Annotated in this window: 176 protein-coding genes, 1 tRNA gene and 1 pseudogene; 66 read left to right on the top strand and 112 right to left on the bottom strand. The window is 64.4% G+C overall.

Annotation, left to right across the window (positions count from 1 at the left end):
• Positions 1-273 precede the first annotated feature (273 nt).
• Both NN5_RS00005 and NN5_RS00010 read left to right on the top strand, forming a co-directional pair.
• Positions 274-789, top strand: coding sequence for a GNAT family N-acetyltransferase (locus NN5_RS00005; protein WP_067731817.1), 516 nt, complete (start codon positions 274-276; stop codon positions 787-789).
• A 158-nt stretch (positions 790-947) separates the two neighbouring features.
• Positions 948-1,271 (top strand): PilZ domain-containing protein, encoded by a 324-nt coding sequence (locus NN5_RS00010; protein ID WP_281190386.1) that lies wholly within the window; start codon positions 948-950, stop codon positions 1,269-1,271.
• Between the two features lie 67 nt (positions 1,272-1,338).
• Here NN5_RS00010 and lpdA read toward each other — a convergent pair whose 3' ends face one another.
• Genes lpdA through NN5_RS00030 form a run of 4 tightly spaced genes read right to left on the bottom strand, consistent with a single transcriptional unit; the run spans position 1,339 to position 4,852 of the window.
• Positions 1,339-2,754: a dihydrolipoyl dehydrogenase gene (gene lpdA, locus NN5_RS00015; protein WP_067731819.1), complete on the bottom strand. Its 1,416-nt coding sequence runs from the start codon at positions 2,752-2,754 to the stop codon at positions 1,339-1,341.
• Positions 2,755-2,758: 4 nt separating this feature from the next.
• A complete protein-coding gene (locus tag NN5_RS00020; protein WP_067731821.1) occupies positions 2,759-3,151 on the bottom strand; it encodes an acyl-CoA thioesterase in 393 nt (130 codons plus the stop codon).
• Entirely contained in the window at positions 3,148-3,543 is a 396-nt protein-coding gene (locus tag NN5_RS00025) for an acyl-CoA thioesterase (RefSeq protein WP_067731823.1), read from the bottom strand. The genes NN5_RS00020 and NN5_RS00025 overlap by 4 nt, the downstream gene beginning before the upstream one ends.
• A 1-nt stretch (position 3,544) precedes the next feature.
• Positions 3,545-4,852, bottom strand: coding sequence for a pyruvate dehydrogenase complex dihydrolipoamide acetyltransferase (locus NN5_RS00030; RefSeq protein WP_067731825.1), 1,308 nt, complete (start codon positions 4,850-4,852; stop codon positions 3,545-3,547).
• 166 nt (positions 4,853-5,018) lie between these two features.
• On the opposite strand from NN5_RS00030, the gene NN5_RS00035 reads away from it, so the two are divergent.
• Positions 5,019-5,474 (top strand): universal stress protein, encoded by a 456-nt coding sequence (locus tag NN5_RS00035; RefSeq protein ID WP_067731827.1) that lies wholly within the window; start codon positions 5,019-5,021, stop codon positions 5,472-5,474.
• Between the two features lie 124 nt (positions 5,475-5,598).
• On the opposite strand, the gene rnr is transcribed toward NN5_RS00035, so the two are convergent.
• The 10 genes from rnr to radA form a co-directional block, all read right to left on the bottom strand.
• The gene (rnr, locus tag NN5_RS00040; RefSeq protein ID WP_084384643.1) at positions 5,599-7,854 is read right to left on the bottom strand and encodes a ribonuclease R; all 2,256 of its coding nucleotides are present in this window, start codon (positions 7,852-7,854) and stop codon (positions 5,599-5,601) included.
• A 59-nt stretch (positions 7,855-7,913) separates the two neighbouring features.
• Positions 7,914-9,278 carry a M28 family peptidase gene (locus tag NN5_RS00045; protein ID WP_067731831.1) on the bottom strand — a complete coding sequence of 455 codons (1,365 nt, stop codon included), beginning with the start codon at positions 9,276-9,278 and terminating at the stop codon, positions 7,914-7,916.
• 63 nt (positions 9,279-9,341) lie between these two features.
• Positions 9,342-9,938 (bottom strand): DUF805 domain-containing protein, encoded by a 597-nt coding sequence (locus tag NN5_RS00050; protein ID WP_067731833.1) that lies wholly within the window; start codon positions 9,936-9,938, stop codon positions 9,342-9,344.
• Positions 9,939-9,974: 36 nt separating this feature from the next.
• Positions 9,975-11,513: a proline--tRNA ligase gene (gene proS / locus NN5_RS00055; protein WP_067731835.1), complete on the bottom strand. Its 1,539-nt coding sequence runs from the start codon at positions 11,511-11,513 to the stop codon at positions 9,975-9,977.
• 65 nt (positions 11,514-11,578) lie between these two features.
• On the bottom strand, positions 11,579-12,139 hold the full coding sequence (gene phaR / locus NN5_RS00060; protein WP_067731837.1) for a polyhydroxyalkanoate synthesis repressor PhaR: 561 nt from the start codon (positions 12,137-12,139) through the stop codon (positions 11,579-11,581).
• 97 nt (positions 12,140-12,236) lie between these two features.
• Positions 12,237-13,280 (bottom strand): alanine racemase, encoded by a 1,044-nt coding sequence (alr, locus tag NN5_RS00065; protein ID WP_067732112.1) that lies wholly within the window; start codon positions 13,278-13,280, stop codon positions 12,237-12,239.
• A complete protein-coding gene (locus tag NN5_RS00070) occupies positions 13,270-14,934 on the bottom strand; it encodes an MFS transporter (protein ID WP_067731840.1) in 1,665 nt (554 codons plus the stop codon). The genes alr and NN5_RS00070 overlap by 11 nt, the downstream gene beginning before the upstream one ends.
• Positions 14,935-14,971: 37 nt before the next feature.
• A complete protein-coding gene (locus NN5_RS00075; protein WP_067731843.1) occupies positions 14,972-15,403 on the bottom strand; it encodes a Fe-S cluster protein in 432 nt (143 codons plus the stop codon).
• 3 nt (positions 15,404-15,406) lie between these two features.
• Entirely contained in the window at positions 15,407-15,925 is a 519-nt protein-coding gene (locus tag NN5_RS00080) for a CvpA family protein (RefSeq protein ID WP_067731845.1), read from the bottom strand.
• A gap of 12 nt (positions 15,926-15,937) precedes the next feature.
• Positions 15,938-17,317: a DNA repair protein RadA gene (gene radA / locus NN5_RS00085; protein WP_067731847.1), complete on the bottom strand. Its 1,380-nt coding sequence runs from the start codon at positions 17,315-17,317 to the stop codon at positions 15,938-15,940.
• Between the two features lie 70 nt (positions 17,318-17,387).
• Between radA and NN5_RS00090 the strand changes: the two genes are divergently transcribed.
• The gene (locus tag NN5_RS00090) at positions 17,388-19,706 is read left to right on the top strand and encodes a patatin-like protein (RefSeq protein WP_067731849.1); all 2,319 of its coding nucleotides are present in this window, start codon (positions 17,388-17,390) and stop codon (positions 19,704-19,706) included.
• Positions 19,707-19,831: 125 nt separating this feature from the next.
• Here the strand turns inward: NN5_RS00090 and NN5_RS25560 are convergent, their stop codons facing one another.
• Complete coding sequence (locus NN5_RS25560) at positions 19,832-20,182, bottom strand: hypothetical protein (protein ID WP_157080945.1); 351 nt, start codon at positions 20,180-20,182, stop codon at positions 19,832-19,834.
• 267 nt (positions 20,183-20,449) lie between these two features.
• Between NN5_RS25560 and NN5_RS00095 the strand changes: the two genes are divergently transcribed.
• Complete coding sequence (locus NN5_RS00095) at positions 20,450-20,968, top strand: cytochrome b/b6 domain-containing protein (protein ID WP_067731851.1); 519 nt, start codon at positions 20,450-20,452, stop codon at positions 20,966-20,968.
• 38 nt (positions 20,969-21,006) lie between these two features.
• On the opposite strand, the gene dnaJ is transcribed toward NN5_RS00095, so the two are convergent.
• Both dnaJ and dnaK read right to left on the bottom strand, forming a co-directional pair.
• On the bottom strand, positions 21,007-22,146 hold the full coding sequence (gene dnaJ, locus NN5_RS00100; protein WP_067731853.1) for a molecular chaperone DnaJ: 1,140 nt from the start codon (positions 22,144-22,146) through the stop codon (positions 21,007-21,009).
• Between the two features lie 77 nt (positions 22,147-22,223).
• A complete protein-coding gene (dnaK, locus tag NN5_RS00105) occupies positions 22,224-24,134 on the bottom strand; it encodes a molecular chaperone DnaK (protein WP_067731855.1) in 1,911 nt (636 codons plus the stop codon).
• A gap of 193 nt (positions 24,135-24,327) precedes the next feature.
• Here dnaK and NN5_RS00110 point away from each other — a divergent pair, with 193 nt between their 5' ends.
• From NN5_RS00110 to NN5_RS00120, 3 genes are all read left to right on the top strand, one after another.
• Positions 24,328-24,858, top strand: coding sequence for a copper chaperone PCu(A)C (locus NN5_RS00110; RefSeq protein ID WP_157080946.1), 531 nt, complete (start codon positions 24,328-24,330; stop codon positions 24,856-24,858).
• Between the two features lie 5 nt (positions 24,859-24,863).
• Entirely contained in the window at positions 24,864-25,355 is a 492-nt protein-coding gene (locus NN5_RS00115; protein ID WP_067731857.1) for a vgr related protein, read from the top strand.
• 336 nt (positions 25,356-25,691) lie between these two features.
• Positions 25,692-27,323, top strand: coding sequence for a methyl-accepting chemotaxis protein (locus NN5_RS00120; RefSeq protein ID WP_084384644.1), 1,632 nt, complete (start codon positions 25,692-25,694; stop codon positions 27,321-27,323).
• A gap of 30 nt (positions 27,324-27,353) precedes the next feature.
• On the opposite strand, the gene grpE is transcribed toward NN5_RS00120, so the two are convergent.
• Both grpE and hrcA read right to left on the bottom strand, forming a co-directional pair.
• Positions 27,354-27,917, bottom strand: a complete 564-nt coding sequence (gene grpE, locus NN5_RS00125; RefSeq protein WP_067731861.1) for a nucleotide exchange factor GrpE — start codon at positions 27,915-27,917, stop codon at positions 27,354-27,356.
• Positions 27,918-27,933: 16 nt separating this feature from the next.
• The gene (hrcA, locus tag NN5_RS00130) at positions 27,934-28,977 is read right to left on the bottom strand and encodes a heat-inducible transcriptional repressor HrcA (protein ID WP_067731863.1); all 1,044 of its coding nucleotides are present in this window, start codon (positions 28,975-28,977) and stop codon (positions 27,934-27,936) included.
• An 85-nt stretch (positions 28,978-29,062) separates the two neighbouring features.
• Here hrcA and rph point away from each other — a divergent pair, with 85 nt between their 5' ends.
• The 4 genes from rph (at position 29,063) to NN5_RS00150 (ending at position 32,593) form a co-directional block, all read left to right on the top strand.
• Entirely contained in the window at positions 29,063-29,788 is a 726-nt protein-coding gene (rph, locus tag NN5_RS00135) for a ribonuclease PH (RefSeq protein ID WP_067731865.1), read from the top strand.
• Positions 29,789-29,897: 109 nt separating this feature from the next.
• Positions 29,898-30,527 (top strand): RdgB/HAM1 family non-canonical purine NTP pyrophosphatase, encoded by a 630-nt coding sequence (gene rdgB, locus NN5_RS00140; RefSeq protein WP_067731869.1) that lies wholly within the window; start codon positions 29,898-29,900, stop codon positions 30,525-30,527.
• A 9-nt stretch (positions 30,528-30,536) separates the two neighbouring features.
• Positions 30,537-31,688: a radical SAM family heme chaperone HemW gene (gene hemW / locus NN5_RS00145; RefSeq protein ID WP_067731871.1), complete on the top strand. Its 1,152-nt coding sequence runs from the start codon at positions 30,537-30,539 to the stop codon at positions 31,686-31,688.
• The gene (locus tag NN5_RS00150; protein ID WP_067731873.1) at positions 31,685-32,593 is read left to right on the top strand and encodes a tyrosine recombinase XerC; all 909 of its coding nucleotides are present in this window, start codon (positions 31,685-31,687) and stop codon (positions 32,591-32,593) included. The genes hemW and NN5_RS00150 overlap by 4 nt, the downstream gene beginning before the upstream one ends.
• Before the next feature lie 6 nt (positions 32,594-32,599).
• Here the strand turns inward: NN5_RS00150 and aqpZ are convergent, their stop codons facing one another.
• The 4 genes from aqpZ to rsmI form a co-directional block, all read right to left on the bottom strand.
• Complete coding sequence (aqpZ, locus tag NN5_RS00155; protein WP_067731875.1) at positions 32,600-33,298, bottom strand: aquaporin Z; 699 nt, start codon at positions 33,296-33,298, stop codon at positions 32,600-32,602.
• A gap of 99 nt (positions 33,299-33,397) precedes the next feature.
• Positions 33,398-34,384, bottom strand: coding sequence for a glutathione synthase (gene gshB / locus NN5_RS00160; RefSeq protein ID WP_067731877.1), 987 nt, complete (start codon positions 34,382-34,384; stop codon positions 33,398-33,400).
• A gap of 69 nt (positions 34,385-34,453) precedes the next feature.
• A complete protein-coding gene (locus NN5_RS00165; protein ID WP_067731879.1) occupies positions 34,454-34,816 on the bottom strand; it encodes a YraN family protein in 363 nt (120 codons plus the stop codon).
• The gene (rsmI, locus tag NN5_RS00170; protein ID WP_067731881.1) at positions 34,813-35,640 is read right to left on the bottom strand and encodes a 16S rRNA (cytidine(1402)-2'-O)-methyltransferase; all 828 of its coding nucleotides are present in this window, start codon (positions 35,638-35,640) and stop codon (positions 34,813-34,815) included. Before rsmI ends, NN5_RS00165 begins: the two co-directional genes overlap by 4 nt.
• Positions 35,641-35,679: 39 nt before the next feature.
• On the opposite strand from rsmI, the gene NN5_RS00175 reads away from it, so the two are divergent.
• The 3 genes from NN5_RS00175 to mazG all read left to right on the top strand — a co-directional run bounded on the left by NN5_RS00175 (position 35,680) and on the right by mazG (position 39,967).
• Positions 35,680-36,864, top strand: coding sequence for a penicillin-binding protein activator (locus NN5_RS00175; protein WP_084384645.1), 1,185 nt, complete (start codon positions 35,680-35,682; stop codon positions 36,862-36,864).
• Between the two features lie 92 nt (positions 36,865-36,956).
• Positions 36,957-38,963, top strand: a complete 2,007-nt coding sequence (parE, locus tag NN5_RS00180) for a DNA topoisomerase IV subunit B (RefSeq protein WP_067731883.1) — start codon at positions 36,957-36,959, stop codon at positions 38,961-38,963.
• A gap of 215 nt (positions 38,964-39,178) precedes the next feature.
• A complete protein-coding gene (gene mazG, locus NN5_RS00190) occupies positions 39,179-39,967 on the top strand; it encodes a nucleoside triphosphate pyrophosphohydrolase (protein WP_067731888.1) in 789 nt (262 codons plus the stop codon).
• On the opposite strand, the gene hflX is transcribed toward mazG, so the two are convergent.
• From hflX to dusB, 7 genes are all read right to left on the bottom strand, one after another.
• Complete coding sequence (gene hflX, locus NN5_RS00195) at positions 39,944-41,275, bottom strand: GTPase HflX (RefSeq protein ID WP_067731890.1); 1,332 nt, start codon at positions 41,273-41,275, stop codon at positions 39,944-39,946. The two genes, mazG and hflX, sit on opposite strands and share 24 nt — an antisense overlap.
• Positions 41,276-41,395: 120 nt before the next feature.
• Complete coding sequence (gene hfq / locus NN5_RS00200) at positions 41,396-41,965, bottom strand: RNA chaperone Hfq (protein ID WP_067731892.1); 570 nt, start codon at positions 41,963-41,965, stop codon at positions 41,396-41,398.
• Positions 41,966-42,177: 212 nt separating this feature from the next.
• A complete protein-coding gene (gene ntrX / locus NN5_RS00205) occupies positions 42,178-43,563 on the bottom strand; it encodes a nitrogen assimilation response regulator NtrX (RefSeq protein WP_067731894.1) in 1,386 nt (461 codons plus the stop codon).
• 60 nt (positions 43,564-43,623) lie between these two features.
• The gene (locus tag NN5_RS00210) at positions 43,624-45,795 is read right to left on the bottom strand and encodes a sensor histidine kinase (protein WP_067732118.1); all 2,172 of its coding nucleotides are present in this window, start codon (positions 45,793-45,795) and stop codon (positions 43,624-43,626) included.
• Between the two features lie 111 nt (positions 45,796-45,906).
• Positions 45,907-47,325 carry a sigma-54-dependent transcriptional regulator gene (locus NN5_RS00215; protein ID WP_067731896.1) on the bottom strand — a complete coding sequence of 473 codons (1,419 nt, stop codon included), beginning with the start codon at positions 47,323-47,325 and terminating at the stop codon, positions 45,907-45,909.
• Positions 47,322-48,464 (bottom strand): two-component system sensor histidine kinase NtrB, encoded by a 1,143-nt coding sequence (locus NN5_RS00220; RefSeq protein ID WP_067731898.1) that lies wholly within the window; start codon positions 48,462-48,464, stop codon positions 47,322-47,324. Before NN5_RS00220 ends, NN5_RS00215 begins: the two co-directional genes overlap by 4 nt.
• On the bottom strand, positions 48,461-49,489 hold the full coding sequence (gene dusB, locus NN5_RS00225) for a tRNA dihydrouridine synthase DusB (protein ID WP_067731900.1): 1,029 nt from the start codon (positions 49,487-49,489) through the stop codon (positions 48,461-48,463). Before dusB ends, NN5_RS00220 begins: the two co-directional genes overlap by 4 nt.
• A gap of 80 nt (positions 49,490-49,569) precedes the next feature.
• On the opposite strand from dusB, the gene NN5_RS00230 reads away from it, so the two are divergent.
• The 3 genes from NN5_RS00230 to NN5_RS00240 are packed head-to-tail and all read left to right on the top strand — an operon-like array spanning position 49,570 to position 51,833.
• A complete protein-coding gene (locus NN5_RS00230; RefSeq protein ID WP_084384646.1) occupies positions 49,570-50,766 on the top strand; it encodes a bifunctional 2-C-methyl-D-erythritol 4-phosphate cytidylyltransferase/2-C-methyl-D-erythritol 2,4-cyclodiphosphate synthase in 1,197 nt (398 codons plus the stop codon).
• A gap of 43 nt (positions 50,767-50,809) precedes the next feature.
• Entirely contained in the window at positions 50,810-51,307 is a 498-nt protein-coding gene (locus NN5_RS00235; protein WP_245656115.1) for a hypothetical protein, read from the top strand.
• A 16-nt stretch (positions 51,308-51,323) separates the two neighbouring features.
• A complete protein-coding gene (locus tag NN5_RS00240; protein ID WP_067731903.1) occupies positions 51,324-51,833 on the top strand; it encodes a CinA family protein in 510 nt (169 codons plus the stop codon).
• Between the two features lie 150 nt (positions 51,834-51,983).
• On the opposite strand, the gene NN5_RS00245 is transcribed toward NN5_RS00240, so the two are convergent.
• Entirely contained in the window at positions 51,984-52,430 is a 447-nt protein-coding gene (locus NN5_RS00245) for a type II toxin-antitoxin system RatA family toxin (protein ID WP_067731904.1), read from the bottom strand.
• A gap of 52 nt (positions 52,431-52,482) precedes the next feature.
• Positions 52,483-53,421, bottom strand: coding sequence for a lipoyl synthase (gene lipA, locus NN5_RS00250; RefSeq protein WP_067731905.1), 939 nt, complete (start codon positions 53,419-53,421; stop codon positions 52,483-52,485).
• 109 nt (positions 53,422-53,530) lie between these two features.
• Here lipA and NN5_RS00255 point away from each other — a divergent pair, with 109 nt between their 5' ends.
• A complete protein-coding gene (locus NN5_RS00255) occupies positions 53,531-54,184 on the top strand; it encodes a carbonic anhydrase (protein WP_067731909.1) in 654 nt (217 codons plus the stop codon).
• 110 nt (positions 54,185-54,294) lie between these two features.
• On the opposite strand, the gene NN5_RS00260 is transcribed toward NN5_RS00255, so the two are convergent.
• Positions 54,295-55,623, bottom strand: coding sequence for a hypothetical protein (locus tag NN5_RS00260; RefSeq protein ID WP_067731911.1), 1,329 nt, complete (start codon positions 55,621-55,623; stop codon positions 54,295-54,297).
• Positions 55,624-56,012: 389 nt separating this feature from the next.
• Here NN5_RS00260 and gyrA point away from each other — a divergent pair, with 389 nt between their 5' ends.
• Positions 56,013-58,697 (top strand): DNA gyrase subunit A, encoded by a 2,685-nt coding sequence (gene gyrA / locus NN5_RS00265; RefSeq protein ID WP_373280314.1) that lies wholly within the window; start codon positions 56,013-56,015, stop codon positions 58,695-58,697.
• Positions 58,694-59,047: a DUF952 domain-containing protein gene (locus tag NN5_RS00270; protein WP_067731918.1), complete on the top strand. Its 354-nt coding sequence runs from the start codon at positions 58,694-58,696 to the stop codon at positions 59,045-59,047. The genes gyrA and NN5_RS00270 overlap by 4 nt, the downstream gene beginning before the upstream one ends.
• On the opposite strand, the gene NN5_RS00275 is transcribed toward NN5_RS00270, so the two are convergent.
• Positions 59,044-59,706: a hypothetical protein gene (locus NN5_RS00275; protein ID WP_067731920.1), complete on the bottom strand. Its 663-nt coding sequence runs from the start codon at positions 59,704-59,706 to the stop codon at positions 59,044-59,046. The two genes, NN5_RS00270 and NN5_RS00275, sit on opposite strands and share 4 nt — an antisense overlap.
• 107 nt (positions 59,707-59,813) lie before the next feature.
• Between NN5_RS00275 and trmFO the strand changes: the two genes are divergently transcribed.
• Positions 59,814-61,163 carry a methylenetetrahydrofolate--tRNA-(uracil(54)-C(5))-methyltransferase (FADH(2)-oxidizing) TrmFO gene (trmFO, locus tag NN5_RS00280; protein WP_067731922.1) on the top strand — a complete coding sequence of 450 codons (1,350 nt, stop codon included), beginning with the start codon at positions 59,814-59,816 and terminating at the stop codon, positions 61,161-61,163.
• Here the strand turns inward: trmFO and NN5_RS00285 are convergent, their stop codons facing one another.
• From NN5_RS00285 to NN5_RS00330, 10 genes are all read right to left on the bottom strand, one after another.
• Entirely contained in the window at positions 61,164-61,619 is a 456-nt protein-coding gene (locus NN5_RS00285) for an EF-hand domain-containing protein (protein ID WP_067731924.1), read from the bottom strand.
• 79 nt (positions 61,620-61,698) lie between these two features.
• On the bottom strand, positions 61,699-62,403 hold the full coding sequence (locus NN5_RS00290) for a hypothetical protein (protein ID WP_245656109.1): 705 nt from the start codon (positions 62,401-62,403) through the stop codon (positions 61,699-61,701).
• A gap of 163 nt (positions 62,404-62,566) precedes the next feature.
• Positions 62,567-63,931, bottom strand: a complete 1,365-nt coding sequence (locus tag NN5_RS00295; RefSeq protein ID WP_067731927.1) for a pyruvate dehydrogenase complex E1 component subunit beta — start codon at positions 63,929-63,931, stop codon at positions 62,567-62,569.
• The gene (gene pdhA / locus NN5_RS00300; RefSeq protein WP_067732120.1) at positions 63,931-65,016 is read right to left on the bottom strand and encodes a pyruvate dehydrogenase (acetyl-transferring) E1 component subunit alpha; all 1,086 of its coding nucleotides are present in this window, start codon (positions 65,014-65,016) and stop codon (positions 63,931-63,933) included. The genes NN5_RS00295 and pdhA overlap by 1 nt, the downstream gene beginning before the upstream one ends.
• 123 nt (positions 65,017-65,139) lie before the next feature.
• Positions 65,140-65,421 (bottom strand): FtsB family cell division protein, encoded by a 282-nt coding sequence (locus NN5_RS00305; protein ID WP_306305094.1) that lies wholly within the window; start codon positions 65,419-65,421, stop codon positions 65,140-65,142.
• A gap of 164 nt (positions 65,422-65,585) precedes the next feature.
• Positions 65,586-67,070, bottom strand: a complete 1,485-nt coding sequence (locus NN5_RS00310; protein ID WP_067731930.1) for an efflux transporter outer membrane subunit — start codon at positions 67,068-67,070, stop codon at positions 65,586-65,588.
• Positions 67,071-67,089: 19 nt separating this feature from the next.
• The gene (locus NN5_RS00315) at positions 67,090-68,202 is read right to left on the bottom strand and encodes an ABC transporter permease (RefSeq protein ID WP_067731932.1); all 1,113 of its coding nucleotides are present in this window, start codon (positions 68,200-68,202) and stop codon (positions 67,090-67,092) included.
• A gap of 4 nt (positions 68,203-68,206) precedes the next feature.
• The gene (locus NN5_RS00320; protein WP_067731934.1) at positions 68,207-69,337 is read right to left on the bottom strand and encodes an ABC transporter permease; all 1,131 of its coding nucleotides are present in this window, start codon (positions 69,335-69,337) and stop codon (positions 68,207-68,209) included.
• Entirely contained in the window at positions 69,334-71,109 is a 1,776-nt protein-coding gene (locus tag NN5_RS00325; protein ID WP_067731936.1) for an ATP-binding cassette domain-containing protein, read from the bottom strand. The genes NN5_RS00320 and NN5_RS00325 overlap by 4 nt, the downstream gene beginning before the upstream one ends.
• Positions 71,106-72,107: an HlyD family secretion protein gene (locus NN5_RS00330; protein ID WP_067731937.1), complete on the bottom strand. Its 1,002-nt coding sequence runs from the start codon at positions 72,105-72,107 to the stop codon at positions 71,106-71,108. The genes NN5_RS00325 and NN5_RS00330 overlap by 4 nt, the downstream gene beginning before the upstream one ends.
• Before the next feature lie 116 nt (positions 72,108-72,223).
• On the opposite strand from NN5_RS00330, the gene NN5_RS00335 reads away from it, so the two are divergent.
• From NN5_RS00335 to NN5_RS00365, 7 genes are all read left to right on the top strand, one after another.
• A complete protein-coding gene (locus NN5_RS00335) occupies positions 72,224-72,904 on the top strand; it encodes a TetR/AcrR family transcriptional regulator (RefSeq protein ID WP_067731938.1) in 681 nt (226 codons plus the stop codon).
• Positions 72,905-72,994: 90 nt separating this feature from the next.
• A complete protein-coding gene (locus tag NN5_RS00340; protein WP_067731943.1) occupies positions 72,995-74,872 on the top strand; it encodes an ABC-F family ATP-binding cassette domain-containing protein in 1,878 nt (625 codons plus the stop codon).
• A gap of 82 nt (positions 74,873-74,954) precedes the next feature.
• Complete coding sequence (locus tag NN5_RS00345) at positions 74,955-75,713, top strand: DUF2334 domain-containing protein (protein ID WP_067731945.1); 759 nt, start codon at positions 74,955-74,957, stop codon at positions 75,711-75,713.
• Positions 75,714-75,865: 152 nt separating this feature from the next.
• On the top strand, positions 75,866-77,056 hold the full coding sequence (locus tag NN5_RS00350) for a glycosyltransferase (protein WP_067731947.1): 1,191 nt from the start codon (positions 75,866-75,868) through the stop codon (positions 77,054-77,056).
• Between the two features lie 25 nt (positions 77,057-77,081).
• On the top strand, positions 77,082-78,026 hold the full coding sequence (locus tag NN5_RS00355; RefSeq protein WP_067731949.1) for a hypothetical protein: 945 nt from the start codon (positions 77,082-77,084) through the stop codon (positions 78,024-78,026).
• On the top strand, positions 78,023-78,559 hold the full coding sequence (locus NN5_RS00360; RefSeq protein ID WP_067731951.1) for a DUF2141 domain-containing protein: 537 nt from the start codon (positions 78,023-78,025) through the stop codon (positions 78,557-78,559). The genes NN5_RS00355 and NN5_RS00360 overlap by 4 nt, the downstream gene beginning before the upstream one ends.
• Before the next feature lie 4 nt (positions 78,560-78,563).
• Positions 78,564-79,715 (top strand): glycosyltransferase, encoded by a 1,152-nt coding sequence (locus NN5_RS00365; RefSeq protein WP_067731952.1) that lies wholly within the window; start codon positions 78,564-78,566, stop codon positions 79,713-79,715.
• A gap of 25 nt (positions 79,716-79,740) precedes the next feature.
• Here NN5_RS00365 and NN5_RS00370 read toward each other — a convergent pair whose 3' ends face one another.
• Both NN5_RS00370 and NN5_RS00375 read right to left on the bottom strand, forming a co-directional pair.
• Complete coding sequence (locus NN5_RS00370; protein ID WP_067731954.1) at positions 79,741-79,941, bottom strand: hypothetical protein; 201 nt, start codon at positions 79,939-79,941, stop codon at positions 79,741-79,743.
• 145 nt (positions 79,942-80,086) lie between these two features.
• Positions 80,087-81,682, bottom strand: a complete 1,596-nt coding sequence (locus NN5_RS00375; RefSeq protein ID WP_067731956.1) for a nitroreductase family protein — start codon at positions 81,680-81,682, stop codon at positions 80,087-80,089.
• A gap of 128 nt (positions 81,683-81,810) precedes the next feature.
• Here NN5_RS00375 and NN5_RS00380 point away from each other — a divergent pair, with 128 nt between their 5' ends.
• From NN5_RS00380 to NN5_RS00390, 3 genes are read left to right on the top strand one after another with little or no spacing between them, the layout of a single operon-like run.
• Positions 81,811-83,394 (top strand): flavin monoamine oxidase family protein, encoded by a 1,584-nt coding sequence (locus NN5_RS00380; protein WP_067731958.1) that lies wholly within the window; start codon positions 81,811-81,813, stop codon positions 83,392-83,394.
• Positions 83,394-84,062 carry a glutathione S-transferase family protein gene (locus NN5_RS00385; protein WP_217998547.1) on the top strand — a complete coding sequence of 223 codons (669 nt, stop codon included), beginning with the start codon at positions 83,394-83,396 and terminating at the stop codon, positions 84,060-84,062. The genes NN5_RS00380 and NN5_RS00385 overlap by 1 nt, the downstream gene beginning before the upstream one ends.
• Before the next feature lie 32 nt (positions 84,063-84,094).
• A complete protein-coding gene (locus NN5_RS00390) occupies positions 84,095-84,520 on the top strand; it encodes a Rieske (2Fe-2S) protein (RefSeq protein ID WP_067731960.1) in 426 nt (141 codons plus the stop codon).
• Between the two features lie 186 nt (positions 84,521-84,706).
• Here the strand turns inward: NN5_RS00390 and NN5_RS00395 are convergent, their stop codons facing one another.
• The 4 genes from NN5_RS00395 to NN5_RS00410 all read right to left on the bottom strand — a co-directional run bounded on the left by NN5_RS00395 (position 84,707) and on the right by NN5_RS00410 (position 86,077).
• Positions 84,707-85,111 carry a group II truncated hemoglobin gene (locus NN5_RS00395; protein WP_067731962.1) on the bottom strand — a complete coding sequence of 135 codons (405 nt, stop codon included), beginning with the start codon at positions 85,109-85,111 and terminating at the stop codon, positions 84,707-84,709.
• Positions 85,108-85,419, bottom strand: coding sequence for a DUF6156 family protein (locus NN5_RS00400; RefSeq protein WP_067731964.1), 312 nt, complete (start codon positions 85,417-85,419; stop codon positions 85,108-85,110). The genes NN5_RS00395 and NN5_RS00400 overlap by 4 nt, the downstream gene beginning before the upstream one ends.
• A gap of 9 nt (positions 85,420-85,428) precedes the next feature.
• The gene (gene hmuQ, locus NN5_RS00405) at positions 85,429-85,758 is read right to left on the bottom strand and encodes a heme-degrading protein HmuQ (protein ID WP_067731966.1); all 330 of its coding nucleotides are present in this window, start codon (positions 85,756-85,758) and stop codon (positions 85,429-85,431) included.
• Positions 85,759-85,840: 82 nt separating this feature from the next.
• Complete coding sequence (locus NN5_RS00410) at positions 85,841-86,077, bottom strand: hypothetical protein (RefSeq protein WP_067731968.1); 237 nt, start codon at positions 86,075-86,077, stop codon at positions 85,841-85,843.
• Between the two features lie 148 nt (positions 86,078-86,225).
• Here NN5_RS00410 and NN5_RS00415 point away from each other — a divergent pair, with 148 nt between their 5' ends.
• A complete protein-coding gene (locus NN5_RS00415) occupies positions 86,226-86,960 on the top strand; it encodes a hypothetical protein (protein ID WP_157080948.1) in 735 nt (244 codons plus the stop codon).
• Between the two features lie 33 nt (positions 86,961-86,993).
• On the opposite strand, the gene NN5_RS00420 is transcribed toward NN5_RS00415, so the two are convergent.
• The 15 genes from NN5_RS00420 to NN5_RS00485 all read right to left on the bottom strand — a co-directional run bounded on the left by NN5_RS00420 (position 86,994) and on the right by NN5_RS00485 (position 99,936).
• Positions 86,994-87,308, bottom strand: coding sequence for a hypothetical protein (locus tag NN5_RS00420; RefSeq protein WP_067731970.1), 315 nt, complete (start codon positions 87,306-87,308; stop codon positions 86,994-86,996).
• A gap of 108 nt (positions 87,309-87,416) precedes the next feature.
• Positions 87,417-87,569, bottom strand: coding sequence for a hypothetical protein (locus NN5_RS25565; RefSeq protein ID WP_157080949.1), 153 nt, complete (start codon positions 87,567-87,569; stop codon positions 87,417-87,419).
• 62 nt (positions 87,570-87,631) lie between these two features.
• A complete protein-coding gene (locus NN5_RS00425) occupies positions 87,632-89,341 on the bottom strand; it encodes an AAA family ATPase (protein ID WP_067732123.1) in 1,710 nt (569 codons plus the stop codon).
• Complete coding sequence (locus tag NN5_RS00430; RefSeq protein WP_067731972.1) at positions 89,338-89,826, bottom strand: hypothetical protein; 489 nt, start codon at positions 89,824-89,826, stop codon at positions 89,338-89,340. Before NN5_RS00430 ends, NN5_RS00425 begins: the two co-directional genes overlap by 4 nt.
• A gap of 147 nt (positions 89,827-89,973) precedes the next feature.
• Entirely contained in the window at positions 89,974-91,023 is a 1,050-nt protein-coding gene (gene hypE, locus NN5_RS00435) for a hydrogenase expression/formation protein HypE (RefSeq protein WP_067731974.1), read from the bottom strand.
• Entirely contained in the window at positions 91,020-92,123 is a 1,104-nt protein-coding gene (gene hypD, locus NN5_RS00440; RefSeq protein WP_067731976.1) for a hydrogenase formation protein HypD, read from the bottom strand. Before hypD ends, hypE begins: the two co-directional genes overlap by 4 nt.
• Positions 92,120-92,359 carry a HypC/HybG/HupF family hydrogenase formation chaperone gene (locus NN5_RS00445; protein ID WP_067731978.1) on the bottom strand — a complete coding sequence of 80 codons (240 nt, stop codon included), beginning with the start codon at positions 92,357-92,359 and terminating at the stop codon, positions 92,120-92,122. Before NN5_RS00445 ends, hypD begins: the two co-directional genes overlap by 4 nt.
• Complete coding sequence (gene hypF, locus NN5_RS00450) at positions 92,359-94,674, bottom strand: carbamoyltransferase HypF (protein ID WP_067731980.1); 2,316 nt, start codon at positions 94,672-94,674, stop codon at positions 92,359-92,361. Before hypF ends, NN5_RS00445 begins: the two co-directional genes overlap by 1 nt.
• Positions 94,675-94,680: 6 nt before the next feature.
• Entirely contained in the window at positions 94,681-94,959 is a 279-nt protein-coding gene (locus NN5_RS00455; RefSeq protein WP_067731982.1) for a hydrogenase maturation nickel metallochaperone HypA, read from the bottom strand.
• Positions 94,952-95,440: a hydrogenase maturation protease gene (locus tag NN5_RS00460; RefSeq protein ID WP_067731984.1), complete on the bottom strand. Its 489-nt coding sequence runs from the start codon at positions 95,438-95,440 to the stop codon at positions 94,952-94,954. Before NN5_RS00460 ends, NN5_RS00455 begins: the two co-directional genes overlap by 8 nt.
• Positions 95,437-96,726 (bottom strand): Ni/Fe hydrogenase subunit alpha, encoded by a 1,290-nt coding sequence (locus NN5_RS00465; RefSeq protein WP_067731986.1) that lies wholly within the window; start codon positions 96,724-96,726, stop codon positions 95,437-95,439. The genes NN5_RS00460 and NN5_RS00465 overlap by 4 nt, the downstream gene beginning before the upstream one ends.
• On the bottom strand, positions 96,716-97,486 hold the full coding sequence (locus tag NN5_RS00470; RefSeq protein ID WP_067731987.1) for an NADH-quinone oxidoreductase subunit B family protein: 771 nt from the start codon (positions 97,484-97,486) through the stop codon (positions 96,716-96,718). The genes NN5_RS00465 and NN5_RS00470 overlap by 11 nt, the downstream gene beginning before the upstream one ends.
• Position 97,487: 1 nt before the next feature.
• A complete protein-coding gene (locus tag NN5_RS00475) occupies positions 97,488-98,327 on the bottom strand; it encodes an FAD/NAD(P)-binding protein (protein ID WP_067731989.1) in 840 nt (279 codons plus the stop codon).
• Positions 98,327-98,791 (bottom strand): cyclic nucleotide-binding domain-containing protein, encoded by a 465-nt coding sequence (locus NN5_RS00480; RefSeq protein WP_217998549.1) that lies wholly within the window; start codon positions 98,789-98,791, stop codon positions 98,327-98,329. Before NN5_RS00480 ends, NN5_RS00475 begins: the two co-directional genes overlap by 1 nt.
• Positions 98,788-99,936 (bottom strand): 4Fe-4S dicluster domain-containing protein, encoded by a 1,149-nt coding sequence (locus tag NN5_RS00485; RefSeq protein ID WP_067731993.1) that lies wholly within the window; start codon positions 99,934-99,936, stop codon positions 98,788-98,790. The genes NN5_RS00480 and NN5_RS00485 overlap by 4 nt, the downstream gene beginning before the upstream one ends.
• A 394-nt stretch (positions 99,937-100,330) precedes the next feature.
• Here NN5_RS00485 and NN5_RS00490 point away from each other — a divergent pair, with 394 nt between their 5' ends.
• From NN5_RS00490 to ppsA, 3 genes are all read left to right on the top strand, one after another.
• Positions 100,331-101,575, top strand: coding sequence for a glycosyltransferase (locus tag NN5_RS00490; protein ID WP_067731995.1), 1,245 nt, complete (start codon positions 100,331-100,333; stop codon positions 101,573-101,575).
• 23 nt (positions 101,576-101,598) lie between these two features.
• Positions 101,599-102,741: a site-2 protease family protein gene (locus NN5_RS00495; RefSeq protein WP_217998551.1), complete on the top strand. Its 1,143-nt coding sequence runs from the start codon at positions 101,599-101,601 to the stop codon at positions 102,739-102,741.
• A gap of 72 nt (positions 102,742-102,813) precedes the next feature.
• The gene (gene ppsA / locus NN5_RS00500; protein ID WP_067731997.1) at positions 102,814-105,207 is read left to right on the top strand and encodes a phosphoenolpyruvate synthase; all 2,394 of its coding nucleotides are present in this window, start codon (positions 102,814-102,816) and stop codon (positions 105,205-105,207) included.
• Between the two features lie 29 nt (positions 105,208-105,236).
• On the opposite strand, the gene NN5_RS26725 is transcribed toward ppsA, so the two are convergent.
• Entirely contained in the window at positions 105,237-105,479 is a 243-nt protein-coding gene (locus tag NN5_RS26725) for a UTRA domain-containing protein (protein ID WP_245656111.1), read from the bottom strand.
• A gap of 19 nt (positions 105,480-105,498) precedes the next feature.
• Between NN5_RS26725 and NN5_RS00505 the strand changes: the two genes are divergently transcribed.
• A tRNA-Arg gene (locus NN5_RS00505) sits at positions 105,499-105,575 on the top strand.
• Between the two features lie 167 nt (positions 105,576-105,742).
• On the opposite strand, the gene NN5_RS00510 is transcribed toward NN5_RS00505, so the two are convergent.
• From NN5_RS00510 to grxC, 3 genes are read right to left on the bottom strand one after another with little or no spacing between them, the layout of a single operon-like run.
• A complete protein-coding gene (locus NN5_RS00510) occupies positions 105,743-106,267 on the bottom strand; it encodes a DUF1178 family protein (RefSeq protein WP_067731999.1) in 525 nt (174 codons plus the stop codon).
• A gap of 7 nt (positions 106,268-106,274) precedes the next feature.
• On the bottom strand, positions 106,275-107,090 hold the full coding sequence (locus NN5_RS00515) for a carbon-nitrogen hydrolase family protein (protein WP_067732002.1): 816 nt from the start codon (positions 107,088-107,090) through the stop codon (positions 106,275-106,277).
• A 4-nt stretch (positions 107,091-107,094) separates the two neighbouring features.
• Positions 107,095-107,358 carry a glutaredoxin 3 gene (grxC, locus tag NN5_RS00520; RefSeq protein WP_067732004.1) on the bottom strand — a complete coding sequence of 88 codons (264 nt, stop codon included), beginning with the start codon at positions 107,356-107,358 and terminating at the stop codon, positions 107,095-107,097.
• 161 nt (positions 107,359-107,519) lie between these two features.
• Between grxC and NN5_RS00525 the strand changes: the two genes are divergently transcribed.
• From NN5_RS00525 to NN5_RS00535, 3 genes are all read left to right on the top strand, one after another.
• A complete protein-coding gene (locus tag NN5_RS00525; protein WP_067732006.1) occupies positions 107,520-107,990 on the top strand; it encodes an Hsp20 family protein in 471 nt (156 codons plus the stop codon).
• Between the two features lie 240 nt (positions 107,991-108,230).
• The gene (locus tag NN5_RS00530) at positions 108,231-110,117 is read left to right on the top strand and encodes a methyl-accepting chemotaxis protein (protein WP_067732008.1); all 1,887 of its coding nucleotides are present in this window, start codon (positions 108,231-108,233) and stop codon (positions 110,115-110,117) included.
• 70 nt (positions 110,118-110,187) lie between these two features.
• The gene (locus tag NN5_RS00535; RefSeq protein ID WP_067732010.1) at positions 110,188-110,526 is read left to right on the top strand and encodes an energy transducer TonB family protein; all 339 of its coding nucleotides are present in this window, start codon (positions 110,188-110,190) and stop codon (positions 110,524-110,526) included.
• A 119-nt stretch (positions 110,527-110,645) separates the two neighbouring features.
• On the opposite strand, the gene pyrG is transcribed toward NN5_RS00535, so the two are convergent.
• From pyrG to tpiA, 3 genes are all read right to left on the bottom strand, one after another.
• Positions 110,646-112,274, bottom strand: a complete 1,629-nt coding sequence (gene pyrG / locus NN5_RS00540) for a CTP synthase (RefSeq protein ID WP_067732012.1) — start codon at positions 112,272-112,274, stop codon at positions 110,646-110,648.
• A gap of 130 nt (positions 112,275-112,404) precedes the next feature.
• Positions 112,405-112,794: a preprotein translocase subunit SecG gene (gene secG, locus NN5_RS00545; RefSeq protein ID WP_067732014.1), complete on the bottom strand. Its 390-nt coding sequence runs from the start codon at positions 112,792-112,794 to the stop codon at positions 112,405-112,407.
• Between the two features lie 131 nt (positions 112,795-112,925).
• Positions 112,926-113,684: a triose-phosphate isomerase gene (gene tpiA / locus NN5_RS00550; RefSeq protein ID WP_067732016.1), complete on the bottom strand. Its 759-nt coding sequence runs from the start codon at positions 113,682-113,684 to the stop codon at positions 112,926-112,928.
• A 365-nt stretch (positions 113,685-114,049) separates the two neighbouring features.
• Here tpiA and NN5_RS00555 point away from each other — a divergent pair, with 365 nt between their 5' ends.
• From NN5_RS00555 to lexA, 9 genes are all read left to right on the top strand, one after another.
• Complete coding sequence (locus NN5_RS00555) at positions 114,050-115,999, top strand: SurA N-terminal domain-containing protein (protein ID WP_067732018.1); 1,950 nt, start codon at positions 114,050-114,052, stop codon at positions 115,997-115,999.
• 19 nt (positions 116,000-116,018) lie between these two features.
• The gene (locus tag NN5_RS00560) at positions 116,019-117,530 is read left to right on the top strand and encodes an anthranilate synthase component I family protein (protein ID WP_067732020.1); all 1,512 of its coding nucleotides are present in this window, start codon (positions 116,019-116,021) and stop codon (positions 117,528-117,530) included.
• A 157-nt stretch (positions 117,531-117,687) separates the two neighbouring features.
• Positions 117,688-118,446: a phosphodiester glycosidase family protein gene (locus NN5_RS00565; RefSeq protein ID WP_067732021.1), complete on the top strand. Its 759-nt coding sequence runs from the start codon at positions 117,688-117,690 to the stop codon at positions 118,444-118,446.
• Complete coding sequence (locus NN5_RS00570; protein ID WP_067732023.1) at positions 118,443-119,039, top strand: anthranilate synthase component II; 597 nt, start codon at positions 118,443-118,445, stop codon at positions 119,037-119,039. The genes NN5_RS00565 and NN5_RS00570 overlap by 4 nt, the downstream gene beginning before the upstream one ends.
• Positions 119,040-119,064: 25 nt before the next feature.
• Positions 119,065-120,057: an anthranilate phosphoribosyltransferase gene (trpD, locus tag NN5_RS00575; RefSeq protein ID WP_067732025.1), complete on the top strand. Its 993-nt coding sequence runs from the start codon at positions 119,065-119,067 to the stop codon at positions 120,055-120,057.
• A gap of 120 nt (positions 120,058-120,177) precedes the next feature.
• Positions 120,178-120,966 carry an indole-3-glycerol phosphate synthase TrpC gene (gene trpC, locus NN5_RS00580; RefSeq protein WP_067732027.1) on the top strand — a complete coding sequence of 263 codons (789 nt, stop codon included), beginning with the start codon at positions 120,178-120,180 and terminating at the stop codon, positions 120,964-120,966.
• Between the two features lies 1 nt (position 120,967).
• A complete protein-coding gene (moaC, locus tag NN5_RS00585; RefSeq protein WP_067732029.1) occupies positions 120,968-121,459 on the top strand; it encodes a cyclic pyranopterin monophosphate synthase MoaC in 492 nt (163 codons plus the stop codon).
• Positions 121,459-122,679 (top strand): molybdopterin molybdotransferase MoeA, encoded by a 1,221-nt coding sequence (locus tag NN5_RS00590; protein WP_067732031.1) that lies wholly within the window; start codon positions 121,459-121,461, stop codon positions 122,677-122,679. Before moaC ends, NN5_RS00590 begins: the two co-directional genes overlap by 1 nt.
• A gap of 97 nt (positions 122,680-122,776) precedes the next feature.
• Complete coding sequence (gene lexA, locus NN5_RS00595; protein ID WP_067732033.1) at positions 122,777-123,463, top strand: transcriptional repressor LexA; 687 nt, start codon at positions 122,777-122,779, stop codon at positions 123,461-123,463.
• 15 nt (positions 123,464-123,478) lie between these two features.
• On the opposite strand, the gene NN5_RS00600 is transcribed toward lexA, so the two are convergent.
• Positions 123,479-125,671: a ComEC/Rec2 family competence protein gene (locus NN5_RS00600; RefSeq protein WP_067732125.1), complete on the bottom strand. Its 2,193-nt coding sequence runs from the start codon at positions 125,669-125,671 to the stop codon at positions 123,479-123,481.
• Positions 125,672-125,700: 29 nt separating this feature from the next.
• On the opposite strand from NN5_RS00600, the gene gltX reads away from it, so the two are divergent.
• Both gltX and NN5_RS00610 read left to right on the top strand, forming a co-directional pair.
• Positions 125,701-127,143 (top strand): glutamate--tRNA ligase, encoded by a 1,443-nt coding sequence (gltX, locus tag NN5_RS00605; protein ID WP_067732034.1) that lies wholly within the window; start codon positions 125,701-125,703, stop codon positions 127,141-127,143.
• Positions 127,144-127,155: 12 nt separating this feature from the next.
• Complete coding sequence (locus NN5_RS00610; protein WP_067732035.1) at positions 127,156-128,439, top strand: citrate synthase; 1,284 nt, start codon at positions 127,156-127,158, stop codon at positions 128,437-128,439.
• A gap of 111 nt (positions 128,440-128,550) precedes the next feature.
• On the opposite strand, the gene NN5_RS00615 is transcribed toward NN5_RS00610, so the two are convergent.
• Positions 128,551-129,153, bottom strand: coding sequence for a c-type cytochrome (locus NN5_RS00615; protein ID WP_157080950.1), 603 nt, complete (start codon positions 129,151-129,153; stop codon positions 128,551-128,553).
• A gap of 240 nt (positions 129,154-129,393) precedes the next feature.
• On the bottom strand, positions 129,394-131,508 hold the full coding sequence (locus NN5_RS00620) for a transglycosylase domain-containing protein (RefSeq protein WP_084384649.1): 2,115 nt from the start codon (positions 131,506-131,508) through the stop codon (positions 129,394-129,396).
• Between the two features lie 174 nt (positions 131,509-131,682).
• On the opposite strand from NN5_RS00620, the gene NN5_RS00625 reads away from it, so the two are divergent.
• Positions 131,683-131,892, top strand: coding sequence for a hypothetical protein (locus NN5_RS00625; RefSeq protein WP_067732038.1), 210 nt, complete (start codon positions 131,683-131,685; stop codon positions 131,890-131,892).
• Position 131,893: 1 nt separating this feature from the next.
• Here the strand turns inward: NN5_RS00625 and NN5_RS00630 are convergent, their stop codons facing one another.
• From NN5_RS00630 to NN5_RS00645, 4 genes are all read right to left on the bottom strand, one after another.
• Positions 131,894-133,291, bottom strand: a complete 1,398-nt coding sequence (locus NN5_RS00630) for a sensor histidine kinase (RefSeq protein WP_067732127.1) — start codon at positions 133,289-133,291, stop codon at positions 131,894-131,896.
• A complete protein-coding gene (locus NN5_RS00635) occupies positions 133,291-134,241 on the bottom strand; it encodes a hypothetical protein (protein WP_067732039.1) in 951 nt (316 codons plus the stop codon). The genes NN5_RS00630 and NN5_RS00635 overlap by 1 nt, the downstream gene beginning before the upstream one ends.
• Before the next feature lie 50 nt (positions 134,242-134,291).
• Positions 134,292-135,470: a hypothetical protein gene (locus tag NN5_RS00640; RefSeq protein ID WP_067732129.1), complete on the bottom strand. Its 1,179-nt coding sequence runs from the start codon at positions 135,468-135,470 to the stop codon at positions 134,292-134,294.
• 88 nt (positions 135,471-135,558) lie between these two features.
• Positions 135,559-135,861, bottom strand: a complete 303-nt coding sequence (locus NN5_RS00645) for a hypothetical protein (protein ID WP_067732041.1) — start codon at positions 135,859-135,861, stop codon at positions 135,559-135,561.
• 69 nt (positions 135,862-135,930) lie between these two features.
• Here NN5_RS00645 and NN5_RS00650 point away from each other — a divergent pair, with 69 nt between their 5' ends.
• Positions 135,931-138,927, top strand: coding sequence for a coiled-coil domain-containing protein (locus NN5_RS00650; protein WP_067732043.1), 2,997 nt, complete (start codon positions 135,931-135,933; stop codon positions 138,925-138,927).
• A gap of 31 nt (positions 138,928-138,958) precedes the next feature.
• Here NN5_RS00650 and NN5_RS00655 read toward each other — a convergent pair whose 3' ends face one another.
• The 21 genes and pseudogenes from NN5_RS00655 to NN5_RS00755 form a co-directional block, all read right to left on the bottom strand.
• Positions 138,959-139,891: a DUF2268 domain-containing putative Zn-dependent protease gene (locus NN5_RS00655; RefSeq protein WP_084384650.1), complete on the bottom strand. Its 933-nt coding sequence runs from the start codon at positions 139,889-139,891 to the stop codon at positions 138,959-138,961.
• Between the two features lie 49 nt (positions 139,892-139,940).
• Positions 139,941-140,228: a DUF1467 family protein gene (locus NN5_RS00660; protein WP_067732131.1), complete on the bottom strand. Its 288-nt coding sequence runs from the start codon at positions 140,226-140,228 to the stop codon at positions 139,941-139,943.
• An 11-nt stretch (positions 140,229-140,239) separates the two neighbouring features.
• Positions 140,240-141,865: a ribonuclease J gene (locus NN5_RS00665; RefSeq protein WP_067732047.1), complete on the bottom strand. Its 1,626-nt coding sequence runs from the start codon at positions 141,863-141,865 to the stop codon at positions 140,240-140,242.
• Complete coding sequence (locus NN5_RS00670; protein ID WP_067732049.1) at positions 141,862-142,641, bottom strand: type III pantothenate kinase; 780 nt, start codon at positions 142,639-142,641, stop codon at positions 141,862-141,864. Before NN5_RS00670 ends, NN5_RS00665 begins: the two co-directional genes overlap by 4 nt.
• A gap of 15 nt (positions 142,642-142,656) precedes the next feature.
• Positions 142,657-143,379, bottom strand: a complete 723-nt coding sequence (locus tag NN5_RS00675; protein ID WP_067732050.1) for a biotin--[acetyl-CoA-carboxylase] ligase — start codon at positions 143,377-143,379, stop codon at positions 142,657-142,659.
• Between the two features lie 15 nt (positions 143,380-143,394).
• Positions 143,395-144,858, bottom strand: coding sequence for an NADH-quinone oxidoreductase subunit NuoN (nuoN, locus tag NN5_RS00680; RefSeq protein WP_067732052.1), 1,464 nt, complete (start codon positions 144,856-144,858; stop codon positions 143,395-143,397).
• A complete protein-coding gene (locus tag NN5_RS00685) occupies positions 144,858-146,390 on the bottom strand; it encodes an NADH-quinone oxidoreductase subunit M (RefSeq protein WP_067732133.1) in 1,533 nt (510 codons plus the stop codon). The genes nuoN and NN5_RS00685 overlap by 1 nt, the downstream gene beginning before the upstream one ends.
• A gap of 4 nt (positions 146,391-146,394) precedes the next feature.
• Entirely contained in the window at positions 146,395-148,443 is a 2,049-nt protein-coding gene (gene nuoL / locus NN5_RS00690) for an NADH-quinone oxidoreductase subunit L (RefSeq protein WP_067732054.1), read from the bottom strand.
• A gap of 4 nt (positions 148,444-148,447) precedes the next feature.
• Positions 148,448-148,753 (bottom strand): NADH-quinone oxidoreductase subunit NuoK, encoded by a 306-nt coding sequence (nuoK, locus tag NN5_RS00695; RefSeq protein WP_067732056.1) that lies wholly within the window; start codon positions 148,751-148,753, stop codon positions 148,448-148,450.
• Entirely contained in the window at positions 148,750-149,367 is a 618-nt protein-coding gene (locus NN5_RS00700) for an NADH-quinone oxidoreductase subunit J (protein ID WP_067732058.1), read from the bottom strand. The genes nuoK and NN5_RS00700 overlap by 4 nt, the downstream gene beginning before the upstream one ends.
• A 15-nt stretch (positions 149,368-149,382) precedes the next feature.
• Positions 149,383-149,868: an NADH-quinone oxidoreductase subunit NuoI gene (gene nuoI, locus NN5_RS00705; protein WP_067732060.1), complete on the bottom strand. Its 486-nt coding sequence runs from the start codon at positions 149,866-149,868 to the stop codon at positions 149,383-149,385.
• Positions 149,865-150,911, bottom strand: a complete 1,047-nt coding sequence (gene nuoH / locus NN5_RS00710; protein ID WP_067732062.1) for an NADH-quinone oxidoreductase subunit NuoH — start codon at positions 150,909-150,911, stop codon at positions 149,865-149,867. Before nuoH ends, nuoI begins: the two co-directional genes overlap by 4 nt.
• A complete protein-coding gene (gene nuoG, locus NN5_RS00715; RefSeq protein WP_067732063.1) occupies positions 150,908-152,926 on the bottom strand; it encodes an NADH-quinone oxidoreductase subunit NuoG in 2,019 nt (672 codons plus the stop codon). Before nuoG ends, nuoH begins: the two co-directional genes overlap by 4 nt.
• Positions 152,926-154,233, bottom strand: coding sequence for an NADH-quinone oxidoreductase subunit NuoF (nuoF, locus tag NN5_RS00720; protein WP_067732065.1), 1,308 nt, complete (start codon positions 154,231-154,233; stop codon positions 152,926-152,928). Before nuoF ends, nuoG begins: the two co-directional genes overlap by 1 nt.
• A gap of 3 nt (positions 154,234-154,236) precedes the next feature.
• Complete coding sequence (locus tag NN5_RS00725; RefSeq protein WP_067732067.1) at positions 154,237-154,905, bottom strand: complex I 24 kDa subunit family protein; 669 nt, start codon at positions 154,903-154,905, stop codon at positions 154,237-154,239.
• A complete protein-coding gene (locus NN5_RS00730) occupies positions 154,898-155,077 on the bottom strand; it encodes a hypothetical protein (RefSeq protein WP_067732135.1) in 180 nt (59 codons plus the stop codon). The genes NN5_RS00725 and NN5_RS00730 overlap by 8 nt, the downstream gene beginning before the upstream one ends.
• 17 nt (positions 155,078-155,094) lie before the next feature.
• Positions 155,095-155,445, bottom strand: a complete 351-nt coding sequence (locus NN5_RS00735) for a nuclear transport factor 2 family protein (RefSeq protein WP_067732069.1) — start codon at positions 155,443-155,445, stop codon at positions 155,095-155,097.
• On the bottom strand, positions 155,442-156,653 hold the full coding sequence (locus NN5_RS00740; protein ID WP_067732071.1) for an NADH-quinone oxidoreductase subunit D: 1,212 nt from the start codon (positions 156,651-156,653) through the stop codon (positions 155,442-155,444). The genes NN5_RS00735 and NN5_RS00740 overlap by 4 nt, the downstream gene beginning before the upstream one ends.
• A gap of 14 nt (positions 156,654-156,667) precedes the next feature.
• Positions 156,668-157,279, bottom strand: a pseudogene (locus tag NN5_RS00745) (NADH-quinone oxidoreductase subunit C); the annotation flags it as partial.
• Between the two features lie 6 nt (positions 157,280-157,285).
• Positions 157,286-157,855 (bottom strand): NuoB/complex I 20 kDa subunit family protein, encoded by a 570-nt coding sequence (locus NN5_RS00750; protein WP_067732074.1) that lies wholly within the window; start codon positions 157,853-157,855, stop codon positions 157,286-157,288.
• The gene (locus NN5_RS00755; protein WP_067732076.1) at positions 157,852-158,226 is read right to left on the bottom strand and encodes an NADH-quinone oxidoreductase subunit A; all 375 of its coding nucleotides are present in this window, start codon (positions 158,224-158,226) and stop codon (positions 157,852-157,854) included. The genes NN5_RS00750 and NN5_RS00755 overlap by 4 nt, the downstream gene beginning before the upstream one ends.
• A gap of 471 nt (positions 158,227-158,697) precedes the next feature.
• Between NN5_RS00755 and NN5_RS00760 the strand changes: the two genes are divergently transcribed.
• Entirely contained in the window at positions 158,698-159,891 is a 1,194-nt protein-coding gene (locus tag NN5_RS00760; protein ID WP_067732078.1) for an acetyl-CoA C-acyltransferase, read from the top strand.
• Positions 159,892-160,013: 122 nt separating this feature from the next.
• Here the strand turns inward: NN5_RS00760 and NN5_RS00765 are convergent, their stop codons facing one another.
• On the bottom strand, positions 160,014-160,502 hold the full coding sequence (locus tag NN5_RS00765) for an SH3 domain-containing protein (protein WP_067732080.1): 489 nt from the start codon (positions 160,500-160,502) through the stop codon (positions 160,014-160,016).
• 80 nt (positions 160,503-160,582) lie between these two features.
• Between NN5_RS00765 and NN5_RS00770 the strand changes: the two genes are divergently transcribed.
• The 3 genes from NN5_RS00770 to NN5_RS00780 all read left to right on the top strand — a co-directional run bounded on the left by NN5_RS00770 (position 160,583) and on the right by NN5_RS00780 (position 163,611).
• Positions 160,583-161,602 (top strand): 2-hydroxyacid dehydrogenase, encoded by a 1,020-nt coding sequence (locus NN5_RS00770; RefSeq protein ID WP_067732082.1) that lies wholly within the window; start codon positions 160,583-160,585, stop codon positions 161,600-161,602.
• 136 nt (positions 161,603-161,738) lie between these two features.
• The gene (locus tag NN5_RS00775) at positions 161,739-163,058 is read left to right on the top strand and encodes an ammonium transporter (RefSeq protein ID WP_067732084.1); all 1,320 of its coding nucleotides are present in this window, start codon (positions 161,739-161,741) and stop codon (positions 163,056-163,058) included.
• A gap of 31 nt (positions 163,059-163,089) precedes the next feature.
• Positions 163,090-163,611, top strand: a complete 522-nt coding sequence (locus NN5_RS00780) for a DUF805 domain-containing protein (protein WP_067732085.1) — start codon at positions 163,090-163,092, stop codon at positions 163,609-163,611.
• A gap of 22 nt (positions 163,612-163,633) precedes the next feature.
• Here the strand turns inward: NN5_RS00780 and NN5_RS00785 are convergent, their stop codons facing one another.
• The 4 genes from NN5_RS00785 to NN5_RS00800 form a co-directional block, all read right to left on the bottom strand.
• Entirely contained in the window at positions 163,634-165,040 is a 1,407-nt protein-coding gene (locus NN5_RS00785) for an NAD(P)H-dependent flavin oxidoreductase (protein ID WP_067732087.1), read from the bottom strand.
• A 51-nt stretch (positions 165,041-165,091) separates the two neighbouring features.
• Positions 165,092-165,829 (bottom strand): class I SAM-dependent methyltransferase, encoded by a 738-nt coding sequence (locus NN5_RS00790; protein WP_067732089.1) that lies wholly within the window; start codon positions 165,827-165,829, stop codon positions 165,092-165,094.
• 82 nt (positions 165,830-165,911) lie between these two features.
• Positions 165,912-167,039: a peptide chain release factor 2 gene (gene prfB / locus NN5_RS00795; RefSeq protein ID WP_067732091.1), complete on the bottom strand. Its 1,128-nt coding sequence runs from the start codon at positions 167,037-167,039 to the stop codon at positions 165,912-165,914.
• A 153-nt stretch (positions 167,040-167,192) separates the two neighbouring features.
• Complete coding sequence (locus NN5_RS00800; protein ID WP_067732092.1) at positions 167,193-167,738, bottom strand: peroxiredoxin; 546 nt, start codon at positions 167,736-167,738, stop codon at positions 167,193-167,195.
• Between the two features lie 250 nt (positions 167,739-167,988).
• Between NN5_RS00800 and NN5_RS00805 the strand changes: the two genes are divergently transcribed.
• The gene (locus NN5_RS00805) at positions 167,989-168,903 is read left to right on the top strand and encodes an SDR family NAD(P)-dependent oxidoreductase (protein ID WP_084384652.1); all 915 of its coding nucleotides are present in this window, start codon (positions 167,989-167,991) and stop codon (positions 168,901-168,903) included.
• Positions 168,904-169,262: 359 nt separating this feature from the next.
• On the top strand, positions 169,263-170,138 hold the full coding sequence (locus tag NN5_RS00810) for an HpcH/HpaI aldolase/citrate lyase family protein (RefSeq protein WP_067732093.1): 876 nt from the start codon (positions 169,263-169,265) through the stop codon (positions 170,136-170,138).
• A 96-nt stretch (positions 170,139-170,234) separates the two neighbouring features.
• On the opposite strand, the gene NN5_RS00815 is transcribed toward NN5_RS00810, so the two are convergent.
• Positions 170,235-171,626, bottom strand: coding sequence for a M28 family peptidase (locus tag NN5_RS00815; protein ID WP_067732094.1), 1,392 nt, complete (start codon positions 171,624-171,626; stop codon positions 170,235-170,237).
• Positions 171,627-171,765: 139 nt separating this feature from the next.
• Between NN5_RS00815 and NN5_RS00820 the strand changes: the two genes are divergently transcribed.
• Positions 171,766-173,283, top strand: coding sequence for a tetratricopeptide repeat protein (locus tag NN5_RS00820; RefSeq protein WP_157080951.1), 1,518 nt, complete (start codon positions 171,766-171,768; stop codon positions 173,281-173,283).
• Positions 173,284-173,364: 81 nt separating this feature from the next.
• Here NN5_RS00820 and NN5_RS00825 read toward each other — a convergent pair whose 3' ends face one another.
• Positions 173,365-174,081 (bottom strand): cistern family PEP-CTERM protein, encoded by a 717-nt coding sequence (locus tag NN5_RS00825; protein ID WP_067732097.1) that lies wholly within the window; start codon positions 174,079-174,081, stop codon positions 173,365-173,367.
• A 406-nt stretch (positions 174,082-174,487) separates the two neighbouring features.
• Between NN5_RS00825 and ettA the strand changes: the two genes are divergently transcribed.
• Complete coding sequence (gene ettA, locus NN5_RS00830) at positions 174,488-176,167, top strand: energy-dependent translational throttle protein EttA (protein ID WP_067732098.1); 1,680 nt, start codon at positions 174,488-174,490, stop codon at positions 176,165-176,167.
• A 365-nt stretch (positions 176,168-176,532) separates the two neighbouring features.
• Entirely contained in the window at positions 176,533-177,372 is an 840-nt protein-coding gene (locus NN5_RS24900) for an RcnB family protein (RefSeq protein WP_245656113.1), read from the top strand.
• An 81-nt stretch (positions 177,373-177,453) separates the two neighbouring features.
• Here the strand turns inward: NN5_RS24900 and NN5_RS00840 are convergent, their stop codons facing one another.
• Positions 177,454-177,996: a cytochrome b gene (locus tag NN5_RS00840; RefSeq protein WP_067732100.1), complete on the bottom strand. Its 543-nt coding sequence runs from the start codon at positions 177,994-177,996 to the stop codon at positions 177,454-177,456.
• Positions 177,997-178,106: 110 nt separating this feature from the next.
• Between NN5_RS00840 and NN5_RS00845 the strand changes: the two genes are divergently transcribed.
• Positions 178,107-178,772 carry a prolyl hydroxylase family protein gene (locus NN5_RS00845; protein ID WP_067732101.1) on the top strand — a complete coding sequence of 222 codons (666 nt, stop codon included), beginning with the start codon at positions 178,107-178,109 and terminating at the stop codon, positions 178,770-178,772.
• 7 nt (positions 178,773-178,779) lie between these two features.
• Here NN5_RS00845 and NN5_RS00850 read toward each other — a convergent pair whose 3' ends face one another.
• Positions 178,780-179,310: a DUF1003 domain-containing protein gene (locus NN5_RS00850; RefSeq protein ID WP_067732102.1), complete on the bottom strand. Its 531-nt coding sequence runs from the start codon at positions 179,308-179,310 to the stop codon at positions 178,780-178,782.
• A 20-nt stretch (positions 179,311-179,330) separates the two neighbouring features.
• On the bottom strand, positions 179,331-180,929 hold the full coding sequence (locus tag NN5_RS00855) for a lysine--tRNA ligase (RefSeq protein ID WP_067732139.1): 1,599 nt from the start codon (positions 180,927-180,929) through the stop codon (positions 179,331-179,333).
• Between the two features lie 110 nt (positions 180,930-181,039).
• Here NN5_RS00855 and NN5_RS00860 point away from each other — a divergent pair, with 110 nt between their 5' ends.
• Entirely contained in the window at positions 181,040-181,921 is an 882-nt protein-coding gene (locus NN5_RS00860) for a mechanosensitive ion channel family protein (RefSeq protein WP_067732103.1), read from the top strand.
• Positions 181,922-181,950: 29 nt separating this feature from the next.
• On the opposite strand, the gene NN5_RS00865 is transcribed toward NN5_RS00860, so the two are convergent.
• Both NN5_RS00865 and NN5_RS00870 read right to left on the bottom strand, forming a co-directional pair.
• Entirely contained in the window at positions 181,951-182,274 is a 324-nt protein-coding gene (locus NN5_RS00865) for a DUF2218 domain-containing protein (RefSeq protein WP_067732104.1), read from the bottom strand.
• The gene (locus NN5_RS00870; protein ID WP_084384653.1) at positions 182,271-182,978 is read right to left on the bottom strand and encodes a PadR family transcriptional regulator; all 708 of its coding nucleotides are present in this window, start codon (positions 182,976-182,978) and stop codon (positions 182,271-182,273) included. The genes NN5_RS00865 and NN5_RS00870 overlap by 4 nt, the downstream gene beginning before the upstream one ends.
• A gap of 155 nt (positions 182,979-183,133) precedes the next feature.
• Between NN5_RS00870 and NN5_RS00875 the strand changes: the two genes are divergently transcribed.
• Together NN5_RS00875 and NN5_RS00880 are read left to right on the top strand one after the other, a co-directional pair.
• Positions 183,134-185,848, top strand: a complete 2,715-nt coding sequence (locus NN5_RS00875; RefSeq protein ID WP_067732106.1) for an ATP-dependent DNA helicase — start codon at positions 183,134-183,136, stop codon at positions 185,846-185,848.
• 43 nt (positions 185,849-185,891) lie between these two features.
• The gene (locus tag NN5_RS00880) at positions 185,892-186,437 is read left to right on the top strand and encodes a SixA phosphatase family protein (protein WP_067732108.1); all 546 of its coding nucleotides are present in this window, start codon (positions 185,892-185,894) and stop codon (positions 186,435-186,437) included.
• Positions 186,438-186,445 lie beyond the last annotated feature (8 nt).

Genomic DNA, 186,445 nt, shown 5'->3' on the forward strand with positions numbered 1-186,445 from the left:
CCCTGTCTAACGGGCAAACGCGCTTTCGCGCCAGATCTTATCGCACGCTTTAGACCAATACCATGTGCCGAAGCCATGGCGCTTTCCGTTCCCTGGGGCATCGCAGTCTGGTATCGTCCCGAAATCGAGACGACATCCCGTGCCGCGCCGCCAGATTCGTTCTGGCAACCGGACCGATGACCACATTGACATGGCGAGGTCTGATCTCGATCAAGGTGCAAGACACGGCGGCAAACTAGGGAGCGGCCACCCTCTCATCGGAGTTCTTCTTCCATGTCCCTTTCCGACACTATCACGCTTGCCACGCGTTCCGGAATCGAACTCGACGTTCGTCCCGTCACCGAAGCCGACGAACCGGAGCTGGTTGCTTTCTTCGACCGCGTGTCGGACGAGGACCGCCGTTTCCGCTTCCTGGCGGCAGCAGAACACGTGACGCACGAGCAGATCGCACCGTTGGTGCACACCGATCACTTCCGCACCGATTCGTGGCTCGCCTTCAACAAGGCAAGCGGCCAAATCGTCGCATCCGGGCTGCTGGCCTGTGACGGCCCGCTCGACACATGCGAAGTCGCGATTTCCGTCTGCGGTAATCATCGCGGCAAGGGCGTGGGCTGGAGTATGCTCGATTTCCTGGCCAAGCAGGCCCAGGCACGCGGTTGCCGCCGGGTGATCTCGATCGAGAGCCGTGACAACCATGCCGCGATCGAACTGGAACGGGAAAAGGGCTTCACCCCGGAACCGTTCGAGGGTGATCCGACACTGGTCGTGCTGTCCAAGACCTTCCGGTAAACGGTGGCAGGAGAAGTGCGGCGCCCGGCACCGCAGGCTCGCTGCACTTCTTTTTAAAACGCAGACTTTTCCGTGATTTGGCATCCTTAGAGCGGCCATCGCTAACGCTATGGTAACGCTCCAGCGGCAAAGCTGGCTCCGCAACCACGGAGAGAGCTTTGCACCACCAACGGATTTCCAAAGGCGGAGGCGCGCGCGCACACGATTCGAAGCGAATCGACGTCGCGATCCTGTGCGAAGTCCGTCAGGGAACCCGCCCATGGAAAATGGCGCGGCTCGAAGATCTCTCGCCCGGCGGATTCCGGATCGCCTGGTTGCCCGATGCCCGCGCGGAACTGCCGCTGCGCATCCGCATTCCCGGCATACACCTGCTGACTGCGCGAATTTGCTGGGCCCGCGGGAATGCAGTCGGCTGCGAGTTTGCCGAGCCCCTGCATATCGCGGTGTTCGAGCACATCGCCCACTCAGCGGCTACCGGCTGACCCCCAAAGAGAAAGGGCGCGCCATATCGGCACGCCCTTCTTTCCCAGCTTCGCGAAATCGTGCGTCTCAGATGTGCAGCGCGCGTCCGTAAGCGGCAAGCGTGGCTTCGTGCATCGTTTCCGAGATGGTCGGGTGCGGGAAGACCGTGTTCATCAGTTCGGCTTCCGTGGTTTCCAGCGTCCGGCCCACGACATAGCCCTGGATCATCTCGGTCACTTCCGCGCCGATCATGTGGGCACCGAGCAGTTCGCCGGTCTTGGCGTCGAACACCGTCTTCACGAAGCCTTCCGGTTCGCCCAGCGCGATCGCCTTGCCGTTGCCGATGAAGGGGAACATGCCGACCTTCAGTTCGTAACCGGCTTCCTTGGCCTTGGCCTCGGTCATACCGACAGAGGCGATCTGCGGGTGGCAATAAGTGCAGCCCGGAATGTTCGCGCGGTCGAGCGGGTGCGGATGAACGTCCTTGTTGCCCAGTTCCTTGGCGATCGCCTCGGCCGTGGTGACGCCTTCGTGGCTCGCCTTGTGCGCCAGCCAGGGACCGGGCGTGCAGTCGCCGATGGCCCAGACGCCGGGCACGCCGGTCCGGCCATAGCCGTCGATCTGGATGAAGCCGCGATCGGTCTTGATGCCCTGCGCTTCAAGGCCGATGTCCTCGGTGTTGGGCACGATGCCGACGGCGGAGATCACATGGCTGAAGTCATGCTCGGCAACCTTGCCGTCCTTGCCCTTGATTTTGGCCTTCACGCCCTTGTCCGAAACCGTGATCGCCTCGACGCCGGCGCCGGTCATGATCGTCATGCCCTGCTTGGTCAGCGCCTTTTCCAGGAAAACGGAAACGTCCTTGTCCTCCACCGGCACGATCCGGTCGAGCATTTCGACGACCGTAACGTCCACGCCCATGTCATTGTAGAAGCTAGCGAATTCGATACCGATCGCGCCCGATCCCATGACCAGCAGCTTGGTCGGCATCTCCGCCGGCGTCATCGCATGGCGATAAGTCCAGACGTGCTTGCCGTCGGCCTTGGCAAACGGCAGTTCGCGCGCGCGAGCACCCGTGGCGACAATGATGTGCTTCGCGGAAATCTCGGTGGCCTTGCCATCCTCTCCGGTCACCGACAGCTTGCCCTTGCCGGTGAGCTTGCCCGTGCCGGTGTGCACGGTGATCTTGTTCTTCTTCATCAAGTGCGTGACGCCCTGATTGAGCTGCTTGGCAACACCACGCGAACGCTTGACGATGGCATCGAGGTCGGCCGTGATGTTGTCGGCGGCGAGGCCATAGGCCTTGGCGTGTTTCATCTGGTGGAACACTTCGGCCGAACGCAGCAGAGCCTTGGTCGGGATGCAGCCCCAATTGAGGCAGATGCCGCCCAGCAGCTCGCGCTCCACGATGGCGGTCTTCAGGCCAAGCTGCGCGCAGCGGATCGCCGAAACGTATCCGCCGGGGCCGGAACCGAGAACGATGACGTCGTAGGAATCTGCCACTGCTTCAAATCTCCTGATCGGTAGTGCCCTGCTCTATGGCCCGGGGCTTGCCACTGTCGTCCACCGCAACGAAGGTGAACTGGGCTTCTGTCACTTTGACTGCTTCTTCCTCATGGCGATGCCGCCGCCAGGCTTCGATGGCGATGGTCATAGAAGTCCGGCCGACCCGGCGCAGCTCGCCATAGACCGAGACCTCGTCGCCCACCTTGACCGGAAGATGGAACTGCACGCCGTCCATGGCCACGGTCACGGCCCGGCCGTGCGAGTGGCGCGCGGCGATCAGGCCGGCGCCCATGTCCATCAGGCTCATCAGCCAGCCGCCGAAAATGTCGCCATAGGCATTGGCATCGGCAGGCATGGCGGTGACGCGGATAACGGGTTCGCGGTAGTGTGTCATGCCACGCTCGCATTCAATGCGTCGGCGATCGCACAAGGACGATCGTCCCCGTCGAGCACCACGAAGGTGAACTGTCCGCTGGCCACATCGGTGTGCGCTTCGCTCGCCCGGGCCCGGCCGATACCGCGGGTCGCAATCGTCATCGACGTGCGGCCCACGCGTTCGATCCGGGCATAGACATTAAGCTCGTCGCCAACGGCCATCGTGCCTGGAAAGGCAAAGTCGGTCGCCCCGACGACGACCGCCTTGAGGCCGGTCCGCCGGGTGACGAACGAAGCGGCGCCGAGCGCGAGCTGGCACATGAGCCAGCCCCCGAACACGCCGCCATAAGGATTGAGGTCGGTAGGCATCGCCGTCACGCGGATGACCAGTTCGCCGTCCTCCGCCTGCATATCAGGCAACCATCCCGAGCGGGCTTTCGACGTAGTCCTTGAACGCGGCCATCAGGCGCGCGCCATCGGCGCCATCCACGGCACGGTGATCGAAGCTTCCGGTTGCAGTCATGACAGTGGCGACTCCCAGAGTGCCGTCTGGCATAACCCACGGGCGCTTTTCACCTGCCCCAATGGCGAGGATGCAAGCCTGCGGCGGATTGATCACGGCGGTGAAGTGCTTGATGCCCATCATGCCCATGTTGGAGATCGAGGCCGTACCGCCCTGATATTCGGCGGGCTGCAGCTTGCCTTCCTTGGCGCGCTTGCCGAGATCCTTGGTGGCCTTGGCAATCTCGGAGAAGGACTTGCCGTTGGCATCCTGCACGATCGGGGTGATGAGACCGCCCGGGATCGAGACCGCGACCGAGACATCGGCACGCTGGTAGCGAATCAGTTCGGCACCGGCGAAAGTGACATTGCACTCAGGCACGTCCATCAGCGCTTTGCCCAGCGCCTTCACCAGCATATCGTTGACCGAGACCTTCACGCCCTGCTTCTCCAGCGCGGCGTTGAGTTCGGCGCGCATGGCCATCAGCTTGTCGAGACGCACGTCGACCGTGAGGTAGATATGCGGCGCTTCCTGCATCGACTGGGTGAGGCGGCGGGCGATCGTCTTGCGCATACCCGAGAGCTGTTCGACGGTGTGCGGAATGCGGTCGTCGAGCAGCGCGCGAGTCTCGGCAGCCATTTCCACCGTGGCCGGCTTGGCCGCCGCGGTATCGCTGGCGGGAGCCGCAGCCTTGGGCCTTGCCGCCCCGGGCTGCGCGGCCTCGATGTCTGCCTTGACGATGCGGCCATGGGGACCGGAGCCGGTGACACTGCCGAGATCGACGCCCTTGGCCGACGCAATGCGCTTGGCAAGCGGCGACGCGACTACACGATCGTCTTTCGAACCGGACGTTTTCGGCATGGCCGGAACCGTAGCTGCTGGCGCGGCGGCTTTGGCTTCAGCCTTTGCGGGCTCGGCCTTGGGTGCTTCGGCTTTGGCGGCTGCTGCAGGTTTCGCGGCGGAGGAGGCATCTTCGTCCTCTCCGTCCAGGAGCGCGATCACGGTACCGACTTTCACGCCTTCAGTACCTTCGGCCACCATGATCTTGCCGATCGTGCCTTCGTCGACGGCTTCGAATTCCATGGTCGCCTTGTCCGTCTCAATCTCGGCCATGATGTCGCCGGAACTGACGGTATCGCCTTCCTTCACCAGCCATTTCGCCAGTTTCCCTTCTTCCATGGTGGGGGAAAGGGCGGGCATCTTGATCTCGATAGGCATGGATGCAGTATCGTCCCTTGTAGTCCTGGGGGAGGTTGTGGGCTCGATTTCTCCTTGGACAAGTTGGAGCCCGCGCACAAGCGCCTTCCCATTCCTTTTTTCGCATTCGTGATGGCTTGCACCGTAACCTGAATGGCCTGATAAGCTCGCCCGGAGAGGAACAGCGATGCGCGTCTATCTGGTCATTGTCGACGAAACCGAGGAAGCGCTGGTCGCGTTGCAGTTCGCTGCGCGCCGTGCTGCGAAGACCGACGGCGTGCTGCACCTGCTGGCGCTGGTCCCTCCGCAAGAGTTCAACGCCTTTGCCGGTGTCCAGGCGACGATCGAGGAAGAGGCCCGCGCGCGCGCCGAAACCATGGTGACGGCTGCGGCAGGCAACCTGCTTTCGCAGGGCGCGAAAATGCCGGTGATCTCCGTGCGCGTGGGTGAGGATATCAAGGTCGTGCGGCAGTATCTGAAGGAACACCCGGAAGTCTCGGCCCTCGTTCTGGGCGCGGCCAAGGAAGGCGGTCCCGGACCGTTGGTGTCGCACTTCACCGGGGCAGGCATGGCGCACATGACGTGCCCGGTGTTCGTGGTGCCGGGCGGTCTCGATCCGGCGGCGATCGAAAAGCTGAGCTGAGCGGGGACCGGGCTCTTCGTTCCCATCACCCTTCGACAGGCTCAGGGTAAGCGGCTTTTATTCACCTTACACGCCAACACTCCGCTCATGCTGAGCTTGTCGAAGCATGATGGGCAAGCGCGATCTATTTCTTCTTGCGCCCCTGATGCCGGATGTTGGCAGGCCGCCCGCGCTTGCCGGCCAGATGGTTGCCCCGCTTCTTGAGAGCCATCGGCCTTCCGCGCGGCTCGATCCGGCCGCCACCCTGCTCCAGTTCGAACTTCAGCGCGCCGGTCAGCGGATTGGCTTCGGCAAGGCGCAGACGCAGGATCTGGCCGACCGCGTAACTGGTGCCGCTCTGCTCACCGGAAAGGACCTGGGCCTTTTCGTCGTAACCGAAGCGCTCGTCGCCCAGGGTCGAGACCGGCACCAGGCCGTCACCGCCGAGTCCAATGATCGTCGCGAAGAATCCGAACTTCTGCACGCCCGTGATGCGGGTATCGAAAACCTCGCCAACCCTCGACGAAAGCCACGCGGCGACATAGCGGTCGATCGTCTCTCGCTCGGCTTCCATGGCCCGGCGCTCGGCCTGGCTGATAGCCTCGCTGACCTTGCCAAGGTCTTCGCGGTCTCGGTCCGACAGACCGGAGGTGGCGGGAATATCGCCCTGCGGCCGGGGCTGCTCCAGATGATAGGCATCGACCAGCGCGCGGTGCACCAGCAAGTCGGCATAGCGGCGGATCGGCGAGGTGAAGTGGGCGTAGGACCCCAGCGCGAGCCCGAAGTGCCCTTCGTTGCGCGGGCCGTAATAGGCCTGCGTCTGGCTGCGCAGCACGGCTTCCATGATGAGCGCCTTTTCGCTCTCGTCGGCAATGTCCTTGATCATGCGGTTGAACAGGCCGGGGGTGATGACCTGCCCCATCGCCAGCTTCTTGCCGAACGTCGCCAGATAGTCCTTGAGCGCGACCAGCTTTTCCCGGCTTGGCGTTTCGTGGACGCGATAGACTACCGGCGCCACTTTGGCTTCCAGCGCCTTGGCCGCAGCCACGTTGGCCGCGATCATGAAATCCTCGACCACGCGGTGCGCATCGAGCCGTTCGCGAATGGCGATCTCTGTAATCCGCCCCTTCTCGTCCAGCTTCACCCGGCGTTCGGGCAGTTCCAGTTCCAGCGGATCGCGCTGATGGCGTGCGTGCGCAAGCGCTTTCCAGCAGGACCAGAGATCCTGAAGGAACGGCTCCGCCTTGCCCTCGTCGATACGCGCCTGGGCATCCTCATAGGCAATCACTTCGTGGATACGCACGATGGCCCGCGTGAAGCGCCACGCCTTCACCCTGCCCTCGCCATCGATCCGCAAGTGGCAGGCCATTGCTGCGCGGTCCTCGCCCGAACGCAGCGAGCAGACATCGGCCGAAAGCACTTCGGGCAGCATGGGCACCACGCGATCGGGGAAATAGACCGAGTTGCCGCGCCGCCTCGCCTCGCGGTCGATATCGCCGCCGGGGCGCACGTAGAACGAGACGTCGGCAATCGCGATCAGGGCGTTGAAGCCCCCTTCCCCGTCCGGCTCGGCCCAGATCGCGTCGTCATGATCGCGCGCGTCGCTGGGATCGATGGCGACGATCGGCAAGTGCCGCAGGTCTTCGCGCTTGTCCGCGCTGAGCGGCATCTTCGCGACGCGCTGGGCTTCCTCCAGCGTCTCCTCGGTGAAGAGGTTGGGAATGCCGTGTTTGTGGATGGCGATCAGGCTGAAGGCCTTGGGCGCCAGCGGCTCGCCCAGCACTTCGGTGACTTTCACCGAGGCGCGCGCCGAACGGCCCACGGGCTCGGCCAGAACCAGTTCGCCGGGTTCGGCCCCGCCGAGATCCGAAATCGGCGACGAATTGCGGATGCGCTTGTCGACCGGGGCCAGCCAGGGCTTGCCGCCGCCATCGATCTCGACAACGCCCAGCAACTGCTCGGAGCGGAGCGCCAGCTTCTTCATCGGAAAGGCGCGCCAGCCCGTCCCCGTCTCCTCGGTGCGCGACAGCACCCGGTCGCCCTTCTTGAGCGCCGAGCCACGGCCCTTTTCGACAAGACGGATGCGCGGCGGCGGCGTCGCGTCCTCCGGCTGCCAGGTATCGGGCACGGCGATAGCCTCGCCTTCCTCGATATCGATCACGCGCAGCACCGTGACTTTCGGCAGCCCGCCCATCTTGTGGAAGGCGGTCCGCTTGCCGTCGATCAGGCCTTCCTCGGCCATGTCCTTCAGCAGGGCCTTGAGCTGGATTTTCTCCTGCCCTTTCAGCCCGAATTCGCGTGCGATCTCACGCTTGCCGGCGGGGACCGGCGAGTTCTGGATGAAGTCGAGGATCTGCTTGCGCGTCGGCAGGCCAGGCGCGGGCCGTTTTGTAGGAGCCATGCCGCTGCAATGGGGCTTGCTGCGCCCGATTGCAATGGCGCCGGGCTAACCGCGCACAGTCACGGCTGCGATGCGAGCGGTTCGAAGGCGCCGCCGGGAACGGCCGCGGCCACCGGGCTTTCACTGCCGTCCGCCGCGATCGCGCTGACGCCGAGAATCCAGTCATCGCCGCGCAGACCGTCAAGCTTCGCACTGGTCTTGGCGGTGCCGGCCACGACAGGTTTGGCTTCCCATTCGGCCGCATCCGTCGCGCGGCGCCAGACATTATAGGCCACCGCGCCGGGGACCGGCTTCCATGTCACATCGGTCCAGGTCTTCACGGCCGCATCGGCGACGGGGGCCGGAGGCATGGGCGACTTGGCCAAGGCAGCAAGCGCTGCGACATTGAGGCGCGTGACTTTGGCGAGATAGGGGAAATCCATGGTGTCCACGGTGTCGCCATATTTCACGCCATCCTGCGTGCGCAGATCCTGATGCTGGTGATCGTAGTCTTCGACCGCCACTGTGAAGCGGACGGCCGGATAGCCCTGTTCGAGGAACGGCAGCTGATCCCCGCCGCGCCCCATGCGATCGGCCCGCCAGATCTGGCGCACGGAGAGATCGTCCTGCACGCCGCCTGCCAGCGCCGCGACGTAGCGCGAGATATTTCTGCCGGGGCTGTCGTTCTCGCCGCCGAAGCGCCGCGCGGCAGCGCGGGTCTTGTCACTTGCATCGGCGCGCGGCCCTTCGGAGAACACGCGCACATGGGTGTCGTCGCAATAGCCGTCCGAGCCGCAGGAGCCGCCGACGATATCGTTGTTGAGCACGGCCTTGACCGTCCAGCCCTGCTGCTTCGCATAGTCGGCCAGCAGCTTTCCGCCAAAGAGCCCCTGCTCCTCACCGGAAAGCACGGCATAGACGATCGTCGCGGGAAACTTGCGCTGCGAAAGCACGCGCGCCGCTTCGAGCACCAGCGCGGTGCCCGAGCCATCGTCATTGGCGCCGGGGGCATCGCTCGTCGCATCCATCACATCGGTCACGCGGCTGTCGATATGGCCTTGCACGATGACGACTTCGTTCGGCCGCTCCGTGCCGCGCTGGATCGCCACGACATCGACCAGACGCACCGGCTCGGGAATGCGGGCGCCGCTCACCATGGTTTCCGGCGTGACGACCTCCAGACAATGGCCGCAGGCTTTCGAGCTGGCGCGGAACTGCGCCTCGGCCCAGCGCCGGGCCGCGCCGATGCCGCGCTTGGGATCGGCCTGCGAAGACAATGTGTGGCGCGTGCCGAACCCCACCAGCGCTTCCACATCGGCCTTGAGCCGCTCTTGCGATACGCCTCCCTTTTCAGGCCCCTTTTCCGGGGCATCTGCAGCGACGGGAGCGGCGGCGGCGAGCGAGGCACAAAGGCCCCATGCGATCAGGCGGGTCGGTTTGGTCATGGTCCGCCTTGTCCAGATTGAACCGGTGCTTGGCAAGAGCCGAGTTGCCCAGCCGGGAGGCCTTCATAGATGGTCGGGTTCCGGGCCGTAGCGGTTGTCGCCATCGCTCGACGGCCAGACGCCGAAGACGATCACCATCAGGAACGGCACCCAGCCCAGCAGCCCCTGCAGCGCGTACTTGCTGCGCTGCATCTGAGCCGCCGCCTGGATGGCGGCCGGATCGTTCAGCTTCATCGAGGTGATGAAGGATACCATTTCGCCGATCATGCCGATGGTCAGCACGATCGAGAGAAGCTGCAGTGTGACCGCAAAGGCCGCGATCCAGCCGCTCTTGTTCGAATCATGCAACCTGCGGGTGAATGACGCCGCGAGCAGCAGCGTCATCAAGAACGACAGGGAGACGGACATCCACATTGTCAGCCGCATCATCCCGGCCATCCGGCCGATCATCTGCTGCTGGATGGCCGCCTGATCGGCACCCCCGCGCGCAGACTGGAAGACATCGACCGCCATCGCCCCTCCGGCCGCGATCGAAACCCCGAAAGTGATCACCAGTTGGATGATCACGAGAAACAGAATGTAGAACCAGAAAGTGGAACGCGAATCCCGTCCGGAAAAATTCGTCAGGTTCGACAAATTGTGCCGGATTGCCTCGATCATCGCGTTCCCCTTTTGCGCCCGCTTACTGCATGTGCGTCAGTAAGACCTTGCGATGTATATTCTTTCGACGGCGGGGCGTCCCGTGAAAATGCATTCACCGGCCACCGGCTCCGCCTCAAGCGGGGTGTTGCGAATTGTCAGCTTGAGCGCCTTGAGCTTCTGGACGACAGTTTCCAGTTCATCCCCGGTCGGGCGGGCCCATTCGGCTTCGACCCAGCCCGGATAGCGCTTGTCTTCCGCGAAGAAGGCCTCGACTTCGGCGAAGCTGGACACCCGCGTCAGCTGGGCGTCGCGCTTGCCCTTGGCCTCGACGAAGAGCGCCGACTGGATGTTTTCGAGTTCGGCTCCCGCCATGCCAACGAATTCATCCTTGGGCATACCGATGAAGTTGGCCTTTGCCGCTTCGTTCCACAGCTTGTCGCGGCGCAGCATCGAAACCTGGCCGCCCGCGGCATCGCGCCCGCCGATTTCGAGGATGAGCGGGACGCCCTTCTTGACCCAGGCCCAGCGCTTCTGCGTGGCCTTGCCGGGCCGCTTGTCGAGCAGCACGCGCACGCGTTCGCCGAGAGCCGACAGGCCCGCCAGCTCCTTGCGCAGATCTTCGCAGTAGGCGAGCAGCTCTTCGTCCTCGGGCTTGTCGCGCAGCATCGGCAGGATCACGATCTGGTGCGGCGCCACGGCAGGCGGCACGCGCAGGCCATCGTCGTCGCCGTGCGTCATGATCATGCCGCCGACCATGCGGGTCGAAGTGCCCCACGAGGTCGTATGGCAATATTGCTGCGTGCCTTCCGCATCCTGATACTGGATGCCCGCGGCATGAGCGAAGCCGGTGCCAAGGTAGTGCGAGGTGCCGGCCTGCAGCGCCTTGCCGTCCTGCATCATCGCTTCGATCGAATAGGTCGCGACAGCGCCCGGGAAGCGTTCGTTCTCCGGCTTCTCACCCGTGATGACCGGCATCGCCAGTTCGGATTCGACAAAGTCGCGGTACATTTCGAGCGCGCGCAGCGTCTCTTCCAGCGCGTCCTCGCGATTGGCGTGGGCGGTGTGCCCTTCCTGCCAGAGGAACTCGCTGGTGCGCAGGAACATGCGCGTGCGCATTTCCCAGCGCACGACGTTGGCCCACTGGTTGGTCAGCAGCGGCAAGTCACGCCAGGACTGGATCCAGCGCGACATGGCGGCGCCGATCACCGTCTCCGAGGTCGGGCGAACGATCAGCGGCTCTTCCAGCTTCGCTTCGGGATCGGGCACGAGACCGCCCTGCCCGTCACCGATCAGGCGATGGTGGGTAACGACCGCCATTTCCTTGGCAAAGCCTTCGACGTGTTCGGCTTCCTTGGCGAAATAGGACAGCGGGATGAACAGCGGGAAGTAGCAGTTCTGGACGCCGGCTTCCTTGATCCGGTCATCCATCAGGCGCTGGATGCGCTCCCAGATACCGTAGCCCCACGGCTTGATGACCATGCACCCGCGCACGCCGGATTCCTCGGCCATCTCGGCCTCGGAAATGACTTCCTGATACCACTGGGCGAAGTCGTCCTCGCGCTTGATCGTGAGGGCGTGACGAATGGCAGACACGGGGCTTCTTCCTGACTTGGTGTTACGGGCCGGAGGATCGTCCCCCGGCGCGCACCCGCTGGCCTTTATTTGCCCAGCGCGTCAAGCTTCTTCTGCATTGCGGCCATCTGTTCCTTGAGCGAAGCCAGATCGCCGGTGTCTTCCGACGGCGCGGCAGGCTTTGCCTCGGGCTTTTCGGCGCCGGGCATGAAAGCCGCCGAGGCGGCGCGGAACATCGCCATGTTCTGCTCGGCCAGCTTGGCGAGCGGATTGTTGCCCAGGCTGTCCTCGAACGCCTTGGCAAGCTTGCTCTGGTTGGCGCGGAAATTTTCCATCGAGGCTTCGAGATAATGCGGGATCAGCGACTGCATCGAATTGCCGTACATCCCGATCAGTTCGCGCAGGAAATTCACGGGCAGCATCTGCTCGCCGTTGGTTTCCTCTTCCATGATGATCTGGGTCAGGATGGTGTGCGTGATATCGGCACCGGACTTGGCATCGAGAACCTTGTAGTCGACGCCTTCACGGGTCATCTTCGCAAGGTGATCGAGCGTGATGTAGCTTGACGAGCGCGTGTTGTAGAGCCGCCGGTTCGCGTACTTCTTAATGATTACCGTATTGTCGTCGCTCGAAGCTGTTTCAGCCATTGCCAATCCCCATTTTCCTTGTGCGGCCACGTTATCATTCCGGGATGTCGCGATGCAACAAAAATTGCTGCGCAGCAAAAGGCAGAATTAAAGCAATTTAACGCGCAAAACGGTGCCCCAGCACGGTCAGCAGTTCATATTGGGACAGACCCGTCGTTGCCGAGGCTTCAGGCAAGGCATAGTCCGCCGTCACCCAGTCGCCTTCGCGCAGCGCGGGCGCGTGGCTGAGGTCGATTACCGTCAGGTCCATGCTCACCCGGCCGAGCACCGGCAGCACCTGCCCGTTCGCCCGGAATCGGCCCTTGCCGGACCAGCAGCGCAAGTAACCATCGGCATAACCCAGCGCGATCGTGCCGACGCGCATCGGACCTGCCGCCGTGAACGTGGCGTTGTAGCCGATGGTTTCCCCGGCCGCAACATTTCGCACTTGCAGAATAGCCGCCTGCGGGCGGACCACCTGCCGGATTTCCCCGGCCATCTCTGCACGCGGAACACCGCCATAAAGGGCAATTCCCGGACGGGTCAGGTCGCCGTGATAATCGCTGCCCAGCGCAATGCCGGCGCTGTTGGCCAGGCTGCCGCGCTGATGCCGCACTGCCGCGCGGGCCTGCTGCCAGCGGTCGCGCTGGATGGCGTTGAACCCGGTATCCTCCTCCGCCGAAACGAGGTGCGACAGCAACACGTCCACATCGAGCGCCGCCACGCTCTCGTCGCCGAGATCGGCCATCGCCACGCCAAGGCGGTTCATTCCGGTATCGACCATCAGATGGCACCGGCCGCCGCCGCCGGCACGCCAGCGCCGGGCCTGCTCCAGCGAATTGATGACCGGCGCCGTGCCGCTCGCCACGGCGAAGGCCACATCGGCATCGGTCAGCGGTCCATGGAGGACCGAGACCGAGCCCGGCGCCGCAACGTCCAGCAGCGCATGTGCTTCCGACCAATGGGCCACGAAGAAATCGTGGCATCCGGCCGCGTGCAGGATCGGAACCACTTCGCGGGCGCCGAGACCATAGCCATCCGCCTTGACGGCCGCCCCGGCCCGCGCCTGTCCGGAAAGCCGGTCAAGCGCCTGCCAGTTCGATCGCAGTGCATCAGGGTCGAAGCCAAGTCTCAGAGCCGGTTGGGGCAGGTCAGGAAACATCATCACCATAATCACGAGGCGGCCCGCCATGCAGGCCCCAGATTGCGACGACCAGACCGAACGCCACCACACCCCAAGTGTACCACAGGCCCGCGTAGGCATCGCCGGTCCGGGCATTGATGTAGCTGGCGATCAGCGGAAGGAAGCCGCCCAGATAGCCTGCGCCGATGTGATAGGGAATGGACATCGAGCTGTAGCGGATGGGCGCCGGAAACATTTCGCAAAGCTGCGCGGCCACGCCGCCGTAAGTCAGCGCGGAAAGTGCGCCCAGCACGAGCAGGATACCCGCAATTCCGAGAAGCGCAGGCAGGCCCGGCCGCTGCACGCTGAAATCGAAACCATGCGCGGCCAGCGCCGCTTCGATCCCGGCCTTGCGGGCCTTGTCCGCGTCCTTTTTGTGCGCAGCATCGCCGGCGAGCCATTCGGGCGCGATTGCCACGGCATCGCTGCCGACAGTCAGCGAAAGGTGGTCCGCATCGCGGACCGAATAGGGCACGCCGCTTGCCGTCAGTGTCTCGAGCAGCTTGCCGCAATCGCTAAGCTTGTTTCCGCTCAGGTCGGCGAAGGGATCGGTGCTGCACGCAGAACCCGAAACCACGACCGGCGCGGCCCTGGCACTGGCCTGCAATCCGGGATTGGCAAGCGATCCCAGCCCCCAGAACAGCGGGAAGAGAAGAACCAGCATCGCCGCGGCGCCAATGACCAGAGGCCGCTTGCGCCCCACCTTGTCCGACCAGGCGCCGACGAACACGTAAAAGCTCATCGAGATCAGCGCGGTCAGGCCGATGACCACTTCGACCACGGTTGCATCGACCCGCATAGGGCCCTTCAGGAAGGACAGCACAGAGAAGAACGCGGTGTACCAGATCGTCGTCAGGATGCCGGTCACGCCGAACAGCGCAATGAAGATGCGCTTCTTGTTGCCGGGATAGGTAAAGCTCTCGACGAAGGGGTTGCCCGCAATCTCGCCCTCTTCGCGCATGGCGAGGAACACCGGGCTTTCGGACAGCTTGAGACGCATCCACAGCGAGATCGCCAGCAAGGCAAGCGACAGCAGGAACGGCACGCGCCAGCCCCATGCCGCCAGCGTGGCATCGCTGAAGACCGCCTGGTTGAGCAGGACGACGATGATGGACAGAACGAAGCCGCCAACAACGCTGCCCTGGATATACCCCGTGAAATAACCGCGCCGGCTGGGCGGTGAGTGCTCGGACACGTAGATCGCCGCGCCGCCGTATTCGCCGCCGAGCGCAAGACCCTGGAGGATGCGCAGCAAAATGACGATCAGCGGCGCCCAAGGCCCGATCGTGTCCGCCGACGGGATAAGGCCGACGCCGGCCGTCGAAATGCCCATCAGGGTGACTGTCACGAGAAACGTGTACTTGCGCCCCAGCTTGTCGCCGAAATAGCCAAAAAGGATGGCACCAAGGGGCCGGAACCCGAAGCCGACAGCGAACCCGGCCCAGACCAGCAGGATCTGCAGCGTCGGGCCCACCGAGGGAAAGAACGCCTTGCCGACGAAGCTGGCGAGCGTGCCGTAGATGAAGAAATCGTACCACTCGAAGATCGTGCCGGCCGAGGAGGCGGCAATCACCAGCTTGATGTCGGATGCGCTGGGCTCTGGCCCGTGCGGATGCTGGTGCAGGTCTGCCATGCGTTCTCCCCCGTTTCCTACCCCGGAGCTACCGCCTCTAGACGTCCGTTTCGCGACTGGGAAGCATCTGCATCGCGGCGTTCCACGGCAGCATCACGGCGCCATGCCGGCCGGGGTACTCGCGCGCGGCGGCTATTGTGGAGAGACCGGGCCAATCAGGCATCCCGGCTTCCCCGGCCAGCCATGCCGCGATGGCCCGGCCGGCAGCATGAATGGCCGGACCGTCCTGCCCTGCCGCGCCCTGCACGAAAATAGCCGCGGCCGCCTGTCCGATGGCGCAGGCCTGGCTGCGCACGCCCATGCGCGCGATCGTGCCGTCAGCCGCAGTTTCCAGCCCCAGCGTGATCGTGCTGCCGCAACTCTTGGAACGCGCTTCTGCCCTGAGCGGTAAATCATCGGTCAGGGGAAAGCGCGCCAGATCGATAGCCAGCCCCAGAACCTCAGGGGTGTAGAGAACCGTAGCGGACATGCTTCAATGACTGCCGTCTGCGGCCATGGCTTCGCGGCGGCGCTGGGCAATGAGCTGGACCAGCGCTTCGCTGCTGGCGTTGACGAAGGGATAAGTGCGCGACTGGGTAATCCACTCCGGCCGGCCTTCGGGGCCCCAGACGGTGTCATATCCCAGCACCAGAACCGAAAAGCCCAGCACGATGATGACCACGCCCTTCACCGCGCCGAACCCGAAACCGAGCACCCGGTCGATCGGCCCCAGCACCGAAGCCCGGCTGGCCTTGCCCGCCCATCCCGCGATCACTTTCACGGCGGCGAAAGGCACCAGCAGCAGCAGCGCGAAAGCCAGTACTCCGGCGCCGGACTCGCTGCCGATGTGCGGAATCAGCCAGTACGTGACCGGCGTGTGCAGCATACGGATGGCGAAGATTGCAAAGACCCACGCGCCCAGCGCCAGAATTTCCTGCACGAAGCCGCGAATGAAGCCGGTGATGGCGCCCAGCCCGACGAAGAGCAGCACGGCGATGTCGAAGCCAGTCATAGGCATGGGAAATTATGCGTCCGAAAGAATGCGGTCAACGAGGTTGGGTAACATGGACAGACCGGTGAATTTCATGCCTTTCTCCGGCCGTGTTTCCGATCCTGCCCCTCCGGCGGGGCCGAATCCCCGCGCAAAGCCCAGCTTCGCCGATTCGCGCTGTCGGATCGATGAATGGGCCACCGGGCGGATCTCTCCGGCCAGCGAGACTTCGCCGAACCAGACCGCATCGTTGCCCAGCGGCTTGTCGCCCAGTGCGGAGATCAGCGCGGCGGCAACGGCAAGGTCCGCCGCCGGATCGGACAGGCGATAGCCGCCCGCGACGTTGAGATAGACTTCCGCGCTGGAGAAATTGAGCCCGCAGCGCGCTTCCAACACAGCGAGCAGCATGGCCATGCGCCCGTTGTCCCAGCCCACGACCGCGCGGCGCGGCGTCGCTCCGCTCTGCAGCCGGACGATCAGCGCCTGGATTTCGACAAGGACCGGCCGTGTGCCCTCCATCGCCGGGAACACCGCGCTGCCCGCCATCGGCTCCTCGCGGCCCGAGAGGAACAGCATCGAGGGATTGCCCACTTCGGCAAGGCCATCGCCTTCCATGGCGAAGACGCCGATTTCATCGACCGGGCCGAAGCGGTTCTTCAAGGAGCGCAGGATGCGGTATTGGTGGCTGCGCTCACCCTCGAAGCTCATCACCACATCGACCATGTGTTCCAGCACGCGCGGCCCGGCAATCGTGCCGTCCTTGGTGACATGGCCCACGAGGATCAGCGTGACGCCGTTCTCCTTGGCATAGCGGATCAGTTCGAAAGCGCAGCCGCGCACCTGGCTGACGGTGCCGGGCGCCCCTTCGATCTGATCCGAATGCATCGTCTGGATCGAGTCGATCACCAGGATCGAGGGGGGCTCCATCGTGCCCAGCGTCGTCAGGATATCGCGCACGGAAGTGGCTGCGGCGAGCTGGATCGGTGCCTTGGACAGCCCGAGCCGCTCGGCGCGCAGGCGCACTTGCCCCGCCGCTTCCTCGCCGCTCACATAGACCGCGCGGCCGCCATTGGTGGCGATATGGGCCGAGACCTGGAGCAGCAGCGTCGACTTGCCGATGCCCGGATCGCCGCCCATCAGGATCGCCGAGCCGGGCACGAGTCCACCGCCCAGCGCGCGGTCGAACTCGGCCAGCCCGCTGGCCTTGCGCTTGGGCATCTCGCCGGGCTGATCGAGCGGCGTGAACTGGATCGGCCTGCCGCCGGACGACAGATCGTGCTTGGCGGAAAACACCGTCTGCGGCGCGTCTTCCGCAAGCGTGTTCCACTCGCCGCAGTCGGCGCATTGTCCCTGCCAGCGGGTCGCCACGCTCCCGCAGGCCTGGCAGATATATCGGCGTTTCGGTTTGGCCATCAGGGCGAACTAGTGGGAACGGAATGAGAACGCAATTGCTTTCGGCCGCGCCCTGCTCCAAGCAGGACAGATGCGGCAGAAAGAACTGCGGATCGCGCTGGTTTGCTACGGGGGCGTCAGCCTCGCCGTCTACATGCATGGCGTGACGAAGGAATTGTGGAAGGCGATGCAGGCCAGCCGGGCCCACTGGTCGGGCGAGCCCGATCCGGCGGGCAGCGCCGGGGTCTATCTGCGCTTGCTGCGACGGCTCGAACAGAGCAGCCATCTAAGGCTGCGCGTGCTGACGGACATTGTCGCCGGAGCGTCGGCCGGCGGGATCAATTCGGTGTTTCTCGCACAGGCGATCCACTCCGGGCGGTCGCTGGAGCCGCTCACCGAGCTGTGGCTGGAAACGGCTGACGTCGACGTCCTGCTCGATCCGGAGGCCCGCCCTTGGTCGCGCGCGGCTAAGTTCTGGGCGAGCCCGCTCGTTTCCTATCTACTGCACCGGCCCGGCAATGCCGTCAGTGCCAGCGTTGCGCCGGAGACCCGGGCCGAAGTGCGCGAAAAGCTCTCGCGGCTGATCCGCTCGCGCTGGTTCGAGCCGCCGTTCAGCGGCATCGGCTTCTCGCGCCTGCTGTGCCGCGCGATGATGGCGATGGAAAACACGCCGGCGGGGCGTCCACTGCTGCCGGAGCGCCATCCGCTCGACCTCTTCGTGACCGCCACCGATTTCAAGGGGCATCTGGAGACGCTGCACCTCCATTCCCCCGAACTGGTGCTGGAGAGCGAACACCGCCTCACGATCGATTTTCACGCGAAAGCGCCCGCCGAAGGCGGCCACACGCTGGCGCCGATCCCCGAACTCGTCTTTGCCGCGCGCTCCACCGCCAGTTTTCCCGGTGCTTTCCCGCCGATGCAAGTGGCTGAAATCGACCGGCTCATGCGCGAAAAGCAAGGCGTATGGCCGGAACGGGACGCCTTCCTGCACCGCATCATGCCGACGCACATGCGGCGCGGCGACATCGATTCCGTCTCGCTGATCGACGGGTCGGTGCTGGTCAATGCGCCGTTTGCCGATGCCATGTCGGTCCTGCGCGACCGCCCGGCCGCGCGCGAAGTCGATCGCCGCTTCGTCTATATCGATCCCACTCCGGATCCGGTCGGCCCCGCCGCCCGCAGCGACAAACGGGCGCCCGGGTTCTTTCCGGTCATCTTCGGATCGTTGTCTTCGATTCCGCGCGAACAGCCGATCCGCGACAACCTCGAAGCGCTCGAACGCGATTCGCGCGAAAAGCGCGCGCTGCGCGATGTCGTGCGGGCGCTGCGGCCGGAAATCGAGGAAACGGTGGAGAAGCTGTTCGGCCATACCCTGTTTCTCAGCCGCCCCACGCCCAAGCGCCTGGCGGCCTGGCGGATACGCGCGCAGCTGGCAGCCTTCGATCAGGCCGGTTTTGCCTATCACGGCTATGCCCAGATCAAGTTCAGCGGCATCGTCGCTACGCTCGGACGTCTGATTTTCGAAGCAGCACCGGAACTGGAACTGCCCAATGCCGCCGCGATCCGCGAACGCCTCTTCGCCCATCTCGACGAGATCGGCATCGACCGCATGAAAGTGCTGCGGGATACCAAGTCACCCGCGATGATCGCCTTTTTCCGCACCCATGACCTCGCCTTCCGCATCCGCCGCCTGCGCCTGCTCGCGCGGCGGGTGACGCAGGAATGGGAAAGCGAGATCGACGTGACCGAGCAGGACCGGGACGATGCCCGCACCGCGATCTACAAGGCGCTCGCGCTCTATATCGATCGCGAGCCGGTGGATGCTCTGGGCGAAGAGTTTCCGGCTCTGGCGCGCGCGTTCTTCGAGGACCCGCAATCCGCGCTCGACCATATCGCCCGGCGGCACGGGCTGATGGAAACCGACAACCGGGTCGATGAATTGCTGGCGGACGCGCTGGCAGCGATGCCTCATGCCCTGCGACGGCGGATGCTGCTCGCCTACCTCGGCTTCCCGTTCTACGATACCGTGACCCTGCCGCTGCTGCGCGGCGAGGGCCTGACCGAATTCGATCCGGTACTGGTTGACCGCATCTCGCCGGACGACTGCAATGCCATCCGCCACGGCGGGGCGGGCCAGTCCTTGCGCGGCACCGAGTTCTACAACTTCGGTGCATTCTTCAGCCGTGCCTACCGCGAGAACGATTACCTCTGGGGCCGCCTCCACGGCGCCGAACGGCTGATCGACCTGATCGCCTCCACCCTCGGCGCGGAACAGGCCCTGCCGCTACGCGACATGCAGCAGTTCCGCCGCGAGGCTTTCCTGGCCATCCTCGACGAAGAACAGGGCCGGCTTAAGGCGGATCCCGGCCTGATCGAAGGCATCCGGCGCGAGGTCATGGCCGTGGGCTAGGCTGCGCGGATAAATTCCGACCGAAGTGGACGGCTGTTATCGGGAAGCGTCACGAGTGGGGCGAACGGCGGGAAAGTCGGGGGGAGCGGACCTTCGCGCGAACGACAATTTCCAAACGATTGCGATCACAATGTTCCGTCGCACTCAACCGAAGTAATGGTCTTTGTCTCGGTATCGTAGGAGAGATTGATGAGACCGCAGCCACCATCGGTCATATCAACAAGGACGGATGGGCTATCTAGCCAACGCCGTTCGTCCTTTGCCATTCCGGAGGGCGGCGGACACAGATAAGCAATTTGACCGTTCCAGAGACCGTAACTTTTCGCTTCTTCACATGTTTTTACGTCTGGTTTCGGGTCTGGCAAAAAGTATCGAGCCTCGATGGTATGGGGCAGCGAGTAGGCATACGTCCTCGCATAACTCGTCAAAGGTTCAGCACCTTTGGGAAGACGGACTTTCCGCTCGATCTCATCCATGGTCTGTTGGCGATGACGCTGCTCAGTCGATGAGCACCCAGCGATTGACGCAACTATCATGGCGAGAAGGAGTGGTCTCATTGGGAAAGACTACCAATTGAGATTATGTCCGCAAAGTCGGCGTATCCGGAAAGTCTGTTTCTACGAAAAAATGGCGGATAGCTGACGCTCCCGCCACGGCAATGTTTGACGGTGATCAAGGCATGCAGCGCGGTTTCGTGGTTGGTCGGAAGCGGGTGATAGGGAGTCTTGTCGAAGGAAGCTGCCATGAAGGCGTTTCGAACCTACCACCTGCTTTTTGTATTGGCTGTCCTCGTTGCCTATTTCACAGCCGAAGGCATGGCCATCACCCACGCATGGGCGGGATATCTTGTTGCAGCCTTCCTCGCGCTGCGCGGATTGCTCGGACTGCTGAAAGCCAGCGGCTTTGCGTGGACCCGGCTCATGCCGTTGGGATCGTCTGCTCTTACCCACGCGCTGACGCTGGCGCTGTTCCTGTGCATCGCCGGCGTCACGGCAACCGGGATCGTCATGGACAAGGGCGTGAGCTTGTCCAGCACGCCGACTTTTCAGATCAGCCGAGAGGATCGGGATGAAAGCGAAGGACGTGGGCGCACCTTTGGCACCGGCGAGCGTCATGAACGAGAAAGCGCCGTGAACGCAGTGCACGAGGCACTCGGCAACATTCTGCTGCCGCTCGCCATCGTGCATGTGATCTATTTACTGCTGTTCCGCCTCGACATGGCGCGCTTCATGCTGTTCGTGCCGCGCAAGGCCCTGCGGTAGAGACCGCCGGAGCGGTGCCCCTCACCATGAGAGGGGCATCACTCCGTCAGGTCGTTCCAGGCATCCTTGATACGGTCGAAGAAGCCCTTCGACTGCGGGCATTCCTCGCCGGTCTCGGTTTCCTGCAACTCGCGCAGCAATTCCTTCTGGCGCACGGAAAGCTTGGTGGGCGTTTCCACCGTGATCTCGATCACGAGATCGCCGCGTCCCCTGCCTTGCAGTACTGGCATACCGGCACCGCGCTTGCGCAACTGCTTGCCCGACTGGATGCCAGCCGGAATGTCGAGCGCAATCATCTCGCCGTCGATGCCCGGGATCTCGATCGAACCGCCAAGCGCCGCCGTCGTGAACGTGATCGGCACGCGCGTGAGCAGCGTCGTCCCGTCGCGTTCGAACACCTTGTGCCGCTTGACGTGCAGGAAGATGTACAAATCGCCCGGAGGTGCGCCGAACGGGCCAGCCTCGCCCTTGCCGGACAAGCGGATGCGCGTGCCGGAATCGACGCCCGGCGGAATGTCCACCTGCAGCGTCTGCGGCATGTCGACACGGCCTTCACCGCGGCAGGAACGGCACGGCTTTTCGATCACTTCGCCCCGGCCATGACAGGTCGGGCACGGACGTTCGACGACAAAGAAACCCTGCTGGGCGCGAACCTTGCCGTGGCCCGCGCACATCTGGCAGGTGCGCTTGCTCGTCCCCGGCTCGGCGCCGGAGCCCGAACAGGGTTCGCAAGTCTGCGAGACTTCAATGGTGATCTCGGTCTGCTTGCCACGGAACGCCTCGTCGAGGCCGACTTCCATGTCATAGCGCAGATCGGCACCGCGCCGGGCCTGCTGCCGTCCCCCGGCACCGCCGCCAAAGGCGCTGCCGAAGATGGATTCGAAAATATCGCCGATGTCGCCGAATTCGGCGCCCATCCCGCCCGGACCGCCTCCGCCCATGCCCTGCTGGAACGCGGCATGGCCATACTGGTCGTAAGCAGCCCGCTTCTGCGGGTCCTTGAGGCAATCATAAGCCTCGTTGATCTGCTTGAAGCGCGCTTCGGAATCCGCGCACCCGGGGTTCTTGTCCGGATGATAGCGCATGGCGAGCTTGCGGTAAGCCGACTTCAGCGTCTTGTCGTCGGCGTCGCGCGAAACTTCGAGCAGTTCGTAGTAGTCTATCTCGGTAGCTGACACGGTATATCCCCCGCAGATAACCTAACCGCCACCGGCGCGGTTTGCACCGGTGGCGGTCATGGTTTTCATCAGGACGTTCAGCCCTTGTTTTCGTCGACTTCCGAGAACTCGGCGTCGACCACGTCTTCGTCGCCAGCCGGTGCCTCGGCGCCCGGAGCAGCAGCAGAAGCCTGCTCCTTCTCGTAGATCGCCTGGCCCATCTTCATGGCCACCTGGGTCAGTTCCTGCGCCTTGGCGTTGATCGCCTCGGCATCGCCGCCTTCGAGCGCGGTCTTGGTCGCGGCGATCGCGGCCTCGACTTCACCCTTGAGCGAAGCGTCGATCTTGTCGCCGTTCTCGGCCAGCTGCTGCTCGGTCGCGTGGACGAGGCTGTCGGCGTTGTTGCGAGCCTCGGCGGCTTCGCGGCGCTTCTTGTCCTCTTCGGCGAACTTCTCGGCATCCTTGACCATCTGGTCGATGTCGGAGTCCGAAAGACCGCCCGACGCCTGGATGCGGATCTGCTGCTCCTTGCCGGTGCCCTTGTCCTTGGCCGACACGTTGACGATGCCGTTCGCGTCGATGTCGAAGGTCACTTCGATCTGCGGCACGCCGCGGCGCGCCGGCGGAATGCCGACGAGGTCGAACTGGCCGAGGAGCTTGTTGTCCTGCGCCATCTCGCGCTCGCCCTGGAACACGCGGATCGTCACCGCCTGCTGGTTGTCCTCGGCGGTCGAGTAGACCTGGCTCTTCTTGGTCGGGATCGTCGTGTTGCGGTCGATCATCTTGGTCATGATGCCGCCCAGCGTCTCGATGCCCAGCGACAGCGGGGTCACGTCGAGCAGCAGCACATCCTTGACGTCGCCCTGAAGCACGCCGGCCTGGATCGCGGCGCCCATGGCCACGACTTCGTCCGGGTTCACGCCGGTGTGCGGTTCCTTGCCGAAGAATTCCTTCACGACTTCGCGGACCTTGGGCATGCGGGTCATGCCGCCCACGAGGACCACTTCATCGACTTCAGCAGCGGTCACGCCGGCATCGGCGAGCGCCTTGCGGCAGGGCTCGATTGTGCGCTTGATGAGGTCGGCGACCATCTTTTCCAGGTCCGAACGAGTGACCGTCTCGACCAGGTGAAGCGGGGTCGTCGCGCCGCCTTCCATGCGCGCGGTGATGAAGGGCAGGTTGATCTCGGTCGAAGCGGTGCTCGACAGTTCGATCTTCGCCTTCTCGGCCGCTTCCTTCAGGCGCTGCAAAGCAAGTTTGTCGGTGCGGAGATCCATGTTCTCCTTGGCCTTGAACTTGTCCGCCAGCCATTCGACCAACTTGGTGTCGAAGTCCTCGCCGCCCAGGAAGGTGTCGCCGTTGGTCGACTTCACTTCGAACACGCCGTCGCCGATCTCCAGGATCGAGACGTCGAAGGTGCCGCCGCCAAGGTCATAGACCGCGATGGTCTTGCCGTCCTGCTTCTCAAGGCCATAGGCCAGAGCAGCCGCGGTCGGCTCGTTGATGATGCGCAGCACTTCAAGGCCCGCGATCTGGCCGGCATCCTTGGTCGCCTGGCGCTGCGCGTCGTTGAAGTAGGCCGGGACGGTGATGACCGCCTGCGTCACGGTTTCGCCCAGATAGCTCTCGGCGGTTTCCTTCATCTTCTGCAGGATGAAAGCCGAGATCTGCGACGGGCTGTAGTCTTCACCGCCCGCATTGACCCAAGCGTCGCCGTTCTTGCCCTTCACGATGGTGTAGGGGACCAGTTCGGTGTCCTTCTTGGTCACCGGGTCGTCGAAGCGGCGGCCGATAAGGCGCTTCACTGCGAAGATCGTGTTGTCGCCGTTGGTCACGGCCTGGCGCTTCGCGGGCTGGCCGATCAGGCGCTCACCATCCTTGGTGAAAGCCACGATCGACGGCGTCGTGCGCGCGCCTTCCGAATTTTCGATAACCTTGGGCTTGCCGCCGTCCATCACGGAGACACAGCTGTTGGTGGTGCCAAGGTCGATACCGATTACTTTTGCCATTTACCCCATTCCTCACGTCAGTGGTTGACACCGCGCGGATCACCTCCCTCGAAAGGCAAGGCGGCTTGCGCAGCTCGATGACGTTCCAAGTCGTCGGAGGGCGATATAGGAGTGGTTTTGCTTGGAACAAGAGCGCCAAGGTGGCATTAGGTGCGCGATTTTTCACAAGGCTCGAAACTGGGATATTCCACCCGTGAAACCGTTCAGCACATTCGCTTTTCTTTGCACCGCCGCCGCCTTCGCCACACTGGCCGGTTGCCAGCAGGCTGCCGCGCCCTCGCCTGAGGAGACTGCGTCCGAAGCCGCCGGCCCCGATGCAAGGCCCGGCATAGCGGCAAGCGACGGGCGCCTTGTCCTGCCGGTTGTGGCGGGCCGTCCGGCCGCCATCTACTTCTCGGTCCGCAATGACGGTGCCGCTGCCGCCACGCTTGCCGGCGTCCATGTCGCCGGCGCGGGCAAGGCCGAAATGCACAAGACCGAGGGCGGAACCATGAGCCCGGTCGACTCCGTCGAAATCGCGCCCGGCACGACGATCGACTTTGCCCCCGGCGGCTACCACGTGATGGGGTTCGATCTTTCGGACAGCCTGAAGACAGGCGAGACCACCGAACTCACGCTGACCTTCTCCGATGGTGACAAGGTCTCGATGCCGTTGCGGATCGAAAAGATGGGCGATGACATGCGCGGCCATGACGATCACGGCATGGAAGGAATGGCCCACTGACGGCGCTGCCCGACCGGCACACTTGCCGGCCGGGCGCCGAGCGGCCGCTGACGGCCGGCGAAACGCATCTGGTCCGCTCCGTTTTCGGACCGGCGATTGACTGTGGCCCGGTGCGGGTGCGCCGGCAGCGGTGGTTTCCGTTTCAGCCTGTCAGCACTGTCATGGCGCCTTGCGGCCATCTCCACTTTCACCCCCGCGCCGAAAGCTATTGCGACGATTTCTCGCAAAGCGCTCCCGGAATGCAGGGGCTGTTCGTCCATGAAATGACTCACGTCTGGCAGGCCCAGACCAAGGGGCGCTGGTATCTGCCCCTCATGCGCCATCCCTTCTGCCGCTATGACTACGACCTGCAGCCGGGCTGGAAGCTGGAACGCTACGGCATAGAGCAGCAGGCGGAAATCGTGCGGCACGTCTTTCTGCTGTCTCGCGGATATACGGTTCCCGGCGCGCAGGCCCTGGAACACTATCGCGGGGTGCTGCCCTTTCACCCCGCATAAGCGAGGCATCGGCCTTTCAGTCTGAAACAGAAACAGGTGCTGGATCTCCACGCCGCGGCTTCGATCGCGGCTTCTCGGCGGCGTGCCTTCCCGGCCCTTTTTCAACCAAAAGCCGCGATCGCGCGGCTTGCCCGGAATTACGTACTTCGCACATGCTTCGGGGGACCATCGATTTAAGGAACAAACGTTATCATCGAGGTTGGAGAGAAACTCGCGCGAGGCGTTCGATGGTTATTCGCAAGAAGATTGGCGTGATTACGATACTTGCGGCCGTGGGGCTATTGGCCACGGTAGCCGTCAGTCTGTGGACGCTCGCGAGATCGATGCAGGACGACGTTGCCAAGGCCGACAAGGCAGAATGTCGAGTCCGTCTATGGCGTGCTGGAGCACTTCCATGCGCTGGAAAGCGACGGCACCCTTTCCCGGCCCGAAGCTCAGAAAGCCGCGCTCGCGACCATCGAAGCGCTTCGCTACCAGGGCGATAACTATTTCTGGGTCAACGACATGGAGCCGAAGATGCTGATGCATCCGCTCAAGCCCCAGTTGAACGGCACCGATATTTCCAGCCTTACCGACGCATCGGGCGAACACATGTTCATGAAGATGGTCGAAGTCGTGAAGAAGGACGGCCAGGGCTTTGTCGACTACCACTGGGACAAACCGACTGGCGAAAAGGCCGTGCCGAAGATCAGCTTCGTAAAGGGCTTTGCACCGTGGGGCTGGATTGTCGGCACCGGCGTCTATGTCGACGACATCCGCGCCTCGATCATTTCCCACGCGATTACGCTGGCGATCGGTGTCCTGATCGTGCTGGCGGTCGTCACTTTCGTGAGCCGGCGGTTGGGCAACTCGATCACGGTCCCTGTGGAAACGCTTACCGAACGTATGCGCACACTGGCCGAAGGCGATGTGAACAGCGAAATCCCAGGCCTCGACCGCGCCGATGAAATCGGCAAGATGTCGCAGGCGCTGGCGGTATTCCGCGATGCGGCGATCGCCAAGGCCGCAGCCGAAGCCAATCAGCAGCAGGCTGTCGAGAAAATCGGCGACCACCTCGAACGGCTCTCGCGAGGCGACCTGTCGGACCGTCTCGACGCCATGCCCTCCGGGTATGAAGCGCTTCGCACCAACTTCAACGGCGCACTTGAAGGGCTGGAAACGGCAATGCTGACCGTGCGTGAAAACACGATCAACGTCAGCGATGCCTCCAACGAAATCCGCAATGCCTCGGACGATCTGGCGCGGCGCAGCGAACGGCAGGCCGCTTCGCTCGAAGCGATCGCGCGCGCTCTTGCCGAAGTGACCGAGTCCATCCGGTCGACCGCACTGGATGCCCGCGAAGCCAACAACGTCGTGACCGAGGCATCGACCCAGGCGGAGCGTTCGGGCGAAATCGTCCACCGTGCCGTCAAGTCGATGGACGAGATCCGCTCCGCTTCGACAAGCGTCCACGATGTGATCGCGGTGATCGACAGCATCTCGTTCCAGACCAATCTGCTAGCTCTCAATGCCGGTGTCGAAGCCGCCCGTGCCGGGCCGGCGGGCAAGGGCTTTGCCGTTGTCGCGGAAGAAGTGCGCGCGCTCTCGCTGCGCTCTTCGGAAGCGGCCAAGGAAGTCAACGACCAGGTGAACGCTCTCGTAGGGCAAGTGACCACGGGCGTGGAAGCGGTCAGCGAAGCGGGCCAGTTGCTCGAACGCATTTCCGGCATGATCTACGAGATCAGCACGATCGTGACCAACATCGCGGGATCGGCCGAACGTCAGGCGACCAGTGTTACCGAAATCAGTTCGCGTGCCACCGGCCTTGAGGACATGACGCAGCAGAACGCCGCCATGGCCGAAGAAGCCACCGCCGCCTGCTCGAACCTTGCCTCAAATGCGTCGGTTCTGATGTCAGAAGTAAGCCGCTTCCAGGTAAACGAACCCAAGACTGGCCGCACGGTACAGAAACTGGCCCGCGTCGCCTGACGCCGCGGGCCCGAATTCCGAGAAGGAAAATCAGTCCGCCTTCTTCGCCACGGCCACCATGGCCGGGCGCAGGAGGCGGTCCTTGATCATGTAGCCGGCCTGCAGTTCCTGCACCACCGTGCCCGGTTCGGCATCCGCCGAAGGTACTTCGAGCATCGCCTGGTGCTGATTGGGATCCAACGGCAGGCCCATCGCCGCGATGCGGCTGATGCCGTGCGATGCGAAGACCTTGTCGATCTCGCGCGAGGTCGCCTCGATGCCGGCCACAAGGCTCTTAAGCTTTTCATCTTCGCGCAGTTCTGCGGGAATGGCCGTCAAGGCGCGCGCCAGGTTGTCCGCTACCGACAAAATGTCGCGCGCGAAACCGGTTGCCGCGTAAGCCCGTGTATCGGCGACGTCCTTTTCCATCCGGCGGCGCACGTTCTGGGTTTCGGCCCGCGCGTAGAGCACGTCCTGCTTGGCAACTTCGAGTTCCTCGCGCAACTTGGCGAGCTCTTCGTTTTCGCCTTGTTTGTCGAGCATTTCCTCCGGCACACCCTTGAGTTCTTCGGCCACGGCCGCGTCTTCTGGCGACTGGGTCTTGTCTTCGTTCATTCTTTTCAGGTTCCAGCTATCCGATAAGCTTGCCCAAGCTCTGGGCAGTGAAATCCACCATGGGGACGACCCGCGCATAATTCAACCGAGTCGGGCCGATAACCCCCACAACACCGACGACGCGCCCTTCCCTGTCCCGATACGGCGACGCGATCACCGAAGAACCCGAGAGGGCAAAGAGGCGGTTTTCGGACCCGATGAAAATGCGCGTGGACTGCGCCTCGCGCGCCACGTCCAGCAAGTCGGCAACCGACTGCTTGTTCTCGAGATCGTCCAGCAGCGAGCGCACGCGTTCGAGATCGGAAACGGCGTGTTCATCAAGGAGATTGGCCTGCCCGCGCACGATCAGGACCGGGCGCTGCATGGCGTCCTCGCTCCACACCGCAAGCCCCCGTTCCACCAGATCGCGGCTTGCCGCGTCGAGCGCCGACTGGCCGGAGGCGATCTCGGCCCGCATCATCCGGGCCGCTTCCGCCAGCGTCCGGCCGTTCAGGCGGGCGGAGATATAGTTGGAAACTTCCTCCAGCGCGCCCGGCGGCAAACGGGCCGGCAGGTCCAGCACGCGGTTCTCCACCACGCCGTCCTCGCCGACCAGCACGGCCAGCGCGCGATCGGGGGCCAGCGGCACGAGTTGCAGGTTCATCAGCCGCGGCTCGCGCTTGGGCACCATGACCACGCCCGCGCCGGACGAGAGGCTGGACAGCAGCGCGCTGGTTGCTTCCAGTGCCGCTTCGATTGGGCCGGGCGCGGTAATGCGGCTCTCGATCGCCGCGCGTTCTTCTGCCGTCGGCTCGGCGACTTGCATGATGCCGTCCACGAACAGGCGCAATCCCGCTTCGGTCGGCAGGCGGCCCGCACTGGTGTGAGGCGCCGCCAGCAGGCCAAGGCCCTCCAGATCGGCGAGCACCGACCGGATCGAGGCGGACGACAGGTTCACGCTGCCCTGCCCGGCCAGCGCTTTCGAGCCGACCGGTGTTCCGGTCGCCAGATACCCCTCCACCACGAGACGGAAGATCTCGCGGGCACGGGTGGTCAGTTCGTTGATTGGCGGTGTCGGCATTTCCCATGCAATTTAGGCAATGGGCTTGCAGCCTCAAGCCTTATGCGCGAAGGGGCGGCGCATAATCCACGATAAGGACATTCCAATGCGCCCTTCCGGCCGTGCTCCCGACGAAATGCGTTCCATCGAAATCCTCACCGGCTACACCAAACATGCCGAAGGATCGGTGCTGATCTCCTTTGGCGATACCCGCGTGCTGGTGACGGCCAGCGTCGAGGAAAAGGTCCCTTCATTCCTGCGCGGTAAGGGTGAAGGCTGGGTGACGGCGGAATATTCGATGCTGCCCCGCGCCACCCACACCCGCGGCTCGCGCGAAGCCGCCAAGGGCAAGCAGTCCGGCCGCACGCAGGAAATCCAGCGGCTGATCGGCCGCAGCCTGCGCGCCGTCGTCGATATGAAGAAGCTCGGCGAGCGCCAGATCGTGCTCGACTGCGACGTGATCCAGGCCGACGGCGGCACCCGCACGGCCTCGATTTCCGGCGCATGGGTGGCGCTGCGTCTTGCCGTCGACAAGCTGATGGCCGAAGGCAAGATCAAGGAAGACCCGATCGAGGCGCGCGTGGCCGCGATTTCCTGCGGCATCTGCGAAGGCACGCCGGTGCTCGACCTCGACTATATCGAAGACAGCTCGGCCGATGCCGATGCCAATTTCGTGCTGATCGAAGGCGGCAAGATCGCCGAGGCCCAGGCCACTGCCGAAGGCGCGACGTATGACGAAGAAGGCCTGCTGCGCCTGCTGCGCCTGGCCCGCATCGGCTGCGATCGCATCTACGCCGCGCAGGCAGAGGCTGTCGCCAGCACGCCGCGGTAACGAAATGTTACTGCCACTTCCCAGTGCGCAAGTGGCAGTAACTTTAATATACCAAAACTCTCCGGCGGCCCGGCTAGGCCGCAATTCGAACCCGTGCAGGACCCGTGAGATGACCCGCAAACTCGACAGCAAGCGCCTTGTCATTGCCACGCACAATGCGGGCAAGCTCAGGGAAATCTCCGCCCTGCTCGCGCCTTACGGGATCGAGTGCCTCTCCGCCGGACAGCTTGGCCTGCCCGAACCGGCCGAGACCGGCACGACCTTTGTCGAGAACGCGCTGATCAAGGCCCATGCCGCTGCCAAGGCCGCACAACTTCCCGCGCTTGCCGACGACAGCGGCCTTTCGGTGACGGCGCTGGACGGCAAGCCCGGTGTCTATACCGCCGACTGGGCCGAGCGGCAGTGGTTCGAAGGCGATCCGGGCCGCGACTGGTACATGGCGATGGGCAAAGTCGAAGGACTGCTGTGCGAACAGGGCCCCGAGGTTGACCGCTCCTGCTGGTTTTCCTGCGTCCTCGCCATTGCCTGGCCCGAAGGCGATGAGGCGGTCTATGATGGCCGTATCAACGGTACGTTCTCGTGGCCGCCGCGCGGAACCATGGGCTTCGGCTACGACCCGGTGTTCGTGCCCGAAGGCCGCGACGTGACCTTCGCCCAGCTCGATCCGGAGGAAAAACACCGGATCAGCCACCGCGCCGATGCTTTCGCCAAGCTGGTCGCGGAGCAGTTCGGCGGCTAAACTGCCTCCATGGCGCACGCGCTCTACATTCACTGGCCGTTCTGCCTCGCAAAGTGCCCCTATTGCGACTTCAACAGCCATGTCCGCGAGACTGTGGACCATGCGCGCTGGGAGCAGGCCCTGCTCGCCGACATGCGCCACGAACGCGCCAAGGTGGCAGACGAACCCCTGGAGAGCGTGTTCTTCGGCGGCGGCACCCCTTCCCTGATGCCCCCTGCGCTCGTCGAACGGTTGCTGCGGGAAGCCGAAGACCTCTGGGGCTTTGCGCCGGGCATCGAGATCACGCTGGAAGGCAATCCGTCTTCAGTCGAAGCCGCCAACTATGCCGCGCTGGCCCAGGCGGGCGTAAACCGCGTGTCTCTTGGCGTGCAGGCGCTCGACGACCAAACCCTGCGGTTTCTCGGCCGCTTGCACAATGCCGCCGAAGCCCTGGCCGCACTAGACGTGGCGCAGCGCCATTTCACCCGCGTCAGCTTCGACCTGATCTATGCCCGCCCCGGGCAATCGCTTGAGCAGTGGCAGGCGGAACTGGCCCGCGCGCTGTCTTTCGGCACAGGGCATCTCTCGCTGTACCAGCTCACCATAGAGCCCGGCACGCGCTTCGAGACCATGGTGCGCAAGGCCGAGTTCGCTCCACTCGATGAAGACGCCTGCGCCGACATGTTCGCCCTGACCCGAGACATGACCGCGACTGCCGGATTGCCGGCCTACGAGGTAAGCAATCACGCCCGCCCCGGCGAGGAAAGCCGCCACAATCTCACGTACTGGCGCTATCAGGACTATTGCGGGATCGGTCCCGGAGCCCATGGACGGCGCGGGGGCACTGCGACCGTCCGCCATCGCAAGCCCGAAAACTGGCTGCAGGCTATCGGTCAGTCCGGCCATGGCATCAGTGAGATGCGCCCGCTCGGCATACGCGAACAAGCCAGCGAAGCCATGCTGATGGGCCTGCGGCTGCGCGAAGGCGTCGACATTGCGGCCATCGCGGCACGTTTCGGCCTCCAACTCACGGATGTGCTCGATCGGGAAAAAGCCGGGTTTTACCAGAAGCAGGGGCTCATCTGGGAGGCTGGTCCGCGCCTTGGCGTTACCGATGAGGGGATGCCATTGCTCGACGGCCTGCTGGCCGAACTCGTACCCGCCACGCTTGTCGAGACATGACCAAGGCGGACCTTCTTGAAGCCTGGGGCAACTATCTCGCGCAAGGCCTCCGCCGCAGTCCACATACCGTACGCGCCTATCTCGCAACCGCCGCGCGCCTGCTTGATAGCCTGGGCGATACGGACTGGGCCGGGCTGGCCCGCCTCGAAGCGTCGGACCTGCGGCGCCAGCTTGCCGCGCGGCGGCAGGACGGGATCGGCAATGTCTCCGCCGCGCGCGAACTGTCCGCGCTCAAGGGGTTCCTGGCCTTTGCCCGCGAACAGGCGGGAATGGCCGACGCAAAACCGCCTCGCCTGCGCGGCCCGCGGATCAAGAAAGGGTTGCCGCGCCCAGTCACGCCCGATGAGGCAGTAAACCTGGCCGTCACGGTGGAAGAGGACGCGCCCGAACCGTGGATCGGATCGCGGGACCGGGCCGTGCTGCTGCTGCTCTACGGCGCGGGACTGCGCATTGCCGAAGCGCTTTCCTTGACCGGTGCCTGCATTCCCTTGGGAGAGACGCTCACCGTCACCGGCAAGGGCGGCAAGCAGCGCGTGGTCCCGCTCCTGCCCGTGATCCGTGACGGGCTGGATGACTATCTCGCCAAATGCCCCTGGCCGCTTGAACGCAGTGCGGCGCTGTTCCGGGGCGCCAAGGGCGGGCCGCTTTCGCAAGGCATGGTGCAGAAAGCCATGGCCCGGGCCCGCATCGCGCTGGGCCTGCCCGCGACCGCAACGCCGCACGCGCTGCGGCACAGCTTTGCCACCCATCTGCTCGGCGCTGGGGCCGATTTGCGCTCGCTGCAGGAGCTGCTGGGCCATGCCTCGCTCGGCTCGACCCAGATCTACACCAAAGTGGACGCAGCAACCCTGCTCGACGTCTATCGCAGCGCACACCCCAGAGAACAAAAAGACGAGCGCAATTGATCCGGCTCAGCCCTCGGTTTCTTCGGACGCGAGCAGGTACTTCCAGATCAGGCCGCCAAGCGCCCCGCCCGCAAGCGGTGCCACCCAGAACAGCCAGAGCTGGCTCAGGGCTGCGGTTTCCGCGAAGAACGCCACGCCCGTCGAGCGGGCGGGATTGACGGAAGTGTTTGTCACCGGGATCGAAACCAGGTGAATCAGCGTGAGCGCAAGGCCAATCGCGATCGGTGCGAAACCGGCAGGCACAAGCTTCGACGTTGATCCGAGAATGACGATCAGGAAGCCCGCCGTCAGGATCACTTCGATCAGCAGCGCCGCCTGCATCGAATATCCGCCGGGCGACAAGTCACCGTATCCGTTCGACGCGAAACCACCCGGCGTGAAACCGCTCTTGCCCGAAGCGATGGCATAAAGCGCAGCGCCAGCCACCAGCGCACCGATCACTTGTGCGATCCAGTAAGGCACCAGTTCCTTCCACGAAAACCGGCCGCCGACGGCCAGTCCGAAGGAAACCGCGGGATTGAAATGCCCGCCGGAAATCCCCCCGACCGCATAGGCCATGGTCAGTACGGTAAGGCCGAAAGCCAGGGCAACACCGGCAAACCCGATGCCGAGATCCGGAAACGCCGCCGCCAGTACGGCCGAGCCGCAGCCGCCGAAGACAAGCCAGAACGTGCCGAACAATTCAGCCGCCAGTTTCTTCCCCATACCCTAACTCCTTCACGACAATAGCCGCCAAGGTAACGGGAAATTTACCATGTACAACTCTGCACATAGCTTTGTCGCGGGGATGTCTTCGTGATGGTTTTACATCGCCGCGTGGCGTACTTCGATCGCGTCCCAGATTTTCGCGGCGGTATCGGTTCCATTGAACCGGTCGATGGCCACGATACCAGTGGGAGAGGTCACGTTGATTTCGGTCAGCCACTTGCCGCCGATCACGTCGATCCCGACAAAGACCAGCCCGCGCGCCTTGAGTTCGGGCCCGAGCGCCGCGCAGATTTCCTCTTCGGCCAAGGTCAGCCCGCAAGCTTCCGCCGAACCGCCGACCGCAAGATTGGAGCGGAACTCGCCCTCGCCCGGTTTGCGATTGATGGCACCGGCAAACTCGCCGTCCACCAGCACGATGCGCTTGTCCCCTTCGGAGACGTCGGGAAGGAAGGGCTGCACCATGAACGGTTCGACCCAGGCGTTCTGGAACATTTCCACCAGCGCGCCGAGATTGCTGCCATCCGCGGGCACGCGGAACACGGCCTTGCCGCCGTTGCCGTGAAGCGGCTTGACAACGAGGTCTCCGGCCAGCCCACGATCCACCATCCGCTGCTGGAACAGCTTCACATCCTCGATCCGACGGGCAATGAAGGTAGGCGGCATGAAGCGTGCGAAGTCGAGCACGAAGACCTTTTCGGGCGCGTTGCGGACCGAAGCGGGATCGTTGACCACCAGCGTCTGCCCGGCGAGCCGCTCCAGCAGGTGGGTTGCCGTGATATACCCCAGATCGAACGGCGGATCCTGGCGCATCAGCACCACGTCGATATCCGCGACGAGGTCGATCAGCCGGTATTCCCCGCGCGTGAAGTGCGCGCCTTCCCCGCGCTGCACCGTGACTGGCGCCCCCCAGCACGTCAACCGCCCGCCCGCGCCTTCCGAGGTATCGTAGGCCAACGTGCGCACATCATAGTGAAACAGGCTGTGCCCGCGCGCCTGCGCCGACAGCATGAGCGCGAACGACGAGTCCCCGGCAACGTTGATGCTTTCGAGCGGGTCCATCTGGACGGCAATGCGTAAGGACATGAAAGGAAATCCTGTTTGGGTGCCAGCGGAGCGCGGCCTAGACCGTTTTGGTGGCGGGCGCGACCCGTTTCAAGCGCCCGGCTGCCAGACATTCTCCAGGCGGCGCGGCCAGCGGCCCGGTGCCATCAGCAGAACATCGATGCGCTGCGTATCCGCAGGCCTGGCGAAACGCGGCCCCACCGCCTCTGCCGCAGCGGCGATCCGGCGCAGGTTTGCAGGGCTTATGGCGTGGTCCAGGTCAACACCCGACGCCCGCCATTTCACTTCGACAAAGCACAAGGTCCTGCCCCGCCGCGCGACGATATCGATTTCGCCGCGGGCAGAGCGCACCCGCTGCGCAAGAACACGCCATCCCGTCAGCCGCAGGTAGAGCGCAGCCAGCGCCTCGCCTCGCCGCCCCGCTTGTTCCGCCCGGGCGCGCTGGCGGCTCACTTCAGTTCCATGGCCCGCGCGTAGAGCACCTTGCGGTCGAGCCCGGTCGCCTTGGCAACCTTTGCGGCCGCCTGCGAAGGCTTGGATTCAGCCAGTTCGCTGCGCAGCATGGCATCCACATCGATATCGGCCGCAGGCTCGTCCGAAGGCGGAGCCACCAGCAGCACGATCTCCCCCTTGGGCGGATGGGCTGCGTAATGCGCGGCAAGCTCGGCCGGTGTCCCGCTGCGGCATTCTTCGAACTTCTTGGTAAGTTCGCGCGCGACCGCCACCTCGCGTCCCGGCAGCATCGCATCGATCGCCTGCAAGGCGGCATCGAGGCGCGGCGCGGTTTCGTAGAACACCAGTGTTGCAGGCACAGTGCCCAGTTCGGCGAGTACCTCTTCGCGCGCCTTGGCCTTGTTCGGCAGGAATCCGGTGAAGAGAAAACGGTCATTGGGCAGCCCGGACAGCGTCATCGCGACGACGGCCGCGTTCGGCCCCGGAAGGCTGGTAACGGCGATTCCCCGCTCCCGCGCCGTCCGAACAAGGCGATAGCCGGGATCGGAAATCAACGGCGTCCCAGCATCGCTCACCAGCGCGACCGGCTGGTTTTCCATCAGCGCCAGCAGGCGTTCGCGATCGCCTTCGCCCGCGTGGTCGTCATACCGGATGAGCTTCTTCTTGAGGCCCAGATGGTGCAGCAATTTTCCGGTGACGCGGGTGTCTTCGCAGGCGACGGCATCCACCCCGCGCAAGACATCGACTGCACGCAACGTTATATCGCTCAGGTTGCCAATCGGGGTAGCGACTATATACAGCCCCGGCGAAAGAGAGTGTTCCATCACGGAACACATGGCCAAGGACCTTGGGAGCGGCAAGAGATGAATGACAAGCGCCTGAATTTCCGTGCGATGTCATGGATCGATCGGCGGAATTTCCTCACCGCGGGCGCCATGGCCTTGCTGGCTGGCTGTGCCGTGGTGCCGAAAGCCCCGCCGCCTTCCGGGCCGGCACCGGAGCCGACACCCACCGAAAGCGTGATCCCGACCGACACCGAGCATCATCGCGTCGCCCTGCTCGTTCCGGTGACCGGCAAGAATGCCGCTGTCGGCCAGTCGATCGCCAATGCTGCCAACATGGCGCTGCTCGACACCGGAGCCAAGAACCTGCGCGTGACGACGTACGACACAGCAACCGACCCCGCCGATGCGGCGCGGCGCGCACTGGCCGACGGCAACCGGCTGGTCCTTGGCCCGCTGCTGTCCGACAACATTCCGGCGGTGGCCGCCGTCACCCGTCCCGCGAAAGTTCCGCTGATTTCGTTTTCGAATGATGAAGCGGCGGCGGGCAAGGACGTCTTCATCATGGGCAACCTGCCGGGCCAGTCGATCGCCCGGACCGTGGCCTATGCCCGTTCGCAGGGTGTTTCCGCCTTTGCCGCGCTGATTCCCCGCGGCGAATATGGCGACCGGGCAAGCGATGCCCTGCTCTCCTCCGTGCGTGCCAGCGGCGGTGCAGTGATCGCGATGGAACCCTACGACCGCACCGCTGCCTCGATCAACGCGGCAGCCACCCGGATCAAGGCCAAGACCGGCTACGGCGCTCTGCTGATTGCCGACGCCGGCGGCCTTTCGGCCCGCGCAGCGACCACGTTCCGCGCTGGCAGCAGCAATGCCAATGTCCGCCTGCTCGGCACGGAACTGTGGGGCGGAGAACGCGAACTGGCAACGACGCCAGCCCTGAGCGGCGCATGGTTTTCGACCGTTTCCGACCAGCGTTTTGCGCAGTTTTCCAAGAGCTACCGTTCGCGGTTCGGCGCTCCCCCGTTCCGGATCGCCACTCTGGGTTACGATGCGGTTCTGCTGACCCTGCGTGTCTCGCGCGACTGGAAAGTCGGCAAGAGCTTCCCGACCGCGGACATGATGGAAAGCGGCGGCTTCCTGGGCCTGGATGGTCCCTTCCGCTTCACCCGCGGCGGCGTTGTCGAGCGCGCGCTGGAAGTGCGCGAAGTGCAGGCCGGATCGGTCAAGGTCGTCAGCCCTGCCCCGGCCAAGTTCGGGGACTGAGCCCAAGCCGCGCGTTTCGGCGCGTTTGCGCCTGCGGATAAGCGCAAGAGCACGCTTGATCGCGGATTCCTGCGCTGCGTATAGTCGCGCTCATGTCTGACGACCTCTTCGACAAACTCCCTGCTTCGGGCGGGGATTCCTACGACGGTTCCGCAATCGAAGTGCTGGAGGGGCTGGAGCCCGTCCGGCGGCGCCCCGGCATGTACATCGGCGGCACCGACGAGCGCGCCTTGCACCACCTCGTGGCCGAAGTGCTCGACAACGCGATGGACGAGGCGGTCGCCGGTCACGCCAACCGCATCGAAGTCACGCTGGAAGAGGAACCGGGCACCGCCGGACGGATCACGATCACCGACAACGGGCGCGGCATCCCGGTCGATGAGCACCCCAAGTATCCGGGCAAGTCGGCACTCGAAGTGATCCTCTCCACCCTGCACTCGGGCGGCAAGTTCTCGGGCAAGGCCTATGCGACCTCGGGCGGTCTGCACGGCGTTGGCATCTCGGTGGTGAACGCGCTTTCGGTGAAGACCCGCGTCGAAGTGGCGCGCAACAAGGAACTCTACGCGCAGGAATTCTCGCGCGGGGTGACGCTGGGGCCGATCCAGAAAGTCGGCGCGGCGCCCAACCGGCGCGGCACGGCGGTAACATTTACGCCCGACACCGAAATCTTCGGCGACCAGAAGTTCAAGCCCGCGAGGCTGTTCAAGCTGGTTCGTTCCAAGGCCTATCTGTTCGCCGGGGTGGAAATCCGCTGGAAGTGCTCACCCTCGCTCGCCGGCGAGGACGTTCCCGCCGAAGCGACGTTCCAGTTTCCGGGCGGCCTTGCCGATCATCTCGCCGAGCAGATCGGCAGCCGTGAATGCGTCACCAGCCAGTTCTTCTCCGGATCGCAGGACTTTCCGGCGGGAGAGGACGGTTCAGAGCAAGGGCGCGTCGAATGGGCGATTGCCTGGCCGCTCTACTCGGACGGGTCGTACTCGTGGTACTGCAACACGATCCCGACGCCCGATGGCGGCACCCACGAACAGGGCCTGCGCGCGGCGCTCACCAAGGGTATCCGCGCCTTTGCCGATCTCGTCGGCCAGAAGAAGGCCAAGGACATCACGCCCGACGACGTGGTGACGGGCAGCGAAGTGATGCTTTCCGTCTTCATCCGCGATCCGCAATTCCAGAGCCAGACCAAGGACCGCCTCACCAGCCCCGAAGCTGCGCGTCTGGTCGAGAATGCGGTGCGCGATCATTTCGATCACTTCCTCACCGACAATCTCGAACGCGGCAAGGCGCTGCTCGGCTCGATCATGGAGCGCATGGACGAGCGCCTGCGCCGCAAAGCCGAGCGCGACGTCAAGCGCAAGACCGCGACCAACGCCAAGAAGCTGCGCCTGCCCGGCAAGCTCACCGATTGCTCGGGCGAAGGCAATGGCGAGACCGAACTGTTCATCGTCGAAGGCGACAGCGCAGGCGGCTCGGCCAAGCAGGCGCGCGACCGCAAGACGCAGGCGATCCTGCCGATCCGCGGCAAGATCCTGAACGTCGCCAGCGCCACCGCGGACAAGATACGCGCCAATGCGGAAATTGCAGACCTCGGCCTCGCGCTCGGCTGCGGCACGCGCAAGGACTGCAATGCGGACAATCTGCGCTATGACCGCATTATCATCATGACGGACGCGGACGTCGACGGTGCCCACATCGCGACGCTGCTGATGACCTTCTTCTTCCAGGAAATGCCGGACATCGTGCGGCGCGGCCATCTCTATCTCGCGCAGCCGCCGCTCTATCGCCTGACCGCCGGGTCGACCTCCGCCTACGCCCGCGACGACGCGCACCGCGCCGAACTGGAAGCGACGCAGTTCAAGGGCAAGAAAGTCGAAGTCGGCCGCTTCAAGGGCCTCGGCGAAATGAACCCGCAGCAATTGCGCGAAACGACAATGGCCCCGGCCTCGCGCTCGCTGATCCGCATCACCCTGCCGCCCGAGTACGAAGACCGCGCGGCGGTGAAGGATCTGGTCGACCGGCTGATGGGCCGCAACCCCGAGCACCGTTTCGAATTCATCCAGAACCGCGCCGGCGAGATCGACCGCGATCTGATCGACGCGTAATATCACGACTCACCGATGCCCCCCACTTCCCCCTTCGTCTCCAGACACTCGTCATTGCGAGCCCAAAGGGTGAAGCAATCCAGGGCGGTTTGCGCCACCCCTGGATTGCCGCGTCGGCTTCGCCTCCTCGCAATGACGAAGAGGGAAGAGTCATCATCACCGAGCTTTGGTATAAGCCGCTTCCACTCTCCGTTCATGTTGAAAGCCCCCCGGACATGACCGATCATCGTCATCAGCAAATCGATCGCATCCTTGCGATCATGGCGCGCCTGCGCGATCCGCAGCACGGCTGCGAATGGGACCGCGCGCAGAATTTCGCGACCATCGCGCCTTATACGATCGAAGAAGCCTACGAAGTGGCCGATGCGATCGAGCGTGAGGACATGGAATCCCTGCGCGACGAATTGGGCGACTTGCTGCTGCAGGTCGTGTTCCACGCCCGCATGGCCGAGGAGGCGGGGCATTTCGCATTCGCCGATGTCGCGGCCTCGATCTCGGACAAGCTCGAAGCGCGCCACCCGCACATCTTCGGCGATGATGCCTCGGGCGATGCGCAGACCGAGCGCTGGGAAAAACTCAAGGCCAGGGAACGCGCAGCCAAAGGCGCGACAAGCGCCATCGACGGTGTTGCCTTGTCACTGCCGGCGCTGATGCGGGCGGAAAAGTTGCAGAAGCGCGCGGCGCGTGTGGGGTTCGACTGGCCGGATCCGTCAGGCGCAGCGGACAAGGTGCACGAGGAAATGGCCGAACTTGCCGAAGCGGAAGAGGCCAGCAAGCTTGAAGAAGCCGGCGACCTGCTCTTCGCCGCCGTCAATCTCGTCCGCCTCAATGGCATTGCCCCGGAAGATGCGCTGCGTGCTGCGAATGCCAAGTTCGAACGACGGTTCCGCGCCATGGAAGTGCTCGCATCCTTCGATGGCAAAGCCTTTGCCGCCCTCCCGCTCGATGAGCAGGAAAGCTACTGGCAAGCGGTCAAGGCATCAGAGCGCCGAGAACCGGCCTAGTTCGCGATCGGTCAGCCGCACCTGCACGCGCAGTTGCGGTCCCTCGGGGCCTTCTCCGGCGTCCTCCTCGCTCACCACATCGCCGCGCGCGTGCAGGAAAGCGAGCCGCTGCCCATCGGCGGCGAGGATCACGAAAGTATAGAGTTTAGAGCCGACCGTCAGTTCCGCGCCGACCGCTTCGAGCAGATCGTCGCAGCCCATACCGGTCAGGGCCGAGAGCGGAACGATCGTTTCGCCTTCCCGGTGCGCCATCGCCTCGCGCAGTTCCCCGGCATGGGCTGGGCCGAGCAGGTCCCACTTGTTCCAGACCTCGACGATCGGAATGGCTAGCCGGTCCTCCCCTTCGTCTTCCGCGCCGGTCAGCACGCCAAGATCGGAGAGCACATCGAGCACCTGGCGCTTCTGGGCTTCGGTATCGGGATTGGCGATATCGCGCACATGCACGATCACGTCAGCCGCCGTGACTTCTTCCAGCGTCGCGCGGAAAGCGGCGACAAGCTGGGTCGGAAGGTCTGAAATGAAGCCCACCGTGTCGGACAGGATCGCCTTTTCAACGCCGGGCATCCGGATCGCCCGCATGGTGGGATCGAGCGTGGCGAACAGGAGATCCTGCGCCATCACGTCTGCGCCGGTCAGGCGATTGAACAGCGTGGATTTACCCGCGTTGGTATAACCGACCAGCGCGACGATCGGCCAGGGCGCCTTCTCGCGCCTCTCACGGTGAAGCCCGCGCGTGCGCCGCACCTGCTCCAGTTCGCGGCGGATCTTGGCCATGCGATCGCGGATCATCCGGCGGTCCGCCTCGATCTGCGTTTCGCCGGGACCACCCAGGAAGCCGAAGCCGCCGCGCTGGCGCTCAAGGTGAGTCCAGCTGCGGACCAGACGGCCCGCCTGATAATCGAGATGCGCCAGCTCGACCTGCAAACGGCCTTCCGCCGTCGCCGCGCGCTCACCGAAGATTTCAAGGATCAGGCCGGTCCGGTCGATGACCTTGCGTCTCAGCTTCTCTTCCAGATTGCGCTGCTGGATCGCCGAAAGCGAGCCGTCGACGATGATAAGCTCCGCCTCGTTCAGCTCGCAGGCGACACCGATATTCTGGATCTGCCCTTCACCGAACAGCGTGCCTGCGCGCGGTTCGCGGATCGGGATCGCGATGGCGTCCGCCACCACGAGGCCGATTGCCAGCGCAAGGCCTTTCGCCTCTTCGAGGCGTGCGTCGGTATCGAGGTCCCCTCTCCCGCGCATTTGCGGATAGACGACGAGGGCACGCGCACCGCGCGTGACCTCGCCCTTCAGTTCTTCGTTCAAATCAGATCCGTTTCGACTCGTTCCAAGGCGCTAAGATGCTATGCATCACGCCTTGGAAATGCTCAAACGCCGCACGGGCTTAATCAAAAGCCTGATGAGCTAACTCATCAGGCTTTGATATCAGTCTTCGGCTTCTTCATGCGCCTGAAGGTCAACCGGAGTCACGGGCTGAATCGTCGAGACCGCGTGCTTGTAGGCAAGCTGCACATAGCCTTCGCGTTCGAGCAACATGCAGAACAGGTCGTAAGCGGCAACGCGGCCCTGCAGCATGACGCCGTTGATCAGGAACATCGTGACCTGCACGCCGGCATTGCGGATGCTGGAAAGGAACACGTCCTGCAACAGGCGCGTCTTCTTGCTCGAATCCGTACCATTCGCGAACTGGCGTGCATCGACCGGAGTCGAAGGCATGATCGTCGAGATCGCGTGCTTGTAGACAAGCTGCGACTGGCCGTCACGGCGCAGAAGAATCGAGAAATTGTCGAACCAGGTGACAATGCCCTGCAGCTTCACGCCCTTGACCAGGAACATGGTCACGGGAGTCTTGTTCTTGCGCAGGAGATTGAGGAACTGATCCTGAAGGTTCTGCCCCTTCCCGGCCGAAGTGCCGGCACTTACCGGCGGTGCTTCCGGCGTCGGAGCCGGATCGGCAGCGGGTTTCGGTCGCGCTGAAAGCGTTCGACCAGCCATACTATTCTCCTTCTTTTTGGCGGCCGTGATTGCGGTCCGCGATCTGGCGCCGGGCTGTTCCCGATGCCGTTCTCGAATCAAAATCTATCCTCTTGCTGCATTGCAGTAAACACGAGAATTATCGCAGGCCTGTGACAAGCCCCGTTAGACCGCTCATCGGCACAGCCTCCGGGCCGGCCGTAAAGCGTTTCCACAACCGGCAAGCAGCCGGTTTACTCGCCCTCTTCGCCTTCCCGGCGTTCGGACATGCCCAGCAGCTTGAGCTTGCGGTGCAGGGCCGAGCGTTCCATCCCGATGAACGCGGCGGTCTTGGAAATATTGCCTGAAAACCGCCGGATCTGAATGCGAAGATACTCGCGTTCAAAGCTTTCGCGGGCCTCTCGCAAAGGCGCACTCATCATCACCGAAACGCCGGCATCGCCGTCGCCCTGACTGTTGAAAATCTCGGGTGGCAGCATGTCGGCTTCGATCCGGCCGAGCTTCTCGCGCGGGGCCATGATCACTGTGCGTTCCACCACGTTGCGAAGCTGGCGCACGTTGCCGGGCCATTCGTAAGCCTGCAGCGCGGTCATCGCCTCGTTGCCCACCTGCGGCGGCGGCACGCCCTGTTCATTGGCGTAGCGCGCGAAGAAGTGATCGACGAGAGCAGGAATGTCCTCGCGCCGTTCGCGCAGCGCCGGGATCGAGATCGGCACCACATTCAGGCGGTAGAACAGGTCTTCGCGGAAGCGGCGCTCGGCGATTTCCTTTTCGAGATCGCGCGATGTCGAAGAGACCACGCGGACGTCGACGCGAATCTGCCGGGTTCCGCCCACGCGCACGAAGGCCTGATCGGTCAGCACCCGCAGGATGCGCGCCTGAGTCGAGAGCGGCATGTCCGCCACTTCGTCGAAATAGAGCGTGCCGCCATCGGCCATCTCCAGCAGGCCGGGACGGACCAGGGCTCCTTCCGCTTCCTCGCCGAACAGTTCCTGCTCGAAACGCTCGGGCGTAATGCGGGCCGAGTTGACGCTGACGAAGGCATTGCCGGCCCGCGGGCTCCAGGCGTGGAGCAGCCTGGCCGCCACTTCCTTGCCCGCGCCGGCCGGCCCGGTAATCAACAGGCGGCTGCCGGTATTCGCCACGCGCTTGAGCGTCGCGCGCACCTGATTGATCGCCCCGCTCGAACCGGTGAATTCCTCGCCGGTGGTGAAGTCCTGCTTGAGCTGGGCATTTTCGCGCCGCAAGCGCTCGGTCTCGGTGGCACGGCCGACGAGATGGAGCAGCTTTTCGGCTTCGAAGGGCTTTTCGATGAAATCGACCGCACCCCGGCTGATCGCGGCAACCGCGGTATCGATATTGCCGTGGCCCGAAAAGATGATGACCGGCAGTTCGGGCTCGCGCGCCTTGATCGCATCGAGGACTTCGAGCCCGTCCATCGGGCTGCCGTGCAGCCACACGTCCAGCAGCACCAGGGAAGGACGGCGCGCATCGATGGCAGCCAGCGCCGCCTCGCTGTCGCCTGCGGTGCGGCATTCGTAACCCTCGTCGCTTAGGACGCCGGCGACCAGTTCGCGAATGTCGCGTTCGTCGTCAACGATCAGGATTTCGAGTGCCATGGCAGTATCTTCTTTGTTTGCTGGTCAGGGGGGAGTGTTGTCGGGATCATCGGGCCGGGGTCATTCCGCCGCTTCGGGCTTGCGGCCCTGCGCGAGAGGATCGCGGGCAAAGCGCATGGTTACCGTGGTGCCGGAACCTTGCGCGGGCGTGAACGTCATTTCGCCGCCGTGCTCCTCGATGATCTTGTTGACGATCGCGAGGCCCAGCCCAGTGCCTTTTTCGCGTGTCGTGACATAAGGTTCGATGATCCGCTCCCGGTCCTGCGAAAGCCCGATGCCGTTATCGGTAATGCGCACGAGGATCGAATCGCCCTGGTCAGCGACTTCGACGGCAATAGCGCCCCGGTAGCTCTCGTCCGCGTCCTTGCCTCTGGTCTCGATCGCCTCGACCGCGTTCTTGAGAACATTGGTCATCGCCTGCCCGAACTGGTGCCGGTCGCAGTCTATGCTGGCGATGTCCGGGGCAGCGGAGAAACTGAAGGCGATGTCCGGCCGCGCCACTTCCTGCAGGAACAGCGCCTGGCGCGTGAGAGCAACCGGATCTTCCGCCCGGAACACCGGCTTGGGCAGGCGCGCGAAGGACGAGAACTCGTCCACCATCTTCCTCAGATCGCCGACCTGGCGGATGATCGTGCGGGTCAGGTCCTCGAACAGTTCGGGATTGTCAGTGATCTGCTTGCGGTAGCGGCGGCTCAGCCGTTCCGTCGCCAGCTGAATCGGCGTCAGCGGGTTCTTGATCTCATGAGCAATGCGCCGCGCCACGTCGGACCAGGCCGCCGTGCGCTGATCGAGCAGCTGGCGCGTGATATCCTCGAACGTGATCACATGCCCGGTCGCGTCCCGGCTTGCCTTGACGGCCAGCGTCAGCAGTTCGCCCCCGCGGCTGTACTGGACAATGCCGCTTGCCGTCCCCTGCTCCACCAGCGCTGCGATCGGCGGTGCCAGTTCGCTGATGGTCAGATCGTCGGGAAGCTCGCTGCCGCGCTCGCTGAGCAGCCGCTGCGCCGTGCTGTTCATCAGCAGGATGCGCCCGTTTTCATCGAGCGAAATAATGCCCGACGTGACCGATTCGAGCACCGCCTCGATAAACAGGCGCCGCTCGTGAAGCTGGCGGTTGGCGCCCAGCAAGGCCTGCGTCTGCTTGTCGATCTGGGCGGTCATGCGGTTGAAGGCGCGGTTGAGCAGCCCGATCTCGTCGGCGCCGGTGCGTCCCTCGATGCGCAGCGCGTAATTGCCCGCGCCGACCCTCCGGGCCGCATCCACCAGTTCGTAGAGCGGCTTCACCTGCCGGTCGGCAAAGCGCAGCGCCAGCCAGACCGAGGTCCCCACCAGCACGAGCGAAGCCACGAACAACGCAACGTTGAATCGCAACTGCATAACCCGCGCGCGGTTCGTCAGCACTTCATAGGCCTGAACGATGTTTTCCGCGCTTTGTCCCTGGCTGAGCGAAAGCAGGTCGTTACTTCGCGCCACGAGGAGGTAGATGCCCGAGGATCGCTCAATCGGTGCGCTGGCGACGATACGGTCGGCTCGCGACGTGACGTCGTAAGGCGCGCCCTTGTCCAGATTCTCCAGCGATTTCGTGCTGATGCGGTTGTTTTCGGATTTCCCGTCGGGATTGATGATGATCGGCGTGCGCTGGTTGCCGTCGGAATCGATCTGGATGATGGCGGCCACGCTCAGGTTCCGGCGCAGCACCTGATCGGCAAGGAACGCCTGGAACTCCTTGCTGGCCACCGGATACTCGCCGAGCCAGGTGCGCGAGTCCTCGGCCATGGCGACTGATTCATAGCCGACATCGCGCATGGTCTGCTCGTAGTACCCGCGCGCCAGCTTGTTCGCATTCTCCAGCAATCCGCGCGAACTGTCCGAAAACCAGAATTCGACGCCCGATTGGAACAGCCACGATGCGAAGACCACCACCAGCAACGTGGGGATGGCCGAAATCAACGAGAAGATGAACACCAGACGGACGTGCATACGCCCCGTCCCACCGATGTTCTCCGCCGCCCGGCGCAGCGCCATGCGCCGTCCGAACAGCACCAGGATCGCCATGGCAGGCACCAGCGTGCCGACCAGCAGCGTGGCAGTGAGGTTGGAGGGCAACAGTTCGCCCTTGCCCCCGCCACCATTCAGCGCGACCCACGTCGTCGCTGTCATAATCAGGAACGCAAGGACTGAAAGCACTTCGATGAGGGCAAAGAAGTTCGCCCGGCGCGCGGCAACCTGCATGCGCCGCCACCAGCGCGGCCACCTGCGTTTATGGGTCGTGATGCCGTTCATCGTTGCTTCGTTACAACAGCACTGTTGCTGCCTTGCAAGAGGAATTCCATTAAACCGTCATCAGGATCGACGAACGAATTCTTCGGGATCGAGCGCGAGCTCGCTCAGGCGCTTTCGCAAGGTGTTGCGATTGATGCCCAGCGCCTGCGCCGCGCGCAGCTGATTGCCTCCGGTTTCACGCAGGACTTCCGCAAACAGAGGACGCTCGAAAGCCGCGATCGCGTTTTCGTAGATGGTCCCGCTGGCAGGCCGCTCCGCCGAAAGCCAGCGGGTCACGGCGCCCTCGATATCACAGGCATCACTGGTTCCGGCTGCCGGCACGCCGACAGGCTCCTGCGCCAGAAGCGGGAGAACACTGTCGGCATCGATCGTATCCTCGCGGGCGAGCAGCGCCATGCGATAGACGAAGTTCTTGAGCTCGCGCACATTGCCCCGCCAGGGCTGGCGGCTGAGCAGCTCGGCCGCTTCCGCCGTAAGCTGGCGGCGGGGCAGCCCCTCGTTGGCCGCGTGCTGGAGAAAGTGCCTGGCCAGAACCTCGATATCGTCGCTCCGGTCGCGCAGCGGCGGCATGTGGATCGGCACGACATTGAGCCGGTAATAGAGATCTTCGCGGAAACGCCCTGCCGCGATTTCAGGCTCGAGATCCTTGTTGGTGGCCGCGATGATGCGGGTGTCGAGCCGGATTTCCTCGCTGCCGCCGACACGCCGAACCGTCCCGGACTGCAACGCGCGCAGCAGCCGTGTCTGCGCCTGCATCGGCATGTCCCCGATCTCATCGAGGAACAGCGTTCCGCCCGCGGCCTGCTCGAATTTGCCGACGTGACGCGCCACGGCGCCGGTAAAGGCCCCCTTCTCGTGCCCGAACAGTTCGCTCTCGATCAGTTCGGCCGGGATCGCGGCGGTATTCACGGCAATGAACGGCCCGTTCCGGCGATTGCCAAGCTGGTGGATGGCTTCCGCGACCAGTTCCTTGCCGGTTCCCGATTCGCCCAGGATCAGCACGGTAAGATCGTTGCGCAGCACGCGCGTGATCATGCGGAACACGGACTGCATCGCCGGACTGCGGCCTACCAGCGGAAGACCGTCGCCGAGAGGCTCGTCGCCACGCGGGCCGTCGCCCTGGGCATTGCCCGCAGCCTGCCGGACGGTGCGCGCCAGTTCGTCGATATCGAAGGGCTTGGGAAAGTACTCGAATGCCCCCGTGTCCGTCGCGCGGACCGCGGTATCGAGCGTGTTCTGCGCCGACAGGATGATGATCGGCATATCCGGATGCAGGGCGCGGGCACGGTCCAGCGTTTCAATGCCGTCGCCATCGGGCAACATCACGTCCGTCACCAATGCCTCGAAGCGTCGTTCGCCCAGCAGACGGTCCCGCTCGGCAATGGTCTGGCAGTGCACGACCGAGAAACCCTCGTCCTCCAGCGCCGCCGTGATGACGATGGCGATCGACATGTCGTCTTCAACAAGCAGGACGCTCATGAAAACAACCTCCGCCTGAGGAGGCCCCTGGCGCGCGTTTCCTTCGCGAGCGGCAAGTGAATGCGAAAGTGGGTGAGGCCGGCCTCTTCATCGCGCTCGTGCGTGATGCGCCCGTTCATGTCGCGCACCAGTTTGCGCACGAGCGGCAGGCCCAGCCCCTGGCCGGACTTCTTGGTGGTGACGAACGGCTCGAAGATATGGTCCCGCATGGAGAAATCGACGCCGGGGCCATTATCGCTGACACGCAGCTCGACCGGCAGGCGCACCGGCGTGCCGGAATCGGTCGTATGCAATTGCAGGCCGCTGGCGAAACGCGTGCGAATGATGACGCGGGGCTCTTCCGCCTCCTGGCTGGCCTCGATCGCATTCGACAGCAGGTTGATAATCACCTGCACGAGGCCATCCGGACTTCCCAGAACCGGGGGCAGCGACGGATCGAATTCTTCCACAAGCCGGTAACTGGGCGCGGACGGAACCAGCCCCTTGACGTTGGCCGCCTTGATCACGTCGATTGCCCGCCGCGCGGACTCGTGGAGATTGCAGGGCTCGACCGGCGGCGCGATGCGGCCGCTCAATTTCTGCATGCGCTCGATCAAGCTGGCGATGCGATCGACTTCCGAAGTGATGAGGTCCGTCAGCGGCCGGTCCCGGTCGTCGATCTTTCGGGCAAGAAGCTGCGCCGCGCCGCGAATGCCCGCGAGCGGGTTCTTGATCTCGTGCGCCATGATTTCCGGCCCGCGCAGCACGGCCGTATCCGCCCCGCCGGAATCGTCGCCCAGTGCCTCGGCGGCGCTGTTGTCGTGGATCGTCAACACCTGCCAGCCCGGGGTATCGGCAACCGGCGCGACATTGATGTCGATGCGCCGGGCCCCCTTGCGCTTGAGCGAAACGTCCACTTCCCGCGCAGAAACCGGCGTTTCATAGTCCTGCAGCCGTTCCAGCAAGCGCTGGTCCGAGAAGGTCATGACATCGCCCAGCTTGCAACCGGCGAGACGCCGCAGCGACTGGCCGAAGAATTGCTCGCCCGCCGGGTTCACCGACGCGATAAGAAGTCCCGGCTCAAGCAGGATCACGGCATGTGGCAAGCTGGCCAGCAGCCGGTGGGCTTCGGGAAGAGCTGTCCGGCTAGAAATGCTCATGCTGCCCGCAGCTGTCCACCGGTGGACCGGTACGGCCCATAGAACTCCGCGAGCGAGCGCAACACTTCGCCAGCGTCATCGATGAAGTTCACGCGGTTGCGGAATTCGGCCGAGCCCTTCAGGCCCTTGACGTACCAGCCCAAGTGCTTGCGGGCCATCTTCACACCGGTGTCGGTGCCGTAGTGCGAAAGCATCGCTTCGTAGTGCTCCCGGATGATCTCGTACTGTTCGCCAAAGCCGGGATCGGCCATCAGCCCGCCGCCACGCCACCAGCGCATGACCTGCGCCAGGATCCACGGCTTGCCGTAAGCGCCGCGCCCGATCATGAGCCCGTCCGCGCCCGACTGCTCCAGCGCCTTGGCCGCATCTTCGATCCCGCAGATGTCGCCATTGACGATAACCGGGATCGAAACCGCATCCTTGACCTTGCGGACAAAGCTCCAGTCGGCCTCGCCCTTGTACATCTGGTTGCGGGTGCGGCCGTGGACGGTAATCATCTTTGCGCCGAGATCTTCGGCAATGCGGGCAAGCTCCGGCGCGTTGAGGCTGTCATGACACCAGCCCATACGCATCTTCACAGTCACCGGCACGTTCACGGCCTTGACTGTGGCTTCGATCAGCCTTGTCGCCAGAGGCACATCACGCATCAGCGCCGAACCGGCATCGCCGTTGACGACCTTGCGCACCGGGCATCCCATATTGATGTCGATGATCGCGGCGCCGCGATCCTCGACCAGCTTGGCCGCCTCAGCCATTTGATCGGGCTCGCAGCCTACCAGCTGCATCGAGACAGGGTCTTCGATCTGGTCCCACATCGCCTTCTGGAGCGAAACCCGGGTTTCGCGGATCGCCGCCGGGCTCGCGATCATCTCGGTCACGTTGAGGCCGGAGCCGAAACTGCGCACCATCCGCCGGAACGGCAGGTCGGAAACCCCCGTCATCGGCGCGAGCACGACCGGACAGTCGATCGTCACCGGACCGACATGAATGGGTTTTAGTAGCGGAGGAACAGGCAGATCGGTCATATTCTGTGCAGTGTTGCCTAAAAAACAGGCAGCGCATAGTGGATTGCCCTCCTCCCGGCAAGCGATTACCGGCAACGACAATGTCGCCTACCGCATCAGCACAAGAGCAAGACGAGCCCGGAACCGGCTCAGGCGCGCCACGAACGGCCGCCGTCGTCGTCGCCGCCGGACAAGGCCTGCGCGCCGGACAGCCCCTTCCCAAGCAGTTCGCGCGGTGGCGAGGTAAACCGGTGGTCAGACATTCGGTCGAGGCGCTGACCGCAGCGGGAATCGCCCCGGTCGTTGTCGTGATCCCGGCCGGTGCCGATGCCATCGCGCGGGACGCTCTGAACGGCATTCCCGGCCTTCGCTTCGTCACAGGCGGCGCGACGCGTCAGGAGTCCGTCCGGCTGGGGCTGGAAGCACTGACCGGAGCCGCGCCGGACTTCGTCCTGATCCACGACGCTGCCCGGCCGGTCCTGCCGCAAGCGGTTATCGACCGGCTTCTGGAAGCGCTCCAACAGCGCAAAGGCGCGATTCCCGTGCTGCCTGTGGTGGACAGCCTGGCCCATGCCGGACGCACGGAATCCGGGGATGTCATGGGCACTCCTGCAAGACGCGAAGACCTGCGCCGGGTACAGACTCCGCAGGCCTTTCATTTCGAGGAGATTCTGGCCGCGCACCGGACCTGGCCGGGCGAAATGATCGCCGGGGACGATGCCCAGGTCGCCCAGTCACGGGGAATGGAAATCGCCATGGTCGAGGGAGACGAAGCCCTGCACAAGCTGACATTCGCATCCGACTTCGCGGCATCGCAGCCCGCTGTCCGCGTGGGGACAGGGTACGATGTCCACCGGTTGTCCGAGGGCGAGGAATTGTGGCTCTGCGGCTTGCGGATCGAGCATACGCATGGGCTCGCCGGGCACAGCGACGCCGACGTTGCGATCCACGCCTTGGTCGATGCCCTGCTCGGCGCCATCGGCGCGGGCGATATCGGCCAGCATTTCCCGCCCAGCGATCCGCAATGGAAAGGCGCGGCATCGGACCAGTTCCTGTCTCATGCCGCAACGCTCGTGCGCGAAGCCGGATATGCGCTGGGCAATGCGGACGTGACGATCATATGCGAAAGCCCGAAGATCGGCCCGCATCGCGGCGCCATGCGCATCCGCCTTGCCGAAATCCTCGAAGTTGACATTGCCGCGGTCAGTGTGAAGGCAACCACAACCGAGAAACTGGGTTTTACGGGACGCGGTGAAGGAATCGCGGCCCAGGCCGCCGTCAGCCTTTGCCGGATCTAGATCCGGACCGGGAGTTTTGCGCATGAAGAGACTTTTGGGATCGATGGCTTCCTTGCTGGCCTGCGTGCCCGGCGTCGCCGCGGCGGCGGAGCCGGTGTGCCTGACACGAACGGAAGCGACGTCTCTGGTGGCTTATGCCCTCCCGCAAGCGATCAGCGGGACCGCCAAACGCTGCGCACCGGTGCTGCCGGCCAATGCATACCTTCGCCGCCATGGCGGAGATCTCGCAGCGCGCTACGCTACACAGAAAGCCAAATATTGGCCCAATGCCAAACCCGCCTTCATGAAAGCCCTTGGCCCCGATGCGGCCGGCACCGTTGGCAATCTGCCCGACGACACCACTCAGCAGCTTGCGAACACTTTCGTCGAAGGCTTCGTCTCACAGCAGATCGCGCTCAAATCCTGCGACAAGCTGGACATCGCCATCGATCTGCTGTCTCCTTTGCCGCCCGAAAACACGGCCGGCCTGATCGCGCTGACAATGGAAGTGGCGAGCACTGCCGAACCGAAAGTGGGCAAAATTGCCCTTTGCAGGAACTGATTCCTCAAGGATCACCATGGCCAAGACATTGTTTTTTCCCGAAGACCTCGTAGCGCTCGCCGAGCGGGTGATTGACGAGAACAAGGCTGCCGGGCGCACGATCGCGCTGGCTGAAAGCTGCACCGGCGGGCTGGTCTGCGCGGCCCTGACCGAGATTCCCGGCTCATCGGCCGTGCTTGACCGCGGTTTCGTGACCTATTCCAACGAGGCGAAGCAGGAACTGCTGGGCGTCCAGTCCGACATTCTCGAAGCTTTCGGCGCGGTTTCGCCCGCGACAGCCTGGGCCATGGCACAAGGCGCGATCCGGCACAGCAACGCCGATGTCGCAGTCGCCGTCAGCGGAATCGCCGGCCCCGACGGCGGAACCGAGATGAAGCCCGTAGGAACCGTCGTTTTCGCGCTGGCCATCCGCGGAGATGACGAGGTGAATGCCGAACAGAAGCTGATCGAAGGCGCCAGCAGGGCGGAAATCCGGCATCAGGCAGCGCTTGTCGCGCTGGAGATGCTGCTCCTCAACCACGGATAAATCAAAAATAACAGATGGTTGTGGATGCTTAGTCACTTTTTGAAACCATGTCATCACAGGGATTTCAAAAAGTAACTCGTAAGCGGCAACGCTGACATTGCCCTGTTACCTTTTGAAACCAATTAAAGTTTCAAAAGGTAACTCAAAGCCTCACAGCTCCTGCTGAACCCCGTAAAGCTCCGCCGCGCGCGTTTCGAAAGCGGCCACCATCTTGCGAAAGGCCTTGTCGAAATACTGCCCGGCAAGCTTTTCGAACAGTGCGTTTCGGAACGAAAAGCGGACATCGAACTCGACATCGCAAGCCGTGCTGCTCACGGGGTGGAAGGTCCAGACATTGTCGAGATCGCGCATCGGCCCGTCGACGTAGTGCACGCGGATTTCGCGCGGACGCTGCTTCTCGACGCGCGAGGTGAACTTCTCACGCAGCGCCTTGAAGCCGACCAGCATGTCGGCGATCATTTCGTGCTCGCTGTCCGACTTGACCCGCGTGGCCACGACCCAGGGCAGGAACTCCTGGTAGCGGCCGACATCGGCGACCAGGTCGAACATCTGTTCCGCACTGTATGGCAAGCGGTGGACTTCGTGGATTCCCGGCATGTTCAGGCCTGTTTCAGCGTCGTGGCGACACGGCGATGTACACCGGTAGACATCAGCGCTGTCCCCGCGCCAGCTTGGCTTCGCGCGCCGCCCGCATCTCTGCGAAATCCTCGCCTGCGTGATAGCTGGAGCGCGTCAGCGGCGTCGCTGCCACCTGCAGGAAGCCCTTAGCCCGCGCGATCGCGCCATAGGCTGCAAAGGCCTGCGGCGTCACGAATTCCTTGACTTCGGTATGCTTGGGCGTGGGGCGCAGGTACTGGCCCATGGTCAGGAAATCGATGTCGGCACAGCGCATGTCGTCCATCACCTGATGCACTTCAAGCCGCTCCTCACCCAGTCCGAGCATGACCCCCGACTTGGTGAAAATCGAAGGATCGTGAGCCTTTACCTCTTCCAGAAGACGCAGCGAGGCATAGTAGCGCGCGCCGGGACGGATCGTCGGGTAGAGCCGGGGAACCGTCTCGAGGTTGTGATTGTAGACATCCGGCCGCGCGGCAACGATCGCCTCGATGGCGGCGCGCATCTTGCCCCGGAAATCGGGCGTGAGAATCTCGATCGTGGTCTGCGGCGCATTGCGGCGCAGTTCCTCGATCACTTTCACGAACTGGCCGGCGCCGCCATCCGGCAGGTCGTCGCGGTCCACAGAGGTGATGACGATGTGTTCCAGCCCCATCTCGGCCGCAGCCTGAGCCACGTGGGCTGGCTCATCGGCGTCGACGCGTCCCGGCATTCCCGTCTTCACGTTGCAAAAAGCGCAGGCCCGCGTGCAAGTATCGCCGAGGATCATCACCGTTGCGTGCTTTTTCGTCCAGCACTCACCGATGTTGGGACAGGCGGCCTCCTCACACACGGTATTGAGCTTGAGATCGCGCATCAGCTTGCGCGTTTCGCCATATCCCTTGGTGGTGGGCGCCTTGACGCGGATCCAGTCCGGCTTGCGCTGGCGTTCCGGTTTGCTGTCGGGGTTCGGTGCAGAGGAGAGATCGTTCATGAGGCCCAGATAGTCTCATGCTCGCGCCCTTGCCAGTACGAACTTGCCAGTACGAATATCCCGGCTAAGGGATGCCCGCAGTTACACATCCCATTACGGAGTGCCCTCTATGTCTGAAACCGGAAGCACCGCTCTCGATCATCTCCTGGAAGGTTATCGCCGTTTCCGTAACACGGGATGGACGCCGCACCGTGAACGCTGGGCCCAGCTGCGCGACGGGCAGCAGCCCGAAGTCATGATCATCGCCTGCTCCGACAGCCGCGTTGATCCGACTCAGATCTTCGACACCGATCCGGGCGAAATGTTCGTCGTGCGCAATGTCGCCGCGTTGGTGCCGCCGTTCGAGACGGCCCCTGGCCATCACGGCGTCTCGGCAGCGCTCGAATTTGCCGTCCAGGTGCTGAAGGTGAAGGAAATCGTCGTCATGGGCCACGGCATGTGCGGTGGCTGCAAGGCCGCGCTGACCCAGGAACTGCACGGCACCGAGCCTGGCGAAGGCGGCTTCATCGCCGACTGGATCGCCTTGCTCGACGCGGCGCGCGAGCCGGTCGCGGCGCAGTTCGGGACGCAAGGCCGCCCGGCCGAACGCCAGATGGAACAGGCCGCCGTCAAGGTTAGTCTGGACAACCTGATGACGTTCCCCTGCATCCGCCGGAAGGTGCGCGACGGCGACCTGCGCCTGCGTGGAGCCTTCTTCGCGATCTCCGACGGCGTTCTCCATCTGATGGATGGCGACACGGGCGAATTCGCTCCCGTAGCCTGAGCGGCAAGCCCTGCTGTCCAGCGCTGGACAGCGCTGTCCTGGCGGGACAAACGAAAAGGGCGGCGGGATGGCCCGCCGCCCTTTCTTTTTGCGTTTCTATTGAAACGCAATCAGTTCGCAGCGGGCGCCGCCTTGCTCTTGGCGTAAGCGCTCCACATTTTCGCGACCGTGACACGGGGCCCGGTCACTTTGGCGAAATTGGTTTCGGCGTCAGCGTATTTGCCCTGCAGCGTCTGCGCCATGCCGAGACGCAGCGCCACCTTGTCGGCATCGATGCCGGGCATGCCGAGCGCCTTGGCGTAGAACATTTCCGCCTTGGCAGGCTGGTCGTAGCTGAGGAAAACGTCGGCAGCGCCGACCACGGTTCCCGCCTTGGCGCCGGGCTTCATCGCATCGCTTTCGAGCGACGGCAGCGACGCCTTGTCGCCGGCAACGCGCGCCGAAGTGTTCGACTTGTCCGCGGCGATTTCGGTTGCGTTCAGCGTGCCTTTGGCCAGACCGTCGTTGATCACCTTCAGCGCCTCACCCGGATAGGCGCGCGGATCGACGTCTTCCAGATAGGTGAAATAGTCACGCTTTTCGGTCATCGAATTCGTGAGGTACTTCAAGCGCATAAGGTCGATGTCCTGCTCACGCGGCAGCGCGGCGAGCTGGGCGACGACCGAAATCGCGATATTCCAGGCCCCCGGATAGTACTGGCCCAGCATCGCCGCATATTCGGTCGACGGGCCAAGCTCCTTGGCACTGTAGGTCTGCTGCAAGGCATTGCGGAGCGAGTTTTCCGCCGGGGCCGTGCCATTGGCCTTCGCTGCGGCGATATCATCCTTGGCGAGTTGCAGCACAGCACCGGTGTCACCGCTGCGCTTGTAGGCGTCGGCGAGAATCAGGTCGAGCTGGTTGTTGGGATCCTGATAACCGGCACCCTTCGCTGCCTTGAGATAGCTCGCCGCGCCCGCCCAGTCCTTGAGCTGATAGGCCGTGACGCCGGCGTCGAAATTGACCGCGCCCACCTTGTCCGTAGGCAGCTTGCCGCTTTCGATCATCAGGGCATTGCCCTTCTGCTTGAAGGCAAGATCCTTTGCCATGATGCCGTAATTGCGCATCATCGAACCCAGGGCATTCTTGTCGTCAGCGGTTGTCGCGGTCGGCACCGCCGCCTCGAAGGCAGCCTTTCCATCACCGCCCAGCGCCGTATCGATCTGCGTCTTGGCAGCCTCGTAGTCGCTCGGTCCAGCGCCGGCGGGCAGTTTGCCGGTCGCGTCGGTCATCGCCTTCTCGATGGGACCGGCGGCTTTGCGGAAAGCTTCGGAGAAATCGGCGGCGGGAGCCTTTTCCTTATTCTCCTTCTTCGCCATTGCCGGCGGCGCCACGGCCACGGCCATGCCGCTCGAAAGCGCGAGCGCGAGAGCAAAACGGGAAACCAGGAACTTGCGAGCCATCAAGGCCACTCCTCTCAAGACAGAACGATACCATGCCCGAAAACGGGCACCTGAAACTTACCGGCGCCGGTAGTGCCGCCGAATTGACGGCTTGGCAACCTTTCGCTCCCGCTTATTCTCGCGCCACTGAACGGTGATTGAATGCCGGCTGCGTCCCATGCCGGGTTGCGGACGACACCTGCCCTCAAAGGCCTCTTAAGTGTGGAAAACGGGGCGATGTTTTCCCTGTCCATGCCCCTTGCTGTGGCAATCGTCCGGCGCTTGTCCTAGGGCGGTTCATCACCCCTTCCCCGCAACAACAGCGATAGAACCGCGTGAGCGACGACACCGAAAACAACCTGCCCACCGGCCCCGAAGGCGAATACACGCGCGTCGACATCGTCGACGAGATGAAGACGAGCTACCTCGACTACGCGATGAGCGTGATCGTGTCGCGCGCGCTTCCCGATGTGCGCGACGGCCTGAAGCCCGTCCACCGCCGCATTCTCTTCGCCAGCCAGGAAGGCGGCTTCGTCGCCGGGCGTCCATACCGCAAGTCGGCCAAAATCGTCGGCGACGTCATGGGTAACTACCACCCCCACGGCGACAGCGCGATCTACGATGCCCTTGCGCGCATGACGCAGGACTGGTCGATGCGGCTCCCGCTCATCGACGGCCAGGGCAACTTCGGCTCGATGGACCCGGATCCGCCGGCCTCGATGCGTTACACCGAAGCGCGTCTCGCCCGCGTCGCCAATTCGCTGATGGACGATCTCGACAAGGATACGGTCGATTTCGCCGACAACTATGACGGTTCGCGGCAGGAACCCACGGTTCTGCCCGCGCGCTTCCCGAACCTGCTGGTCAACGGTGCGGGCGGCATCGCGGTCGGCATGGCCACGAACATTCCGCCGCACAACCTGGGCGAAGTCATCGACGGCTGCTTCGCGATGATGGACAATCCGGGGATCACCTCGGAGGAACTGTTCGAAATCATCCCGGGGCCTGACTTCCCGACCGCACCGCTGATCCTCGGTTCCAGCGGCTCGCGCGCGGCCTACACACAAGGCCGCGGCTCGATCGTCCAGCGCTGCCGCCACATGATCGAGGAAGGCCGGGGCGACCGCCGCTCGATCGTGCTGACCTCCATGCCCTATCAGGTCGGCAAGTCCGGCCTTGTCGAAAAAATCGCCGAGGCCGCCAAGGACAAGCGGATCGAGGGCGTCTCCGACATCCGCGACGAATCCAACCGCGAAGGCGTGCGCGTCGTCATCGACCTCAAGCGCGATGCCTCGCCGGAAGTCGTGCTCAACCAGCTCTGGCGCAACACGCCCGCCCAGTCGAACTTCCCGGCCAACATGCTGGCGATCCGTGGCGGACGGCCGGAAATCCTGTCGCTGCGCGACATCCTGCAGTCGTTCATCCAGTTCCGCGAAGAGGTCATCACCCGCCGCACCAAGTTCGAACTGAACAAGGCGCGCGACCGGGCGCATATCTTGCTCGGCCTTGTGGTCGCGGTCTCGAACCTCGACGAAGTGGTGGCGATCATCCGCGGGTCCTCGAACCCGGCCGACGCGCGCGCCAAGTTGCTCGCCAAGGAATGGCCGATCGGCGACATCGCGCCCTATATCCGTCTGGTCGAGGCGATCGAGCCTTCCGCCGAGGAAAGCGGCGGTGTCTACCGGTTGTCCGAAGTCCAGGTGAAGGCGATCCTCGATCTGCGCCTGCATCGCCTGACCGCGCTCGGACGTGATGAAATCGGCGACGAATTGAAGGAACTGGCGCTCGCGATCGAGGAGTATCTCTCGATCCTGGCCGACCGTGTGAAGCTCTACGGCGTCATGCGCGAGGAACTGCAGGCCGTGCGCGATGCCTACGCAACGCCACGCATGTCCGAGATCACCGCCGCTTTCGACGGGATCGAGGACGAAGACCTGATCGAGCGCGAGGACATGGTGGTGACAGTCACCATGGACGGCTACATCAAGCGCACCGCCCTCTCCACCTTCCGCGCGCAGGCCCGCGGCGGCAAGGGCCGCGCCGGCATGGCGACGAAGGACGAGGATGCCGTGACGACGATGTTCGTCACCTCCACGCACAATCCGGTGCTGTTCTTCTCGACCGCCGGGAAGGTTTACCGCCTCAAGGTCTACAAGCTGCCGGAAGGCGGCCCGACCACGCGCGGCCGCCCGATCGTCAATCTCCTGCCCGCGCTGGACAAGGACGAGACGATCCAGACCGTGCTCGCCCTGCCCGAGGACGAGGCCGAGTGGAGCAAGCTCTCGGTCGTGTTCGCCACGGCCAAGGGCAATGTGCGCCGCAACGCGATGGATTCCTTCGCCAACATCCCGTCGAACGGCAAGTTCGCGATGAAGTTCGACGAAGGCTCGGACGACCGCCTGATCGGCGTGGCCCTGCTCGAAGCGACGGACGACGTGCTGCTGGCAAGCAGCCAGGGCAAGGCGATCCGCTTTGCCGGTGACGACGTGCGCGAGTTCACGAGCCGCACTTCCACCGGCGTGCGCGGCATGAACCTCAAGGACGGGGACGAGGTTATCTCGCTTTCGATCCTGCACCGTGTCGGCACTACGCCCGAGGAACGCGAGGCTTACCTCAAGTTCGCACCGTGGAAGGGCGAGAAGGAAGGCGAACCCTCGCTTTCGGCCGAACGCATGGCGGAACTGGCCGAACGCGAGCAGTTCATTCTCACTGTCTGCGCCAATGGCTACGGCAAGCTGTCCTCGGCCTACGAGTACCGGCGCACCGGCCGTGGCGGCCAGGGCATCACCAATATCGACAACATCGCCCGCAACGGTGCGGTTGTCGCCAGTTTCCCGGCGACGCAGGCCCAGCAGCTCATGCTGGTGACAGATCAGGCCAAGCTGATCCGTCTGCCGCTCGAAAGCCTGCGGGTTATCGGGCGCGGTTCGGCCGGTGTGCGCCTGTTCAACGTCTCTGGTGACGAACACGTCGTAAGCGCCGTGCGCCTCGACGAGGAAGCGGAAACGGACGAAGCCGAGACTGGAGCCGAAACCGGCGCTGAAACTGGCGCGGCCGGCACGCCCGCTCCGGAAACGCCGGAAGACGGCGAATGAGCCAGACGACCGATACGGTCGCCTACAAGATCCTGACCGGAGAGCAGCTCCAGCAGTTGCTCTCCGCAGGCATTTTCAAAGGCGCTCCCATCGACTTGTCCGACGGCTACATTCACATGTCCACCGCAGGACAGGCCCAGGAAACGCTGGAAAAGCACTTTGCCGGCCAGAGCGATCTGCACATCGCCACCGTCGAGCTGAGCCGGCTTGGCGATGCCGTGAAATGGGAAGTTTCGCGCGGCGGAGCCCTGTTCCCGCACATCTACGCCGACTTGCCGTTGTCCGCCGTCGTGGCACATGGGCCGGTGGCCTATGACGACAGCGGATCGCTGGTTCTGCCCGCAGCCTAGGCGGTAGCGCGAGCCCGCAGTTCGCCGGTCACGCCAGTCGCCATGATCAGGTTGCCGAGATAGAACAGCGGCCAGCCCACGATTTCACCCAGTCCTGGCCCGTTGACCACCCGCAGGGACGTCAGCGTCACCACGCTGCCGGCAATGATCCCAATGGCTCCCAGTCCAACGCGATAGCGCGGAAAATTGCTCGTCCAGGCGCAAGCCGCCATGCCCCCGAGCGCCACGCCGAAATACGCTGGCGCCCATCCTGCCTGGGCAAGCGGATGGACGGCAAGCTGACAGATGACGGGAGTCAGCAAGAGCAATGCGGCGGCAAGGCCCTTCTGGCTGACTGTCAGGCGGGGCCGCCGGTGCGTAAGGAACAAGCCGATGCCGAGCGCGAATCCCACTGCCATGACGATTCCGCCCAGCACTTCCACCAGATCGATACAGGCCCCACCGATGCCTTCAAACGCAAGCATCGCGGCCAGCAGCTGCGTGTCGTGTCCCTTGTGCCGCAGCACTGCATAGACGCCGAGCAAGACCAGCGGCGCGGCCTTGAGCACCATCAGGTAAACGCCTGGCAGGCGGCTGTCCTGCAGCCACGCAAAAGCCAGCGCAAAAAGGACGCTGGTGAGCAGCCATGGCCGGCGTTCGATCAGGGCTCGCCTGGGCATGATCTTCGAATATCTCCCTGCACCGCACGCAACCGGAAACGCGCACCGTGCTCCTATGGCAGCACTTGCCCTTTCCCGTCGAGCCGAGACAAGCTAGGCGCGCGGCCATGACTTACGATGTCCACATTATCGGCGGCGGTCTTGCCGGCAGCGAGGCAGCCTGGCAGCTCGGGCGGCGTGGTTTCAAAGTGCGCCTGTCCGAGATGCGCGGAACCGGCGAACGCTCGCCCGCGCACCAGACCGACGCGCTGGCCGAACTCGTCTGTTCCAACTCCTTCCGGTCAGACGATGACCAGAAAAACGCCGTCGGCCTGCTGCATCACGAGATGCGGCGCTGCGATTCGCTGATCATGGGCGCTGCCGCCAAGGCGCAAGTGCCCGCCGGCTCGGCGCTCGCGGTCGATCGCGATGTGTTTTCGGCTGAAGTCGAAACACGGCTGCGATCGCTCCCCAATGTCCAGATCGTGCGTGAACGGATCGATACGCTGCCCGAAAGCGGCATGACCGTGATCGCCACCGGCCCGCTCACCGCAGAGGCGCTTGCCGGATCGATCGGCCGTGCGACCGGCGCGGATTCGCTGGCGTTCTTCGATGCCATCGCCCCGATTGTCTACCGTGAGACAATCGACATGGACGTGTGCTGGATGGCCTCGCGCTGGGATAAGGGCGAAACGAGGGACTACATCAACTGCCCGATGACCCAGGAGCAGTACCTCGCTTTCCACCAGGGCCTGATGGACGGCGAAAAGACCGCGTTCAAGGAATGGGAGGCGAACACCCCCTATTTCGACGGCTGTATGCCAATTGAGGTCATGGCCGAGCGCGGAGTGGAAACGCTGCGGTTCGGGCCGATGAAGCCGGTCGGGCTGGACAATCCCCATTGGGCGACGCCCGAACACCCCAATGGCCGCTGGCCCTATGCCGTGGTGCAGCTGCGGCAGGACAACAAGCTGGGCACGCTTTGGAACATGGTCGGTTTCCAGACCAAGCTGAAACACGCCGAGCAAGTCCGCCTGTTCCGCACGATTCCGGGCCTCGAAAAGGCTGAGTTCGCCCGTCTTGGCGGGCTGCATCGCAATACCTTCCTCAATTCCCCGGTTCTTCTCGACCGTCAGCTCCGCCTCAAGACGGCGCCGCACGTGCGCTTTGCCGGGCAGATCACCGGGTGCGAAGGCTATGTGGAGAGTGCGGCTGTCGGCCTGATGACCGGTCTGATGACAGCGGCCGAACTGGCAGGCCGCGAATGGCAGGCCCCGCCCCGCACGACCGCGCTGGGCGCCCTGCTCTCGCACATTACCGGCGATGCCGAAGCGGACAGCTATCAGCCGATGAACGTCAATTTCGGCCTGTTCCCGCCGTTGCACGACGTGAAGAAGAAGCAACGCAAGGAAGCCTATACCGAGCGTGCCAAGGCTGACATCGGCGAATGGCTGGGCACGCTGACACCATCCGCCTGATCAGCAACTGCACTTCGCTTTCGGCTTGAGCGGCGGTGCAGTGCGGGCGAATTCCTCGGGTGTGAGCTGATCGTCGCGGTTGATGTCGGCATGATCGAACTTGTCGACGGTGCTGACCGCCCATTCCTCGAACGACAGCAGGTTGTTGCCGTCCTTGTCGAGCTTGCGGAAGGCGGCAGTGCGGGTGGAAAGCATCTCGTTGCGGCTGATGCGCCCGTCGCTGTTGCGGTCATAGCGGCCGAAACGGCGCTGTTCGCGCGTCAGTTGCGTGGCTTCCGGCAGTGCCGGGCCAGCAACCTCGCCCGGATCGGCGCTCGGCAGATTCTCCGGATCGAAGGAAGCCACAACGTCCGGCGGCGGCGCGGCCTTTTCCACTTCGGCCCGGCCCTGCCACCAGAACAGGCCGATCCCGGCCATGACGAGCGCAGCAAGGCCGCCGAGCAGGAAGCGATTCATCGAGGATCCCCGTTAACGAAGGCAAAATAGGCCCTCGCCGCCGCAGGATTGAAATTACATATCCTTCACCGGGATGCGGTCAGACGCCAAGAAGCCCGAGCCGCAACGCCTTCAGCACGGCAGCAGGCGAAAGCGCGGCACCTTCCTCGCCCTTTTCCAGACGGCGGCAGGCGAGCCCCTGAAGCACCAGAAGCGGCCGCAAGGCCCGCGAGACCCGCGGCCGCGCGTTGCCGTTTTCCGAACCAGCCAGCGATGCGGCAGCCTCGCGCTCCTGGGTATTGCCCAGGCGCATGGCGAGATCGGCAAGCCCCCATTGGTGTCCGAGCCGGTAGGCGGCGCGCGATTCGTGTTCACGGTCCAGGGCATGGGCGAGAGCAGCGAAAGCCTCAGCCCGCCCTTGTGCCATGGTTCGCAGCGCATCGCCTGAAAGAGGCGCCGCGCCGGTCAAGGCCTCCCAGCCATCGACCAACGCCGTCAGCGCCTTGTGCCTGCCGTTCCAGCTCCGTAGCGCTGCCAGCAGGGGCTCGCCCTCAGGCCATTCGTGCTGGTCCCGCCCCAGCGATTCCCGCCACCACGACAGTCGCAGCTGCGCCAGCATCGGTTCACGGGAATGCCGCAGCAACCCGGCGAGCCGGGTATCGAGGGCAAACAGCGCCAATGTGGGAAGCCGCGCCGAAGCCGGCGCATAGGCCAGGGCCAGACGCGAAACCGCTGGCAGGGACTGGATCAGAGCATCCTCATGCCCCGATGCCGTCAAGTTCGCAGAGGATGTTTGGTCAGACACAGCGTCTCTCTAGGCAGCCAACGCGGGTATGCAAGTGCTGCCTCGATCACGGTATCCCCATCGCAGGCCTTTGGGCGAGCGGCGATCCGTCCGAATTCGTCTCGTTCTTAGCGGCCCCCAAAACGGTGCGGCGGCCGGAAGCAGTGCCCGGCCGCCGTCCGCATCAGCGATAGCAGACCTTCTTCACCGCCTCGATCACGCGCGGCACATCGATAATGGCCGCCTTTTCGAGGTTGGCGGCATAAGGCAGCGGCACGTCCTCGTTGCAGACCCGCACGACCGGCGCATCGAGGTCGTCGAAGCCTTCCTCCATGCAGATCGCAATGATTTCCGAGGCAATCGAGCAGACCGGGAAGCCTTCCTCGGCCACGACCATGCGATTGGTCTTGGCAAGGCTTTCCAGCACCGCCTGCTTGTCGAGCGGACGCAGCGTGCGCAGATCGAGCACTTCGGCATCGATGCCTTCGGCTGCAAGCGCTTCGGCGGCTTCAAGCGCGATACCGACACCGATCGAGTAGGACACGATCGTCACGTCCTTGCCCTCGCGCATGATCCGCGCCTTGCCGATCGGCAGGACGTGGTCGTCAAGCTCGGGCAGTTCGAAGCTGCGGCCGTAGACCAGCTCGTTTTCAAGGAAAACGACGGGGTCCTCGCAACGGATTGCCGCCTTGAGCAGGCCCTTGGCGTCCGAAGCGTCGTAAGGCGCGATCACGATCAGGCCCGGCACATTGGCATACCAGGGGCCATAGTTCTGCGAGTGCTGCGCGCCCACGCGCGAAGCCGCGCCATTGGGGCCGCGGAACACAACCGGACAGCGCATCTGGCCGCCCGACATGTAGTTGGTCTTGGCAGCCGAGTTGATGATGTGGTCGATCGCCTGCATGGCGAAGTTGAACGTCATGAACTCGACGACCGGACGCAGGCCGCCCATGGCGGCGCCGGTGCCGATCCCGGCGAAACCGTATTCGGTGATCGGCGTGTCGATCACGCGCTTGTCGCCGAATTCGTCCAGCAGGCCCTGCGTGACCTTGTAGGCACCTTGATACTGGGCGACTTCCTCGCCCATCACGAAGACGCGCTCGTCGCGGCGCATTTCCTCGGCCATGGCATCGCGCAAGGCTTCGCGCACAGTCGAAGTCTTCATGTTCGTGCCGACGGGAATCTCGGGATCCTTGCGGGCCGGTGCCGGAGCGGGCGCTTCGGCCTTCGCAGCCGCTTGCGGCGCGGCCGGAGCAGCGTCTGCCTGCGGAGCGGGAGCGGCAGCGGCAACGCTTCCGGCATCCTCGCCTTCGCCGGCCAGAACGGCAATCACGGTGCCGACCTTCACGCCTTCGGTGCCTTCCGGTACCAGGATCTTGCCGACCGTGCCTTCATCGACGGCTTCGAATTCCATCGTCGCCTTGTCGGTTTCGATCTCGGCCAGAATGTCGCCGGAAGCGACTTCGTCGCCTTCCTTGACCAGCCATTTGGCAAGCTTGCCCTCTTCCATCGTCGGAGAGAGCGCCGGCATCTTGAGTTCAATCGCCATCAGTAGCTCTCCACCAGGACGTCAGTGTAAAGTTCGGACAGTTCGGGTTCCGGCGAGCTTTCCGCGAAATCGGCAGCTTCCGTCACCGCCGCGCGCACGCGCTTGTCGATGTCTTTCAGGCTTGCCTCGGTCACGCCCAGTTCGAGCAGTTCCGCCTTGGCGTGCTCGATCGGATCGCGCTTTTCGCGCACGTCCTGCACTTCCTCGCGGCTGCGGTACTTGGCGGGGTCCGACATCGAGTGGCCGCGATAGCGGTAAGTGCTCAGTTCCAGCAGCACCGGGCCATTGCCACTGCGCACGTGTTCGAGCGCGATCTGGGCAGCCTTGTGCACTTCCAGAACGTCCATGCCGTCAACCTGCATACCGGGGATGCGGAAGGCCGTGCCGCGGCGGTAGAAATGCGTTTCGGCCGAGCCGCGCTTGACCGCGGTGCCCATGGCGTACTGGTTGTTCTCCACCACGAAGACGATCGGCAGCTTCCACAGCGAAGCCATGTTGAAGGCTTCGTAGACTTGCCCCTGGTTGGACGCACCGTCACCGAAGTAGGCCAGCGTCACGCCACCATCCTCGTTGTACTTGTGCGCGAAGGCCAGACCGGCGCCCAGCGGCACCTGCGCGCCAACGATACCGTGGCCGCCGTAGAATTTGTGATCGACGCTGAACATGTGCATCGAACCGCCCTTGCCTTTCGAGATACCCGAATGGCGGCCGGTCAGTTCGGCCATGATCACCTTCGGATCGATGCCGTAGGCGAGCATGTGGCCGTGATCGCGATAACCGGTGATGACCGAGTCCACGCCGTTCTTGAGCGCGGACTGCAACCCGACAGCAACGGCTTCCTGGCCGATATAGAGATGGCAGAAACCGCCGATCAGACCGAGACCGTAAAGCTGGCCCGCCTTCTCCTCGAAGCGCCGGATCAGCAGCATCTGCTCATAGAAGTGCAGCAATTCTTCTTTACTCGCCTTGTAGCGGCGATCGGCTGCATGGGCTTGCTGGAGGCTGTGGAGAGCGAAATCTTCGCCTTCCTCGGCTGCTACGGCAGGTTCATTGCCGCTTTCGGCGGAATTCTTGGCTTTGGGCAAAGCGAGCTCCAATCATTGGTGCGATCGATTCACCCGCGATATAGGCAAGACCGCAGGAAAGCGGAAGCAGCGTGACAGGAAATTGCTCACAATGCGGAAAAGATTATAGCGCCGCGCAAGGTGTCAGTGCAGCAGCATCACCATCTCGTCCGAACGGGCGACGTTGAGATTGCTGCGGAGCAGCTCCCCCGCCAGATCGGGATCGGCATTCTTCGGGTCGAGCAGTTTTACACGGTTTTTCCAGTGTTCGCGCTCGATCTTCATCTCGGCAAGCTTGGCCCGCTGCTGTTCCAGAAGATGCTGATTTTCGCCCCATGCGATCAGGCCGCTCGGCCCGGCCACGCCGTAGAGACCCATCAGGAGCAACATGGCCAGCGCCATCCCCTGAACGAGTTTCTCTTTCACGTTACCGGCTCCTGCCCTCATGGTCCCCATGGGAATGATAGAATCACAAGTGATTCTGCGTTGCAAGCCTTATTCCTTAGCGGTTTGCACCACTTTGGCCCATGAAAGCCCCCTTCAGCCTGCCGCATCCGCGAGCCGATATGTGTTGATAACTCTGGCCAGGCTTACAGTTTGCCCGGCGGAGCGTTCCCGATCGCCTTGTTGAGCGCGACGAAGCGGATTCTCAGCTGCCCCTCCAGATCGGCACGATCGCGCTGGGCCTGCAGAGCCGCCCGCTTCGCGTCGATGACAGGCAGATAATTCACGGCCCCCGCTCTGTAACGCGCCTGCACAAGGTCGAGCGCACGGACCGTGTTGCGTTCGCGCGCAGCCAGAGTGCGATCCTGCAGCCGGTCCGCCGTATAGCCGCTCAGCGCGTCGTCGATCTCCTGCCAGGCCTTGAGCACGGTTTTCTGGTATCCGACAGCCGCCTCGCGCGCTTCGAGCTTGCGCAGCTTCACCACCGCGCGGCGGCGTCCTCCGTCGAACAGCGGCAGGTCCAGACTGGGCCCGATCGACCACGTCCGGCTGGCCCAGTCGAACAGGTTCTGGCTGCGATAGGATTCCAGATTGAAGCTGCCGCCAAGGCGGATGCTGGGATAGAGATCGGCCGTAGCCACGCCGATCCCCGCTGTGGCCGCGTGAAGCTGGGCCACTGCGGCACGGACATCAGGGCGGCCCAGCGCGACTTGCGAGGGCATACCAAGCGACAGATCCGGGAGCCCGGAGGCAGCCGGTTCGTTTCCGGCCCGCAGGTCCTCGTTCAATTCCCCCGGGTGCTTGCCCAGCAGCAGGGCGATGCGGTTGATCTGCACGGCTTCGCCTGCCTTCAACGCCGGCAACGAACTGCGCAGGGCGTTGAGCTGGGCGCTCTCCTGCTCAAGCCCCCGGTGATCGTCCAGACCGCCTTTCACACGGGCCGAGACGATCGCAACCCGCTCTTGCAGCAAAGCGATATCGTCCTGCGCGATGGCGATCTGGCGCTGGGTGGTGCGCAAGGTGAAATAGGCCTGGGCCACCTCACTGACCACACTGAGCCGCGCCAGATCGAGCAGCGCCTCCTGCTGCGAAGCCTTGGCCCCGGCCTGCTCCACCTGACGCCGGACCTTGCCCCACAAGTCCAGTTCCCAGGCCGCGTCGAAACCGCCCTGATAGAGCGTGAAAGGCTCCGCCAGATATTTGGCAAGCGCGTCGCGGTCCGTCCCGATCACATCGAACAGGCGGGTCGACGTGCCGTATTCGCTCTGCCGGTTGCGCACCACGTCGGCCCCGACATTGACTTGCGGCTGCCCGGCCGCCCCTGCCCCTTGCAACTGCACCCGCGCCTGCGCGTAATGCAGCGCTGCGGTTTCGATATCGGGGCTGGCCGCCAGTGCTTCGCCTTCAAGCCTGTCCAGCACCGGATCGCCGAAGAGTGTCCACCAATCGGAGGGGATCGCCTGCCCCTGCCCGACCGGCGCGACAAGCGAAGGATCGCCACTGCGCCAGCTCGACCAGTCGCTGGGTGCCGCCGACTGCGGAGCCTTGAAATTCGGCCCTACGGTGCACCCGGAAAGCGTGGCAGCGGCAGCCCCCAGGGCCAGCAGCGGAAGGATACGGGCGGGTCTCATATCGAAGTATCCATTTTCATCAGGCCAGACGGTTGCGGAACAGCCATGCGGCAAGCGGCATCGTGATGCAGGCGATCACGAGCATCGGCACGAAATCGAACGCAATGCCGGACAGGCCCGCACCTTCGAGATAGACCCGCCGAACCAGGTCGACGCCGAAACGCAACGGGTTCGCGTAAGTCAGGATCTGAAGCACCTCGGGCATGTTCCGGATCGGTGTGACCAGGCCGGAAAGCAGCGTGAGCGGCATGATCAGCAGAAAGGTGTAGAGCATCGCCTGCTGCATGTTCAGCGCCAGCGCGGAAATCGACATGCCGACACCAACCGAAGCGCTCGTAAAGCCGAGAAGGCCCAGATAGAGCAGCCACAGCGAGCCGTTCATGGGAATGCCGAACCAGAACCGCGCGACCAGCAGCACCAGCGTCGACTGCACCACCCCGACCAGGACCGCGGGGATCGCCTTGCCGACCAGAATCTGCAGCGGCGTCAGGGGCGTTACCAGCAACTGGTCGAACGTCCCCTGCTCGCGTTCGCGCGCCACCGAAAGCGCGGCCAGCAGCAGCGTCTGCAGCATGGACAGCGTCGCGATCATCGCGGGCAGGATCTGCCAGCGGGAATCGAGGTTGGGATTGAACCAGGCCCGCCGCACGACCGTGACGGCCGGCTGACCTGCCCGGTCCCGATTATAGGCCGTGACCACCGAATTGACGTAACCTGCCGCAGCTCCGGCCGTGGTCGAATTGCGGCCGTCGAGGATAACCTGCACCGGGGCTTGCCCGCCTTCGGCCAGCCGTGTCGCAAAATCGGCAGGGACGCTGACCGCCATCAGCACACGCCCGCTGTTGATCACACCGGCGATCTGCGCGGCATTGGTCAGCGTCGCCTGCCGTTCGAAGATGCCGGTCCCGTCAAGGCGGGAGAGAAATTCGGTCGAGGCGGCGCTGTGGCTCTGATCAAGCACCGCGTAGGGAACATGCTTGAGATCGAACGTCGCGGCATAGCCGAACAGCATCGACTGGATCAGCGCCGGGCCGATCAGGATCACCCGGTTCGCGGGATCCTTGAGCAGCGCAAGGATCTCCTTGCGGCAAAGCGCGAAAATCTGGGCAATGCTGGCGATCAGACGGTCCATCGGCCTAGTCCAGCCTCTTGCGCACCGTGCGCCATGTCAGCGCCAGCAGCACCACCGCATAGCCGAGCAGGATCGCGCACCCGCGCAGCACCATGCCCCAGTCGGTTCCCGCCAGGAACAACGTCTTGATCACGCCCATGAAGTGCGTGGCGGGCACGATCTGGCTCGCGATTTTCACGGCCAGCGGCACATTGCGCAGGTCGAACACGAACCCGGACAGCATCAGGGCAGGCATGAAGCTGGCGAGCAGCGCCATCTGGCTCGCGGCGAACTGATTGCGCGTCGTCCCGGAGATGAACAGCCCCATCAGCAGCGAGACCAGCAGGTATGCCATCGAGGTGAGCAGGATCGCCAGCAGCGAACCGCGTATCGGCACCTCGAACAGCAGACGCGCCGCCACGACGCACATGACCAGGTCGATCAGCCCGATGGCCAGATAAGGCACGATCTTGGCGAGCACCAGTTCGAGCGGCCGCACCGGCGTGACGAACAGGGCTTCGAGCGTGCCGCGTTCCCACTCGCGCGCGATCAGCAGCGAAGTGAGAAACGCGCCGACCAGAGTCATGATCAGGACCACGAGACCGGGCACGAGATACCAGGTACTGATCCCTGCCTCGTTGAACCAGATCCGCTGCACCAGCGAGACGCCGCCCACCCCCGTGGCGCCGCCGGTGCCCCGGTCGATGCGCCGCAGCGTGACCGTTCCCAGGGCGCCGTTTATATAGGCCTCAAGGCTCGTCGCCGTGGTTGAATCGATGCCATTCAGGATGAGCTGGACTTGCGCCTTGCCTCTGGCCTGCTGCTCCGCGAAATCGATCGGCACGCGCACGATCGCATCGACTTTGCCGGCCCTCAGCAAGGCATCCGCCTGCGCCATGCTGCCGACCCGGACGGGCACCAGGTAGCGCGACCCGCCGATCCCGGAAACGGCTTCCCGGGCAGCGGCCGAATTGTTGTCCATCACCAGCGCCACAGGGGCGTTCTTGACGTCGAACGAAAGGCCGTACCCGAACAGCAGGATCAGCGCGACCGGCAGCAGCAGACCAACCAGAAGGTTGCTGCGATCCCGCAGCATCTGGCGGGTCTCCTTGCGCACGAGGGCGACAAGCCGGATCCTGAAAGCCGAATCCCTCATGCCGCCTCCAGCCCTCCGGCCTCGGCGGCGCGCGCCTGTTCGACGATGGCGATGAAAGCCTCGTTCATGTAGCCATCGGTGATGCCCGAGCGCTCGCGCACTTCGCGCGGCGTGCCCAGCGCCAGCAGACGGCCGGCATCCTGGATCGCGATGCGATCGCAATACTCGGCCTCTTCCATGAAGTGCGTCGTCACCACCACTGTCACGCCGGACTGCGACAGGGCCGTGATCGTGCGCCAGAACGAACGGCGGGCCAGCGGGTCGATCCCGCTGGTCGGTTCGTCGAGGAACAGGATCTCCGGCTCGTGCAGCAATCCTGCCGCCATTGCGAGGCGCTGCTTGTAACCCAGCGGCAGGTTGCCGCTTTGCGCATCCGGATCGAGATCGAACTGGCGAATGATCTCGCTCACCCGCTGGTATCGCGCCTTGCCACGCAGGCCATAGGCACCGCCGAAGAAATCGAGGTTCTCGTAAACCGACAGGTTCGAATAGAGCGAGAATTTCTGCGCAACATAACCGATGCGCGCACGCGCTGCCGCGCGGGCCTTGCGCAAGTTCACGCCCGCAACCTGAAGCTCGCCACTGGTGGCGGGAAGAAGTCCGCAAAGCATACGGAACGTCGTCGTCTTGCCTGCACCGTTCGGGCCGAGGAGACCGAATATCTCTCCACGCTTCACATCGAAGCTGGTGTTCGCAACCGCCGTGAAATCGCCGAACCGCCGCACCAGATCGCGCACCACGATCACTGGCCCGTCGCCATGGCCGTTCTGGGAAGCGACCGGCGCTTCCGATGCCAGCGGCGGAGGCGCCGAAACGTCGCCTCCCGAACCATCGTGCTGGTGAAGCAGCAGCATGAAGGCGTCTTCCAGCTCTTCCTTGCGCGGCTGGCAATCGCAATCGTGGAGCAGCGCCTTCAGCGCCGCCTGATCGCAGCCCGGCTGGCATATGAAGCGAACCTGCCCGGCACTGGGCACGGCATCGACAACCAGATCGGGCGCATCGATCATGCGTGCCTGCAGATCGCGGGCCGGCACACCGTCCGCAGGCGAGACCACATGAGTCAGCCCTTCGGCCCTTCGCCGGAGGTCATCCGGGCTGCCCTCGGCCAGCAGCGTCCCTTGATTGAGCACGAACACATGGTCGCAGCGGCCAGCCTCGTCCATGTAGGCCGTACTGCCGATCACGCTCAGCCCGTCGGACGCGATGAGCTGCTCGATGATCTGCCACAAATCCCGCCGGGACAGCGGATCGACACCGACGCTCGGTTCGTCCAGCAGGAGCAGGTCCGGCACGCGCACCAGCGTGCAGGCCAGCCCGAGCTTCTGCTTCATGCCGCCCGAAAGCTTGCCTGCGGGCCGCCCTGTGAACCGCGCAAGGTCGGTCATATCCAGCAGGCGTGAAAAGCGCTCCGCGCGCACATCGGCGGGGACGCCGTGAAGGTCGGCATAGAGGTCGAGGTTCTCCTGCACCGACAGGTCTTCATAGAGCCCGAAACGCTGCGGCATGTAGCTGATCCGGTTTTGCACGGTCTGTGCATCCTTGGCGAGGTCTATGCCGAGAACCTCAAGCCGCCCGCTGTCAGGCCGCAGCAACCCGGCCATCATCCGCATCAGTGTCGTCTTGCCTGCCCCGTCGGGCCCCACGAGCGCCACCAGCGTGCCGGGCTGGATCGACAGCGAGATACCGTCGATTGCCCGGAAGGGCTTGCCATCGGGGCCGGTGAACGTTTTGCTCAACCCCTCGATGACAACGCTGGGCGGCGTATCGTTCACTCCGGGGTTCCGAGCTGCAGCTTGACCGTGACCGGCTGGCCGAGACGCAGCGCCCCTTCCTTGTCGTCCACCCTCACCCGCACCTCGTACACCAGCGCCGTGCGCAAGTCCTCCGTCTCGACCGACTTGGGCGTGAATTCAGCAACCGAAGAGATATATCCCACCTTGCCGGACACCGGCTTGTCAGGGGCGCTATCCGTCGTGACCTGCGCGGCCATGCCGGGCTTGATCCGGCCGAGATCGGTTTCGTTGACGTAGACGCGAATCCACTTCGGGCTGGTCAGAGCCAGTTCGAACACCGGCCGCTGCGGAGAAGCCATGTCGCCGACTTCGGCCAGACGCGAACGGACAACCGCATCTTCCGGCGCGTGCAGTTCCCCCAGGTCGATCCGATGGCGATAGAGCGCAAAAGCAGCCTGCGAGGCCTTGAGCTGCGCCTTGGCCGCTTCGATATCCTCGGCGCGAGGCCCCTTGATCGCCAATTGCAGCGCCTCGCCGGCCTCATCGGCCTGCGCCTTGGAGGCCTTGGCCGCGCTGGCGGCACGATCGATCTCCTGACCGCTCACACCCTTGCCGTTCGTGCTCGCGGAAACCTCGCGCAAACGCCCCAGATCCGCCGCCGCGCGCGAGGCATCGGCCTGGGCTGCGGCAAGGCGTTCACGAGCCTGCGCGATTTCCTCGGGCCGGGAACCGTTCTGCATCCGCAGCAGGGTCTGCCGGTCCGCAGACACTTTCGCCTTGGCCTGCGCCGCTTCCAGCGACAGCGTCTGCGTGTCCAACACGGCGAGCAGGTCGCCCGCCTTTACCTGGTCCCCTTCCTCGGCATGGAGCGCCTCGATACGGCCGCTGCCATCGAATGCCAGCGAGACCTGCCGGACATCGACATTCCCGTGCAGCACCAGCGCATTGGCATCTCCGTTGGCACGCCACTCCCGCCAGAGGAACAGCGCCGCCAGAACCACGCCCAGTATGATAAATGCGGGAACCAGTTTCTTCATCAAGAGTCGTCCCGATAGCTCGTCAGAATAGCTCGGCAAACAATGGCGGACATCAGCCGAGTCTCGCCTTAATCTAAATTGCATTTAAATTGTAAATGCGTTAGTGTCCAGACGGAATGGAAACCGATGAAACCACTCGCCCGCCCGCGCGGGCTCGTGCCCCGCGAACGCCGCGCACTGACGGGGACGCGACGCGTGCGCGAATCATTGAGGCTGCAGGCCACCTTATCGGGGACAAAGGTTTCGCTGAAACGACAAGCAAGGCCATCGCCGCGAAAGCGGAAGTCGACATCGCATCGATAAACTACCATTTCGGCAGCCGCGATGGCCTCTACGATGCGGTTCTGGTCGAAGCGCACCGCCGGCTGATAAGCGTCACGGAGCTCGACGTGATCGTCAATGCGCCGGAGCCGCCGCAAGCCAGACTGCGCAAGCTTCTCGAACTGATCCTGTCACGCGCCATGGGCGAGCGGAGCTGGAATGCCCATGTGCTGGCGCGCGAACTGCTCTCTCCGAGTTCCCATCTCGATGTTCTGTTTGCCGAGGAAATACCGCCCAAATTCCGGCTCATGGCGCGCCTCCTCTCCGAGATCACGGGGTTTCCCACCGGTGATCCGCGCCTGCTGCGCTGTGCCATCAGTGTCGGCGCACCTTGCGCTGTCCTCTTTGTCGCGGGCCGCATTTCCAACCCGATGACCGAAAAGATCATGCAAGTCGCCCCGGACGCGGTGCTGGATCATCTCTACACGTTCGCGATCGGCGGGCTGGAAGCCATAAAGCGCGAATACGCCAGCTGATCCTGCGAACATGATCGCCCAAACATGATCATCCAAACATGATCATCCAAACACTTGGGCTTTGCCCGCGCGCCTGCTAGGCGCGCGCCCATGCTGACGATCCGAGACATCACTGTGCGCCTTGGCGGACGCACCATCCTCGACGGTGCGAGCGCAACTTTGCCGCAAGGCGGCAAGACCGGCCTCATCGGGCGCAACGGTGCGGGCAAGTCGACGCTGGTCAAGACAATCATCGGCGAACTCGAACCCGATGGCGGATCGATCGAGATGCCCAAGCGTGCCCGTCTGGGCTATATCGCGCAGGAAGCGCCGAGCGGCACGCGCACGCCTTTCGAGACCGTGCTGGAAGCGGATACCGAGCGCACCGCCCTGCTGGCGGAATCCGAAACCTGCACCGATCCCCACCGCCTCGGCGACGTGCATGACCGCCTGATCGCGATTGATGCCTATGCCGCTCCCGCCCGGGCTGCGCGCATTCTCGTCGGCCTCGGCTTCGACGAGGCGATGCAGGCCCGGCCTCTCGACAGTTTCTCGGGCGGGTGGAAAATGCGCGTGGCGCTGGCCGCGCTGCTGTTCTCCCAGCCCGACGTACTGCTGCTCGACGAGCCTTCGAACCACCTCGACCTCGAAGCGACGCTGTGGCTCGAAACCTTCCTGCAGAGCTATCCGGGCACACTGCTGATCATCAGCCACGAGCGTGACCTGCTGAACACCGTGGCCGATCACATCCTGCACCTGCAGGGAGGCAAGCTGACGCTTTATCCCGGCACTTACGACAGCTTCGAACGGCTGCGCGCCGAGCGTGCCGCGCAGGCTGCCGCCGCGCGCGCCAACCAGGAAGCCCAGCGCAAGAAGCTCGCCGATTATGTCGCCCGCAACTCGGCCCGCGCTTCCACCGCCAAGCAGGCGCAGTCGCGCGCCAAGATGCTGGCGAGGATGCAGCCGATCGCGGCGATGAGTGAAGACCCCTCGCTGAGCTTCGATTTCCCGAGCCCCGACGAGCTGCGCCCGCCGCTGCTGACCATGGACCTCGCCGCAGTGGGCTACACGCCGGGTGAGCCGGTGCTGCGTCGGCTCAACTTGCGGATCGATCCGGAAGACCGCATCGCCCTGCTCGGCCGCAACGGCAACGGCAAGACCACGCTCGCTCGCCTGATCGCCCGCCAGATGGAGCCGATGGAAGGATCGGTGAGCTTCTCGCCCAAGATCCGGATCGGCTATTTCACGCAGTATCAGGTGGAGGAACTGCCGGCCGGTTCGACGCCGCTGGAACTGATGACCCGCGCGATGCCCGACAAGCCCCCACTGGCGGTGCGGGGCCAGTTGGGCCGTTTCGGGTTTTCGGGCGAACGCGCGACGGCGGAGACACGGACTCTCTCGGGCGGCGAACGCGCGAGGCTGGCGCTGGCGCTGGTCACGCGTGAGGCCCCTCACCTGCTCATCCTCGACGAGCCGACCAACCACCTCGACGTCGATGCCCGCGAGGCCCTGGTGCAGGCGCTCAATGCCTTTGAAGGCGCGGTGATTCTCGTCAGCCATGACCGGCACATGGTCGAACTGGCCGCCGACCGGCTCGTCCTCGTCGATCAGGGCACGGCGACGAATTACGACGGGTCGATGGAGGACTACATCGATTTCGTGCTCGGCCGGAACCAGCCCAAGACGGAAGACCGCCCCGGCAAGAGCGATGACAAACCCGCCCGCAAGGCCGGCACGCTCGCCCGCGAGGAGCTCAAGACCCTGCGCCGCAAGGTCACTGAGGCGGAAACGCGGATGAACCGCCTGCAGCAACAGCTCGCCGCGCTCGATGCAGCCCTGGTCGATCCGGCAAGCGCCAAAGGCGATCTCAAGAACCTTGGCATCGGCGAGATCGGCAAGCGCCACACGGCCGTGGCAGCCGATCTGGAAGAGGCCGAAATGGCGTGGCTCGAAGCCAGCGAAGCGTTAGAAGCGGTCATGGGGGGCTGATTGTCCGCGCGCATTCAGGCCCTGTGAACTGCGGAGCCTGCATTGTCGCGGCGTCGTCATCATTCAAACCTAGATGTGAGCCATGCCCCAGCCCCGCGCCGATAAACGCCTCCTTGCTTCCATTCACGATGTCGGCCCGGGTTCAGAGCGGCAAGTCGAGCAGCTTTTCGGTATGCTCGAAGCACGCTTGGGCGGCCCGCGTTTCGCCATGCTGGTCGTGCCCGACCACTGGAGCCAGCATCCGCTTCGCGAAAATCCCGCGTTCCAGGCCAAGCTCCGCGCCTGGTCGGATGCCGGAATCGAGATGTTCGTGCATGGCTGGTTCCACCGCGATACCGCAACTCACAGCGGTGCGGCCCAATTCAAAGCCAAGCACATGACCGCCGGCGAAGGCGAATTTCTCGGCCTCGACGAAGCGACGGCCCTGCAGCGTATGCAGGACGGCAAGGCGCTGATCGAGGACGTGATCGGCCGGGAAACCGCAGGCTTCATCGCCCCGGCCTGGCTCTATGGCGATGGCGCCCACGCAGCCCTGGCGAAAGCCGGCTTCGCCTTGGCGGAAGACCACTGGAAAGTCTGGAACCCGGCCAGCGGCGCGGTTCTGGCCAAAGGGCCTGTCATTACCTGGGCGAGCCGCTCGCGGATGCGTACCGCCTCTTCGCTGGCCTTTTCGGCCATCGCCCGCCAGGCTTTGCCGTTCACCCGCACGGTTCGCATAGCGGTCCACCCCGGCGATGTTACTAAGACTTCCCTGCTCGCCAGCATCGACGCCACGCTCCGATGCTTCGCAACCACGCACCAGCCATCGCGGTACGCCGAGATTAACGATCTGAAGGCCTGATGGCAATTTTCTGACGCCGGCACGTCCACCCGGTGACAGGCAGGGCCACCGTCACAACCCCGACATAAACGGTCCATAGAGGGCGCCGCAAATTCAGAAAAAATTCCTTTCGCAAACTGCGGAAGGGAATTGGTGGCGGCGTCTGAACGACCATGCAAGGACCTCTCAGGATCACGATCCCGATCCACAGTCTTGATCCCGGCGGCGTTGAACGCGTCGCTCTCGGGCTTGCATCCGAATGGGATCGGGCCGGACATCAGGTCACGGTGGTACTGGGGCGTTCCGGCAGCCCGAACCTGTGCAGCGCGCCTGCCCTGGATTACTGGCGCATTCCGACCCGGCTGCCCACCGCGGCCTGGGAAACCCCGTGGATGGTGCACTGCCTGTTCAGCTATCTGCTGAACAACAAGAGCGACGTCCTGTTCTGCCCCGGCAATACGTATGCGGTTGTGGCCGCGGCCATGAAAGTGCTGCTGGGCGAACATGCCCCGCCCATGGTGCTCAAGGTCAGCAACGCGCTCGACCGGCCCGACATGGCTCCGGTCATGCGGCGCGGATATTCCAGCTGGCTGCGGATCCAGGGGACGCTGTTCGACCGCCTCGTAAGCCTGTCCGAGCCGATGCAGCGGGAAATCTGCAATGCCACGCTCGCCGATCCGCGGCAGGTGCCGGTCATTGCCAACCCCGTCATTTCCCGCCAGCGGCTGAAGAACCTGGCCCGGCTCGAACGCAGATCCGGTTCGGTGTGGAACACCAGCTACCTCTCTGCCGGACGCCTGGTGCCGCAGAAGAACTTCCCGCTGCTGCTGCGCGCCTTTGCCCGTGCCGCCCGCCCCCATGACACCCTGACGATCGCTGGCGAAGGCCCGGAGCGGCCCGCGCTGGAACAGCTCGCGGCCAATCTGGGCATCTCCGACCGCGTCCGGTTTCCGGGTCATCTCGCCAGCATCGATCCGCTTCTGGCGGAAGCGGACGTTTTCGTCCTCAGCTCGGATTACGAAGGGCTTCCCGGCGTGATCGTCGAAGCACTGGCGGCCGGATTGCCGGTCCTTGCCACCGATTGCTGCGTGAGTATGCCGTGCCTGCTCGACCGGGGCCGCACCGGCCTGCTCGTCCAGCGCGGTGATGAAGGGCAATTCGCAGATGGTCTGATCCGGATCCGCCAGTTTGAAAACGACCGCGACCGGGCCCGCGCCATCGCCGCGACCTACGAGATGGAAAACGCCGCGCACCGTTACATCGAGATGATGTCCGAGCTCAGCAGCAGCCACCGCCACAAGACCAATTACCAGCGCGCGCTCGACGTGATGTCCCCGCGCGCCAGCCGCCATCCTTTGCGCTGATCCGCGAAGCTTTCCGGAGAATTTCGTGTCCGAACCCTCTGCCGCCCTGGCTTCCGAGATGCCGGCCCTCAATGGCACACCGGCCATCGAGCTGAAGCCGCAGGACCGCAACCATCATCGCGGCCGCAACGCGATCTTTTCGATCCTGCTCTCGCTGGCGGTGATCGCTGCCGTCGTCCTCGAAATGGGCGGCGTCAATATTCCGCGCCTGGCAGCCATGTTGCCGGCGAGCCCGGCCTTCTGGATCGTATTTGCCGCCTATTACCTGATCTCACCCGCGAGCGAGTGGTTCATCTTCCGCCGGCTCTGGCAAATCCCGCCCGCCGGTTTCCTCGCGCTGCTGCGCAAGAAAGTCTATAACGACCTCCTGCTCGGCTACCTTGGCGAGGCTTACTTCTACACCTGGGCGCGCCGGCGCGTATCACTCGAAGCCGCTCCGTTCGGCGCGGTGAAAGACGTCGCCATCCTCTCGGCGATCACCGGCAACGCCGTCACCATGGTCCTGCTGTTCATGGCATTCCCGATGCTGGGCGCCACGCAGCTCGGGCTTGATTCGCGCGCGCTCACCCTTTCGCTGGGCGTAATCCTGGCGATCTCGCTGTTCGCGATGGTGTTCCGCCGCCGCGTGTTCTCGCTGGCGCGCGGGGAACTGGTGATGATCACGCAGGTCCATCTGGCCCGCATCATCCTGTCCGCCGTGCTGCTGGCCGTGCTGTGGCACCTGGTGCTGCCGCAAGTCCCGCTCTCATGGTGGCTCTATCTCTCGACCTTGCGCCTGCTGGTCTCTCGCCTGCCGCTGATGCCGAACAAGGATCTGCTGTTCGCCGGCATTGCCGTACTCGTGCTGGGCCATGAACGCGACATCGGTGCGCTCATGACGCTGATGGCCGGCCTGATCCTCGCAGCGCACCTCCTGCTGGGCGCCGGGATTGCGATCAACGATCTCATCAATCCGGAGAAACGGGGATGACCGCCGCCCCTGCAGCTGTCTCCATTCTTCTGGCACTGCCGCTGCTGGCGGCCGCGACGCTCCCGTCGACCCCGGATCTCGGCAAGGCCGAGGCCAAGTGCCGGCCGGACGAAAAGGGCCCCGCCTTCCTCATCACGGTCGACGGCCTCAAGGACCGTCAGGGCAATCTCAAGCTGGAAGTTTATCCGGACAACGACACCGATTTCCTGCAGGACGACAACATTCTCATCAACGCAGGGAAGACCTTCCGCCGCGTGGAAGTGCCGGTCCCGGCCTCGGGCACGCCCGAGCTTTGCGTGCGTCTGCCCGCTCCCGGCACGTATGCGGTCAGCCTGCTCCATGACCGGAACGAGGACCGCAAGTTCAACTGGACGATCGACGGTATCGGTTTTGCCGGCAATCCCCGCCTGGGCTGGGGCAAGCCCAAGGCCCGCAAGGCCAGCGCCACCGCCGGCCCCGGCCTCACCCACATCACCATCGTCCTCAATTACCGCCGCGGCCTGGGCGTCGCGCCGTTGGACCGGAGGAAGTGAACCGATGAAGATCATCGATGTCTGCGCCTTCTATTCCCCGCAGGGCGGCGGTGTCCGCACATATGTCGAGCAGAAGCTCAAGATCGGTCCGAAACTCGGCCACGAGATCGTTATCGTCGCGCCCGGCGACGAAGACGCGGTGATCGAGCGCGGCCCCGGCGCCCGCATTGTCTTCATCCGCAGCCCGCGCTTTCCGCTCGATCGCAAGTACTGGTACTTCAACGAGGCCGAACGGCTTCATGCGGTGCTGGACGCCGAAGCGCCCGACTTCGTGGAAGCAACATCTCCCTGGCGCAGCGCGAGCCTCGTCGCCGGCTGGAAGGGCAACGCACCGCGCAGTCTGGTGATGCACGCCGATCCGCTGTCCGCCTATGCCTACCGCTGGTTCGGCCCGATCTTCTCGCGCGAAACCATCGACCGGCAGTTCTCGATGTTCTGGGAACACCTTCGCCGCAACAGCCGCATGTTCGACCACGTCGTCTGCGCCAATGGTGATCTGTCGCGGCGGCTGCGCGAAGGCGGTGTCGCCAATACGATCACGATCCCGATGGGAGTCGAACCGGGCTGCTTCTCGCCCAGCCACCGCGATCCGGCGCTGCGGGCGCGCCTGCTCGAAGCCTGCGAGATGCCGGAAGGCGCTACCTTGCTGCTCGCGGTCGGCCGTCTGGCGCCGGAAAAGCGCTGGCCGATGGTGGTCGAAGCCGTCAATGCCGCAAGCCGGGAGCATCCGATGGGGCTCGTCATGCTCGGCGAAGGGCGCGAACAGCGTACCATCCTGCGCACCATTGCCGGTAATCCGCATATTCGCCTTCTGGCCCCGGAACGCAGCCGCGAAGTCTTTGCCCGGATCCTGGCGAGCGCCGATGCCCTCGTCCATGGCTGCGAAGCCGAGACATTCTGCATGGTCGCGGCGGAAGCGCGGGCCAGCGGCGTGCCGGTGATCGTGCCTGATGCCGGAGGCGCTCTGGACCACGCCCAGGATGGCGCGGGCCGCTCCTATACCGCCTGCGATCCTGCATCGATGGCACAGGCGGTCCGCGAGATCGCGATTACCCGCCCTCGCCCGTCAGCGCGGGCCCGCACTATGGATGAGCATTTCGAGGATCTGTTCGCCGCCTATGCCGCGACCACGCGGACGGCACGCTGGGCTGCCTGAACGGTCTTTCGCGAGTCGAACCGGATCAACGCCATCCCGGCCATAACGGCCGCGGCGCCTGGGCACAGTCCTGCGGCAGTTCGGGAAGCTGCTCGAAACCGGGCTTGAAGCCCAGCAGAACGTACATATCCCGCTCCAGATAGGGGGCAGCATCGCCCGCGCTCATGTCGACGCGGGCACACTCGCCAAGGCCCGGCAACGTTGTCCGGAACAGTCCTTTGCGCATGATAGTAACACCCCCCGGACTTTCCCGCCGAACCCTGAGAGCCCGGCTACTGATCCCGACGATGGCGATCAAGCCGACCGGCAGCGTGTCACAAACCCGTCAAACAGGCAACCGCAAGCTGACGATCGGGAATCGCCACGCCGGATTACAACCGTGCTTCGAGCCGGAACCGGCCGGGATAGGCCGGCACCGAACTGATGCGTTCGTCCGTAAGTGCCCGGCCCATCGCGAAATGATAGACGGCCTGGAACGTCTCTCCGGTCAGACCCAGCACCCGGTGGATCTCGTCGTCGAGAAAACAGCCTATCCCGGTGCCGGCGTGCCCCGAAGCTTCCGCTTCCAGATAGAGCCGTTGCCCGATCAGCCCCGCCTGCCAGTGCAGCTTGCGGTAACGCCATGGCTCCACAGCGATTGCGTCGCCGAATTCGGCGAGCATACAGAAGGTCGCACAGGAATCCGCAGCGATCGGCTGATGGCAGCACAAGGCGCGCACCAGCTTGCGGAAGTCCCCTGCCGCGAGCCGTTTAAAGGCGGGAACAAGCGCCATCTCAGGCACATCTTCCCAGACGAGACTGCCGTCCATTGCCGCCCGCAGACGAGGCTCGTCCGCCGTATGGGCAGGCAAGGCGTAGAGCCCCTGCTCCAGCCCTTCGACATTGTGCACGAAGGCCAGCAGATGCAGTTCGCCCTGCTCCAGCACGCCCGAGGCGGAATCGAGTATCCGCGAAAAGACCGAGGCGGGCATCACATGGTCGCGCGCATAACGCTGCGCGCTGCGGCGCTGCAGGATGATCTGCGGCGCGCGTGCCACCGGCGCTGCCGATGCCGGTACACGGCCGGCAAGGTCGAGGCTTTCGATCGTCCCGCGGCTGGCCCCGGCGACACTTTCGATCACCGGCCAGCGATACATAGGGCGGGGATCGAGAAGGTTGGCTATACCGGACCAGCGCGGTTCGCCGACACATAGCGGGACAGGAATGTCATCGCGCCCGCCCCGCGCCGGTTCGGTATCGATATGGATGAGCACTTCCGCTTCTTCCTTCTCGGAACGCCCGAAATCCCGCTCGCGCTCCAGTCCCAGCAATCTCTCCAGCGCATCCGCTCCGATCCCGGGAACCACGCGCGCCTGCCAGCCCAGCACGGCACAGGCTGCAGCGATCGCGCCCAAGGCATGGCCGACATCGAGCTGACAGTACCGGAAAGCCCGCTCGCCATATTTCCAGGCCTCGCGCCAGAAGATCGAACTCAGGGCAATCCAGAGGCCGGGTTTCTCCAGAATCGTCGAGCAGCGCAGTTCCAGTCCGTGTTCTGCCGGACGGTAGTGATGCACACCGTCCGGAATGCCGCCGATCCCACGCGCCACGACATAGGCTTCCGTCGGATGCAGGTTCCCGCTTGAAGGGTTGCATCGCAGCGCCCACCGGTCCGGCCCGTATTCCTTGATGGCCGCAAGACCCAGCGACAGTTCAAGCAGAGCGCCAAGGCTGCGGATGTCAGGCGCGGCAGGCGCCACCGGGCATTGCCCGGTCAAGGCCGCGAATGGGGTATCGATACCGTCCGACACCAATGGCAGCAGCGTCACCGGCGCGCCGGCGAATTGCCGGTAGGGCGATGGCTGGGCATCCCAATCCAGCGTTTCCGGCCCGGCCGCATAGCCGTCCTGCCGGTGCTTGGTCTGCTGGTGATAGGCGAGAACCCTCTCTGCCCGCTCCCGCAAATTCCCTTCCGCGACATCGAGCATAGGCAGCGTACCTTCCTGAAAATGGACCGTTCCGATCCCTTTTTGCAAACAAGTTTCATGCCACCGGCCCAAATTGCCCGGTTCTTGCTTGGCATATTCCAACGCAACAAAGCGCCGGGGAGTAAGCCATGTACGATGTCGCCATAGTCGGAGCGGGCCTGAGCGGACTTGCGCTGGCCGAAATGCTGGAAGCGCAAGGGCAGTCCGTGCTCGTGCTCGAAGCGCGGATGCGCCTTGGCGGGCGCATCCTGACCGAGATCGATCCCGACACCGGCCTTGCTGTCGATCTCGGGCCAACCTGGTTCTGGCCGCACCGCCAGCCGCTGGTTGCCGCGCTTGCCCAACGCCTTGAAATTCCATCGTTCCCGCAAAGGGATACGCAGCAGAACCTGTCACTGAGCGATGTCGACAAAGGGCCGCAGCAGACCGCGGCCCTCCCGCTTCACGATGGCGCGCATCGCCTGATCGGAGGCATGGCGCAGCTCACGAAGACGCTGGCCGCGCGTCTTTCACGGACCGAAATCCGCCTCGGCCACATCGTCCAGGCCGTGTTCGACGAGAGCGATCATGTGCGCCTGACATGGTGCTCGGACGCAGGCGATGGCGAAGCGCAGGCGCGCCGCTGCGTCATGGCCCTGCCCCCGCGCCTTGTCGGGTCCATGACATTTTCTCCCACACTGGACCGGGCAACCCTGTCGGCTCTGCAACACACCCAGACGTGGATGGCGACCGCCGCCAAGACCGGCGTGACTTGCGCCAGCGCGGTCTGGCGCGAGGCCGGCCTGTCCGGTTCCGCTTTCGTCACCCACGAACAGGCCGTACTTGCCGAAACCTGGGATGCTTGCGACGCGGCCGGCGATCGCGCGGGGATCGGCGGGTTCGTAAGCCTCTCCCCAGCCCTGCGCCGCGATTTCGCCGAAGGCCTGCCGATCCTGATCGCCAGCCAGCTGACCCAGCTTTACGGCACCGGCCTGGAAACGCGAACGCAGTACTATCAGGACTGGGCAGGCGAGGCCTTCACGTGCAGCGCCGCCGATCTTGCCCAGGAACCCGACGATCATCCCCCGGTCGCCGACAGCGTGCTGCGCGGAGCCCATTGGCGCGAAAAGCTCTACTTCGCCGGAGCTGAAACGGCGGCCCACGATCCGGGCTATCTCGAAGGCGCGCTCGATTCCGCCCATCGGATCGCTCTGGCCATTCGTGAAGCGCAGGAGCGCACGGACCTTCTCTCGCGTCCGGCGAATACCGCAGCCCTGCAAAGCTTCGGCCAATGGATCGGGGAGCAACGGGCAGCGGGGTTCTCGACCTATCGCGCCACCCTGTCGCGCAGTCTGATGCGGCAGGAGCGCGAGCAGCTCACGCAGCGGGCTCTGCTGGCGGCCGCTGAAGACGTCTTTGCCAGGGCGCTCAAGCAGCTCGGCGAATTGTCCTTTGATGGAACGGGCGCTTCGGTATCGCAGGGCCGCTCCAGCCTGCTCCCCGCCGTGCAGGCTCCGTTCAAGCCCTTTCTCGACGGCCTGCTGGGCGAAGTATTGGAATTCAACGCCACATCCTGCGCGCTTTCCAATTTCCCGGACGAGCACAAGCCGCCGCGCGAATATGTGAACGCCATGCTGCGCGATGTCGCAGCGGCCTGGGTGGAATTCTCGCAAGACGCCAACCTGCTCCTGTTGGGCAGCCATGGCGCCGGCGCCAGCGTGGGAGCCGCCTGATGGCCAACATGTGCCTCTACATGGCGCCGGGCTCCTGCTCGACGGCGGCCAACATCATCCTTGAGGAAGTGGAGGAGGTGTTCGAAGTCGCGGTCATCAACATCCCCGCCGGGGAGAACCGCAAGCCCGAATACCTCGCGATCAATCCGCGCGGCACCATTCCCAGCCTGCGCCTGCGCGACGGCAGCGTGCTGACCGACCTCGTGACCATTGCCGAATGGCTGGGCCGCAATTGCCGGCGCGGCCGCTACTGGCCCGCCGACCCGGCCCTGCAGGACCGCGCCCGCGCGATCATGCGCCATGTGACCGAATCCGTTCACGGACAGGGTTTCGCGCGGATCTTCGTGCCGGAGGCCTATAGCTGCGATCTCGAGGAAGCTGCACAGGCCATGGCCGAAGGGCGGCGGATCGCCTCTCTCGCTCTGAACGAAGCAGCCGCGATGCTCGATGCCGAAGGCTATGCGCTGGGCGCTTTCAGCGTTGCCGATCCGATCCTGTTCTATGTCGAATTCTGGGCCGACATGACCGATGTGCCCCTGCCGCCCCGCTTGCTCACACACTACCGGCTAATGCTGGGCCGCGACGCGGTTTACCGCGTGCTGCGGGAGGAAGGTTACGATCCGGGCCGGCTGGGCAATCTGGGCAACAGGGCCGCCGAACGTGCTTAGCGATTTCCCAAACCTCTGGACGGAGGACTACCATGAGTGAACTGTTCGTGATCTGCGAAGCGGTGGAAGTGCAGGAAGAGGACGTGCGCAGCTTCGTGCTGGCGCGCATGATCGAGGGAAAGATGGAGCCCTGGCCCATCATCGTCACCCGCAAGGGCGGCAAGTTCCTGGCCTACGAGAATGCCTGCCCCCATGGCGGCGATCGTCTCGACGCCGGCACCGGCGAGTTCTTCGATGAGGAAGGCAATTTCCTCAAATGCAGCGTCCATGGCGATCTGTTCGATATCGAGGACGGCAAATGCTTCATCGGCCCGGCCAAGGGCCAGAACCTCAAGGCGATCGAGCTGATTATCGACGATGGCGACATCTGCATGATCGACGATACGCTGACCGACGAAGACGGGATGCATCTCGAAGAGCCGGACGCGCACCCCGAAGTGATGATCACGTCTGATTGAGCGGGACCGCCTGGAAAAGGCTCAGGCGGTGACTCGTTGATGAGAACTCCCCCTCCCTTCGTCATCGCGAGGGACGAAGTCCCGTGGCGATCCAGAGCGGTCGTAAACCGCCCTGGATTGCTTCACGCTTCGGGCTCGCAATGACGAAGGAGGGTGAAAGAGTTCATCATCGGCAGGTTTTGGGACTCAGCCCTCCTCCGCGTCCTGCCGGTTGCGCATCCAGTCGGCGAGCTTGGCGACGGAATCGCGGATGGCCTGCCGGGCCGCTTCATCCGCGACGGTTTCCGCCAGTGCTCCGTCCAGGCACAGCATCCAGGCGTCGCGCGCGGCATTGCCGATGGGAAAACCCATGTGGCGCTGACGCAGGCGCGGGTGCCCGCGCTCGGACGAGTAGAGATCCGGGCCGCCCAGCCATTCGGTAAGATAGCGCTTGAACACGCGTTTCACCGGCCCGAGATCCGCATCATGCATGTCCCGGATGCCCTGCGCTTCGGGCAGTGTATCCATGCGGTGGTAAAAGGATTCCACGAGCCGGTCGATGGTCTCCGCCCCGCCGATCCGTTCGAACATGCTCACATTGGCGTCAGTCATCCGCTGGGCGCGTCCTCAAAAGTCAATTCGACCGTTTCCTCATCGATCATCGTGACAAGCGCGCGCAGCAGAGTGCCATCGGCGCGGTAGTCATAACGATGCGACAATTCCACTTCCCCGTAGACCAGCTTGTCGAAACCGGCCAGCCGTTCGCTGTCATTGAACCAGGCACGGATGAACGTATTGCGATTGGCCACTTGCGCCTCATCGATCGGGCCGACCAGCCGGAACGGCAGATCGACACCCGAATAGGTCACGAAATAGCGGAACGCCTGCGCTCCCGGCGCAGCCCCTGCCAATGCGGACATGGAGACAGCTTACCCGACGGAATCGGAAACGCCGACAGTCTGGATCACTTCGAACCCTTCGAACTTCGGCGGGCCGATATAGAGCGGCTTGCGCTCTCCGGCACCGGCATGCGCCTTGCGGAAAGCCTCGGAAGTTGTCCAGGCTTCGAAGTCGGCCTTGGAACGCCAGACGGTGTGCGAGGCGAACAGCGTGTGATCTTCCGCCGCGGGCCCGCGCAGCAGGTGGAATTCGACGAAACCGGGCACTTCGTCCAGATAGCTCTCGCGGGTCTTCCAGACCGTCTCGAAAGCCTCTTCCTCGCCCCGGATCACCTGGAAGCGGTTCATGGCGATGAACATGGGCTGTTCTCCTCTTGATATGTGGCACGCCGTTTCCGGACCAAGCTGGTAGCGCGGCCGGGCGGCGTCAATGGGCCGAAGCTCAGTCCGGCTTGCCCCAGGATACCGATCCCGGAACCAGCTGCGACGTGATACCCGCTTTCACGATGTCGTCGAGCGTGCGGTACAATGTCGCTTCATGGACGAGCGTGCCTCTGGGTGTCATGACTGCGACATAGCGGGAGACATTGTCCACGTCGCACGTGAAGTCCTCTCCCGGGTCATCGGTACTGCGTAAATTTCCATTCCAATCAACAAAATAGCCTTGAACATCTGACATCGTCCACTCTCCGGCTGACGAACCGGCCCGCAGGCCCACGCGTGCCTTGCAGCAAAGTCCATGCCATCGTGCAGGGCGCGAAGATTGATCTCCATCAATTTCACCCCCGGCCTGCGCGCTACACTTCGCTTTTTCCGCGGGAAGCACGATGAACGGCGAGCCAATCGACTTTTTTCAAGAGATGCGGCGCGGTTTCGGCCTGATCCTGGCGCATGAAGGCGCCGATAGTGCCGCCGCCGCGAGGGCCCTGGCCGACAGTGCGTTCGATTGGTTCGAAGACAATATCGCGACCCAGGCGGAAGGGCAGCCAGCGCTGGCCTGCACCAAGGGTTGCCCGACATGCTGCGCGCTTCGGGTTACGGCGACAGCGCCGGAAATCTTCCTGATGGCCCATTACATCCGCATGGTCGAAGCCACCCCGCAAGGCGCACAGTTGCAACTGACACGGCGGATCGTGCTGGCTGAGGAAGCGACGCGCGGCAGAAGCGAACAGGAGAGGCTGGATTCGGGCCGCCCCTGCCCCATGCTGATCGAAGAAGCCTGCGTGCTGCACCCTGTCCGCACGCTCGCTTGCCGGGGCCATGCCGCGTTTTCCGAAGAGCAATGCCGCGCAGCCGCAAGCGGTGAAGAGGTCGACGTGAGTATCTCGGCTGCACACCTGACGCTGCGCGCGCTGGTGCAGAGCGCTTTGCAGGCGGCCCTGCGCGATCGCGGCCTGCCCTGGGGCCTCTATGAACTCAACCAGGGACTGGCCCTGACACTGGCAGAGCCGGAGCTTGTCGACGACTGGTTTGCCGGCACCGACGGCCTTGCCCCGGCAGCCCTAGACCTCGACATGGCAGCGCTCGGCCAGGCGTTCGACGAGTTGCGAACGATCAACTGAGCGCGCCCCAAAAAGCCCGGCTCCAAAGCCCGGCTATTCGATGCCCTCCTGCCAGGCCTTGCTGTTGATCGCCGCCTGAAAGCGCGCCTGCGCATAGCGGGGATCGGATGCGAACTGTGCCTGATTCTCGTAGAGCGCGGCCTTGGCCTTGGCCGCCTCGTCCCGCGTCAAAGAGATGCGTCCAGCCACATGCGTCGCCTCGGGCGCGCTGTACATGATCTGCGCCTTGCGCGGATGGGTGAGAATGTCCGTGACATCCATCGATTCCGGCTTGCCATCCAGCGTCACGGCAAGACCTGTGACTTCAACCTTGCGGCCGTCCTGCGTCATCTTGATAAACGTCGCCATGGCTTGCTCCTGTCCTTGATTAACCTGTGCCTTTGAGCCCCGGCATCCTCTCCCGCATTCCTTCAACCGTTCCGGCGATGCTGAAAATGCGGAAACCCATTCACATCTTCATTCCGCTGCGGACTTTTCCGCGTCTTTGATGAGCACGCGCAGTCTCTGCACCTTTTCGGGGGTCCACATGTTCCGCCCGTAGTAATCGACCAGATACCAGATGTCGTTGTAGTCCTGGGTGGTCAGCTTTTCCTCCGGATTTTCACTCATCTTTACTTCTCCCTTGCTTGTTAAACGTTCGTTGTTCGGGTCCGGCACTCCGCCTCCTCGCTTCACGCGGGCTGACGTTGGGCCATGCTCATGTCCATGCCGCGGAAGATGGAGCAGCGCTGGAACACCTCGATTCCGGGCGGCACACCTTTGTGGCTGCAGTATTTGGCGGTCAGCTTGGCCAGCCCCTTGATGTCGCGCCCGCTCGCATCGGGGAACAGGTCGGCAAGCTGTTCGACCAGGCTATCGGTGACGGCCAGCCCGAACTGATCGACCATGACCCGCCAGATCCGTGCCCGGCTCTCCCGGTCGGGCTGGTGATAACGGATCAGCGCGATGCAGCGCGAGACAATCGCCTCGTCGATGTCGTCCACGCGGTTGGTGGTGAGGAACAGCAGCCCGTTGAAGTATTCCAGCACCCGCAGGAACACGCCGACCACGGCATTCATCGTCATGTCGTCCTCGCGCCGCTTGATATAGACGTCGGCCTCGTCGATCAGCATCACCGCGCCCCAGCGCTGGGCCCGGGTCAGCACATCCTTGAGCGACGTTTCCATCTGCGTGACATTGAGGCCGAGCTGGCCCGAATGGACGCGGTAGAGCGGGCGGCGGATGATCTCCGAATAGACTTCGGCGGTCAGCGTCTTGCCCACGCCCGGAGGCCCGGCGCAGAGCACCGTGGTGCCGCCCGACTTGCCCTCGACGATATCGTCCATCAGCACGTCCATCTCGGCAGTGAGAATGTCGATCAGATCCGTCTGTTCTGGCGGCAGCACCAGCTTGCCCTTGAGCGCGGGCTGGTAGGCATAGGGCTCCATATCGTCGACATGCGCCCAGACGTAATGGTGCAAATCGAGGTGGAACATCAGCACGAAGGCATGGACCGGCACGGCAACGAACATGTCCGCCGGAATGCCCGAGGCGAGCAGGCGAATTTCCTCCTCGTTGTCGTACTGGTTGCTCTTGCCCGCCCGGCGCAAGTACGAGGCGAGGATCTCGCCGGGCACATCGAGCGTCAGCGAGCGCTCGGTCAGAATACCTTCGTCATTGACCAGCCGCGCCTTGCCGCCCGAGGCGGAGAGCACGACCACGTCCTTGCGCGTCCAGTCGGTATCGCGGCGGGAGGAGGTGGGATCTTCCGCATAGAAGGCGCGCCCCTGCGCCGCGAACTGCTCGCCATAAAGGCCGCGCCAGGCGAAGTAGCGTTCCGCCGTGGCATCGTAGGCTGCGATCAGATCGGGGGTTTCCTTGAGGAAGCCCTTGCCCACCAGGACCTCGCCCAGCGTGCGTTCGTCGATATCACCCGCCGTCACCCGGAAGACATTGGTGACAAGCGTACCCTTGGCATTGGCCTTGAGCTCGACGAAGATCTTGCCACTCTCGTCATTGGTGGTCGGCGTGTAGTCCAGCCGCGTGACCACATAAGGCAGCGGACGGCGCGAGATATCCGCGCTGAACAGCCAGCCGCGCAGACCATCTGTAAGAAGGTAGCGCAAGAAGTCGGTCAGGAAATCCTCAAGGTCATTGGCGCCGTAACGCTTGCCGGCATTGCCCAGCACCCCGCGCAAGGTGGTGAGCTGCGCCGCCCGCACCTGATATTCAGGCCCTGCCCCGCGATAGATGTCGCCGAGCAAATCGCATTGCGCATCGGAAAGCTGCGCCACCGGCACTTCGGCCTTCTCTCCGAAGCGCAATTGCGCGCGCAGCGGTTCGAGATCGGGGAAGGCGCCAATCAGCCTGTCGAGATGCGCGCGTTCGACCGCCAGCTTCATGCCGCGCATCCTTCCGCCAGTTCGGAGACCACCGGCCAGCCGACTTCACCCTGCGGATCGAGCTGGCGCAAGGCTGCCAGCATCTCGGTGGCCTCGGCGGGCCGCTCGTCGCGCAAGGCAATGAAGGCAAGCGCCTTCAGCGTGTAGAGGGCAAAGCGGCCGGGATCGGCCGGGCCTGTCCGCAGGGGAATCCGCGGCAGCCACAGCCGCCAGTCGCCGCTCCAACCGGCCTGCCGTGCGGCCTCCGCCAGCCCCGCTTCGGCGATGGCGCGGGCCTGATCGAGACGGCCCGAATAGGTATGGACCTTGTAAAGACAGAAATACGTCGGCAGCGCGGAGGGATCGAGCGCCAGAGCCTGCCGGAACAGCGCATCGGCTGCTGCCTTGTCCTGACGGTGAGCCAGAACGCCGGCCTGAAGAAGTTCATCGACCTCGTCGGGCACAGAGCCGAAGTTGATACCCTCGAATGGTACGTCCGTGTGCATCCGCTGTCTCCTTGCTTCGGTAGAAGCAAGATTCGCGCCACCGTAACACCGGCGTAAATCCGGGCGTTTTCCGCGACTGCGCGACGGATCGAATGCGACAATCCGCGCTACAGCAAGCACGGCTGCGTTGTGATTGCGACAAAGCCCTCAGCAGATGCGCGGCAATTGCTCGCAGGCCAGAAGATCGAGCGCATAGCTGCCGCCCAGCGTGCGCAGCGCGACACTGCCCGGCACTCCCTGCTCCTGCACGGTTCCGATGATCGCGGCGGAGGGATCGAAGCCTCGCAGAACGGCCAGCGCAGCCTCCGCGGCCTGCGGCGGAACCAGCGCAGCGAAGCGGCCTTCGTTGGCCACATAGAGCGGATCGAGGCCGAGGATCTCGCAGGCCCCGCGCACCGGCGGCGAGACCGGAATTTCCGATTGCTCCAGCAGCATCGCCACACCGGCCGTCCGAGCGATCTCGATCAGCGCCGTGGCCAGTCCCCCGCGCGTCAGGTCGCGCAGGCAATGGAGCGGGATGCCTTCCCCGATCAGGCGCAGCACCGGCGCTACGACCGGCGCGCAATCGCTGACGATCGGCGGCTCGAATCCCAACCCCTCGCGCACAGCCATGATCGCCATGCCGTGGCGGCCCAGATCGCCGCTGACCAGGATACTGTCACCGGGACGCACTTGCCGGGGGGAGACCGGAGCCGGTGCGACGACAGTGCCGATCCCGGACGTGTTGATGTAGAGCCCGTCGCCCTTGCCGCGCTCCACCACTTTGGTGTCACCCGTCACCAAGCGGACACCGGCGGCCTGTGCAGCGCTTTGCATCGATTGGGCAATCCGCCGCAGATCGCTCACCGAAAAGCCTTCCTCAATCACGAACCCGGCACTCAGGCAGACCGGACGCGCGCCGCACATGGCGAGATCGTTGACCGCCCCGTTCACCGCAAGCGAGCCGATATCCCCGCCAGGAAAGAACAGCGGCTGCACGACATAGCTGTCGGTCGTGAAAGCCACTTGTCCGGCGGGAACATCGATAAGGGCGCCGTCGTGCGTCAGATCCTCGGGCGACTGCGCAAACGCGGGGCGGAAGATGTCCTCGATCAAGCGGTGCGTCAGCAACCCGCCGCTGCCATGGGCCAGTTCGATATGCTTGCTGTCCATGTCCGGCACCGGGCAGTTCGGCGAAAAGGCGGAACCTCCGTTCATGCCGTAGGCTCCAGCGCTGTCCGCCTGTATCGGTAATAGGCCGCACAGGCCCCTTCCGAAGAGACCATCGTCGCGCCGAGCGGATGCCCGGGCGTGCAGCCCCTGGCAAAGGCAGGGCAATCACAGGGCTTACGCACGCCGCGCAGGATTTCTCCACTGATGCAGTCGCTCGCGCGTTCCGGCCCCGGCACGATCATGGGAAAGCGGCGAAGCGCATCGAAGGTGACATAGCGCTCCGACAGGCCAAGACCGCTGGCCTCGATCCGGCCCATGCCGCGCCAGTCCTGCCCCTGCACCGCGAAGACCCGCTCCATAGCTTCGCGCGCCGCCGGATTGCCGTCCGGACGGACCGAGCGATTGTACTGATTCTCGACCTCGCAGCGCCCCTCCTCCAACTGCCGGATCACCATGTAGAGGCCCTGCAGCAGATCGAGCGGCTCAAATCCCGTGACCACGATCGGAATGCTATAGCGCCGCGCGATGGGCTCGTAATCGCGATATCCGGTGATCGTGCAGACATGGCCTGCCGCCAGAAAGCCCTGCACGCCATTGGCGGGATCGCCCAGCAGCGCGTCCATCGCGGGCGGCACCAGCACGTGGCTGACCAGCAGCGAGAAGTTTGCAACGCCCCGGCTTTCCGCCTGCAATACCGTCATGGCTGTCGCCGGAGCGGTGGTTTCGAAACCGATGGCGAAGAACACCACCTCACGGCCCGGATTGTCCTGCGCGATTTGCACCGCATCGAGCGGCGAATAGACCATCCGCACGTCGGCGCCCCGGGCCTTCGCCGCCAGCAGGCTGCGGTCGTTGCCGGGCACGCGCAGCATGTCCCCGAAGGAGCAGAAGATCACGTCCGGGCGGCTGGCGATGGCAATGGCTGCGTCGATCATGCCGGGCGGCGTCACGCAGACCGGACAACCCGGGCCATGGAGCAGCGTCACCCCCTCGGGCAGCATGTGGTCGATGCCGTGGCGGACGATCGAATGAGTCTGCCCGCCGCAGATTTCCATGATCGTCCAGGGCCGCGTCACGATCGCGGCAATGCCATCAGCGTAGCGGCGCGCGGCTGCGGGATCGCGGTATTCGTCGAGATGCTTCACCGGCCGGTCTCCGGCCCGATCTCATCCAGCAAGGCGAGCGTCCGGTGCGCCTCAGCTTCATCGATCACCGCGATGGCGAAACCGGCGTGAACCAGCACGTAGTCACCGGGGGAGGCCTCGGGAACATAGGCCAGGTTCACCCGCCGCATCACACCGGCGAAGGCGACGCGGCCTTCGCGGGTCAGCGGACCATCGCCTATGACTTCCAGAAGTTCCCCGGGAACCGCAAGGCACATCAGCCTGTCACCTCATCCAGCCAACGCGCGGCATAGGCCGCCTGCCCTACCGCCAGTCCGCCATCATTCGGCGGCACGTGCCTGTGACGGTAAACGCGAAAGCCGGCGTCTTGCAAACGGGTCATGGCCAGCTCGGTCAAAAGAGCGTTCTGAAAGCAGCCCCCGCTCAGCACGACCTGTACAATTCCCGTCTGCCGGGCGATCGCGACGATGGCTTCGGCCAGCCAATGGTGAAAGCCTGCGGCAAGGTCTCCCGCCGCTACGCCTGCGCGAACCGCATCGGTCATGGCCGCCAGCATCGGCCGCCAGTCAAGGCGGGAGGCATTGCCGCCGGGCACCACGACCGGCGAAGGCATGGCATGGACTTCCAATGCCCGTTCCGCAGCAAATTCCACCGCCATCGCCGCCTCACCATCGAACGAGGATCGCTGGCACAGGTTCAGGATCGCGGCGACGGCATCGAACAAGCGCCCCGCACTCGATGTCAGCGGCGCGTTAAGACCCCGCTCCAGCATCTGCCGAAGCATGGTGCGCTCCTCTGCCGAAAAGGCGGCTATGGCTGGCAAGCCGTCGATGTTCCACAGATCCTCGCCATGGATGGCGTAAAGGGCCCCCAGGGCGGTCCGGCGCGGCTCGCGAACGGCCGTTTCCCCGCCCGGAAGAGGGAACGGGAGCAAATGGGCTTCGCGGCGCCACGCCGTGCCATGGACGGCAAGGAACTCGCCGCCCCATACAGTCCCGTCCCCACCAAAGCCGGTGCCATCCCATGCGACACCCAGAACCGGTCCTTCCAGCCCATTCTCGACCATGGCCGAGAGAATATGCGCCAAGTGATGCGGCACAGGGCATACCGGCAATCCCATCGCCCGGGCCGCTTGCGTGGTGTGGTAATCCGGATGAGCATCGCAGGCGACGGGGGCGGCCTCAAGCCCGTAAAGGCCGCGCATGGCCGCGACCGATCGGGTAAACGCTGTGCGGGCTTCGACATGCGCGAGATCGCCAATGTGCGGTCCCAGCACGATCTGCCCGGAACGGCCCAAAGCGACTGCGTCCTTCATATGCCCGCCAAGCGCTAGCACGGGCCCGGCCTGCTTCGGATCGGCCAGAACCAACGGGGCCAGTCCGCGCGCGCAGCGCAGCGCCGTCACTTCCCCCGCGATCAGGCGGACAACCGAATCATCGACCGGATTCACGATCGGGCGGTCATGCGTGAGGAACAGATCCGCGATCCCGGACAGGCGGGCAAAGGCCTCTCCATCGTCCGCCGCCATCGGTTCGCCGCTGCGGTTCCCGCTGGTCGCCACGACAGGGAACCCGAGTGCTTCCGTGAGAAGGGCGTGCAGCGGCGTCGCAGGCAGCATCAGGCCGATGCAGGGGTTATCCGGCGCCACGCCCGGCGCCAGAGGGACAGCACTGCCCTGCTGCACCCTGAGCAGAACGATGGGAGCGGGAGAAGATGTCAGAGCCTCACGCTCTGGCGCGGAGACATGCGCCAGGGCCGAGGCTTCGGCGATGGAACCGGCCATGACCGCGAAGGGCTTGGCCGGACGGTGCTTGCGCTGGCGCAGCCGTGCCACGGCTTCCTCGTTGCGGGCATCGGCCAGAAGCTGGAACCCGCCCAGCCCCTTCAGTGCAACGATGCGTCCGTCGCGCAAGGCCATGGCGGCCTGCTCCAGCGCCTCTTCCTGCCGGGCCAGGACAGCGCCGCCTGCATCGCACAAGGCCAGTTGCGGGCCGCAGTCCGGGCAAGCGTTGGTCTCGGCGTGAAACCGGCGCGAGGCGGGATCGTCGTACTCTGCCCGGCACGCGGGACACATTGCGAAATGCCGCATCGCCGTGCGCGCCCGGTCATAGGGAACGGCCTCGATGATACTGTAGCGCGGGCCGCAATGGGTGCAGGTCGTGAAGGGGTAGCGATAGCGCCGGTTCGCCGGATCGATCAGTTCGGCACGGCATTCCCCGCACAGGGCAAGATCGGGCAGGATATATGCGGAGGGCACGCCGTCCGCATCGCTGGCCCGGATCGCGAAGCCTTGCTGTCCGGACGGTTCGACGCGCTGCTGGGTCCATCCCTCGATCCGCGACGGCTGCGGCGCTTCGCGGCGAAGGCGCGCCAGAAACCGCTCCAAAGCTTCGGCGGGCCCTTCGGCCTCCAGTGTTACTCCGCGCCCCGTATTGCGCACAAATCCGGCCAGCCCTTCCTCTGCGGCCAGCCGGTAGACGAAAGGCCGGAACCCCACGCCCTGCACGGCGCCCGAAACGTCCAGCCTGACCCGCTGCACGTCGCGCGCCTCAAAGCAAGGAAGGGGCTGCATCCGCCGTCAGTCTTCCGTCTCGGAAACCTCAAGATCAACACTGCGGATCATGACGTGCAAGGCATCGGGATCGCCTGGATCGTCGGACGTGAGAATATCCAGAACGGCCCCCTCAGCCTTGGTGCCGCGTGCCTCGTCATCGAAATGCTCGCGGAAATGCTCCGGCGAAAACTGGCTGAGCGCGCCCAGCCAGACCTGCACGCCGGAGATGGACTGCGCACCGGCATCGCGGGCCACGGCTTCGAGATGGCGGACGAGATCGCGGACAATGCCCGTTTCATGCATGATGTTCTGCCTCCTGCAGTCTTGCCACTTCGGCGATGATCCGCGCCGCTGCCGGTGCAACGGCCGCGGCGACCGGCGCCGTCATCTGCGTAGCGCCGTCGAAACTCTGCCCCTCAATGGCATAAACGATGATCACCGGCGGCGCGAGGCCAAGCGTTCGGGCAAGCGCAATGCCCTCGCCCAAGCCGAAGGCGTGGCTCGACAGGAAAGCCATGTCGCGCGGCAATTCTTCCTCGGCCAGATCGATGCGGTGGATGCGGCCCGGTTCGCTCCCGCCGGCCGCAGCATCGATGCAAACGAGCGCGTCGAAACCTTCCCAGTCCTCGATCATCGCCAGCATGTCTCCGCTGCGCACCATGAGTGCAGCATTCGGCGGCAAGGCTCCCGCCAGAGCCTTCGCGACGGCAGGCCCGGCCCCGTCATCTCCCCGGTCGGGATTGCCGATGCACAGGACCAGAATGCGCCCGCCCGAACCCGTCACGAGCGGTGCACCGACAGCTTGAGGAAATGCGTCGAGCAGGAAATGCACGGATCGTAGTTGCGGATCGACTGTTCGCAGAGGTGGCGGATCACATCGTCCGGCTCGTTCGCGATCGGTGCGGCGACGGCAGCGAGGTCTTCCTCGATGCAGGGCTGGTTCTGCGAGGTGGGCGGGACAATGCGCGCCATGCGGATCGTGCCATCGGCGGCGAATTCGTAGCGGTGCCAGCAGATACCCCGCGGCGCTTCGGTGCAGCCGAAGCCTTCGCCCTCACGGGGTTCTAGCGGGACGGCAGCGGCCTCGGGCATTTCGTAGCCAGCGATCAGCCGCAGCGCTTCTTCGCAGGCATAGGCCGTCTCCAGCGCGCGCACGACGATGCTGCGGAAGGGATTGCGGCACACCGGCCCCAGCCCCGCCTCGCCCGCCAGCGACTGGATCGAAGCGGGCAAGCGGTCATGGTTCAGCGCATAGCGCGCCAGCGGCCCGACCAGATAGGCGCCCCGCCGCTTCACCAGCGAATGGAGCGCGGTGGAATGGGCGACATGGCGCTCCTCGAACTCGTTCTCGTAGTCCGAAATATCGATGTCGATATCGCGGTTGGAAATGAGCCTGCCTTCGGTAATGGCATACTCGTCCGGATGACGCATCGCGACGAATTCGTAGTCGCGTTCAAGGTCCGGAAAATCGAACGTGGCCACCCAGCGCACCAGATCGACGGCCATGTCCCGAGCCGCCTTCAACTCCTCCGTCAGGGGAACAAGCTCCGCCTTCGTGGGCACCTTGTAAAACCCGCCGGGCCGGACATTGACCGGGTGGATTTCGCGCCCGCCGAGCAGACGCAGAATGGCATTGCCGGCCTTCTTGAGCGCCAGCCCCTTGCGCACCACGTCGCCATGCTTCTCGGCCATCCGGATCGCATCAGGATAGCCGAGGAAATCAGGCGCATGGAGCATGACCACATGCAGCGCATGGCTCTCGATCCATTCGCCGCAATAAAGCAGGCGGCGCAAAGCGCGCAGTTGCCCTTCGACTTTCACGCCGAACGCATTCTCCACCGCCTGCACCGAGCTCATCTGGTAGGCGACCGGGCAGATCCCGCAAATGCGCGCGACGATGTCGGGCAGTTCGACATGCGAGCGGCCTTGCAGGAACGCCTCGTAGAAGCGTGGCGGCTCGAAGATGCGCAAGTTCGCGCTCGTGACCTGCCCGCCCTCGATATGGAGGTCGAGCGCGCCTTCGCCTTCGACGCGGGCGAGATATTCGACCTTGATCGTCTTAGTCGTCATGCGCCTCGCTCTCCTGGCGGAAGGGTTCGGCCCAGGCATTGAAACTGCGCAGGGCGCGCTGGATGTCACGACCGTCAGCTCCCAGTTCGCGCCATTCGCGCGTCAGGGCGGGCATGTTGGGCGTTTCCATCGGCCCGTAGCAGCCATAGCAGCCCCGCCGGTAGGCCGGGCAGATCGCGCCGCAGCCTGCATGCGTGACGGGACCGAGGCACGGCGTGCCCTGCACCATCACGCAGACATTGCCGCGCTGCTTGCATTCGATGCAGACGCTGTGCGCAGCAACGGCCGGTTTACGCCCGGCCAGATAGGCCGAGATCACTTCGACAAGCTGCGCCTTGTTGATCGGGCAGCCGTGGAGTTCGTAGTCGACCGGGACATGGGCTGAAATCGCCGTCGACGTCGCCAGCGTGTCGATGAACTGCGGCGAGGCATAGACCGCCGCGATGAAGTCCTTGACGTCTGCAAAGTTGCGCAGGGCCTGAATGCCGCCCGCGGTCGCGCAGGCGCCGATGGTGACGAGGAATTTCGACTGTGCCCGCACCGCCAGGATGCGCTCCGCATCGTGCGGCGTCGTGATCGAACCTTCGACCAGCGACAGGTCATAAGGCCCTTCCATGAAGGCGCTCGACGCTTCGGGGAAATTGGCGATCTCCACGGCGCCGGCAACGGCGAGCAGTTCGTCCTCGCAATCGAGCAGCGAGAGCTGGCAACCATCGCAGGAAGCGAATTTCCACACGGCGAGTTTGGGACGATGCGCCATGTCAGATCTCCTGCACTGCGAGGAGGCCTGCGATGCGCTCCAACGGCAGGACCGGGCCGTCCTTGCAGATGAAGGCCGGGCCGAACTGGCAATGGCCGCACAGGCCGATCGCGCATTTCATGTTGCGCTCCATCGACAGGTAGATGTTCCCGGCCGGCATCCCTGCTTTCTGCAAGCCACTGGCGGCAAAGCGCATCATCACTTCCGGGCCGCAGACCATGGCAATGGCGTTGTCCGGATCAAAAGGCGAGCGCGGGATCAGCGTGGTGACGAAGCCGACATTGCCATGCCAGTCGGTCCCGGCATGATCGACGGTGACTTCGACGTTCACGTCCAGCCGCTGCTTCCACTGCTCCAGATCGTGCTGGTAGAGAATGTCGGAGGGACTGCGACAACCGACGAGGATCGTCACCCGGCCAAAGCGCTCGCGCCGGGCCAGGACTTCCTGAATGGCAGGCCGCAGCGGCGCTAGACCAAGGCCGCCCGCCACGATCAGCACATCGCGCCCTTCCGCTTCCGCCACGGGCCAGCCGGTGCCGAACGGACCGCGCACACCCAGCGTCGCGCCGGGCTCCAGCCGCGCCAAGGCGCCGCTGACGGCACCGGCATTGCGCACGGTATGCACGAAACCCGTCCCCTCGCTGGCACCGACGCTCATACTGATCGCGACTTCGCCGACGCCGAAGGCATAGAGCATGTTGAACTGGCCGGGCCGGAAATCGGGCCGCGTTCCGGAGACCGGCTCCAGTTCCAGCGTCACGGCGTCGGCCAGTTCCCGCCGGACACTGCCGACGCGGTAGATCTCTGGAACGAAAGGGTCTTTCGCAATATCCGCCCGCATCAGCGCTGCCCGTAAACGTCAAGGATCTGCAGCCGCGTGGCGTGCAGGCGCTTGACCATGACGGGCAGGAACCGCTTCATCATCTCATACCCCAGATGATGATCCGCATCGCATTTTCCGCGCAGGCAGGCGGCGTCCATGCCGATGGCGCGGACCGGCTCCATGGCCCGCGCATCAAATTCCGCACGGTAAGGCGGGATCAGCCAGGAAACCCCGACGATTTCGCCTTCCCCCAGCGTCGTGGCGATGATGGCGGGACGGCCGGGCGCCGCGATCTCCAGCGCCACCTTACCTTGCCGGACAAGGTAGAACCTGTCGGCGGGCTCGCCTTCGCGGATGAGGTATTCCCCGGCCTTGAAATGATGATTGCGCGCGCAGCCAGCGATCAGCCTGACGAATTCGGGCGGACAGCCCGCAAAGAAGGACTGTTGGCCCAGGATCTGCTCCATGCTCTCCATGTTCATCGGCTCCTCCCTTCGTCCAGCGCCGCGCGGATGGCAGCAACTTCCTCGGTGAGATCAATCCCGACCGGGCACCAGGTAATGCAGCGGCCGCAGCCCACGCATCCCGAGGTGCCGAACTGGTCGATCCAGTTCGCCAGCTTGTGCGTCATCCACTGGCGGTAACGCGAACTGGCCGCCGTCCTCACACTGCCCCCGTGGATGTAGGAATAGTCCATCGTGAAGCAGGAATCCCACTTGCGCACGCGCTCGGCATTCTGGCCGGTGAGGTCGCTGTGGTCCTCCACGGTCGAGCAGAAGCACGTGGGGCAGACCATGGTGCAGTTCGCGCAAGTGAGGCACCGGGCCGCAACATCGTCCCAGCGCGGGTGTTCGGGATTGTCCTGCAGCAATTCCTTGATCCCGCGCGTATCCAGACTGCGGCCCATCTGGCTGGCCGTGCGTTCGGAAACGGCCCGCGCCGCCTCGGCCTGCTCGGTGGTTGCAGTGCCATGCGGCACGCGTTCCAGAATGCGCCGGCCAGCCTCGCTTCCCGCCTCGATCAGGAACAGGTGTTCATCGCCCCCGATAAGTTCCGTAAGCGCCAGATCGAAGCCCTGCGTGGCGCGCGGGCCGGTTTCCATCGACACGCAAAAGCAGGTTCCGCCCGCCTCCGCGCAATTGACCGCAACGATGAAGGCATTCGACCGCCGCGCCGCATAGGCCGTATCGACATAAGGCCCTTCACCGAACACCCGGTCCTGCACGGCCATGGCGTGGAGTTCACAAGCGCGCACGCCGATGAAAGCGAACTTGTCGGCTGTCCGTTCCGGCACGGCCACGGTCATCACGCCGTCGTCCCCCCGGTGCGCGCTCCACAATGTCTCGCTGGGCGGAAAGAGGAACTTCTTCCACGAGTGCGGCCCTACGGCATAACCGAAAAAGGCATTGTCCTCGCGCCGTTCGAGCGCATAGCGCCCCGGCTCCTGCCGGTCGGTCCAGCCGGCAGGCAGTGCGGTGATGCCGCCGATCTCGTCATAGACGATCGCGTCGTCGCGCCGCGTGGGGCCGACCACGCGATAGCCGTCTTCGGCAAGCACTTCGAAAAGGCGCTGCAACCCGGCCGTATCCAACGCAAAACCAGACGTATCTGCCTTGAAGGCCTGCATGAAGACGGTCTCCCGTTGCCGGCAATCGAACAGGGCCGCGGCACCTGGCACACCGCCCGGCAGCCTCTGTGATCGAGAATGCCGTCCCTCCATGAATCGAGACTATGATGATAATGTGAAACTTGGCAACTTCGGCAAGCGCCAATCGCCGATCCCGCTCATTGCGATCGGTCAAAGCGGTCCTTCAGGAATCCCGGTAGGCCCGGCAAACATTATCTCTTCAACGTCCTGCGGTCTTCCCACCCATGGGAAATTTCCGTTCGGTTTGCGAGACATGCCTTGCACTGCGTGTCTGTCTCCGTGACAATCGCGAAGCGCTTTTTCGCCAACGGAAACAAAATGGCCGCTCAGGCCATATCATCAAGGATCTGCCAGAACGAAGTCAGGAGCGGATATGGAACGGAACGAAACGGAAGGATTTTCCCTTCCGCGCGTCGAGGACTATGAACGGTACATCGGCAGCGAAGCGGTCGAGCGCATTCTCGCCAAGGCCGACAAGCTGCGCGACCTGCACGTCATCAACATCAACTCCACCTACTACGGCGGCGGCGTTGCCGAACTGCTCTCCTCGCTAACCCTGCTCATGAACGGCGCAGGCATCCGGACCGGGTGGCGCGTGTTGCAGGGCCGGCCCGATTTCTTCAACATCACCAAGAGAATGCACAACGCCCTGCAGGGCGACGCAATCAACTTCAACGATCTCAAGCGCGACATCTATGAGGACGTGGTCTTCGAAAATGCCGCGCGGATGCACCTCGATCACGACATCGTCATCGTGCACGATCCCCAGCCGCTCCCGCTGATCCGGCACTTCCGGAAGAAGGCCCCGTGGGTCTGGCGCTGCCATGTCGATCTGACGCATCCCGATCCGGACTTGTGGGCCTACCTTCGCGAGTTCGTCGAAGACTACGACGCGGTTGTCCTGTCGCTGCCGGAATATGCCCAGAACATCACCACGCCGCAGCGCTTCATCATGCCCGCGATCAATCCCTTCTCCACCACCAACAAGGAATTGACCAAAGACGAGATCGACGAGCGTCTTCGCCACTATGGCATTCCCACCGATCTGCCGCTGGTGGTGCAGATCTCCCGCTTCGACAAGTGGAAGGACCCGCAAGGCGTCATCGACGCGTTCCGGATCGCCCGCAAGGAAGTGGACGCGACGCTGGTGCTGGTCGGCAATATCGCAACCGACGATCCCGAAGGGCAGGAAATCTTCGAAGACATCGTCAAATGTGCCGAAGAGCGCATCATCGTGCTTTCCGTGCAGGATTCCGCGCTGGTCAACGCGCTTCAGCGCCGGGCCGCCGTCGTGCTGCAGAAATCGCTACGCGAAGGCTTCGGCCTGACCGTGGCCGAGGCCATGTGGAAAGGCGCGGTCGTCATCGGCGGCAATGTCGGCGGCATCAAGAAACAGATCGAGGACGGCGTGAACGGCTTCCTCGTCGACAGTGTCGAGGACACGGCAGGCAAGATGATCCGCGTCCTGCGCGATCCGGCCCTGCAAGAAACCTTGGGACATGCGGCCCGCGAGACGGTACGCTCGCGCTTCCTGATGACGCGCCTGATGGAAGACTGGCTCGATCTGATCGCATCATTCGTACCGAATTTCAGCCTGACCGGATCAGGCGGACACTGACAGGAACGGGAAACCCGAACACCATGAGCCACGCTGCATCCGCCATGGGCCGCCGCTGGTCGTTCTCGATCGGCACCGTCAAAGGCACCGCCGTTCGCATCCATGCGACATTCCTTCTCCTGCTGGCCTGGGTGGGAGTCAGCGGCTGGCTCCATGACGGGCCGGCCGCCGCGCTGCATATCGTGACGCTGCTGGTGCTGGTGTTCTTCTGCGTCGTGCTGCACGAATTCGGCCACATCTTCGCCGCTCGCAGGTTCGGCGTGCGAACGCCGGAAGTGGTGCTGCTGCCGATCGGCGGCGTGTCCCGACTCGAACGCATTCCCGACGAGCCGCGCGCCGAATTCGTCATTGCCATTGCCGGCCCGCTCGTCACGCTCGCCATCGCAATAGCTCTGCTGCTGGTACTGGGCCGGATGCCGACGGTCGAGGAAATCGAAAAGGGCCAGGGCCTGCAAGGGCTCGTGGCACAACTGGCCTACGTCAACATCGCACTGTTCCTGTTCAATCTGATCCCGGCCTTTCCGATGGACGGCGGACGCGTGCTGCGCGCTGGCCTCGCCGCCTGGCTCGGCCATACGCAGGGAACCCGCGTGGCCGCCGGGATCGGGCAGGCCTGCGCGATATTCCTCGGCCTGATGGGCTTTATGTCGGGCAACATCATTCTCGTGCTGGTGGCCGTCTTCGTCTATTTCGCCGCCGGTTCGGAGAACGGGATCGTCGCCCTGCGCGACATTACCGCGGGCAAGCCTGCGCGGGATTCGATGATCGACAATTTCGTGCGCCTCCATGCCAGCGATCCGGTCGCCGCGGCCGCCAGCGCCTTGATCCACACCGACCAGCGCGAATTCCCGGTCGTCGACAGGCAGGGCCGCCTTGCCGGTTTCCTCAACCGCGACGGGATTATCCGCGCGCTGGCCGGCAGCGGACAGGACACCGCTATTGCCGAAGTCATGCAGGACATCCCGCAAGTCTCGCAATGGACGCGCATGGATGAGATCGTGCCCATGCTGGCCGGTGGCGCGCAGGCCGTGGGAGTCGCGGCCGACGACGGGCAATGCCTGGGCTACATCACCTGGGAAAACCTGATGGAAGAACTGCTGATCTCGCGGGCAATGCACAGCCGCGCTTCGGCCGCTTCGCTCGCCCGGCCGAAAGCCGGTCATTGATGGTGGTCAAGGCACCGGTGAAGCGCCGGCCATAGGAAGACACCCGACACAACAACGAGGACGCCCCCCGAAATGACAAAGCCCCCCGCTTCCGTCCTGTGGTTCGAAGATATCGGTATCGCCGACGTGCCCATCGTCGGTGGAAAGAATGCCTCGCTCGGCGAAATGGTTCGCGAACTGGGGCAACAGGGCGTGCGCGTCCCGACCGGCTTTGCGACGACTTCTGCGGCCTATCGCCATTTCATCGACGCCAGCGGGATCGAGCCCGCCATCCGCGAGGATATCCGTCGCTACAATGAGGGCAAAAGCACCCTGCAAGTGGCAGGCAGCGCCGTGCGCGAGCACATTCTGGCCAGCGCGATCCCCGATGCCCTCGCCGATGAAATCCGCGTCGCCTACGACAAACTGGCCGAACGGCTGGGCATCAAGGACCCGGCCGTCGCCGTGCGCAGCAGCGCCACGGCGGAAGATCTGCCCGATGCCAGCTTCGCAGGACAGCAGGAGACCTTCCTCAACGTGCGCGGGCATCGCGCCCTGCTCGATGCCTGCCGCCGCTGCTACGCCTCGCTGTTCACCGACCGCGCGATCTCCTACCGCGAGGCCAAAGGCTTCGATCACTTCTCCGTCGCGCTCTCGATCGGCATCCAGCAGATGGTGCGCTCGGACCTCGCCGGTTCGGGCGTTATCTTCACCCTCGACACCGAGACGGGTTTTCCCGACGTCGCCGTGATCAGTGCCGCCTGGGGCCTTGGCGAAACGGTCGTGCAGGGCATGGTCGATCCCGACAAGTACATCGTCTTCAAGCCGCTGCTGGGCAAGCCGAGCGTGAAGCCGATCATCGAGAAGGCCCTCGGCGCCAAGGCCACCAAGATGATCTACGCCGAAGGCGGCAGCAAGCGCACCCGGCTGGTGGAAACCACCCCCGCCGAACAGCGCAAGTATGTGCTGGCCGACAGCGACATCGTCGAACTCGGCAGCTGGGCCGCGACAGTCGAGCAGCACTACGGCCGCCCGATGGATATCGAATGGGCCAAGGACGGCGAGACCGGCCTGCTCTACCTCGTGCAGGCCCGCCCCGAGACGGTCCAGGCCGGACGCAGCCGCACCAGCTTCCGCAACTATCACCTCAAGGAAAAGGGCAAGGCCCTCCTCTCCGGCGCGGCGGTCGGCAGTGCCATCGCCAGCGGCAAAGCCTGCGTCATCAAGGACGTTGCCGACATCGAACGCTTCCCTGACGGCGCGATCCTTGTCACCGGCAATACCGATCCGGACTGGGTGCCGGTGATGAAGCGGGCTTCGGGCATCGTCACCGATCACGGCGGCAACACCAGCCACGCCGCCATCGTCAGCCGGGAACTGGGTGTGCCTGCCGTCGTCGGCACCGGCACCGCGACGCGCGACGTCGCGGACGGGCAGGACATCACCCTGTCCTGCGCCAGCGGCGAAACCGGGCTCGTCTATGACGGGCTGCTGGCCTTCGACAGCGAGGAGATCGACGTTGGCTCCCTGCCCCAGACGCGCACGCACGTGATGGTGAACATCGCCGATCCCGCCGCCGCCTTCCAGTGGTGGCGCCTGCCGGCGCACGGCGTGGGCCTCGCCCGCATGGAATTCATCATCAACAACCTGATCAAGGTCCATCCGATGGCCCTGCTCCATCCCGAGCGCCTGAGCGTAGAGGATGCGCGGACCATCGAGGAACTGACGCAAGGCTATGCAACGCCCGCAGACTACTTCGTCGATCGCCTCGCGCGCGGGATTGCCAAGCTGGCGACGCCTTACCACCCCCATCCCGCGATCGTCCGTCTGAGCGATTTCAAGACCAACGAATATGCGCACCTGCTCGGCGGCTCGGCCTTCGAGCCGGCCGAGGAAAACCCGATGATCGGTTTCCGCGGCGCCTCGCGCTATTACAACGAGCGCTACCGCGAAGGCTTCGCGCTCGAATGCCGCGCGCTCAAGCAGGTACGCGAGGAACTGGGCTTCACCAATGTCGTGATCATGGTGCCTTTCTGCCGCACCACGGCCGAAGCCGATCAGGTTCTGGAAGTCATGGCGGAAAACGGCCTCAAGCGCGGCGAGAACGGGCTGCAGGTCTATATGATGTGCGAAATCCCGGCCAACGTGATCCTGGCCGAGGAATTCGCCAAGCGGTTCGACGGGTTCTCGATCGGCTCGAACGACCTGACCCAGCTCACGCTCGGTATCGACCGGGATTCCGACTTGCTCGCCGACTTGTTCGACGAACGCAACGAGGCCGTGAAACGCATGGTCGCACAGGCCATCGCCAAGGCCCACGAGGCGCGCATCAAGATCGGCATCTGCGGCCAGGCGCCCAGCAACTATCCGGAATTCGCCGCCTTCCTCGTCGACGAGGGGATCGATTCCATCTCGCTCAATCCGGACAGCTTCGTGCGCACGGTGGGCTCGATCGCCCATGCCGAGAAATCGGCTCGGCGGGAATAGTCAAGGCAGCCGCGCCATTCCTTGGCGCGTCATTCCTTGACGGTGAGATCGACATGCACCCGGATGGAATCGTGGCGCCAGTATTCCTGGTCGTATTCCACCACCCGGCCCTGCTGATCGAGGCTGGTGCGCACGACCAGCAGCCCCGGCGCCAGCTTCGCCAGGCCGGCGCCCATGTGGTGATCGACACGGTCGCGGATCTGCCCGATGCGCTCGCCGGACTTGCCATCGGCTGAGGCGCACGGTGACGATTGCCAAGCCGGTGCCCGCAAGCTAGGACGCCCCTCGCGTGCGCCCGTAGCTCAGCAGGATAGAGCATCAGATTCCTAATCTGGGGGCCACAGGTTCGAATCCTGTCGGGCGCACCAATATTTGTAAGCCCTCAAACGCCGGGCGGGCGCATCCGCGCCCTTGGCTTTCCTCGCATAAGCTCGGGCGGCCGTTCGGCCTTGCGAACCCTTTCGGGTTCGAAATCGCCCCCCTCGGGCGCACTATTCCCCTGCTCGAACCCACCGGCCGAGCCATCAGCGCGTGTTCAATTCGTCTTGTCGGGCGGCGTGACGGGGAATGGCAGCGGCATGACCGCGATCCCCTCTTCCAGCAGTTCCTGCGCTTCGTCCGGCGTGGCCTGCCCGTGGATCGTTTCGATCTCACGCTCGCCATAATGCATGGCGCGAGCATCCTCGGCGAAGGATTCCCCCACGTAGCGCGAAGACTTGAGCGCTTCGGCCTGCATCTGCGCCAGCTTGTGCATCAATTCGACCGCCTGGGGCGGCAAAGGCGCATTGGCCACAGGCGCGCTGGCCGGGACGGCCGCAGGCGCGGGAACGGCGGCCTCCACCACTTCGGGCGCTTGGCGGCGGACAGGAGCCCCATCCGTCAGCTGATTGCCTTTGCGGCCAAGGCGCGGGGCCTGCACGGCTTTGCCCACGTCGGCCGAACCGCACATCGGGCAGGACAGGAACCCGCCCTCCTGCTGACGCGCGAAATCGTCCGAGGATTTGAACCATCCCTCGAATCGATGCGAGCCGCTGCGGCATTCCAGGTCATAGACAATCATGGGAAGCCTATGTGGCGATCTGGCGCCGGTTGGCAAGGCTGGGAAGCTGCGCGCGCACCTCGGCGATGCGCGCCAGATCGATCTCGGCATAGCCGAGGCCCGGCGCTTCGCCGCCCATGTCGAGCAGCACTTCACCCCAGGGATCGATCGCCAGCGAGTGGCCATAGGTCTCGCGCCCGTCCGCATGTTTGCCGACCTGGGCCGCGCACAGCACATAAGCGCTGGCCTCGACCGCACGGGCACGCTGCATGAGGTGCCAATGCGCCTTGCCGGTCGGCACCGTAAAGGCGGCCGGGATCGCGATCACATCGCATTTCGCCTGCCCCAGCGCCGCGAACAGCGCCGGAAAGCGAATATCGTAGCAGATCGCGAGGCCGAGACGGCCAAGCGGCGTTTCCACCGTCACCACCGTATCGCCCGCCGCATAGGCATTGGATTCGCGCCAGGATTCGCCCGTGGCAAGATCGACGTCGAACATGTGGATCTTGTCGTAGCGCGCGCGGATCTCGCCCCGGTCATCGATCACGAAGGCCCGGTTGGCCCATTTCCCGTCCTCACGGGCAATCGCCAGCGAGCCCAGATGCACCCAGATCCCTTCGCGCGCAGCCGCTTCGCGAACGGCGGCAAGGACCCCATCGTCCGCTTCACGGCGGATCGACTGTTTCGCGCGGTCGCGCTGCCGGTCGAGCAATCCGCTCATCTCCGGCGTGAAGAGCATGGCCGCGCCCTTCGCCCGCGCCTCGGCCATGGCATCGACGATCACGGCCGCATTGGCCACCGGATCGATGCCCGTGGTCATCTGCAGGATCGCGGCAAGCGCCATAGTCTCAGAGCCCCAGAACGGGGTCGAGCTTGCCCTGCCGGTCCAGCGCATTGATGTCGTCGAAACCGCCATAGGGCTTATCGTCGATCAGCACTTGCGGCACGGTGCGGGCGCCCGGCACGCGGTCCTGCATCTCGGCCTTTTTGGGACCGCCCATGGTGATGTCGTATTCGTCGTAGGCCACCCCCTTGCGGTCGAGCAGCGCCTTGGCGGCGACGCAGTAGGGGCATCCCCACTTGGTATAGATTTCGACCTTGGGCTGGCTCATCGGCGGGTTCCTTCCTTGCGCGTCTCGCGACCCTTGAAACGGCGGGCCGCTATCATATCTAGGATGGCGAGTCATGGCCCGCAGCGGGGATGACTCATCCACGAGGTGCCGGTTCTCCGGGCCTCTCCCAAACGAAGATTGCTCATTGGAGGATTTTTGTCATGAACCGTATCGATTTTTCGCCCTATCGCCGCACCATGGTCGGTTTTGACCGCCTGTTCGACATGATCGAGAATCAGGGTCGCGCGAACGCGGGCGACAAGTATCCGCCCTTCAACATCGAGCGCCGCGGTCAGGATGACTATCGCATCACCCTTGCGATCGCCGGGTTCAAGCCGGCCGACATCGACATTACCGCGCAAGCCAACCTGCTGGTCGTCAAGGGCAACAAGCCCGAGGAAACCTCCGATGGTGAATTCCTCCACGTCGGCATTGCCCAGCGCGGATTCGAGCGCCGCTTCGAACTGGCCGACTATGTGCGCGTCGACAGCGCCGATCTTGCCGATGGCCTTCTGGTCATCGACCTCGTGCGCGAAGTGCCCGAGGCGATGAAGCCCAAGAAGATTGCGATCGGCGGCAACACGCTGACTGTGGTCGACAACGGCTCCGCCGAGGATTCCGCAGCAGCCTGACGGCGCTGAAAAGCACGATTTTTTAGATCATTGAAGCAAGGCGGTCCGAGCAATCGGGCCGCCTTTTTGGCGCGTTTCTTACCGGCCCGTAAACCAAGTGCCGAGAGGCTCCGGTAAAACCCCCTAACCGTTTACCACTCAAGGACATTCGGTATTTCCCCTTATTCGACTTAAGTCGCCCCCAACCAGAGCCGGTTACACAAACTCCTGCAATCCGCCCCCCAGGAGTTCGATAAACTCATGACACGTTTGAAGATCGCCCACCGCCTGGTGCTCGCCTTCAGTCTCCTGCTCGCCATTGTGGCGGGCCTTGGTGTTTTCGCGATTCGCCAGATCGGTGAAGTCAACGCGCTGACCAGCGAGCTGACCACCGATTCGCTGCCGGCCGCGCAGGCCCTTGGCGATCTGCACGCCTATGCGTCGCAATACCGGATCCATCAGGACGATACCCTGAAAGCGGCCGGCACGGCCGCCTGGGACCGTCAGAACAAGGTCCTGCGTAATTCCGGGGCGGTCATCGACCAGGTCCTCAAGGACTACGGCTCGCATATCCACAAGTCGGAGCAGCTGGCTGCGCTCGATCAGGTGCGGCAGGACTGGAAGACCTACGTCGAGCAAAACGACGCGATCCTGAATCTCGCCCAGACCGATCCCGAAGCGGCGCGTGAGATGTACGAAGGCGACGGGCTCGACAACTTCTACAACATGGAAGACCACCTGCTGACGCTGGTCGATCTCAACACCAAGGCTGCCGAGGAAGCCAGCAAGCGTGGCGAGACGATCTATGCGAAGGCCCGCCAGGTCGTCACGGCTACCGCGCTGGGCGGACTGGTGGTCGCGATCGTGCTCATGCTTTTCATGATGCGTTCCATCGCCCACCCGGTGAAGCGCCTCGACAGCACGGTTCGGCGCCTGATCGACGGCGACACCAGCGTGGTGATCCCCGGCGTCGAGCGCAAGGACGAGCTGGGCAGTCTTGCCCGCGCCCTCGAACGCTTCCAGGGACTGGCCCGGGCCGACCAGGAACGCGCGCATGAGGAACAGGAACGCGCCCGCGATCTGCAGCGCACGGTCGAAGCCATTGGCAACGGGCTGTCGCAGCTTGCCGAAGGCAACCTCACCAACCGCCTCGCGGAAACCGGTGAAGGCGCCCTTGCCCGCCTGCCCGTCGATTACAACCTGGCCGTCGCGCGTCTTTCCGAAACGATGCAGGAGCTTGTCGACGGCTGCAATTCGATCCAGGTCGGCACCGACGAGATCGCGGCAGCGACCTCCGACCTCGCCGGCCGGACCGAACAGCAAGCCAGTTCGCTGGCCGACACCTCGCGCACGCTGAGCGAATTCACCAGCGTCGTCCAGGTCACGGCCGACAATGCCCGCCAGACCAGCACGCGTCTGATCGTGGCCCGCGAGACCGCGACCAAGGTCGAGGGCATTGCCCACAACGCCGTCGACGCCATGCGCGGCATCGAGACGACTTCGCGCGAAATGGCAGCGATCATCAATGTCATCGACGGCATCGCCTTCCAGACCAACCTGCTCGCGCTCAATGCCGGCGTCGAGGCCGCCCGCGCCGGTGAGGCCGGCAAGGGTTTCGCGGTCGTCGCCACCGAAGTGCGCGCGCTCGCCCAGCGCTCGGCGGACGCGGCCAACGACATCCGCAAGCTGATCGATCGCAGCACCAAGCAGGTCGGCGATGGCGTCTCGCTGGTCGAGAGCAGCGGCGATGCCCTGCGCCAGATCGTCGGCGAAGTCGCCGCCGTCGCCAGCCTGGTCGAGGAGATCGCCGGCGCCGCCGAGAAGCAGGCCGAAGGCATTACCGAGATCTCGACCATGGTCGCCGGCATGGACACCTTCACCCAGCAGAATGCCGCGATGGTGGAGGAAAGCTCGGCCGGCAGCCGCAATCTCTCGAACGAGACCCAGCGCCTGATGCAGCAGATGTCGGCGTTCCAGCTCGGCGACAGCGATACCCTCGCTTCTCCCGTAGCCTCTGTGGAACGTTTTGCCAGCACCCGTCCGTTCGTCGCGGAAGAAGCCGTGAACGAGGAACCCGCCCGGTTCGCACCGAGGCCCGCCGTCGCCGGGGCCAATGCCCTTGCCCTCGACGACTGGAGTGAATTCTGAAGTTTGAAGTGAGTGCCCCCCGGGATGATCGGCAAGCAATCCGGCGTCCCATCGGAAATGGAGACTGAGTGTGAAGACAATCCTGAAAATTTCCGCAGCGCTTTCGGTGCTGGCCCTGAGCGTGAACCCGGCCTTTGCCGATGACTGGCTCACCTCGGTGAAGCGCACGGTCGCGTCCAAGCAGTCCTATCCCCGCACCGCACAGATGCGCGGCGAGGAAGGCACGGCCAAGGTCAAGATCTACATCTCGGCCTCGGGCCAGATCCAGAAGGCGGAACTTGCCGAATCGTCGGGCTCCACTGCTCTCGACAAGGAAGCGGTGGCCATGATGTCGCGCGTCGGCAATCTCCCGACCCCGCCGGCCGGCACCAGCTCGGTGGTTCTGCCGCTGACCTGGAAACTGATCTGATTTATCCGGGGTGTGTTCCGGCACACCGCCGGAAACGCGAAGGGCCGGCTCCGCAGGGAGCCGGCCCTTTGTTTTTGCCGGACTGTTGCGTTTGACCAAACGCCCTCAGACCAAAGCGGTCAGACGAGGCGCGCCTGCCGCAGCGAAGCGGCAATGAAGCCGGAAAACAGCGGGTGCGGATCGAACGGCTTGGACTTGAGTTCCGGATGGAACTGCACGCCCACGAACCACGGATGCTCCGGCCGCTCGACGATCTCGGGCAGCAACCCGTCGGGCGACATGCCCGAGAAGATCAGACCGCCGCTTTCGAGCGCCTCGCGGTAGGACGCGTTCACTTCATAGCGGTGGCGGTGGCGCTCGCTGATCGACGACGTCCCGTAGATCGCTGCAACATGGCTGTTGGGCGAAAGTTCCGCCGGATAGGCCCCGAGGCGCATGGTGCCGCCCAAGTCTCCGCCCGCAGCACGCTGTTCGAGCCCGTCCTTGCCCATCCATTCGGTGATGATGCCGACGACCGGCTCTTCGGTCGGCCCGAACTCGGTGGAGCTGGCCTTCTCGATACCGGCAGCGCGCGCACCCTCGATGCAGGCCATCTGCATTCCCAGGCAAATGCCGAAGAACGGCACGTTGCGCTCACGGGCAAAGCGCACCGCCGCGATCTTGCCTTCGGTGCCGCGTTCGCCGAACCCGCCGGGCACGAGAATCCCGTGCATCGGTTCGAGCGCGGCCGCGATCTCGGAAGCTTCCTTTTCGAAGATCTCGGCGTCGATCCATTTGACGTTGACCTTGACCCGGTTCGCCATGCCGCCGTGGACAAGCGCCTCGTTCAGCGACTTGTAGGCATCGGGAAGCCCGACATACTTGCCGACGACGCCGATCGTCACTTCCCCTTCGGGATGCTCGTAGCGGTCGGTAATGTCGTCCCAGCGCGCGAGGTCCGGCGCGGGTGAGGTCAGGCCGAAATGGTGCAGAACTTCGGCGTCGAGGCCTTCGTGGTGATACTGCTCGGGCACGGCATAGATGTTGGGCGCATCGAGCGCCTGGATCACCGCTTGCGGACGCACGTTGCAGAACAGCGCGATCTTGCGGCGTTCGCTCTCGGGCAGTTCACGGTCGCAGCGGCACAGAAGAATGTCGGGCTGGATGCCGAGGCCGGTCAGTTCGCGCACCGAGTGCTGCGTCGGCTTGGTCTTCAGCTCGCCGGCCGCGGCGATGTAGGGCACCAGCGTGACATGCACGAAGCAGGTCTTTTCGCGGCCCAGCTCATTGCGCATCTGGCGAAGCGCCTCAATGAACGGCAGGCCCTCGATATCGCCGACCGTGCCGCCGATCTCGCAGAGCACGAAATCGAGATCGTCGGTCTCGGTCTGCGCGAAGTCCTTGATGGCGTCGGTCACGTGCGGGATCACCTGCACGGTCGCGCCCAGATAGTCCCCGCGGCGCTCCTTGGCGATGATGTCGCGGTAGATGCGCCCCGAAGTAATGTTGTCCGCCTGACGCGCCGAGACGCCGGTGAAGCGCTCATAGTGGCCCAGATCGAGGTCGGTTTCGGCCCCGTCGTCGGTCACGAAGACTTCGCCGTGCTGATACGGGCTCATCGTGCCCGGATCGACGTTCAGATAGGGATCGAACTTGCGGATGCGGACTTTAAATCCGCGCGCCTGCAGCAAAGCCGCGAGGCTTGCCGCCATGAGACCCTTGCCCAGCGAGGAGACCACGCCGCCGGTGATGAAAATGTGCCGCGCCATGGGAGTCGGGCCTTAAATTGCATGGGGGCCCTTGGGCAAGCGCCCAGAGCCTGAATCCACAGATCAAACACAAGAATTGCCCCTCTGGCAGGGCCAGAAGGCAATCCGGTTACGGTAAAACGCGAAAGGGTTACTGCTTGGCAGCCCCTGAAAGCGGATCCGCCGCAGGCGCCTGACCGGCAGGAGCGGCATTGTCCGCATTCGCGGCGCCCTGCCCGGCCGAACCCGCAAGCGGATCGGCAGGCTGGACAGGCGCGGTGTTGCGCTGAAGCGAAGTATCGATGTCGCGGCCAGTCGTCTGGTCCACTGCAAGCGCAGCCAGAACAATGCTGAGCGCCACGAACAGCGCCGCCAGGATTCCGGTCGCCCGGGTCATGAAATTGGCCGCACCGCGCGCCGACATCAGGCCCGACGGGCTGCCGCCGACACCAAGGCCGCCGCCTTCCGACTGCTGCATGAGGACTACGGCAACAAGTGCCGCTGCAATCAGGGCCTGGACCACGGTCAGGAAAAGGAACATCTTCGTCTCAGCCTTCTGGCAGGCGCGCCGCCCGCATTAATTCCGGGCCAGATAGGCCTTGTCCGGCCCCTGCGCAACCCGGGGATGACACCGGGAGAAACCGCAAGGCCCTCTCCCGGTGCTATTTCCGCTCAGTCCTCGGCCAGCGAAGCCGCTGCGCCGACGATGGCGAGGAAGCTCTCGGCGGTCAGGCTGGCGCCTCCCACGAGCGCACCGCCCACTTCGGGAACCGACAGCAGTTCGGACGCATTGTCGGCTTTCACCGAACCGCCGTAGAGAATGCGCACGTCCGCACCGCCCTCGCCGTAGATGGCAACGAGCTTGTCGCGGATCGACTTGTGCATGGCCGCCACGTCCTCGACGGAAGGCACGCGGCCGGTGCCGATGGCCCAGACCGGCTCATAGGCGACCGAAAGCTTTTCCGGCGCCCCGTCGACTTGCGGGCACGAACCTTCGAGCTGCGCCCCGACGACCGCCTCGGCCCGTCCGGCATCGCGCTCGGATTCAGTTTCGCCCACGCACAGAATCACGCCCAACCCTGCGGCCAGCGCCGCCTCGGCCTTGGCCTTCACATCCGCATCGGTCTCGCCATGGAGCGTGCGGCGTTCGGAATGGCCGACGATCGTGAAATCCGCCCCGGCATCCTTCAGCATCACTGCGGAGATATCGCCAGTGAATGCGCCGCTTTCTTGGATATGGCAGTCCTGTCCGCCAATGCCGATGATATCGGCGGCATCGCGGGTGCGATAGATCAGCGTGGCCGGCGGCGCGACCGCGACCTGCACCTTGGGAAAGCGTGCGGCCGCCCGGTCAATCGCGCGCACCTCGTTGAGCATCGCGCGCGTGCCGTTCATTTTCCAGTTTCCGACGATGTAAGGCAGTCCAGCCATTTCAAACCTTTATCAATCCGGCGCGAATCCGCCTGTTTCCCGCCACCGGGGGAATCGGGCCCATCGCAGTCGGGGGCGCTGCTAAGGCAGGGCCGCCCCCCTGTCAAAACTGAATGCCCACTTAATCGCGGTAGATGCCAAATCGCCACAGGCAGGCCTCATGAGGCCTTCGACAGGCTCAGGACCTTCGCCCGGAGACTGCCTGCCGCCCCCTCCCGCGATGGAATAGCTGCCCTTTTACGGGTTCTGTGTGAGTTCACGTGCGAGGGGGCATTGCAGGATGCGGCAAGGCCCCCTAAAGCCTGCGCCCGTTTCATGCGAAGCTGGCAAGGCTTCGCCCTGGCAATCGCTGATCGGCACGGTCCATGCTCTCTTTCTTCAGAAACTTCTTCAAATCCAAGATCGGCGCGGCCATCGCGCTGGCGGCGCTGGTTCTCATCGCCATTGCCTTTGCCAGCGGCGATATCGCCGGAATGCGCAATTCGGCAGGCCTGAGCGGCGGCAGCGCCGTCGCGACAGTGGGCGGCGAGGATATCGACGCTTCGCAGCTGACGCTGGGCGCCACCCGCGCGCTCGAACGCGTCAAGCAGCAGCAGCCGACCGCGACGATGAAGCTGCTGGTCGCGCAGGGCGGCGTCGAACAGGTACTGAGCGATCTGATCGACCGCACCGCGTTCTACGTCTTCGGCAAGGACCACAAGATTCTCGCCAGCGACCGCCTGATCGACAGCGAAATCACCCAGATCCCGGCGTTCCAGGGTGTGGACGGCAAGTTCGACCAGAACACCTTCCGGCAGGCACTGGCCCAGCAGGGCATTTCCGAGAAGGCGCTGCGCGAAGACATCGCGCACAACCTCACGGCGCAGGAACTCATGTCGCCGGCCACCACCGGCACGGTGATGCCGGACTATGCCGCCAGGCAATATGCCGCGCTGCTGACCGAAACCCGCACCGGTGCCGTCGCCGCGCTGCCCTCGCTGGCTTTCGCGCCTGAGAAGGGCCCGACGGACCAGCAGCTCGCAGCCTTCTACAAGGATCATACGGACGCCTTCATCCGCCCCGAACGCCGCGTGATCCGCTACGCCACGTTCGACAAGACTTCGGTCAAGGCGCCGCCGGCCCCGACCGATGCGGAGATCGCCGCACACTACGAAGCGAACAAGGCGATCTACGCCGCGCAAGACCGGCGCAAGATCACCCAGCTGATCGTTCCCACCGAAGCGGCGGCCAAGGCCGTTGTCGCGGAAGTCGATGGCGGCAAGACTCTCGAAGCAGCCGCCAAGGAAAAGGGCCTCACGGCCGCCAATCTTGCCTATTTCAGCAAGGAAGAGCTCTCCGGCCAGTTTTCGCCGGAAGTTTCCGCGGCGGTTTTCGCAGCGCCCGTAGGCAAGCTCGCCACTCCGCAGAAAAGCGCGCTGGGCTGGCACGTCATCCGGGTCGACGAAGAACAGAAGAAGCCGGCCCGTACCCTTGCCGAGGTCAAGGACGAGATCTCGCAGCAGATCGCCGTGGAGAAGGCCCGCAAGGCTTTCACCGACATGGCCGGCAATATCGAGGACGAGATCGATAACGGCTCCAGCCTGCCCGAGGTCGCGAAGACCTATGGCCTTGAGGTCAAGAAGACCGCGCCGGTGACGGCCGATGGTCAGATCTACATGCAGACCGGCGAGACGCTTCCGAACGACCTCAAGCCGGTGCTGGCGACCGCCTTCACCATGGATCAGGAAGAACCGCAGGTCGCCCCTGCCGTTCCCGGCCAGACTTTCGTCCTGTTCGACGTCACCGACATCATCCAGTCCGCTCCGGCGCCGCTGGCCGAGATCAAGCAGGACGTGACGGAAGCCTGGAAGATCGACACCGGCTCGAAAGCGGCCCGCGCCGCCGCAGTGAAGATGCAGGACGAGATCAAGAAGGGCAAGACGATCGAGCAGGCCATGGCCGCTGCGGGCAAGCCGCTGCCACCGGTGCAGAACGTCACGATGTCGCGCCCGACGCTGGCCGCCGCGCTGCAATCCGGCAGGCAGGTGCCGCCGCCGGTATCGCTGCTGTTCCACATGGCCACCGGCACTGTGAAAGTGCAGTCGGCGATGCAGGACCGCGTGTGGTTCGTCGTCCAGCTCAAGAAGATCGAACCCGGCAAGGTCGATTCCGACGACATGATCAAGGGCGCGCGCCGCGAGCTCGGACAGCAGCTCGGCCAGGCCTATGGCGACGCACTGGCCCAGGCGATCCGCAAGGACGTGGGCGTGACCGAGCACCCGAACGCGATCAAGGCCGTGCGCGACCAGCTCGCCGGCACCGCCTCCGCCAACTGATCCGCGAAGGTACTTGGCAATGCAGCGCGAATCGGATCGATCGGCAGCCCTTGAAAGCCTGACGCAGGGCCAGCCCGCGCTGCTCTGGCGCAAGCTGGTCGCGGATACGGAAACGCCAGTGGGCGCGGCCCTCAAGCTCTTCGAGGAAGGGCGCGGCGATTTCGTGCTCGAATCGGTCGAGGGCGGAGAGACGCGCGGGCGCTACAGCCTGATCGGCCTCGATCCCGATCTGGTGTTCCGCGCCAGCGGCCCGGCCTGCGAGATCAACCGCAAGTGGCAATTCGACCGGAATGCATTCGAGGCCCTGCCCGGTGACAGCCTGGCCGAACTGCGCGCGCTGGTCGAAGCGTGCCGTATCGATGTGCCGGCCGAACTGCCCAAGGCGCTCGCCTGCCTTGTCGGCTATTTCGGCTACGAGACGATCGGCCTTGTCGAAAAGCTGCCGCGCGCGCCGCAAAGCGCGCTCGACCTGCCCGACATGCTGTTCGTGCGCCCTTCGGTGATCCTGGTGTTCGACCGGCTGAGCGACGAGATGTTCTGCGTCGCACCGCTCTGGCCCGACGCCGGAACGCCCGAACGCATGGTGGAAACCGCTGCCGAGCGGATCGACGAAACGCTGCGCCGCCTCGCCGCCCCCGTGCCTGCCGCGCCGGTGGAACCCGACCTGTCCGAGCCGGTCCAGACCCCGGTCATGCCTGCCGGCCAGTATGAAGCGATGGTCCTCAAGGCCAAGGACTTCATCGAGGCGGGCGACATCTTCCAGATCGTGCTGGCTCAGCGCTTTACGTGCGAATTCCCGCTGCCGCCGCTGGCGCTCTATCGCAGCTTGCGCCGGGTAAACCCCTCACCGTTCCTCTATTTCCTCGACCTGCCCGGCTTCGCGCTGGTGGGATCGAGCCCGGAAATCCTCGTGCGCGTGCGCGATGGCGAAGTCACCATCCGCCCGATCGCGGGCACTCGCCCGCGCGGCAAGACGCCTGCCGAGGACAAGGCCAACGAAGCCAGCCTGCTCGCCGATCCCAAGGAACGCGCCGAGCACCTGATGCTGCTCGATCTTGGCCGCAACGACGTGGGCCGCGTGGCCGCCAAGGGCACGGTCGAAGTCACCGACAGCTACACGATCGAGCGCTACAGCCATGTGATGCACATCGTCTCCAACGTGATCGGCCAGCTCGACACGGCCAAGCACGATGCCATCGACGCGGTCTTCGCGGGCTTTCCGGCAGGCACGGTCTCGGGCGCGCCCAAAGTCCGCGCCTGCGAGATCATCGCCGAACTCGAACCCGAAACGCGCGGCGCCTATGCCGGCGGCGTCGGCTATTTCGCGCCCGATGGCTCGGTGGATTCGTGCATCGTCCTGCGCACTGGCGTGCTCAAGGACGGCGTGCTGCACGTGCAGGCCGGCGCGGGCATCGTCGCCGACAGCGACCCGGCTTACGAACAGCGCGAGTGCGAGGCCAAGAGCGGCGCCCTGTTCGCAGCGGCGCGCGAAGCGGTGCGCGTGGCTGGAGAGCCGGGCTTCGGGCAGTGAGCGTTTCCCCAGTCCCAAACCTTCGTCATTCCCGCGAAGGCGGGAACCCATCTCCTGACATGCCGTGTTGATGCAATGTCAGCTGGATCCCCGCCTTCGCGGGGATGACGAAAGAGGGGAACGCAGGACGAGGCGCATCTGCCTCATCAGCAGTGGCATGGCGCTGCTTCTCCTCACCGCCTGCTCGTCCGAGAAAAAGCAAAAAGCCGCCCCTCCTCCCCCGCCGCCCTGCGAAAGCGCGACGTTCGAAGGCGCCGCGTTCACCCATTGCACCGCCGTCCCGGGGCGTAACACCATCCACATGGTGCTCGGCCCCAAGGGCGGCGCGCCCTATCGCAGCCTCTCGCAACTGGCGGTGAACCGGCCCGACAAGGCCCATGCCGTCGCCTTCGCGATGAACGGCGGCATGTTCGACGATGCCGGGCAGCCGATCGGCTACTATGTCGAAGACGGGGAAAAGCGGAAAAAGCTCAACACCAATGAAGGGCCGGGCAATTTCCATGTCCTGCCCAACGGCGTGTTCTACGGACAGGCCGGCGGGCCATGGGCCGTGATCGCCAGCGACCAGTTCGCCGCCAAAGTCACCAACCGGCCGGACTTCGGCACCCAGTCCGGCCCGATGCTCGTCATAGACGGCAAGCTGCACCCGAAAATCGCCCCTGACGGCACTTCGCTCAACTTGCGCAACGGCGTCGGCGTCGATGCCAAAGGCCGCGCGCATTTCGTGATCTCGGACGAGCCGGTCTCGTTCGGCAAGCTCGCGCGGTACTTCCGCGACGCGCTGCACTGCCCCAATGCGCTGTTCCTCGACGGCAGCGTCTCCTCGCTGTGGGACCCGGAACATGGCCGCGTCGATGGCGGACCACCGCTCGGCCCCTTGATCGTTGTCGAGAAACCGGCGAAAGGCGGCTCATGATCCTCGTCATCGACAATTACGACAGCTTCACCTGGAACCTGGTCCACTACGTGATGGAACTGGGCGCCGAAGTCGAAGTGGTGCGCAACGACGCCATGTCCGCCGGACAGGCCCTATCCAGCGGCGCGCAGGGGTTCCTGATCTCGCCGGGGCCCTGCACGCCCAATGAAGCGGGGATCAGCCTCGATCTGGTGGGCGCGGCGGCCGATGCCGGAAAGCCTCTGCTCGGCGTGTGCCTCGGCCACCAGTCGATCGGGCAGTATTTCGGCGGGCATGTCGTGCGCGGCGGGCTGATGCACGGCAAGACCTCTCCCGTCACGCATGACAACACCGGCGTGTTCGAGGGCATCCCCTCGCCTTTCATCGCCACGCGCTATCACTCGCTGATCGTCGAGGACATTCCCGAGACGCTCGTGGTCAATGCCCGTTCGGACGATGGCCACGTCATGGGTTTCCGCCATGTGAGCCTGCCGATCCACGGCGTGCAGTTCCACCCGGAAAGCATCGCCACCGAACACGGCCACGCCATGCTCGCGAACTTCCTGAGAATGTGCGGCATCGACGCGAAGCTGCCAGAGCGGCTGTCCGCGTGAGACCGGACAGCATGAGTCAGGCCGTATGACCCTGCCCGATCCGCTCTACCCCCTCGAAGAAGCCGAGGCCGAAACGGCATTCGGCGCGATCCTCGACGGGCAAGTGCCTGACAGCGAGATCGCTGCATTCCTGGTCGCCCTGTCCGACCGGGGCGAGACCGCCAGCGAAATCGCCGGCGCCGCGCGGGCCATGCGTGCGCGGATGATCCCGATTTCGGCACCGGCCCATGCGATCGACGTCTGCGGCACCGGCGGCGACGGGCACCACACACTCAATGTCTCGACCGCCGTCTCGCTGGTCGTGGCTGCCTGCGACGTGCCCGTGGCCAAGCACGGCAACCGCGCCGCCAGTTCCAAGGCAGGCGCGGCCGACACTCTCGAAGCGCTCGGCCTCAATCTCGACCGCGCTGCCGAGACGGCCGAAGCGACGCTGAACGACATCGGTATCTGCTTCCTCTTCGCGGCAAAGCATCATCCGGCGATGGGCCGGATCATGCCGATCCGCAAGGCGATCGGCCGCCGCACGATCTTCAACCTGATGGGCCCGCTGGCCAACCCGGCCGGCGTGCGCCGCCAGCTCGTCGGCATTGCCCGCCCGGCCTATGTGCCGATCTACGCCGAAGCCCTCGCCCGCCTCGGCACCGACCATTCGATGGTGATCTCGGGCGACGAAGGCCTGGACGAGCTGAGCCTCGCAGGCGGCAACGAAGTGGCCGAGGTGCAAGGCACGCAGATCGCCATGCGCCGGGTAACGCCGCAGGACGCCGGTTTGCCCCTCGCCCCTGTCGATTCCATCCGGGGTGGCGATGCCACGTATAACGCGGCCGCGCTGCGCGCCCTGCTGCAGGGCGAGCCCGGACCCTATCGCGATGCCGTGCTGTTCAACGCGGCCGGTGCGCTGATCATCGCAGGCGCAGCGCAGGACTGGAAACAGGGCGTCGAAGAAGCCACCGAAGTGATCGACAAGGGCCTCGCCAACGCGCTGCTCAACTGCTGGATCGACGCGACCAGGGCTTGAAGCCAGACACCCTTCGACAAGCTCAGGGTGAGCGGTGAAGGGTTAGGCCATCTGGTTCTGCCCCGCTCTTGCCGAAGGACACCTCTCGACTTGGCGCGCACTCACGCATAAGGCGCAGGCATGTCCGACAAGCTCACCGAGATCTGCGAAACCAAGCGCGATGAAGTCGAGGAACGCAAGGCCGTCGCCTCGATCAACGCGCTCGATGCCCACGCCGCGCACCAGAGCGCCCCGCGCGGCTTCGAGGCGGCACTGCGCCACAAGGCCGCCGATCATTTCGCGCTGATCGCCGAGATCAAGAAGGCCAGCCCGTCCAAAGGCCTGATCCGCCCGAACTTCCGCCCGGCCGAACATGCCGCGGCCTATGAACGCGGCGGCGCGGCGTGCCTTTCGGTGCTGACCGACGCGCCCTATTTCCAGGGCCACGAGGATTACCTGATGGAAGCCCGCGACGCCGTCTCGCTGCCGGTGATCCGCAAGGACTTCATGGTCGATCCCTGGCAAGTGGCAGAGGCCCGCGCGATCGGCGCCGATGCGATCCTGATCATCGTTGCCGCGCTCGACGACACGCTGATGGCCGAGATCGAAGCCGCCGCGCGCGAACGCGGGATGGACTGCCTGGTCGAAGTCCACAACGAAGCCGAGATGGAACGCGCAGCGCGCCTGAAGTCGCGGCTGATCGGGGTGAACAACCGCAACCTCAAGACCTTCGTCACCGATATCGCGACGACCGAACGCCTTGCCCCGCTGGCCCCCGAAGGCACGCTGCTGGTGGCCGAAAGCGGCATCAACACCCATGCCGATCTCGAACGCCTGTCGCATTGCGGCGCGCGGACTTTCCTTGTCGGCGAAAGCCTGATGCGCCAGCCCGATGTCGAGGCGGCGACAAGGGCCTTGCTGGAGGGCTGACATGAACCGGTCGCTCACCCATATCGACGCCGAGGGCTCCGCCCGCATGGTCGATGTCGGCGCCAAGGCCGAAACGCAGCGGCTCGCCGTCGCCTCCGGCCGGATCACCATGACGGCCGAAGCGCTCGCTGCGATCAAGGCAGGCAATGCCCCCAAGGGCGATGTGCTCGGCACCGCGCGCGTGGCCGGGATCATGGCGGCCAAGAAAACCGGCGATCTCATCCCGATGTGCCACCCGCTCGCGATCGATGCCGTAAATCTGGATTTCGCGTTCGAGGAGAACGCCATCCGCGCCACCGCCACGGCTTCGCTGACGGGCAAGACCGGCGTGGAAATGGAAGCCATCACCGCTGTCTCGATCGCGCTTGTCACGATCTACGACATGGCCAAGGCGCTCGATAAGGGCATGGTCATCGGCGATATTCGCCTGATCGAAAAGCGCGGCGGCAAGTCCGGGCATTGGAAAGCCGATCTGGAGAAAGCGGAAGACTGATGGCCAAAGTTCCGCCGATGCCGCTTGAGGAAGCGCAGGCGCACCTGCTTGCCCTCGCCCGTCCCCTGTCTGTCGAACACGTCGACATCGAAGGGTCGATCGGCCGCTATCTCGCCGAGCCGCTGCTCGCCCGGCGCACCCAGCCTTCCGCCGACCTCTCGGCCATGGACGGCTATGCCGTGACCGGCGAGGACATGGCGGGGCCCTGGCAGATCGTGGGTGAAAGCGCGGCGGGACACCCCTTTACCGGTGAAGTCGGCAGGGGACAGGCGGTTCAGGTCTCCACCGGCGCGCTGCTTCCGGCCGGCGCCGGGGCCGTCATCCTGCAGGAAGACCTCGCCCGTCGGGATCACCGGGTCGAACTGACCGGGGATGCACCAGTCCCCGCCCACAAGCACATCCGGCGCTGCGGTCTCGATTTCATGCAGGGCAGCGAAGTGATCGCCGCCGGCTCGCTGATCGGCCCGGCCGACGCGGCACTGGCCATCGCTGCCGGGCACAAGCACTTGCCCGTCTGCCGGATGCCGCGCGTGGCCGTGATCGACAGCGGCGACGAACTCGCGGCCGATCCCGAAACTTGCGCCCTGCACCAGATCCCCGCCACCAACGGCGCGATGCTGCTGGCCATGGCACGCAAGCTGCCGGTCGACGCCTGGCGCAGCGGCCCGGTTGCCGACACGCTCGACGCCCTGATCCACGCTTTCAACGCAGCCCACTACGCGGACGTCATCGTCACCAGCGGCGGCGCCTCGGTCGGCGAGCACGATCTGGTCCGCCCGGCGCTGGAAGCCTGGGGCGCCTCGCTCGATTTCTGGCGCGTCGCGATCAAGCCGGGCAAGCCGATCCTCGTCGCCCGGCGCGAACGACCGGCAGGCCCGCAGATCATCATCGGCCTGCCCGGCAATCCGGTTTCGAGCTTCGTCACGGCCTATCACTTCATGCTGCCGCTGCTGCGCCGGATGCTCGGCGCGCGCTATGCCCTGCCGATGCAGATCGTCACCAAGCTGGGCGCCCCCATCCGCGCAAACGGCGGACGGCGCGAGTTCGTGCGCGGGACCTGGAACGGGCAAAGCGTGGTGCCCCAGGTCATTCAGGACAGCGGCGCTCTCTCCGCACTGGCGGCCAGCAATGTCCTGATCGACCGCGAGGCCTTCGCGCCCGAAGGCAAGGCAGGAGATGAAGTGCGCGTGTTCCTGCTCCAAAATGGCGGTATTGCTTGACGTTACCAATTTCGTTGCTTAATTGTTCTCTCAATGTTCGCAATCAGAACATTTCGGCGGAACATTTCCGGCGAACGGCAAGCAAGAGGCAGCGACCATGTTGACGCGCAAGCAGCACGAATTGCTCCGGTTCATCCAGACCCGGCTTGAGGAGAGCGGCATCTCCCCCAGCTTTGAGGAAATGAAGGAAGCGCTGGACCTCAAGTCGAAGTCCGGGGTGCATCGCCTGATTTCCGCGCTGGAGGAACGCGGCTTCATCCGCCGCCTGCCCAACCGTGCGCGTGCGCTCGAAGTGCTGCGCCAGCCCGAGGATGCGACGAGCAAGCCTGCCGCCGCCCGTCCCGCGCCGGCCAACAGCAACGAGACGGCGGCCCCGCGCGCGATGCCCGAGCCCGCCAACGACGTTATCGAAATTCCCCTGCACGGGCGCATCGCCGCCGGCGTTCCGATCGAGGCGCTGGAAGGCCAGGCGACCCTGCCGGTTCCGGCCGCCCTGCTTGGTTCCGGCGAACACTACGCGCTGGAAGTTTCGGGCGACTCGATGGTCGATGCCGGCATTCTGGACGGCGACTTCGCACTGGTGAAGCGGACGAACACGGCCCGCGACGGCGAAATCGTGGTCGCGCTGGTGCGCGGCGAGGAAGCGACGCTCAAGTACCTGCACCGCGAAGGCGGCATGGTGCGGCTCGATCCGGCCAATACCGCATACGAACCGCAGATCTACGGGCCGGACGAAGTCGAGGTTCAGGGCAAGCTTGCGGGGCTGCTGCGGCGCTATCACTGAAGCACGGCGGCGCGCCTACTTTCCGGGGCGCCACCATCCATGTTCACCCTGCCCCTCGGCAACAGTCGTGACTTTGCCTGAGGCCAGATGGATGGCAAGGCCGCCGGTACGGTTCAGCGTTGAACGGTCGGCCTTGAGCCACGCCGGACGGCAACTGCGCGGCAACCAGCGGTCGGCAATCACGATATCGGCCTTGTCGCAAGCCGCCGCGAGCATGCGTTCGGGCACCTCGTCACGCCCGCGCGCGATAAGCAGATGCCAGATGCGGTTCCTGCGGCGGACCGGCACAGTGCAGAAATCGCTGTTGCACCGGGCGCCGGGCCAGCGTTCGATGAGGACAGGTTCCCCTTCCATCCCGGCCAGTTCCAGCAGGTTGTCGCGCACATAGCTGCTTCGGCTGTCGCGCAGAACGAAAAGCCGCTCTCCCGCCGCATCGACAAGGCCGACATGGCGCCCGTCCCCAGTCACCAGCACATCGGGCGGCGCCATCGCGGCGAGGAGCAGTGTACCGGCAACGGCAGGAGCCAGACCCCACAAGCGCACTCGCCCGCTCCATAGCCCCAGCCACAGGCCGCCGCCGACGAACAGCAGGAACGCTCCGGTTCCCATGGCCGGCATTACCGAAACCGCTCCGGGCCTTGCGGCAATCCCATGCGCGATACCAATCAGCAGGTCGATCGCATGGCCCGCCAGCCACCATACCGGGGCGCCAGCTCCCGCCAGGTCCAGAACCAGAGCCGTCCCGACCAGCGGCATCACTACGAAAGTCGTGAGCGGAATGGCCAGGACATTGGCGAGCGCCCCGTAAACGCCTGCACGATGGAAGTGGTACAGCCCGATCGGCATGAGCGCGAGTTCGATCACCGTGCCCGTCAGCAGCACCATCGCCAGATAGCGCAACGCGCGCGCGGCCATGGCTTCATCGCGCGGCGAAAGAAAGCGCCCGACAGGCTCGGCCGTTCCCAGACCGACGATCGCCAGAACGGCCCCGAAACTCATCTGGAAACTCGGCCCGGCAAGCGACTCCGGCCAGAGCAGCAGAACGCAGAAGGCCGCGACAGCCAGCATCCGCAGCGAGAGCGGCTCACGCCCCAGCGCCAGTGCCGCCAGCACCAGCAAGGCGCCGATGCAGGATCGCACCGTCGGCACTTGCGCGCCGGTCAGCAGCGTATATCCGATTCCCGCCAGCGCGCCCGCGCCGGCCGCGAAGACCGGCAGGCGCACGCGCAGCGCCAGCCAGGGCGAGAGCGCCAGAAGCCGCAGGACCAGCAGATACGTTGCGCCGATCACGGCACTGACATGCAGCCCGCTGATCGACAGAAGATGCGCCAAGCCGGCATCGCGCATCGCCTGTGCATCGTCTTCGGCAATGCCGCCGCGATCCCCTGTAACCAAGGCCGCCGCGATTCCCGCTTCACCGCCGCCGAGTCGTTCCCGCACATGGCGCGAGAGCCCGGCCCTCAGCGCCGCGAGACGGCCTCCGCTGTGCCCCTGCTCGACGATTTCGGGCGTCTCCAGCAGGGTTCCGGTTGCGGAGATCCCCGAGAACCAGGCCGTTCGCGCGAAATTGTAGGCGCCCGGAAGCATCGGCGGTGCCGGCGGCATCAACCGGGCCTTGAACCGGATCACATCTCCTGCCTCAGGCCCTGCGGAAGACCGGACCAGACCGTCTTTTTCCGGCACATTCACCCGCACCTTGATCGCGCGCCCGTTGCCGGGATCGCGCATGGCAACGGTCAGCCTGTCCCGCCCCTGCGCGGGCTGCTCCTCCCGTTCGAGAACCCTGCCGGTAAAGGTGCCGAAAACCGGCTTGGCGATGGATGGTTGACCGACCATGGCAGACCGCGCCCAGACCGTAAGGCACCCGGCGGCCAATGCCGGGAAAACCATCAAAAACATCGTGAAAACATGATAATAAAGATGCCTTGGCCACCGCAGGACAATCACTGTCCCGGTGAGGACAAACCACCCGGTGCACCATGCGATCCACCACCCGGGCGAAGGAAGCGCAAACCAGGCTCCTATTCCCGCGCCGAATGCCACCACTGACCATTGCGCTTGGCGAAACGCAGCTTGCGAAAGAAAAAATTCAAATTCGGCCAAACCCCTCGACAAGAGGCGTTTGCTGTTCCATGGCCGATGTTGCAGCGCAGCGCCGCGGACGGCGTCCGGGCGCGGATTTTCAGACGGTGCGGCCTGGCTCGCCATGGCGCGCATAGGACAGGAAGGTACGGGGAATGGCAAGCGGCAGTGCATCGGGCGGACCGGCAGGCAAGAAGCCCGTCGTAACGCGCTTTGCCCCCTCGCCCACCGGCTTCCTGCACATCGGCGGCGCGCGTACCGCACTGTTCAACTGGCTCTACGCCCGCCATCACGGCGGCAAGTATCTGTTGCGTGTGGAAGACACCGACCGCGTGCGCTCCACGGTGGAAGCGATCGACGCGATTTTCGACGGCCTTTCCTGGCTCGGCCTTGATGGCGACGAGCCGCCGGTCTTCCAGTTCGCCCGCTCGCACCGCCACGCCGAAGTCGCGGACGAGCTGCTCCGGCACGGCCACGCCTACCGCTGCTACCTTACATCCGAGGAACTCGCCGAGCGCCGCCAGAAAGCGCAGGAAGAGCGCCGCCCGTTCCGAATCGAGAGCGAATGGCGCGATGCCGATCCCTCGACCTGGCCCGAAGACCAGCCCTATGTCGTGCGCATCAAGGCGCCGCGCGAAGGCGAGACGGTCATCGAGGATCTCGTGCAGGGCACCGTCACGGTCCAGAATGCCGAGATCGACGATTTCGTGATCCTGCGCAGCGACGGCACGCCGACCTACATGCTTGCCGTCGTGGTCGACGACAACGACATGGGCGTCACGCATGTCATCCGCGGCGACGACCATCTCAACAACGCTTTCCGCCAGCTGGTGATCCTCAAGGGCATGGGCTGGGACATTCCCGAATATGCCCACGTCCCGCTGATCCACGGCGCGGACGGCGCGAAGCTCTCGAAGCGGCATGGCGCGCTCGGCGTCGATGCCTACCGCGACGAACTGGGCGTACTGCCCGAGGCCCTGTTCAATTACCTGCTGCGCCTCGGCTGGGGCCATGGCGATGAGGAAATCATCACCCGCGAGCAGGCCGTGGAATGGTTCGATATCGCGCATGTCGGCAAATCGCCGTCGCGTTTCGATCTTGCCAAGCTTCAGAATCTCAACGGACATTACTTGCGCGAAGCCGACGATGCGCGGCTTGCCGGCCTGATCCAGGCCCGCCTCGGTTGCGATGCAGACCTCGATCTGCTCGCGCGCGCCATGCCCGTGCTCAAGGTCCGCGCCAAGGACCTTAACGATCTTGCAGAAGGTGCCGCCTTCCTGTTCGCCAAGCGCCCCCTCGAAATGACCGAGAAGGCGCAAGGGCTCCTGACCGATGAGGCGCGGGCGCGCCTCGCCGCGGTTCACGAGCGCCTGTCCACCGTGTCCGAATGGACGCTGGACGGCCTGGAAGCCAACCTGAAGGCAATGGCCGAGGAACTCGGACTGGGACTCGGCAAGCTCGCGCAACCCTTGCGGGCAGCCCTGACGGGTCAGACGACCTCGCCGGGGATTTTCGACGTTTTGGTATTGCTCGGCCGGGAAGAGAGCCTCGCGCGTATCGGCGCACAGGCGGACGTCCCGGCGGGGTTTCAAGCATAAGGAGAAAAACTGGTGGGTGATCAGGTCAAGCTGAGTGCCGGCGGCGCTGAATACGACTATCCTGTCCTCAAGGGCAGCGTCGGGCCGGATGTTGTCGATATCCGCAAGCTCTATGGCCAGACGGGCATGTTCACGTTTGACCCTGGCTTTACCTCGACCGCCAGCTGCGAGAGCGCGCTGACCTACATCGACGGTGACGAAGGCGTCCTGCTTCACCGTGGCTACCCGATCGGCCAGCTCGCCGAAAGCTCGTCGTTCATGGAAGTCAGCTACCTGCTGCTGAATGGTGAACTGCCGAGCAAGGATGAACTGGAAACCTTCGAGTTCACCATCAGCCGTCACACCATGCTGCACGAGCAGCTGCGCCAGTTCTACCAGGGTTTCCGCCGCGACGCGCACCCGATGGCGATCATGTGCGGCGTGGTCGGGGCGCTTTCGGCGTTCTACCACGACTCCACCGACATCGCCGATCCGGTGCAGCGCAAGATCGCCAGCCACCGCCTGATCGCCAAGATGCCGACGATCGCTGCCATGGCCTACAAGTATTCGGTCGGCCAGCCGTTCGTCTATCCGGACAACAGCCTGTCCTACACCGGCAACTTCCTGCGCATGACGTTCGGCGTTCCGGCCGAGGAATACGAAGTGATCCCGGCCGTCGAAAAGGCCATGGACCGCATCTTCATCCTCCACGCCGACCACGAGCAGAACGCTTCGACCTCGACCGTGCGTCTCGCCGGTTCTTCGGGCGCGAACCCCTTCGCCTGCATCGCGGCCGGCATTGCCTGCCTGTGGGGCCCGGCGCATGGCGGCGCGAACGAAGCCGCGCTCAACATGCTCAAGGAAATCGGCACGCCGGACAAGATCGCGCACTACATCGAGCGCGCCAAGGACAAGAACGACCCGTTCCGCCTGATGGGCTTCGGCCACCGCGTCTACAAGAACTACGACCCGCGTGCGACGGTCATGCAGACCACCGTTCGCGAAGTGTTCGAAGCGCTCAAGGTCGACGATCCGCTGTTCGAGACCGCGCTGCGCCTTGAGGAAATCGCGCTCAGCGATCCTTACTTCATCGAGAAGAAGCTGTTCCCGAACGTCGACTTCTACTCGGGCATCATCCTCAACGCGATCGGCTTCCCGACCACGATGTTCACCGTGCTCTTCGCCCTCGCCCGCACCGTGGGCTGGGTTGCGCAGTGGAACGAAATGATCTCGGACCCCGGCCAGAAGATCGGTCGCCCGCGCCAGCTCTACACCGGCCCGACGCAGCGGGACTACGTGCCGCTCGGCCAGCGCTGAGTTCGGCTGCGACACATCGCACCAAAGAAAAAAGCCCTCGCGAAAGCGGGGGCTTTTTTCTTTCTACCGCGTTCTTTCCGGCCGGTCGCGCGGCGGCGAACCGACCGGAGCCTACTTCGGCTCTTTCGGGAAATGAGCCTGAATATAGGTCGTCACGGCCCAGATCTCATCCGAAGTCAGGCTATCCTTGAAGGCAGGCATCGCCGATCCGAACTGGGCGCCGCCTTCCGCCACGGTCCAGTAGATGAAGGGATCCCACTGCCCCATCGGCCGGTCCGCCAGCCACGCCAGATTACCGGGAGGCGGCGTCAGGCTGGCCGCGGCCGGTCCATCACCCAATCCTTGCGCACCGTGACACGCCGCACAGTTCACGGCATAGACCGTAGCGCCGCGCTTCAGCGTTTCTGCTGTTCCCGGCAAGGGATTGGTCATCGATCGATAGGGCTCGGGAATCCCCTGCATCATCGCGGCACGATGGCGGGCGATAGGCCCGCCTCCCCGGCCGCCTGGTCCCATACCCATCTGGCCCATACCCATCTGGCCCATACCCATCTGGCCCATTCCCATCTGCATGAGCCCCGCGCCGCGGTTGCCGTCCGGTGCTGGAGACAGGGCCGGAGACAAGGCCGGAGACAAGGGAGCCGATCCGCCATAAGCGGCGGCTCCCGCAACCAGTGTCACGGCGAGAACTGCACCCATCGTCAAAGTCCGCATAGCAACCTCCTGATCATGGTTTCGGCCGGCCGGAACAGGCACGCTATCATCAGGCCACCGCGCTGTTCCTCGCACAGGGTAACGGAAAAGCAGGCCAGATTGGCGCGTGTCATCAGCATCGGCTTTCCATGCTGTACCGATCGAGTCGACACGCCATTGTAGCCCTTTGAGCCGGTCGGAACATGATCTCTGGCAAAGCGCCCCGCCCGTTTTCAGAAGGCACGCGGGATCAGCCTCTTGTCAGGGCCCCGCCTTCGCGGCCTCATCGGCTGCCTTGCGTTTCGCCTCCGCGGCCTGATCCAGCGCGCGCTGCACATCATCGCCAGCCTTGCCGAGCTGGTTGACGATCTGATCGCCGTTGATCTTGAGACCACCACTGTCGATGTGCAGGTCGATCGGATTGCCGTTGATCTGACCACTGATAACCGCCTGCCCGTTCTCAATGCGCAAGTTGCCCACATCGCCGAGAGGGATCTCGCCGAGATCGGGCAAGTCGAGCGGCTGCACCGGCCCGCTGGGATCGGGATGCGGTTGGGGCGCGGCTCTTTCACCCAGCGCATCCTTCATGAAATCGGCCCAGATCTGCGCGGGGACACCGCCGCCATGCATGCCTTTCAGCGGCGAGTTGTCATCGTTGCCGACCCACACGCCCACCACCAGATTGCCGGCATAGCCGACGAACAGGGCGTCGCGGTTTTCCTGGCTGGTGCCGGTCTTGCCGTAGTTCGGCGCCTGCAGCATCGCAGCGCGGCCGGTTCCCCGGTTGATCGTCGCCCGCAACATCTTTTCGATATTGGCGTGGACTTCGGTGGAGAGGCTGTGCTTGCGCCCCAGAAGGCCATCGAACCAGCCTTCCTTTTCCGCCGGAAACGCCGTCGGCTTGACGGGAAAACGGTTCCCCGCAACCCCGGCATAGGCCGCTGTCAGCTCCATCAGGTTCATGGTCGCCGTCCCCAGCGCCATGCTCGGATCGCCCTTGGGCAGCGGCGACGTCACGCCGAGCGAACGCGCCATGTCGATCACCGCCGTGTCGCCGACCTTGTTCAGCAGCCGCACCGCCGCGACGTTGCTGGAGTGCGCGAAAGCATCTTCCAGCGTGATCGTCGGCGAGTAATGCCCACCGGAATTTTCGGGCCGGTAGCTGCCGGTCGTGAACGGCGTGTTCTCGATCGTGTCGGTAGGCTTCATGCCTTCGCGCAGCGCGGCAAGATAGACGAACAGCTTGAAGGTCGAACCGGGCTGGCGCTGCGCCTGTGTTGCCCGGTTGAACGGGGAATCGGCGTAGTCCTTGCCCCCCACCATGGCGACGACTTCCCCGTTGGGATGCATGGCCACCAGCGCCACTTGCGCCTGGCCCAGCCCGGCGCGGGCAATCGCCCGGCGGGCAGCGGCCTGCAGATGCGCATCGAGCGTCGTCGTGTACGTCTTCTTCGCGTAGCTGTCCTCATCGAGAGTGCGGGCCTGCGGCAGTGCCCAGTCGGCGAAGTAGGTTCCGGTCGGCAGATCCGCGCGGGTACGCACGTCCAGGCGCGGCGCACGCACGGCGCGGGCCTGCTGCGCCGTCAGATACCCGGCCTCGACCATCGCGTGCAGCACGACGCGCATACGCTGTTCCGCGCGGTCGTAATGCTTGCTCGGCGCGAGGCTGGACGGCGCCTTCATCAGACCCGCGAGCATTGCGCCCTGGGCAAGCGTGAGCTTTTCGGGCTGGCGGTGGAAGTAATGCAGCGAGGCGGCCCGCAGGCCATAGGTATTGTCGCCGAAATAGGCATTGGAGAGATAGCGCTGCAGGATCTCGTCCTTGGTCAGCCAGGCTTCCAGCCAGAAGGCGATCAGCATCTCTCGCGCCTTGCGGCCCAGCGTGCGGTCCGCCGAAAGGAACGTGAACTTGGCAAGCTGCTGCGTGATCGTGCTGCCACCTTCCATGCGGCCCGTGGTCATATTGGTCCACAAGGCGCGGGCCATGCCGCGCGGGTCTATGCCCCAATGGCTGTAGAAGCGCCGGTCCTCGATCGCGAGGAAGGCCTGCGGCACATGTTCGGGAAGTTTCGCGATCTCGACCGGCGCTTCCACCATCGCCCCGTTGCGCGCGATCGGCGTGCCGTCGGCTGCCAGCAGCGTGATCTGCGGCGGCGAAATCGGCTGCAGCGATTTCGACAGCGGCGCCGTGACGGCCAGCCATCCGACGATCAGGAAGAAACCCAGCAGCAGCACGGCAAGGATGCGCACGGCATACCAGCCCCGCGAATGCCCCCGTTTCGGCTCCTCTTCGGAGTCCGCTACGGTCCCATCATACGATAGCGCGAAATCCGCCTCGTCCGCATCGAGCGGAGGAAGGCTGCGCAAGTCATCCATTTTCAACGCCAAGCCAAAAGCTTCTCATGCAGGGCATCCATAGCACCGGATTCTGCCGGAACGAACCTTTCTTGATACGGAACGGAAGCGCTGGACATTCCGCCGGATGCGGCCACAATCTGGCCGCATCCGGACCGCATCGTTTCAGCATTCCGGACGGGACGCGACATAACCATGCTGTTTTTGAGGATCATTGCCTTCGTTTTCGGCGTGCTCGCCATCGCCATGGGGCTGTTGTGGGTTTGTCAGGGCACCGGCGTGCTGATGTGGCCGGAAGACAGCTTCATGCTGGCGAACCGGACCTGGGCAATCCGCGGCGCCGTGCTGGCGGCGGTTGGTTTCATCGCGCTCTGGCTTGTGCTGCGCCGGAACGGGACCGGCTAAATCAGGTTCCGAAGCCTGCGGCCGGATCCGCCGGCACGTCGAGCATGAAGCGGGCCCCCTGCCCCGGTGCGCTTTCCACCGTCAGCTCTCCGCCCATCGCGCGTGCAAGGCTGCGCGAGATGTAGAGGCCAAGCCCGGTGCCGCCATCGCCGCTGCGCCCGAGCCGCTCGTACTTTTCGAACACGCGGGCCTGCTGGTCCTCGGAAAGCCCTGGCCCCTGATCGGCAACGATCACGCGGGCACGCTCTCCCATGTCCTCAAGCCGGATCCAGATATGCGAATTCTCGGGCGAATAGCGGATCGCATTGCCGATGAGATTGAGCAGAACCTGCAGCACCCGGCGGAACTCGGCGATGGCGCGAAGCTGGTCCGAGGGGTGCGGCGGCTCGATGACGATGCCCTTTTCGCGCGCGCGCACGTTCAGGATACCGGCGGCCTGACGCGCCACTTCAGACAAGTCGATGCGGTCGGGAGCAGTGCTGAACCCTTCGGATTCCACCACTTCGAGATCGGCCATGTCATCGAGCAGTTCGAGCAGCAGCTTGCCGGCACTGGCAATCTCACCCGCATATTCCGAATAGGCATCAGGCAAGGGCCCGGCGAGCCGGGTGCGGATCGTCTCGGCATTGGCGATGATGCGCGAGATCGGCTGCTTGAGCACAGGCGCGATGTCCTGCCCGACCAGACTGCGGCGCGCGGGCACGAGCGGCACCGGCGGCGCAGACGGCACCGTGGCGCTATCCCCGGAGGCCTCATCGGACAGTAGCAGCAGTTCAAAACCGGCCGGATCGAACCCCGGTTGCATGTAGGGAATGAGCGTCGCGCGCCAGGGCCGTTCGGCGCCGGGCACGCTGACCTTTGCGCCGTCCAGCAGGCGCCAATGCAGCGGCTGCTGGTGCGAGAAATCCTCCAGAGGCAGAAAATCGGTCCAGGGCCGGCCGATCCCGGCTTCCATCGCCGCGGCCACTTCGGCCAGTTCGGGGCTGTCGTACACGACGGACAGCACCCGCTGCCCGGCGTCGAGCTGCGCGGACAGCTCGGCCAAATGGCGCGCCGTCAGCATTCGCCGGCCCTCGGCCGCAGCGCTGTCCTCAGCCGGAGCCGGTGCAGAATGCCAACTGCGCACGCGAATGAGGCAGCCTTGGCCCTGGCCAAGCGGCTCGACTTCAACCCATGCCGTCACCGTTTCCAGGCCATCGTGCGCGCTGACCGCCCGCGCCACCCGAAAGCCGTAGCGCCGCGCCTTGCGGACCAGTTCGAGCAGTTCGGGAATCGCGATGGTGCCGGGCAGTTCGCCGCCGCAGCGCAGATGCAGGCCGGACAGCGGCTCGTCCGCACACAGCAGGCGGTCTTCGGCATCGCTTTGCGCGCGCGCCAGAACGGTGCCGTCTTCGACCATCATCCCGAGTACCGTCCGGACGAGAGAAGCGCGGCGGCGAAATCGGGGCCGATACGGTCGAAACCGGGCGGCAATGTCACATCCGGGTGCAGTGCCAGGAACTGTTCCTCGACGGCGGACGCCTCCAGCCCCGCCGCACGCAGCGCCAGCGCCAGACGCGCCACTTGCGCCTTGTGCGTGGACAGCACCGCGGCATCGCGCAGCTGCCCCGATCCGAGCGAGAGAGTCGTCAGAAACAGGGCCACACCGCCGTCCGCAAGCGAAAGCGCGGCCTGCGCCTCGATGCCCAGCCCCATGATCAGCCGCGACGCCAGCCCGAGGCGGCTTGCCCCCTCGTCGTAGGACTGGCGAAGCGCGGCTTCCGCCTGCGCCGCCTTGTCCGCCATCTCCGGCGTGGGGATGGACAGGGCCCGCAAAGTCAGCAGGGCCGCATGGAACAGGTCGCTGGGCAGTTCGCGCAAGGGCAGCATCATCCGCCGCTGCGCCTGGCACCAGCGCGCCTGCGCGGCCAGAAAAGTCATGGCAAGCCCCTGCACCGCCGGATCGGACGATGCGATGAGCCGCTGGAGCAAGGGCGAGACCACCGGATCGATCGCCAGACGCGCCTGCATCCGCTCGGTCAGATGCCATTCCAGAGCAAGGGCATGGACGTGCGACAGCAGCGCGGGATTGTCCATGAGAGCACTGGCCAGATGCTCTGCTTCGGCCGCGCTCTGCGCCTGCTGCCCGCCCTCGTTCAGAGCCCCGAGCAAGCTGCCGGCCAAATCCGCCAGCATCCCGCGGACGCGCGCAAGGATCTCGTCGCTGAATACGGAACTGTCCTCCGCCGCGACCAGATGGCGCAGAATCGGCAGCACGGTTTCCGCCATGGCATCACCGCGTGCCAGCTCGTCGCGCAGCACGGCCTCCACGTTTTCACCGCTTGCCGGATGGACAGTCTTGTCGATCATCCCTCCCGTGTACCCCGCGTTTGGTTAAATCCCGGTTAGGCCGCAAATGCTTAGTCCTGCTGACGTCCCGCCAGCACAAGCCCCGCCGCGATCAGGCCGAGAGAGACAATCTGCACGCCGGGCAAGAGCTGATCCAGCGCAGACGCCACCCCCAGCAGCACCCCAAGCAGCAGCCGGTCGCCGATCCACCGCGAAGCCGTCCGCTTCACCACCCGCGGGATAAGCCACAGGAGCAATATCAGCACGGCCGGTTCCGACAGCCAGGAGAACAGCATCTGCCCGGGAAAGCGCGGCGTGTCAGCCAGAATCAGCGCGGCGAAGACGGTATCGGTCAGCCATGAAAGCACATCGGCGCGCGGGATCGCGGGCGGCAGCAGGCCAAGCGCCTGCCGTTCCGCCGAACGCAGCAGCCCGCTTGCTTCCGCCAGCACCCACGCCAGCGCCGCAAACAGGAAACCGGCCGGGACCAGCGCGAACCAGCCCAGCCCGCAGGCAATCGCGAGCAGCACCACCACGCCTGCGGACAAGGCATTGCTGGCATTGCCCGCATGAAGCATCGAGGACCCGAAGCTGACCACGCCGAGACGGGCCACGGCGCGGCCGGGCGAAGTCGGGCCGTCGGCGAACCGCACACGCAGCCACTCGTTCTCCAGCGCATAGGCCTCGCTTTCGGTGCGAACCATCCGCCAGTCCGTGCCGGCCCGCGCGGCAGCGGGAACCTCGCGCATCTGCACGCCCGATTGCAGCGCGATCCGGGTGAGCGCGGAAGCGACATCGCAATCGGCAGGCAGTTCGTGCAGCCGCTCGGCAAGCTGGCCGGGAATCCGCATCAGACCGGCGCTCGCCCGGTTGATGTCGATCCGCTCGAATCCGGCCGCCAGCGCGCCTTCGACCGGCTGCACGAGCACCGCCGGCTTGCGGTCTTCCAGCAGCGGCGCGGCAGTGGCAGGCTCCACGAACAGGCCCTCGCTCACGACAATGAGTTCGTCCGCCGCCGTGACTTGCCCCGCAAGCTGGCGCGGGCTGGTGACGATGGCGAATTGCAGCCCGGCATCCTCGGCCGCGTGCTGCAAGGCGATGAGGTCAGGCGAAGTGCCGCGCGCCATGCAGACCACCCGCTGGCAATCGAGCGCCACCACCAGTCCCAACTGGTGCCGCGCGAGGCTTGCCCCGGCGACACGCAGGAACGCGCGGGGGGACGGCTGTCCCGCGCCCGCAGGCTCCGTCATCGCCAGCAATGCAATCCGCAAATCGTTTCTCCAGCCCCGCAGACCCATTTAGGCGGCCCGGCACCACGTGCCAAGCAGGGTGGATAAATCAGCCTAAGGAAAACTCGGTGACATAGGCCTTGAGCCGGCGCACCACGGCGGGATCGCCCGGTGCGGTATCAAGCGCTTCCTCGGCCAGCGCCAGCAGCGCTACGGAATGAAAACTCGCCGCAAGGCCCTTCAGCCGCATCGCCGCGACATGCCAGTTGCCGTCGCAGCGTGAGCGTTCGAGCAGATCCACCTGCCGGCTGACGCTTTCCGCGTAGGACGCGCGCAGCTCGGCATGGAGCGCGGCATCACCGCCTGCCGCCGCGGCCAGAGTCTCTTCAAGGGCACCTGCTTCATACGCCATTTCCCCAGGATAGTACGCAAAGCGTTAAACCGGGGTTTATTGCCGCAGGACACGTGGTATCCTGCAAGGATGGCTGGGGAAAACAGGATCATCGCGTTCGGCGCGGGAAACAGCGAGAATTCCACTGCGGAACACGCTGCGGAATACAGTGCCGCCGAAGCGCCCACCGCGGCGAGCGGCACCGAAACCGAAGCGCAGGAAAGCTGGGACGAGGCCTGGGTGGCGGCAGACGAAACACCCGAAACCACGCGCAACTGGATCGCCCCCACACTCGCGGGGCTGGCCATCGCAGGCTGGAGCGCCCTGTTCATCGCAGCCCTCTGGCCGCATTTGCAGGCAGGCATAGCGCTTGCCGAAGTGCCCGCCCTCGTCATGCAATGGTGCGTGCCGGTCATGCTGATCGGTCTCGTCTGGCTGCTGGCGCTGCGCCACAGCACGCGCGAGGGCAAGCGCTTCGGCAATGTCGCGCGGCTGCTCTCCACCGAATCCGCCCAGCTCGAACTGCGGCTGACAACCGTGAACCGCGAACTCAGCCTCGCGCGCGAATTCATCGCCGCCCAGTCGCGCGATCTCGAAGCGCTCGGCCGCGTCGCGGCAGACCGGCTGTCGCAGAATGCCGGGCGGCTGCAGGACCTCGTGCGGGACAACGGCGCGCGCGTCGATTCGATCAGCACGGTCAGCTCCGCCGCGCTGGAGAACATGGAAAAGCTGCGCAGCCAGCTTCCGGTGATCGCCAGCTCGGCCAAGGATGTGACCAACAACATCGCGAATGCCGGGCGCACCGCCCATGCCCAGCTTGAGGACATGGTGCAGGGCTTCAACCGCCTCAACGAGTTCGGTTCCGCCAGTGAACGCCAAGTCGAATCGCTGCGGGCCCGCATCACCGAGACGCTGGCCGAGTTCGAACGCCGGAGCGGGCAATTCCAGACCCTGGCCGATGAACGCTTTGCCGCGCTCTCTACGCAAAGCGAGGAATTCCGCACCCAGCTTGACCGACACGAGATCGACGCCCTCGCCGCGATCCGCACGCGCGCGGCAGCGCTGGCCGCGGAAATCGACACGACCCGCCATCAGCTGGACGATCACGAGGCCGAAAGCCTCACCTCGCTGCGCTCGCGCCTCACCGCGCTGCGCGATGAAAGCGATGTCGTCTCGCGCGCCCTGCGCGACGGAGAGGAACGTGCGGAGCAGGCGCTCAGAGCTTCGCTTGAAACCCTGCTGACGGAGCAGGCCGCTGCGGCCGAAAACATTACCGGGATGCAGGCCGAGACCATCAGGACGCTCAAGGCCGCGCTCGACATGCTGCGGGCGGAGCAATCCGCGACGGTGGAAAATGTCGCCGGGGCGCAGCACAACACGCTCGACATGCTCAAGGCATCGCTTGAGACGCTGCGGGTGGAGCAATCAGCCTCTGTGGACACCATCGCCAGCGCCCAGCGCGGCACCATCGATACACTCAGAGCCTCGCTTGAGGCCTTGCAGAGCGAACACTCCGCTACCGCCCGAGGCATCGATGGCCTCCATCGCGAAACCATCGATGCTCTCAAGAGCGCGCTGGCGAACCTGCGCGACGAACAGTCTGCCGTTGCCGGCAGCATCACGACAGCGCAGCACACCGCGATCGATTCCCTCGCCGGCCGCCTCGCGACGCTGATGGCCGAGGCCGAGCGCATGGACGAAGCCCTCACCCAGCGCGGCGAGCAGCTGGCGATCGAGGCGGAGGAACGGCAGGCCCGGCAGGTCGAACATGAACGCCATGCCATTGCCCGCATCGAACACATGCTGGGCGAGCTGGACGGCACGATCGCCGAACGCCTCGAACGCCACCGCCAGCACGCGGCGGCCCTCAGCGAACGGGCGGAAACGGTAACGGCACAACTGGGCCTGTTCGAAAGCCGCATGGCCGAAATCGCCGCGCAGACGGGCGATTCCGAAGTGCGGCTGACCGGCAGTCTGCAGACCCTCGCCGACCGCCTGACCGCAGCCCGTACCACGCTGGCGGCGACCGAAGGCGATGTCGAGAAGCTCACCGAAGACTGCGTGCGCCTGCTCGAACTGATCCAGGCCAGCGCCAAACATACCCATTCCGCCCTGCCCGAAGCCCTGGCGATCTCGGAAGACCGCCTGAACCGTCTGGAAAGCGGCGTATCAGCCTTGCTGGCCGTGCTGCGCCAGTCCGCCGAAAGCGGCGAGGACCTCGCCTCGGGCATCGAACGGTCCGGCGCCAATCTGGAAGCCCTGGTATCCAGGCTGGCCCAAACGCAGGATTCCGTGAGCAGACAGGGCGAGGACCACGCGGCGCAGCTCGCCCGGATGCAGGTCACGCTCGCCGAAATCGACAGTGCAACCGCAAGCACCGCCGGCAAGGCCCGCGATGAACTCACCGCCGCGATCGCGGCCTTGCGCACGGCCCTCCATGAAGCGGTCGAGGCGATCGAAAGCGAAAGCGCCGCGCGCATCGCCACGGTTGCGCGCACCCTTGGCGATGAAAGCGCGCAGGCCATCGAAAAGGCCATGCGCACAAAAGTGTCGGAAGTCTCCGGCCAGCTTGACCAGGCCGTCGCCCATGCCGCCGGTGTCACCCGCGAGACGACGATCCAGCTGCGCGATCAGCTCGCCAAGATCGACGAGCTCACCGGCAACCTGGAAAACCGCGTCTCCCATGCCCGCCAGCGCGCCGAAGAGCAGGTCGACAACGACTTCTCCCGCCGCGTCGCGCTCATCACCGAATCGCTCAATTCCAATGCGATCGACATTGCCGGCGCGCTCTCGACCGATGTTGCCGACACGGCCTGGGCCGCTTACCTGCGCGGCGACCGCGGCATCTTCACCCGCCGTGCCGTGAGCCTGCTCGAAAGCGCGGACGTCAAGGCGATCCAGCAGCTGTTCGAGCGCGACGACACCTTCCGCGAACATGTCAGCCGCTACATCCACGATTTCGAGGCAGTGCTGCGCCAGGTGCTGTCCACCCGCGACGGCAATGCACTGGGCGTAACTCTGCTGTCCTCGGACATGGGCAAGCTTTACGTCGCACTGGCACAGGGGATCGAGCGCCTGCGGGGGTGATGCGCGGAAGCGATTGCTCCCGCGCATTGGCTCACTGGATCGTCATTCCCGGTGTCCAGCCACTGGACGTGAGCACGCCCTGCGGGTCCTTCAACGCCAGCAAGGTCTTGAGCGCGGCGCGCTTGTCGGCACTCTTGTCGTAATAGGCTCTGGCGATCCGGTAGCCGACCCAGTAGCCGAGGTCGCCCGGGTCGGATGGCGTTCCCACGCCGTTGTAAAGCCAATGCGAAAGGTCCGTATCGTTTGCGTCCCTCAGGAAACGCTCATCGATCTCCTTCTCGCGCCCGCGTGTCCACACAGCCAGATGTGCATTGCTAACGTCGCCGGAAATCAACTCGGCCACCAGTTCAGCAACACCTTCCACCAGCGATGCACGCAAGACAGTTCCCGGCTCCACTTCGCTGTCAAGTTCGGCAGGCTGCTCGACGTGTCCGTATTCATGGGCAATCAAATGAACCAATCGCTGTGTCACGTCTGACCCAAGCCAGTCTGCGCGGCACGCCACTTCCAATCCAATCAGGACACCGGATGGGCCGGTTGTACCCCCGCTGTTGTCCGCGCCGATCAGGATGGTGACTGGTGGAAAGGCAGCATCGGGCACGAGCTTCGCCAATCGCAGGAAAGCCTGTTCGAGCTGCTCCTTCACGCCCGGAAGCGCTTCGACACATCGCCGCGCGTCCTCGTAATGCTGGCGCTCGCTCGCCACCACCTCAGCAAGGTGCGCGCCCGAAACGATCCGGTTCGGCACGAACTGCCGGACACCATCGCTGCCGCCATCGATATATGCGCGTTGCAATGCGGGACCGGCCGGTGCCCCTGCCGCAGCATCATAGATCTGATAGAACAGGGCCACATCGCCGGTCCGGATTTCAACCGGAGAACTGGTCCGCTCCGGCGCCGCTAGTGCTGAAACAGGGCAGGATATCACGGCCATGAGGGCTGCGATGGTCAAAAGCCCCTTCATCGTGTCCACCCCAGACAGGCGGTCTTGCACAGGCCGGGGCCTGGCAAAATCAGTACCCCAGATCCTTCACCGGCGGGTCTCCGAAGAAGTTGAGATTATCAAGCGTGATCCATCCGTTCACGTAGTTCTCGTAGTAAGCCACGAACAGCACGGCCGCGAGCAGCGTGGCGCGCAGCACGATCTTGCGCGGGCGGAAGTTCACCGGCGCGCTGTCAGCGTGGCCCTTCTCGACCGTTTCGCCTGTCTCGTGCGGCGTGCGCAGGCCGAAAGGCATGACCAGAAATGCACTCAGCACCCAGAGCAGACCGTAGATCGCCAGGATCGAGAACCACTGCATCTGCATCCTGATCAATCCTCCAGCAGCAGGACCTGCACTTGCGGTTTCTTGCCCGACCAGCGCGTGGCGGCGCGCCGGGCGGCAAGGCGGGCCGCCTCGATGCGCCCTTCACGGTCGGCCTTTTTCGCCTTGGCCAGGGCCTCGGCAACGTCGCGGCGGGCTTCCTCGATGAATTCGGCGTAGTCCTCGTCGAGCGGCAGGCCGATGGCCGCGATCTCGACATGGCCCTTGCGGTCCGCCGCCACCGACACGACGCCGTTGTAGGCAATGCGCCGGCGCATCACCATCGCCTCGCCATCGGCCGGGCAAATGATGTCGCCATCGAGCACGAGGCGCCCGGCCCGCACTTCGCCGAACTTGCCGGGATGATCGGGGGCGAGGCGCACCAGGTCGCCGTTCTTCTGGAACACCGCCTTGGGAATGCCGCTGGCAAGACCGAGCCGGACCTGCTCTTTCATGTGGCGGATTTCGCCGTGGACCGGCATCAGGATCTGCGGGCGCAGCCAGCCATAGAGCGCTTCGAGTTCCGGCCGCCCCGGATGGCCGGAGACGTGGATCAGACTCTGGCGGTCGGTGATGATCTCCACGCCCGCGTCGGCAAGCCGGTTCTGGATACGGCCGATGGCGATCTCGTTGCCGGGGATCTGGCGGCTGGAAAACAGCACGACATCGCCCTTTTCCAGCTTGATCGGGTGGCTGCCCTCGGAAATGCGCGCCAGCGCCGCGCGCGGCTCGCCCTGCCCGCCGGTGGCCACGATCAGCACTTCCTCGCGCGGGAGATCATTGACCTCCTCGATGTCGATGAGGTCCGGCAATTGCTTGAGGTAGCCGCAGGCCTGCCCGGCGCGGATGATACGGTCGAGCGAACGGCCGGCAACGCACAGCCGGCGCCCGGTCTTGCGTGCAACATCGCCCAGCGTCTGCAGCCGCGCGACGTTGGAGGCAAAGGTCGTGACCAGCACCCGCTTGCCCTTGTGGCGCTTCACTTCCTCCAGCAGGCCTTCATAAACTTCGCCTTCCGAGCCGGAGGCCTTGTTGTTGAAGACATTGGTGGAATCGCACACCAGCGCCAGCACGCCCTCGTCGCCGATCGCGGTCAGTTCCTCAGCCGTTGCAGGCGTACCGATCTGCGGATCGTCGTCGAGCTTCCAGTCGCCGGTGTGGAAGATGCGGCCGTAAGGCGTCTCGATCACCAGCGCATTGCCTTCCGCGATCGAGTGCGCCAGCGGCACGTAGCGCACGCCGAAGGGGCCGATCTGGAACTGATCGAGATCCTCGATCACGATCAATTCGACTTCGTCGAGAAGCCCAGCTTCTTCCAGCTTGGCCGCCACCAGCTTGGCCGTGAACGGCGTCGCATAGAGCGGCACGCCCAGTTCCTCGGCGAAATAGGGCACGGCGCCAATGTGATCCTCGTGCGCGTGGGTCAGGACCACGCCAAGCAGGTTCTCACGCTCGTTCTCGATGAATTCGAGATCGGCGAAGACCAGATCGACGCCGGGGTATTCGTTCATGCCGAACGTCATGCCGAGATCGACCATCAGCCACTTGCCCTGGCAGCCATAGAGATTGACGTTCATGCCAATCTCGCCGGAGCCGCCGAGCGCGCAGAAGACCAGTTCGTTGCCGGGAATCACTTCGTAGCGGCCCTTTCCGCGAGAATGGCGAGGCCGTCGATGGTGAGATCGGCATCGACCGCGTCAAAAATATCCGTCGCCTCGCCGAACAGGACCGCAAGGCCGCCGGTGGCAATGACTTTCGCCGGCCGGCCGATTTCCGCACGGATGCGGGCGATCAGGCCTTCCATCATCGCCACATAGCCCCAGAAGACACCGATCAGCATCTGGTCCTCGGTATTGCGCCCGACAACGCTTTTGCTCTCGGGCACTTCGATGGCAATGCGCGGCAGCTTGGCGGTATTGCCCACCAGCGCATCGAGCGAGAGGTTGATCCCCGGCGCGATGATGCCGCCCTTGTAGGCCCCGTGAAAGTCGATCACGTCGAACGTCGTTGCCGTGCCGAAGTCCACGACGATCAGGTCGCCGCCGTGCCTGGCGTGCGCGGCGATGGCGTTCACCGCCCGGTCGGCGCCGAGCGAGCGCGGCTCGTCCACGTCGATATCGATCGCATAGTCGGCCTTGCCCTGCCCGGCGATCAGCGGCTCGATATCGAAATAGTGCCGCGCCAGAATTTCCAGATTGTGCAGCGCTCGCGGCACCACCGTGGAAATGATGATTTGCGAGACATCGCTCTTCGCATAGCCCTGGATGGCGATGAGCTGCATCAGCCAGACGGCATATTCGTCGCCAGTACGGCGCGGATCGGTGGCGATACGCCAGCGGCCCTTGATCGAGCGGCCTTCCAGCAGGGCGAAAACGACATTGGTATTGCCGGCATCAATGGCGAGCAGCATGGGCTTTCCGATTCCTCAATGTGAAGCGCTTGCAAGCAGGACATCCCCCGCGTGGATCGTCCGCTGCGTTCCATCGTTCAGCCCCAGCAGGAGATTGCCATCCTGCGAAAGCCCGGCGAAACTGCCTTCAACCGCTTCCTCCCCCGGCGGGAGCACCGTCAGCCGGGTCCCCACGGGATGCGCGGCACTCTGCCAGCGCCGCAGCAGCGGGGCAAGGCCGGCGCTGCGCCAGCGCTGCAGTTCCCGGTCAAACGAAGCCGCCAGCACTTCTGCAAAGGCATCGCGGCCGGGCGCCGTGCCGTAGTCCGCCAGCGCGGCGACGGCCCTGCCCGGAATATCCGGTGCCGTAACGAGATTGACGCCGATGCCGACAACCACGGCCCCGGCCACCACTTCCAGCAGGATGCCCACGATCTTGGCGCCGTCCAGCAGCAGGTCATTGGGCCACTTGAGCCAGAGGGCCGATCCCTGCGGCACGAACGGCAGCAGCGCCTCGTGCACGGCAAGGCCCGTCATCAGAGCAAGCGTGGAAGCGGGAGGATCGCCGGGACCGGGCCGGACCACGGTCGATCCCATGAAGTTTCCGGCACCGTTGTTCCAGACGCGCCCGAGACGCCCCCGGCCCGCGGTCTGGCGGTCCGCGACCAGCCAGTCGCCCTCGGGCAGGTATTCCCCGCCCGAAAGCCTGGCCGCCAGATCCGCGTTGGTGGAACCGGTCTCTTCGACGGTCCGGATCAAAGCGCCCGGATCAGATCAGAGCGCATGGAACAGCGCGGTCGCGGCAGTGTCCGTCAGCCCGCCGAGCCACTTGGTGAGGAAGAAGCCGAGCGGCGAAATGACCACACAGGAGATCACCAGGATCAGCTTGTGCCACACGTCGCTTTCGCCCTTCACCACGTCCGCCGGTTCGTCGAAATACATGATCTTGACGACCTTGAGGTAGTAGAAGGCGCCGATCACCGACGCTGCGAAGCCGAGTGCGGCAAGCGCGATCATACCGCCGTCGACAGCCGCCTTGAAGACCAGGAACTTGCCCCAGAAGCCGAACAGCGGCGGGATACCGGCCAAGCTGAACATGACCATGGCCAGGCCCAGCGCCAGTCCCGGACGCGTGCGCGACAGGCCCGCAAAGCTGGGGATGTGCTCGACGTAATCGCCGTTCTCATCCTTCAGCATCAGGATCACCGCGAAACCGCCGAGCGACATCGCGACATAGATCGCGAGGTAGAACAGCATGGCCGAGGCGCCCTCAGGCGTTGCGACGGCAAGACCGACAAGGATGAAGCCGGCATTGTTGATCGACGAATAGGCCATCAGGCGCTTGATGTTGGTCTGCCCGATCGCGCCCAGCGCACCGACCACGATCGAGGCCAGGGCGAGGAACAGCACGATCTGCTGCCATGCGGCGGCCTGATCCCCGAAGGCATCGAGCAGCACGCGCATCATCAGGCCCATGCCGGCGACCTTGGGCGCGGTGGCGAAGAACATCGTCACCGGCGTCGGTGCGCCTTCATAGACGTCGGGCGTCCACATGTGGAACGGAACCGCGCTCACCTTGAAGGCAAGGCCCGCCAGCATGAAGACGATGCCGAACAGCGCCCCGTTCGACAGACCGTCCGCCAGCGCGGCGTTGATGCCGCTGAACGAGGTCGTGCCGGTAAAGCCATAGGTCAGGCTCATGCCGAACAGCAGGATGCCCGAAGCCAGCGCGCCCAGCACGAAATACTTGAGGCCGGCTTCCGCCGAACGCCCATCGTTGCGCAGGAACGCAGCCAGCACGTAGGCGGCCAGCGAGTTCATTTCGAGGCCGATGTAAAGCGTCAGCAGATCGCCGGCCGAAACCATGATGCCCATGCCGAGCGCGGCGAACAGCACCAGGATCGGGTATTCGGCGCGCATCGCCTTGAACCGCTCGAAGAAAGCGGGCGCGATCACCAGCGAAGCGGCGGCCGAGATATAGATCAGGATCTTGGCATAGCTGGCGAAGGCATCGGCGTGGAACTGGCCGAAGAAGGCCGAAGTATCCGGGCCCATCGCGCCGCCGCACAGGGCAGGCGACACCATGACGCCGGCAGCGACCAGCGCGGCCACCGACAGGATCGAGATCAGACGGCTTGCCTTGTCCCCGCCCCAGGCGGCGACGAGAAGCAGGATCAGGCCTGCAATGCTAAGCGTTTCTTCCGGCGCGATAAGGCGCAGCGACTGCGACCAGTCCATCAGTGTGCCCCCTCGTGCGCAGCGTGTTCGTGCACAGGCTTTTCCTTGCCAACAGTTACCTTGGAGTCCCCTTCCGGCGCCGCAGCGGAAATCCGGGCTTCCAGCGCGGCGATATCGGCACGCATGGGAGCAATGAAGCTCTCGGGATAGATGCCCATCCACAGCACCGCGAGCGCCAGCGGAACCACCATCAGGTATTCACGGGCGTCGAGGTCCAGCATGGCAGCGGCATCGGCGTTCTTCTGGTCGCCAAAGGCAACCCGGCGATAAAGATAGAGCATGTAGGCCGCGCCCAGGATGATGCCCGTGGCACAGATCAGCGCGGTCCATGTCGAGATCGCGTAGATCCCGGCCAGGCTCAGGAATTCGCCGACAAAACCGCTGGTGCCCGGAAGGCCGATCGAGGCCATCGTGAAGAGCAGGAAGAACAGCGCGTAACGCGGCATGTTGATCGCAAGGCCGCCGTAACGGGCGATCTCTCGCGTGTGGAGGCGATCGTAGATGATGCCCACGCAGAGGAACAGCGCACCCGCAACGAGGCCGTGGCTGAGCATGACCATCATCGAGCCTTCGAGGCCCTGCGTGTTGAAGGCGAACAGGCCGATCGTCACGATGCCCATGTGGGCGACCGACGAATAGGCGATCAGCTTCTTCATGTCGTCCTGCACCAGCGCGATCAGCGAGGTGATCACGACGGCCGCCATCGACAGCCCCCAGATCAGCGGCGCGAACTGCGCCGAGGCTTCGGGGAACATCGGCAGCGAGAAGCGGATGAAGCCGTAACCACCCATCTTCAGCAGCACGCCCGCCAGGATCACCGAACCGGCGGTCGGCGCCTGCACGTGGGCGGCAGGAAGCCAGGTGTGGACCGGCCACATCGGCATCTTCACCGCAAAGCTGGCGAAGAAGGCAAGCCACAGCCAGGTCTGGACCTTCGGATCGAAGTCATAGGCCATCAGCGTCGGCACGTCGGTCGTCCCCGCCACGTGGACCATGTAGAGCATGGCCACCAGCATCAGCACCGAGCCGAGCAGCGTGTAGAGGAAGAACTTGTAGGCGGCGTAGATGCGGTCCTGACCGCCCCAGATGCCGATGATCAGGTACATCGGGATCAGGCCGGCTTCGAAGAACATGTAGAACAGGAAGATGTCCTGCGCGCAGAACACGCCGATCATCAGCGTTTCCATGATCAGGAACGCGCCCATGTATTCGCCGACGCGCTTGTCGATCGACTTCCAGCTCGCACCGATACAGATCGGCATGAGGAAGACGGTCAGCACGATCAGCAGAAGGGCAATGCCGTCAATGCCGAGCGCGTAGGAGAAGCCGGAGAACAACTCCACCCGTTCGGTAAACTGCCACTGCGCACCGCCGACATCGAAGTTCAGCCAGAGCACCACACCAAGTGCGAAGTCGATCAGCGTCGCCACGAGGGCGAGATTGCGCGCCGCTTTCGCGTCGAGGAAGAGACATGCCAGCCCCGCCGCAAGCGGCACCAGCATCATCACGCTGAGGATCGGAAAACCACTCATCATCTTATCCCGCGATCACCCAGCTGATGGCGCCGACAAGGCCCAGCAGCATGATAAGAGCATAGCTGTACAGATAGCCCGACTGGACCCTCTGCGCGTAAGTCGAACCCTTGGCCACAGCCCAGGCAGCGCCGTCCGGACCAAAGCGGTCGATGACGCCGATATCGAGAACCTTCCAGAACACCTTGCCGATCCAGAAAGCGGGGACGACGAACATGTAGTGATAGAGTTCGTCGAACATCCACTTGCGGTACACGAAGGTGTAGACCGGCCCCAGTTGCTTCGCGACAGCCGCCGGGAAGCTGGTGTTCTTGATGTAGCCGTACCAAGCGATCAGCAGGCCCAGCGACATCACGATGAAGGGCATCCACTTCATCAGCTCGGGAATGCCGTGCATCGCGTGGATCAGGTGCTCGTGGAACACCAGGGCGCCCTTCCAGAATTCGCCGGTGCCTTCCGACACGAACGCGTGCTGGAACACGAAGCCTGCGAAGACCGCACCGACCGAGAGGATCACCAGCGGCAGCAGCATGACCCACGGGCTCTCGTGCGGGTGGTAGCCCGCCGTGCCGTCGCCATGGGCGGCATGACCGTGGTCCCCGTGCGCATGATCGGCATCGCCGTCTTCGTCCGAGAGATGCTCGTGGTGATGGTGCACCGCGTGCTGGATGTGCTCGGATTCCGCCCAGCGCGGCTTGCCGAAGAAGGTCAGGAACACCAGGCGCCAGGAGTAGAAGCTGGTCATCAGCGCAGCGAAGATGCCCATCCAGAACGCGAAGCTGCCCATCGAAGTGCCGCTGGCATAAGCCGCCTCAAGGATCGAGTCCTTCGAGTGGAAGCCCGCGAAGCCGACGCCGAACATGCCCACGCCGGTGATGGCCAGCGTACCCGCGGTCATCGCCCAGAAGGTCACGGGGATCTTCTTCCACAGGCCGCCGTAGAAGCGCATGTCCTGCTCGTGGTGCATCGCGTGGATCACAGAGCCGGCGCAGAGGAACAGCAGCGCCTTGAAGAAGGCGTGCGTGAACAGGTGGAACATGGCCGAGCCGAAGGCGCCCACACCCGCCGCGAAGAACATGTAGCCGAGCTGCGAGCAGGTCGAGTACGCGATCACGCGCTTGATGTCCCACTGCGTGCAGCCGATCGTGGCGGCGAAGAAGCAAGTGGCGGCACCGATGAAGGTGATGAAAGTCATCGCCGTCGGGCTGGTTTCAAACATCGGCGAGAGACGGCAGACCATGAAGACGCCGGCGGTAACCATGGTCGCGGCGTGGATCAGCGCCGAAACCGGGGTCGGGCCTTCCATCGCGTCCGGCAGCCAGGTGTGCAGGCCGAGCTGCGCCGACTTGCCCATGGCGCCGACGAACAGCAGCAGGCAGAGCACCGTCATGGTGTCGAAACGATAGCCGAGGAAGCCGATGGTCGAGCCCGCCATGCCCGGCGCTTCGGCAAGGATCGCGGGGATCGAGACCGTGCCGAACACCAGGAAAGTGCCGAAGATGCCGAGCATGAAGCCCAAGTCACCCACACGGTTGACCACGAAGGCCTTGATCGCGGCGGCGCTCGCCGAAGGCTTGCGGAACCAGAAGCCGATCAGGAGGTACGAGGCGAGGCCGACGCCTTCCCAACCGAAGAACATCTGCACCAGGTTGTCCGCCGTCACCAGCATGAGCATGGCGAAAGTGAACAGCGAGAGGTAGGCGAAGAAGCGCGGCTGATCCGGCTCCTCGTCCATGTAGCCCCACGAATAGAGGTGCACGAGCGCCGAAACCGAGGTGACGACGACGAGCATGACCGCAGTCAGCGTATCGACGCGCAGCGCCCAGTCGAACGTCAGCGCGCCCGAGGCGACCCACTTCAGCACCGGAACCACAGTCGCTTCGGCGCTGCCGTTCAGGAACTGGATGAAGATCGGCCAGGATAGGCCGCAGGCGATGAACAGCGCGCCGGTCGTAATCGACTTGGCTGCCACATTGCCGAGCTGCTTGTTGCCAAGCCCGGCAATGATCGCTGCCAGCATCGGCAGGAAGACGATGATCAGGATCTGGTTCAACGCCTTATCCCTTCATCCGGTTGACGTCGTCTACGGCAATGGTGCCGCGGCCACGGAAGTAGATCACGAGGATTGCAAGCCCCACTGCCGCCTCGCCGGCTGCCACCGTCAGCACGAACATCGCGAAGATCTGTCCGGTCAGGTCGTGCAGGAAGGCGCTGAAAGCGACGAGGTTGATGTTCACCGCAAGCAGGATGAGTTCGATCGCCATCAGGATCACGATCACATTCTTGCGGTTGAGGAAAATGCCGAGGACGCCGAGCACGAAGAGGATCGAGCTCACCACGACATAGTGTTCGACGCCGATCACAGCGATACCCCCTTGCCGACTTCCGGCTTGACGTTGACGGTCGCCTCTTCGGGACGGCGCGCGATCTGCTTGCTGATCTTCTGGCCGCGCGTGTCGCCACGCTGGCGGTGAGTCAGGACGATGGCACCGATCATGGCGACGAGCAGGATCACGCCCGCAGCCTCGAAAAGGAACAGATAGCGGCCATAGAGCAGCGCACCGATGGCCTCGATATTGCTGGTCCCGGCAGGCTGAGCGGCCATGCCGTCGGGCGTGCCGAGCTGGAGTGCGCCGGCCTTGTAGGCGCCGATGCCGAGAACCATTTCGGCCAGCAGCACCACGGCCACCAGCATCCCGAACGGGAAGTTCTTGACGAACCCGGCCCGCAGTTCGGCGAAATCGATGTTCAGCATCATGACGACGAACAGGAACAGCACCGCGACCGCGCCGACATAGACGATGACCAAGAGCATCGCGATGAATTCGGCACCCACCAGGATCATCAGGCCGGCGGCGTTGAAGAACGCCAGGATCAGCCACAGCACCGAGTGCACCGGGTTGCGCGACAGGATGGTGATCGCGCCCGACGCGATGGTCATCACGGCGAAGAGATAGAAGGCGATAACGTGAATCATGAGCCCGCGCGCCTCCTAGCGATATGGCGCATCGGCTTCAAGGTTCGCGGCAATCGCACGCTCCCACTTGTCCCCGTTCGCCAATAGCTTAGCCTTGTCATAGAGCAGCTCTTCGCGCGTTTCGGTCGCGTATTCGAAGTTCGGCCCTTCGACGATCGCATCGACCGGGCAGGCTTCCTGGCAGAAGCCGCAGTAGATGCATTTCGTCATGTCGATATCGTAGCGCGTGGTGCGGCGCGAACCGTCTTCACGCGGCGCTGCCTCGATCGTGATCGCCTGCGCCGGGCAGATCGCCTCGCACAGCTTGCAGGCGATGCAGCGTTCCTCGCCGTTGGGATAACGGCGCAGGGCGTGCTCGCCGCGGAAACGGGGCGAAAGCGGGTTCTTCTCGAACGGGTAGTTGATCGTCGCCTTGGGCTTGAAGAAATACTTCAAGGTCAGCCAATGCGCCTTCACAAACTCCCAGAGCGTGAAGCTCTTGATCAGTTGAGCGGCGGTCATGCGAAGTGTCCGGTAGCCATGAGGTAGCCGCTGACGAGAACAACGAACAGCAGCGAGGTGGGGAGGAAGACCTTCCAGCCCAGGCGCATCAGCTGGTCATAGCGATACCGGGGCACGGTCGCCTTCACCCAGCTGAACACGAAGAAGAAGAACAGCACCTTGAGCAGGAACCATACGATGCCCGGCACGAGGTACAGAACGGGGATGTCGAGCGGCGGCAGCCAGCCACCCCAGAACAGGGTCGCGTTGAGCGCACACATCAGCAGCACGTTGGCATATTCGCCGAGCCAGTAGGCGGCGAAAGCCATCGACGAGTATTCGGTCTGATACCCGGCGACGAGTTCCGATTCCGCCTCGGTCAGGTCGAACGGGGCGCGCTGCGTCTCGGCCATGCCCGAGATCAGGAACATCACCGCCATCGGGAACAGCAGCGGATTGAACCCGAAGCCGTTGAACAGGCCGAGAACGTGGCCGTCCTGCGCCTTGACGATGTCGTTCAGGTTGAACGTGCCGGCCCACAGGACAACGCAGATCAGGATGAAGCCGATCGAGACTTCATAGGAGATCATCTGCGCCGAGGCGCGCATCGCCGAGAAGAACGGGTACTTCGAGTTCGAAGCCCAGCCCGCCATGATCGTACCGTAAACACCCAGCGACGAGATCGCGAGCACATAGAGCAGGCCGACGTTGATGTCCGCCAGGATCGCGCCCGAATTGAACGGGATCACGGCCCAGGCCATCAGCGCGATCGTGAACGTCACCACCGGCGCGATCAGAAAGATGCCCTTGTTGGCCGCCGAAGGGACGATGGTTTCCTGCAGGAAGACCTTGAGACCGTCCGCGAAGGACTGCAGCAGTCCCCAGGGGCCGACGACGTTGGGGCCGCGGCGCAGGGCCATGGCGGCCCAGATCTTGCGGTCGGCATAGATGATCATCGCCACCGAGACCATCAGCGGCAGGGCAATCAGCAGGATTCCGCAGATCGTCGAGACGAACCACGCCCACTCATAGGTCATGCCAAGGGTTTGGAAAAAAGCGGTCATTCCGCGGCCTCCGCGATCTCCTCGCCGTGCAGCAGTTCAGCCGAACATTGCTGCATGGTCGCGCTGGCGCGGGCGATGGGGTTGGTCATGTAGAAGTCCTTGACCGGGTAAGCGATCAGGCCGGAGGCAGAGCCGCCGCCGGCAGGCAGGACGCTCCCGTAGTCCGCCAGTCCTTCGATGCCAAGTGCAGGAACTTCAGCAATCATTGCGTTTCGCAATTCCTCGAAGCTGTCGAAACCCAGCCCGACGCCGAAAGCGTCGGCCAGAGCGCGCAGGATCGACCAGTCCTCACGGGCATCGCCGGGTGCGAACACGGCCTTGTCGGCCCACTGCACGCGCCCTTCGGTGTTGACGTAAGTGCCGGCCTTCTCGGTATAGGCCGCAGCCGGCAGGATCACGTCAGCGGCATGGGCGCCCTTGTCGCCGTGATGGCCGATGTAGACGATCATCGAGTCGGCGAACTTGGTGTAATCCACCTCGTCCGCGCCGAGCGAGAGCAGCACCTTGGGCTTGGCCGCGACGATATCGGCAAGGCCGCCCTTCTGAGCGTAGCCGAGCATCAGGCCGCCCATGCGGGCCGCTGCCATGTGCAGCACGTTGAAGCCGTTCCACGTGGTGCCGTCTTCGAGTTCGCGCACCACGCCGATCTGCTCGCCGACCGACAGCGCGGCTTCGAGGCCGCCCCGGCCGAGCGCCGCACCGCCGAGAATGATCGCCGGACGCTTGGCGTCGCGGATCGTTTCCCAGACGTGGTTCGGCAGGTTGCTGATAACCGACAGGTCCTCGCCAAGGAATTCGCCGCCGAACGTGGTTTCCCACTCGGGGCCGATCAGGAAGACCTTGGCGCCGCGCTTCACCGCCTTGCGCAGGCGGGTGTTCACCAACGGCGCTTCCCAGCGCACGTGGCTGCCGACGATCAGGATCGCATCGGCAGTCTCAAGGCCCGAGAACGTCGTGTTGAAGTTCACTGCCGCAAGGCTGGACGTGTCGTAGTCCATGCCGGTCTGGCGGCCTTCGAGCAGGCTGGAGCCGAGGGCGCCAACCAGCTTCTTCGCGGCGAACATGGTCTCGCAATCGAGCATGTCACCGGCAACCGCGGCAATCGAATTGCCCGGGTTCAGCGTGGCAATGGCCTGGAACGCCTCGTTCCAGCTTACGGCAACCAGCTTACCGTCGCGGCGCAGATACGGCTTGTCGAGGCGGCGCTTCACAAGGCCGTCGACCATGTAGCGCGCCTTGTCGCTGATCCACTCCTCGTTCACGTCGTCATTGACGCGCGGGAGAATGCGCAGGACTTCGCGGCCCCGGCTGTCGATGCGGATATTGGCGCCGACGGCGTCCGACACGTCGATGCCGAGCGTCTTCTTGAGCTCCCACGGCCGCGCCTCGAAGGCATAGGGCCGCGAGGTCAGCGCGCCGACCGGGCAGAGGTCGATCACATTGGCCGACATCTCATGCTTGGCGGCCTGCTCCAGATACGTCGAAATCTGGGTGCTTTCGCCGCGATAGAGCGCGCCGATCTCGTCCACGCCCGCGATCTCTTCGGAGAAGCGCACGCAGCGGGTGCAGTGGATGCAGCGCGTCATCATGGTCTTGATGAGCGGGCCCATGTACTTCTCGGTCACGGCGCGCTTGTGCTCGTGATAGCGCGAGCCGCCGCGGCCATAGGCCACCGACTGGTCCTGCAGGTCGCACTCGCCGCCCTGGTCGCAGATCGGGCAGTCGAGCGGGTGGTTGATGAGGAGGAACTCCATCACCCCTTCCCGCGCCTTCTTGACCATCTCGCTGTCGGTGCGGATTTCCTGACCTTCGGCGGCCGGGAGCGCACACGACGCCTGCGGCTTGGGCGGTCCGGGCTTCACCTCGACCAGACACATGCGGCAGTTGCCGGCGATGGACAGGCGCTCATGATAGCAGAAGCGCGGGATTTCCTTACCGGCCAGCTCGCAGGCCTGCAGGACAGTCGCGCCTGCCGGAACTTCGAGTTCTACGCCGTCTACGGTAACTTTAGGCATTACTCAGCGGCCTCCGCAACGTTGCCAGCCTCAGCAATCCGGCGCTCCAGCTCGGGGCGGAAGTGGCGGATCAGGCCCTGGATCGGCCATGCGGCCGCATCGCCCAGAGCGCAGATAGTGTGGCCTTCGACCTGCTTGGTCACCTGGAACAGCATGTCGATTTCCTCGACCGCTGCATCGCCGGTGCGCAGGCGTTCCATCACGCGCCACATCCAGCCCGTGCCTTCGCGGCAGGGCGTGCACTGGCCGCAGCTCTCGTGCTTGTAGAAGTGCGAGAGGCGGGCAATGGCGCGCACGATGTCGGTGGACTTGTCCATCACGATCACGGCGGCGGTGCCGAGGCCCGAGCCGAGCGCGCGCAGACCGTCGAAATCCATCGGCGCGTCCCAGATCTGGTCGGCCGGGACCAGCGGAACCGAGGACCCGCCCGGGATCACGGCCAGCAGGTTGTCGCGCCCGCCGCGGATGCCGCCGCAGTGCTTCTCGATCAGCTCGCTGAAGGGAATGCTCATTTCCTCTTCGACGACGCACGGACGGTTCACATGGCCCGAAATCTGGAAGAGCTTGGTGCCCTTGTTGTTGTCACGCCCGAAGCTGGAGAACCAGCTCGCGCCGCGCCGCATGATGGTGGGCGCAACCGCGATGGATTCGACGTTGTTGACCGTGGTCGGACAGCCATAGAGGCCCGCGCCGGCCGGAAACGGCGGCTTGAGGCGAGGCTGGCCCTTCTTGCCTTCGAGGCTTTCGATCATCGCGGTTTCTTCGCCGCAGATGTAAGCACCGGCGCCGCGGTGGATGAAGACGTCGAAATCGTAGCCCGAACCGGCCGCGTTCTTGCCCAGCAGGCCCGCCGCATAGGCTTCATCGCGCGCAGCGAAGAGCGTCTCCGCCTCGCGGATATATTCACCGCGAATGTAGATGTAGGCCGCACGCGCACCCATCGCGAAACCGGCAACCAGCGCGCCTTCCAGCAGCAGGTGCGGATCGTGGCGGATGATCTCGCGGTCCTTGCACGAACCCGGCTCGGATTCGTCGGCATTGATGACGAGGAAGCTGGGCTTGGGATTGCCGTTCTGATCGACCGGCGGCTGCTTGGGCATGAAGGACCACTTCATGCCGGTCGGGAAGCCTGCACCGCCGCGTCCGCGCAGACCCGAGGCCTTCATTTCCTCGATGATCGCTTCGCGGCCCTTGGCGATGATGTCCTTGGTGCCGTCCCAGGCGCCGCGCGCCTGCGCTTCCTTCAGGTTCCACGGCTGATAGCCGTAGACGTTGGTGAAGATGCGGTCCTTGTCCTGGAGAGCCATGGCTTACCACTCCCCTCGATAGTCGTGATTTTCGGTAATCATCGCTGCGAGGTTGGTCGGCTCGCCCACCGGCTCCACCGTGTGGCGGCCCGGCTCCTGCGTTCCGGCCTTGGGCGTCTCGCCCTTGGCCAGCGCGTCGAGCACGACATCGAGACGCTCGGGCGTCAGATCCTCGTAGTTGTCGTCGTTGATCTGCACCATCGGAGCCGAGGCGCAGTTGCCCATGCACTCGACTTCGGTGAACGACCACATGCCGTCCCCGGTGATGTGCCCCGCCTTCATCCCGCGCTTCTTGCAGGCGGCGATGATGTCGTCAGACCCGCGCAGCATACACGGCGTGGTGCCGCAGACCTGCACGTGAAAGCGGCCGATCGGAGCGATGTTGTACATCGTGTAGAACGTCGCGACCTCGACCACGCGGATGATCGGCATGTCGAGGTAGGCCGCGACATATTCCATCACCGGGATCGGCAGCCACCCTTGCGTGTTCTCTTCCGCACCAACCTGGCGCTGGGCGAGATCGAGCAGCGGCATCACGGCCGAGCGCTGGCGCCCTTCCGGATAGCGGGCGACGATCTCTTTCGCCTTCGCGGCGTTTGCTTCAGTCCAGGCAAAATTGCCCCAACGCGCCCGCAGTTCGGGCGTATCAGGTTCGATATAGCGGTCAGCCATGCTTACCCCTGCGCTTCAGCCATTGATCCTGGCCGAAAAAGAAAATCTCAAATCCACCAATCGCCGTCGCGAGCATCGCGATCGTCGGCGAAGGCTGCGATCCGGTAGAAAGCACTCCGAAATAGAGCGCGACGAGGAACACCCCGGTCATGGCCGCCCAGACGCGGATCATTTCGACCGTCGTGAACCTCACCGGATGAACTCCACCCGGCTGCACTTGTCGCCTTCGAAGCTGTAGACGGCGAGAACGTCGAACGGTTCGACGAGGTCCGAACCATCGCTGGCCGGACCACGCGTCACGTGCTCGCGGAAGACGACGTAGTTGTCGGTCACTTCACGCGAGACGATCTCGGCCTTGTTCTGCGGCCACTTGGCGAAAGCCGCCGCAAGGCCCGAACGCGTGCCTTCCTTGCCTTCACGCACAACCGCGCCGCGATAGTTCGCCTCGCAGGCCTCATCGGTCATGTACGAGACGTACAGATCGGCATCCTGCGCGTTGTAGGCGCCGATCATGGCCTCAGCGATGGCAAGCTTGCTCACCGGTCGCACTCCCCGAACACCACGTCGATGGCGCCCAGAATGGCGGTCGCGTCCGGCAGCATGTGGCCCTTGGACATGAAGTCCATCGCCTGCAGGTGCGAGAACGCGGTCGGGCGGATCTTGCAGCGGTAAGGCTTGTTGGAGCCGTCCGAGACCAGATAGACGCCGAATTCACCCTTGGGGCTTTCGGTGGCCACGTAGACTTCGCCCGCCGGAACGTGGAAGCCTTCGGTGTAGAGCTTGAAGTGATGGATCAGCGATTCCATCGAGCTCTTCATCTCACCGCGCTTGGGCGGGGAAACCTTGCGATCGTCCGAGCAGATCGGGCCTTCGGGAATCTCGGCCAGGCACTGCTTCATGATCTTCGCGGACTGACGCACTTCCTCGACGCGGACCATGAAACGGTCGTAGCAGTCCGAGTTCGTACCGACCGGGATCTCGAAGTCCATGCGGTCATAGACGTCGTAGGGCTGCTGCTTGCGGATATCCCAGGGGATGCCCGCAGCGCGGATCATCGGGCCGGAGAAGCCCCAGGCAATCGCGTCTTCCTTCGAAACCAGCGCGATGTCGACATTGCGCTGTTTGAAGATGCGGTTGTCGACGACGAGGCTCATCGCGTCCTCGAACAGGCGCGGCAGGCGCGTGTCGAGCCATTCGCCAATGTCGGCAAGCAGCTTGAGCGGCACGTCCTGATGCACGCCGCCGGGACGGAACCAGGCCGAGTGCATACGGGCGCCCGAAGCGCGCTCGAAGAAGTTGAGGCAGTCCTCGCGGATTTCGAACAGCCACAGGTTCGGCGTCATGGCACCCACGTCCATGACGTGCGAGCCCATGTTGAGCATGTGGTTGCAGATGCGGGTCAGCTCGGCGAAGAGCACGCGCAGGTACTGGGCGCGCAGCGGCACTTCGACGTTGAGCAGCTTTTCGACCGCCAGCACGTAGGAGTGCTCCATGCCCAGCGGCGAGCAGTAGTCCAGGCGGTCGAAGTACGGCAGCGCCTGAAGGTAGGTCTTGTGCTCGATCAGCTTCTCGGTGCCGCGATGCAGCAGGCCGACGTGCGGATCGATGCGTTCGATCACTTCGCCGTCCAGCTCCATGACCATGCGCAGCACGCCGTGTGCGGCCGGGTGCTGGGGCCCGAAGTTGATCGTATAGTTGTCGACTACGTCACCCGCGGTGGTGGGCGACTGTTCGAGCTGCATGCTCATACCTTGTCTCCCTCGGCCTTCTCGTCGCCGGGCAGCACGTATTCCGCGCCTTCCCAGGGGCTCATGAAGTCGAACTGACGCAGATCCTGCGCAAGCTTGACCGGCTCGTAGACGACGCGCTTGTCCTCTTCGGAATAGCGCAGTTCCTGATAGCCGGTGAGCGGGAAGTCCTTGCGGAACGGATGGCCCTCGAAGCCGTAGTCGGTGAGGATGCGGCGCAGGTCCGGGTTGCCGGCGAAGATCACGCCGTACATGTCGAACACTTCGCGCTCCAGCCAGCCCGCGTTGGGCCACAGCGTGGTTACGGTCGGCACCGGGGTGTTCTCGGCCGCGGAGACCTTCACCAGCAGGCGATGGTTCTTGGTGTACGAGAGCAGCATGTACACGACTTCGAAGCGCTCGGGACGCGAGGGGTAATCGACCCCCGCCATTTCCATCAGCGACTGGTACTCATGCTCGTCGCGCAGCAGGCGCAGCGCGTCCTCGATCTGGTCGCGCGCGATGGTGAGCACGACTTCGCCATGCTCTTCCTTAGAGGCGACCAGCATCGAGCCGAGTGCGGCCGAAAGCGTGTCGATCACGCCTTCATTCGAAGCGAACTTGGGGGCGGAATGCAGAACAGCCATCTGGTCTTACCTTTCCACCGTGCCGACGCGGCGAATCTTCCGCTGAAGCTGCATCACGCCGTAAAGCAGCGCTTCGGCAGTCGGCGGGCAGCCGGGCACGTAGATGTCGACCGGAACGATACGATCGCAGCCACGCACGACAGAATAGCTGTAGTGGTAGTAACCACCGCCATTGGCGCACGAGCCCATCGAGATGACGTACTTCGGCTCCGACATCTGGTCATAGACCTTGCGCAGCGCCGGGGCCATCTTGTTGCACAGCGTGCCGGCCACAATCATCACGTCCGACTGACGCGGGGAAGCGCGCGGGGCAACGCCGAAGCGCTCCATGTCGTAACGCGGCATGTTCACGTGGATCATCTCGACCGCGCAGCAGGCCAGGCCGAAAGTCATCCACCACAGCGAGCCGGTGCGGGCCCACTGGAACAGCTCCTCGGTGGATGTGACGAGGAAGCCCTTGTCGGAAACTTCCTGATTGAGGTCGTTGAAGAACGACTGGTCGGGGGGCGTAACTGAACCGGAGTGGGGGCCGCCCTGGGAGAGCGGCTGTCCGGCAGAATTCACAAGCGTGCTCATTCCCAGTCCAGAGCTCCCTTCTTCCATGCATAGGCAAGGCCAATGGCCAGTTCGCCCAGGAACACCATCATCGTCGTCCAGCCGGCCCAGCCGGTCAGCTTGAGCGAGACGGCCCAGGGGAACAGGAACGCGGCTTCAAGATCGAAGACGATGAACAGGATCGCCACGAGATAGAAGCGGACGTCAAACTGGCTGCGCGGATCCTCGAACGCGGGAAAGCCGCATTCGTATTCGCTGTTCTTGTCGGTATTCGGCTGATGCGTTCCGGTCAGGCGGGCAACGCCCATCGGCAGGAAAACGATCACCCCCGAAAGCGCCAGCGCAATCACCAGGAATATCAGGATCGGCAGGTATTGTGACAGATCAGTCAATGGTTCTGGCCTCATACCGGAATGCGACTGCCGGACTCGTCCCATGCGGAGCACGTCCGGTCGTTGGGCGCGCTCTTAGGACAGGCCTATCAGCATCGCAAGGTGTCCGGGCGGATTAATCCGCGCTTATGCATTGCAATGCAACAAGATCACGCCGCGGCAAGCGTATTTCCGGCCTCGCGGGGCCCGTCGCCAGCCCATCGGGGGGAAGATTTCCACGCGCCTGCGCCACCACGAGTCGGTCTGGAATTTCCCGCCTCGCGCCCCCACATTGAGCCGGGACATTTTCCCAAATTCCGCCCCGCACGCAAATCAAGGCAGCAGCAATAACGAGCTTCGTTCCGGTCGCGAGGGATCCCGGCTCAGGAACAATACACTGCAGCGACACTACCTTTTGACGTGTTGCATTTGGTGCAACGCAACATTACCGATTATCAACTGCCTGACACCGTAAACATGAGAGGCAAGCACATGGCCCAGATTTCGGCTTCCGACCCGATTGTCATTCTTTCCTATGCCCGCACGCCCATGGGCGGCCTGCAAGGCGCCCTCGCCGGCGCCGAAGCGACCGACCTCGGCGCGACGGCCGTAAAGGCCGCGGTAGAACGCGCCGGAGTCGCCGGCGAGGATATCGAACGCATCTACATGGGCTGCGTGCTGCCTGCCGGTCTCGGCCAGGCCCCTGCCCGCCAGGCCGCGCTCAAGGCCGGCCTGCCCAAGTCGGTGCAGGCGACCACCGTCAACAAGGTCTGCGGCTCAGGTATGCAGACGGTCATCATGGGCGCAGAAGCGCTCGCGGCCGGCTCGCTCGACCTGATTGTCACCGGCGGCATGGAATCGATGACCAATGCGCCGTACCTTTCGAAAAAGCATCGCAGCGGCGCCCGCGCCGGTCACGACACGCTTTACGATCACATGTTCCTCGACGGCCTGGAAGACGCCTATGAAGGCGGCGCCATGGGCTCGTTCGCGCAGAAGACGGCGGACGAATACCAGCTGACCCGCGAAGACCAGGACGAATTCTCGATCGAGTCGCTGCGCCGCGCGGTCGAGGCGATCGAAACCGGCGCCTTCAAGGGCGAAGTCGTTCCCGTCACGGTGAAGACCCGCAAGGGCGACGTGATCGTCGATACCGACGAACAGCCGGGCAAGGGCAATCCGGACAAGATCCGCTCGCTCAAGCCCGCGTTCGCCAAGGACGGCACGATCACGGCCGCAAGCTCCAGCTCGATCTCGGACGGCGCCGCCGCCCTTGTGCTCACCCGCAAGAGCGTGGCCGATGCCAAGGGCCTGACGCCGGTCGCGACGATCATCGGCGTTGCAGCCCATGCGCACGAACCGGCCCTGTTCACCACCGCTCCGGTCGGCGCGATCTCCAAGCTGATGGAAAAGACGGGCTGGTCGCTCTCCGACGTCGACCTGTTCGAAGTGAACGAGGCCTTCGCCTGCGTCGCGATGTTCGCGATGAAGGACCTCGGCCTCCCGCATGACAAGGTCAACATCCACGGCGGCGCCACCGCGCTCGGCCACCCGATCGGCGCTTCGGGCACCCGCATCATCGTCACGCTGATCAATTCGCTCAAGGACAAGGGCCTGAAGAAGGGCGTCGCCTCGCTCTGCATCGGCGGCGGCGAAGCGACAGCCGTGGCGGTCGAGCTGGCGTGATCAGCCAGCCCTGTAGCTGAATGAACCAGCCCCCGCCCTCACCGGCGGGGGTTTTCGTTTGCGTTTTGCGGCAATCGTGCCGGACCTCACGGCTCCGGAAGCGCAGACGGGTTGTGGCCTCCTTAAGGCTCCCCCGTCCCCCACAGCGCGTCCTCGCGCAGGAAGCCCTTGTGGCCGTCGCTGTCGAAAGCGCACCAGCCCTGCTTGCACTCGCCAAGCAGACCAACCACGCCGGGCTCAACCCGCCAGAGCACCGGCGACGAGTCGCTGCCGTCGCCGTGCATTTCCGCCAGCCCCTCGCCTTTCACGATGGCGGCGCGCTGGCGGGAGAGTAGAAGGTCGCGCATCCAGCCCTTGTCGCCGTCAGGATCCTCGACCTGACGCCAGGGCCCTTCGCGGCGGATGATCTTCACCGGCAGGTGCACCCGGCGATAGACCCACTCGATCTTGTACGAGTCGCCCGGTCCCACGCGCATGTAGGCCTTGTCGGCATCGATCGAGGCCCAGTAGGGCACCTTGTCGTCATCGGCGGCGCGCGCAGGCGCGGGAACCGCACAGGGCAAAAGCGCGCAGAGGGCGAACAAAGGCAGCATCGGAGACAAGCGCTTCATGGGCCTTTCCATACCGCGCAGCAGAGCAACGCTTCAAGGCTCCTTGACCGGGACCCTGTGGAAGGCATAGCCGGTATGTCATGACCGCAACGGCAAGCGCCCCTTCCGCACCGATCCGCCCGCACCGTCCGCGCGTGATCGTCACCCGCAGGCTTCTGCCCGAAGTCGAAGCGCGCATGACCGAACTGTTCGACGTGACGCTCAACGAATCCGACGCGCCGATGACGCGCGATGCACTCGCGGCGGCCATGCGCGACTGCGATGTCCTGGTGCCGACCGTCACCGACTCGATCGACGCCGAACTCATCGCCCAGGCGGGAGACCGGCTCGGCCTGATCGCCAGCTTCGGCGCAGGCACGGAACATATCGACGTTGGCGCCGCCCGAGCGCGCAAGATCGTCGTCACCAATACCCCCGGCGTTTTCACCGATGATACTGCCGACCTGACGCTGGCGCTCATCATCCTCGTCTCGCGCCGGTTCAGCGAAAACGAAAAAGTGCTTCGCGAAGGCCATTGGGCCGGCTGGGCGCCCTCGGCGATGCTCGGCCATTCGCTGATGGGCAGGACGCTGGGCATCGTCGGCATGGGGCGCATCGGCCAGGCCGTCGCCCACCGCGCCAGAGCCTTCGGCATGGATATCCGCTACCACAACCGCCACCGCCAGCCCGCGGCGCTGGAGAACATGTTTTCCGCCCGTTACGAGCCCGATCTCGACCGGCTGACGGCCGAGGCGGATATCCTCACCCTGCACTGCCCGGCCGGTCCGGGGACCACGAACCTGTTCGATGCCCGCCGCCTGTCGCTGATGAAGCCGACCGCCTGCATCGTGAACACCGCGCGCGGCCAGCTGATCGACGAGGAAGCCCTGATCGCGGCCCTTGCCGAAGGGCGGATCGCCGGGGCGGGGCTCGACGTATTCGCGCGCGAGCCGCAGATCGATCCGCGGCTGCTGGAACTGCCCGGCCTTGTCGCCATGCCCCATCTGGGCAGCGCCACGTATGAAGGGCGCGGCGCGGCGGGCGAACGGGTCATTGCCAATATCCGTTTCTGGGTCGACGGACACCGCCCGCCCGACATGGTCCTGCCCGACATGTCCTGACGGCTTCTCCCGCCGCTTCGGCAACGGATGCGCAAGTGCCTGTCTTCGCTTGTCTCCCGTCCTTCTCCTGCTCTAAGGCCACTGCAGGAGGAACCAGCGCCAGCGCAGAGCGCGGCCTGAGAGGGGAACACGGAAAATGAACAAGCAGCGCTTGCTGCCACTTGCCGCGGCATTGGCCCTATTACCGGGGGCTCTCTTGCCGGGCACAGCCTTTGCACAGGATGGCCGGATCGACGTGACCAACAGCGGCGACACGGCCTGGCTGCTCGCCAGTTCCGCGTTCGTCATGCTGATGGCCATGCCGGGCCTTTCGCTGTTCTACGGCGGGCTGGTGCGCACGAAGAACTTTCTCTCGGTACTGATCCAGTGCGGCGCAGTCGCCGCCGTGGCATCGGTCCTGTGGATCGTGGTAGGATATACCGTAAGCTTCGGCGACGTCACCAACGGCTGGCTGGGCAGCGGCAATGCCTGGATGCTGATTACGCTGGGCAACGTGCGCGAAAGCACGTCCGTTCCCGAAAGCGCCTTCGCGCTGTTCCAGATGACGTTCGCGGCGATCACCCCCGCGCTCATGGTCGGCGCCTGGGTGGACCGCGCACGGTTCGGCTGGGTCGTCGCGTTCTCGGCGCTGTGGAGCCTGGTCGTCTATGCCCCCGTGACGCACTGGATCTGGGGCGGCGGCTGGCTGTCCACCAGCGTCGGCACGCTCGACTGGGCGGGCGGCATCGTCATTCACACCACGGCAGGCGTTTCCGCCCTGGTCGTCGCGGTGATGCTGGGCAAGCGCAAGGGCTTTCCACAAACCCTGATGCTGCCCCACAGCCCGGCGCTGACGATGGCCGGCGCGGGCCTGCTCTGGGTGGGCTGGTTCGGTTTCAACGGCGGCTCGGCCCTGCACGCCAACGACGATGCCGCCGCCGCGATCATCGCCACGCATGTGGCGGCTGCGACCGCGGCACTGGTCTGGCTGCTGGTCGAACGCATCGTGGTCGGCAAGCCCACCGGCGTGGGCTTCGCCACCGGTGCGATCGCCGGTCTGGCAACGGTCACGCCTGCCGCGGGCTACATCTCGCCGGGCGCCGCGATCCTGTTCGGCGCAATGGGCGCGGTCGTCTGCTTCTTCGCCATCCAGCTCGTGAAGCAGAAGCTGGAGATCGACGATTCGCTCGACGTCTTCGCCGTTCACGGCGTGGGCGGAATGCTCGGCTCGGTCCTGCTCGGCCTGTTCCTGTCCCAAAGCCTGGGCGGCGTCGGGTATGATGACGGCATGACCATGATGACGCAGACGGCAGCACAAATTATCGGCGTGGGCGTGACGATTATCTGGTCAGTGATCATGACCGTGATCCTGGCGCTGATGGCCTCGCTGGTCTTCCCGATGCGCGTGTCCGAGGATGCCGAACGCGAAGGCCTCGACATCACCAGCCACGGCGAACGCGCCTGGGAATTCGATTGACAATCCCCCCGCAGCGGCGGGAGATCGCACCATGACAAGCGATCTCCCGCTCTTCGGCCAAGCCATCAGGCGCACTTTCACGGCAGCGGGGCGTGCCCGGCGCACCGAGCTGATCGTCTATGTCGTCGTCTCGCAGCTCCTGTGCGCGGTAGTGCTGGGGGTGACAGGCTTCTTCTTGGAAGGTGAGCCCATCGCCTGGCTGCGTTTTGCCGCTACCTGGCTTGCTACCATACCACTTTTCGCACTCTCCACCCGGCGGCTACACGATTTCGGCCAAAGCGGGAAATGGACTGTCCTGCTGTGGCTCGTCGCGGCCCGAAACATGGGCCTCGATCTGGCTCTGCGTATTGGCGGATGGGAAACCCGCGCCCTGATCGAGGCGCCGCTTTCCTATGTTGACTGGCTGCTGTTCCTGCCCTTCGCATGGCTGTACATTGCCTTGCTCATCGTACCGGGCAAGAAAGGCAGCAACCGTTTCGGGCCCGATCCGCATGACGATCCGAGGCCGGAACGCGAAACGGCCGGTCCGGGAAGTCCCGAACCGGCCGCTTGAAATCACGTCCGTATGAAGGCGATCAGTCGCCCGTCAGGATGCGGTCCACCAGTTCCTTGACCGTCGGCGTGAAGCCGTTGGAGTAGAACGGGTCCTGCTTGAAATTGTAGGCGGCGTGCCCCGCGAACATCAGGTTCTTGTCGATCGGGCCGCCGTGGGCGATGTCCTGCAGGGTCTTCTGGATGCAGAAGCTGCGCGGATCGGCAAGGCGTCCGGTGGTGTAGTCGTCATGGTCCTTCCACGACGAGAACCCGCAGTGCGACAGGCAGCCCATGCAGTCGGCCTGATCCTGGCGGATCTCGTCGCGTTCCGCGGGCGAGACGAAAATGATCGTGTCATCCGGCGTGCGCAGGCCATCGGTGAAGCCCTCCGCGGCCCAGCCCCGGGCGCGTTCCAGATCCTTGGGCGCAACCCAGAAGTTCTTGCCCTTCACGCCGACGTCGAGCCGCACGGTGTGCTCGCCCGCCTCGACCTTGGAATAGGGAATCTGGCGCTCGGAACGCGCTTCGAGATTGCGCAGGAACGGATTGCGCACGGCCGAGGAATAGAACCCAGTCGGCGAGAAACGGTGCAGCAGCACGTCGCCCGGCTCCAGCGTGCGCAAATGGTCCTTCCACGCCTGCGGGATCGGGCTTTCGTGCGTCAGCAGCGGGCGCGTGCCGAACTGGAAAGCGATCGTGCCGAGTTCCGGATTGCCGATCCAGTCGTTCCAGTCACGCAAGTACCAGACGCCGCCAGCCATCACGATCGGCACGTCGTCCGAGATGCCTTCGGCGCGCATCACGTCGCGCAGCGCCTTGACGCGCGGATAGGGATCTTCTGGCTTCAGCGGGTCTTCGGCGTTGGACAGGCCATTGTGGCCGCCCGCCAGCCAGGGGTCTTCATAGACCACCGCTGCCATCAGGTCCGAAACCTTGTGATAAGCACGCTTCCACAGCGCGCGGAAAGCGCGGCCCGAGCTGACGATCGGCAGGTAGTTCACATTGAAGCGCGCCGCGATCTCGGACAGCTTGTAGGGCATACCCGCGCCGCAGGTGACTCCCGTGACCATGCCTTTGGTCTTTTCGAGCACGCCTTCCAGCACCTGCTGCGCGCCGCCCATTTCCCACAGCACGTTGATGTTGATCGCGCCTTTACCGCTGGCGATGTCATAGGCGCGGCGCACCTGTTCGACCGCGCCGTCGATGGCGTACTTGATCAGTTCCTCATGGCGCTCCTTGCGGGTCAGCGCCTTGTAGATCTGGGGAATGATCTTGCCTTCGGCATCGTAGCTGTCGGCATTGACCGCGCTGACCGTGCCGATGCCGCCCGCGGCCGCCCAGGCGCCCGAGCTCATGTGGTTGGTAGCCGCCACACCCTTGCCGCCTTCGACCAGCGGCCAGACTTCGCGCCCGCCATAGACAATCGGCTTGAGACCCTTGAAACTCATATCCTCTTTCGTCTTTCCCCTGGCGCTGCGCGTAACCGCCGCCCATTTTCATCAATCCGCCTGAGTGCCCCCCGGCACCCGGCAGGGTGTAATCTTTTCGGGCGCCGGCCGCGCCCCCACGGCTTCGAATTGCGCATAATAGCCCTGGAGTTCCGGCTTACGAACAAATTCCGTCAAACGAAAGCCCACCGAGGCCAATTCGCAAAAGAGAAGCTCAGGCGGAATGCCATGAGCACCGGTGGCCTTGTCGGCCTCGACCACGATCACCTTGCCGCCGGAGCGCAGCGCCGGGCGCAACCGCCACAGGAAAGCATAAGGCTCCGCCACCTCATGGTACATGTGCACCATGAAAATGCGGTCGAAACTGTCCGGCGGCAGACTGGGATCATCCCCAGTGCCAAGCTTGATCGAGACGTTCTCCAGTCCCTCGCGCATGACGCGCGTGCCCAGCGCTTCGGTGATCTGCGGATCGATGTCCTCGGCCAGCACTCTGCCCTTCGGGCCGACCCGTTCGGCGAGATGGACCGTGTAATAGCCGCCGCCCGCGCCGATATCGGCCACAGACATCCCCGGCCCGACCCGGGCAAGGTCCATTACGGTTTGCGCTTCGCCCCTGCGGTCGCGCTCCGCTTCCGAGCCGAAAGCCGCGCCGGTCGCTTGCGAGAAAGGACGCTCCGCCTTCGGAAAGGCACGCGCGCCCGGAGCCCGGCCGTCATCCGCCGTGCGCTGCTGGCAGGCGCAGAGCGCCAGCGTCAGAGCAGCGAAAACAAAGGAGCGGTGCCGGAACATGCGGCCCCTTAGCGCCTTGCCTGCAAATTGGCAAAATTCCGGCCTGTGCTTTCCCCGGCACTGCGGGGCAGGAAGCAAAGCGTCAATCGACGTCCTCGACCTCGACCTTCTCACCCGTCACCCGCTGCGAGAGCGCCGCCGCCATGAACGGATCGAGCTCGCCGTCGAGCACATCGTCCGGCGCGGTCGAGACCACGCCCGTGCGCAGGTCCTTCACCTGCTGGTAGGGCTGCAGCACGTAGGACCGGATCTGGTGGCCCCAGCCGATATCGCTCTTGCTGGCGTGCTCGGCGCTGGCCGCTTCCTCACGCCGGCGCATTTCTTCCTCGAACATGCGCGACTTGAGCATTCCCATCGCGATTTCGCGGTTCTTGTGCTGCGAACGGTCGATCTGGCTGGCCACCACGATGCCGGTCGGCTGGTGCGTGATGCGCACGGCCGAGTCCGTGGTGTTGACGTGCTGGCCGCCCGCGCCCGAAGCGCGATAGGTATCGATCTTGAGGTCGGACGGATTGATGTCGATCTCGAAAGTATCGTCGATCACCGGATAGACCCAGACCGACGAGAAGCTGGTGTGGCGGCGCGCCGAGCTGTCATAGGGGCTGATGCGCACGAGGCGGTGGACGCCGCTCTCGGTCTTGGCCCAGCCATAGGCGTTCTCGCCCTTGATCAGCAGCGTACAGCTCTTGATGCCCGCGGCTTCGCCAGCGTGGTATTCGACCAGCTCGACCTTGTAGCCCTTGCGCTCGGCCCAGCGGGTATACATGCGCTGGAGCATCTCGGCCCAGTCCTGGCTTTCCGTGCCGCCCGCGCCCGCATGGACTTCCAGATAGGTATCATTGGCATCGGCCTCGCCCGAAAGCAGGGCCTGAACCTTGTCGCGGTCCGCCTTATCGGCAAGCGCGGCCAGCGTTTCGAGGCCTTCGTTGATGGTGGCTTCGTCCTCCTCCATCTCGCCCAGTTCGACGAACTCGATAGCATCGGCCATCTCGGCGCTGATCTGGTTGACCGCCCCGATCGACGCCTCCAGCCGGCGGCGTTCGCGCATGACCGCCTCGGCCTCCTTGGGCTTGTCCCAGAGCGTGGGGTCCTCGACGCGCGCGTTCAGCTCGTCGAAGCGGCGCAGCGCGCGATCCCAGTCGAGCGACTTGCGGACCAGCGCCAGGGCCTTTTCGATGCGGTCAATATGGGCCTGCCCCTCGGCACGCATGACAAGAACTCCAGAGAAACGGCAGCGGCGGCCCCGTCCGGCGCGACACCTTCGATAAAGGCGCGCGCGATACGCGGCTCCGTGCGGAAAGCGACGCCCTTACCCGGCAAGAGCCCCAAAGTTCAAGTGGCGCAATTCGCGTGCGGCGCGCGATCAGTGCTTCTTGGCCAGTTTTCGCACCGCGGCCAGCGTAAGCTTCACGTGGTCGCGATAGTCCATGGCCGAATGGACCATGGTAATCGTGCCGTCCTGCGCGATCACATAGCTGGTGCGTTTGGTCATGGCATTCGCCGAGCCCGGCCGCGACAGGGCGACATCGAACCCCTTGATGATCTGCGGCGAGGCGACCCCGACCGCGAACTTGTTGCGGCATTCCTCGGTGGAGAATTTCTGCAAGGTGGGCAGATCGTCCGCCGACAGCCCGACGACCGTCGCGCCCAGCGCTGCGAAATCCTCGGTCGCTTCGGCGAAAGCATGGGCTTCCGCGGTGCAGCCCGAAGTAAAGGCCTTCGGGAAGAAATAGACGACCACCGGGCCGCGGCGCAGGCTCAGCCGCAGGCTGTAGCGCATGGTCTTGCCCGCCAGCGCCACCGACGTGCGGAACATCGGCGCTTTGCTGCCCACCGGCAGATCCGCGACGGCGGCAGAGGAAGAAACCAGCGCACTGAGCGCGGCGATCGGAATCAACAGTTTGCGCATGGCCGCAACCTGTACCGGCTGGAACCGATTGTCCAGCCGGTCCCGATATTTACGACCGATGGCCAAGCGATCAGGCCGGGCGCCGCGCCGGCCGAGCAGACTCCACCGGTCCGAGCAGGGGCGCGGCTCACCCCGAAGATGTCGACCATGGGGTGCGTTTCACGGTACAGGCAGCCCAAGGCCACACTGAAAACGGCTCAGCACGAACGCATCGGACAAACGGAACACCAAACCGATCGAGGAGAGGACAATGCTGCAAACAGCGCCCCTGCCCGCATCCACCCTGCCCATTTCTTCCTTGCCTTCATCCGCGCGCGTTGTCGTGATTACCGGCGCCAGCTCCGGCATTGGCAAGGCCTGCGCCGAGGCCTTTGCCCGCATGGGCTGGCATGTGATCGCCACCGGCCGCACACCCGAACGCTGCGACCATGCCGAAGCGGACATCCGCGCCGTTGCGGTCCCCGGTGCCCGGATCGATTTCCTGCGCGGCGACTTTACCGAAATGACCGAAGTGAAACGCGTCGCGGAGGAAATCGCCGGATTGACCGGCCGCATCCACGTGCTCGTCAACAATGCCGGCGGCGTGCGGGACGGACTCTACCGCACCTCCGAGGGTCTGGAGGCGACTTTCGCTGCCAATCACCTCGCCGCGTTCCTCCTCACCCGCGAACTCGTGCCGCTGCTGGAACGCGCCGCTCAAGATAGCCCCGAAGGCACCGTACGGGTAATCGCCGTCTCCGCAAGCGGCCACCGCGACTGCCCGGCGATGAACTGGGATGACCTGATGATGTTCGAGCAATTCGCTCCGGCCCCGGCCCATTGCCAGGCCAAGCTGGCCAACCTGCTGTTCACTCGCGAACTCGACCGCAAGCTTGCCGGCAGCGGCATTGTCGCGCAGGCGATGCACCCTGGGCGTGTCGGCTCCAATTTTGCCAGCCATGGCGACGAGACCATCCAGAGCTATATGGCTGCCAACGCCTGCATCCCGCCCGAGTCCCCCGCCCGGACCATCATATGGATGGCCACGGCCCCGGAGCTGGGATGCGGCGGTGGCCGCTATTTCCACAACCTCGCCGAAGCGGAACCTGCCCCCCAGGCCCGTGACGACGAAGCCGCGAAACGCCTCTGGACCGAAAGCGAACGAATTCTCGCAACGCTCGGCTGAGTGCATTCCCCTGCGATCAGTATCGCTCCGGTAGATTCCGGATGAAGCCGGAATCTGCCGGAGCGATCAAGGTGCGACCCGAGGGATCGTAAAGGGAGAAGAACAGCAACGGTTACGCTTTCGCCGAATACCGCCGCGCTCTGTAACGCATGGAATAGGCGAAAATACAAACGATTGCAAATACACTTTAGTCCAAGCCGCAACAAACCTGCACCAGTTTGAAGCCATAAACGCCAGTTAACCATAATATGGACTTCGAACCTGCGCCGCATTCCTTTCTCCGGGTGAATTCCCTAGCCGCTTCTTGACCGGCGGGCGCCCCCCGCGCCAAGGGAGCGCCAAGCCTGAAAGGATGTGTCATGCCCACCGCTTCCGACCGCCCGCGCCGCAGCGCGCTTTACCTGCCCGCCTCGAACGCCAAGGCGATAGCCAAGGCACGCACCCTGCCCTGCGATGTGGTCATTCTCGACCTTGAAGACGCCGTCGCACCCGAAATGAAGGCCGAGGCCCGCGCGGCAGCCGTCGCTGCCGTCGAGGAAGGCGGCTTCGGCCACCGCGAAGTGGCGATCCGCGCCAACGGCATCGACACCGAATGGGGCGCGGCAGACCTTGCCGCCATTGCCGGTTCGAAGGCGGATGCTGTGCTGGTGCCCAAGGTCGGCTGCCCGCAGGATATCGGCCGCTACGAGGAAGCGCTGGAAAAGGCCCCGCCCGCCATGCAGCTCTGGGCGATGATCGAGACTTGCGAGGCGGTATTCAACCTCAAGGCCATCGCCGCCATGGCCCCCTCCTCGCGCCTGTCGCTGTGGATCATGGGCACCAACGATCTCGCCAAGGAAATGCGTGCGCAGCTTACCCCGTGCCGTACGCCGTTCCTGCCCTTCCTCTCGACCGCAGTCGCCGCCGCACGCGCGCACGGGCTCGCGATTCTGGACGGCGTATGCAACGAATTCCGCGATCTCGCGGTATTCGAGACGGAAGCACGGCAAGGGCTGATGTTCGGCTTCGACGGCAAGAGCCTGATCCACCCGGCCCAGGTCGATCCCTGCAACACCGTGTTCAGCCCCAGCGAAGCGGACCTCGCCTGGGCCCGCGCCGTGATCGCGGCTTTCGGCCAGCCGGAAAACCAGGGTAAAGGCGCAATCCGGGTGGACGGCAAGATGACCGAGCTGCTGCACCTGGAGCAGGCGAACCGGCTGGTGGCCGTGGCAGAGCGGATCGCAGCGGCGGGTTAAGCGGCGCGAGCCCGGTGCTGGCCCACCCCGCCGTGGCCAGGCTCGCGCCCGTCCCGCTCACGGGAGGGGTTGGGGGTGGGCTATTTCAACGCGGGCCTATTGCTCTTCGCCGCCCACGCCGTTCGCAATCTCACCCGGTTCGTTGGCGATCACCTTGAGCACGGCCGTCCAGGCGTCGACATTCTGCTGCAGCGTCGCCGGATCGACCTTGTCGAGCGTATCGTCCGGCGTGTGGTGCAAATCGAAATAGTGGGTGCCGTCCTGCCCCAGATCGACCACCGCCAGATGCTGCTGGCGAATGATCGCGCCGACATCGGCGCCACCTTCCACGCTGCCCTGATGCGGCACGATGCCCATCGGCCAGAGCGCAGCATTGACCTTGTCCGCCAGTGCCTTGTCGGCGGGTGCGAAGTTGTTCTTCACCTGCCACACGTTGTCAGCGCCAAAATCGCTTTCCATGGCGAGCGCATGAGGCTCCTTGCCGTGCATTTCAGCATAGTGCGCGCCGCCACCGTCGCCCATGCCCATTTCCTCATTGCCGGACCAAAGCACGCGGATCGTGCGCAGCGTCTTGCCCTGCTTCTGCGCGGCCAGCGCGGCGGCGGTGACGATCCCGCAGCCCGAAGCATCGTCGATCGCCCCGGTGCCGAGATCCCAGGAATCGAGATGACAGGCGACAAGCACGATCGGCAGCGAGGGATCGCGCCCCGGCAGCTCCGCCACGACATTGCCCGAAGGCGCGTTCGGGAACGGCTTGCCCAGCAGCGTCAGGTCGATCTGCATCGGCCCGGCCTTGCCTGCTGCCACGCGCGCGGCGATGCGGGCGATCAGGTCGGCATCGGGATTGGAAACCGCACCGGCCGGGATCGGCGTGGCGCCCTTCATCCACATCGTGGAACCCGTATGCGGATCGCGGTTGCTGTCCGTCCCCGCCGAACGGATGACGATCCCGGCCGCGCCCTTCTGCGAAGCGATGCTGGGGCCCTTGCGGCGCACATTGCCGTAAGGCCCATAGCCCGAACCGTCCTGCGCGCGGCGCATGGCATGATCGACAAAGGCGACCTTGCCCTTGAGCGACCCGGCTGGCGCGGCTTCCAGCGCGGCAAGTGTCGGGAAATAGACCATCTCGGCCTTGAGCCCTTCTGCCGGGGTCGGCACCGAATAGCCGAGCGCGGTAATCGCCAGCGGCTGCTGGTAAGGCGCGGTCAGCCGCGCATGTTCCGGCCCGCGCTGCCAGGCGCCGGTGGTGAACGGTTCGATCTTCACATTGCTGAAACCGAGCGCCTTGAGCTTCGCTTCAGCCCACACCCGCGCCCGCGCTTCCGCATCGGACCCGGCAATGCGCGGGCCGATCTCGGTAGTCAGCCCCTCGACGATGTCCCAGGCCACGCCGCTGCCCTCCTGGGGTGTCGCGGTGGCCAGAGTGGCAGTGAAGGGAAGCGTGGCGATGGCGGCAAGGAGCGCCGCATGGGGGGATGTGCGAACCATGGATGCCATGCCTAACGCGGGGAACGGGACTTGCCAATCAAGCCGTGAAATTTAGCGGGCAGAACCCCGATCGCGCCCGAACCTTCATGGAAACTTTATTTCCTTGGGGCATGTCCGATGCCTCAGCATCGAGGTTTGCATGAAATACACCGTTCCGATCGCCCTTGCCTTTCTCCTGACAAGTTGCGGGAACGATCCGCAAGAACAGTGGGCGCGTGCAAAAGCGTCATACGACGCGCATCTCTATGCCAAAGCGAAGCTCGATCTGGTCGATCTGCTCGAAGCCGATGCCAATAACTGGCAGGCGCGCGAACTTCTCATCCGTTCCTATATCGACATGGGTGACGGCGAGGCCGCCAATGCCGCCCTGGTGAAGCTCCCCCCGGCACACCGCCCCAAGGACTATGCCCTGCTGGCAGGGGAGACGGCACTGCTGCGCGAGCGCCCGGACGAGGCGCTGGAAGCGGTAAAACAGATCAACAGCCCTTCTGCGCAGCGCATTCGCGCACTGGCCTTTCTCGCGAAAGACGATTCCAGCGCCGCCGCAACCGCTTTTGCCGCAGGCGTGGACAGCGGCAATCCCACTCCTCGCCTCCTGGCGGACTATGCCCGCTTCGCTCTCCAGCAAGGCGACGTGCTGAAAGCCCGCTCACTGGTCGATGAAGCCCTGAAAGGCGACAGCAGGTCGATCGACGCGCTGCTCGTGGACGGGCAAACAGCAACGGCGCAAGGCAATCTGGCCCGCGCGCTGGACGCCTACGACAAGGCCATCAAGGCCTATCCGGGCAATCTGGCTGCGATTACCGGCAAGGCTTCGGTCCTGGGCGACCTCGGGCGGATCGACGAAATGGCCAAGCTGGTCGATGCGGCCAGTGCCAGCGCCGGCAACGATCCGTCACTGACCTATCTCAAGGCCCGTGTGGCGGCAGCGCGCAACGACTGGAAAAAGACGCGTGACATATTGCAGGCCAACGAAGACGATGTGCGCGGCGGCGATGACGTGACGATCCTCTATGCCCAGGCGCTCTTCAAACTGGGACAGACCGAACAGGCCCGCGCGCGCCTTCAGCCGGTGCTGACCCATGCTCCGGGCAATGCCGCCGCCCGGCGGCTTCTGGCGGCCGTGCAATTGCAACAGAACGATCCGGCCGGTGCGGTCAAGACACTGGAGCCCCTCGCGGTGAAACCCACGGCGCTGGCCGAAGATGCCAGGCTCTATGCGCAGGCGGCCAAGGCAGCGGGCCTTCCCGGTGCGGACGACCTCGCCAGAACAGCCCGCTTCCCGACACCGCAATCATTTGCAGCAGCACTCGCGGATGCCGACCGGGCGCTCAGGGCTGGCAACTGGGCCAATGCCAATGCCCTCTACAAGCAGATCATGGCTTCCACCGATGGCAAGAACCCATTGGTCCTCAACAATCTGGCCTTCACCGAAGGCCAGCTCGGCAACAAGACCGCCGCATTGAAATATGCCCTTGAAGCCCTGAAGTATGCGCCCGGGAATGCTTCGGTCATGGATACGGCTGGCTGGCTGCTGTTCGAAACCGCCCAGGACCGCGCGCGAGCCGTCAAGCTGTTGCAGCAGGCTGCGGCCAAGGCGCCACAGAATGCGACCATCCAGAAGCATCTGCAGGCCGCACAAACAGCACAACGTTGAAAGGCACACAGGGCTGAAACAGCGCTGAAACAACAAGGGGCCCCTGAGGGCCCCTTGCGCAAAGCACTTGCAATGTCCCGGTCAGGCGGCTGCCGGGTGCAGTTCCTGCCGCGCCGGCGCCCGGCGCCTGCGGGCCAGGGCCAGGCCGATGATGCCCAGTCCGAACAGCCCCAGCATCCCCGGTTCGGGCACCGGCGTGCCGCCGCTCGACGAAGACGAGGTCGTGATCGTGCCCGAGCCGCTGGCAGAGGTGATGCCAGGAACGCCGGTGATCGACTGATAGCGGACGTAGAAATCGCTGAGCGTAAGCGACGACACCGGCTGCGAGAAGCTCAGCGTGAAACTGCCGGTTCCCGTCTGGCCCATGTCAAGGCCGCCGCCGCCGCCACCGGCGCAGGACCCGGTCGCCGCATCCTTGAAGCAGACGTCAACAGTGCCGATCCCGTTGGGATAGGTCGAGTCAAGCGTCGTGTAGCTGAACGCGCCCGTGCTGCTTGCGCTGGTGATGGTGGGGTCCGTGTTGAACGCAAAACTGGAAATGCGCGATCCGGTCACCGGGGCAGAGCTGGTGTTGGTGACGCTGTAGTCGAAGGTGTAGTCGTTGCCTGAAATGCCCGTCAGCTTGAACGTGGCGGCGCCAGTCAGGCCGTCGATGTTCGTCCCGCTCGAAAAGCCATTGTAGTCGAGAGTGAACGAGGATCCGATGTCGCCCGAGCCCAACGTGATCTGATCGGCCATGGCCGGCGCTGCAAAAGCAACGCTCGCCAATGCCGCGAGCCCGATCGCAAAGTTCCTCATGTGTCGCCCCTATGCCTTCCTCAAGATGTAGTTACCGCCCGATTAAGCAAAGCGTGTGCCAAAGCCTGAATTCCGCCATTCACCTGCTTAGAATTATGCGTATTTGTAAAAATTTCCGTCAATTTCGAGGTAAATCACATCTGTACAATGCACCTCCGACTACCGGCGCGCTGCGGTGTCGGCATCAAGGAATGCCACTCCGGCATGCACCCCGTCCGATACGCGAGCGACATGCCATGGACGCCGCCACGCCAGATTTTCATACGCGCCCGGCACCGGTTGTGTTCACGCCGGCTTCTTGAACCCGCCAGCCCCGCTTCGCCACCGCCCTTGGCAATCCCCGCCCTGCCCTGTAGAGCGGCGCCCAAATCGTCCCGATACGCCAGATTTCATCCAGAGGAACCCGATGGCCGCGCAATACGCCTATGTCATGAAGGGCATGACCAAGACTTTCCCCGGTGCCCAGAAGCCGGTGCTTTCGAATATCAGCCTGCAGTTCTACCAGGGCGCCAAGATCGGCATCGTCGGTCCGAACGGTGCCGGTAAGTCGACCCTGATGAAGATCATGGCCGGCATCGACACCGATTTCACCGGCGAAGCCTGGCCGGGCGAGAACATCACTGTCGGCTACCTGCCGCAGGAGCCGCAGCTCGATCCCACCAAGACCGTGCTCGAAAACGTCAAGGACGGCGCCCGCGAAGTGGCCGACATGGTCGATCGCTTCAACGCGATCTCGGCCGAAATGGGCGACCCGCAGGACGATACCGATTTCGACGCGCTCATGGAGGAAATGGGCACGCTGCAGGACAAGATCGACGCCGTCGATGGCTGGACGCTCGACAACCAGCTCGAAGTCGCGATGGAAGCGCTGCGTTGCCCGCCGTCCGACTGGGAAGTCGGCAGCCTCTCGGGCGGTGAAAAGCGCCGTATCGCGCTGACCCGCCTCCTGATCCAGAAGCCCGACATCCTGCTGCTGGACGAACCGACCAACCACCTTGATGCCGAGAGCGTCGACTGGCTCGAAAACCACCTCAAGGAATACCACGGCGCGGTGTTGATGATCACCCACGACCGCTACTTCCTCGACAATGTGGTCGGCTGGATCCTCGAACTCGACCGCGGAAAGTACTTCCCCTACGAGGGCAACTACTCGACCTACCTCGAAAAGAAGGCCAAGCGCCTGGAGCAGGAAGACCGCGAGGCGACCGGCCGCCAGAAGGCGATCAAGGACGAGCTCGAATGGATCCGCGCCGGCGTCAAGGGACGCCAGACCAAGTCCAAGGCGCGTATCAAGAAGTTCGAGGAACTGCAGAACGCGCAGGACCAGCGCACCCCCGGCAAGGCGCAGATCGTCATTCAGGTGCCCGAGCGTCTGGGCGGCAAGGTCATCGAGGCCAAGGGCATTTCCAAGGCTTTCGGCGACAAGCTGCTGTTCGAGGATCTCTCGTTCATCCTGCCGCCGGGCGGCATCGTCGGCGTGATCGGCCCCAACGGCGCGGGCAAGTCCACGCTGTTCAAGATGATCACCGGTCAGGAAAAGCCGGATACCGGCACGATCGAGATCGGCCAGACCGTGCACCTGGGCTATGTTGACCAGAACCGCGATCACCTCGACGACAAGCACAACGTCTGGGAAGAAATCTCCGACGGGCTCGATTACATGAAGGTCAACGGCCACGACATGTCGACGCGTGCCTATGTCGGCGCCTTCAACTTCAAGGGGCAGGACCAGCAGAAGAACGTCGGCAAGCTCTCGGGCGGTGAACGCAACCGCGTGCACCTCGCCAAGATGCTGAAGCAGGGCGGCAACGTGCTGCTGCTCGACGAACCGACCAACGACCTCGACGTGGAAACGCTGGGCGCGCTGGAAGAGGCGATCGAGAACTTCGCGGGCTGCGCCGTGGTGATCTCGCACGACCGCTTCTTCCTCGACCGTCTGGCCACGCACATCCTGGCGTTCGAGGGCAACAGCCACGTCGAATGGTTCGAAGGCAACTTCGCGGCCTATGAGGAAGACAAGCGCCGCCGCCTGGGCGACGCTGCCGACCGCCCGACTGCGCTCGCGTACAAGAAGCTGACCCGCTAGGCCCGGCAGAGACAAACGCCAGTACCGTGTTCGCGGCAACGTCCGACCTCCGGACGTTGCCGCCGGCTTGCGGGCGCGCCCTGCCCGCTCCCTCCCTCAATACCGGCAGCGGCGCAATCGAACGCACGCGTCCTGAATTTTGCGGATACCATTAACCCTCACCCTCAAAAGAGAGCGCGGCACGGTTCGTCTTTTTTGATCGCAGTCATTAACAACAGGCAACTTAGCAGTTCACATTCCAGACATAGCGTTGTGGGCATATACAGGCACACATAACGAAGCCTTTTCTCAAAGGACGTAACGCTGACGTCGTGCGGCACGTCTGTTTCTGGAGAGATAATATGACTGACAGAAAGACAAGAAAGATGAGTCGGCTCTTCACGGCGGCAGCGTGGGGCGCCATGGCCTTGTCCGTTGCCGGACTGGGAATCGCCGACATCGCCAGCGCCGCCGAGCAGCGTCCTTCCGAGCGCGACAATCGCGCCGGAAACCGCACACAGGGCCCGGACCGCAGAAGCGGACAGCAGGATCGCCGGAGCCAGCCGGCGCAAGTGAATGCGCCGCCCCGCACGCAGCCCGCCCAGGCCCCTCAGCGCAATACGAACCAGAGCCAGAACCGCGACCGGCCGCCGACCATGACGGAAGCGCGTCAGGGGGCATTTTCGCGCCAGAACCAGCGCCAGAACCAGCCCCAGAACCAGCCCCAGAACCAGGCCCAGCGCGACCAACGCCGTGACGACCGGCGCGATCAGCGCGATCAGCGCGATGACCGGCGCGATCAACGGTACGATCAACGCAACGATCGGCGCGATCAACAGTATGATCAGCGCAACGACAGACGCGACCAGCGTTACGACAGGCGCGACGATCGCCGTGACTACCGGGAGACCCGGCGCTGGGATCGCAGCGACTGGCGGCGGAACAACCGGTACGATTGGCGCAGCTACCGCGCCCGCAACCGGTCGGTGTACCGAATCGGCAATTACCACTCCCCCTATTACGGATACCGCTACCGCCGCGTTGGGGTAGGTTTCGTGCTCCGTTCGCTCTTTTTCGGAAGCACCTACTGGATCACCGATCCCTGGTACTATCGCCTGCCCGAAGTCTATGGCCCCTACCGCTGGGTGCGCTACTACGACGACGTCCTGCTGGTGAACATCTACACCGGCGAAGTGGTGGACGTGGTCTACGACTTCTTCTGGTAAGGCTGTACAGCCCGGCTGAACAAAGAGCCCCTCATGCCCGCAAGCATGAGGGGCTCTTTTCATGACCGTGCCATGCGTTCGTCAGCGGCGGCGCAGAAAAGGCACCATGCGGGCCATGGTGTCGTCGCGGTCCAAAAGCTGATGCTTGAGCGCGCCGGCAACATGCAGTGCGAACAGCCCCAGCATGATCGTGGCGAGCACTTCGTGGCTCTCGTGGAAAATGCCGCCCAGCGCCTTGTTGCCGGCAACCGGCAGCGCCGGGACGTCGAACAGCCCGAACCAGCTTACCGGGTTCCCGGAGCCCGACGCCATGCCCCAGCCGGTCAGCGGGATGAACAGCATCAGGAAATAGAACAGCACATGCACCACCCGGGCCAGCGCGACTTCCCAGGACGCCAGCGCGGCTGAAAGCGGCGGCGCCTTGTGCACGAGGCGCCAGAGGATGCGAATGACGGTCAGCGCCAGAATCGTCAGGCCGAAAGCCTTGTGATTGGCCATGATCTGCATTTTTTCAGCCTTGGGCATGTCTTCGGCAACCCAGGCGGCGATGAAATTGAGCGCGATCAGCAGGGCGATAAGCCAGTGCAGGACAACCGCTACGCGAGAGTATTGCTGTGTTTCCATGGTCTTCCATCCATCTGAGGGCCGGCAAACAAGCCCGATATTAGGGTTTTTCAAAGCGATGGAAACAGCCCGATTGATTACAGGCGGAACTGACGTAATCTGTTCTTGCGATGACAGGCGTTGCCCATCCTGATTGCAGGGCTCTTGCCAGGATCGGCGCTGCCGTGCGCGGGCGCCTGTCCTGCGACCCGTCGGTACGGCGCTTTCCCGAGGAAAGGGTCGAACTCTACGCGGTCGAACGCTTTCTCGGGGCCGATGAATGCGCGCGCCTGATCGGCATGATCGATGCGGCGGCCTGTCCTTCCAGCCTGATCGACGAAACCTCCTGGCCCAACTATCGCACCAGTTACTCCAGCGACATCGACGTTTACGACGATACCGTGCGAGGGCTGGATGCGCGCCTTGCCGCCCTCACCGGCCTGCCGCCCGCCTGCGGCGAATACGCGCAAGGGCAGCGTTACCAGTGCGGCCAGTACTTCGAAGAACACTGCGACTGGTTCGACACCACCGCCGGATACTGGCGCCGCGAAAAGCGCAGTGGAGGGCAGCGCAGCTGGACGGCGATGATCTACCTCAACGAGGTCGATGAAGGCGGCACGACCGATTTCACCCGCGTCCGGCTCAGCGTCCCGCCCTTGGCCGGATGCCTTCTGCTGTGGAACAACGCGCAGGCGGACGGGACCCCCAACCCCTGGTCCATGCACGCCGCGCGTCCCGTGGTGCGCGGGGTCAAGTACATCGTCACCAAGTGGTTCCGTACGCGTACCTGGCGTTAGCCGCGCTTCAGACTTCTTCGCCGGCCTCGGCGCTAGCCCGTGCTTCGAGATATTCGAACAAGTGATCGAAACGCCGGTGCAACCGCAGGATTTCGAGCTGCGTACGCAAGTTCACTTCGTAATCGTGGCGGGCCGTTATGCGATCGCGAGCCGCCTGCCGGTTCTGGCTCATCATGATCACCGGCGCCTGGATCGCCGCCAGCATCGACAGGATCAGGTTGAGGAAGATGTAGGGATAGGCATCGAAGGCATGCAGGCCGATGCTTTCGAGAATGCGGCTGTTGATCATCATCCAGCCCAGCAGCACCACGCCGAAGCCGGCAATGAAGCCCCAGGAACCGCCGATCGCCGCCACCCGGTCGGCAAGCCGGTCCCCGAAGCTCGCGTGCAGCGCCGCTTCTTCCTGCGCATCGGGGCCCATGACCGTGCCCGAGGCAATACGGCGGAGCACGCGTTGCTCCTCCGTATCGACATCGGCGAATTTACGGCCGAGCAGATCTTCACAAAGCTGTTCGGCCGTCCGGGGTGTCTTGCGCATTACGCCTCGCGCTGGTGGAATCAGGCCTCCAGAGCCTGCGCAATCAACTTGCGCGTTTCGGGCACGCCGTAAAGGGCAATGAAGCTGCCCATGCGCGGCCCCTGCGACGAACCCAACAGCGTTTCATACAGCGCCTTGAACCAGTCGCGCAGGTTCTCGAAGCCATAGGCCTCGTTCTTGCCGATCTCATAGACCGCGTTCTGCAGCTCTTCCGCCGTCACGTCCGCCCCGGCCTTGGCGAGTTCGTCGTCAAGTGCCTTGAGCGCCTGGGCCTCATTGGCCGTCGGCGCGCGGCGCGCCAGCGTGGGAGCGATGAAATCGCGGTTGGTGGCCAGTGCGGCGCGCACCAGTTCACCCAGCTCCGGATGCGCCTCGGGCGTGGCATCCGCCACGTAGTTGCCAAGATAGGACCAGACCTGATCCGCCGTCGCCTCGGCACCAAGCACGCCGACGAGGTTGAGCAGCAGCGAGAACGTCACCGGCAGCGTATCGCCCGCGCCCTCGCCTTCGCCATTGGCGCGCAGCAAGTGCCAGACCGGATTGCCGAGCTGCTTTTCGATCTCCTGACCGGCAAGATTCCCGCGGAACTGCCAGTATTCGTCGACGGCCTTGGGGATCACGCCGACATGGAGCTGCTTGGCGCTCTTGGGTTCACGGAACAGGTAGAAGCCCAGCGATTCCTCGGTGCCGTAAGTCAGCCACTGATCGATCGTCAGGCCATTGCCCTTGGACTTCGAGATCTTCTCCCCGTTCTCGTCGAGGAACAGTTCGTAGATCAGTCCTTCCGGCTTACGCCCGCCGAGGATCTTCACGATCTTGCCCGACTGCGTGACCGAGTCGGTCAGGTCCTTGCCGCACATCTCGTAGTCGACACCCAGCGCATACCAGCGCATCGCCCAGTCGACCTTCCACTGCAGCTTGGCCTGCCCGCCGAACACCGACTGCTCGACCACCGAGCCATCCTGATCGGTGAAGCGGATCATGCCGGTCGCCGGATCGAGCACTTCGACTGGCACCTGCAGGACGACGCCGCTGGTGGGCGAGACCGGCAGCACCGGCGAATAAGTCTTGCGCCGTTCCTCGCGCAGCGTCGGCAGCATGACGTCGAGAATCGCCTGATTGCATTCGAGCACCCGCGTCAGCGCGGCATCGAAGGCACCGGAATTGTAGCGGTCGCTCGCCGAGACGAATTCGTACTCGAAGCCGAAGCGATCGAGGAATTCGCGCAGCATCGCATTGTTGTGATGCGCGAAGCTCTCATACTTTTCGAAGGGATCGGGAATGCGGGTGAGCGGCTTGCCGAGATTGGCGGCCAGCAGCTCCGCATTGGGGATATTGTCCGGAACCTTGCGCAGCCCGTCCATGTCATCGGAGAAGGCGACCAGCCGCGTCGGCGCGCCGCCGGTCATCGCTTCGTAGGCGCGGCGGACCAGCGTGGTGCGCAGGACTTCCTGAAAGGTGCCGATGTGCGGCAGGCCCGAGGGACCGTAGCCGGTCTCGAACAGCACGGGCTCACCACCCGGTTTGCCTTGCGGGTATCGCTTGAGTAGCTTCTGGGCCTCCTGGAAGGGCCAGGCCTTGGACACGCGGGCGGCTTCGATCAGGGCATCATCGGTCATGGCGGCGCTCATTGGCGAATTGCGCGCGTTTCGCAAGTGCGAAGCGCAACAAGGAACCCGCCGGACCGAGAGACGTTATGTGCGAAAGCCACCGAAAGGACTGAATACCCGTGAATTATGTCGCAATCCTGAGCAATGAAATCGAAGGCATGGGCAAAACATTCGTGCAGGCCCTGCCCTCGCTTGTCATTGCTCTGGCCATCCTCATCCTGACCTGGGCGCTGGCCCGCGGCATGGCCCGCACGTCCCGCCGGATCACCGCGCGCGCGCAAGTGCGGGACGATCTCAAGCAGCTTGTCGAAACTCTCGTACGCCTGCTCGTATGGATATTCGGCACTCTCATCGCCCTGACCGTGGCCGTTCCCAGCTTCACCCCGGCAGGCGCGTTTGCCAGCCTCGGCGTCGGCGCTCTCGCCGTCGGCTTCGCCTTTCAGGACATCTTCGAAAACTTTCTCGCCGGCGTGCTCATCATGCTGCGCGACAAGATGAACATCGGCGATGCCATCACGTGCCAGGGCATCGCCGGCAAGGTCGAGAAAATCACCTTGCGCGAGACCCATATCCGCCAGTTCTCCGGGGAGCTGACAGTGGTGCCCAACTCGATGCTGTTCAAGAACCCGGTCGAGATCCTCACTGACCAGCACTTGCGCCGCAACGAGGTGATCGTGGGCGTTTCCTACGACACCGATCTCGCCCATGCGCAGCAGGTGATCGAACAGGCGCTGGCGACTGTAGAGGCCATCGACAGCGACAAGGGGACAGTCGTCTTCGCGCAGGAATTCAATTCCAGCTCGGTCGATTTCCTCGTGCAGTGGTGGTCCGATACATCAGTGCAGGACCTGCGTCTCACCAAGAGCCAGGTGGTCTTTGCGGTCAAAAGTGCCCTCGACGGGGCCGGAATCGAGATTCCGTTCCCTTACGTCACCAACACGTTCAAGGAACCGCTGCCCCTCCTGAGCGCGAAGGCGCTGCAGGAGGAGCGCACGGCGTGAATGCGGCCCCGGCTTGAAGTAGCCGCTGCTCACGCCCCGGCATTCCCGGCCGCAGCCTCGCTTTCCTTCACCCATTGCCAGTCGTAGGCGAGCGGGGACTCCCGGAAGGCGAAGCGGTCGATATGGCGTGCAACGACATCCGTCAGCCGTTCGACATCGGCACGGTCCTCACCCGTGATGCTGATGGCGATCGCTTCGCCATCAGCATCCATGGTGGCCACGGCGGTGGGAAACGTCACCTTTCCGCGATCGCCGTCCACTTCGGTTTCCAGCTTGTGGCTCCAGTGCTTGCACAGCTGGCGCACATACTTGCCGCCGTTTCCAGTCTTTACCCTGGCCGTGATCGTGCTCATCCCTCGATCCTTTCGATCTTGCGGGTCGCCTCGTCGATGGCGTCAGCGATCTGCAGGATCAGGTCACGGTCGGCCCCATCCCGCGACAGGCGGTCGAACACCGAAGTCTTCAGAGCCTGCATGGCGCGGCGCACCGGCGCCGGGTCGACCTTGTCACGCTGATCGGCAAGAGCCGTCAGCCGGGCCTTGAGCGCGGCTGCCTTGTCCGCGTCGGCTTCCGCCTGCGTGCGGCCTTCCTCGGTCGCTTCATACGACTTGCGGGCGCTATCGCTGGCCATGACCGCGATCAGGCCGGATTCCTCCATGTAGGTGAGCGCCGGATAGACCACGCCCGGGCTCGGCGCATAGTCGCCGCCCGAAAGCGTCTCGATCTCGCGGATCAGGTCATAGCCGTGGCGCGGCGTTTCGGCGATCAGCGAAAGCAGAAGGGTCTGCAATTCGGCCTGATCGAACAGGCGCTTGCGGCGTCCGCCGCGCCCGTGGCCGCGGCCACCGCCTCCCGGACCGCCAGCTCCCATGCCCCAGCGCTCACCGGCGAAGTCGTCGCCGAAACCGCCGCGTCCGGGGCCGAACGGACCGCGCGCCATGGCCCGCATTCCGTGCCCGCCGCGCATGGCGTGGAACTCACCGCCCTGGGCTTCGTTGCCCCGGCAACCGCCACCGCGGCCGTGCTTGTGATGGAACCCATGATTGCGATTGAACATTGTGTCTCTCATTTCGTTGTGTTGTTTCATGATGGCTCTAAGATATATCTAGAATGATTTTTCACAAGACCCAAATTTGTATCAACCGGTATTTTGCAGTGGGTCCGCACCGGCGCGCCGTTTCCAATCCGTTCGCCCCTGCCTAAGACACCGGGATGGCTGCTCTCTCCCTCACTGCCCTCCACGCGAGCCACGGCGGCTGCTGGCTGCGCGAAGGGGACGTGACCCGCACTATTTCCAAAGGCGAAGCGGTAATGGCAGCGGCCGACACGCTGCTGCTGATCCTCAATGCCCCTCTGGTCGCGACCAGGCTGGGCTATCCCGATCTCTCGGGTCTGGACCTGCTGGAACTCTATGCTTTCGTGCATCCGGCGCGTTTCGTAGTGCCGACGCCGAAAGGCCTCGCCCACGCGCTGAACCTTCCCGAACCGCAAGGCGACGCCGATGTCGCACGCCTGCTGCAGCAAGCCGCCGCCGCCTTGCTGGATACCTGCGAATCCCCGGACTGGCCCGAACGCGAAGGCGCATGGACCGGGCTGCAATCGCTGGTGCGGATGCGCTGGCCCTGGGCCACGCTACTCACCGGCCGGATCGCCAAACCGCAGCGGGCGGAGCGCTGGCTGTTCACCCGCCTGCCGGAATGGGAAGAGAGCCCGGAACACGCCCAGCCCCGTCAGATCGTACTGCATGAGGCGGACGTGCTGCACCGGCTCGAAGATCTCACCGGGGCAGGCGCCGAGCAACGCCCCGGCCAGCGGGCCTATGCCGCGCAGGCCGCCCACGCCTTCGCGCCGCGCGAACGGTCGGGACACCCGCACCTGCTGCTGGCGCAAGCGGGGACCGGCATTGGCAAGACGCTGGGCTACCTCGCCCCCGCCTCGCTATGGAGCCAGCAGTCCGGCGGCACGGTCTGGGTCTCGACTTACACCAAGGCGCTGCAACGCCAGTTGCGCCAGGAGAGCCGCCGTGCCTGGCCCGAACGCCGAACGGACGGCAGCCGGCCCGTCGTCGTGCGCAAGGGGCGTGAGAACTACTTGTGCCTGCTCAATCTCGAAGACGCGCTGCAGGGCGGCTTCGCGGGCCGCGCGGCGATCCTCGCGCAGCTGGTGGCGCGCTGGGCCGCCTATTCGCGCGATGGCGACATGATCGGCGGAGACTTGCCCGGCTGGCTCGGCACCCTGTTCCGCCAGCGCGGGATCACCTCGCTGACGGACCGGCGCGGCGAATGCGTCTATGCCGGCTGCCCGCATTACCGGAAATGCTTCATCGAGCGCGCCACGCGGGCCAGTGCCGGGGCCGATCTGGTGATCGCCAACCATGCCCTCGTGATGGTCAATGCCGCGCGCGGACGCGATACCGCCGCGCGCCCCACCCGCATCGTCTTCGACGAGGGCCATCACGTCTTCGATGCCGCCGATTCCACGTTCGCCGCCGCGCTGACCGGGGCGGAGACGATCGAACTGCGCCGCTGGGTGATCGGCCCCGAAAAGGCCTCGCGCGGGCGCAGGAGAGGCCTGTCCGCCCGGCTTGCCGACATCGTCAGCTACGACGAGGCCGGCTCCAAGGCGATCACCGCCGCGCGCGCCGCCGCCGAAGCCCTGCCCGGTGACGGCTGGATGCAGCGGCTGGCCGAAGGCGCACCCTGGGGGCCGCTGGAGGAACTGCTCGCCGCCGTGCGCGCCACCGTCTATGCCCGCGACGAAAGCGGCGGGCAGGAAGCGGGTTATGGCCTCGAAACCGAAGCCGCCGATCTCGACGGCGCCTTCGTCGAGATTTCGCAAGCCGCGCGCGAGGCGCTTGCCGATCTGCGGCAACCGCTGATGCGTCTTGGCCTGCGGCTCGAAGCGCTGCTGGAAGACCCGCCAGACTGGCTCGACGGCCAGGGGCGCGCGCGCCTCGAAGGTGCGCGTCATTCGCTCAGTTGGCGCATAGACCTGCTGGCGGCATGGGAAGCCCTGCTCGCGCGGCTCGGCGGCCCGGCCGATCCCGAATATGTCGACTGGCTCGCCGTCGAGCGATCGGAAGCGCGCGAGTTCGATATCGGCATCCACCGCCATTGGCTCGACCCCATGAAGCCTTTCGCCAGCGTCGTGCTCGAACCCGCGCACGGTGTCATCATGACCTCGGCGACCCTGCGCGACGGCGAAGACTGGGCCAAGGCCGTGGCCCGCTCGGGCGCGGAACACATCGGCGTCGTTCCCCGGCTGACCGCGCAGGAAAGTCCGTTCGACTATGCCGCCCAGGCCGAAGTGCTGATCGTCACCGATGTGCCAAAGGGCGATATTCCGGCGCTTGCCGCAGCCTATGCCCGGCTGATCGAGGCATCGAAGGGCGGCGCGCTGGGGCTGTTCACCGCGATCCGCCGTCTGCGCGCAGTGCACGGCCGCATCGCCGACCGCCTCGCCCGCGCCGGCCTGCCGCTCTATGCCCAGCATGTCGACCCGATCGACACCGGCACTCTGGTCGATATTTTCCGAGACGATCCCGCCGCCTCGCTGCTCGGCACCGATGCCTTGCGCGACGGCGTCGACGTGCCCGGCCACTCGCTGCGGCTGGTGGTGATGGAGCAAGTGCCCTGGCCGCGCCCCTCGATCCTCCACCGCGCCCGGCGCATGGCCGGCGGCGGGTCCGCCTACGACGATTCGATCATCCGCGCCCGGCTGGCGCAGGCTTTCGGACGCCTGATCCGCAGCCGCCAGGATCACGGCTATTTCGTCGTTCTCTCCTCTGCCTTTCCCTCCCGCCTGCTCAGCGCCTTTCCCGCAGGCACGCCTGTCCGGCGGATTTCTCTGGAGGAGGCTTTACATCGCGTGTCCAGCCATGCTTCAGGGGAAACCACGCCGGAAGGTGAAAACGCCGGCCGCTCATGACACCTCGCTGTTGAAGTGCCGCACCCGAGAGTTGCCCGTCCGAATGAAGACCCTGGGAATTTTCCGCCACGCGAAATCGGACTGGAACGACGCGCGCCTGCGTGACTTTGACCGTCCGCTGAACAAGCGTGGCCGGAAAGGCGCAGCGGTCATGGGCGAGCATATCCGCGATCATGCCGTGGGCTGGAAGCGCGTTCTCGCCTCCCCGGCGGTGCGCGTGACCCAGACGATCGAACTGGCCGGAGAAGCGGCGGGCGAAACGCCGCCCATCACCTGGGACCGCCGCATCTACCTCGCCAATTCGGCCGCACTCATGGACGTGCTGCGCGAACAGGAAGGCGATCCGGCCTCGATCATACTGGTCGGCCACAATCCCGGCCTTGAGGATCTGATCTTCGATCTGGTGCCCGACGACGGCAGCAGCCCCTTGCGCGACATCGTGGAAGACAAGTTCCCGACCGCGGCCTATGCCGTGCTCCAGCTCGATATCGACCACTGGTCCGACATCGAGGAGAACTGCGGCAAGCTGGTCCATCTGGTCCGCCCGCGCGATCTGGACCCGGCCCTGGGCCCGAATATCGAGGACTGATGGGCTAG

The organism is Novosphingobium naphthalenivorans NBRC 102051 (assembly GCF_001590985.1).
In the GTDB taxonomy this organism is placed as follows: Bacteria; Pseudomonadota; Alphaproteobacteria; order Sphingomonadales; family Sphingomonadaceae; genus Novosphingobium; species Novosphingobium naphthalenivorans.

What these genes read in the sequence shown, in the direction of transcription:
- nuoN (WP_067732052.1), bottom strand. Translation starts at nt 144,858, where the DNA reads ATGGACTGGTCGCAGTCGCTGCGCCTTATCGCGCCGGAAGAAACGCTT.
- NN5_RS00565 (WP_067732021.1), top strand. Translation starts at nt 117,688, where the DNA reads ATGGCGCTGCTTCTCCTCACCGCCTGCTCGTCCGAGAAAAAGCAAAAA.
- parE (WP_067731883.1), top strand. Translation starts at nt 36,957, where the DNA reads ATGTCTGACGACCTCTTCGACAAACTCCCTGCTTCGGGCGGGGATTCC.
- NN5_RS00235 (WP_245656115.1), top strand. Translation starts at nt 50,810, where the DNA reads ATGGCTTCCTTGCTGGCCTGCGTGCCCGGCGTCGCCGCGGCGGCGGAG.
- NN5_RS00845 (WP_067732101.1), top strand. Translation starts at nt 178,107, where the DNA reads ATGACAGGCGTTGCCCATCCTGATTGCAGGGCTCTTGCCAGGATCGGC.
- NN5_RS00765 (WP_067732080.1), bottom strand. Translation starts at nt 160,502, where the DNA reads ATGAAGCGCTTGTCTCCGATGCTGCCTTTGTTCGCCCTCTGCGCGCTT.
- NN5_RS00800 (WP_067732092.1), bottom strand. Translation starts at nt 167,738, where the DNA reads ATGCGCAAACTGTTGATTCCGATCGCCGCGCTCAGTGCGCTGGTTTCT.
- NN5_RS24900 (WP_245656113.1), top strand. Translation starts at nt 176,533, where the DNA reads ATGAGTCGGCTCTTCACGGCGGCAGCGTGGGGCGCCATGGCCTTGTCC.
- NN5_RS00095 (WP_067731851.1), top strand. Translation starts at nt 20,450, where the DNA reads ATGAAGGCGTTTCGAACCTACCACCTGCTTTTTGTATTGGCTGTCCTC.
- NN5_RS25560 (WP_157080945.1), bottom strand. Translation starts at nt 20,182, where the DNA reads ATGGATGAGATCGAGCGGAAAGTCCGTCTTCCCAAAGGTGCTGAACCT.
- NN5_RS00045 (WP_067731831.1), bottom strand. Translation starts at nt 9,278, where the DNA reads ATGACCAAACCGACCCGCCTGATCGCATGGGGCCTTTGTGCCTCGCTC.
- NN5_RS00320 (WP_067731934.1), bottom strand. Translation starts at nt 69,337, where the DNA reads ATGAGGGATTCGGCTTTCAGGATCCGGCTTGTCGCCCTCGTGCGCAAG.
- NN5_RS00285 (WP_067731924.1), bottom strand. Translation starts at nt 61,619, where the DNA reads ATGAATCGCTTCCTGCTCGGCGGCCTTGCTGCGCTCGTCATGGCCGGG.
- NN5_RS00485 (WP_067731993.1), bottom strand. Translation starts at nt 99,936, where the DNA reads ATGCAGGCCTTCAAGGCAGATACGTCTGGTTTTGCGTTGGATACGGCC.
- NN5_RS00870 (WP_084384653.1), bottom strand. Translation starts at nt 182,978, where the DNA reads ATGTTCAATCGCAATCATGGGTTCCATCACAAGCACGGCCGCGGTGGC.
- NN5_RS00700 (WP_067732058.1), bottom strand. Translation starts at nt 149,367, where the DNA reads ATGATTCACGTTATCGCCTTCTATCTCTTCGCCGTGATGACCATCGCG.
- NN5_RS00150 (WP_067731873.1), top strand. Translation starts at nt 31,685, where the DNA reads ATGACCAAGGCGGACCTTCTTGAAGCCTGGGGCAACTATCTCGCGCAA.
- NN5_RS00220 (WP_067731898.1), bottom strand. Translation starts at nt 48,464, where the DNA reads ATGAGCATTTCTAGCCGGACAGCTCTTCCCGAAGCCCACCGGCTGCTG.
- NN5_RS00840 (WP_067732100.1), bottom strand. Translation starts at nt 177,996, where the DNA reads ATGGAAACACAGCAATACTCTCGCGTAGCGGTTGTCCTGCACTGGCTT.
- NN5_RS00875 (WP_067732106.1), top strand. Translation starts at nt 183,134, where the DNA reads ATGGCTGCTCTCTCCCTCACTGCCCTCCACGCGAGCCACGGCGGCTGC.
- NN5_RS00640 (WP_067732129.1), bottom strand. Translation starts at nt 135,470, where the DNA reads ATGACGGAGCCTGCGGGCGCGGGACAGCCGTCCCCCCGCGCGTTCCTG.
- NN5_RS00685 (WP_067732133.1), bottom strand. Translation starts at nt 146,390, where the DNA reads ATGAGTGGTTTTCCGATCCTCAGCGTGATGATGCTGGTGCCGCTTGCG.
- NN5_RS00785 (WP_067732087.1), bottom strand. Translation starts at nt 165,040, where the DNA reads ATGAGTTTCAAGGGTCTCAAGCCGATTGTCTATGGCGGGCGCGAAGTC.
- NN5_RS00635 (WP_067732039.1), bottom strand. Translation starts at nt 134,241, where the DNA reads ATGATCGACAAGACTGTCCATCCGGCAAGCGGTGAAAACGTGGAGGCC.
- NN5_RS00630 (WP_067732127.1), bottom strand. Translation starts at nt 133,291, where the DNA reads ATGGTCGAAGACGGCACCGTTCTGGCGCGCGCGCAAAGCGATGCCGAA.
- NN5_RS00330 (WP_067731937.1), bottom strand. Translation starts at nt 72,107, where the DNA reads ATGAAGAAACTGGTTCCCGCATTTATCATACTGGGCGTGGTTCTGGCG.
- mazG (WP_067731888.1), top strand. Translation starts at nt 39,179, where the DNA reads ATGACCGATCATCGTCATCAGCAAATCGATCGCATCCTTGCGATCATG.
- ettA (WP_067732098.1), top strand. Translation starts at nt 174,488, where the DNA reads ATGGCCGCGCAATACGCCTATGTCATGAAGGGCATGACCAAGACTTTC.
- grxC (WP_067732004.1), bottom strand. Translation starts at nt 107,358, where the DNA reads ATGAGCCAGCCCAAGGTCGAAATCTATACCAAGTGGGGATGCCCCTAC.
- NN5_RS00025 (WP_067731823.1), bottom strand. Translation starts at nt 3,543, where the DNA reads ATGCAGGCGGAGGACGGCGAACTGGTCATCCGCGTGACGGCGATGCCT.
- NN5_RS00590 (WP_067732031.1), top strand. Translation starts at nt 121,459, where the DNA reads ATGGCCAAAGTTCCGCCGATGCCGCTTGAGGAAGCGCAGGCGCACCTG.
- NN5_RS00850 (WP_067732102.1), bottom strand. Translation starts at nt 179,310, where the DNA reads ATGCGCAAGACACCCCGGACGGCCGAACAGCTTTGTGAAGATCTGCTC.
- gshB (WP_067731877.1), bottom strand. Translation starts at nt 34,384, where the DNA reads ATGTCCTTACGCATTGCCGTCCAGATGGACCCGCTCGAAAGCATCAAC.
- rnr (WP_084384643.1), bottom strand. Translation starts at nt 7,854, where the DNA reads ATGGCTCCTACAAAACGGCCCGCGCCTGGCCTGCCGACGCGCAAGCAG.
- NN5_RS00725 (WP_067732067.1), bottom strand. Translation starts at nt 154,905, where the DNA reads ATGGCTGACCGCTATATCGAACCTGATACGCCCGAACTGCGGGCGCGT.
- NN5_RS00530 (WP_067732008.1), top strand. Translation starts at nt 108,231, where the DNA reads ATGACACGTTTGAAGATCGCCCACCGCCTGGTGCTCGCCTTCAGTCTC.
- NN5_RS00050 (WP_067731833.1), bottom strand. Translation starts at nt 9,938, where the DNA reads ATGATCGAGGCAATCCGGCACAATTTGTCGAACCTGACGAATTTTTCC.
- NN5_RS00780 (WP_067732085.1), top strand. Translation starts at nt 163,090, where the DNA reads ATGACAAGCGATCTCCCGCTCTTCGGCCAAGCCATCAGGCGCACTTTC.
- NN5_RS00260 (WP_067731911.1), bottom strand. Translation starts at nt 55,623, where the DNA reads ATGGCTCGCAAGTTCCTGGTTTCCCGTTTTGCTCTCGCGCTCGCGCTT.
- NN5_RS00525 (WP_067732006.1), top strand. Translation starts at nt 107,520, where the DNA reads ATGAACCGTATCGATTTTTCGCCCTATCGCCGCACCATGGTCGGTTTT.
- NN5_RS00815 (WP_067732094.1), bottom strand. Translation starts at nt 171,626, where the DNA reads ATGGTTCGCACATCCCCCCATGCGGCGCTCCTTGCCGCCATCGCCACG.
- pyrG (WP_067732012.1), bottom strand. Translation starts at nt 112,274, where the DNA reads ATGGCGCGGCACATTTTCATCACCGGCGGCGTGGTCTCCTCGCTGGGC.
- NN5_RS00245 (WP_067731904.1), bottom strand. Translation starts at nt 52,430, where the DNA reads ATGCCGGGAATCCACGAAGTCCACCGCTTGCCATACAGTGCGGAACAG.
- hypE (WP_067731974.1), bottom strand. Translation starts at nt 91,023, where the DNA reads ATGAACGGAGGTTCCGCCTTTTCGCCGAACTGCCCGGTGCCGGACATG.
- NN5_RS00415 (WP_157080948.1), top strand. Translation starts at nt 86,226, where the DNA reads ATGAACGGCGAGCCAATCGACTTTTTTCAAGAGATGCGGCGCGGTTTC.
- NN5_RS00770 (WP_067732082.1), top strand. Translation starts at nt 160,583, where the DNA reads ATGACCGCAACGGCAAGCGCCCCTTCCGCACCGATCCGCCCGCACCGT.
- NN5_RS00455 (WP_067731982.1), bottom strand. Translation starts at nt 94,959, where the DNA reads ATGCATGAAACGGGCATTGTCCGCGATCTCGTCCGCCATCTCGAAGCC.
- trmFO (WP_067731922.1), top strand. Translation starts at nt 59,814, where the DNA reads ATGACTTACGATGTCCACATTATCGGCGGCGGTCTTGCCGGCAGCGAG.
- NN5_RS00090 (WP_067731849.1), top strand. Translation starts at nt 17,388, where the DNA reads ATGCGGCAGAAAGAACTGCGGATCGCGCTGGTTTGCTACGGGGGCGTC.
- dnaK (WP_067731855.1), bottom strand. Translation starts at nt 24,134, where the DNA reads ATGGCAAAAGTAATCGGTATCGACCTTGGCACCACCAACAGCTGTGTC.
- NN5_RS00555 (WP_067732018.1), top strand. Translation starts at nt 114,050, where the DNA reads ATGCTCTCTTTCTTCAGAAACTTCTTCAAATCCAAGATCGGCGCGGCC.
- NN5_RS00465 (WP_067731986.1), bottom strand. Translation starts at nt 96,726, where the DNA reads ATGACGACTAAGACGATCAAGGTCGAATATCTCGCCCGCGTCGAAGGC.
- ntrX (WP_067731894.1), bottom strand. Translation starts at nt 43,563, where the DNA reads ATGGCACTCGAAATCCTGATCGTTGACGACGAACGCGACATTCGCGAA.
- NN5_RS00515 (WP_067732002.1), bottom strand. Translation starts at nt 107,090, where the DNA reads ATGGCGCTTGCCGCGATCCTGCAGATGACCACGGGCATCGATCCGGTG.
- NN5_RS00620 (WP_084384649.1), bottom strand. Translation starts at nt 131,508, where the DNA reads ATGGATGACTTGCGCAGCCTTCCTCCGCTCGATGCGGACGAGGCGGAT.
- nuoH (WP_067732062.1), bottom strand. Translation starts at nt 150,911, where the DNA reads ATGACCGCTTTTTTCCAAACCCTTGGCATGACCTATGAGTGGGCGTGG.
- NN5_RS00215 (WP_067731896.1), bottom strand. Translation starts at nt 47,325, where the DNA reads ATGAGCGTCCTGCTTGTTGAAGACGACATGTCGATCGCCATCGTCATC.
- hemW (WP_067731871.1), top strand. Translation starts at nt 30,537, where the DNA reads ATGGCGCACGCGCTCTACATTCACTGGCCGTTCTGCCTCGCAAAGTGC.
- NN5_RS00375 (WP_067731956.1), bottom strand. Translation starts at nt 81,682, where the DNA reads ATGCTCGATGTCGCGGAAGGGAATTTGCGGGAGCGGGCAGAGAGGGTT.
- gyrA (WP_373280314.1), top strand. Translation starts at nt 56,013, where the DNA reads ATGAAGACGAGCTACCTCGACTACGCGATGAGCGTGATCGTGTCGCGC.
- NN5_RS00670 (WP_067732049.1), bottom strand. Translation starts at nt 142,641, where the DNA reads ATGCTGCTCGCCATTGATGCCGGCAATACCAATGTCGTTTTCGCCCTG.
- NN5_RS00175 (WP_084384645.1), top strand. Translation starts at nt 35,680, where the DNA reads ATGAATGACAAGCGCCTGAATTTCCGTGCGATGTCATGGATCGATCGG.
- alr (WP_067732112.1), bottom strand. Translation starts at nt 13,280, where the DNA reads ATGTTTCCTGACCTGCCCCAACCGGCTCTGAGACTTGGCTTCGACCCT.
- NN5_RS00510 (WP_067731999.1), bottom strand. Translation starts at nt 106,267, where the DNA reads ATGATTGTCTATGACCTGGAATGCCGCAGCGGCTCGCATCGATTCGAG.
- phaR (WP_067731837.1), bottom strand. Translation starts at nt 12,139, where the DNA reads ATGGCTGAAACAGCTTCGAGCGACGACAATACGGTAATCATTAAGAAG.
- NN5_RS00210 (WP_067732118.1), bottom strand. Translation starts at nt 45,795, where the DNA reads ATGCAGGTTGCCGCGCGCCGGGCGAACTTCTTTGCCCTCATCGAAGTG.
- gltX (WP_067732034.1), top strand. Translation starts at nt 125,701, where the DNA reads ATGGCAAGCGGCAGTGCATCGGGCGGACCGGCAGGCAAGAAGCCCGTC.
- NN5_RS00615 (WP_157080950.1), bottom strand. Translation starts at nt 129,153, where the DNA reads ATGCGGACTTTGACGATGGGTGCAGTTCTCGCCGTGACACTGGTTGCG.
- moaC (WP_067732029.1), top strand. Translation starts at nt 120,968, where the DNA reads ATGAACCGGTCGCTCACCCATATCGACGCCGAGGGCTCCGCCCGCATG.
- NN5_RS25565 (WP_157080949.1), bottom strand. Translation starts at nt 87,569, where the DNA reads ATGAGTGAAAATCCGGAGGAAAAGCTGACCACCCAGGACTACAACGAC.
- NN5_RS00380 (WP_067731958.1), top strand. Translation starts at nt 81,811, where the DNA reads ATGTACGATGTCGCCATAGTCGGAGCGGGCCTGAGCGGACTTGCGCTG.
- NN5_RS00370 (WP_067731954.1), bottom strand. Translation starts at nt 79,941, where the DNA reads ATGCGCAAAGGACTGTTCCGGACAACGTTGCCGGGCCTTGGCGAGTGT.
- NN5_RS00490 (WP_067731995.1), top strand. Translation starts at nt 100,331, where the DNA reads ATGGAACGGAACGAAACGGAAGGATTTTCCCTTCCGCGCGTCGAGGAC.
- NN5_RS00020 (WP_067731821.1), bottom strand. Translation starts at nt 3,151, where the DNA reads ATGACACACTACCGCGAACCCGTTATCCGCGTCACCGCCATGCCTGCC.
- NN5_RS00385 (WP_217998547.1), top strand. Translation starts at nt 83,394, where the DNA reads ATGGCCAACATGTGCCTCTACATGGCGCCGGGCTCCTGCTCGACGGCG.
- NN5_RS00295 (WP_067731927.1), bottom strand. Translation starts at nt 63,931, where the DNA reads ATGGCGATTGAACTCAAGATGCCGGCGCTCTCTCCGACGATGGAAGAG.
- aqpZ (WP_067731875.1), bottom strand. Translation starts at nt 33,298, where the DNA reads ATGGGGAAGAAACTGGCGGCTGAATTGTTCGGCACGTTCTGGCTTGTC.
- hypF (WP_067731980.1), bottom strand. Translation starts at nt 94,674, where the DNA reads ATGCAGCCCCTTCCTTGCTTTGAGGCGCGCGACGTGCAGCGGGTCAGG.
- NN5_RS00790 (WP_067732089.1), bottom strand. Translation starts at nt 165,829, where the DNA reads ATGTTCCGGCACCGCTCCTTTGTTTTCGCTGCTCTGACGCTGGCGCTC.
- NN5_RS00825 (WP_067732097.1), bottom strand. Translation starts at nt 174,081, where the DNA reads ATGAGGAACTTTGCGATCGGGCTCGCGGCATTGGCGAGCGTTGCTTTT.
- tpiA (WP_067732016.1), bottom strand. Translation starts at nt 113,684, where the DNA reads ATGGCTGGACTGCCTTACATCGTCGGAAACTGGAAAATGAACGGCACG.
- trpC (WP_067732027.1), top strand. Translation starts at nt 120,178, where the DNA reads ATGTCCGACAAGCTCACCGAGATCTGCGAAACCAAGCGCGATGAAGTC.
- NN5_RS00600 (WP_067732125.1), bottom strand. Translation starts at nt 125,671, where the DNA reads ATGGCGAGCCAGGCCGCACCGTCTGAAAATCCGCGCCCGGACGCCGTC.
- lipA (WP_067731905.1), bottom strand. Translation starts at nt 53,421, where the DNA reads ATGAACGATCTCTCCTCTGCACCGAACCCCGACAGCAAACCGGAACGC.
- rph (WP_067731865.1), top strand. Translation starts at nt 29,063, where the DNA reads ATGCGCCCTTCCGGCCGTGCTCCCGACGAAATGCGTTCCATCGAAATC.
- NN5_RS00410 (WP_067731968.1), bottom strand. Translation starts at nt 86,077, where the DNA reads ATGTCAGATGTTCAAGGCTATTTTGTTGATTGGAATGGAAATTTACGC.
- NN5_RS00475 (WP_067731989.1), bottom strand. Translation starts at nt 98,327, where the DNA reads ATGCGGGCGGATATTGCGAAAGACCCTTTCGTTCCAGAGATCTACCGC.
- NN5_RS00230 (WP_084384646.1), top strand. Translation starts at nt 49,570, where the DNA reads ATGTCGCCTACCGCATCAGCACAAGAGCAAGACGAGCCCGGAACCGGC.
- NN5_RS00560 (WP_067732020.1), top strand. Translation starts at nt 116,019, where the DNA reads ATGCAGCGCGAATCGGATCGATCGGCAGCCCTTGAAAGCCTGACGCAG.
- NN5_RS00270 (WP_067731918.1), top strand. Translation starts at nt 58,694, where the DNA reads ATGAGCCAGACGACCGATACGGTCGCCTACAAGATCCTGACCGGAGAG.
- hmuQ (WP_067731966.1), bottom strand. Translation starts at nt 85,758, where the DNA reads ATGTTCATCGCCATGAACCGCTTCCAGGTGATCCGGGGCGAGGAAGAG.
- rdgB (WP_067731869.1), top strand. Translation starts at nt 29,898, where the DNA reads ATGACCCGCAAACTCGACAGCAAGCGCCTTGTCATTGCCACGCACAAT.
- prfB (WP_067732091.1), bottom strand. Translation starts at nt 167,039, where the DNA reads ATGCGTGCCGAGGGGCAGGCCCATATTGACCGCATCGAAAAGGCCCTG.
- radA (WP_067731847.1), bottom strand. Translation starts at nt 17,317, where the DNA reads ATGGCCAAACCGAAACGCCGATATATCTGCCAGGCCTGCGGGAGCGTG.
- NN5_RS00030 (WP_067731825.1), bottom strand. Translation starts at nt 4,852, where the DNA reads ATGCCTATCGAGATCAAGATGCCCGCCCTTTCCCCCACCATGGAAGAA.
- NN5_RS00775 (WP_067732084.1), top strand. Translation starts at nt 161,739, where the DNA reads ATGAACAAGCAGCGCTTGCTGCCACTTGCCGCGGCATTGGCCCTATTA.
- NN5_RS00855 (WP_067732139.1), bottom strand. Translation starts at nt 180,929, where the DNA reads ATGACCGATGATGCCCTGATCGAAGCCGCCCGCGTGTCCAAGGCCTGG.
- NN5_RS00345 (WP_067731945.1), top strand. Translation starts at nt 74,955, where the DNA reads ATGCCCCAGCCCCGCGCCGATAAACGCCTCCTTGCTTCCATTCACGAT.
- secG (WP_067732014.1), bottom strand. Translation starts at nt 112,794, where the DNA reads ATGTTCCTTTTCCTGACCGTGGTCCAGGCCCTGATTGCAGCGGCACTT.
- NN5_RS00350 (WP_067731947.1), top strand. Translation starts at nt 75,866, where the DNA reads ATGCAAGGACCTCTCAGGATCACGATCCCGATCCACAGTCTTGATCCC.
- NN5_RS00310 (WP_067731930.1), bottom strand. Translation starts at nt 67,070, where the DNA reads ATGAGACCCGCCCGTATCCTTCCGCTGCTGGCCCTGGGGGCTGCCGCT.
- NN5_RS00445 (WP_067731978.1), bottom strand. Translation starts at nt 92,359, where the DNA reads ATGTGCCTTGCGGTTCCCGGGGAACTTCTGGAAGTCATAGGCGATGGT.
- NN5_RS00360 (WP_067731951.1), top strand. Translation starts at nt 78,023, where the DNA reads ATGACCGCCGCCCCTGCAGCTGTCTCCATTCTTCTGGCACTGCCGCTG.
- NN5_RS00420 (WP_067731970.1), bottom strand. Translation starts at nt 87,308, where the DNA reads ATGGCGACGTTTATCAAGATGACGCAGGACGGCCGCAAGGTTGAAGTC.
- NN5_RS00750 (WP_067732074.1), bottom strand. Translation starts at nt 157,855, where the DNA reads ATGAGCACGCTTGTGAATTCTGCCGGACAGCCGCTCTCCCAGGGCGGC.
- NN5_RS00495 (WP_217998551.1), top strand. Translation starts at nt 101,599, where the DNA reads ATGAGCCACGCTGCATCCGCCATGGGCCGCCGCTGGTCGTTCTCGATC.
- NN5_RS00315 (WP_067731932.1), bottom strand. Translation starts at nt 68,202, where the DNA reads ATGGACCGTCTGATCGCCAGCATTGCCCAGATTTTCGCGCTTTGCCGC.
- nuoF (WP_067732065.1), bottom strand. Translation starts at nt 154,233, where the DNA reads ATGGCTCTCCAGGACAAGGACCGCATCTTCACCAACGTCTACGGCTAT.
- NN5_RS00080 (WP_067731845.1), bottom strand. Translation starts at nt 15,925, where the DNA reads ATGACTGGCTTCGACATCGCCGTGCTGCTCTTCGTCGGGCTGGGCGCC.
- NN5_RS00730 (WP_067732135.1), bottom strand. Translation starts at nt 155,077, where the DNA reads ATGATCCGCGTCTGGGCGGCCATGACCGGGGTGTTCCTCGTCGCGCTC.
- NN5_RS00470 (WP_067731987.1), bottom strand. Translation starts at nt 97,486, where the DNA reads ATGGCGCATCGTCCCAAACTCGCCGTGTGGAAATTCGCTTCCTGCGAT.
- grpE (WP_067731861.1), bottom strand. Translation starts at nt 27,917, where the DNA reads ATGAACGAAGACAAGACCCAGTCGCCAGAAGACGCGGCCGTGGCCGAA.
- NN5_RS00275 (WP_067731920.1), bottom strand. Translation starts at nt 59,706, where the DNA reads ATGCCCAGGCGAGCCCTGATCGAACGCCGGCCATGGCTGCTCACCAGC.
- NN5_RS00760 (WP_067732078.1), top strand. Translation starts at nt 158,698, where the DNA reads ATGGCCCAGATTTCGGCTTCCGACCCGATTGTCATTCTTTCCTATGCC.
- NN5_RS00625 (WP_067732038.1), top strand. Translation starts at nt 131,683, where the DNA reads ATGCTGTTTTTGAGGATCATTGCCTTCGTTTTCGGCGTGCTCGCCATC.
- NN5_RS00645 (WP_067732041.1), bottom strand. Translation starts at nt 135,861, where the DNA reads ATGGCGTATGAAGCAGGTGCCCTTGAAGAGACTCTGGCCGCGGCGGCA.
- NN5_RS00400 (WP_067731964.1), bottom strand. Translation starts at nt 85,419, where the DNA reads ATGTCCGCATTGGCAGGGGCTGCGCCGGGAGCGCAGGCGTTCCGCTAT.
- trpD (WP_067732025.1), top strand. Translation starts at nt 119,065, where the DNA reads ATGACCCTGCCCGATCCGCTCTACCCCCTCGAAGAAGCCGAGGCCGAA.
- ppsA (WP_067731997.1), top strand. Translation starts at nt 102,814, where the DNA reads ATGACAAAGCCCCCCGCTTCCGTCCTGTGGTTCGAAGATATCGGTATC.
- NN5_RS00660 (WP_067732131.1), bottom strand. Translation starts at nt 140,228, where the DNA reads ATGCAGTGGTTCTCGATCCTGGCGATCTACGGTCTGCTCTGGGTGCTG.
- NN5_RS00390 (WP_067731960.1), top strand. Translation starts at nt 84,095, where the DNA reads ATGAGTGAACTGTTCGTGATCTGCGAAGCGGTGGAAGTGCAGGAAGAG.
- NN5_RS00035 (WP_067731827.1), top strand. Translation starts at nt 5,019, where the DNA reads ATGCGCGTCTATCTGGTCATTGTCGACGAAACCGAGGAAGCGCTGGTC.
- NN5_RS00365 (WP_067731952.1), top strand. Translation starts at nt 78,564, where the DNA reads ATGAAGATCATCGATGTCTGCGCCTTCTATTCCCCGCAGGGCGGCGGT.
- NN5_RS00005 (WP_067731817.1), top strand. Translation starts at nt 274, where the DNA reads ATGTCCCTTTCCGACACTATCACGCTTGCCACGCGTTCCGGAATCGAA.
- dusB (WP_067731900.1), bottom strand. Translation starts at nt 49,489, where the DNA reads ATGACCGATCTGCCTGTTCCTCCGCTACTAAAACCCATTCATGTCGGT.
- NN5_RS00430 (WP_067731972.1), bottom strand. Translation starts at nt 89,826, where the DNA reads ATGCACACGGACGTACCATTCGAGGGTATCAACTTCGGCTCTGTGCCC.
- NN5_RS00820 (WP_157080951.1), top strand. Translation starts at nt 171,766, where the DNA reads ATGAAATACACCGTTCCGATCGCCCTTGCCTTTCTCCTGACAAGTTGC.
- NN5_RS00740 (WP_067732071.1), bottom strand. Translation starts at nt 156,653, where the DNA reads ATGAGCATGCAGCTCGAACAGTCGCCCACCACCGCGGGTGACGTAGTC.
- NN5_RS00650 (WP_067732043.1), top strand. Translation starts at nt 135,931, where the DNA reads ATGGCTGGGGAAAACAGGATCATCGCGTTCGGCGCGGGAAACAGCGAG.
- NN5_RS00570 (WP_067732023.1), top strand. Translation starts at nt 118,443, where the DNA reads ATGATCCTCGTCATCGACAATTACGACAGCTTCACCTGGAACCTGGTC.
- NN5_RS00805 (WP_084384652.1), top strand. Translation starts at nt 167,989, where the DNA reads ATGCTGCAAACAGCGCCCCTGCCCGCATCCACCCTGCCCATTTCTTCC.
- NN5_RS00340 (WP_067731943.1), top strand. Translation starts at nt 72,995, where the DNA reads ATGCTGACGATCCGAGACATCACTGTGCGCCTTGGCGGACGCACCATC.
- NN5_RS00075 (WP_067731843.1), bottom strand. Translation starts at nt 15,403, where the DNA reads ATGTCCGCTACGGTTCTCTACACCCCTGAGGTTCTGGGGCTGGCTATC.
- nuoG (WP_067732063.1), bottom strand. Translation starts at nt 152,926, where the DNA reads ATGCCTAAAGTTACCGTAGACGGCGTAGAACTCGAAGTTCCGGCAGGC.
- hfq (WP_067731892.1), bottom strand. Translation starts at nt 41,965, where the DNA reads ATGGCTGGTCGAACGCTTTCAGCGCGACCGAAACCCGCTGCCGATCCG.
- lexA (WP_067732033.1), top strand. Translation starts at nt 122,777, where the DNA reads ATGTTGACGCGCAAGCAGCACGAATTGCTCCGGTTCATCCAGACCCGG.
- NN5_RS00425 (WP_067732123.1), bottom strand. Translation starts at nt 89,341, where the DNA reads ATGAAGCTGGCGGTCGAACGCGCGCATCTCGACAGGCTGATTGGCGCC.
- NN5_RS00880 (WP_067732108.1), top strand. Translation starts at nt 185,892, where the DNA reads ATGAAGACCCTGGGAATTTTCCGCCACGCGAAATCGGACTGGAACGAC.
- NN5_RS00395 (WP_067731962.1), bottom strand. Translation starts at nt 85,111, where the DNA reads ATGACTGACGCCAATGTGAGCATGTTCGAACGGATCGGCGGGGCGGAG.
- NN5_RS00255 (WP_067731909.1), top strand. Translation starts at nt 53,531, where the DNA reads ATGTCTGAAACCGGAAGCACCGCTCTCGATCATCTCCTGGAAGGTTAT.
- hrcA (WP_067731863.1), bottom strand. Translation starts at nt 28,977, where the DNA reads ATGCCGACACCGCCAATCAACGAACTGACCACCCGTGCCCGCGAGATC.
- NN5_RS00240 (WP_067731903.1), top strand. Translation starts at nt 51,324, where the DNA reads ATGGCCAAGACATTGTTTTTTCCCGAAGACCTCGTAGCGCTCGCCGAG.
- NN5_RS00810 (WP_067732093.1), top strand. Translation starts at nt 169,263, where the DNA reads ATGCCCACCGCTTCCGACCGCCCGCGCCGCAGCGCGCTTTACCTGCCC.
- rsmI (WP_067731881.1), bottom strand. Translation starts at nt 35,640, where the DNA reads ATGGAACACTCTCTTTCGCCGGGGCTGTATATAGTCGCTACCCCGATT.
- nuoI (WP_067732060.1), bottom strand. Translation starts at nt 149,868, where the DNA reads ATGACCGCCGCTCAACTGATCAAGAGCTTCACGCTCTGGGAGTTTGTG.
- NN5_RS00070 (WP_067731840.1), bottom strand. Translation starts at nt 14,934, where the DNA reads ATGGCAGACCTGCACCAGCATCCGCACGGGCCAGAGCCCAGCGCATCC.
- NN5_RS00655 (WP_084384650.1), bottom strand. Translation starts at nt 139,891, where the DNA reads ATGAAGGGGCTTTTGACCATCGCAGCCCTCATGGCCGTGATATCCTGC.
- NN5_RS00480 (WP_217998549.1), bottom strand. Translation starts at nt 98,791, where the DNA reads ATGAACATGGAGAGCATGGAGCAGATCCTGGGCCAACAGTCCTTCTTT.
- NN5_RS00865 (WP_067732104.1), bottom strand. Translation starts at nt 182,274, where the DNA reads ATGAGCACGATCACGGCCAGGGTAAAGACTGGAAACGGCGGCAAGTAT.
- NN5_RS00335 (WP_067731938.1), top strand. Translation starts at nt 72,224, where the DNA reads ATGGAAACCGATGAAACCACTCGCCCGCCCGCGCGGGCTCGTGCCCCG.